Here is a 230,686-nt window from a genome sequence, read left to right on the forward strand (position 1 = left end):
GCCCCGCACCCTGTGGTGGCTGGCCCTGCCCGCCTTCGCCGGATTCGCCTGGTGCCTGCGGGGCCGCTCCTGGAAGGCGGCGCTCGGACTCGGATACGTGTTCGGCCTCGGCTTCCTGCTCCCGCTCCTCGTGTGGACGGGCGTGGAGGTCGGCCCCGGACCGTGGCTGGCGCTGGTCGTCATCGAAGCGGTGTTCGTCGCCCTGACCGCGGTGGGCGTCGCCGCCGTGTCGAAGCTGCCCGGCTCGCCTTTCTGGGCCGCCGCCCTGTGGGTGGCCGCGGAGGCGGCACGCGCGCGTGCGCCGTTCGGCGGCTTCCCCTGGGGCAAGATCGCCTTCGGCCAGGCGGACGGCGTGTTCCTGCCGCTCGCCGCGGTCGGCGGCACCCCCGTCCTCGGCTTCGCGGTCGTCCTGTGCGGCTTCGGCCTGTACGAGGTCGTGCGGCAGGCCGTGGAGGGACGGCGCACCGGCGCCGTGCGGCGCGGGCCCGCGGTCGCGGCGCTGCTCGCCCTGCTCCTGCCCCTGGCCGGCGCCCTCGCCGCGCGGCCGCTCGTCTCCGACAAGGCCGAGAACGGCACCGCGACGGTCGCCGTCATCCAGGGCAACGTGCCGCGCGCGGGCCTCGACTTCAACGCCCAGCGGCGCGCCGTGCTCGACCACCACGTGCGGGAGACCGAGCGCCTGGCAGCCGAGGTGCGGGCCGGGAAGGTCGCGCGGCCGGACTTCGTCCTGTGGCCGGAGAACTCCTCCGACATCGACCCGTTCGGCAACCCGGACGCCTACGCCGTGATCGACGGGGCCGCCAAGGCCATCGGCGCGCCGATCTCGGTCGGCGCCGTCGTCGAGCGGAACGGCAGGCTCTACAACGAGCAGATCCTCTGGGACCCGGAGAAGGGGCCCGGCGCCACCTACGACAAGCGCCAGGTCCAGCCGTTCGGCGAGTACCTCCCCATGCGCTCGCTCATCGGCGCCATCAACGGGGAGTGGACCTCCATGGTCCACCAGGACTTCAGCCGGGGCAGCGAGCCGGGCGTCTTCCGCATGGCGGGGACGAAGGTCGGACTCGCCACCTGCTACGAGGCGGCCTTCGACTGGGCCGTGCGCGACACCGTCACCCACGGCGCCCAGCTGATCTCCGTGCCGAGCAACAACGCCACCTTCGACCGCAGCGAGATGACGTACCAGCAGCTCGCCATGTCCCGGATCCGCGCCGTCGAGCACAGCCGCACCGTCACCGTGCCGGTGACCAGCGGCGTCAGCGCCGTGATCATGCCGGACGGCCGGATCACCCGGCACACCGGGATGTTCGTGGCCGACTCGCTCGTCCAGGAGGTGCCGCTGCGCAGCTCCGAGACGCCGGCCACCCGGTTCGGCATCGCCCCGGAGATGCTCCTGGTGCTGGTCGCGGCGGGCGGCCTCGGCTGGGCGGCGGCCGCGGCGGTGCGCGGCCGGCGCGCCGGTGACCTGTAGCCGTACGCCCGCCGTGCGCGGCCCACGCCGCTCGAAGGGCGGGAACCGGGCCGGTTAGGGTCGGTCCATGGCTACTCCCGACTTCATCCGAACACTCCGGGCCACCGCGGGCCGGCAGCTCCTCTGGCTCCCCGGAGTCACCGCACTCGTCTTCGACGACGCGGACAGAGTGCTGCTGGGCCGCCGTACCGACACCCGGAAGTGGGCGGTGGTCGGAGGCATCCCCGACCCGGGCGAGCAGCCCGCGGCCTGCGCCGTGCGGGAGGTCTTTGAGGAGACGGCGGTGCGCTGCGTCGTCGAGCGGGTCGTGCTGGTGCAGGCACTGGAGCCGGTCACCTACGACAACGGCGACACATGCCAGTACATGGACATCACCTTCCGCTGCCGGGCCGTCGGCGGCGAGGCGCGCGTCAACGACGACGAGTCGCTGGAGGTGGGCTGGTTCCCGCTCGACGCGCTCCCGGAGCTGAACGAGTTCGCGCTGTTCCGGATCAAGCAGGCGCTGTCCGACGAACCCACGTGGTTCGACCCCATGTCCTGAGTCGCAAGTGTGGGTGCCGACCACATCGGTCGAGGGAGTGCCGCTGCCTAGGGTCGGGGCATGACCGCGCCCGGCGCCCTCGCAGGCCCTTCCACCCCGTCCCTCGACCTGGGCGGCCGCACCGCCCTCGTCACCGGAGCCGCAGGAGGCATCGGCCGCGCGTGCGCGCTGCGGCTGGCCGCCGCCGGGGCGAAGGTCCGGGCGGTCGACCGGGACGCCCGGGGACTGGAGGAGCTCGCCGAACAGTCCGCGGGCCTGCCCGGCACGGTCGAACCGCACGTGCTCGACCTCACGGACCTGGACGCCGCCGAATCGGCCGCCGCGGGCACCGACGTCCTCGTCAACAACGCGGGACTCCAGCTCGTGCGCCCCATCGAGGAGTTCCCGCCCGACACCTTCCACACCGTCCTCACCGTGATGCTGGAGGCCCCGTTCCGGCTCATCCGCGGGGCGCTGCCCCACATGTACGGACAGGGCTGGGGCCGCATCGTCAACGTGTCCTCCGTCCACGGACTGCGCGCCTCCGCGTTCAAGTCGGCGTACGTGGCGGCCAAGCACGGACTGGAGGGACTGTCCAAGACGGCCGCGCTGGAAGGCGCCCCCCACGGGGTCACCTCGAACTGCGTGAACCCCGCCTATGTGCGCACCCCCCTGGTGGAGAGGCAGCTCGCCGACCAGGCGGCCGCCCACGGCATCCCCAGGGAGCGGGTGCTGACCGAGGTGTTGCTCCAGGACAGCGCCCTCAAGCGGCTCATCGAACCGCACGAGGTCGCCGAGGCCGTGGCGTACCTGTGCGGTCCCTCCGCGTCCTTCGTCACCGGGACCTCCCTGGTGCTCGACGGCGGCTGGACCGCGCACTGAGCACGGGTCGTCCACAGGGCTGGTCAGGATGTCGGTGCGACGGGTAATCCTGGTGGACATGTCTCGCGATCACATGCCGTCCGCCGAGCGCTCCGCACCGGGCGCCGAGGCGCCGTTCCTGGAGCTGCTGGCCCGGGGCGCGTCCGCCGACGCGTACGAGCAGCCGGTGCTGCTGGCCCGCGCCGAGGGGCTGCCGCCCGGCCGGGTCGCCGCCCTGGAGCACGCCAAGGTGCTCGCGCTGCGCGTGCGCTCCGAGATGGAGGGCCGCCGACGCCGCGAGGCCGAGCTGTCCGCGCTCTTCGAGACGGCCCACGACCTCGCGGGACTGCGCGACCTGGACGCCGTGCTCCAGGCCATCGTGCAGCGCGCCCGCTCCCTGCTCAGCACGGACATCGCCTACCTCAGCCTCAACGACCCGGCCAGGGGCGACACGTACATGCGGGTCACCGAGGGCTCGGTCGCGGCGCGCTTCCAGCAACTGCGCCTCGGCATGGGGGAGGGGCTCGGCGGACTCGTCGCCCAGACGGCCCGCCCCTACGTGACCGACGACTACTTCAGGGACGACCGCTTCCAGCACACCCGGACCATCGACGCCGGCGTGCGCGACGAGGGCCTCGTGGCGATCCTCGGCGTCCCCCTGATGCTCGGACCGCACGTCATCGGCGTCCTGTTCGCCGCCGACCGCCGGGCGCGGGTCTTCGAGCGCGAGGAGATCGCGCTGCTCGGCTCCTTCGCGGCCCTGGCGGCGGCCGCCATCGACACCGCGAATCTCCTCACGGAGACCCGGGAGGCACTGGCGGGTCTGGAGCGGGCCAACGAGATCATCCGGGACCGGAGCGGAGTGATCGAGCGCGCCTCCGACGTGCACGACCGGCTCGCGGAACTGGTGCTGCGGGGCGGCGGCGTCCACGACGTGTCTTCTGCGGTCTCCCAGGTCCTGGACGGCAGCGTGCGGTTCGCCGACGCGGCCGACGCACCGGACGGCGCCCTGGAAGCGTCGCGCGCCGAGGGCCACGCGGTCCGGCACGGCGAGGACTGGGTCGCCGCCGTCGCGGCCGGCGGCGAACTGCTCGGCGCGCTCGTACTCCGGGGCCAGCCGGGCCTGGACCCCGTCGACCAGCGCACCCTGGAGCGGGCCGCGATGGTCACCTCGCTGCTCCTGCTCGCCCGCCGCTCGGCCTCCGAGGCCGAACAGCGCGTGCGCGGCGAGTTGCTGGACGACCTCCTCGACGCCCGCGACCGGGACCCGCGGCTGCTGCGCGAGCGCGCCGCCCGCCTGGACGCCGACCTCGACGCCACCCATGTGGTGCTGGCCGGCCGCCTGGACGCCACGGCGGCCGACGCCGACCAGGAGGCCGAGGCCCGCCGCCGGCTGTGGTCCGCCGCGTCCCACCTCGCCGCGACGCGGCACGGGCTGGCCGCCGCGCGCGACGGGGGCACCGTGCTCCTGCTGCCCCTGGGACCCGGCGACACGGCCACCGGGCTGGCCCGCCGCACCGCCCGGGAGCTGGGCACGGCCGTCCACGAGGCGGTGACGGTCGGCGCCTCCGCGCCGCTGCACGGACTCGCCGCCCGCCCGGACGCGGTGGCCGAGGCCTATGCGGAGGGACAGCGCTGCCTGGACGCGCTGCGGCTGCTCGGCCGGGCGGGCGACGGCGCCGCGGCGGAGGACTTCGGCTTCCTCGGGCTGCTCCTCGCGGGAAGCCGTGACGTGCCGGGCTTCGTCGGGCGCACCATCGGCGAGGTCGTCACGTACGACGAGAAGCGCGGCACCGATCTGCTGCGCACCCTCGACGCGTACTTCGCCTGCGGGATGAGTCCGGCGCGGACGAAGGACGCGCTGCACGTCCACGTGAACACGGTGGCCCAGCGGCTGGAGCGGGTCGGCAGGCTGCTCGGCCCCGACTGGCAGAGTCCCGCCCGCGCGCTGGAGATCCAGCTCGCCCTGCGGCTGCACCGGTTGGCGTCCAGCGGCCACCACTGAGCGACGCGAGGCCCGACCCGGGAGCACGGGGGTGGAGCGGCGGCGGCCCCCGTGCGCGACACGCGCGTACGGGGGCCGGTCCGGGCCGTGGGCTCAGACGGTGTGGGCGTCCGTCGGGGTGGCGCGCTCCCCGGCGGCGTCCGCGGTGTGCGCGGTGCTCCCGGCGGGCTCGGAGCCCCGCCGGGACCCGGCCGTCACGTCGGCGAGGTCGCGGTGCCGGGTCTCCTTCGCCACGCCCACCGCGATCAGGGTGAGCACGGCCGCTCCGATCACGTACAGGGCGATCGGGGTGGAGCTGTCGTACTCGGCCAGCAGGGCGGTCGCGATGAGCGGGGCGGGAGCGCCGGCCGCCACCGAGGAGAACTGCGCGCCGATCGAGGCGCCCGAGTAGCGCATCCGGGTCGCGAACATCTCGGAGAAGAAGGCCGCCTGGGGCGCGTACATGGCCCCGTGCAGGACCAGGCCCACGGTCACCGCGAGGAGCAGGTTGCCGAAACTCCCCGTGTCGATGAGCGAGAAGAACGGGAACATCCACAGGCCCACACCGGCCGCGCCGAACAGGTAGACAGGCCGCCGTCCGACGCGGTCCGACAGGGCGCCCCAGAACGGGATCACGGCGAAGTGCACGGCGGACGCGACCAGCACGGCGTTGAGGGCGGTCTGCTTGGACAGGCCGACCGACGTGGTCGCGTAGACGAGGATGAAGGCGGTGATCACGTAGTAGCTGATGTTCTCCGCCATACGGGCGCCCATCGCGACCAGCACGTCGCGCCAGTGGTGGCGCAGCACGTCCACCAGCGGCAGCTTCTCGGCGGGAGCGTCGGCCGCCGCCCTGCGCGACTCCGCCTGGGCGAGCGCCTCCTTGAAGACCGGGGACTCGTCGACGGACAGGCGGATCCACAGACCGACGATCACCAGGACGCCGGACAGCAGGAACGGGATGCGCCAGCCCCACGAGGTGAAGGCGGCGTCCGAGAGCACGGCGGTGAGCAGCGACAGCACGCCCGTCGCGAGCAGTTGTCCGGCGGGGGCGCCGGTCTGCGGCCACGAGGCCCAGAATCCGCGCCGGCGCGCGTCACCGTGCTCGGACACGAGCAGGACGGCGCCGCCCCACTCGCCGCCCAGCGCGAACCCCTGCACCAGGCGAAGCACGGTCAGCAGGACCGGGGCCGCCGAGCCGATGGCCGCGTGGGTGGGCAGCAGGCCGATCGCGAAGGTCGCCCCGCCCATCAGGAGCAGACTCAGGACCAGCAGCTTCTTGCGTCCGAGCCGGTCGCCGTAGTGCCCGAAGACCAGGGCGCCCAGGGGCCGGGCAGCGAACCCGACGGCGTACGTCAGGAAGGACAGGAGGGTGCCGACGAGGGGGTCGGAGCCGGGGAAGAACAGCTCGTTGAAGACGAGCGCCGCGGCCGATCCGTAGAGGAAGAAGTCGTACCACTCGATGGTGGTGCCGACGAGGCTCGCGGCGACGATGCGGCGGAGGTTCGAGGGCGCCGGCGGCGACGGGGGAGCGGCTGCTGCGGAGGCCATGTGCACCACTTCCGGGTGTTCGGTGGGGACGGTTACGTGTCGGCACAACCTAGAAACCCGAGCGTCGAGCGCACATGTGGTGGGACACCATAGTTCGGCCGCAGAGTGTGCATGTTGCCCCCACACCCCGTCGCACACCCGGCCCCACACCTTCCGCACGGGCGCGGGCTCGCGGGAGGCGCTGACGGGTCCGCGCGGACCGGTGCGCGGGGAAGTCGTGTCCGGGCGGCGTCCGGAGCCCGCCGTCACCGGCCCCGCGGAACTCCCCGGGGTGCATGCGGATGCCGGGACCGCCGCGGCGTGCAGGCGCTCTCCTCCCCCCTTTCACCTCGGGTTCGCGGTAATTTGTCCGTGTTTTGTCTGATCCGCTCTCCTTCCTGGCGCCCCCTCAGGGCGGGAGAGCCCGTGCCGCTCACGGGGCGAAGGGTGGACGATGGCCAGGACCCTGAACGCCCCACCGGCCGGTGCCGAACGGCGGGACGGCCCCGCGGCCGCCCGTCCCGAGCGGCGCTGGTGGGGCCCCGACCGGCCGCTCGTGCTGGTGGCGGGAGCCTTCGCCGTCGTCCAACTGGCGCTCGTAGGACCGGGGATGGGTCTCGGCTGGGACGAGACCGTGTACGTCAGCCAGGTCAGCGGCCACAGCCCGGCGGCGTTCTTCAGCGCCCCGCGGTCCCGGGGCGTCTCCCTGCTGGTCGCGCCGATCGCCTCCTGGTCCTCGTCGACCCCCCTGCTGAGGACCTACTTGGCCCTGCTGTCCGGACTCGGCCTCCTGCTGGCCCTGCGGGCCTGGCGCGGCGTCCTCCCCGTGCGGGTGACGGCCGGCGCGGGCGCGCTGTTCGCCACCCTGTGGGTGACCGTCTTCTACGGCCCGCAGGCCATGCCCAACCTCTGGGTCGCCCTCGGCGCCCTTGCGGCCGTCGGATGCTTCCTGAGGGCCCGGGCCGACCACCGCGACCGCGCCGCGCTGTGGGGAGTGGGCGCGAGCGCGGCACTGATGGCGCTGATGCGGCCGGCCGACGCGGTCTGGATCACCCTTCCGCTGTTCGCCCTGCTGGTGCGCGCGCGGGAGCGCCGCCGCCCCGCCCTGCCGGCGGCCCTGGTCCTCGGACTCGGCGCCGGCGCGGCCCAGTGGATCGCCGAGGCGTACGCCACGCACGGCGGCCCCCGCGCGCGGCTCGCCGACGCCTCCGCGATCCAGGGCGGACTGGGCTGGAACATCGCCGTGAAGGACCAGTTGCGCACCCTCGCCGGACGCAGTCTGTGCCGCCCGTGCGACGGATCGGTCCCGGACGCGTGGGTGATCGCGTGGTGGTTCGTCCTGCCGCTGCTCGCCCTGCTCGGGACGGTGCTCGCGGTCAGGGCGGGGCGGGGGCCGGCCGCACTCCTGCCCCTCGCCTGCGCCACGACGGCGGGCATCCCGTACCTGTTCATGATCGGGTACGCCGCGCCGCGCTTCCTGCTGGCCTTCTACGCCCTGCTCGCCGTCCCCGCCGCCTACGCGCTCACCAGTCTGGTGGCCTCCTCGGTACGCGCACGCCGTCCGGTGGGCGCGGTCCTGGTGGCGCTCGGTCTCGCCGGCCACCTGACCGCGCAGTACGCCGTGCTCCACGGCGCCGTGGAGCGCACCACCGCCTCGCACCGGGACTGGGCCCGCACCGCGGCGACCCTGCACCGCCTCGGCGTACGGCCGCCCTGTGTGCTGACCGGCAGGCTGGCGCTCCCGATCGCCTACTACACCGGGTGCCGCGCCGTGCAGAGCCGCGGCCACAACGCCAACGGGACCCGGCAGGACATCGTGCGTGAGGCCCGGCGACAACCGGTCGCCGCCCTCACCGCGCCCGGGGTCCCGCCGCCCGCTTTCGCCCGCACCTGGGAGACCCACCGCGCGGGCGCCCTCCGCGCGCACATCGCCCCCTCCGCGCGCGAGGCCCGTGACGGGTGAGCGCCACCGGGTCCCCCGGGGCTATCGGGGCTACCGGGGACGGGACGCGCCCGGGACCGGTCGGTGGCGGACTTGTGCGGCCTCCTGTCCGGTCGGACCCGATCACGAGATATCTTGATGTCGAGCAATGTTGCAGACGTGGAGCGGAGCACCCGGTGACTGACTCGACCATCATCTATACGCACACTGACGAGGCCCCGGCCCTGGCGACGCATTCGTTCTTGCCGGTGGTCCAGGCCTACGCGTCGCAGGCCGGTGTCACTGTGGAAACCCGTGACATCTCGCTGGCGGGGCGGATCATCGCCCTCTTCCCCGAGTACCTGGAGGAGGGCCAGCGCATTCCGGACGCGCTCGCCGAGCTGGGTGAGCTGGCCAAGACGCCCGAGGCCAACATCATCAAGCTGCCGAACATCTCGGCCTCGATCCCCCAGCTCAAGGCCGCGGTCGCCGAGCTGCAGGCCCAGGGCTACGCCCTGCCGGCCTACCCGGACGACCCGAAGTCCGACGAGGAGCGCGACATCCGCGCCCGCTACGACAAGGTCAAGGGCAGCGCCGTGAACCCGGTGCTGCGCGAGGGCAACTCCGACCGCCGCGCCCCCGCGTCGGTCAAGAACTACGCCAAGGCCCACCCGCACCGCATGGGCGCCTGGAGCCCCGAGTCGAAGACCGACGTCGCGACCATGGGCGTGGACGACTTCCGCTCCACGGAGAAGTCGGCCGTCGTCACCGAGGCCGGCTCCCTGCGCATCGAGCTCGTGGGCGACGACGGCACCACCACCGTGCTGCGCGAGTCCGTACCCGTCCTCGCGGGCGAGGTCGTCGACGCGTCCGTCATGCGTGTGGCCGCCCTGCGCGAGTTCCTCACGGCCCAGATCGCCAGGGCCAAGGCCGACGGCGTGCTGTTCTCGGTGCACCTCAAGGCCACGATGATGAAGGTCTCCGACCCGATCGTCTTCGGCCACGTGGTGCGCGCCTTCTTCCCGAAGACGTTCGCGCAGTACGGCGAGACCCTCGCCGCGGCCGGCCTGACCCCGAACGACGGTCTGGGCGGCATCCACAAGGGCCTGGAGTCGCTGGCCGACGGTGCCGCGATCAGGGCGTCCTTCGACGCGGAGCTGGCCGAGGGCCCCGAGCTGGCCATGGTGGACTCCGACAAGGGCATCACCAACCTGCACGTCCCCTCGGACGTCATCGTCGACGCCTCCATGCCGGCGATGATCCGCACCTCCGGCCACATGTGGGGCCCCGACGGCCAGGAGGCCGACACCCTCGCGGTCCTGCCGGACAGCAGCTACTCCGGCGTGTACCAGGTCGTCATCGACGACTGCCGCGCCAACGGCGCCTTCGACCCGTCGACGATGGGCTCGGTCCCGAACGTCGGCCTCATGGCGCAGAAGGCCGAGGAGTACGGCAGCCACGACAAGACCTTCGAGATCCCGGTCACCGGCACCGTCCGCCTGGTGGACCAGGCCGGTGACGTCGTCCTGGAGCAGGCCGTCTCCGCCGGCGACATCTTCCGCGCCTGCCAGACCAAGGACGACCCGATCCGGGACTGGGTCAAGCTGGCCGTCACCCGCGCCCGCGCGACCGGCGACCCGGCCGTGTTCTGGCTGGACGAGAGCCGCGCCCACGACGCCGAGCTCATCAAGAAGGTCGAGCGGTACCTTCCGGAGCACGACACCGAGGGCCTGGACATCCGTGTCCTGTCCCCGGTCGAGGCGACCAGGCTCTCGGTGGAGCGCATCCGCCGCGGCGAGAACACGATCTCGGTCACCGGCAACGTGCTGCGCGACTACCTGACCGACCTGTTCCCGATCCTGGAGCTGGGCACCAGCGCCAAGATGCTCTCGATCGTCCCGCTGATGAACGGCGGCGGCCTCTTCGAGACGGGCGCCGGCGGCTCCGCGCCGAAGCACGTGCAGCAGCTCGTCAAGGAGAACTACCTGCGCTGGGACAGCCTGGGCGAGTTCCTCGCGCTGGCGTCCAGCTTCGAGCACCTCGCGCAGACCACGGACAACCCGCGCGCCCAGGTGCTCGCGGACACCCTGGACCGCGCGACCGCCACGTTCCTGGAGCACGACAAGTCGCCGAGCCGTCGTCTCGGTGGCATCGACAACCGCGGCAGCCACTTCTTCCTGTCCCTGTACTGGGCCCAGGAGCTGGCGAGCCAGACCGACGACGCGGCGCTCGCCAAGGTGTTCGCCCCGCTCGCGGAGACGCTCACCGCGCAGGAGCAGACCATCGTCGACGAGCTGATCGCGGTGCAGGGCTCCCCGGCCGAGATCGGCGGCTACTACCAGCCGGACGCGGCCAAGGCCTCGGCCGTGATGCGCCCGTCGGCGACCTTCAACCAGGCGATCGCGACGCTCGCCTGACGAGGACACCGCACCAGGAGCCGCCCCGGCCGACGCCTCCGTCGGCCGGGGCGGTTCGTTTCCCGGGCTCCGGGCCGGTCCGGGACCCGGTGCCGCGCCGTCACGGACGTCCCGTCCCGGTGTACACGTCCAGCTCCCCTTCGAGTTCGAGGGCCGGTACCGTCGCGTACTCGTCGACGTCGCCCGCCGAGGGCGTGTCGATCCACGTCACGCCGGGAACCGTGTGGAGCCCGCCGGTCACGTGGTGGTCCAGTTCCACGCCGGTGCCGAGGACCGTGGCCCGCCGTACGCGGTTGCGCAGGCCCCGAACCGCGACACTGCCGCGCGGGGCGTCGAAGCACATCAGGTACCGGGTGCGCCGGTCGGCGGAGAGCGTGCTCGGCCCGTAGTGGTGCCCGGCGGGCAGGCCCGCGCCCGTGCCGTACACCGCGGGGGAGTGGCGATCCACGCCCCGAGGCCCTCCATGCGCTCGATCTGCTCCGCGGGGATCGTGCCGTCCTCCCGCGGACCGGCGCCGAGCAGCAGATTGCCGCCCGCGCCGATGGGCTGTGGCCGTTGTCCCACAGGGCGACACCGTCGTGGTGGCGTGCGGTGAGCACCGCGTACCGGGCGCCCACGCGGGCGAACGGCTCGGCCCAGGAGTCGGGGTCGTGGCGCGACGCGGTGAAGCCGTCGAGCCGGCTCATGTACCGCTGGTGCGTCATCTCGCCGGTGTGGAAGGACCACAACTCGGCCGCTCCGCCCACGGCGTGGACGCCGTAGTGGATGAAGACGCCCAACTTGGCCTCGGGGAACCACGGTTGCATCGGCATGCGCCCACGCCGGCGAGCGCGCCGGACGCGCCCGGCCGGCCGGGGCGGCGCGGGTCGCCGACTTCCGGTCCACCCGGCCACTGGTTCGTTCCGCGGTGGATTTCCGCGCCCTGTCACATGTCTTTACGTGGCTGTCATGTACCTGTAGCTTCCGCGCTGCAAGGGCTTTCAGGAAGTTGCTGGATTTTCTTGCAGGGCAACTCCCCTCCCCGCGGCCCGCATTGGAGACCCGATGAGACGCACATTCCCCTGCCCACGCCCGTTGCGGCGCCCGCTCGTGGCGTTCGTCGCGGTGGCGGGGCTGCTCGGACCGCTGTCGCCCGATGTGGGCGCGCTCCCCGTGGAGAAGGCCGCGGCCGAGGCGAACTCGGCAACCGTCTTCTACTACACGAAGACCAAGAACTGGGCCTCCACCCATCTGCACTACGCCCCCGACGGCGGCGCGTGGACCACCGTGCCGGGCACGGCGATGGAGGCGGCCTGCACGGACTGGGTCAAGAAGACCGTCGATCTGGGATCGGCCTCCGGTCTGACCGCCACCTTCAACAACGGCAGCGGCACCTGGGACAACAACGGCGGTGCCGACTACGCCCTCGGCACGGGCAGCATCACCGTGAAGGACGGCGTGGTGGCCCACAGCGACCCCTGCGCCGGCACGGAACCCGTCGAGGGCAACAAGGCCACCGTCTACTACTCCACGGCGACCACCGGCTGGACCACGGCCAACATCCACTACGCCCCGGCCGGCGGCACCTGGACGGCGTCACCCGGCGTCGGCATGGAGAGCGCCTGCACGGGCTGGTGGAAGCGGACGCTGGACATCGGGACCGCCACCTCGCTGAAAGCTGCCTTCAACAACGGCAACGGCGTCTGGGACAACAACAACAGCGCCGACTACGCGCTCACCACCGGCACCACCACGGTGAAGGACCGCACGGTCACCAGGGACGCCGAGGACCCGTGCGCGGCCGAGGAGCCGGACACCCGGGCGCCGACCGCGCCCACCGGGGTCACCGCGAGCGCCGACCACACCTCGATCGTGCTGAGCTGGCACGCGTCGACCGACGACACCGGAGTGGCCAAGTACCAGGTCACCCGCACCGGCGGGACCAGGGGCACGGTCGTCACCGACATCGGCTCGACGGTCTTCTCCGACACGGGACTTGAGGAGAGGACCGCCTACACGTACACGGTGAGGGCGCTCGACGCCGCGGGCAACGCCTCGCCCGCCTCCGCCGGGGCCACCGCGACGACCGGTGACAAGGCCCCCGAGCCCGCCGCCGGCACACCCCTGGGCACCGACCCCCGCAAGGACCCCATCTACTTCGTCCTCACCGCCCGGTTCCACGACGGCGACAGCTCCAACAACCGGGGCGGCAGCCAGCACACCAAGTCGGGGAACGCGGCCAACGACGACCCCATGTTCCGGGGGGACTTCAAGGGCCTGGTCCAGAAGCTCGACTACATCAAGGCGCTGGGTTTCTCCGCGGTCTGGGTGACCCCGGTGGTGCTCAACCGCTCGGACTACGACTACCACGGCTACCACGGCTACGACTTCTACAAGGTCGACCCGCGCCTGGAGTCGGCGGGAGCCTCGTACCAGGACCTCATCAACGCGGCGCACGCCAAGGGCATGAAGATCTACCAGGACGTCGTCTACAACCACAGCTCGCGCTGGGGCGCCAAGGGACTGGCCACGCCCAAGGTCTACGGCGTCCGCGACTCCCAGTGGATCTGGTACTACGACGAGAAGAACGACGGCTTCGAGTACGACGGGCTGACCGTCGAGCCCAAGTCCGGGAAGTCGTACTACAACGGCGACCTGTGGTCGACCGCCGAGCCCTCCGGCAACACCTGCCTCAACTGGGGCAGGCCCACGGGCGGGAAGAGCGCCGAGGGCTACACGCTCTACAACTGCCAGTGGCCGAGCCCGACCTCGGGCATGTTCCCCAAGGCGTACTACCACCAGTGCTGGATCGGCAACTGGGAGGGTGAGGACGCGCGTTCCTGCTGGCTGCACGAGGACCTGGCCGACCTCAACACCGAGAACACCACGGTCCAGAACCATCTGATCGGCGCCTACAACAAGTACATCGACATGGGAGTGGACGGCTTCCGGGTCGACACGGCCGTGCACATCCCGCGGGTCACCTGGAACCGCCGCTTCCTGCCGGCGATCCAGGAGCGCGTCACACAGAGGTTCGGCGCCGAGGCGGCGAAGAACTTCTTCGTCTTCGGCGAGGTCGCGGCCTTCGTGAACGACAAGTGGAACCGCGGCTCGGTCAACCACTCCGCGCAGTTCTACACCTGGAAGGAGCGCAAGGAGTACAGCGCCGACGACGGGGCGGCGGCCCTCGAACAGTTCACCTACGAGAACGACCAGGGCACCGGGAACCAGCCGACCTCGTCCAACGCCTTTCTGAACGGCAACAGTTACCACACGCCGGACCACAGCCGGTTCTCCGGAATGCACATCATCGACATGCGGATGCACATGAACTTCGGTGACGCGCAGAACGCCTACGGCAACGGCAAGGACTCCGACGACAGCGTCAACGACGCCACGTACAACGTCGTCTACGTCGACAGCCACGACTACGGGCCCAACAAGAGCAGCGAGCGCTACTCCGGCGGCACCGACGCCTGGGCCGAGAACATGTCGCTGATGTGGACGTTCCGCGGCATCCCGACCCTGTACTACGGCTCGGAGATCGAGTTCCAGAAGGGCCGGAAGATCGACTGCGGGCCCACCTGCCCGCTGGCCACGACCGGGCGCGCGTACTACGGAGCCCATGTCGCCGGCAGCGTCACGGCCTCGGAGTTCGGCAAGGCGGACTCGGCGAGCGGCGAGGTCGCGAACACCCTGGCACAGCCGCTGGCCAGGCACCTCCAGCGGCTCAACCAGATCCGCAGGGCCGTCCCGGCGCTCCAGTCGGGGCAGTACTCGACCGAGGGCATCAGCGGGGGCATGGCGTTCAAGCGCCGCTACACCAGTGGCGCGACGGACAGCTTCGCCCTGGTCACGGTCACGGGAGGCGCCACGTACACGGGCATCCCGAACGGCACCTACAGGGACGCCGTCACCGGTGACGTGAGGACCGTCTCGAACGGCACGCTCGCGGTGGCGGCGCCCGGCAAGGGCAACCTGCGCGTGTACGTGCTGAACGGTCCCGGGAGGATCGGCGCCGACGGCCCGTACCTGAAGTAGCCCGCCCGGCAAGCCTCAACCGGCACGAACCCGGTCCCGGACCGCACACGCGGCCCGGGACCGGTGTGCGTCCCGAGCCCTTCCGGCGGCGTGCCGCGGGACGGCCGGTCGCCGGGTGTTCCGTGGGCACGGGACGGGCATGGCGCGGCCCTCGTCGGGTACGCGAGCAGTCGCGCCCGGTTCGCGAACCGTTCCGGGCGGCCGTTTTTCGCCACTACGCCGGGATGTGCCATGCAGATGCCCTCGAACGACAGCGCCACCGCCGAGGCCCAGCGCGCGCTGACCGCCCTGACCGAGAACACCGAGGACGCCGCGGCGCTGGACACCCTGGCCGGCTCCGACGTACTGGTCCCGGTGCCGGAGGACGCCCAGGACGAGGCGGTGGCCGATCCCGCCCTCGTCGCGCTGCCCGTCCTGGAGCAGCCCGGACGCGAGCCCCTGGTACCGGTGTTCACCTCGGAGTCGCGGATGGCCGAACTGCTGCCCACCGTCTCGCGCTACCGCCTGGTGCCGCTCGGTGTCCTCGCCGCCCAGTGGCCCACCGGAGACCTCTCCCTGACCATCGACGCCAGCTCCCCGCACGGGCTGACGCTGGACTCGCGGGGAGTACGCACCTTGTTGGCGCGGCCGCAGGGCTGATCCGAACCGCGCCGACGAGTCCGGGCCCGGCCGCGAGGTCCAGGAGGGGAGCGGCCGGGCCCGCGCGCGTGGAGCGCCCCCTACCCGCAGGCGCGGCCGGTTCTCAGCCGTCGGTGAGGGTGCGCGCGAGGACTCCGCGCTGGAGCGGGCGCACCTCGGCGTACAGGTCGCGGCCCTTTCCGGTCAGCGCCACCCACACCCCGCGGCGGTCCTCCAGGCAGGTGCTCCGCTCGACGAGGCCGTCCTTCTCCAGGCGCCCGATGAGGCGGGACAGGGCGCTCTGGCTCAGATGGACGCGGTCGGCGATGTTCTGCACACGGCACAGCTCGTCGGGGCCGGCGGCCGTGTCGGTCGCGAGGATGTCGAGCACCTCGAAGTCGCTGGCGCCCAGACCGTACGGGTGCAGCTCGCGATCGATCTCGCACATCGTGCGTGCGTGCACCGCGAGGATGCCCCGCCACTGCTCCTCCAGGCGGGGAGCGGTCTTCTCTGCTGCCATGTCCGCACGGTAACAGAGACGGGTGCATTTGTTGAGTGTGCAACTAGTGCAGTTGCATGCGGTTCGCCCACGGCGGACGCCGGGGCCCACCGGGCACGGACGTGTGGGCGCCCACCGGGCACGGACGCCGGCTCCCACCGGGCACGGACGGTGGGAGCCCAACCGGGGGCGGAGGTCCGAGCCCGGACCTCCGCCCCCGGGGGCGCCGTCACGGGCGGACGAGGGCGGACCAGGGCGGTCGCACGGGCCCGGGCGTGGGCCGGGGCCCTGTCGCCGGCGTCCGCTCAGGGCTCCTGGGTCAGGCCGATGTCGTTGCCGTTCGCGTCCCGCACGGAGGCGATCAGCTTGCCGCCGCCCACGTCCTGGACGTCCTGGACCACCTCGGCTCCGGCGTCGACCAGTTCCGCGAGGCTCGCCCGGACGTCGGTGACGCGCCAGTACGGGACGGGTCCCGTCAGCCCCTTGGCGTGGCCGTTCGGGTCGAGCCCCAGCTCCGGGTGGCCGGGCGCCCGGAAGCCGACGTAGTACACCTCGTCCACGTACGGCTCGACGCCCAGGAGCGCCCCGAAGAGCGACTTCGCCGCCGCGAGGTCCTTCACGGGATACGTGATCGTTTCGAGGCGTTCGGACATGGCGGGCTCCCTTGTGCGGTCGATTCCACCGGCGGGCTCCCGCCGGATTCGTGCCGGTCCTGTACCGGTGGAATCACGCTATGTCCGGGTGGCCCCGGTCCGCTTCTCGAATCCTGACCGGTCGACGGGGTGGACCCTCCTCCGTCCCGCAGGCGCCCGGCGGCTGCGCGGGACCGGTCCGCCGCGGCCCGTGGGTCAGCCCGTGAAGATCTCCACGACGGACCACACCGCGAGCCCGAGCATGCAGAGTCCGCCGACGCGCTGGACCGTCTTGAGCGGGACCCGCTTGGCGATGAACCGCCCGGCCAGCAGCGCGAGCGCCGAGACCGACATGAGCGCGGCGGCGGAGCCGACGGCCACCGACGCGACGCCGTTCGTGGCCGCCAGGTTGGCGGTCGTGATCTGGGTCAGATCGCCCCACTCGCTGATGAAGACCGCCATGAACGCGGTCGTGTATACGGGCCAGAAGCCGGTCACGGTCCGGCCGCCCTCGTCCTCCTCGTCGTCGTCACCGCCGCGCAGCAGCATGAAGGCGCCGAACGCGAACAGTGCCGCGGAGACCGTCTTGACGGTCCAGTCGGGCAGCATTCCGATGAGGCTGCCCGCGCCGACGGCGATCGCGACGTGCACGATGAACGCGGTGGAGGTGCCGAACCACACGTACAGCGGCCGCATACGGGTGCCCATGGCCAGCGACGCGAACATGGTCTTGTCGGGAAGCTCGGCGAGGAAGATCAGCCCGAAGGCGGTGAGGATCGCCAGGGGGTCGAGGTGCATTCCGGGTGGCTTTCTCTAGGAGCCGGGCCCCCGGATCTTCGCGAAGCGCCCTCGGTCGGGGCGACGGGAGAACCGATCGGCCCGGCATGACGGGTGCCCGCACGGGATGCGGGCACGGCGATGCCTGGCCGAAGGTCTCGTCCGCCCCGTGATCGCATGACCACGTGGACCCGGCCACCGGGAACCCGAGGGCTCCAGTGTGTCGACGACCGGTTCGCAGGACTACTCCCCTTCGCAGCCACTCAGTGTACAGGCCACGTGCATGGGCGTCGCATGCACGTACGAGACGGTGACCGACGACACCGCGACACCGCGACACTGCTGAGCGCTGAGCGCCGAGTGCCGAGACCGCCGACCCCGTACGGGCGGGCCCGCCGGAGCCGGGAGCCCGGCCCGCCGCCGGTCCGTGCGGACCTCTCCCTCAGGTCGACCCGCGCCTGACCAGTTCCGTGGGCAGGATCACCGCCGACTGGTCGTCCCCGCCGATCTGCGCGAGCAGGACGCGGACCATCTCGGAGCTGATGCGGTCCCAGGGCTGGCGGATCGTGGTGAGGGCGGGCGTCGACGCGACCGCCGCCGGGGAGTCGTCGAAGCCGCCCACCGCGACGTCCCGCGGGACTTCGCGACCGGCCCGGTGGAGCGCGGTGAGGACGCCCTGGGCCATCAGGTCCGAGGCGACGAACACCGCGTCCAGGTCGGGCACCCGGCTCAGCAGCAGCTCGGCGCCCGCCTCGCCACTGGCCCTGCTGTAGTCGCCGGGCACGACGAGCCGCTCGTCGTACGCGATGCCCGCCTCGGCCAGCACCTCCCGGTAGCCCGCGAGCCGCTCGACCCCGCCCGGCGTGTCCAGCGGGCCGGTCACCACGCCCACCCGCCGCCGTCCCAAAGACACCAGGTGGCGCACCATGTCCCGGGCGCCGTCGCGGTCGTCGGCGGCGACGTAGCTCACCTTCGACCCGACGCCGATGGGCTTGCCGCACATCACCAGCGGCACGCCGGCCTCGCGGAGCTGCTCGGCCACGGGGTCCCCGGAGTGGCTGGAGACCAGCAGCACCCCGTCGACATGGCCCGCCGTGATGTAGCGCGTGATGCGGCGCCGCTCGTCCTCGGTGCCGGCGAGCATCAGCAGCAGCGGGATGTCGTGCGCCGCCAGCGCCTGGGTGCAGCCGCGCAGCAGGACGTTGAAGTTCGGGTCCTCGAAGAACCGCTCCTGGGGTTCCGTCAGCAGGAAGCCGATCGAGTCCGAGCGGCCGGTGATCAGGGAGCGGGCGTGCCGGTTCACGACATAGCCCGTCCTGCGGATCGCGGCGTTCACGGCCTCCTGCGCGGCGGGGCTCACGTAGTGCCCGCCGTTCAGCACCCGTGACACGGTCCCCCGGGAGACTCCCGCCTCGCGTGCGACGTCGTGAATCGTCGGCGGTCGGCGCCGGCCCCCCGAATGGCTCATGGTCACGACTTTACGGCTCCCGACAGCAGATCCAGACTCCAGAACCGCTGGATGACCAGGAAGAGCGCGACCAGCGGGACCACCGCGAGCAGCGCACCCGTGATCACCAGCGTGTAGAGGGCGGGGGTGTTGGAGCCCTGTTCGAGCAGGGTGAACAGCCCCAGGGTGATCGGGAACTTCTCGTCGTCGCTGAGCATGATGTACGGCAGCAGGAAGTTGTTCCAGACGGCCACGAACTGGAACAGGAAGACGGTCACCAGTCCGGGCACCATCATCGGCAGCGCGATCCGGGTGAAGATCCGCAGCTCGCTCGCCCCGTCCATCCTCCCGGCCTCCACGACGTCGGAGGGCACCGCCGCGGCCGCGTAGATCCGCGCGAGGTAGACGCCGTACGGGGAGAGGACCAGCGGCAGCAGCACGGACACGTACGAGTCGGTGAGGTCGGCCTCGGCCATCAGCAGGTACTGCGGCACGGCCAGGATCACCGGCGGCATCAGCACGCCCGCCATGAGGATGTTGAAGACGGTCTCGCGGCCGCGGAAGCGGTAGATCGCCAGCGCGTAGCCGCTGATCGCGGAGACCGCGGCCGACAGGAGCGCGCCGAGCCCGGCGTAGAGGGCGGAGTTGCCCATCCACTTCCAGTACACGCCGTCACGGTAGGCGTGGAGGTCCTTGAGGTTCTCGGTGAGGCCCGTGCCCGGCAGGAACGTGAACGTCGAGAACAGCTCACTGCCCGACTTGGTCGCCGCGATCACCACCCAGGCCACCGGCAGCAGGCAGTAGGCGGCGCCGATCAGCAGGGCGAGGGTCGGTACGAGGGCGGTCCGGCGGCGCGGCGCCGGCCCCGGGACGGTGCCCCGCGCGGTGCCCGCTGCCGGGGCCGCCTTGCGGACGGCGAGGGAACTCATCGTGCTGCCTCCTGCTTGTTACGGGAGTTCGCGGCCCGCAGGAAGCCGAAGGACAGGAGCAGCGTGACGAACGCGATGACCACGGCGGTCGCCGCCGCCGAGTGGATGTCGCCCTTGCCGAAGGCGTCCTGGTACACCTTCATCAGCGGACTCCACGTGGTGGAGACGGAGTTGGTGAGGGGCTTGAGGGTGGTCGGCTCGCTGAACACCTGGAGCGTCGCGATGATCGAGAAGAAGAAGGTCAGCACCAGCGAGGGCGCCACCATCGGGATCTTGATCCTGACCGCGATCTGGAGCGGTGTGGCACCGTCCAGCCGCGCGGCCTCGTACACCTCGGCGGGAATCGCCCGCAGCGAGGTGTAGATGACGATCATGTTGAAGCCCGTGCCGCCCCAGACGGCGATGTTGGAGAGCGCGATGTACAGCGGCCCGCCGTCGAGCAGGTCCGGCTGCGGCAGGCCCAGCCGGTCGAGCACGAAGTGGAAGGGGCTGACGTCGGGCAGGTACAGGAAGCCCCACAGCATCGCCGCGACGACGCCCGGGACCGCGTACGGCAGGAAGATCGCGAGGCGGGTGAAAGGCGCGAGGCGGACGCGCTCGGTGTCCAGCATCAGCGCGAACACCAGGGCCAGCCCGAGCATCACCGGAATCACGAGGGCCCCGTAGCCGAGCACGCGCAGGGCGCCGTCCAGCAGTTCGGAGTCGGAGAGCGTGTCGGCGTAGTTCTCCAGGCCCGCCCAGACCTCGGAGCGCGCGCCCGCGCCCAGGCCGAGCCCCTTGACCTGGACCTTGTGCAGGCTGAGCCACACCGCGTAGCCGATGGGCAGCGCGAAGAAGAGGGCGAAGAGGACCGCCGCGGGGAGGAGGAAGGCGTACGGGGCCCCCTTGACCCCGTACGACCTCCGGCGTGCGCTCGTCACTCCGCGACCTCGAAGCCCTGCTTCTCGAGGTCGGCGACGGTGTCGTCCTGCATCGTCCGCAGGGCGGCGCCGAAGTCCGACTTGTTCTTGGCGGCCGAGGCGAACGCGTCCTTGAACGTGGTGTAGGCGACGTTCACGTTGGGGCCCCAGGCGGAGGGAGCGGTCGTCTTCGCGATGTCGGCGGCCCGGGTGTAGAAGTCGGGCTGGTTGGCGAAGTAGGCCGGGGGCTCGGTGAACGCGTCACTGGTCTGCGCGGTGGTGGCGGCCGGATAGATGCCGCCCTCCTTGGCGAGCGCCGTCAGCGCCTCGGGGTCCGTGTTCAGCCAGGAGGCGAACTTCGCCGCCGCCGCCTTGTGCCGGGAGTCCGTGGTGACCGCGGTGGAGGAACCGCCCCAGCTGCCCGTGACGTTCTCGCCGCCGGACCACTGCGGCAGCGGGGCCATGGCCCACTTGCCCTTGGTGTCGGGGGCTGCGGTGGTCAGGGTGCCGGGCGCCCACACGGCGCTGACCCAGGCGATCTGCTTGCCGGTGTTCAGCGCCTTGTTCCAGGCGGGGGTGTACATCGGCTGGTTGTCGATCGCGCCCTCCTTGACGAGACCGCCCCAGAAGTCGGCGACCCTGCGGGTCGGGGCGTCGTCGATGGCGACCTTCCACTTCTGGCCCTCGGTCGTCCACCACTTGGCGCCCGCCTGCTGCGCGAGACCGGCGAAGAGACCGGAGTCGTTGGCGGAGAACGTGGTGAGGTCCGTGCCCGGCGACTTCTTCTTCAGCGCGCGGGCCGTGTCGGCGAACTGCTCCCAGGTCGTCGGGACTTCGAGGCCGTACTTCTTGAACAGGTCGGCGCGGTAGTAGAACATCATCGGCCCGGAGTCCTGCGGGATCGCGTACACCGCGTCGGACCCCAGCGTCGTCTGCTGCCAGACCCCCTCGGCGAACTTGTCCTTCACGCCGTCGACCTCGCCCGCTATGTCGGCGAGCGCGTCGTTGCTGACCAGCGTCGGCAGGGCCTGGTACTCGGCCTGCACCAGGTCCGGGCCCTTCCTTGCCTTGTGCGCGGTGAGGATCTTGGTGACCAGTGTGTCGCCGGACGCCTGCTTCTTGACCGTGACCGTGACGCGGTCCTTCCTGCCCGGGCCCTCGTTCCACAGGTCGGCGACCTTGTCCATGCCCGGCGTCCAGGACCAGTACGTCAGCGAGACCGGACCGGACTCGGCCTTGCCCTCGCCCTCGGAGTCGTCCGAGGAGCCGCAGGCGGCGAGCGCGGTGGTGCCGAGCGCGACGGCGACCGAGGTGGCGCCCCACCGGCGGAGTCGGCGCAGCTTCGTGTTTGGCATGGAACTTTCTCCCCTGACCTGGGTCCCCGCCTGTCGCGGAGGCCTGCCATGCTTCTGTGAGCGTTCACAGTAGAGAAACATCCCGGACACTTGTCAATGGTTGTTGCTGTGCGGTTATGTTGGGCTCGCGCCGTCGGTGCAGTGTGTGCACGTTCCCAATCTCGTGCCAGAAATGATCGATCGACCAGGAGAAGATCCATGCCGGAGACCACCCCCAGGGGCCTCACCGGGCTCGCCTTCGGCGGGGACTACAACCCCGAGCAGTGGCCGGAGAACGTCTGGCCCGAGGACGTCCGGCTGATGCGCGAGGCCGGCGTCACGATGGTCAGCGTCGGGATCTTCTCCTGGGCCCTGCTGGAACCGACGCCCGGAACGTACGACTTCGGCTGGCTCGACCGGGTGCTCGACCTGCTGCACGAGAACGGCATCCGCGCCGACCTCGGCACCCCCACGGTGGCGCCGCCGGCCTGGTTCTACCGGGACCACCCCGACGCGCTGCCGGTCACCGCCGACGGCGTCCGCCACGCGTTCGGCTCACGGGGCGCCATCTGCCACAGCAGCACCGACTACCGGGCCGCCGCCGCGAACATCACGACCCGCCTCGCCACCCGGTACGCCGGCCATCCCGCTCTCGCGCTCTGGCACGTCCACAACGAGTACGGGGTCCCGGTCTCCGCCTGCTACTGCGAGAGCTGCGCCGGGTACTTCCGCCGCTGGCTGGCCCGGACGTACGGGACCGTCGAGGCGGTCAACGAGGCCTGGGGCACGAACTTCTGGGGCCAGCGATACACGGACTTCGACCAGATCAACCCGCCCCGCACGACCCCGACCGTGGGCAACCCCGCCCAGGCGCTGGACTACCGGAGGTTCGCCGACGCCACCATGCGCGAGAACTTCGTCGCCGAGCGGGACATCCTGCACCGCCTGACCCCGGGCGTCCCGGTCACCACGAACTTCATGACCGCCCTGAGCCAGTGCGACTCCGTCGACTACTGGGCATGGGGCCGCGAGGTCGACCTCGTCACCAACGACCACTACCTGATCACCGACGGCCGCCGTACGCACGTGAACCTGGCGATGGCCGCCGACCTCACCCGCTCCGTCGCGGGCGGCGCGCCCTGGCTGCTGCTCGAGCACTCCACGTCCGGCGTCAACTGGCAGCCACGCAACCCCGCGAAAGCGCCCGGCCAGATGGCCCGCAACTCCCTCGCCCATGTGGCCCGGGGGTCCGAGGGCGCGATGTTCTTCCAGTGGCGGCAGTCGCGGCGGGGCGCGGAGAAGTTCCACTCGGCGATGCTGCCGCACGCGGGCACGGACTCGCGGGTGTGGCGGGAGACCGTCGAACTCGGCTCGTCCGTCGCCTCGTTGAGCGCGGTGAAGGGCACCCGTACGCGGGCCGACGCCGCCGTGCTGTGGGACTGGCACTCCTGGTGGGCGCAGACCCTCGACTGGCGCCCCAGCCAGGACCACGACCCGAGGGAGCGCGCCGACGCGTTCTACGAGGCGCTCTACGACCGCCACCTCACGGTCGACTTCGCCCACCCGGAAGCCGACTTGTCGGCCTATCCCCTTGTCGTCGTACCCGCCCTCTATCTGATGACCGGGGCCGCGGGCCGCAACCTGACCTCCTACGTCGAGAACGGCGGCACCCTGGTCGTCTCGTACTTCTCGGGAATCGTCGACGAGCACGACGCGGTGCACGAGGGCCCGTGCCCCGGTGCCCTGCGGGACGTACTCGGCCTGACCGTCGAGGAGTTCTCGCCGCTCCTCGCGGGTGAACGGGTCCGCATCACCGGCCCCGACGGCTCCGAGCTGTCCGGTGACGTGTGGACCGAGTTCGTGGTCCCGCGCGGTGCCGAGACCGTGTGGACGTACGCGGACGGGCTCACCGCGGGCCACCCGGCCGTCACCCGGCACCGCCTGGGCGAGGGCTCGGCCTGGTACGTGTCCACCCGCCTGACCGGCCAGGGTCTGGACGCGCTGATCGGCTGGGCCACCGACGACGCGCGGATCGCCCCGCGGGCCGACCTGCCCCACGACGTCGAAGTGGTCCGCCGCAGCGGCGAGTCGGGCACCTTCCTGTTCGTGATCAACCACTCCGCCACCGACGCGAAGGTGCCGGTCGAGGCACACGGCACCGAACTGCTCACCGGTGAACGGGCGGCGGGACGGCTCGCGGTCCCCGCCGGCGCGGTACGGGTCGTGCGGCTCGACGGCTGATCCGTCCCGGCGGCGCCTGATTCGTCATGCCGCCGGCTGATCCGTCCCGGGGCGGGGGAGTCGCGCGTCGGGCGACCGGGCCGCGCGTCGGGCGACCGGGCCGGCCGTGGGGCGGGGGCGCCGAGCGGGGGCGCCCGGTTCGGGTCGCATGTCGCACGGCGGGGCGGTCGGGCCGAGGCCGTACGAAGGGACGAACGCTCAGCGACCGTGCGACATGACGAAGCTCCCAGGCCGTGCACACGACGGTCGCTCCGAAGCCGCGGCAGGGACGAACGCTCCGAGGCGGCGCGAAGGGACGAACGCTCCGAAGCCGTCGCAGACGACGGCTGCTCCGAGGCCGTGCGGGACGACGGCCGTACAACCCCCACAGACACCGGCCGGATTCCGGGGGGACATCCGGCCGGGGCCGGTGGTGCCGTGTCCGTGCCACAGGGCGCGGTACCGCCCCACACCAGTCCCCCCGCCTTCGTCGAAGGGACGACGATGTTCCACGCGAGACGCACCCTCAGGGGCCTGCTGACACCGCTCTTCGCGGGCCTGGCACTGACCACGCTCCCCGCCGCCCCCGCGCACGCCGCCGCCACGCTCACCAACGGCGGCTTCGAGGCGGACGGCACCGGCACGGCCACCCCGGCCGGCTGGTCGACCTACTCCGCGGGCGGCCAGAACGGGGCCTCCTTCACGGAACCGGGCGGCCACGGCGGGAGCCACCGCCTGACGCACTACTCGGCCTCCGCCTACAAGGTGGAGACCTACCAGTACCTCTCGGGACTCGCCAACGGCTCCTACAAGCTGACCGCCTGGGTGCGTTCGGGAGGCGGCCAGAACTCCGCCCACCTCGCGCTGAAGAACTGCGGCGGCGCGGAACAGCGCACGGACCTGCCGGTCTCCACGAGCGGCTGGATCCGGATCGTGGTGCCCGTGACCGTGACCGCGAACCAGTGCACGATCAGCGTCAACTCCGACGCCAGGGCCGGAAACTGGATCAACGTCGACGACCTGACCTTCGCGCCCGGCACTGCGGGCCTGCCCGTCAAGGGGTCCGACGTGTCGTCGCTCGCCAAGAGCGAGGCTCTCGGCGGTGTGTACAGGAACAGCTCGGGCACGTCCGGCGACGCGCTCGCCATCCTCAGGTCCGCGGGACAGAACTACGCCCGCCTCAAGGTGTGGGTGAACCCCGCGGACGGCTACAACAACAAGGCGCGCGTCCTCGCCACCGCCAAACGCGTCAAGGCGCAGGGCATGAAGCTACTGGTCGACTTCCACTACTCCGACACCTGGGCCGACCCGGGCGCCCAGGCCAAGCCGGCGGCCTGGTCCGGGCACTCGTACAGCCAGTTGCGGACCGACGTGTACAACCACACGTACGACGTCCTCAACGCGCTGAAGGCGCAGGGCACCACGGCCGACATGGTGCAGGTCGGCAACGAGATCAACGGCGGCATGCTCTGGTCCGAGGGCTCCACCGCGAACTGGTCACAGCTCGCGGGCCTGCTCAACTCGGGCTACAACGCCGCCAAGGCGGTCAGTTCCTCGACGAGCGTGGCGCTGCACCTCGCGAAGGGCGGCGACCTGGCGGGCACCCGCTGGTGGTTCGACAGCGCGGTGGCGAACGGTGTGAGGTTCGACGTCATCGGCCTGTCCTTCTACGGCTACTGGCACGGCTCGCTCGCCGACTTCCAGACGACCCTGGACGACGCGGCCGTGCGCTACGGCAAGCCCGTGTACCTCGCCGAGACGGCGTACCCCTTCCGTCTCGACAGCAAGGACTCGCACGAGAACATCATCGACCTGAGCAGTGAGCTGGTGGCCGGGTACCCGGCCACGACGGCCGGCCAGTCGGCCTGGCTGCGGGACGTGATGAACATCGTGGAGGCCGTCCCGAACGGCCGCGGTCTCGGCGTCTTCTACTGGGAGTCCACCTGGACAGCCGTCGCCGGCAACGGCTGGGACCCGGCCGACCCCTCGACGGGCAACGGCTGGGAGAACCAGGCGCTGTTCGGCTACGACTCCAGGGCTCTCCCCGCCATGGCGCTGTTCGGCCGCAGGTGACGGGCTGACCTTCGGCACGCGGGCCGTCCACGGAGCGGCTTCCGCGGGCGGCCCGGCCCGCCGTCACGGGGGATCACCGACGGGCGGGCGCCCGGTCCCGGTGCGCGGGAGCCCCCACGCTCCGGGCCCTCGCGTACGGGGACTTCGGGGCTCCGGGGGCCTCGCGTACGGGGACTTCGCGGGGCGGGGTCCCGCGCTCCGGGTCGCCGCGCACCGGGACTTCGGGGCTACGGGCTGCGGGCTGCGGTGCCTCCGTGCTCCCGGGGACGGGGGCACCGCAGCCCTGAGCGGTCGAGGGGCGGCGCGGTCAGTCCTCGTCGTCGGACCGGAACGTCTCGCGCAGCTTGAACTTCTGTAGTTTGCCGGTCGCCGTGCGCGGCAGCGACTCCACGAAGTCGACCCGCTTGGGTGTCTTGAAGCCCGCGAGCCGCGTCCGGCAGTGTGCGATCAACTCCTCGGCGGTGACCCCCGATCCGTCCGCGACCACCAGGGCCGTCACCAGCTCCCCCCACTTGGCGTCCGGAATCCCGATGACCGCGACCTCGCGCACCGCCGGGTGCGAGGTGATCACGTCCTCCACCTCGATCGAGGAGACGTTCTCGCCGCCCGAGATGATGACGTCCTTCTTGCGGTCGGAGATGACCAGGTACCCCTCGTCGTCCAGATAGCCGCCGTCCCCGGTGTGGAACCATCCGCCCGCCTGCGCCTTCGCCGTCTCCTGAGGCTGGTCCCAGTAGCCGTCCAGGTTGTGGTTCGACGCGGTGAGCACCTCGCCGTCCGCGTCCACGTCCACCCGTACGCCGAGCGCGGGCACCCCGGCCCGGCCGAGCCGCCGGGCGCGCTCGGTGGGCTCAAGACCGTCCCACTCGGCGCGGTCGCGGTTCACCGTGACCAGCGGCGAGGTCTCGGTGAGCCCGTAGATCTGGATGAACTCCCAGCCCAGTTCGCCCATCACCCGTTCGATCGTGCGGGTCGGCGGCGGGGCGCCCGCGCAGACGATGCGGACCCGGTCGCGGCCGGGGATCTCCCCGTCCCAGTCGGCCGCCGCGTCCAGGACGGCGTTCAGGACGGCGGGCGCCGCGCACATCAGCGTCACGCCGTGCCGCTCGACACGGCGCAGGATCTCGGCGCCGTCGACCTGGCGGAGCACGATGTGCCGGCCGCCGACACCGGTGACGCCGAAGGGCATGCCCCAGCCGTTGGCGTGGAACATCGGCAGCGTGTGCAGATAGACGTCACGGTCGCTGATCGTGGTGTGCAGACCGAACACGGCCGCGTTCAGCCAGAGATTGCGGTGGGTGAGCTGGACTCCCTTGGGGCGGGCGGTCGTTCCGGACGTGTAGTTGATGCTGGCCGTCGCCGACTCGTCCGGCGCGGACCACTCGCGCGGCGGGGTGCCGGGCAGGAACAGCTGCTCGTCGTCGCCGAGGACGAACCGGTGCTTCACGTCCAGCGTGTCCAGGACCCCGGCGCAGGACGGGTCCGCGTAGACCACCGAGGCACCCGAGTGCCGGACGATGTAGTCGATCTCCGGCGGAGTGAGCCGGAAATTCACCGGGACCAGCACGCGTCCCCAGCCGGAGACGCCGAAGAACGAGGTCAGCAGACGTGCCGAGTTCTGCGAGACCACGGCGACCCGTCCGCCCACCGGGACGTCGAGCCGGTCGAGCGCGGCGGCCTGGGCCCGGGCCAGCCCGGCCAGCTGCCCATAGGTGAGTTCACCGAGGCTCGGCCCCGGCTGCTGCGGCTCGTCGACGACGGCTACGCGGTCGGGATAGACGTGGGCCGCGCGGTCGAGGAAGTCACGGACGGTCAGCGGGTAGTACACGACAGCACCTCCGGTCGGTGGTTCCTACCTACTTACCCCGGCGACCCCGCCTGCCCCGGCCTCGCCACCCGTCCAGGCGTTGCGGATGTCGGGGCGCCCGAGTACTGTCCGACGCACCTATTCAACATATTGAATATGAGGTGGGAAGATGCACCCCTTCCGCAAGGCGGTCGAGGACGGCGATCACGCGGCCGTCGTGGACCTGCTCGCCGAGGACGTCGTGTTCACCAGTCCGGTGGTCTTCAAGCCCTACGCCGGGAAGCCGATCACCGCCGCGATCCTGGGCGCCGTGCTGCACGTGTTCGAGGACTTCACGTACGTGCGGGAGATCACGGACGCCGGCGGTCGCGACCTGGCGCTCGTCTTCGAGGCGCGGGTGGGGGACCGCGCCGTCCAGGGCTGCGACTTCCTGCACTTCGACGAGGACGGCCTCATCGACGACTTCACGGTGATGGTGCGTCCGCTGTCCGGCGCCCAGGCGCTCCAGGCGGCGATGGCGGCCCGGTTCGCGAGCATCGAGCAGGAGGCGTCGGGCGCGTCCTGATCACCGGGGGTTAGCCTGATCCCCCATCGCGACCAGGAGACGTACGCCCATGAGCGCCCCCCACGCAGAACCGGCGGACGGACCCGGCGGGCCCGACGGGCCCGTCCGGCCGCACCCGGTCCGGCAGGGGCAGGCGCCGGTCGTCGCCGTGGTGGCGTTGGGCGGCGCGCTCGGCGCGGCGGCCCGGTACGGGGCCGCGCTGCTGTGGCCCACGCCCCCGGGCGGTTTCCCCTGGACCACGTTCTGGGTCAACGTCGGCGGGTGCTTCGCCATCGGCGTCCTGATGGTCCTGGTCACCGAGGTGCGCACGGCCCACCGGCTGGTCCGGCCCTTCCTCGGCACCGGCGTGCTCGGCGGCTTCACCACCTTCTCGACCTACGCGCTCGACATCCGCGACCTCGCCGACGGGGGCCACCCCGGCACCGCCCTCGCCACGCTCGCCGCCACCCTGGTCGCCGCGCTCGTGGCGGTCGTGCTCGGCACGGCGGCGACACGCCGGCTCGCGGCTCCCGGCCGCGCCGCCGAGGAGGACCGGGGTGGCGGCGCGAGCCCCCCGGGCCCGTCCGGCGGCCCCCCTGGGCGGGGCGGCGCGGAAGGAGGGCCGCGGTGAACTGGGTGTGGGTACTCGTCGGCGGCGCGATCGGCGCGGCCCTGCGCCATCTCACCGACCGCGCGGTGCAGTCCCGGCACACGACGGACTTCCCCTGGGGCACCTTCACGGTGAACGTCTCCGGCTCGCTGATCCTCGGCACCCTCGCCGGAGCGACGGCCGCCGGCGCCGCCTCCCCGGAGCTGAGACTGCTGCTCGGCACCGGCCTGTGCGGCGCCCTCACCACGTACTCCACCTTCTCGTACGAGACGATGCGGCTGGTCGAGCGCGGCCACCTGCTGCACGCCGCGGCCAACGCGCTGGCCTGCGTGTTCGCCGGCGTGGGCGCCGTCTACGTGGGGGTGGCCGTGGCCGAGGCGCTCTGGAGGTAGCGGCGGCGGAGCATGGCGGTCCGCCCGGCCGGGACCCGTACCCGGGCCGGCGGGCACGTCGGCGGCGCCCGGCCGGGACCGGACTTTTGCGGCTGGGGCTGTTGGGATCCGGTGTGATCGGGTAAGTCCTCGTACACAACGGGTGCCGGCGGACGCCGAGTTGACGGTCGTACGTCACTGCCGGACCGGTGCAGCGGGTGCGGGGCACACGCGTGACGTTCGGGGGAGCGAATCACTGTGGGGCCGGAACAGGGACAAGTGCGGGTGCTGTCCGAGGACGGAGTCCTGTACGGAGCCGGGGTGCTGGTGGCGCCGCCCGGCACGGGTCTGCACGTCCTGACCTGCGCCCATGTCGTCGCCGCCGCCCTGGCGCGCTCCGGGACCGGCGCCTCCGGTGGGCGGGCCCCGCAGGGCCAACTCCTCGTCGACCTGCCGGGGCGCTCCTGGTCCGCCGCCGTGCGCACGGTTCCCGGCGTGTGGTCGCCGCCGCCTCCCCTGGACCTCCTCCTACCCGGCACGGCGCCGGCGGACTGCGCGGACCTCGCCGTGCTGGCCGCCCTTGAGGGCCGGCCCGCCCCGCCGTCCGGCGCGGGCGCGCTTCCGGTCGCCGAGTGCGGGCCGCCCGACGGACGGCGTGTCGCCGTGATCGGCTACCCGCGCGGCGCGCCCGCGGGGCTCATCGCCACCGCCCGCCTCACGGGACGCGGCGGCTCCTGCCCCGACTGGGTCCAGCTCGACGGGGTCCGCGCGACCGGAGCCGTCGTCGAACGCGGCTTCAGCGGAGCGGCCGTCTGGGACCCCGCGGCCCGCCGGGTCATCGGCCTGGTCACCGCGGCTTCCAAGGACCGTACGGCGAGGATCGCCTGGATGCTGCCCATGGAGGCCGCGGCACGCGTCTGGCCGCCGCTGTCCGGTGCCCTGCGGACGCCTGCCGCGCGGGCGGTCTGTTCGCCGCCGTCGCTCGAGGGGACCTACGCGCTGGCGGAGGCGCTGCTCGACGTGCCGCAGATCGCGCACGACAGCGGGCGGCTCCTCCGGGCCCAACTTCCGCCCGCCGTACGGCGCAACGTTCCCGACCATCCCTGGCCCCGGCAGCAGCTCCAGGCGCTCGTGCAGGCGTGCGCGGACCAGCCAGGCGGCTGCGCCGCGCTGCGGGTCGCGGTGGGCGCGATCGGCGGTGGCTCGGCACCGGCCGAGGAGGCGCTGAGGGTGCTGGCCGGCATCTGCTGCGGAGCCGACGCGGCAGCGGGAGGGGCCCGATGACGGACGCCAGGGCCCTCATGGGTGATGTGCGGGGCGGACCGGTCGGCCGCGAACTGCCGAGGTACCTCGTCGACGAGGTCGAGAACGCCGGCCGCCTCACCGACCTCGCCGCCGTCCAGGACATCGTCCGCCGACTGGGCCAGCGGGCCAGGGCGGCCGCCGACAGCACGGCACCGACCTCCAGGCGGGCGCTGCTCGTCCAGCTCATGGAGGAGCTGTGCGCCCGTCCGGCCGGACTCGCGCCGCTCGTACGCCATTTGGAGGTGCGCGAGGGCAACACCCCAGGCATCCAGCGGTTGAAGGCGGCGGTCGCGGCGTGGCAGGTCGACCTCTTCGCCGCCGAGGAGTGGGACGAGGTCTTCGAACTGCTCGACGGCGTACAGGTGCCCGATCTCCGGCGCTGGTACTCGGACTTCCTGCACGGCCGCAGCCGGCCTGCCGCGCCCGCCCACTGCACGGAGCCCTGGGTCGTCTTCCTGCACGCCGCGTCCCTGAACGCCCGTCCCGGCGAGTCGCTGCCCTGCTTCCAACTCCTGCGCCAGCTCGCCCTGGTGGCCGACGGCGACCAGCACTTCGGCCTGGTGGACTGGGCGGACACGCACGATCCGTACCGGCCCGAGGCGCGCGACGACGGTGCCGGGGCAGAGAAGTCGGCGGCGCCGCGGCGAACCGATGTGTGGAGCCCGCCCAGTTACCTCGTCATCCGGCTGCGCCCGCTGCTCGACGCGGACCACGACCGAGGGGCCCTGCTCTCGCACTGGTGGCGCGCGCACCCCGGTGACCAGCAGCGCGGCGCCGACCGGCGGATCGACCTGCGTCACGCGGAGGGCGCGGTACGGGAGTTGATCCACCGGGCCGAGAGCGAGTGGGCCTACCTCAGGACGGACCTGGCCCTTGAATTTGTGCTTCCCAGCCTGTTGCTTGATCTCCACGTGGAACGATGGCGCAAGACTTCTTTCCAAGGAGTGGGTGGGGTGCTGGGGGAGGATCACCACGTTGTCGTACGCAGCTCGGACCGTCACGACCGCCGGGACCTGCACGGCCGTTGGGGCAGCCGGTGGAGGGCGTTCACGGAGGGCCGGGCCGGCCGGGTCCACTGGTTCCCCGAGGACGGCCGGTCCCATCTGCTCTCCGAGCCACCGCCCGCGGTGGTCGTGCTCAGCGGTGCTCCCGGGGGCTCACGACGCGAAGGCGGGGCGCACGAAGGTTCGGACGAGCTGGGAGAGGCGCTGCGTGCCGGGGTGCCCGTCGTGCTGTGGGACCGCAGAGGGCACTCCGACCCGGCTTTCCGCACCGCGTTGCGCGCACTGCTGGACCTTCACGATCCCCGCGGACTACCTGGTGTCGTCAAAGCGTTGCGCATAGCGTCCAGTGACCGCGATTCTGAAACGGAAACTGTTGTCGGCCGCCATGTCGCTCTGCTGTGGGACGATCCGGACCGGTTGCCCGTCGCGCCCGCGGGCACTGCCTCCGTCGCCTCGACGGCCGTGGAGGAGGGTCTGTGACGCTTCCTGACGACGCCCCCGTACGGCAACCCCCGGAACTCCCGGCCGCCTCCGACGGCGCACGGCCCCGATGGTGGATCTACCGGGGCACCGGCGAACCCCTGCGCGACACCACCCTGGGCGAGCTCCTTCCGCCGCCCCCGCCCTGGCGGGCGTTCCACGGCGGACCACTGGTCGGCGCGCCCCCGCACGACGCGGCGGAGACCGACCGCAGGCTCGGCACGTACCGCCCCGCGGGCTACACCTCGGAGTTCGCCCGGAGCGAGGCGGACATGGTGAACGCGTCGCTCCTGCTGCGCCGGCCTCTCCTGGTGAGCGGACGTCCCGGAACGGGCAAGTCCAGTCTCGCCTACCGGATCAGCCGGGAGTTACGGCTCGGCCGTGTCCTGCGCTGGCACATCACCAGCCGGACGACGCTGCAGCGCGGCCTCTACGAGTACGACGCGATAGGCAGGGTGCAGGACACGGCGGCCCTGCGCGCGGCAGCCGGTGACTCCACCCCCGGCGACGACGCTCCCGCGGGCCCGCCGGGCGTCGGCGACTACATACAACTGGGGCCGCTCGGAACGGCCCTGCTCCCGCACGGCGAACCGCGCGTGCTTCTGATCGACGAGTTGGACAAGAGCGACCTCGATCTGGCCAACGACCTGCTCAGCGTCTTCGAGGAAGGGTCGTACACGATCCCGGAGTTGAGGCGAGCCAGGCGCAGGCACCCCCTCGTCCGAGTGATGACGGACGACCCCGACGGCGAGGCGGAGATCTCCGGGGGAGTCGTGAGCTGCCGGGCCTTCCCCGTCATTGTGATGACCTCCAACAGCGAGCGCGAGTTCCCGCCCGCCTTCCTGCGCAGGTGCCTGCTCCTGAACATGCCGGACCCCGGTGAGGACGACCTCGCGGGCATGCTGACCGCCCACTTCGGGGAGGACGTGGACGAGGAGTTCCTCGGTCCCCTGATCACCCGGTTCCTGGAGCGCAGCCGCGGGCAGGGCGGCCTCGCGATCGACCAGCTCCTCAACTCCGTGCACCTGGCGACGTCGCATCGGGGCCAGGGGGAGGACGGGGAGTTGCAGCGGCTGGTCGAGGCGGCCTGGCACCGGCTCGACGGAACCGTGCCCGGTGTGAGGCAGGGATGACCGGCGGCCCCGACGGGGAGCCCCGACCCGGGCTGTCCCGCCTCGAGTTGATGGACGCCGTGTACCTCGCGGCGTGCCGGCACGCCGCGGCGCCGTACCGCGACTGGCGGCCGCCGGCGCCCCGGAGGCCGGCTGGTCCGCCGGCGCGCGGCGGACCGGGCGCACCCGACAGGCCGGCCGCCGGCCGCGAGGCGTCCGGGCCGCCGGGGGACGCGCCCGCGCCGGGCCGGGACCGCGCCCACGAGGACGGGACACGACCGGCGGCAGGGGTTGCCGGGACGCCCGAGGCCCCCGGCCAGACAGCCGCGGGACCGGAGCGGACACCGGGGCCGGACGGCCCGGCCTCCGGCGCGGAGTGGGCCACCGGGGCCGACGGCCCCTGGGAGCCGTTCGAACCCGAACCCTTCAACGAAACGGACGCGGCGGGGGCGCGGCCGTCCCGGTCCGCACACCTGCCGGGTGGCGGACTCGCCCTCGGGCACGCGCTGCGGCCGATGCGGCTGCGCAGGCCGGCCGCGGACGCCCCGGTGCTCGACGAGGAGGCCACCGCCGAACGCGCCGCGGCCGAGGACCTGTGGCTGCCGGTCCACGGGCCTTCGGACGAACGCCGTCTCGGCCTGGTCCTGGTGGTCGACGCGAGCCCGTCGATGGAACTGTGGAGCGACACGGTCCGTGACGTACGGGGCCTGATGGAGAACACGGCGGCCTTCCGGAGCATCAGGACCGTGCGGCTCGACGTCGCCGCCGCCGGGACCGCGGTGCGCAGGCGCGGCGGACGCCCCGTGACTGGGGCCTACGGGCCCGACGACGTGGTCCTGGTGCTCACTGACGGGTTCGCCAAGGCCTGGCGCAACGGCGACGCGGCCGCGTTCCTCTGCGGTGTCGCCCGGAAGTCGCCGACCGCCGTGCTGAGCCTGATGCCCCAGGAGGTGTGGGAGTTCACCCTCCCCAGCGCGGTCCGGGCGCGACTGGCCGCCCCGCACCCGGCCCTGCCGAACGGGTCGCTCGGGTTGCTGCGAACGAGTGGTCCGGGGGAAGGGCTAGACACCCCCGACGGTACGGCCGCCCCGCGGTTGGCCGAAGCGGTGCCGGTGCCGCTCCTGGAGCTGGGTCCGGGGTCCCTGCACCGCTGGGCCCGGCTCGTGGCCGCGGCCGGCGGCACCCATGAACTCGCCGTGCTGCTCACCGGCCCGCGCGGCGACCTCGCGGCACGGAACGCCCCGGGAGCCGTTCCCGGGCCGCCTCCCGGCCGGGCCCGCGAGGCGGTACGGCGCTTCACGGCAAAGGCGTCGCCGGCCGCCTTCACCCTGGCCCGCAGGCTGGCGGCCGCCCCTCTGAACCTGCCGGTGATGCGGTTGATCCAGCGTTCGATGCCCGGGGCGGAGGCGTGGAATCTCGCGGAGATCCTGCTGTTCGGCCTGGTGCGGCGCACGGACAGCCGAATCGACGCCGAGGACGCCCAGCAGGTGTCGTTCGACTTCGGCGCGGGCGTGCGGGAGGAACTGCTGGGGCTCGGCACCCGCGGGGAGACCATGGACGTGCTCCGCCAGGTCTCGGCGCACCTCGGCCCCCGACTGGCCACGTCGATGGCGGGAGGCGATGCTCTTCTGCAGTGGCGCGTCGATGCGGTCGACCCCCCGGTCACCGATCGCACCAGGCCGTTCGTGCGCCCCCTGCACACCGCCCTCTGTGCCCTGTCCGGCCCCTATCTGACCCGTGCCACCCGGCTGAAAAGGCTGCTCCACGAGGCTGGAGAGCCGCCTTCACCAGTCAATGTGACACAGGGTTACTATTCTACTACGGTTGGCGACTCGCCACCGTCACCGCCGTCATCGCTCCCCGTGCCTCACCGGCAGGAGTCGCCCTCATTGCAGGAAGCCCCAGGAGGTTCCGTGTCCACCGCGTCGCAGTCCGTTCCATCCGTCGCGCGTACGGAACCGCCGCCGCGGTTGTGGGGCAGCGTCCCGCAGCGGAATCGTAATTTCACCGGTCGCGAGGACCTCCTCGAACAATTGAACAGGCGTTTGACCGACGGGGTGACGGCGGTTCTCCCGGAAGCCCTGCACGGGATGGGCGGCGTCGGTAAGTCGCAGATCGCCATCGAGCATGTATACAGGCGGAGCCGGGACTACCGCTTGATTTGGTGGATTCCATCCGAACAGACCAACCTGATCGTGCAGTCCCTGATTGAACTCGGGGAACAGATGGGCCTGCGGGCCGGTGCCGACCGAAGCGCCGTACCCGCGGTCCTGGAAGCCTTACGGGTCGGCGAACCCTACTCGAATTGGCTCCTGGTGTTCGACAACGCGGAGAACCCACAGGAAGTAAGGCAGTTCTTCCCCAACGACGGCCCGGGGCGAGTGCTGGTGACTTCTCGCAATTCCCAGTGGTCGAGCTTGGCCAATTCACTAGAGGTCGATGTGTTTGCACGTGAGGAGAGCGTCGCGCTCATCAAGCGACGCAGTCCGCAGATTCCCGAGGACGCCGCCAGCCGGCTGGCCGACTCGCTCGGCGACCTGCCGCTCGCCGTCGAGCAGGCCGCGGTGTGGCTCGCCGAGACGGGAATGCCGGTACACCAGTACCTCGATCTCTTCGAGACGAAGTACGCGGAACTGCTCCAGGTCGACCCGCCCGCGGACTACGACCTCCCGGTCGCCGCCGCCTGGAACGTCTCGCTGGACCGTCTGCGCGAGGACCATCCGGCGGCTCTGCAGTTGCTCCAGGTGTGCGCCTACTTCGCGCCCGAGCCGGTGGACTGGGACTTCTTCTCGGCGGTGCGGGGCGTCGACGCCCCGCCGGCCCTGCGAGCGGCGCTCGACGATCCGATCAAACTGGCACGCGCCGTGCGGGAGATCGGCAGGTACGCACTCGCGCGCATCGACCACCGCAAGTCGACCATCCAGGTCCACCGCCTCGTGCAGCGTGTACTCATCGAGCAGATGAACGGCATGGAGCGCGGCGAGATGCGGCACACCGCGCACCAGATCCTCGCGCACGCGGACCCGCGCAACCCGCAGCGCTCCTCGGAATGGCCCCGCTACTCGGCGCTGCTGCCCCATGTGCGGGCCTCCGGGATGGTGGAGTGCGAGGACCCCTGGGCCCGTGAACTCGTACTGAACGAGGCCAAGTTCCTGCTGGCCCGCAGCGACTACGGCGCCGCGCTGGACGCCGCGGAGGAGGCGGCCGGCGTCTGGCGCCGCAAACTCGGCCACGAGCACGAGCACGTCATCGCCGCGGACCAGGTGCGCGCCGAGGCGCTGCGCTGGCTCAACCGCTACACCGACGCCTACGAGCTCCAGTCCGAACTGGTCGAGCGCTGCCGCCAAGTGCTCGGCGAGCGAGACGAGGCGACGCAGCGCGCGCTGAGTGTCCTCGCGATCCTGCTGCGCCTGCGCGGCGACTTCTACCGGGCCCGCGAGCTGGACCAGCGGGCCTACGAGACGACGCTCAGGGAGCAGGGGGCGGACGACCCGGGCACCCTGCAGGCGGCCCACAACTACGCCGTGAGCCTTCGTCTGGCGGGCAACTTCGAAGAGGCCCACCGGATGGACGTCGACACGTACGAACGGCGGGTCGAGGTGATCGGCGACGATCATCTGCAGACCCTGAACACCCTGCACTCCGTCTACATCGACCTGCAGGAGCTGGGGCAGTTCCGTAGCGCGCTGGACGGCCAGGAGGAGCTGTGGAAGCGCACGCTGCGGATGCTCGGCGAGGAGCACTCCCTCACGATCTGGGTCGTGCGCGAACTCTCCGTGACGCGCCGCAAGGTCAGTGACCACACCGGCGCGCTGGAACTCTCCTCCAAGGTCCTCGACCTGCTGCGGCGCCAGCGCGGCGAGAAGTCCCTGGACACGGTGCGCGCCGCGCTGAACCACGCGACCGACCTGCGGCAGACGGGCGACCTGGGCGCTGCCGCGGACCTCGGCCGGCAGACGATGCTGCACTGCCGCGACCTGCTCGGCGAGGAGCACCCGCACGCCTACGCCACCGCCACGAACCTCGCGGTCACCCTGCGTCTGCTGGGGCAGATCGAGGAGTCCCACGCGCTCGACGAGGCGGCTGTGAACGGCCTCAGCCGCGTCCTCAGCGCGAACCACCCGCGCACGATCCTGGCCCGCACGAACCTCGCCAGCGACCTGTTCGCCATGGGGGAGCTGCAAGGGGCCCGGGACCTGGACCGGGAACTGCTGGTGCACAGCGTGGAGACCCGCGGCGGGGAGCACCCCGCGACGCTGGCCATCATGCTCAACCTCTCGTACGACCTGAAGGCGCTGGGGGAGACCGCCGAGGCCAAGGAGCTCTACGACAGGGCGCTCGCGTCATTCCGCCTGGTGCTGGGTCCCGACCACCAGGCCACGCTGGACGCCGCCAACGGAGTCCGGGCCAACTGCGACATCGATCTGCTCAGCGTCTGACGGCGCACCGTCCGGGGCCGTGGAGCGCGAGCCGAGCCAGGCCGCCAGCTCCTCGGGCCCGGCGGCGGGCGCGCCGAGCCGGGTGAGCGCGGCCTGCAGCGCCAGGACGAGTTCGGGGCGCTCGACCAGCATCGAGACCCCGTCCGCCTTCGCCGCGAGGCCGATTCCGACCAAGGAGGCGGGGGAGGCCGGCAGGCGGCGGTACTCGTCGAGCGCCGCCTCGGGTTCACCCGCCGTCAGCCGGGTGTCGGCGACCGTCGCGTCCCTGATCCCGAACGGGTGCGGGGCCCCGTCGGCGATCGCGGCGCACGCGCGGTCGAAGGCTGCGGGATCGGTGAAACGCAGCCGGGCCAGCCACAGTCGGGCCTGTTCCGCCCCGGACGTCCGGGGCGTGCCGGTGCGATGGGTCCGTAATTGTGCCGCGGGAAGCGTGAGCGGGGGCGGGTGGCCGGCCAGCAGGGCGGCCGCCAGCTCCGCCGCGGCCTCGGCGTCCACCTCTAGGTGCGCCGCCCTCCAGAGCGCTCCGAGGTCCTGGCAGCACAGGTCCGCCGCGCGCCCGGCGCGCCCGCTCGCGGGCTCCCGCGCGAGGCGGCGGGCCTCCCGCGTCAGGCCCTCGACGACCAGGCCGCCGGCTCGGGTCAGGCCCGTGGCCGTCCCGAGAGCGGCGAGGGCCGTACGCAACTGCCGGCGGTGGAGCGCGAACTCGAACTCCGCGCGCTCCCGGTCCCGGGCCTGCAGCGCGTGCCAGAACGAGGTGACCCCGGCGAAGGCGTGCGCCCCGAACAGCAGTCCCCGCAACGGGCGCGGGTCGGCACGCCAGGGCGCGAAGTACACGGGCTGAGGGCCCTCGCGGGAGGGGATGTGCAGGGGTGTCAGCTCGGCCAGCGCGCTGAGGAGCTGGTGCCGTGCCTCGTGGATCAGGGCGGCGGCCATGGCCTCGGCGTCCAGGGGCAGCGACATGGTGACCGCGCCGTAGGAGTCCGGGGCGGTGGCGCTGACCGCACGCAGCTCGCTCGGCCCGTCGACCGGTACGACCGTCCGTACTGTGCCGGTGACGAGGCGGTGCGCCGCCGGGTGGCCGGAGCGCAGGAGCGCGTCGGCCTCCCGGAGGAGCGAGCGCCAGCGCTCCAGGACGGGGGCCGTCAGCCGCGTCGGATCCTTCACCGCGCGGAAGTCGCGGTAGGGGCTGAGGTGGTCGAGTGCGAGGGGTGCGGGGCCGGTGGGGCTCTGCCGGTCGATCGTGGGGAGCGGGAACCAGCCGTCCGCCGGGCGTGCGAGGTCCCCGGGCAGACGGATCGACCCGCTGTCGCCGAACACCGCGGCGCCCCGGGGGCCGCACTCCAGGGTGACCACCGCCCAGGTCCCCCGGCTCACGGAGCCGCTCAGCCCCAGCGACGGCAGCCACAGCCGGCCCGCCCCGGCGGGGATGCGGAGCGTGGCACGGATGCCCGCCCGCAGGGCGGCCGCACCCGCGAGAGCGCCGAGCAGCGTGGCACCCGCCCAGAGCGGGGCGTCCCCGGGTGCGGCCGCGGCCCCGTGCTCCAGGCGCCGCAGGAGTTGGAAGGCCCAGGCGCCGACCGCCGGGTCGGCGAGGACGTCCTCCACGGTCGACGGGCGGGAGCGCTGGGCGTGCGCGAGCACGTCCCATGCCGTCGAGGGCCGCGTCGGCGCGTGCGTGCCCCGGGGTCCGCCCTCGTCCGGTTGCCGGGCCGTGCCGCGGATCGCCATCAGGGCCAGCAGCAGCCGGCTGCGTTGGGCCGAGCGCAGAAGAGCGAGATCGCCCTCGCTCACATCGCCGGTGGCGACCGCCGTGAACATCCGCGGCGGCAGCCTGAACGGCTCAGCGTCGGTCAACTGTCACGATCGCACCGGCCGGGACGGCGGGGGTCGTTCCGCACAGTGCGGCCATGCCGCTCTCGCACAGGGGCGCCGAGCCGCCGGCCAGCCGATGGTTCAGCGCGGCGAGGGCCGTCGGCAGGAGGCGCACCGAACCGAGTTCGTCCAGGGGGATGCCCGACAGGTCGATGAGGTCCGACTGGAGGGTTCCTGTGTTTTCCGCCGTGTCCGCCATGTCTTCCATGGTGGACGAAGGCGGCTCTCCCGGGAAGACCCGCATGACCGCCTTGACAGCACCTCCCCGTCCCCCGCAGGATCACACCCGTGAACCTGTCAGACAGCCAGACAGCTGTGCCCGTGCCGAGGCGGGTCAGTGCGATGGAAGCCGTGCTCGGGCACCTCCGTGCCGCCATCGAGGGCGGTGAGTACGCCGTGGGGGACAAGCTGCCCTCCGAGGCGGAGCTGTGCCGGCGCCTCGAAGTCAGCCGGCCCGTGCTGCGCGAGGCCCTGCGCGCCCTGCAGACCATGGGACTCACGGTGTCCCGGACCGGCAGGGGCACCTTCGTCGTGTCGAACGGCCCCGTCGAGGACCCCACCTTCGGCGACTACACGGCCAGCGACCTCATGGAGGTCCGGCGGCACGTGGAGATCCCCGTCGCGGGCTACGCCGCCGTGCGCCGCACCCCCGAGGACCTCGACCACCTGGCCCGCCTCCTGGACCGGATGGAGCGCGAGAGCGACACCATCGCCTGGGTGGCCATGGACACGCTCTTCCATCTCGCGGTCGCGCAGGCCGCTCAGAACCCGGTCTTCCGCCGGGTGATCGAGGAGATCCGCGACGCGCTGGCCCGGCAGTCCGCGTTCCTCAACGAACTCGGCGGCCGCCGCGAGCAGTCCGACCGGGAGCACCGCGCCATCGTCGAGGCACTCGTCGACGGCAGCGAACACGACGCCATCGAGGCCATGACACACCACCTCGACCGTGTCGGCACCACCCTCACCGCGATCGTGCGCTCCGAGCGCGCGGCTTCCGCGGACACCCCCATGAAAGGCGGACCCCAGGCGTGAGCGAGCAGTCCTTCGACGAGCGGACGGGGCCGGACCGCGGCCTCTCCGCCGGAGACGCGTGCGGCCGGCCCTCAGGGCACCGGCACGTCGTGCCCGCCCACCCCGACCACGTACGTCCGTGGCCCCGCGCGGCAGCCGCGACGGCCGGCCGGTACGGCGTACGCGGCCGGATCGCGCCCGTGTCCGGGAACGGGGCGGCGGCGTGAGCGCCCGGGCCACGGCCGGGTACGGCAGGCCGCTCGCGGCGGCCCCCTCCGTCCGGGAACCCCTGCACGCGCCCGTCGCCCGGCTCGTCCGCGGCGGCGTCGTTGAAGGCGTCCACTACGGATCGGTGGTCGTCCTGGCCGCCGACGGAACCGTGGAACTGCAGATCGGCGACATCGAGGCGGCCTTCTACCCGCGTTCGGCGCTCAAGCCGCTGCAGGCCGTCGCGCTGCTGAGGGCCGGCCTGCCGCTCAGGGGCGAACTGCTCGCGCTGACCGCCGCCAGCCACTCCGGCGAGGAGCGGCACCTCGCGGGCACCCGGCGCCTCCTGGAGCTGGCGGGCCTCACCGAGGACCACCTGGGCAACATCGCGGACCTGCCGTACGACCCCGTCGTCCGGGAGGACTGGATCCGTGCGGGCCGGCCGCCGTCCAGGCTCGCGCAGAACTGCTCCGGCAAGCACGCGGCGATGCTGTGGACGGCCCGTCTCAACGGGTGGTCGCTCGACGACTACCTCGACCCGGAGCATCCGCTCCAGCGGGCCGTCGCGGAGACCGTCGAGACCCTGACCGGGCAGAGGGTCGCCCGGGTCACCGTGGACGGCTGCGGCGCCCCGCTGTTCTCCGTGTCCCTGCACGGACTCGCCCGTGCCGCCGCCCGGATCGTGACGGCTCCGCCCGGCACCCCCGAGGCGCATGTGGCCGACGCGATGCGTGAGCACGCCGAGATGGTGTCCGGCTCCGGCCGTGACGTGGCCGCGCTGATGCGGGCCGTGCCGGGGCTGCTCGCCAAGGACGGCTTCGAGGGTGTCCAGATGGCGGCGCTGCCGGACGGCCGGGCGGTCGCCGTGAAGATAGCGGACGGGTCCGACCGGGCGCGTGTCCCCGTCGCCGCGGCGGCTCTCGCCCGTGTCGGTGTCGACCCGGCGGCGCTCGCCGAGTTCTCGGGGGCGCCGTTGCTCGGGGGCGGGGTGGTGGTGGGGGGTGTGCGTGCCGTACCGGCACTCGATCCGTTGACGGATCGAGTGGTGGGGGTTGCGGGATAGGGGGTTGGGGGGCTGTCTTGTCGGGTGCGGCGTGGCGGGGGTGGGGGTTCCGCGCAGTTCCCCGCGCCCCTGGGGGGTGGGTTGCCCGGGCGGATGCCCGGTGCCGGTCGTCGACGGCTGGTCGCGCAGTTCCCCGTGCCCCTGAAAGGGGGCTTGTCGCGCGCTGTTGTGGGGGTGGGGCGGGAGAATGGTGATCATGTCGTCGCCCCTTACGTTCCAGCCGGTCCTCGAACGCATCGCGGCCGAGATCGAGAGCACCCCCGGGCGAGGCCGCCCCGCCGACTACATCCCTGCCCTCGCGGCCTGCGACCCGCGCCGTTTCGGCATGGCCGTCGCCGAGTTGGACGGCACGGTGTACGGCGTCGGGGACTGGCGGCAGCCGTTCTCCACGCAGTCCATCACCAAGGTCTTCACCCTCGCCCTGGACCTGGCTCGCGAGGCCGACGAACTGTGGGAGCACGTGGGCCGGGAACCCTCAGGCAACCCGTTCAACTCGCTGGTGCAGCTGGAGTACGAGAACGGCATCCCGCGCAACCCGTTCATCAACGCGGGTGCCCTCGTGGTGACGGACCGCCTGCACACCCGTACGGGCGACGCGGCGGGCACCCTGCTCGACTTCCTGCGCGCGGAGAGCGGCAACGACGGGCTCGCCGCCGACGAGGGCGTGGCCGCGTCCGAGACGGCCAACGGCGACCGCAACGCCGCCCTCGGCCACTTCATGGCCTCCTACGGCAACATCGACAACCCGGTCCCGGTGCTGCTCGACCAGTACTTCCGGCAGTGCGCCATCGAGGCGTCCTGCGCCGACCTCGCCCTCGCCGCCGGCTTCCTGGCCAGGCACGGCGTCCGCGCGGACGGCAGCCGCCTGCTCACCCGCAGCCAGGCCAAGCAGGTCAACGCGGTCATGCTGACCTGCGGAACCTACGACGCGGCCGGCGACTTCGCGTACCGCGTGGGCCTGCCGGGCAAGAGCGGCGTGGGCGGCGGCATCATCGCCGTCGTGCCCGGCCGCTGCACCCTCTGCGTCTGGAGCCCGGGCCTCGACCAGCGGGGCAACTCGGTGGCGGGCGTCGCGGCCCTGGACCGCTTCACGACCCTGACGGGCCTGTCGGTGTTCTGAGCGGGCCCGCCCGCCGGACGTGTCCGGACAACAGGAGGCCCGGTCGGACGGCGGACACGCCGAGGCCGCCGCCCGGAGGGACGCGCGTCGCCTTCCGGCCACTCCCCGTTGACACGCTGACCCGGTGGTGGCCAAGGGATTCCCCGTCGATCTGCGCCGGTGCCGGCTGCTCGGGCTCGTGGGCTCGGCCGTTCTCGCGGTCGGTGGCGGGACGGCCGGGGCGCTGCCGGTCCGCGAACTGCCGTCCCTCGCGTCCGGGCGGGCCGCGCTCGGCCTGGCCGGCGTGTACTTCGGGATGGTGCTGCTCATCAGCGCCTGGGTGCTGCTCGGGCGGGTGGTGCGTGGCCCCGAGCCGCCGGGACCCCGCGCCCTGCTGGTCGTCCTGGCCGTCTGGGCCGCGCCCCTCACCCTCGCGCCGCCCCTGTTCAGCAGGGACGTCTACAGCTATCTGGCGCAGGGCGCGATGGTCGACGCGCACATCGACGTGTACACGCACGGGCCCGCGATGCTCGGCGGGCCGCTCGCCGACGAGGTGGCGCCGGTGTGGCGGCGGACCGCGACCCCGTACGGTCCCGTGTTCCTCGCCGTCGCGTCCGCGCTGTCCGGGCTGACGCGGGGCGACGTGCCCGCCGGGCTGTACGGGATGAGGGCCGTGGCCCTGCTCGGCGTGGCGCTGATGGCCGCCGCGCTGCCGAGGCTGGCTCGGCACAGCGGCGCCGACCCGTCCGCCGCGGTGTGGCTGGGCGCCCTCAACCCGCTCGTACTGCTGCACCTCGTGGCCGGTGCCCACAACGACGCCGTCATGCTCGGCCTGCTGGGAGCGGGCCTGGTGGCCGCCCTCGGCCGGTGGCCCGTGCTCGGTGCCGTGCTCGTCACGCTCGCAGCCCTCGTCAAGGTCCCGGCCCTGCTGGGCCTCGCGGCCGTCGTGGCGCTCCAGACGCGCGACCGCCGCGGCACGGTCGGGGCGGTCGTGACGACCGCGGCGGCCGCACTCGCCACGACCGTCGCCGCGACCGCGGCGGCCGGCACCGGGTACGGCTGGATCGGAGCGCTGAGAACTCCGGTCTCCCCGCACAACTGGTCGCCGACCAGTCTCCTCGGCCGTGCCACCGGAACCCTCCTGGAGGCCCTGGGCAGCGATCTCGCGCCCTCCGCGCCGACCGTGTGGCACGCGCTCGGCCTCGCCGCCACCGCCGTCGCCACAGCCGTCATCTGGCTGCGGCGCCCGCGGCCGAGCCCGGTCTACGCGCTGGGCCTCACCCTGGCGGCGGTCGCCGTACTCGGTCCCGCCGTACGTCCCTGGTACGCGCTGTGGGGGCTGTTCCTGATCGCGGCGGCCGCGCCCAGCGCCTCCGTGCGCCGCCGGGTCGCCGCGGCTGCGGCCGTCCTCGCGCTGGGCGCCCTGCCCAGCGGGAGCCCGCCGGAGGCGGGGCAACTGGCGCTCGCGGTGGCGGGCGGGGCTACGGCGCTCATCGTGCTCCGGCGGGCCCACCGCCGCGCGGTCGTGCCGGCCCCGGGACGGACGGCGTGAGGGCGCCGCGCACCGGCCGCGGCCGGCTGCTGTCCGTGCTCGTCCTCGCGACGGCCGTGGCCGTCTTCACCGCGACCGTGCCCCTGCTGCGGGGCTGGTTCGACCTGCGGGTGTACCACGGGGCCGTCGACGCCTGGGTCCACCACGGCGGACGTCTGTACGACTACCGGGTGCCGGGCACGGCGTACGGATTCACGTACCCGCCGTTCGCGGCGGTGGCCATGCTGCCGATGGCGCTGCTCGGCCTGCACGCGGCCGTCGCCGTGGGCCTGCTGGTCAACCTCGCGGCGACCGCCTCGGTCCTGCGCGCCCTGCTGCCCGACCGGGTCCGCGCCCACGGCTGGTACGGCGTCGCGGTGACGGTCTGCCTGCTGGCCCTCCTCGAACCCGTCCGGGACACGTTCAGCTTCGGCCAGGTCAACCTCGTGCTGCTGGCGCTCGTCCTCGGCGACGCCGTGCCGCTCGCCGCGGGCCGGGAACGCCGGTGGGCGGGGACCGGCATCGGGCTGGCCGCCGCGATCAAGCTCACTCCGGCGATCTTCGTCGTCCTGCTGCTGCTCGCCGGTCGCCGCAGGGCGGCCGCGACGGCGGCGGGTGTCGCCCTCGCGGCCACCGCGCTCGCCGCCCGGGCGGCCCCGGACGCCTCGCGCTTCTACTGGACCGAGGCCGTCTGGGACACGACCCGAGTCGGCCGCCTCTCCTACGTCTCCAACCAGTCGCTCCAGGGCGTCCTGGCGCGTCTCGCCGAACCCGGCGTGCCGAGCCGTGCGGCCTGGGCGCTGGCGGCGCTGGCCGTCCTCGCCCTGTGGGTGCGGCGGGTGCGCCGGGCCCTGGCCGGGGACGACCTCCTCGGCGCCTTCGCGCTCACCGGACTCGCCGCCTGCCTGGTCAGCCCGATCACCTGGGTGCACCACCTGGTCTGGCTGCTGCCGTCACTGGCGATCCTGGTCGAGAGCGGGTTGCGGCGCAGGCGGCTGCTGCGGCTCGCCGGTGTCCTGTACGTGCTGCTGTGCAGCAGTGTGGTGTGGCTGTGGACCGACGACGCCTCGGGCCCCGCCGGTCTCGTCGGCTCCAACGCGTACGTCTGGATCACCCTCGGCCTGCTGGCCGGACTGCCCGTCGGTCAGTCGCGGGCGATCCGGCCCACCCGCAGACGGATCACCAGGGCCACGGCGCCCGCGCCCAGCACGGCCGCGCCCGCGATCAGGCCCGCCCGTCCCGGCCGGCCGACGGAGGAGTCGGGACCCCCGGACGCCACGGAGGCCCCGGAGTACGCGGAGGCCCCGGGGCGGGCGGAGGCGGCCGCGCCGGTGGCCGTGGCCCCGGCCGACTCCGCGGCGGGTCCCGCGGCCTCGGACGCCGACGTGGCCGCGGAGGCAGCCGCGGACGCGGACCCGGTTCCGGCGGACTGCGCCGCCGGTCCGGCCTGGGCCACCGGACGCGGCGGCAGGAGCGATCCCACCGGATCGACCCGCCCGGCGGCCTCGAAGCCCCAGTCGAGGAGCGAGCGCGCCTCCTCGTAGACGGCGTAACCGCCGCCCGACCGCGGGTTCATGACCGTGACGACGAGCGTGCGCCCGTCCCGGCGCGCCGCGGCGACGAGGGTGTTGCCCGCGTGCGTCGTGTAGCCGTTCTTGACGCCGATGAGCCCCGGGTACGGCTCGACGCCGTTGGCCCCGGTCAGCAGGCGGTTCGTGTTCTGGATGTCGTACGAGGAGCCGTCGCCGGGGAACTTGGCGTGCACGGTGGCGCAGTACCGGGCGAAGTCCGCGTTGCGCAGGCCCGCCATGCCGAACACGGCGAGGTCGAACGCGGAGGACACCTGGCCCGGCGTGTCGTAGCCGTCGGGGGACACGACCCGGGTGTCGTGGGCGCCGAGCGACTCCGCCTTGGCCTGCATCTGGGCTGCCGTGCTGCGCCAGCCGCCGTTCATCTCGGCGAGGACGCGTACGGCGTCGTTCCCCGAGTTGAGGAACACGCCCCGCCACAGGTCGGAGGCGCGGTAGGTGCGTCCCGCGGCGACTCCGACGAGGCTGCTGCCGGGGCCGATCCCCGCCAGGTCCCGCTCGGTGACGGTGTGCCGGACCGCCGGGGGCATCACGGGAAGGAGGGTCACCGCGAAGAGGGTCTTGAGGGTGCTGGCGGGCGGCAGTTGCAGATGGGCGTTGTGGCCGGCCAGCACCTCGCCCGTGTCTGCGTCGGCCACCAGCCACGAGCGCGCGGACACGCTCGCCGGAGTCCTGGGAGCCCCGGCCCCTCGCCGTACGTGCGTGCCCGGCCGGTCGAGCACCGAGGGCCGCGCCGTCCCGGGTCCGGGTGGCGCGGCGGACGCGGTGCCGACGGCTGCGCGGTCGCGGTCGAGGGCCGTGCCGGTGACGCCGAAGGCCGCGGCCGGTCCCGCCGCCAGGGCCAGCACCCCGACGGCGCAGCCGGCCGAACAGGACAGGACCACGCGGGATGAGAATCCGATAGTCATACCGCAAACGTAGGAATGTGCGGGGCGCACTCCGGGCTGCCCGGGCCGAGCGGACGCGTCGAGCACCCGGATGCCGCAGTGGTGGGGGTGCCGCGCGGGTCCGGAACGCTCCGGTCGGCCGACGGCCGGGAGCGGGGCGGTGGGACGGACGTACCGCGTTGCGTACGACGCCGGGGCCGGGCGCGGAGCGGCAGCGGGGCCGGGAGCCGGAAGCGGGCCGAGGACCGAGGGCCGATTCGCGGCCGTGCGGCGCTGATGCGAAGCGGGTGCTGAGCGGACCTGGAAGAGGTTGGCGTCGGCGCGAGGGCTGCGGGGCCGAGGGACCGCGGACGGGGCCGTTCCGCAGTCGGTGCGGCGCCGGTGCGATGCGGGTGCGGGTCGGTGGCCTGAGGGGGCCCGGAACCAGTCGGCGTCGGCACGAGGGCTGCCTGCGGGCCGAGGGTCGATGCGTGGGCGGGGCCGGAGCGGGCCGGAAGGTCGGGGCCCGTGCCGAGGTGTGTCAGCGGATCGGTGGGCCGGTGGGTCGGTGGCCGGTGGCCGAGGCGTGGGCGGGGCCGGAGCGGGCCGGAAGGTCGGGGCCCGTGCCGAGGCGTGTCGGCGGACCGGCGGATCGGTGGGCCGGTGGCCGAGGCGTGGTGGGGTGCCTCAGTGGTCGTCGGACGGCCGGGCCCGCCCGGTGCCCGGCACCGTCGGCTGGACCTGGCGCAGGAACGTCGCGTTGTCCGGGGTCCTTCGCAGCCTCTCCAGCACGGTCTCCAGGCCGGCCTGGCCGTCACCCCGGGAGTGCAGTGCCCGGCGCAGACCGCGAAGTGCGGCCAATTCGGAGGCGGGGACGAGGAGTTCCTCACGCCGGGTGCCGGACGGGGTGATGTCGACGGCGGGGAAGATCCGGCGGTCCGCCAGCGCGCGGTCCAGGCGGAGCTCCATGTTGCCGGTGCTCTTGAGCTCCTCGAAGTAGTAGTCGTCGGCGCGCGAGCCGGTCTCCACGAGGGCCGTCGCGAGGATCGTGAGCGAGCCGCCCTCCTCGGCCGAACGCGCCGCGCCGAAGAACCGCTTGGGTCCCTGGAGCGCGGCGGCGTCCACGCCACCGCTGAGGGTGCGGCCGCCGGAGGCCGCCGCGTTGTTGTACGCGCGGCACAGGCGGGTCAGCGAGTCGAGGAGGATCACTACGTCGTGCCCCGACTCGACGAGCCGCTTGGCGCGCTCCAAGGCCAGTTCGGCGAGCGCGATGTGCTGCTTCGGGGCCTGGTCGAAGGTCGAGGCGAGCACCTCGCCGCGGACGGACCTGCGCATCTCCGTCACCTCCTCGGGTCGTTCGTCGAGGAGCACGACCATCAGATGGCATTCGGGGTGGTTGCCGGCGACGGCGGCGGCCAACTGCTGCAGCAGCACCGTCTTGCCGGTCTTCGGCGGGGCGACGATCAGGCCGCGCTGGCCCTTGCCGACCGGCGCGACCAGGTCGATGAGTCGGGTGGCCGCACCGCCCGCCGGGTGTTCGAGCCGCAGCCGCTCCCGCGGGTGCAACGGCGTCAGGTCGTGGAAGTGCGGGCGGTCGTGGCGCTGCTCGGCCGGGCGGCCGTTGACCCGGTCGACGCCGGTGAGCGCACGCTGCTTGCCGCGGACGCCCTCGACGAGGTCGCCCCTGCGCAGGCCGTACCGGCGGACGAGGGCCGAGGGGACCAGGAGGTCGGCGGGGCCGGGCAGCATGCCCGGGGAGCGCAGGTGGCCCTGGCCGTTCGGGATGAGGTCGAGTACGCCGGCGGCCGACTCCCGGACGACGGGAGCAGGCGGGCGTTCGAGTGTGGTGGTCATGGTGGGTGTCCTTTCGCGGACGGGTTCGCACAGGTCGTGGAAGAGGGAGTGGCCGGAACGGGGGCGGCGTGGTCACGCCCCGGCACGGCTGGGTGCAGCACCTCGGGTACGCCGGAGGACAGACGGGGAACGCCTGTGCCGGTGCGGGTGGAGATGCAGGTGGTGCGGAGATGAGCTGCCGCGCCGGTCGGATGCGACGGGCGGATCAGCGGGAAGAGGTGAATCGGCACCGGCGCCGGTAAGGGCGTACACGAGTGCTGTGAGCACAATAGCACGTCCGTACGGCGATGGCCGGAGTCCGTGGCGTTGACACGGCACACGCCCCGCGCCACGGTGGTCCGCATGGACGACGCGGGGATCGTCGAACAGGTGAGGGAACTGCGGCCGCTGATCCGGCGGAACGCCCTGCGCGCCGAGCGCGGCCGGGTCCCGGACGAGGTGGCCGACGCGCTGACCGGCACCGGCATCAACCGGATGAACGTCCCCCGGCGCTACGGCGGTCACCGGACCCCGTTGGGCGTCCAGGTCGACGCGTTCGCCGAGATCGCCGCCGGGTGCGCCTCCGCTGCGTGGACGGCACTCAGTCACGCCGCAGTCGCCTGCATCGCCGCGCTCTCCCCGGACGAGGCGCAGGACGACTTCTTCACCGGTCCGAAAGGGCCCGACGTCAGAATCGGCGGCACGCTGGTCCCGGGTGCCACGGCGGTGCCGTACGACGGTGGTTACGTCGTGAACGGGGCCTCGGGCTTCGCCACCGGCTGCCACCACGCGGACTGGCATCTGCTCACGGCCGCCGTGGCCGCGGCCGACGGCTCCCCGCCCGACGGACCGCCCGAGGTCGTGCGGGCGGCCGTGCCGATGGCCGAACCGGAGATCCTGGACGACTGGCACGCCCACCGGTCTCGCCCGCACGGGCAGCAACACCGTCCTGGCCCGGGACGTTCCCGTGCCCGCGCACCGCGTGCTCCCGGTCGGCCCGATGCTCGCCGGGCGGCTCCCCTCGAAGGCGAACGCGGACGACCCGTTCCACCGCATGCCGGTGCTGCTGCTCTTCTGCGCCTGGGCGGCCCCGGTGGCGCTCGGGGCGGCCCGTGCGGCGAGGCCGAGTTCGGCGAACGCAGCCGCCGCGGCATCACCTGCACCTCGTATGAGCGCCAGTACGAGGCCGCCGTCACGCACTTCCAGGTGGCCGAGGCGCAACTGCGGATCTCCGGCGCCGAACTCGTGGCCGCCCGGCCGACCCGCGAGATCGCGGACAAGGCCGGCTCCGGCGCCGCGTACACCCCGCTGGAGCGCGCCCGGATCCGCCCCGAGAGCGGCTGTCTGACCCGGCTGTGCAAGGAGGCCGTCGACCTGCTCGCGTCGGCCGCGGGCGCCTCCTCGCTCCAGCGCGACGTACCCGTCCAGCGCATCGCCCGCGACATCAACGCCCTTTGCCTGCAATCCTTCGTCGCCCCTTCGACCGACCTGGAGATCCACGGCCGCGTACTGTCGGGAGTCGACCCGCGCACCCCGTTCCTGTGACAGCCGGAACACGGCAGTCAGGAGATCCAGTTGGACCGTACGTCCGCCGCTCCGCACCGCATGGACCCCGCGGGCGGCTGCCCGCACGCCGTCAACGCGCGGCTCCTGGCGCACGGTCCCGTCGCCCCGGTCGTCCTGCCCGGCGAGGTCCAGGGCATGGCCGTACTGGGGCACGAGGCGCTGAAGGAGTTCCTGGCCCACCCCGAAGTGGCGAAGGACGCACGGCACTTCACCGCGCTCCGGGAGGGACGGATCGCCCCCGGATGGCCCCTCGCCACCTTCGCGACGGTCCGCGGGATGACCACCGCCGACGGCGCCGACCACCGGCGGCTGAGGGCACTGGTGAGCGGGGCGTTCACCGTCCGTCAGGTCGAACGACTGCGGCCTCGCGTGAGGGAGTTGACGGACAGTCTGCTCGACGACCTGGAGCGGGCCGCCGCGCGGGACGGCGGAGTCGCCGATCTGCGCGGGCATGTCGCGATGCCGCTGCCCATGGGCGTCATCGGCGAACTGCTCGGCGTGGACGCCGAGCACCGCGACCGGCTCCACCATCTGTCCAACCAGGTCGTGGCCACCGACATCGGACCCGAGCGCGCCCTCGCCGCGAACCGTGAACTGGTCGCCGTGCTCGGCGCGGTGGCGGCGGCCCGCGCCGAGCGGCCGGGCGACGACCTGACGAGCGCCCTGATCGCCGCCCGCGACGAGGGCGGCGACCGGCTCACCCAGGAGGAGCTGATCGGCACCCTGATGCTGATGGTCATCGCCGGGCACGAGACCACCCTGAACCTCATCACCAACGCCGTCCGCGCGCTCTGCGCCCACCGCGACCAACTGGACCTGGTCGTACGGGGTGCCGCCACCTGGTCGGACGTCGTGGAGGAGACCCTGCGCTGGGACGCGCCCGTCAGCTACTTCCCCTTCCGCTACCCGGTCCGGGACCTCACCGTCGGCGGGACCGTCATCCCCCGGGGAACACCCGTCCTCGCCGGCTACTCGGCGGCGGGACGCGACCCGGCGGCGCACGGCCCGGACGCCGACCGCTTCGACGTCACCCGGCCCGGCAGGCCCGGCGCGGTCCGGCACCTGTCGCTGGGCCACGGCGCCCACTACTGCCTCGGTGCCCCGCTGGCCCGCCTGGAGTCCACCATCGCCCTCGAACGGCTGTTCACGCGGTTCCCGGGCCTGGACCTCGCCGCACCCGAGGCGGACCTGGCACCGCACGCCGGGTTCGTCGGTAACAGCGTCCGCGCGCTTCCGGTGCGGGTGTCGCCCGGGGTGTGACCTCCACCCGCCGGAGCGACCATGAGGGATGTGTCGATCCGGCGCCGGCCCGTTCGTCGGTGGGGTGCAGGGACCTCATGAGCACCGGGAGGAAACATGAAGTACATGCTGCTGGTCTGCGGTGACGACACCGCGGACGCCACGGGCATGGCACCCGTCGAACCGTGGGTCGAGGAGCATGGCGCCGTACGCGGGGTGCGGCTGCACGGCCACCGGCTGCGGCTCCCCGCCGAAGCGGTCACCGTGCGCGTCCGCGACGGTGAAGTGCTGCGCACCGACGGGCCGTTCGCGGAGACCAAGGAGTACGTCGCCGGATTCGACGTCGTCGAGTGCGACAGCATCGACGAGGCCGTCCGGGTGGCGGCCGGGCACCCCGTGGCGACCATCGGCGCGCTGGAGGTGCGCGCCTTCTGGGACGCCGAGGACGCCGAGGACGAGATCCGGCGCATCGACGCCGAACTGACCGCCGCCGCCCGGGAGCGGGACGTCGACCGGATGGCGGCCTGCTACGCGCCCGACGCCGAGGTCTTCCACCCCATGGGCGGACTGGAGCGCAGCGGGGTCGACGCCTTCCGCAAGGCCCAGGAGTGGTGGTTCGCCACCGTGTCGGGCCCCGTGCACCGGGAGGCGCTCGACCTGCGGGTACGCGTCGACGAGAGCGTCGCCTTCAGCCACGCCCTGGTCCGGGTGCGCGCCACGCTCACCACGGGCGAGCCCCTGGACAGCACCGTCCGGGTCACCACGGGATACCGGGCGGCCGGGGACCGCTGGCGGATCGTCCACCAGCACCTGTCGGTCCCGTTCGACATCGAGGAGGCCCGGTCATGAAGTACGTCATGTTCATCTGCACCCCCGTCGGCGGCACCGAGCTCAGCCCGGAGGAGATCGCCGACGATCCCGCCTTCACCCCGTACATCGACCATGTGCGCGCGAGCGGCGTGGTGAAGGGCGGCGCACGGCTGCGGCCCGGCGCCGACGCCACGACCGTGCGGGTCCGGGACGGCGAAGTGCTCCTGAGCGACGGGCCGTTCGTCGAGTCCAAGGAGTACGTCGCCGGATTCGACATCATCGAGGTCGCCGACCTCGACGAGGCCGTCGCGCTCGCCTCGCGGCACCCCGCCGCGCTGGGCGGCGGCTCGGTGGAGGTGCGGCCGGTCTGGGAGTGAACGGCGCGGGCGGGACGGGCGGCGTCGAAGAGGCCGTCGCCGCCGCCTTCCGCGAGGAATGGGGCCAGGTCGTCGCCACCCTGATCGGGGTGACCGGCGACTGGGACCTCGCCGAGGAGTGCGCCCAGGACGCCTTCGCCCAGGCCCTCGACCGGTGGCGGCGCGACGGAGTGCCGCGCCGCCCGGGCGCCTGGCTGACCACGACCGCGCGCCGTCGCGCCCTGGACGTGCTGCGGCGGCGCGCGGTGGGCGCGGCGAAACTGCGGGAGGTGGCGGTGCTCGCACGGGACGAGAGGGCCCCCGACCCGTACGACCCCGACGACGGCGATGTGGTGGACGACCGGCTCAGGCTGATCTTCACCTGCTGCCACCCGGCACTGCCCATCGAGGCCAGGGTCGCGCTGACGCTGCGTACCCTGGCGGGGCTGAGCACGCCCGAGATCGCACGGGCCTTCCTCGTCCCCGAACCGACGATGGCGCAGCGCCTGGTCCGGGCCAAGCGCAAGATCCGCAACGCCGGCATCCCCTACCGGGTACCGCCCGCGCATCTGCTGCCCGAGCGGACGACCGGCGTACTGGGCGTGGTGTACCTGCTCTTCAACGAGGGGTACGCCGCCACGTCCGGGGCCGACCTGGTGCGCGCGAACCTCTGCGCGGAAGCCGTCCGCCTGGCGCGCGTGCTGGCCCGGCTGATGCCCGACGAACCCGAGGTGCTCGGGCTCCTCGCGCTCCTGCTGCTGCACCACGCCCGGCGGGACACCCGTGCGGACGCCGCCGGGGAACTGGTCACCCTGGAGGACCAGGACCGCACGGCGTGGGAGCGCTCCGAGGTGGACGAGGGCACGGCCCTGCTGGAGAACGCACTGCGCCGGGGCCGCCCCGGCCCGTACCAGATCCAGGCGGCCATCGCGGCCTGCCACATGACCGCCCCCACCGCGAAGGACACCGACTGGGCCGATGTCGCCGCCCTGTACGGCGAGTTGGCGCGCCTCGTGCCCTCCGCCGTCGTGCGCCTGAACCGCGCGGTGGCCGTGGGTATGGCGGAGGGCCCCGAAGCGGGCCTCGCCCTGGTGGCGGAGCTGGAGCGGTCGGGAGAGCTGGCGGAGTACCACCTGCTGCCCGCCACCCGCGCCGACCTCCTGCGGCGCCTCGACCGCACCGAGGAGGCGGCCGAGGCGTACGGGACGGCGCTGGACCTCGTCGAGAACGACGCCGAACGGCGCTTCCTGGAGAGGCGGCTGGCGGAGTGCCTGCGGGCCGGGGCCGCCCCGCCGGAGGGCGGCCGCCGCGGCACGGCCCGGCCGGACGGCCCGTAGGCCCCGTGGCCGGGGCCGTCGGCGCGGACCGTACCGCCGCCGGCCGCCGCGCCGGACACCTCCGGCGCGCGGCCGGGCCGCGCGCCGCCGGGGAGGGCGCCTTGGTTAAGCTGACGCGCGATGTTCACCCCGCAGGGCCCCACGTTCCGCGAACTCGCCGTCCAGGCGCTGTCGTCCGTCGAGCACGGCTACGACCTCCTCGCGCCGAAGTTCGACCACACCCCGTTCCGCACCCCCGACTCGGTCCTGCGCTCCGTCGCGCGGGCACTCGACAGGATCGGGCCGTTCGGCAGCGGACTCGACCTGTGCTGCGGCACCGGTGCGGGCATGGACGTGCTGCGGTCCGTCTGCAGGGAGCGGGTGACGGGCGTGGACATCAGCGCGGGCATGCTCGGCGTGGCACGGGACCGGGCGCGCCGCTCGGGGCCGCCCGTGGCGTGGGTGCGGGGCGACGCGCGGGCCCTGCCCTTCGGGCCGGCCTTCGACCTCGTCGTGAGCTTCGGGGCCTTCGGGCACTTCCTGCCCCGTGAGCTTCCCGGACTGTTCTCCCAGGTCCACTCCGTGCTCCGCCCCGGCGGCACGTTCGCGTTCCCGATCGGCGCCCCCGCCCGACCCGGCTCGCGGGACTACTGGACGCTCCTCGGCTTCGACGCGGCGATGCGGGTGCGCAACGCGGTGTGGAGGCCCCCGTTCGTCATGTACTACCGGGCTTTCCGCCTCGGTGACGTACGGCGTGAACTGGTCCGCGCAGGGTTCGCGGTCGCCCTCCACCCCCTGCCCGAGTTCGGACGCAGGCCCGACGGCAGCCCGCGCTGCCGGATGGTGGTGGCGACCCGCCCCGACTAGGAGCGGCGGGAGCGAGGACGGTCCACGCCGTGCGGAAGCGGGACCCGCGCAGGACAGCGGGACCTGCGGGAGCCCTGGACCAGGGGAGTGCCGGGACCTGCGGGCGTGCGGAGGCCGGGGGAGTGCCGGGCCGGGCCCCGGCCCTCCCGCGGTCGGACTCCGGCCCTTCACGGCACGGCGGCCGTCTCCCGTCCGCCACTCGGCCGGGCTCCCGAACAGGCCCTGTTCCGGGTCCTGTTCCGGGCCCGGTTCAGGACCCGGTCCAAGGCCCGGTCCACGACCCGGACCGGGAGCCCGGTTCAGGTCCGGTGCGTGCCGCGTCGAACGTGCACGGGCACCCGTACGCAGGCAGGACGCACCGGTGGCACACTGACCCGGTCACCGAAGGAGCCCAGCCCGTGCCCATGATCCGCAACCTGAGCCGAGCAGTCCGCCGTGCCTACCGGCGCACGGTGGACCTCAGCCACCCCGCCCGTTCCCCGCTGGGGAGCGCGGTGGAGAACTGCCTCGTCTACCGCGAGGGCGGACGGCAGCCCGGCGACTGGGCGCCGGACGAGGCGATCCGTCGGACCCGGGGGTCCGGGGACGGCTTCGTGTGGATCGGGCTGCACGAGCCCACCGAGGACGAGTTCGCGGGACTGGCCAAGCTGTTCGGCCTTCATCCGCTCGCCGTCGAGGACGCCGTCCACGCGCACCAGAGGCCCAAGGTGGAGCGGTACGACGACACGCTGTTCGCCGTCTTCAAGACCGTGCGGTACGTCGAGCACGAGCAGCTCACCGCGACCAGCGAGGTGGTGGACACCGGCGAGGTGATGGTGTTCGTCGGACTCGACTTCGTGATCACCATCCGGCACGGCAGCCACGGATCACTCGGGCCGCTCCGCGAAGCCCTGGAGCAGCTCCCCGAGCAGTTGGCGAAGGGGCCCTCCGCGGTCCTGCACGCCGTCGCGGACCATGTGGTCGACGACTACCTGGACGTCACGGACGCCGTGCAGAACGACATAGAGGCGGTCGAGTCGGCCGTCTTCGCCCAGCACACGGCACGCGGCGACGCGGGCCAGATCTACCAGCTCAAGCGGGAACTCCTGGAGCTGAAGCGTGCCGTGGTCCCGTTGCACCGGCCGCTGCAGATCCTCGCGCAGGAGCCGCCCGCCGCCGTGTCCGCGGAGATCCAGCCGTACTTCAGGGACGTCGCCGACCATCTGGCCCGGGCCACCGAGCAGATCAACGCCTTCGACGGACTGCTCGACTCGATCCTCCAGGCCCATCTGGCCCAGGTCACGGTCGCCCAGAACGAGGACATGCGAAAGATCACGGCCTGGGCCGCGATTGTCGCGGTGCCGACCATGGTCTGCGGTGTGTACGGCATGAACTTCGACCACATGCCCGAACTCCGCTGGACGTACGGCTACCCCGCGGCGCTCGGGGTCATCGCCGCCCTCTGTTTCGCCATCCACCGCGGCTTCCGGCGCAACGGCTGGCTCTGAGGCGTCACCTGGCGGCCGCCCCGTGACGCCGGCCGCACGCCGCACCCCGCCCGACCCGGGTTCCTCCGGCGTTTCCGCCCCTCCGGCGGCCACGGGGTGCGTACGGCACGGGAGTCGGCCACCCGGACACGGGGGATCGGCGCGGCCGGGTCCGTCGTGCGCCCGCACCTCGCGCGTGACACACGGTGGCGGTTGTCCGGGCCGAGGGGCGTCCGGACCGGCCGGTGGTGGCGGGGCGGCGGGTCAGGCGGCCGGGTCCGCGGGCAGCGTCGCGAGTCCGGCGCGCAGGAAGGACATCGCGGCGTCGATGTCGGCCTCCCGGGGGTGGTGGCAGACCTCGCCGACCACCGCCGCGGCGGCGGCCGCGGCCATCCGGATACCGAAGGCCTCGGGGCTGCTCCCGCGCTCCTCGGCCAGGATGCGCGCGCCGTCCTGGATGACCTCTGTCAGCCGGGCGCCGGCGACGGCCCGGAGTTGGGGATTGAGTTCGAGCATGCGGTCCTCGAGGTCGTCGAGGTCGCTGCGGCGGGCGATCTCCACCCGTAGCCAGTGCTCCAGCGAGTCCAGGATCGAGGGACCCGTGGCGCGGTCGCGCAGCGCGGCCCCGAGGCGTTCGGCGAACGCGTCGAAGCGGGAGAGCGCCAGGTCCAGCTTGGACGGGAAGTAGAGAGTGACCGTCCGCGGCGAGACCTCCGCCGACGCGGCGATGTCGGCGATCGTCGTCGCCTCGAACCCGCGCTCGGCGAACAGCTCGTACGCCGCGCGAGTGATCGCCTCCCGGCGCCGGGCCTTGCTGCGTTCCCGCAGACCGTCGCTCATCATGCCCCGACTTTACCAGCCATGGCTAATTTACATCCGACTGTAAAAATGCTTTAGGGTGCAGAGAATTCGCGGTGCCCGGCAGTGGGCCCGCGGCGCGAGGGGAAGGAACGGGCATGGCGTCACGCCTGTACACCTGGGGGCGGTGGGCGGCACGCCGCCGGGGCCGGGTCGTCGCCGTCTGGCTGCTGCTGTTCGCCGTGGTCGGCGGCCTTGGCATCACCCTGCACGGCAGGCAGAGCACCGAGTTCTCCGTGCCGGGCATCGAGTCGCAGAGGGCGCAGGACCTGCTGGAGTCGAAGTTCCCGGCCGCCGCGGGCGGGGTGGCCCGAGTCGTGCTCGCGGCTCCGAAGGGAGGCACCCTGGCCGACCCGGAGACGGAGGCCGCCGTCGCGGCGGGGCTGGAGAAGGCCGCCTCGGTGCCGGGGGTCGTGCACGTCTCCGACCCCGCCGCCACGGGCACCGTCTCCCGGGACGGCCGGATCGGCTACGCCGACGTCCACTTCCGGCAGGCCGCCGACGAGGTGCCGCAGTCGGCGAAGGACGCCCTCTCCGAAGCCATGGACGGCGCCCGTGACACGGGCCTGCAGGTCGAGTTCGGCGGGTCGGCCATGCAGCCGGTCACCGAGGTCGGCGGCCCCGCGGAGATCGTGGGCGTGGTGATCGCCTTCGCCGTGCTGGCACTCGCCCTGGGTTCCCTGGTGGCCGCCGGGCTGCCGCTGCTCACCGCGGTCCTGGGAGTGGCGATCGGTGTGCTGGGCGTCCAGTTCGTCTCCCGCTTCGTGGAGATGACCAGCACCGCCACCGTGCTCGCGCTGATGATCGGCCTGGCGGTGGGCATCGACTACGCGCTCTTCATCCTGTCCCGCCACCGGGAGCAGCTCGCCGATCCGGAGGCCGAGGTCGAGGACTCGATCGCCCGGGCCGTCGCGACCGCGGGAAGCGCGGTCGTCTTCGCCGGAGCGACAGTGATCATCGCGCTGGCCGCGCTCGCGGTCACCGGCATCCCGTTCCTGACCATCATGGGCCTGGCCGCGGCGGCGACCGTCCTGCTGGCCGTCCTCGTCGCCGTCACGCTCGTCCCCGCCGTCCTCGGGCTGCTCGGCGAACGGCTCCGCCCGCGCGCCCCCCGGGCGGAGCGCCCCGGGCGCCCGGCGGGCGCGGGCGGCCTCGCCTGGGCCGGGATCGTCACCCGCAGGCCCCTGATCGTCCTCCTGGTGGGCGTGGTGGGACTGCTCGCCCTCGCACTGCCGGCCCGCGACCTGCGCCTCGGCCTGCCCGGCAACGCGTCCCAGCCGGCCGCCAGCACGCAGCACAAGGGGTACGACCTGCTGAGTGAGGGATTCGGACCGGGCTTCAACGCGACCCTCGTCGCGGTGGTCGACACCGGCGGGATGCCCGCCGCGGACCGAGCGTCGAAGGTGGCGGGACTCCGTACCGCGCTGGCCGCGGACCCCGGGGTCGCGGTGGCGGCCGAGCCCGTGACGAACGAGGACGCCACCCTCGCCGTCATCACGGTCGTGCCCGCGACCGGCCCCGACGCGCAGGCCACCACCGACCTGGTCCACCGGTTGCGCGAGAACGCGCCGGACATCCGCGGGGCGGGCGGCACCCTCTACATCGCCGGCGCCACCGCCGCGGCGATCGACATCGCGGGCAAACTCTCCGACGCCCTGCCCCTGTTCGTCGCGATCATCGTGATCCTCGCCCTGATCCTGCTGACCGTGGCCTTCCGGTCGCTGCTGGTCCCGGTCAAGGCGGCGCTCGGCTTCCTGCTGTCGGTCGCGGCGTCCCTCGGCGCCACCGTGTGGGTCTTCCAGGACGGCCACCTGAACGGCGTGCTCGACATCCCCTCGGCCGGACCGGTCACCAGCTTCCTGCCGGTGCTGCTGATCGGCGTGCTGTTCGGACTGGCCATGGACTACGAGGTCTTCCTCGTCAGCCGCATGCGCGAGCACTACGAGCACACGGGCGACGCGGCCGGGGCCGTCACCCAGGGCCTGGCCCGCAGCGGCCGCGTGGTCGGCGCCGCCGCGCTGATCATGGTCGCGGTCTTCGGCGGCTTTGTCTTCAACCACGACCCGATCATCAAGTCCATCGGCTTCGCGCTCGCCTTCGGTGTCCTCGTCGACGCCTTCGTCGTGCGGATGACGCTGGTGCCCGCGGCCATGGCGCTGCTCGGACACCGGGCCTGGGGCCTGCCCCGCGCGCTCGACCGGATCACGCCCGACGTGGACATCGAGGGCGCGAAACTCCCGCCGCGAACCGCTCCCGCGCGGGACGGCGGACACTCCCGGGGCGACGCGGCCCCGGAGGCGGAGGCGGAGGCGGGGGCGGAGGCGGCTCCGGAGTCCGAGGAGGACCTGAGCGGCAAGGACGACCTGAGCGACAAGGAGGGCCTGAGCGGCAAGGAGGGCCTGAGCGGCAAGCAGGGCCACGAGGGCATGGAGGACCGCGAGGTCTCCCTGCGCTGAGGACTGCCGGGGGCCGGCCGCACCACGCGGCCGGCCGGCCCCCGGCGTACGCGTCCCTGGTCGGCGCGCCCCGTCCCGGCGGACGGCCCTGCGCGGACGCCGTGCCGGGACGAGGGTCGGAGGGCCGACCGGGGCCGGTGCGGGGGTCGGAGGGCCGACCGGGGCGCGACCGGCGGTCGCCGACGGGCCCGCCCGTCCGCGCTAGCCGGGCAACCCGTCCTCGGGCGAGGCGAATCCGGCCGCGGGCAGGGTGAACTCGTAGACCAGGGCGTCCTGTTGCGCGTCCACGACGAGATCGGTGATCTCCAGTGGGCGCGCGTACTGGTCGTGCACGCGCCGGGTGACCCGGACCGAGGCCGCGTCGACGGGCCGCGTGATCGAGTCCCGGTGGTGCAGCGTCAGACCGGCCCGGCGCATCCAGTCGTACGCGCGCCGCAGTTGGGCCGACGACGAACCGCCCGCGCGGTCCCGGTAGCGGGCGAGCTCCTCGACCTCGGAGAGCGCCACGGCCGAGAACGAGGTCACGGCCGAGCGCCGGCCGCCCCCGTCCGTCGTCGCGGACTCGTACCGGTGGACCAGGGTGGGCCGGCGCGGTGCGAGGCCCAGTGCCGACGCGTGGTCCGGCGGGGGAGCCTCCCAGGTCACCGTCGCCCGGTCGACCGCACTGGGCCGTGCCGTCCGCGCGCCGAGCGGGAAGGTCAGTGACGGGAGCCGCCCGACCGGCAGTCCGGGCAGCGTCGCGTGCGTGCCGCGCCGGTCGGTGGAGACCAGGCCGTCCCGGCGCAGGATGTCCAGCGCCTGCCGGACCGTCTCCCGGCTGGCACCGAAGTGCGCCGCCAACTGGCGCTCACCCGGCAGCCGTTCGCCGGGCGGAATGCTTCCGTCACGCAGTTCGCCGATCAACTCCGTGGCGATGCGCGAGTAGAGAGGCTGAGGGTCGTCGTGCGTCGTGCTGCGGGCCATGTCCGCGCTCCCCTTGTGACAAGACGTAGCCGTGCGGGCTGCGAGCCCGTGCCTCCGGCACCCTGGTCAGGAGGCGGAGGCACGGGCTCTGGTGCGACGACCATCTCTAGCATTGGTCTAAACCATGCCGGAAGGGAGTTCAGCGGGGCCGTGCGCATGTCGGCCGAATACAGCCCGTGGGGAGCGCTCTCAGAGGGCGCTGTAGACGGCGTCGACGAGGGCCGTCTTGCGGGGGTCGTCGGCGATGTGGGGGCCCATGCGGTTCATGACGTACCCCAGCGAGATGCCCGCCTCGGGATCGGCCAGGCCGCACGAGCCGCCGAAACCGTCGTGCCCGAACGCCCGCGGATTGGGGCCGTAGGAGTGGTTGGGGCCGCTGAGCCAGAGGCCGAGGCCGATCTCCGTCTCGTGCGGGAAACCCGCCCCGAGCACCAGGTCACGGCACGCGCCCTGGCCCTCGCGGACCCGTTCGGCGGCCTCGGGGGACAGTACGCGGTGCGTTCCGTACGTTCCCCGTCCGGCGAAGATCCCGTACAGGGCGGCGACCGCGCGCGCCGTGCCGTGCCCGTTGGCGGCCGGGATCTCGGCGGCCCGCCACTCCGCGGTGCCGGCCTCGGCCGCCCCGGCCGCCGGGTTGGCCAGCGCGGCCAGCGCGACCGGCGCCAACTGGCCGAAGATCGCCGCCTGTTCGCTGGACGCGGGGGCCGGCGGGCGGACCAGTTCGGCCGCGCGTCCGGACTCCTTCTCCGGCAGCCCGATGGTGAAGTCGATGCCGAGCGGGCCGGTCACCTCGCGTTCCAGGAACGCGCCGGGCAGCAGCCCCGAGACGCGCCGGACCACTTCGCCCACCAGGAAGCCGTACGTGATCGCGTGGTACCCCGACCGGGTCCCGGGCTCCCACCAGGGCTCCGTGGCCGCGAGCCGGCTCGTCGTCAGGTCCCAGTCGTAGAGCTGCTCCAGCGAGTGCGGCTCCCGCAGTCCGGCCAGCCCGGCCCGGTGCGACAGGAGGTCCCGCACCCGCACGGACGCCTTGCCGGCCGCCGCGAACTCCGGCCAGTGGTCGGCCACCGGCGCGTCCAGGTCGAGCAGTCCGCGGTCCGCCAGGATGTGGGCGCACAGCGCCGTCGGGCCCTTGGTGGTCGACCACACGTTGACGAGCGTGTCCCGCTGCCAGGCGCGCGTCCTGGCGGCGTCCGCCCAGCCGCCCCACAGGTCCACCACGGTCCGGCCGTGCAGGGTCACGGTCACGGCCGCGCCCAGCTCGTCGCGGTCGCGGAAGTTCGCCTCGAAAGCGGCGCGCACCGCTTCGAAGCGGGTCTCGCAGTGGCCTTGAACCTGGGGCATGGGTCCTCCGTCGTCCGCCGGGAGTGCCGGGCGGGGCGAGCCCGGCCCGGCCGAACATACCGACTGGTCGGACTGCGGGGAACCCGTGGTGCCTCACCCGTACGTCGTGAATCGGGGGGTGCCGCAGGTCGGCTGCTGTGCGGCGGGGTTGCGGAGGGCGCGCGTCCGGAGGCGGGGCGGAGCGGGGCTCGGCCGGCGGCGAGTCCCGGGGCCGGGCCCGGTGGCGGACGGTTCAGCTCAGGAACAGCGGCCCTGCCGGTTCCCGGTGCTCCGCCGCGCTGTGCCAGTAGTCCCGGGTCTCCACCGCGAGACCGTCGGCGTCGAACCGCGCGAAGACGCAGCCGGCCAGGGTCGAGGGACCCTCGCCGTCTTCGGCCAGGACCCGGAACTCGGCCACGGCGAGCCCGTTCGCGCCCACCAGCGGCGGCCCGAACCGCACGTCGGCCACCCGTTCCCCGGCGAACGACCAGCGCAGGTACGCGGCCAGTTCGTCCCGCCCGCGGTGCGGCGCGCGGAACGGCATCGACCGGTGGACGCAGTCCTGCGCGTACAGGCCGAGCAGCGCCTCGACGTCGTGCTCCGCCCAGGCCCGCTCCCACACCCGCACGAAGCGTTCCGCCGCCTCCGGGATCCCCACCACGGCTCCTTTCACGTACGTACGGCCGACCGGTCGGACCGGATCCGACCGGGTCAGGTCGGTCGGACCGGATCCGACCGGGTCAGGTCGGTCGGACCGGACCCGGACCGGCCGAGGCGGGTCGGAGGTCAGAAGTGGCCCGGCAGCCACGCCAGTTGGGCGGCCTCCTGGAAGGGCCCGCCGCCCTCGTGGTCGTTGAACTCGTACACCTCGATCGCCTTGTCCTCGTGCCCCCACGCGTTGAACGCGGCGAACACCGTCGACGGCGGGCACGTCTGGTCCTCCAAGGCCGTCGAGAAGAGCGCCGGCGCCCGGCCGCGCTCCGCGAAGTGCACCGCGTCGAAGTAGGAGAGCGTGCGCATCACCTGTTCGCGGCGGCCCCGGTGCGTCTTGAGGTAGTTGCCGATCTCGCGGTACGGATCGCGGTCCGTGAGCGTCGTCGCGCGCGGGTAGTCGCACAGGAACGGCACGTCGGCCGCGACCGCCACCAGGTCCGGCACCAGCCCGCCCACCGCGATCGACATGCCGCCGCCCTGGCTGGCACCCGCGACCGCGGTGCGCGAGGCGTCGACGAGCGGGTGCGAGCGCGCGGCCTCCACGGCCCGTACCCCGTCCGTGAACACCCGTCGGTAGTAGTAGTTCTCGGGGGCGTCGACACCGCGGGTCATGAATCCGGGGTAGGCGGGCGCGCTGCCCACCGGGTCGGCGGTGTCACCGCCGCCGCCCCACGCCCCGCCCTGCCCCCGGGTGTCCATCACGAAGTGCGCGTAGCCGGCCGAGGCCCAGAGCAGATGGGTGTGCGCGAGACCGCGCCCGCCGCCGTACCCGATGAACTCGACGACCACGGGCAGTGGTTCCTCCGCTCCGGCGGGCAGCGTCAGCCAGCCCTTCACCGGATGCCCGCCGAACCCGGCGAAGGTCACGTCGAGGACCCGCACGTTCCTCAAGTGCGTCTCGACCGGCTCGAATCGGGCGTCCAGCCCGTGCTCGCGAGCCTCCTTGAGCGTGGCGCCCCAGAACGCGTCGAAGTCCGCGGGCTCGACGGACGCGCTGCGGTAGTCCCGGAGTTGGTCGAGCGGGAGGTCGAACAGGGCCACGGCGAACCGCCTTCGCTGACGGGGAGGTGCGGATGATCACACCGTACGGGGGGCGGCCACGGCTCGCCAGGCCCTGTCCGAGCGGCGGCCGTGGACGTCCCGCTCCGCGCGACAGCCGTCCGCGGGGCAGCCGGTCAGGTCCGGTGCCGTCTCCAGTCGGGCCCGGTGCGCGCCCACTCCCGCTCCCATTCGGCCAGGCGCCGGCGCGTGGCGACCATGCGCACGACGGCATGCGTGGCCAGCACTCCGACCGCGAAGACACCCGTTGCGCAGATGGCCGCCGTCAGCGTGTGCTGCCACACCGCGGACTCGTCCACCGGGGCGGGCACGACACGCCCCCGGTCGTTCAGCCAGATGTCCGTGTGCTCGCCGACCTGCGTACCGGCGGGCACCCGGGCCGTGTCGGTGCGGGCCTTGCCGCCGGGTTCGGTCCAGCGGACCGTCACGCGGTAGGTCGGCTGCCGTTCGCCCTCGGCGGTGGGCGGCGCCACGGGGGCGTGCTGGGTCACCTCGGCCCGCACCCTGTGCCGCTCGGCATGCTGGGCCACCGCCGTGGCGCGGGCGCCGTCGTGCGCCCACCAGCCCGCCGCGAGGCCGGCCATCGGGGCGCCCACCCACAACAGGACGGCGGCCACCAGGACCGTCCACGCCTCCATCACGTCCGATCGGCGGCGCAGCGCGTTGTGCCGCCACCGCCAGCCGCGCACCAGAGCCCGCATCGTCACGGCCTCCTCCCGCTGTCGACCGCTCCTGTCCAGCGTCACCGCTTCCGGCCTTTCCTGCCTCCCGAGCCGCCCCGCGGCCCGTTCCCCGGCCCGTCGTCACCGTCGTGGGGCGGGCCCTCCGTACGTCCGGCACCTGTGCACGCACCCCGTGCGCCCGCGTGCCGTCCTGGTGCCCGGGGAGGCCGTACGGACTCACGGGGGGCCCTGATCCCGCCAGGCGCCGACCGCGTTTCCGTCGAGCCGGCACCCCGCCGCCGCGACGGCGGGACGGACGGGTTCCCGCCGAATCCGCCGGGTCGCGGACTGATCCGCGCCGAGTGCGGGAACCCGCGTCCCAGCCCACCGGAACGGGAGTCGTCACCATGGCCGAGGCCCGCAGGGAAGCGCTCTCCGTCCACCCGCCGACCGGCGGCCCTCCGGCCCGCGCGCCGGGGCGGTCGGCCGGGGCGGCCGGTCGGCCCCGCCCGCCGCGGGGTGCCCGTCCCGGCACGGGGACCCGGAGCGGGGCGGGACCCCGGCCGGCCGGGGACGCCGGTCCGCAGGGGCGTGCGGGGTGAGCGCGGGCGGCGCGGCCCTCACGGCCGGTGTCGACGGCTCCCTCGCCAGTGCCGACGCGGCGGCCTGGGCGGCCCGCGAGGCCGAGCGCCGCGGTCTCGCGCTGCGGTTGCTGAGTGCCGGTCCCCGCTCGGCCGCCGCACCGTCCGCGCAAGCCGCCGCCGCGGACGGCCTCCTGGACCGGACCACCGTGCAACTGGCCAAGACGCACCCGGGGTTGGACATCGACGTGATCCGGGCCGACGCCCCCGCCGTCCCGGCGCTGCTCGCCGCGGCCGCGGAGTCGCAGACCCTGGTGCTGGGCTCACGGGGACTCAGCGGGTTCACCGGCTTCCTCGTCGGCTCGGTCGCGTTCGCCGTCGCCGCGGGCGCCGGGCGGCCGGTGGTGCTGGTGCGCCCCGGCGACCTGCCCGAGGACGCGTGGACAGCTGTGCACGAGCACATCTCCCCGGCCCGGGCCCCGTACCATCCGGTGGTCCTCGGTCTGGACGTCGACCGTCCCGCCGACGAACTCATCGCCTACGCCTTCGAGGCGACCGCCGCCCGCGCCGCCCCCCTGCACGTCGTGCACGCCTGGTCCCCGGCCTCCCTGCGCGGCTACGTCACCGGCCTCCGGCCGCCCGCCGACGACCCGGGCATCCGGCACGCCAGGGAACGCGCCCTCGCGGCGGCGCTGCGACCCTGGCGGCTCGCGTACCCGGGGACCGAGGTGGCGGAGCGGGTCGTGCACGGGCACCCCGCGCACCATCTGCTCAAGGCGTCCGCCCGGGCCGGCCTGCTGGTCGTCGGCCGCCGCGTTCCCGCGGGCCCCGGCCTGGGCCGCGTCGCGCACTCCCTGGTCCACCACTCGATGTGCGCGGTCGCGGTGGTGCCCCACCACTGAGGTGCGCCGCGTCGGGAGCGCCGACCGTGGAGTGTCCCGTGTCCGCCACGCCGGGTGACCGTGACACGAGCCGGGGCGCCCTGCCACGGTGGTGCCCCATGGCGCACCACCCCGTCGGGGTCCGCCCCGGGTCGCCCGGGCCGCCGAACCGCCGGTCCGGCTGTTACCGCCCGGACCCGTCGGACACGTGCCGTGACGCGCGGGGCGTGGAAGCGGTTGCCGTGACGGGGACGAGGTGATGTCGTGACGCGGGCCGCGGCAGCGACTGCCGTGACGCGGGCCGCGGGAAGCGGTCGCCGTCGCGTCGTGACGCGGGCGGTGGGGCGGCCCCGGCCGTGCCGTCAGCCGAACCGTTCGATGCGGATGCGGTCCACGGGCTGGCCCGCGTCCACGAGAAGGCGCGAGGCGTGCTCGGCGAACCCGTTCGAGCCGCACACATAGGCCTCCCAGCCACCGTCCGGCGCGTCGGACAGCAGCCGTGCCACATGCGCGGCCGACACGCGCCCCACAGGCACGCCCTCCGGTGCGGTGCGGGTGAACACGGGCGTGGTCTCGGCGCCGTACTCCGACGCGTAGATCAGTTCCCCGGGTCCCCGCGCGGACACGAGCAGCCGCAGCGGAACCGACAGCCGACGCGCACGGTGGTGGCGGACCATCGACATCAGCGGCACGACGCCGGAGCCCGCGCCGAGGAGCAGGGCGGGCCGGTCGCCGGGCCAGGCGAAGAAGCCGCTGACCGGTCCGCGCACCTCCACCTCGTCGCCGGGCCGGGCGACCGAGTGGAACCAGCCGGACACCTCCCCGCCCTCGACGTGGTCGAGGGTGAGTTCGATGTGCCCGTCGTCGTCGGGCGCCGACGCGATCGAGTAGTGCCGTTGCGCGGTGTAGCCGTCCTCGGCCCGCAGCCGCAGCATCAGGTGCTGGCCCGGCAGATGGCCCGGCCAGTCCGGCACGGCGAACCGGAAGGTCGCGGCGTCCGCGGTCTCCCTGCGGACATCGGTGAGCACGGCGCGCTGCCAGGCGGCGGCCGTGCCGTCGCCCACGGCGATCCGGCCGGGCACGGCGAAGCGGGTCGGCGGCGTGAAGGACGCCGAGAGGGTACGGGCCGTCGGGGCCGTGAAGGTGTCAGTCACCGGAGTAGCGCTGCTCTTCCCAGGGGTTGCCGCGGTGGTGGTAGCCGTTCTGCTCCCAGAAGCCCGGCTCGTCGTGGTCGAGGATCCGCAGGCCCGCGATCCACTTGGCGCTCTTCCAGAAGTACAGGTGCGGCACCAGCAGCCGCGCCGGACCGCCGTGCTCGGCGGGCAGCGGTTCGTCCCCGTACTCCCAGGCGATCCAGGCGCGGCCGGCTGTCAGGTCCGCGAGCGGGAGGTTCGTGGTGTAGCCGGTGTGCGAGTAGGCGACGACGTGCGTGGCCCCGGGCGCCGGGCGGACGGCGTCGAGGAACGCGTCGAGCGAGACACCCCCGAAGCGCACGCCGAACTTCGACCAGCTCGTCACGCAGTGGATGTCGCCCTCGTACGCGGACGACGGCAGCGCGTGCGCCTCGTCCCACGTCCAGGTGCGCGGCTCGGCGACCAGCCCGTCGACGGTGAAGGTCCAGTCCGCGGGTGCCAGGTCCGGGGTGACCTCGGCGGACAGCACGGGCCAGTCGTCGCCCGCGTCGTACTGGCCGGGCGGCAGCCCGTCGTTGCGGACGCGCGGGCGTCCGGTGAAGCCTCGGGTGACGTTCATCGGGGTGGAGCCTCCAGGCCGCCCGGGGGCCGCCCTTGATCGTTGCGTACGCCCTCCACGGTACCGGGACCGGCGAGCGCTCCGGGCGCCGGATCATTGCGGGCCCGTGAACACCCGGCCGCCCCGGGAATAGCGCTCCCGCGATCTCCCTTGGCGCCAGTGTCCACCCGCGCGAAGGAGAGTGACGGAGCAATGCCCGAGGCGTACGTCTTCACCCGGTACGGAGGCCCCGAGACCGAGGCACTCGTCGACATCGCCAGACCCGTGCCGGGCCCCGGCGAACTCCTGGTCGCCGTGCGCGCGGCGGGTGTGAACCCGGTCGACTGGAAACAGCGCACCGGCCACCGGCGCCCGGGAGAGGGGCCGCGCGAGCTGCCCGCGGTGTTCGGCAACGAGGTCTCCGGAGTCGTCGAGGAGGTCGGTGAGGGCGTCACGGGCTTCGCACCCGGGGACGCGGTCTTCGGCAATCCGGTGGCAGGCGGCTACGCCCGGTACGCCCTGCTGCCCGTGGCGGTGACCGCGCACAAGCCCGCCGGGATCTCCTTCGCGGACGCGGCGGCCCTGCCGGTCGCCGCCGCGACCGCCTACGACGGCGTGCGCCAGCTCGGCCTGCCGGCTGGGGCGACGGTCCTGGTCACGGGCGCGGGCGGTGGCGTCGGCGTGGCGGCGGTCCAGATCGCCCGCGGCCAGGGGCTGCGTGTCGTCGGCGTCGCGAGTGCGGGCAAGAAGGACCTCGTCGAGGCGCTGGGGGCCGAGCACGTACTGTCGGGGCCGGACTTCGCGGCGGGTGTGCGGGCCCTGGCTCCGGACGGGGTCGACGCGGTCTACGACCTCGTGGGCGGTGACGTCCTGGAGGCCGCGGCGCCGCTCGTGGCGGACCGGACGAAGCTGATCAGCGCGGGCGGCAAGGACCTCGTCGTCGGGCTGGGCGGCTCGCCCGTCGTACGCGCCAGGACCGCAGCCGTGCTGGACGAGGTGGCCCGCCTCGTCGTCGACGGCGGGCTGGACCCGCTGGTCACCGCGACCTTCCCGCTCGAACGGGCCGCCGAGGCGCTGCGTACCGTCGAGGACGGCCATGCGCGGGGCAAGGTCGTGATCGAGGTCTCCGCATGAGTACCCCGACCCCGCGCCACCCGCTGGACCGGCCCGCGTTCGCCGCGCTGACCGGGCCGCACGCCCGTTTCGCCGAGCGCCGAGGCCGGGTGCTGCGCTACCCGGTGGACGTCTCGCCCTGGCTGGCCCTGCCCGACGACCCGGGGCCCGCCGACTGGGCCGACGTCGCCGCCCTGGCGGGCCCCGGCCAGGAGATCGCCCTGCCCGGCTTCCGCGGCGCGGTCCCCGACGGCTGGGAGGTGACCTTCAGCGTGGACGGCGTGCAACTCGTGCACTACGGCGACGACGGCGACGGGCCGGCCGCCGCGCCGGACCCGGAGGCCGTGCGGCTCGGCCCCGCCGACGTGCCGGAGATGCTCGACCTGGTCGAACGCACCCGGCCGGGCCCCTTCCTGCCCCGCACGATCGAACTCGGCACGTACCTGGGCATCCGGCGGGGCGGCGCCCTCGTCGCCATGGCGGGGGAGCGGCTGCGTCCGCCGGGCTTCACCGAGATCAGCGCCGTCTGCACCGACCCCGGCTTCCGCGGCGAGGGGCTGGCCACCCGGCTGATCCTGGCGGTGGCGTTCGGCATCCGGGAGCGGGGCGAGACCCCGTTCCTGCACACCGGCGCCGGCAACACGGGTGCCATCAGGCTCTACGAGTCGTTGGGCTTCCGCCTCCGGCTCAGGACGCGGTTCCTGTCGGCCAGGGTGCCCGAGCGGCTGGGCGACGGGCGCCCGGTGGGGGTGGGGTAGCGGCGACGGGGTCCGGGGTGCCGGCAAAGGGGCGGCGCGGGGGCCGCCGGCCGGCACGGGGCGGCCGGGGCGGGGGCCTCGGGGGGTCCTCTCCGCGGCGCACTCACCCTTCGGGCAGTCCGTGCGGACGGGCCGGCGTCCGCGCGAACGGGCTGGTCGGATCGGCAGTCCGCGCGGCCGGCCGGACGGGCTGGTCGTGCCGGACGGGCTGGTCGTGACGGACGGACGGGTCCTGACGGTCGTGTCGATCGGTGGCCGCGGGGCGGTGGAGGCAGGCTTCCGCATGCCGACTCCCGCACGCCGGCATCAGGGCGCCCACTGCCGACCGAGGGACGTCTCCGCCGCGTCGGAGCGGCCGGTCGGGTCGGGGGCAGGGGCCTGCTTCGGGTCGGCCGCGTTCACGGGGCGCCTCCCGGTCGGGGTCCATATGGTTGCATGCTGCAACTATGCGGGAGGGTGTGCGATCGGGCCCTCCGGGGGTGCCGTGCCGCCCGGCCCGGGGGCGCCGTGCGGGTCGGTACGGAAGGCGCCGCCCACCGCCGCCCCGCCGTGTAATGTTGCCGTCCGGCTGCGGACCGCCCCAGCCGTCGGACGGACCGAGGAGGTGAGCCCCATCACCGCTGTGTCAGCTCGGGTGCTCTCCCCTCAGGACCTCACCGGCGTCAGGTGACCCAGAGAGCGCCCTTCGGCTTCCCGAAAGGCTCTCGGCTCCCATGCCACCCTCCTTCGACCAGGTCGTCACCACCCTCCGCTCCGCCGGCTGCGTCTTCGCCGAGGACGAGGCGGCACTGATCCTCTCCACGGCCCGCACCCCTGCCGAACTCACCGCCATGGTGGACCGCCGGGCGGACGGCCTCCCCCTCGAACACGTCCTGGGATGGGCGGAGTTCAGCGGTCTGCGGATCGCTGTGGACCCGGGCGTGTTCGTGCCCCGCCGCCGCACCGAGTTCCTCGTCCGGCAGGCCCTCGCGCTCTCCCGCCCGACGCCCGTCGTCGTGGACCTGTGCTGCGGCTCGGGCGCGGTCGGCGTCGCCCTCGCCGCCGCACTGCCCGGGGCCGAACTGCACGCCGCCGACATCGATCCGGCCGCGGTGCGCTGTGCGGTCCGGAACGTCGGCGGGGTCGGCACGGTCCACGAGGGCGACCTCTTCGGACCGCTGCCGCCCGTGCTGCGCGGCCGCGTCGGCCTCCTGGCGGCCAACGTGCCGTACGTGCCGACCGACGAGGTCGGGCTGCTGCCCCCGGAGGCGCGCGTGCACGAGCCCCTGGTCGCTCTCGACGGGGGAGGGGACGGTCTCGACATCCTGCGCCGGGTCGGCGCGGAGGCCCCCGACTGGCTGGCACCCGGCGGCAGCCTCCTCGTCGAGACGAGCGAACGTCAGGCGGACCGGGCCGTCGAGGCCTTCACGAACGCCGGCCTGACCGCCCGGCTCGCGGTGTCGGAGGACCTGCACGCGCATGTCGTCATCGGCACGAGGAGGTAGGTCCGGGTCCCGCTTGAGGTCCGCGTTCCGGGCAGGTCCCAAGCTCCGGTCCCGGTCGGCGTCCGGGCCCATCCAGGCCCCGGTCCCGGCCCCGGTCCCGGCCCTGGTCCCGGCCCTGGTCCCGGTCCCGGCCCTGGTCCCGGCCCTGGTCCCGGCCCTGGTCCCGGTCCCGGTCCCGGCCCTGGTCCCGGTTCCGGCCCGGTCCGGGTTCCGGCCCGGTCCAGGCCGAGGCCCGGTCCCGGGACGTGTCCGCGTCCGGGTCCGGGTCGCGGGGCAGCTCCCTGGCTCCGACCCCCCGGTCCGGGTCCGAGGCCCCGTCCGGGCCCCGGTTCGGGGCCGGTCCCGGTGTCCGGCGGGTGCCGAGCCGGGCGCTCGGGTCCCCGTTCCTCGTCCGGGCCCCGTGCCGCACGGAGTCGCCCGAGCGGCACGTCCTCGTCTGCCTCCCGCACCCGCGTCCGTTCCGCCCGCCGCCCGCCGCCCGCCGCCCGCCGCCCGCCGGGCCCTCGCCCCGTCGACCGGCACCCGCCGGGGTCCGGGTGGAGAAGGGCGCCGAGCGCCGGGCCGTGCCCCGGTACGGAGCGCGACAGGCGCGCGCGGAGGGTCGCGGAGGGTCAGGGAGGCGCCGACGGGCTCCGGTCTCCTCGGGTCGGTCGGCAGGACCCCCGGGCCTGGCGGACGCATCGCGGGCCCGGGGGCCGAGCCGAAACGAGCGGAGAGCGAGGCCGCCCGCCGGCGCGGGAACGGCATGCCACCGGCGGCGTACGCGCCGTCGACGCCACGTACGCCGCCGCCCGCCGCACAGGGGGCCGGACCGGCCCGGGGCCCGTCGGGGTGACCGCTCGCGCTCACCCCGAAGCGCGGCGCGGCGAGGGACTCGTCACATCACCCCTTCTCCTTTTGCAACTAGTTGCATAAAGCTCGTCCGGTCGTCTACAACAAGAGGGACGACACCGCGTACGGAGGGGCCGATGAGCCGTTACCCGCACTTGCTGAACCCGCTCGACCTGGGCTTCACCACGCTGCCGAACCGCGTGCTCATGGGCTCCATGCACGTCGGCCTGGAAGAGGCCGAGCGAGGCTTCGAGCGCATGGCGGAGTTCTACGCCACCCGCGCGCGCGGCGGCGTCGGCCTCATCGTCACGGGCGGCATCGCCCCGAACGACGCGGGGCGACCGTACGAGGGCGGCGCCAAGCTCACCACCGAGGCCGAGGCCGAGCAGCACACGGAGATCACGGCCGCCGTGCACCGCGAGGGCGGACGGATCGCGATGCAGATCCTCCACTTCGGCCGGTACGCGTACCACCGCGACCTGGTCGCGCCCAGCGCGCTCCAGGCCCCGATCAGCCCCTTCGCGCCGCACGCCCTCACCGACGACGAGGTCGAGCAGACCATCGAGGACTACGCGAGGGCCGCGCGCCTGGCCCGCGCCGCCGGCTACGACGGCGTGGAGATCATGGGGTCCGAGGGCTACCTGATCAACGAGTTCATCGCGGCCCCGACCAACCACCGCGACGACCGCTGGGGCGGCTCGTACGAGAACCGGATGCGGTTCCCCGTCGAGATCGTGCGCCGCGTGCGCGAGGCGGTGGGCGACGACTTCATCATCATCTACCGGCTGTCGATGCTGGACCTGGTCCCGGGAGGGTCGTCCTTCGACGAGGTGATCACGCTCGCCAAGGCCGTCGAGGCCGCCGGCGCGACCATCATCAACACCGGCATCGGCTGGCACGAGGCGCGCATCCCCACCATCGCGACCTCGGTGCCGCGCGGCGCGTACGCCTGGGTGACCAAGAAGGTCATGGGCGCCGTCTCGATCCCGCTGGTCACGACGAACCGCATCAACACACCGGAGCTGGCGGAGCAGTTGCTCGCCGACGGTTACGCGGACATGGTGTCGCTGGCGCGCCCGATGCTCGCCGACCCCGACTTCGTCAACAAGGCGCGGGACGGCCGTCCCGAGGCCATCAACACCTGCATCGGCTGCAACCAGGCCTGCCTCGACCACACCTTCAGCGGCCAGATCACCTCCTGCCTCGTCAACCCGCGGGCCTGCCACGAGACGGAGCTGGTCCTGTCGCCGACCCGGCGGCGCAGGAGCGTCGCCGTCGTCGGCGCGGGTCCGGCGGGACTCGCGTGCGCGGTCGGCGCGGCCGAACGGGGCCACGACGTCACGCTGTTCGACGCCGCCCAGGACATCGGCGGCCAACTCGACGTGGCCCGCAGGGTCCCCGGCAAGCAGGAGTTCGACGAGACGATCCGCTACTTCCGCACCCAGCTCGAACAGCACGGCGTGGAAGTCCGGTTGAACACGCGGGTCGACGCCTCGGACCTGGCCGCGTTCGACGAAGTGGTCGTCGCCACCGGGGTCGGCCCCCGCACCCCCGACATCCCGGGTGTCGACCACCCCAGCGTCGTCGGCTACCTCGACGTGCTGCGCGACGGAGCCCCCGTGGGCGACCGCGTCGCCATCCTCGGCGCGGGCGGCATCGGCTTCGACGTCGCCGAGTTCCTGACGGACAGCGGCGACAAGGCGAGCGAGGACCCGGCCACGTACTTCCGGAACTGGGGCGTGGACATGGACTACCGCGGCCCCGGCGGCCTCGCGGCGCCCGAGCGCCCGGTACCGCCGCGCACCGTGCACCTCCTCCAGCGCAAGACCTCCAAGGTCGGCGCGGGCCTCGGGAAGACCACCGGCTGGATCCACCGGACCGAACTCAAGCACCGCGGCGTCACGATGGTCCCCGGCGTCCGGTACGACCGCATCGACGACGCCGGACTGCACATCACCGTCGACGGCGCGAGCACGGTCCTCCCGGTCGACACGATCGTGCTCTGCACGGGACAGGACCCGCGCCGGGACCTGTACGACGCGCTGGTCGCCGAGGGCCGCAGCGCCCATCTCATCGGCGGTGCCGACGTGGCGGCCGAACTCGACGCCAAGCGGGCCATCAAGCAGGGCACCGAACTGGCCGCCGCGCTCTGAGCGCACGGCCGCCGCTCCGGGGCGCGGCACGCACGACCGTGGTGCCCTTGGGGCGCGGCGCGTGCGTCCGGGCCCGCCGCCGGCCTTCGCCGACGCTCCTAGGATGACTCCATGTCACTCCCGCACGCGATCCTGACCGCACTGGTGGAGAAGCCGTCGTCGGGCCTCGAACTGACCCGCCGCTTCGACAGGTCGATCGGCTACTTCTGGTCGGCCACGCATCAGCAGATCTATCGCGAGCTGGGGAAACTGGAGGCCGAGGGGTACATCAGGGCCCTGGTGGCGGATCAGCCGACGCGCGGGCAGAAGAAGCGCTACGAGGTGCTGTCCGAGGGGCGGGCCGAGCTGGCCCGCTGGACGGCCGCGCCGCAGGACCCGAAGCCCATGCGCGACACGATGCTGCTGCGGCTGCGGGCCGCCGCGGTGGTGGGCACCGAGGGCATCGAGGCGGATCTCCGACGCCACCTCGACCTGCACACACGGCAGTTGGCGGAGTACGAGGCGATCCAGGAGCGGGACTTCCCACCGGGCAAGGACGCTCCCCAGGACCGGTTGCAGCACCTCGTGCTGCGGGCGGGCATCGACCTGGAGACCTTCTGGACGCGCTGGCTGACCCACGCCCTGGAGGAACTGGGGCGGCTTCCCGCCGGGGGCGGAGCCAACTGACCCGCGGCACAGGCGCGGAGCCGGTACCGGAAGCCGGGTGCCGGTCGTGGTGGCCGGCACCCGGACCGGACCCGGGTGCCGGACCGCCGACGCGGTCGAGGGCGGTGCGGCTCACCGCCGGTGCCGGGGCGGCTCAGAGCCGGTGCGGCTTGGAGCGCCGGCGCAGTACCCAGACGGCGGCACCGAGGCCCGAGACGACGAGCACTCCGCCCACCGCGTAGGTGACGGTCGTGTAGTCCCTCGTACCGCCGCCCACGCCGCCCATCACCCCGCGCGACGGCGACGACGACGGTGTCGGTGTCGGTGTCGGAGTGGGCGTCCGCGACGCCGTCGCGGAGATCGTGGGCGAGGAGACGGGGGAGACGGTGACCGCCTGGGTGCCCGCCGTCGTGCCGTCGGCGCACACCACCACGACGGTGTAGGTCCCCGTGGTGACGTTCGACCAGGCCGCGGACTGGCTGGTGCTGGTGCCGGACAGGGTCGCCTGGCGGCCCTGGGAGAAGTTCGCCTGACCGCTGGAGAGCAGCGAGGCACTGCCCATCGACCCGCTGGACCGGGTGACGCACGACGTGGTGGTCACCTGAACCGTCGACCCGCTGGTGGTCACGTCGATCGCCGTCGGGGCCGCGAGTGCCTCCCCGGTGGTCAGGGCCAGCGGCAGCGCGGCGGCCGCCACGGTCAGGCCGGAGCGGACGAGCATCCGAGTAGTACGCATATGACTGCCCTCCGGCGGCACGGTTGGCGGTACATCCCATGAGCCGCCGAGGGTTGGGAACGCCCGTGCTGCCTTCGGACCGAGCCAACGCGACGATCACCGGTTCCGCATGCGGGCCGGGACCGGGCAGGTGAAGAATTCCATCGTCCGGGCGATGTCGGGTGGCATCGCGGGCGACGCGCCGACCGCGGCGCGGGGCCGACCGCTGTCACCAGGTGCGACCCGCCGCCAGGAGCCGTTCCGCGACGAGCGAGACGTGCGGGTTGTCGGCGGCGCCGGGGCGCCGGGCGAGGTGGACCGTGTTGATCGGCGGGTCCTCCGGCACCAGCAGGGGCACCACGGCGCCCGAGGCCAGCTCGTCCAGGCACAGGTAGCGGGGGAGCACGGACATGCCCGCGCCCGCGACCACGGCCGCCAGGACGCCGCGCAGATCCGGCACGGTGATGGCGGCCCGACCGGTCAGCCGTACCCCGAACACGTGCCGCCAGTAGCGCCGGGCGATGGGCAGGTCCTCCGCGTACGTCACCATCGGAACCCCGTGCAGCGCGGCGGGCCCCTCGGCGGCGACCCGGTCGGGACCGATCCGCGCGGCCCACTCGGGCCCCGCCACGAGGACGAACTCCTCGTCGGCCAGCGGCACGGCGCGGAGTGTGCGGCCGCGCGGCCGTGACGTGGAGACGACCAGGTCGAAGTGCCCGCCCCGCAGCCCCTCCAGGAGCCCGTCCGTCAGCCCTGTCGTCATCCGCAGCCGCACCCCCTGGCCGGTCAGCGGGGCGAGAGCGGGCAGTACGCGGGTGCACAGCAGCTCCGCGGGTCCCGCCACGTGCACGGGGTCGGCCACCACGTCCGCCCCGAACCCGCCCCGGTCCGTGACGGCGGCGAGTGTGTCCAGCGGCGCCGAGACCCGCGCGGCCAGTTCCTCCGCCACCGGGGTGGAGACCACTCCGCGCGGGACGCGCTCGAACAGCTCCCGCCCGAGCCGGTCCTCCAGCGACCGGATCTGCGTGGTGACCGTGGGCTGCGACAGGCCGAGCATCCGTGCCGCCGCCGTGAAAGAGCCCGCCCGGTGCACCGCGAGAAAGGTCCGGAGCAGTGACAGATCGAGCGGCGCGGCGGACGGAGTGCCATCGGAATCCCTATGGGGCATGCGCCGAATCCTAGGTTCCGCCTATGTGCGCCGCCTCCACGGGGTGCCTAGCCGAGTGTTCCGGGACCGCGCCGGCCGACGGCTCGTCACACCTGGCGAGGCCCGTCCTCACGGCCCCGCCGCGCCCCTGGGACCCCACCGGTCCCACGGCCCCGCCGCCCCCGAGCGCCTCCCCGCCTGTCCCTTCACCGCCGCGCCGGGCGCCCCGCCCTCACCGCCCCGCCCCCCCCGTGGTCACGGTCCGCTCCGCGGAGAAGGCGCCCCAGGTCCCGTCCGGCAGCTTCGCCCGGATCCGCACCCGCTGGGTCACCCCGGCCTCGCGGCCCACGTAGAAGCTGTAGGTGGCCCTCCCGCGCGGCGGGTCGGCGCCCCAGACGAGGGCCGTGGCGGGCTGCCGGTCCAGCTGGATCTGGTACTCCGTGATGACGCCGTCCGCCTCCGGAGGGTCCCAGGCGAGATCGAGGTAGTACGCCCCGTCGGCGCGGTGGGCCGACGCCTCGAACCCGGTCGGTGCCATCCCGGCGCCCCCGCCCGGCCCGTCGGCGGAGCCCGCGGTGGTGACCCGGACGGCCCCGCTGGCGGGAGAGACGTTGTCCGCCGCGTCCCGAGCCCGGACGGTGAAGGAGTAGCGGGTGCCCGCCCGCAGCCCCGTGACGACGGTCGCGGTCTGCGCGCCGCCGACACTGTGGATCTTCGTGGTGCCCTGGTACACGTCGTACGAGGACACGCCCCGGTCGTCCGTCGAGGCGTTCCAGGACAACTGCGCGGCACGGCTGCCCACCGCCCTGCCGCTCGGCCGCCCGGGGCGGCTCGGCGCCCGGTCGTCCGCCGGGGCGGCGGCGGGCGTCGTCGCGCGGACGCGCGCGCTGGAGGGCCCGAGCCTCCCGTCGGCGGCCCGGGCCCGCACGGAGAAGGTGTAGGGGGTCGACGGGCTGAGCCTGGTCACGTCGACCATGTACTCGGAGCCCGGCACCTCCTTCACCTTGGTGGCGCCCCGGTACACCTCGTAGCGGTCGATCTCGGGAGCCCCGGCCGCCCGGTTCCACATGACGTGCACGCTGGTCGCGCTGCCGGCCGCCGCGGTGACGCCCGCCGGGGCCGCGGGCAGGGGGCCGCCACCACCGGTGTCCGGGCCGGTCCAGCCGCAGGACGCCGTCAGGAGCAGCGCGCCGCAGACGGCGACGGCTCGCAGGGGTACGCGTCGCACAGTGCTGCCCTCCCACGACGGGATTGGTCCGGACCAATATGGGGCCGCCGGTGGGTCCGCATCAAGAGGGCCGTCGTTCGCGACATCCGCCGAACGTTACGTATGCTGATCCTCTTCGCGGCCGAACTCCGCGCTCAACTTGGGGAGTTCGCGCCGACGGTGCGGACCGCTGTCGTCGCTGATCCCGCGCCGGCGAGGGCGGCCGGGCGGCCGGTGTCGGTCACGACCCCGCCGCCCGGCCCCCGACGGGACGTCACCGGGCGTGCACCGTACGGCCCCCCAAGGGTGGCCGTGCCCTGGAACCCCCACCAGATTGGGCCGAGTGTCCGTCAGTGCCCGCCCAGGAGAGGGTTCCCAATCGTGCGCCTCAAGTCGCTGATGGTGGCCGCGGCCGGTGTGGCCCTGCTGGCCCCCACCACGCCGTCCGCCGTGCCGTCCGCGGCGCCGCAGCCCGCCGCCGGACCGCCGGGGCAGGCCGTGCGCGCGCCGGGCGGGAACGTGCGGGCGGCGGATCTGCTGGCGGCCGTCCGCGACTGCGAGCCCGTCTCGCGCGGCCGGTTCCGCAGCGACGACGGGACCTCCGCGGTCATTCCGGTCTGCGGCACGCGCGGCGCCGTCTTCTGGACCGCCGACATGGACATCGACTGCGACGGCCGGCCGGGCCGCCGCTGCAACGAGGAGACCGACCCGCTCTTCTCCGACGCCACCGCCTACACGCAGTCGGACGGCCGCTACCTGGATTCCGAGCGGCTGCCCTACGTGGTCGTACCCGCCGCGAGCGACCTCTGGAACCACCGCGAGCACGGAATCGGCGGTGGCACGGTCGCCGCGGTGATCCACCGGAACCGCGTGCAGTACGCGGTCGTCGGCGACGTCGGCCCCGAGGACATCATCGGTGAGGCGTCGTACGCCACCGCCGAGTCGCTCGGCATCCGGCCCGACCCGCGGGGCGGCGGTACCGCCTCGGGCGTCACCTACATCCTGTTCAAGGACTCGGAGATCTCGCCGATCGAGGACCACGCCGCGGCCGTCGCCCGGGGTGAACGGCTCGCCCGGAAGTTCCTCGGACGCGGCTGACCGGTGCCGTGCCATCGGCCGGTGGCACGGCACCACCGCAACCACGTTCCTGCGGACCGCGGTTCAGACCTTCCGATAGGCGTACGCGTCCGACGCCGCGGCCATCACCGCCGCCAGGTCGGCACCGGCGGAGGCGGCGACGACCGCGGCCACCGCGCCCTCCACGAAGGGCGCGTCCACCAGCCGGGTCCCCGGCGGCAGTTCGTCCCCCTCGGCCAGCAGTGCCTTGACCGTGAGGACCGCGCTGCCCAGGTCGGTGAGCACGGCAACCCCGGCACCCCGGTCCACGGCCGCCGCCGCCGCGGAGATCAACTCCGCGCTGGTGCCCAGACCGCCGCCCGCCACACCGCCCGCGGGTGCCACCGGAGCGGTCGCGCCGCCGCCCGCCAGACCGGTCGCCAGCTCGGCCACCGACGCGGCCACCGCCGCGCTGTGCGACACGAGCACGACCCCCACCAACTCCGCGCCGCCCGCCGTGTCACTCACCGGCCGCCTCCGCGAGAGCCGCCATCAGGAGCGCCGACGAGGTGGCGCCCGGGTCCTGGTGCCCGATGCTGCGCTCGCCCAGATAGCTCGCCCTGCCCTTGCGGGCCTGGAGGGGCGTCGTCGCCCCCGCGCCCTCCTCCGCCGCCGCCCGCGCGGCGGCGAAGGACTCGCCGAGCGCGTCGACCGCGGGCACGAGCGCGTCGACCATCGTCTTGTCGCCGGGCGCGGCGCCCCCGAGCTGCATCACCGCGTCCACCCCGGTGCGCAGCGCCTCGGCGAGCTCCGGGACGCCGACCTCCGGAGCCTCCCCGAGCGCCTTGCCCGTACGCCGCAGCAGCGTGCCGTACAGCGGCCCCGACGCGCCGCCCACGGTGGAGATCAGCTGACGTCCCGCCAGCGTGAGGACGCCGCCGGGGGTGTCGGGCGCCTCCTTCTCCAGGATGGCCGTGACCGCGGTGAACCCGCGCTGGAGGTTGCTGCCGTGGTCCGCGTCGCCGATCGGCGAGTCGAGGGCGGTGAGCCGCTCCGCCTCACGCTCCACGGCCGCGGCGGTCGCCGTCATCCAACGGCGGAAGAAGTCGGCGTCGAGCACTGGGTCTCCTTGCGTGGTAGGTACGTCGATCACTTCCCCGCCCCGTCTCACATGCCCCAGCGAAGGCCCGCCGTGCTCACGGGCGCGTCCCACAGCCGCAGCAGCTCCTCGTCGACCCGGCACAGGGTCACCGAGGCTCCGGCCATGTCGAGCGAGGTGACGTAGTTGCCGACGAGCGTGCGGGCCACCGGGACCCCGCGCTCGCCCAGCACCCGCTGCACCTCGGCGTTGAACCCGTACAGCTCGAGGAGCGGGGTGGCGCCCATCCCGTTCACCAGGACCAGGACGGGGTCGCGGGGATCGAGGTCCTCCAGGATCGCGTCGACGGAGAAGTCGGCGATCTCCCGGGAGGTCATCATCGCCCGCCGCTCCCGGCCCGGCTCGCCGTGAATTCCGACGCCCAACTCCAGCTCACCGGGGGGAAGTTCGAAGGTCGGGCTGCCCTTCGCCGGGGTGGTGCACGGGGCGAGGGCGACCCCGAAGCTGCGGGAGCTCTCGTTGACCTGACGGGCCAGTGCCTCCACCCGCTCCAGCGGGCGGCCCTCCTCGGCCGCGGCTCCGGCGATCTTCTCGACGAACAGGGTCGCGCCGGTGCCGCGCCGGCCGGCGGTGTAGAGGCTGTCGGTGACGGCCACGTCGTCGTTGACGAGGACCTTGGCGACCCGGATGCCCTCGTCCTCGGCGAGCTCCTGCGCCATGTCGAAGTTGAGTACGTCGCCGGTGTAGTTCTTCACGATGAACAGCACGCCCGCGCCGCTGTCCACGGCGGCGGCGGCCCGCACCATTTGGTCCGGCACCGGGCTGGTGAACACCTCGCCGGGACAGGCCGCCGACAGCATCCCGGGGCCCACGAATCCGCCGTGCAGCGGCTCGTGCCCGGAGCCGCCGCCGGAGACGAGCCCCACCTTCCCCGCCACCGGGGCGTCCCGGCGCACGATCACCCGGTTCTCGACGTCCACGGTCAGCTCGGGATGGGCGGCGGCCATGCCCCGCAGGGCGTCCGCGATGACCGTCTCCGCCACGTTGATCAGCATCTTCATGGAAACCTCCTGATGCGACTGGCAGCCGGGCCGCCGGCCGGTGGAGCGGCGGTCCGAGGAGCCCACTCCCGGAAGTATCGGCGCTCGGACGGCGATGGTCACGTGCGGCGACACGGGCGGTCCCGGCGGCGGGTGCGGCGGCCGACGGGACGCGGCCTGTTCGGAACGTTGACTAGAAAGCGCTTACCGTCTACGTTCCCGTTCAGCAGCGTGACCGGCGCCCGGCATTTCGAACCGCGATGCCGAACAATGTGGGCGGCTGGGCTCGATGCTGTGCGGCCCGCAGGTGACCGGCCGACCGTACGGGCATCGCGGCCGCTCCACGGCAACCACGATGTCGAACGTTGTTCGCATATCTGAAGACTGCCTGACTTGGGCGACCGCCCGGCCGGACGGCCGCCGATCCCCCCGCGGCTCTCCCGCGACCCCACGGTTCTCCGCTCGCTCCCCTCGCGGGAACCCCCACCGGAAGAAGAAGGAATCGGGACATGGCTTCTCACGCTCGGCCGCTCGGCCGGCACCCCCGCAGGAATCCCTTACGGCACGGTCTGGTCGGCGCTCTCGGCGCACTCGGTCTCACTATTGGCATGGTCACGACAGGTGCCACCCTGTCCACCGCGCAGGCCGCGACCTGGCCGACGCCCACGAGCAGCGAGGGTGTCTCCTCCACCGTCTCCGTGTCCGGAACCAAGGACTACGGGATGAAGCGCCTCTACGGCACGGGCGACCTGGGCAGCGGCAGCCAGGACGAGGACCAGGGACCGATCCTGCAACTGGCCGCCGGGGCCGTGCTCAAGAACGTCATCCTCGGCGCGCCGGCCGCCGACGGCATCCACTGCCTGGGGAGCTGCACCCTCCAGAACGTCTGGTGGGAGGACGTCGGCGAGGACGCGGCCACGTTCCGCGGCTCCTCCTCGTCCAGCGTCTACACCGTCTCCGGCGGCGGGGCCAAGGAGGCCGGGGACAAGGTGTTCCAGTTCAACGGTGCCGGGACGCTCAACGTCTCGAACTTCGCCGTGAAGAACTTCGGCACCCTCGTCCGCTCGTGCGGGAACTGCTCCACGCAGTACAAGCGGACGATCAACCTGAACTCCGTCGAGGTGACCTGGAAGGGCAGCCGCCTCGTCGGCATCAACACCAACTACGGGGACAGCGCGACCCTGCGGGGCATCACGGTCGTCGGGGACAGCGGCAAGAAGATCGTCCCCTGCCAGAAGTACATCGGCAACGACGACGGCGACGAGCCGTCGAAGAACGGCACCGGGCCCGACAGCACCTACTGCAAGTACGCGACGTCGGACATCACCTACAAGTGAGCCGCTCCGAGTGAGCCGCGGCTCCCGGGGCCGGGCGGACCCGCCCTCGTGCGGGTCCGCCCGACCCGGGAGCGCCCGTCAGGCCCAGGCCGCGGCGACGACGAAGGAACTGTCCTGGCGGAACAGGTCCGTGCCGTCCGAGACGTCCACGCGGAGCTGGTAGTTGTAGTGGCGCAGATAGTGGCCGGGGTAGTTGTACGACTCCAGCCGCACCGAACCGCTGGCCGCGCCCGTCCGCGCGATGAAGGTGGCGTCCCTGGCGAACGTCGCCGAACCGTCGTTCGCGTCGAAGCGGGCCCGGTAGTCCCAGTGGCGCAGATAGCTCCCGGCGGCGTTCCGGAACGAGTAGCCGTTCCCGTCGGCGAGGCCCGCCACGACGGTGAACGTCGAGGCCTGCCGCTCGGCGGCCGTGCTGGAGGCCGTCACCACCGGCAGGTTGAGCAGGGCGGACTGCTCCTGCCAGTAGCGGGTGGTGAAGTTGCCCGACCGCAGTGAGCGGGTCGCCCCCGTCGGCAGGGTCACCCCGCCCGAGACCGTCTCCTTGACCACGGTGAAGTGGCGGGCGGTGCCGGAGATGCCCGGCAGCTTCCTCGGGGCACTCCAGGTGGCGAAGGTGTCGTAACTGTCGCTGTAGTAGTAGCTTCCGTCGCCGTAGCCGTCGAAGAGGATCCGCCACGCGCCGTTGTCGAGCTGCACCAGCGCGGCGCCCTCGCGCGTGCCACCCCAGCCGGCCCAGTTCCCGGTCCTGCTGATCGTGTACGGACCGGTGAGCGAGCCGGCCGTGGCGTACTCGATGTACTTCGACGTCTCGTTCTTCGTGAAGGCGTGATAGGTGGAGCCCGTCCGCACGATGAACGTGTCGATGTGGTTGGCGCCGATGCCCGACAGCTCCACCGGCGAACTCCACGCGGTGAGGGCACTGTTGGCGGCCCTGAGCAGATAAGGGGTGAAGGTCCACTCGTTGCTCGTGGTGGAGCAGGACACGATGACGCCGACGCTTCCGTCAACGTCGACGAACCACTCGGGCGCCCAGGCGCGCGACAGGTTCGCGACGGGGACGGTGTAGTCGTACAGGAACGTCCAGTTGGCGCGGTCCGTGCTCCGGGCGAAGCCGATGGTGCTGCTCGGGTCCTGCCAGGTGTGCGTGGTGTAGGTGATGTAGTAGTAGCCGTCGGTGTGCCTGAAGACGCTGGCGTCGCGGATCCGGTTGGCGGGAGGGGTGTACGCCGACGCCCTGAGCAGCCGGAAGTCCGTCGCGTCGTCCGACTGGTAGACGTTCACGGTGCCGTCGTTGCTGTTGAGGAACGGCACGATCGTGTATCGGGTGGCCGAGCCCCGGGGCGGTGCCGCCGCGGCGGCCGTGCCCAGCAGGCCGGGCAGCGCGCCCAGGGCCAGGGCCGAGACGGGCAGCGCCGCCATCGCGCGCAGCAGGCCGCGGCGGGAGGGCCCGGGGGCGGCGGAGGTTCCGGCCGGGTCCGGCGGGGTGAGGGGACTGTCTGCTCTGGTCACGTGCGGCTCTCCTTGTTCCGGTGGCGCGTGGGTCGGTGACGCATGGGTCGAAGAGGTCCGGGCCCGGTCGCGGTGGCCCGGACGGGGACGCGTGCCCGCGGCCGGCACGTGGGCCCGTCGGCGCCGGGGTCGTCCGCTCCGGGGCCGACGGCGTGCGGGGGTGGCGCCGCCGTGGTGGTGCCACCCGGATGCCGCCGGGGCTGTCGTGCGGGGAGGGCGCGCCCGTTCCGGCGGCCGTGCTCAGTGGCCGACCGAGAACGTGGCGTCGGCCCGGTCGGTCGCGGTGGAGACCGGGTCGACGCGCAGCGCGTATCCGGAGTGCCGCAGGTAGCGGTCGGGGTAGTTGTGGGAACGGAAGGACGTCCAGGACGAGTCGGCGAGGCCGGCTGTCCGGTGGAAGGTGGCGTCCTGGTCGAACGCGGCGGTGCCGTCGTCGGGCTCCAGGACCACCTGATGGTTCTTGTGCCGCAGATGGCGGGTCGGGTTGTTGACCGACTGGAAGGAGACCCCGGACGGGTCGGCGAGGCCGGGCACGAGCCTCCACTGCGCGTCGGTGTACGGATCGAAGGGGTACGGGTCGATGCGGGCCGCGTAGTTGGCGTGCCGGACGTACCGGTCCGGGAAGTTGTAGGACTTCAGCCGGTTCCAGGACGGCGCGCCGTAGCGTGCGATCAGGTTGGTGTACTCGGCCGTGGTGATCGGGTGGATCGTGCCGTGCTTGGAGTTCACCGGCTGCGTGTAGGTGCGCTGGTCGGCGGCGGTCCAGGTGCCGCTCGCGAGGTCGTTCGTGTGCCAGGCGTAGAAGACGCCGTTGGGCGTGTACGTGTCTCCCCAGAGGAACCAGCCGCTGTCGGTGGGGGACTTGACGACGATCGGGGCCTCGGTGCCGCCGTGCGCCACTCCCGTGCTGAAGGGCTGGAAGCTGCCGGGGTTCAGTGAGGTGGAGCGCGCGCCCACAAGTGTCTGCTGTGAACTGTTCTTGTAGTAGAGGTAGTTGACGCCGTTGACGTCCCTGGTGAGGTTGCCGTCGATGACGTCGTGGCCGGGGTCGAAGAACACCTGGGGCGACGAGACGGTCCGGAAGTCGGCGGTGTGGTTCACCATGATCACGTTGTGGCCGCCGGCGTTCACCGCCGAGTAGATGATCCCGTACTGGCCGCGGCCCGGGTCCCAGAAGGCCTCGGGTGCCCAGCTGTGGGTGGCCATCGAGTGCATCCTGAGCCGGCGGTAGTCGGTGAAGCTGCGCAGGTCGGTCGACTGCCAGACGTGGATGTACTCGTTCTGCTGCGTCCAGTCCGTGCCCTTGAGGTCGGTGGCGAGCACCACGAAGGTGCCGTCCTGCTTGCGCATGATGAACGGGTCGCGCAGGCCCCCGGTCCCCTGTGTGGGGGTGACCACGGGGTTGTTCTGGTTCAGGGGCGTCCAGTTGCGGGCGTCGGTGCTGACGGCCAGGTGCAGGCCGTAGTCGGTGCCGAGTCCGTTCGGCGACTCGGTGAAGTAGCCCATGACGAAGGCGGAGTCGGCCGCGCGGGCGGGCCGGCTGCCCGTCGTCGCGGTCGCCGCCACGGCGAGGACCAGGGCCATGGTCAGGACGAGGAGCGGGCGGACTCCCTGGCGGTCGGTGCGGCTCGGTCTGGCGCTCATTGACGTCTCCGGGGCGTGGGGGCCGAGCGGGCGGGGTCCCGAATGCGCACGACGTCCCCCGGCGCGGGGGAGTGCGTCGCCGCCTCGGCTGCTCGATATTTCGAACGCAGTTCGATAAACCGGTCAGACCGTAGGGCGTGGGCGTGAGCACGTCAAGAACTTGGGCATGCCCGGCCACTTCTCGATCAGGCGCGCCCCGTGGGAGCCGGGCCACCGTTCGGAGCACCGGACGCGGGCTTCTCCGGCGCCCTTCCGAGGGGAGGCCCCGGACGGAGGGCGGGGCCTTCGAGGGCGTACGCGCGCCGACTCCGGTGCGGGGTCGCCGGTGTGGGTCCTGCGGCGGTTCCGTACCGGCGCATCCGCTCCGGCGAGGGGCGGACCGAACGGCCGGGGGCGGGCCGAACGGGCGGGTGCGGGCCGACGGACCCGTGGCGCGAACGGCCCGGCGGGGCCCGCGCGACGGTGGCCCGAACCGCCCGGCGGCGCGCGCGTCATGGTGGCCCGAATCGCCCGGTGGGGCCCGAACGAGGGCGAAAGTGGGCCGACCGGCCCTGTCGGAGGTCCGTCGCGGGGCAGAAGGTGGAACGAACCACGGACCGGCACGAGACACCGACCCGGAAGGGAAACACCATGCGCGACGTCGCACCGCAGACGCCCGCCCCCATCACGGACGACGAACTGCAGGCGCTGGACGCCCACTGGCGTGCCGCGAACTACCTGGCCGTCGGTCAGATCTACCTGATGTCCAACCCCCTGCTGACCGAGCCGCTGCGGCGCGAGCACGTCAAGCCCCGGCTGCTGGGCCACTGGGGCACCTCCCCGGGCCTCAACCTCGTGCACACCCACCTCAACCGCGTGATCAGGAACCGCGGCCAGGACGCGCTGTGCGTCTGGGGGCCCGGCCACGGCGGGCCCGCCGTCCTCGCCAACTCCTGGCTGGAGGGCACCTACTCCGAGACGTACCCGGACGTCGGCAGGGACGCCGGGGGCATGGCCGCGCTCTTCAAGCAGTTCTCGTTCCCCGGCGGGGTGCCCAGCCACGTCGCGCCCGAGACGCCCGGCTCCATCCACGAGGGCGGCGAACTCGGCTACTCCCTCTCGCACGCCTACGGAGCCGCCCTGGACAACCCCGGCCTCCTCGTCGCCTGCGTGATCGGCGACGGCGAGGCGGAGACCGGTCCGCTCGCCGCGTCCTGGCACTCCAACAAGTTCCTCGACCCGGTCCACGACGGGGCCGTGCTGCCTATCCTGCACCTGAACGGCTACAAGATCGCCAACCCGACGGTGCTGGCCCGGCTGCCCGAGTCCGAACTCGACGAGCTCCTGCGGGGCTACGGGCACGTCCCGATCCATGTCTCCGGCGACGACCCGGCGACCGTGCACCGCGCCATGGCCGCCGCCATGGACGACGCGCTGGATCGGATCGCCTCGATCCAGCGCGCGGCACGCGAGGAGGGCGCCACGGAGCGCGCCCACTGGCCGGTGATCGTGCTGCGCACCCCCAAGGGCTGGACCGGCCCCGCCGAGGTCGACGGAACGCCGGTCGAGGGCACCTGGCGGGCGCACCAGGTGCCGCTGGCGGCCGTCCGGGACAACCCCGACCACCTGCGGCAACTGGAGGGCTGGCTGCGCTCCTACCGGCCGGAGGAGCTCTTCGACGAGCACGGCGCCCCCAGCGAGCAGGTCCTCGCCTGCGTTCCGGACGGCGACCGGCGACTCGGGGCGACCCCGCACGCCAACGGCGGGCTGCTGCTGCGCGGCCTGCCGCTGCCCGGACTCGACCGGTTCGCCGTCCCGGTGGACAAGCCCGGGGCTTCCCTGCACGAACCCACCAAGGTGCTCGGCGACCTGCTGGAGCACGTCATGCGGCACACCGGCGACCGCCGCGACTTCCGGATCGTCGGACCCGACGAGACCGCCTCCAACCGGCTCCAGGCGGTGTACGCCGCCAGCGGCAAGGCGTGGCAGGCCCAGACCCTGGACGTCGACGAGAACCTCGACCGGCACGGCAGGGTGATGGAGATCCTCTCCGAACACACCTGCCAGGGCTGGCTGGAGGGCTATCTGCTGACCGGCCGCCACGGCCTGTTCTCCTGCTACGAGGCCTTCGTCCACATCGTCGACTCGATGGTCAACCAGCACATCAAGTGGCTGCGCGTCACCCGCCGGCTGCCCTGGCGCGCCCCCATCGCCTCCCTCAACTACCTGCTGACCTCGCACGTGTGGCGCCAGGACCACAACGGCTTCTCGCACCAGGACCCGGGCTTCGTGGACCACGTCCTCAACAAGAGCCCCGAGGTCGTACGGGTCTATCTGCCGCCGGACGCCAACACCCTGCTCTCCGTCGCGGACCACGTGCTGCGCAGCCGCGACTACGTCAACGTCGTGGTGGCCGGGAAGCAGCCGTGCTTCGACTGGCTCACCATGGAGCAGGCGAAGGCCCACTGCGCCCGGGGCGCGGGCATCTGGGAGTGGGCGGGGACGGAGGACGGCACCCGCGAGCCCGACGTGGTGCTCGCCGCCGCCGGCGACGTACCCACCCAGGAGGTGCTGGCCGCCGCGCAACTGCTCCGCCAGCACCTGCCCGACCTCGTCGTCCGCGTCGTGAACGTCGTCGACCTGGCCCGGCTGCTGCCCAGGGAGGAGCACCCCCACGGCATGCCGGGATCGGACTACGACGCGCTGTTCACCCGCGACAGGCCGGTCGTCTTCGCCTACCACGGCTATCCGTGGCTCATCCACCGCCTGGCCTACCGCCGCAGCGGCCACGCCAACCTGCACGTACGCGGCTACAAGGAGATCGGCACCACCACCACGCCGTTCGACATGGTGGTCACCAACGACCTGGACCGCTACCGCCTGGTCATGGACGTCATCGACCGCGTCCCCGGACTCGCCGTGCGGGCCGCCCCCGTACGGCAGTTGATGGAGGACACCCGGCTGCGCCACCACGAGTGGATCCGCGAGCACGGCACCGACCTGCCGGAGGTCGCGGACTGGACCTGGACCGGCTGAGCGGGGCCCCCTCCCGACCCGCCCGCCCTGCCTGTCCTGCCCGCCGTGTCGCCCGCGGACATGTTCGGCCCATATGCGGCCAGTTAGTGACATGTCGGAGTGGTGGACTCCGGGATGCGCTGAGATTACGCGACCCGGCTCGTCGGGCGGGAAGGCGTTGGGGGCGGACATGGACGACACGATCGAAGCGGCACCGGCTCCGGCCACGGTCCACCACGGGGCGGAGGCGGGCCGCGCGGTCCCGCGGCGGACCGGGGAAGGAGCCGAGGAAAGGTTTCGGGGTCTCCTGGAGGCCGCTCCGGACGCGATGGTGATCGTGGACGACACCGGGACGATCAGGCTGGTGAACGCGCAGACGGAGGCGCTGTTCGGGTACCGGCGCGAGGAACTTCTCGGGCGTGCGGTGGAGCTGCTCGTGCCGGGCCGGTTCCGCGACCACCACACGGCACACCGGGAGGGCTACGCGGACAACCGCCAGGTGCGGCCGATGGGTGCGGAGTTGGAGCTGCACGGGCTGCGCAAGGACGGTACCGAGTTCCCGGTGGAGATCAGCCTCAGCCCGCTGGAGACGGCCGACGGGCTCCTGGTGTCCGCCGCCGTACGCGACGTCAGCGACCGCAAGGCCGCCGAGGAAAGGTTTCGGGGTCTCCTGGAGGCCGCTCCGGACGCGATGGTGATCGTGGACGACACCGGGACGATCAGGCTGGTGAACGCGCAGACGGAGGCGCTGTTCGGGTACCGGCGCGAGGAACTTCTCGGGCGTGCGGTGGAGCTGCTCGTGCCGGGCCGCTTCCGCGAGCACCACGCCGCCCATCGCGCGGGCTACGCGGACAACCGCCAGGTGCGGCCGATGGGTGCGGAGTTGGAGCTGCATGGGCTGCGCAAGGACGGTACCGAGTTCCCGGTGGAGATCAGCCTCAGCCCGCTGGAGACGGCCGACGGGCTCCTGGTGTCCGCCGCCGTACGCGACGTCAGCGACCGCAAGCGTGCCGAGGAACGCATCAACGAACTCGCCGCACTCGTCGAGTCCTCCCAGGACGCCATTCTCGCCAAGACCCTCGACGGCCACATCACCTACTGGAACGCCGCCGCCCAGCGTCTGTACGGCTACACGCGCGAGGAGGTCATGGGCCGCCACGTCTCGGTGCTCGCCCCGGCCGAGCGGCAGGACGAGATCGCCGTGCTCCTGTGCCGGCTGCGCGACGGCGAGAAGGTCGAGCACTTCGAGACGCTGCGGCTCACGCGCTCCGGCGACCTGCTCGACGTCGACATCACGCTCTGGCCCACCCGAGCCCCCGACGGCACGGTGATCGGGGCCTGCGCGATCGTCCGCGACATCAGCGACCGCAAGCGCGCCGAGGCGGAGCTGACCATGCTGTACAAGCAGCAGCGGCACATCGCGCTCACGCTCCAGCGGAGCCTCATGGGCACACCGCCCGCCATCCCCGGTCTCGCCACCGCCAGCCGCTATCGTCCCGCGACCCAGGGCGCCGGCGTCGGCGGCGACTGGTTCGACCTGATCCCGCTGGGCGCGGGCCGGGTCGGTGTCCTGATCGGCGACGTGATGGGCCGCGGACTGGAAGCGGCCGCCGTCATGGGCCAGTTGCGCTCCGCGGCGCACGCCCTCGCCAAGACCGGGATGCAGCCCCGCCATCTCATGCAGGCCCTCGAAGCGGTGGTCGCCGACCTCGACGTACCCGACCAACTCGTCACCTGCTGCTACCTGGTGATCGCCGCGGACGCGGGAGAGGTGACCATCTGCTCCGCCGGGCACCTGCCGACGCTCGTCGCCTGCCCGGGCAAGGACACCGAAGCGCTGCCCGCGCCCGTGAACGCGCCGCTCGGCGTCGGCGGCGTCCTGTACGAGCAGTCCCGCTCGGTCATCCCGCCCGGTGCCACGCTCGTCCTCTACACCGACGGACTCATCGAGACCCCCGGCAGCGACATCGAGGACCAACTGGGCCGGCTCACCGACACCCTGAGCGACCTGTTCACCGTCGGCCCCGACCTGGAGAAGGCCGCCGACCACGTCCTCGCCGCACTCCTCCCCGACGCGGAGGGCCACAACGACGACGTCACACTGCTGCTGGCCCGCCTCCCCGAGGCGCCGCTCGCCACGGTCGCCACCGAACTGCCCGCCGCCCCCGAGTCCGTACCCGAGGGCCGTGCCTTCCTCGGCAGGGCCCTCGCCTCCTGGGACTGCACGATCCCCGCCGACGACGCCCGGCTCCTGCTCTCCGAGATGCTGAGCAACGCCGTCCGGCACGCCCAGGGACCCATCGGCCTCCACCTGAGCCGCACCGCGACCGAGCTGACGGTCGAGGTCAGCGACCACAGCCCGCAGCTTCCCCAGCCGCGCATCGCGGAGGGCGACGAGGAGTCGGGGCGCGGCCTCTTCCTCGTCCGCGCACTCGCCGACAGCTGGGGCGTCCGTCCCACCGACGAGGGCAAGGCGACGTGGTTCACCCTCAGACTGTGAGACCGGCGGGCGGGCGTACCCCGGCCGCCCGGGGCCCTCACGCACCACCTGGCCGCCACGGCCCACGGCTCGCGGGACCGTGAGGCGTCTAGGGTGCCTCGTCCCGGGTCCGGCACCACACTCGGTACGCGGCGAGCGCCGTGGGGAGCGTCGGGAAGATCAGGTCGTCGCCGACCGACCCGGCCAGCCCGTAGGCCTCCAGCTCGTCGCGCAGGTCCTGCTTGACGCGGGCGAGGGCGAACACGACACCGCGCCCGGTGAGTTCGCGGCGCAGGGCGTCGACCGCGTCCAGCGCCGTGATGTCGACCTCCACGTTGGCCTCGGTGTTGAGGACGAACCAGCGCACCGGTCCCTCCTCGCCGTCGACCGCGGCCAGGGCCCGGCGCCGGAAGTCCTCGGCATTGGCGAAGAACAGCGGTGAGTCGTAGCGGTAGACCACCAGCCCGGGAATCGTGCGCGCCTCGGGGTAGTCCTCCACGTCGTGCATGCCGGGCACACCGGGCACGAGTCCCTGGACGGCGTCGTGCGGGCGTGCCACCCGGGTCAGCAGCTCCGCGACCGACAGGCCGACGGCCACCAGCACCCCGTACAGGATGTCCAGGGCCAGCACTCCGGCCAGGCACCCGAGGGCCAGCAGGAGTTCCCGCCTGCGGAACGTGGCGAGCCGCCGGAATCCCGTCAGGTCGATCATCCGGACCGCCGCGTACACGACGAGCGCGCCCAGCACGGCCGACGGCGTGCGGGCCAGCAGGGGGCTGAGGAACAGCAGCACGGCGAGCACCCCCGCGCACGCGACGAGCGAGTAGAGCTGCGTACGGGCCCCCGCCGAGGCGGCGAGCGCCGTGCGGCTGGCGCTGCTGCTGACCGGGAAGCCGTGCAGCGCTCCCGCGCCCAGGTTGGCCGCGCCGAGCGCCAGCAACTCCTGGTTGGCGTCCAGCGGCCGGCCCGCGTCGTCGCGGTCGGCGAACGCCCGCGCCGTGAGGATGAAGTCGGTGTAGCCGACGAGCAGCACACCGAGCGCGGGCAGCACCAGGCCCCGCAGGTCGCCGGGACCGGGCAGGTCGAACCCCGGCAGGCCCGCCGGGACCTCGCCGATCACCTTGATCCCGTACCGCTCGTCGAGGTCGAGGACCGCCACGGCGGCCGTGCCGAGCACCAGGGCCAGCAGCGGGCCCGGGACCGTGCGCAGGAACCGCGGCGCGAGGAACAGGAAGACCAGCGCGGCGGCGGCGACGACCACCGTCGCGAGGTGGGCCTCCGTCAGGTTCCACAGGAAGGACCACGCCTGCGGGAAGAACCCGGAGCCCGTCGTCTCCACGCCCGTGAGCTTCGGCACCTGGTCCACCATCATGATCAGCGCCACGCCCGCGAGATAGCCGACGAGCACCGGCCGGGACAGCAGATCGGCGACGAAGCCGAGCCGGACGGCCCAGGCCACCACGCACAGCAGCCCGACGGTGATCGCCAGCGCGGCGGCCAGCACGGCGTAGCGGCCCGGGTCGCCGCCGGCGAGCGGACCGATGGCGGTCGCCGTCATCAGCGCCGTCGTCGACTCGGGGCCCACCGACAGCAGCCGGGACGAGCCCAGCAGCGCGTACAGCACGAGGCCGGGCAGGATCGCCCAGAGTCCGACGACCGGGGGCAGCCCCGCCACACCCGCGTACGCCATGACCTGCGGGACGAGGTACGCGGCGACCGTGACGCCCGCGAGCAGGTCGCCGCGCAGCCAGGCACGGCGGTATCCCGTCAGGGGCTCGATCCCGGGCATCAGCCGGCGCAGGCCCGGGACCTTCCCGCCCGACCGCTGTGCCATGCCTGTCCTCCCGCCGTCCGACCTCAGCATCCACGAGCGGACGCCGGCCCGCGACGGGACGGCCTGCCCGGCGAGGGCACGCGGTCGCCGCGCGGCAGCCGGAAAGGTACCCCATCGAACCCGGGGAACAGGGCCGTTCGGCCGGGGGACGCGGTCGCCTCCGGGCGGCCCGGGCCCCGCTGCCGGGCCCAGGGGCAGCCGGAACGGCGGGCGGACCTGCCCGCGCGGTAGGGATCCCGGGGCGGCCGGCCCGCCGCCCCCCACGCCGCCGGGGCGCCGCGCTCCGCCGCGACACCGCTCCGCCGGTGGTCCACAGTTGAAGTCTGCCGTCGCACCCCGCCCGCTCCGCCCCACGTGATGCCGGAGGACACCTGCCCGACGCCGGAGCGGCCGGGCCGGACGCCGCCGCTCGGGCCGACGCGTCGGGCTCCGACGGCCGGTGTGCCGACAGCGGGGCCCCGGTCCCCGCCCGCTGTGCCGCCATACGACGGCGCGTGGCCGTCGATCCCCGAGCCGTCGATCCCCGAGCCGTCCGACCCCGTCCCGGGCGTTTCCGAGGAGGAGCAGATCATGAGAGCCGCAGTCGTACGAGCGTTCGGTGAGCCCCTGGTGATCGAGGAACGTCCCGATCCCGATCCCGGACCCGGCCAGGTCCGTATCCGCGTGGAGGCGTCCGGACTGTGCCACACCGACATCCACGCGGCCCACGGGGACTGGCCGGTCAAGCCGGACCCGCCGTTCGTGCCCGGTCACGAGGGCGTCGGGACAGTGGAGGCGGTCGGCGACGGTGTCACCCACCTGGAGCCCGGGCGGCGGGTGGCGGTGCCCTGGCTCGGCAGGGCGTGCGGTCGCTGCGAGCACTGCCTGTCCGGCTGGGAGACGCTGTGCGAGCAGCAGGTCAACACCGGCTACGGCTGCGACGGCGGCTACGCCGAGAAGATGCTCGCGTGGGCCGACTTCGCCCGACCGGTGCCCGACGGCATCGACCCGCGCGACGCCGCGCCCCTCACCTGCGCCGGTGTCACCACCTACAAGGCACTCAAGGTGGCCGGAGTGCGCCCGGCCCAGCTCGTCGCGATCTCCGGGGTCGGCGGCCTCGGCCACCTCGCCGTGCAGTACGCCAGGATCGCCGGGGCGACCGTTGCCGCCGTCGACGTCACGGACGCCAAGCTGGACCTCGCGCGCGAACTCGGCGCCGACATCCTCATCGACGCCCGCAAGGAGGACCCGGCAGAGGTGCTCCAGCGGCACGGGGGCGCGCACGCCGTGCTGGCCTGCGCGGTCAACGAGGGCGCGTTCGCCGCCGCCTACGGCGGGCTGCGGCGCGGCGGCAGGCTCGTCATGGTGGCGATGCCCGCGCACGGAACCGTCCAGGTGCCGATCTTCGACACCGTGCTCAAGGGCATCAGCGTCATCGGCTCGATCGTCGGCACCCGCCAGGACCTCGACGAGGTGTTCCGGCTGCACGCGGCGGGCCGCACGCGCGTGATCTCCGTCGCCCGCCCGCTGGCCTCGGTCAACGAGTCGTTCCAGGAGGTGCTGGACGGCAGGGTCGACGCCCGGATCGTCTTCGAGTTCCCGGGCGGACCGTGAGCACCGGCGCGCCGGGCCGGGACGGGTCCGGCCCCCGGGGTGGGATACGGGGGCCGGGCGGGCGCCTGGCGCCGCGGCGCGGTCAGAGGGTCGCGCTGTGGTCCGGGACGCGGGTCTGCAGGTCGCGCGGCGGGCGCTGGTAGCCGGTCGACGGTGGTCGGCGGGGCAGTTCGAGGACCGGCGGCGGCACCTCGTGGTACGGGATCGAGCCGAGCAGGTGGGCGATCATGTTGAGCCGGGCCCGGCGCTTGTCGTCACTCTCGACGATGTACCACGGGGACTCGGAGATGTCGGTGTGCACGAGCATCTCGTCCTTGGCCCGGGAGTACGCCTCCCAGCGCGTGATCGACTCCAGGTCCATCGGTGAGAGCTTCCAGCGCCGGGTGGGGTCCTCCAGCCTGCGGCGGAACCGCTCCTGCTGCACCTCGTCGCTCACCGAGAACCAGTACTTGTGCAGCAGGATGCCCTCCTCCACCAGCATCCGCTCGAAGATCGGGCACTGACGCAGGAACAACTGGTGCTCCTCCTTCGTGCAGAAGCCCATGACGTGCTCGACACCCGCGCGGTTGTACCAGCTCCGGTCGAACAGCACGATCTCCCCGGCTGCCGGCAGATGCTCGACGTACCGCTGGAAGTACCACTGCGTGCGCTCGCGTTCGGTCGGCCGGGGGAGCGCCACGATCCTGGCGACCCGGGGGTTCAGGTGCTCGGCGACGCGTTTGATGGTGCCGCCCTTGCCCGCCGCGTCCCGACCCTCGAAGACCACGACGAGCCGAGCGCCCTCGGCCCGCACCCACTCCTGCACCTTCACCAGCTCCGTCTGGAGACGCAGCAGTTCCCGTTCGTACGGGGCTCGCGGCAACGACGACTTCTTGCCGGCCATGCCGTCTCCTCTGCTCGATCCCTGCGGTTGCCCGCAGCCCTGCGCGTCCTCGGAGCCTTGTGTCCTTGCTTCCCCAGAACTGCACCGTACTGATCCGCGCGGCACCCCGCACCCGCTCCGGCACCGCGCGCGAGCCCGCTCCACCGGGGTGCGCCGACGGCCGCCCGACCACCGGTGGGGGTCCGTGCCGAGCGCGCGACGGGCGTGCGGCGGGCGCGCGCAACCGGACGGTCCGCGGAACCACGCGGCCCGGTACGGGGTTTGACGTGGCGGCGCCCGGTAACCCGGAGAGCGTGTCAGCCATGGAGCAGCAGGAACTCGTCCGATTCCTCGAGGACCGCTTCGCCTGCGCGCAGGCCTGCAGCGAGTGTGCCCGGATGTGCGCCCTTCGCGTGAGCCTCACCGACTTCGACGCCCCCGACGACCAGCGCGAAGTGCGCCGCAAGGGCATTCTCTGCGCGGAGGTCTGCGACGCGACCTGCCGTGTGCTCGCCGAGGAGACCGCGCGGGACGAGGACGGCATGCGGTCCCAGGTCGAGTGGTGCCGGACCGTGTGCCTGGAGACCGCGCAGGCCTTCGACCGCAGTCCCGGCGCCGAGAAGGGCGCGCAGGTCTGCCGCGACTGCGCCCGCGCCTGCACGGAGTTCCTCGCCCTGCTGCGCTGACGCCGGGACGGGCCGCCCCGGCGTCAGCGTTCGCGCACGCCCCGAGCCCGCTCAGGTGCCGCGTGCGTGTCCGTGTCCGTCTTCGTGCCCGCGTCCGCATCCGCGTCCGGGTGCGTACGGCACCGCTCAGGTCCCGAGCGCGCGCCCGACCCGGAGGTTCCAGCGCCCGGCCCGCCCGCTCAACTCCGTTGCCGTCAGCGGCGGTACGTCCAGGCGCCAGAACGCCGACTCCGGCGCCCCCAGCGCCCGTACCACCGCCGCCCGTACGATCTCCGGCTCGACGACGGCGATGATCCGCCCGGACGCGGCCGTGGCCGTGGCCGGGGAAGGGGCAGGGGACCCGTCGGTGGACGCAGACGCAGACGCAGAAGCAGACCCGGAGTCGGCCCCGGTGCCGGTCGCGGCGCCCTCCGCGTCCGGTGCCGACACCGCCTCGAGCCACGCCGCGACCCGCTCGCACAACGCCCGTACCGACTCGCCCCCGTGCGGCGCCGACGCGGGGTCCGCGAGCCACTGGCCCACCGCGTCCGGCTCCTCGGCGCCGACCTCCGCGAGCGTCGCGCCGCGCCAGCGGCCCACGTCCAGCCCGGAGAGGTCCTCGGCCACGACGGCGTCGAGGCCCAGCGCGGCAGCCGTCTCCCGGCAGCGCGCGCTCGGCGAGACCAGGACGCGCAGCGCGGCGGGCACCGAGCCCGCGGCCGCCTCGGCGAGCCGCAGACCGGCCGCCTCGACGGGCTGCCCGTCGTCGAAGCGCGCCTCCCGCAGCGCGGCACCCATCGCCGGTGAGATCAACATCACGCGTCTGGTCATCTCTCGGTCCACGCCTTCCGCATGTGCTCAACGCCCTTGTCCGTACCGGGAATTGGGGGGTGACCAGCGCACTGGCGCACGCCCCCGCAGGCCGTGCGCCCTTGGCCGCGACCCCGCTTCGCGGTACCTTCTCGTCGATGTTGACGACGGTTCGACGGAAGCCGGTGGGAATCCGGCACGGTCGCGCCACTGTAAGCCCCGCGCCAGCCGCCCCCGCCAGGGGCGGTGAAGGTCGAGCAAGTCAGACCCGTGGCCGTCGTCCTGTGCACCACCACGATGGGACGCGAGTTCCCCAGGAGGTCCTGCCATGGCGCAGTCCGTCGCTCAGCCGACCGCAACCACCCCCGCCGTACCCGCACAGCTGCCGATCGGTGCGATCGCCCCCTGGGCGGTCTTCTTCGGCATCCTGATGCTGGTGCTGCTCTACTTCGTCGGCGCCGAACAGGGCGCCACCTCCCTCGTGTCCGGGGAGGGCGTGCACGAATGGGTGCACGACGCCCGCCACCTGCTCGGCTTCCCCTGCCACTGACGGCGACAAGGAACTCCAGGAACCGAACAGGACATCCATGAACTCCGTCACCGTCAGAAACCTTCTGGTGCGCGGGATGCTCGCGGGTCTCGCCGCGGGTGTACTCGCCCTGGTCGTCGCGTACTTCCTCGCCGAACCGCGGGTGGACGAGGCGATCGCCTTCGAGGAGGCCCACGCCCACGAGCACGGCGGGGAGGAACTCGTGAGCAGGGCCGTGCAGTCCACCGCGGGCCTCGGCACCGGTGTACTCGTCTACGGCGTGGCGTTCGGCGGCATCGCCGCCCTCGCGTACTGCTTCGCACTCGGCAGGATCGGCCGCTTCGGGCCGCGCGCGAGCGCGCTGCTCCTGGCCGCGGGCGGTCTGGTCGCGGTCTACGTCGTGCCGTTCCTCAAGTACCCGGCGAATCCGCCGGCCGTCGGGGACCCCGACACCCTCGACCAGCGCACCGCGCTGTTCTTCCTGATGATCGTGCTCAGTGTGCTGCTGGCGGTCGCCGCGGTGATCCTCGGCAAGCGTCTGGCCGGGCGTCTGGGCACCTGGAACGCCACGGTGGCGGCGGGCGCTTCCTACCTGCTGGCCGTCGGCATCGCGTACGCGTTCCTGCCGTCGTTCGCCGAGGCGCCGGAAGGCTTCCCCGCCACCCTGCTGTGGCAGTACCGCGTGGCGACCCTGGCCATCCAGGCGACCCTGTGGACCGCCTTCGGCCTGATCTTCGGACTGCTCGCGGAGCGCGTACTGGCGCCCCGCCCGTCGGAGAGCGGGGGGACGACGCCCGACGCGAGGGCAACTCCCGTCGCGCACTGACCCGTTCGCTCGCGTGAGGCCCCCGGGACCACGGTCCCGGGGGCCTCACGCGTGAGTGGAGGTCCGGCGGGCCACGGCGGGCGGGCGCGCGTGCAGCCGTACGTGTCACCGGCATTCACAATTTCTGGAACACGTTCTACGGTGTGCGCCGTCAGGACGGAGCGGCCGGGCCCGCGGTCCGGCGGGAGCCAGGAGGCGCCGTGCATCTCGAATACACGCCGGAGCAGCAGCGGTTGCGCACCGAACTGCGCGCCTACTTCGCGGAGCTGGTCCCGGACGCGGTGTACGCCCGCTACGGCGACCCGGCGGCGCAGAAGCGCTTCTACCGGGACACCGTGCGCCGCCTGGGCGCGGACGGCTGGCTCGGCGTGGGCTGGCCGAAGGAGTACGGCGGACGCGGACTGACTCCGATGGAGCAGTTCATCTTCTTCGACGAGGCGGCCCAGGCCGGTGTGCCACTGCCGCTGATGGCGCTGAACACGGTCGGGCCGACGATCATGCAGTACGGCAGCGACGAGCAGAAGGCGTACTTCCTGCCGAAGGTCCTCTCCGGCGAGATCGACTTCGCGATCGGCTACAGCGAGCCCGACGCGGGCACGGACCTCGCCGCGCTCAGGACCCGTGCCGTCCGCGAGGGCGACGAGAGCACCGGGCACTACACCGTGAACGGCCAGAAGATCTGGACGACCAACGGCGACACCGCCGACTGGGTGTGGCTCGCCGTCCGGACCGACCCGGACGCCCCGCCCCACAAGGGCATCACGATGCTCCTCGTACCGACCTCGGACCCCGGCTACTCGTGCACGATCATCAACACCCTCGCCTCCCACGACACCACCGCCAGCTACTACGAGGACATCCGCGTCCCCGCCTCCCGTCGCGTGGGCGCGGAGAACAAGGGCTGGCGGCTGATCACGAACCAGCTCAACCACGAGAGGGTCACCCTCGCCGCGCACGGCACGATGGCCATCCGCGCGCTGCACGACGTCCAGCGCTGGGCCATGGAGACCAAGCTCGCCGACGGCCGCCGCGTCGTCGACCTCCCCTGGGTGCGCCGACTGCTCGCCCGCACCCACACCCGGCTCGACGCGATGAAGCTCCTCAACTGGCAGATGGTGAACGCCGTCCAGGACGGCACCCTGACCCCGCAGGACGCGTCGGCGGTCAAGGTGTACGGCTCCGAGGCACGCCGCGACGCGTACGCGTGGCTGATGGAGGCCGTCGCCGTGTCCGGAGTCCTCAAGGACGGCTCGGCGGGCGCCGTACTGCACGGAGAACTGGAACGCGGCTACCGCTCAGCCGTGATCTTCACCTTCGGCGGCGGCAACAACGAGATCCAGCGCGAGATCATCTCGTGGATCGGGCTGGGTATGCCGAGGGTGCGGCGATAGCCGCGTTGTGACGAGGCCTTTTGGCATGCCTCCTGCTGCCGGGAATGGTCTGTGGTGCCTGCGGCACGGCACTGGATTCCTCACTCGCCGGGACGACGACCCGGGACGGCGAGCGCTGGACGTACCTGTACGACTCCGTCGGGCGGCACGTGGCGAAGCGGCGACTTGACGACGGGGGAAGCCGTCGCCGACGAGATCCGCTTCTCCTGGGACGGTACGAGGCCCATCGAGCAGGTCACCCGCGCCGGCCGGGCCACGTCGTGGGACCACCGCCCGGGAGGTCACCAGCCGATGGCCCAGCTCGACCGGCCCGGCGCCGGCCGGGACGCGCGCTTCCACGCCATCGTCACCGACCTGTCGGGCGCTCCGTCCAAGCCGGTCTCCGCCGACGGTGAGGTGGCCCGGCAGCCCCGCACGACCGTGTGGGGGCACCGACGAGGGCCGGGCGCTCGGAGGAGCGTGACCCGGTGCCGACTGTCGAGCCCGGTCACAGGCCCGCGGTCGGCCCGCGACATGACCGGCCGTGGGATCTCGCCGCCCAGGCCAGCCCCGGGGGGTTCCGTGACCACGGCCCGGAGGGAAGGGCCGGAGGGGGCCTGAAGGTCCGGGCGGTGCCGTTCGAGCACTCCGGCTCGGGGGTTGCGCAGGGGAGGTGTCCGCAGGCCGGAGCGGTGTCGACGTCCATGCTGCCCGGCCTCGCGGCGCGCCCGACAGGAGGTCCGCACGCCGCCCTTGTGCCGTGCGTCCGGCGCCTGGGGCCGCCCCCGAAGCCGCTCGGCACCGTCCCGGTTCCCGCACTGCGCATGGCGCCGCCGAGCGATCCCGGTCACACTGCCCACGTGGAAGCCTCCGGCAAGGGCGACCCGGGCCTCTTCGGCCCCCGGTCCGTGACGTGGCAGATGCACGGCGATCCGATGATGTGGGTCGCCGGAGTCCGCGCGCTCTACCTCCAGGCCCTGTACCCGCGCGCGGTGCGCGGGGTCATGCAGAACTCCGACTTCCGGCGCGATGCCTGGGGCCGCCTGATGCGCACCGCCGACTTCGTCGGTACGACGACGTACGGGACGACCGCGGCCGCCGAGCGGGCCGGCGCCCGGGTCCGGAAGATCCACACCCTGCTCACGGCGACCGACCCCGCCACCGGCGAGCGCTACCGGATCGACGAACCCGGGCTGCTGCTGTGGGTGCACTGCGCCGAGATCGACTCCTACCTGCACGTCGTGCGCCGTTCAGGATTCGCGCTCACCGACGCGCAGGCCGACCGCTACATCGACGAACACCGCGTCAGCGCACGACTGGTGGGGCTCGACCGCGCCGAAGTTCCACGTGACAGGAAGGAGTTGGCTGCCTACTTCGAGCGGATGCGCCCGGAGCTGGCGGCGGGCCCGGAGGCGCGGGACGTCGACGACTTCCTGCGCAGTCCGCCGACCCCCGCCCTGCTCGTGCCGGCGCGCGCCCTGCTGTGGCGGCGCGTGGCGGACCTCGCGTACGCCTCACTGCCGCCGTACGCCCATGAGTTGTACGGAAGGCCCGTACGGCCGCCCGGCACCGTGACGCGGCACCTGCGTCTCACCGGCACCGTCCTGCGCCGCGTTCCCGCACGTCTGCGCTGGCAACTGCCCCCCAAGCACATTGTCCGGGCCGTGTCACGGCTCGGCCCCGGCTCGCGCCCGGCGCCGTACAAAGTCGGACCATAGCCCGCCATACTGGACGGGCCAGGGGAGGGTGCGGCCGGACGACGGGGGCGATCGCGGCAGATGGGGGACACCAGGCTGATCCAGGGCCGGTACCGGTTGCTCGACCTGATCGGTCGGGGAGGCATGGGCGAGGTGTGGCGGGCCCGGGACGAGTCGCTCGGCAGACAGGTCGCCGTCAAGTGCCTCAAGGCGCCGGGCCGGGACCACGACCAGTCCTTCACCCGCGTCCTGCGCGAGCGGTTCCGCCGCGAGGCCCGGGTGGCCGCCGCCCTCCAGCACCGCGGCGTGACCGTCGTCCACGACTTCGGCGAGGCCGACGGCGTGCTGTACCTGGTGATGGAACTGCTGGACGGCCGCAACCTCAGCCAGCTCCTGGAGGACAACGCACAGCACCCCCTGCCGATCGCCGACGTCTTGGAGGTCGCCGAGCAGGTGTCCGCCGCCCTGGCCTACACCCATCAACAGGGCATCGTGCACCGGGACCTGAAGCCCGCGAACATCATGCGGCTCGGCGACGGCACGCTGAAGATCTGCGACTTCGGCATAGCCCGGCTGGGCCACGACATCGGCATGTCGTCCCGACTCACCGGCACCGGCATCGCGATGGGCACCCCGCACTACATGTCGCCCGAGCAGATCGGCGGCACCCACGTCGACCGGCGCAGCGACCTGTACTCCTTCGGCTGCGTGCTGTACGAGATCGCCACCGGGGCACCGCCGTTCGACCTCGGCGACGCGTGGGCGGTCCTCGTCGGCCACCGGGACACGGCGCCCGAACCCCCGCGCAACCGCCGCGCGGACCTGCCCGGCTTCCTGGAAGAGGTCATCCTGGACCTGCTGGCGAAGGAGCCCGACCGGCGGCCGCAGGACGCCGACGCGGTGGGCCGCCGACTCGGAGCCGGCCGAGCCCCTTCGGGCTATGTGCCGACCGTGGTGTCCCCGCCCCTGCTCCGGCGGGAGCCCGCGGAGCTGCCGGCGCCGCGCGAGGCCCGCCTGCCGTCCTGGACGCGGGGGATGACCACCGGCCACAAGGCGGCGGGCACGGGCCTGCGCGGCACGCCGCCGGACGCCTCCGCCGGCCTCACGGGCGACTGGATCGCGCGCACCGGCGCCCACGGCACCCCGGAGCCCGTTCCCGCCGAACGGCCCAGGCCCTCGGAGGAGTTGCTCGCCACGCTCGCCGGGCGGCACAGCGCCGGCCTGAGCCTCGGGCGGCTCGGCCGCTGGGCGGAGGCGGGCGAGGTGCACCGCGCGGTGGCCGCCGAGCGGGAGCACGCGCTGGGGCCGGAGCACCCCGACACGCTCGCCAGCCGCTACGAGGTGGGTTTCACCCTCAGCCGCACGGGCCGCCCCGCCGACGCGCTGCGCGAGTACACGCACGTCGCCGGCGCCAGGGAGCGCGTGCTCGGCCCCGAGCATCCGGACACCCTCGCCGCACGGCAGGAGATGGCCTACGTGCAGGGCCGGTTGGGCCGCCACTTCGAGGCGCACCAGCTCTACACCGCCGTACTGGCCGCCCGGGAACGCGTCATGGGCGCCGACCACCCCGACACCCTGCGCTGCCGCCACAACCTCGCCTTCAACCTCAGCAGGCTCGGCCGCCTGGAGGACTCGTACCGCATGGCGGGCGAGGTCGCCGAGGCCCGGGCCCGGGTGCTCGGCGCGAACCACCCCGACACCCTCGTCACGCGTTGCGAAGTGGCTTATGCACTGGGGCAGTTGGGGCGGTGGCCGGAGGCGCTGCAGACATACCGGGAGGTCGCGGAGGCGCGGGCGAGGGCCCTGGGACCCGACCACCCCGACGCGCTGGCCGCGCGGTACGAGGTCGGCATCAGCCTCGGCCGGCTCGGCCGCAGCGCGCAGGCGCTGGAGCTGTACCGCGGGCTCGTCGACGACCGTACCCGCGTCCACGGCGCCGCCCACCCCGAGACGCTGCGCGCCCGGCACGGGGTCGGCGTCAACCTCGGCCGGCTCGGCCGCTGGGAGGAGGCCCTGCTGGAGTCCCGGGACGTGTGCGCGATCCGCGAGCGGACCATCGGCGCCGACCATCCGGACACCCTGGTGAGCCGCCGCGAGGTCGCCGTCGGCCTGGGCTGGCTCGGCCGCTGGGCCGACGCGCTCGTCGAGTACCGGCGGGTCGCCGCCGCCCGCGAGCGCGTGCTCGGGGCCGGCCACCCCGACACGCTGGCCAGCCGCAACGACGAGGCACACTGCCTGGAACAGCTCGGCCGCGGCGCGGAGGCGGTGGCGCTGTACCGGAAGGTGGCCGCCGTACGGCAGCAGCAGGCGTCCGGAGCGCACCGGCCGCACTGACCCTGACGCCGTCACCGAAGCCCGCCGTCACCGGCAGCACAGCACTGACATCCCTCGGCACCGAAGCCCGCCGGCACCGGCAGCCACGACGCCCGCCGACACCGACACACGGCCCCGCCGTCCCCAGCCTCGCCCCGCTGCCCCCGCCGCCCCGCCGTCCCGGCCCCGTCCCGTCGCTCGCCCAGCGTGCCCCCGCGGGTCACGCCGAGCGCTCCCCGCGCGTTGCCGTGGGTGCCCACCCACTCGGCGGCCCGCCGCCTGCGCGCACCCCTGGCCGACCTAGATCACCGCGTGCTACCAAGAAGCATGCCTGTACACGAGGGACACCGGGAACACGACGTCGTCATCGTAGGAGGAGGCCACAACGGCCTGGTCGCCGCCGCCTATCTGGCCCGTGCCGGACAGTCCGTGCTGGTCCTCGAACGGCTGGACGCCACGGGTGGCGCGGCCGTCTCCACCCGTCCGTTCGCCGGCGTCGACGCGCGGCTGTCGCGCTACTCGTACCTGGTCAGCCTGCTGCCCCGGAAGATCGTCCGGGACCTCGGCCTGAACTTCAGGGTGCGCGGCCGCGACGTCTCCTCGTACACACCCACCGAGCGCCACGGGCGGCCGACCGGACTGCTCGTCGGCGGCGGCGAGCGGCGGACCCGGGAGGCCTTCACCCGGCTGACCGGTTCGGACCGCGACTACACGGCATGGCGCGGCTTCTACGGAATGACCGGACGCGTCGCCAAGCAGATCTTCCCCACGCTCACCGAACCGCTGCCGAGCCGGGACGAACTGCGCCGCCGCGTCGACGACGAGGAGGCCTGGCGCGTCCTGTTCGAGGAGCCGCTCGGAACCGCCGTCGAGGACACCTTCGATGACGACCTCGTACGCGGCGTCGTGCTCACCGACGCGCTCATCGGCACCTTCGCCGACGCCCACGACCCGTCACTGCGGCAGAACCGCTGCTTCCTCTACCACGTCATCGGCGGGGGCACCGGCAACTGGGACGTCCCCGTCGGCGGCATGGGGGCGCTCACCGACGCGCTGGCCGCCGCGGCGCGCGGCGCGGGCGCGGTCGTCGCGACCGGCCACGAAGCGGTCCGCGTGCGCACCGACGGGCGGGCCGCCGAGGTCACCTACCGGACGGCGGACGGCGAGGGGACCGTGGCCGCCCGGCACGTCCTCGTCAACGCCTCCCCGCAGGAGCTGGCCCGGCTCACCGGCGACGAGCCGCCGGAGCCCGCGGAGGGCGCCCAGCTCAAGGTGAACATGCTGCTCAAGCGGCTGCCCCGGCTGCGCGACACGTCCGTCGACCCGCGCGAGGCGTTCGCCGGCACGTTCCACATCGCCGAAGGGTACGAGCAGCTCGCGACGGCCCACGCGCAGGCCGCGTCCGGGTCGCTGCCCGAGGCGCCGCCCTCCGAGATCTACTGCCACTCGCTCACCGATCCGACCATCCTCGGCCCGGACCTCGTCCAGCAGGGCTACCAGACGCTCACCCTCTTCGGCCTGCACACCCCCGCCCGGCTGTTCGCCCGCGACAACGACGCCGTACGCGAGGAACTGCTCAAGTCGACCCTCGCGCAGCTCGACGCGCACCTGGCCGAACCGCTCGCCGACTGCCTGGCGACGGACGCCGACGGCCGCCCGTGCATCGAGGCCAAGACCCCCCTCGACCTGGAGCGCGACCTGAGGCTGCCCGGCGGCAACATCTTCCACCGGGACCTGGCCTTCCCCTACGCCCAGGAGGGCACGGGGCGCTGGGGAGTGGAGACCGCGCACCCGAACGTCATGCTGTGCGGCGCGGGAGCGGTGCGCGGCGGCGGGGTGAGCGGGGTGCCCGGGCACAACGCGGCCATGGCCGTGCTCGAAGCGCTCGGGCGGAGCCGGTAGCCGACGGCGCGGGCACCGGCCCTGCGGGCCCGCTCAGTCCCCGGACGCCGTCCAGCCGACGGCCTGGATACGGGCCGCGTCCGCCGGCCTGGCCTCGTCGAAGACGGCCCGGCCGGCGGACTCGACGCGCAGGCCGTCCACGTACACGCCCCGGCCGACGTAGAGCCGGTCGGTGGCGCAGCGCCAGCGCAGGACCAGCGGTCCCGGCCCGGGCAGGGCGGCGGTGACGCGGCGCCAGACGCGGCCCGACCAGCCGGTGACGGATCCGGCCGGATGCTCGCTCGGGGCCTCGCCGTGCCGGGCGGTCGTGAACGGGACCGGCCGCCAGGTGGCGCCGCCGTCCGCCGAGCACTCCAGGAACACGGCGTCGGACTGCGGCTCGGTGTCCCACCACAGGTCGCAGCGCAGCCGTCCGTCGGCGCCGGGATCGAGTTCGGGCAGGGTGAGCGTCGCGGTGGTCGCGGCCGCCATGCCCGAGAACCAGGCCGTACGCCCCCGCTCGGGCCGGACCGGCACCGCGCGGGCCAGATGGGTCGCGGCGGCCACGCGCGGGGCGGAGCCCGATCGCCAACTGCGCACGGGGTGGACCGAGTTGCCCAGTACCACCAGGAAGGAGTCCGTCGTCGGGTCGAGGACCAGCGACGTGCCGGTGAAGCCGGTGTGGCCCGCGGTGCGCGGCGTGGCCATCGCGCCCATGAACCAGTGCTGGTACAGCTCGAAGCCGAGGCCGTGCTCGTCGCCGGGGAAATCGGTGTTGAAGTCGGTGAACATCAGCTCCACCGACTCCGGCCGAAGGACGCGCGACCTGCCGTACACACCGCCGTTGAGCAGCGTCCGGCCGAGGACCGCGAGGTCCCAGGCGTCGGAGAAGACCCCGGCGTGGCCCGCGACACCGCCCAGGCTGTGCGCGTTCTCGTCGTGCACCTCGCCCCACACGAGACCGCGGTCGAGGCCGGACCAGGGTTTGCGGGAGTCCTCGGTCGCGGCGATCCGCGGCTTCCAGGAGGCGGGCGGGTTGTACCGGGTACGGCGCATGCCCAGCGGCGCCGTGATCCCGTCCCGGAGCTGGACGTCCAGCGGGCGGCCGGTGACACGCTCCAGGACGACCTGGAGCGTGATCAGGTTGAGGTCCGAGTACAGGTACACGGTCCCCGGAGGGTTGAGCGGCGCCTGGTTCCAGACGAGTTGGAGCTTCTCCTCGTGGGTGGGCGCGTTGTAGAGGGGGATCCAGGAGCGGAAACCCGAGGTGTGCGTGAGCAGCTGACGGATCGTGATGTCCTGTTTGCCCGCGGCGCCGAACTCCGGCAGGTAGGAGGCGACCCTCCCCTCCAGTTCCAGGGTGCCGCGTTCGATCTGCTGCACGGCCAGGATCGAGGTGAACAGTTTCGACACCGAGGCCAGGTCGAAGACCGTGTCACGGGTCATCGGGATCTGCTCGTCCTCGGGCAGTTCGACGCCGGTGTCGGTCTTCTCGTCGTACGCGGAGTAGCGCACGGCCTTGCCGATCGGGTGGTGCAGGGCGACTGTGCCGCCCCGGCCGGCCAGCAGGACGGCCCCCGCGTACCAGGGGTGCGCGGGGGAGGGGCCGAGGAACGCCTCGGCGTCCGCCACGAGTCGGTCGAGCGGGCCGGGCAGCAGTCCGGCGCGCTCGGCCGACCCGTGCCGCAGGGTCGGGCGGGCGTGCCCGCGGTCGGCGGCGCCGTCGCCGGCCGGTCCCGCGCCCGGCGCGGCCGACGCCGCCGGGAGTGGCGCGAGGACCAGTGCGCCGCCCAACGCCATGAGTCCGCGGCCCAGTTGGCGGCGGCTCGGCCCGCCGCCCGCTCTGTCCGTCATGGAGGAGCCTCCCGCCCTACCGCCTGAAAGTATCTTCCGGTTCTGTCGTGCTCGGTGAAACTTTTGTGTCAGACGGGGGGCATGTCAACGGTGCCGTCCCGACCCAATAAAACTGACGGACCATCAGGAAAGCTCTTCCCTCGTCCGGAGGACTGCGGCATCCTGCGCCCATGCAGACGGAGCTGAGCAGGAAACTGGGAATCGAGCACGCTCTCTTCGGCTTCACGCCGTTCCCCGCCGTCGCCGCCGCGATCAGCCGCGCCGGCGGATTCGGCGTGCTCGGCGCGGTCCGCTACACCGCTCCCGACGACCTCAAACGCGACCTCGACTGGATCGAGGCCAACGTCGACGGCCGGCCGTACGGGCTCGACGTCGTGATGCCCGCGAGGAAGGTCGAGGGTGTCACGGAGGCGGACGTCGAGGCGATGATCCCCGAGGGGCACCGCCGGTTCGTGGAGGAGACCCTGGCCAAGTACGGGGTGCCCGGGCTGGAAGCGGGCGAGGCCTCCGGCTGGCGCATCACCGGCTGGATGGAGGAGGTGGCCCGCACCCAGCTCGACGTCGCCTTCGAGTACCCGATCCGACTCCTCGCCAACGCCCTGGGCTCACCGCCCGCCGACGTCGTCGAACGCGCCCACGACCGGGGCGTGCTCGTCGCCGCGCTCGCGGGCAGCGCACGGCACGCGCGCAAGCACGCGCAGGCGGGCATCGACGTCGTCGTCGCCCAGGGGTACGAGGCGGGCGGGCACACGGGCGAGATCGCCTCGATGGTGCTCACCCCCGAAGTCGTCGACGCCGTAGGCCCGTTGCCCGTACTCGCCGCGGGCGGCATCGGCAGCGGCCGGCAGATGGCCGCCGCGCTGGCCCTCGGTGCCCAGGGCGTCTGGCTCGGCTCACTCTGGCTCACCACCACCGAGGCCGACATGCACTCGCGGGCCCTGACCCGGAAACTGCTGGCCGCCGGATCGGGCGACACGGTCCGCTCGCGCGCGCTCACCGGCAAACCCGCGCGCCAGCTCCGTACCGAGTGGACCGACGCCTGGGACGGCCCGGACGGGCCCGGCACCCTGCCCATGCCGCTCCAGGGCCTGCTGGTCGCCGACGCGGTCTCACGCATCCAGAAGTACGAGGTGGACCCGCTGCTGGGGACACCCGTGGGGCAGATCGTGGGCCGGATGAACAGCGAGCGCAGCGTCCAGGAGGTCGTCGACGACCTCACCCGCGGGTTCGAGCGGGCCGTCGACCGGCTCAACCGCGTCGCCGGACGGCTCGAAACGGCCGGCGACGCCGCGCGCGACGACGACGGCCGAGGCGGCGCGGAGGCCGGGAGCGGCGAGGAACGGCTCGGCGACGGCGAAGGCCGCGGCGGCGACGAAGGCCGAAGTGGCGGACAGGCCGCCACCGGTGGAAGGAGCCAGGAGTGAACCAGCCCCCCAACGGCTTCTGGGCACAGGCCGACGCCGAGCCCGGGCGCACCGTGCTCGTCGCCGCCGACGGCGAGGAATGGACCGCCGGACGACTGCACGCGGAGACGAACAGACTGGTCCACGGGCTGCGCGCGGCCGGTCTGGAACGCGGTGACGCCTTCGCCGTGGTCCTGCCCAACGGAGTCGAGTTCCTCACCGCGTACCTCGCCGCCTCGCAGGCCGGCCTCTACCTCGTGCCCGTCAACCACCACCTCGTCGGACCCGAGATCGCCTGGATCGTCGCCGACTCCGGCGCCAAGGTGCTCGTCGCGCACGAGAGGTTCGCCGACGCGGCCCGCCACGCGGCCGACGAGGCGAAACTCCCCGAGCGCGCCCGGTACGCGGTCGGAGCCGTCCCCGGCTTCCGGCCGCACGCCGAACTGCTCGCAGGGCAGCCGGAGTCGGTACCGGCGGACCGCACACTCGGCTGGGTCATGAACTACACCTCGGGCACCACCGGCCGCCCCCGCGGCATCCGGCGCCCGCTGCCGGGCAAGCTCCCCGAGGAGACGTACCTCGGCGGCTTCCTCGGCATCTTCGGCATCAGGCCGTTCGACGACAACGTCCACCTGGTGTGCTCCCCGCTCTACCACACAGCGGTGCTCCAATTCGCGGGCGCATCCCTGCACATCGGCCACCGGCTCGTGCTGATGGACCGCTGGGACCCCGAGGAGATGCTCCGGCTGATCGACACCCACCGGTGCACCCACACCCACATGGTGCCGACCCAGTTCCACCGGCTCCTCGCCCTGCCGGAGGCGACTCGGGCGGCGTACGACGTGTCGTCCATGCGGCACGCCATCCACGGCGCCGCCCCCTGCCCGGACCACGTCAAGCGGGCCATGATCGGGTGGTGGGGCCACAGCGTCGAGGAGTACTACGCGGCGAGCGAGGGCGGCGGGGCGTTCGCGACCGCCGAGGACTGGCTGAAGAAGCCGGGCACGGTCGGAACCGCCTGGCCCATCAGCGAACTGGCCGTCTTCGACGACGACGGGAACCCGCTGCCGCCCGGTGAACTCGGCACGGTCTACATGAAGATGAACACCGGTGGATTCTCCTACCACAAGGACGAGACCAAGACGCGCAGGAACCGGATCGGCGACTTCTTCACTGTCGGCGACCTGGGCTACCTCGACGAGGACGGCTTCCTCTTCCTCCGCGACCGGAAGATCGACATGATCATCTCCGGCGGCGTCAACATCTACCCGGCCGAGATCGAGGCCGCGCTGCTCACCCATCCCGCCGTCGCCGACGCGGCGGCCTTCGGCATCCCGCACGACGACTGGGGCGAGGAGGTCAAGGCCGTCGTCGAACCCGCCCCCGGCTTCACCCCGGGCGAGGCGCTGGCCGCCGAGATCCTCGGCCACTGCGAACGCGCACTGGCCGGCTACAAGAGGCCCCGGAGCGTCGACTTCATCGCGGCCATGCCGCGCGACCCGAACGGGAAGCTGTACAAGCGCCGGCTGCGCGACCCGTACTGGGAGGGCCGTACCCGCGCCGTGTGAGACACCCGCGGGCCAGGCACCCGCACCCCCGGCCCGGCGTACCGCACCGGAGGAGCGGCGGCCGTGGACTTGACCTCGCTCGCGCGACGGAACGAGGATCATGTGCCATGACCCCCGGACACGGCAGCACGGTCGACGGTGTGCTGCGGCGCAGCGCCCGGCGAACCCCCGCACGGGTCGCGGTCACCTACCGCGACCGCTCCTGGACGTACGCCGAACTCGACGAGGCCGTCTCCCGGGCGGCACAGCTCCTGCGCTCCTCGGACCTGGCGCCAGGGGACCGCGTCGGCGCCTACGGCCACAACTCGGACGCGTACCTCATCGGCTTCCTGGCCTGCGCCCGGGCCGGACTCGTGCACGTACCGGTCAACCAGAACCTGACCGGTGAGGACCTCGCGTACCTCGTGCGCCAGTCCGGCAGCTCACTGGTCCTGGCCGATCCGGAGCTCGCCGGCCGGCTCCCCGACGGCGTACGCGTGCTGCCGTTGCGCGACGCGGACGACTCCCTGCTCGCACGGCTGGCGTCGACACCCCCGTACGACGGACCGGAGCCGCGCACCGAGGACCTCGTGCAACTCCTCTACACCTCGGGGACGACGGCCCTGCCCAAGGGCGCGATGATGACGCACCGCGCGCTGGTGCACGAGTACCTCAGCGCCATCACGGCCCTCGACCTGAGCGCCGGAGACCTGCCGGTGCACGCGCTGCCGCTCTACCACTCGGCGCAGATGCACGTGTTCCTGCTGCCCTACCTCGCGGTCGGCGCCTCGAACACCATCCTCGACTCACCCGACGCCGGGCAGCTCTTCGACCTGGTCGAGGCGGGCCGCGCCGACAGCCTCTTCGCACCGCCCACGGTGTGGATCGGCCTCGCGAACCGCCCCGACTTCGAGAGCCGCGACCTCGGCGGCCTGCGCAAGGCGTACTACGGGGCGTCGATCATGCCGGTGCCCGTCCTCGAGCGCCTGCGCGCCCGGCTCCCGAAGCTCGCCTTCTACAACTGCTTCGGCCAGAGCGAGATCGGGCCGCTGGCCATGGTCCTCGGGCCGCACGAGCACAAGGGGCGGCTGGACTCCTGCGGCCGGCCGGTGCTGTTCGTGGACGCGCGGGTGGTGGACGAGAACGGCGAGGACGTGCCGGACGGCACCTCCGGCGAGGTCGTCTACCGCTCGCCGCAGTTGTGCGAGGGGTACTGGGACAAGCCCGAGGAGACGGCCGCGGCCTTCCGGGACGGCTGGTTCCGTTCCGGCGACCTCGTGGTGAGGGACGCCCACGGCTACTTCACCGTCGTGGACCGGGTGAAGGACGTCATCAACTCCGGGGGCGTACTGGTGGCCTCCCGGCAGGTCGAGGACGCCCTGTACACGCATCCCGAGGTGGCGGAGGCGGCGGTCGTGGGGCTGCCCGACGAGCGCTGGATCGAGGCGGTGACCGCGGTGGTCGTCCGCCGCGGGGAGGTCACCGAGGCCGAACTCCTCGCCCACGCGCGGGAGAAACTCGCCCATTTCAAGGCGCCCAAGCGGGTGCTGTTCGTCGACGAACTGCCCCGCAACGCGAGCGGGAAGATCCTCAAGCGCGAGCTGCGGGACCGGCTCGGGGAGGAGTCCTCCGAAGGCGCGTCAGGGGCGTGACGCGGGGACGGGCCGGGACCCGTCGGGCGAGTCCTTGGTGGTTGAACTGAATCCGCCGGCGGGCCGTACCAGTAGGGGCGGCTCCTCGCAGGTGAGCGGGTCCGCCGAGTCGTCACCGGGATTCGCACGGAAGGACCTTCGGGTTGTCGCGCACCACGAACTCTCCCCAGTCGCCGGACACCGACCGGACAACACCCGAGGACCCCGCGACACCGGAGGGCCGGCCTCCCACGGGCACCGCCGTGCCGCCGCCGCGGAGGTCGTCGGCGGCACCTTCCGCGCCACCTTCCGCGTCGCGGACCGCGGCTCTGCCCGACGGTGCTGAGCCGGGTACGGCCGGCGGCCCGGGTGCGGGGGACGAGCCGGGCTCGGAGGATGGCCCGGGTGCGGGGGACGAGCCGGGCTCGGAGGATGGCCCGGGTGCGGGGGACGAGCCGGGTGCGATAACGGCCGCGCAGGACGGGCCCGTGGTGACGGACGGGGCCGACGAGGTGGAAGCGGCGGATCCGGCGGGTGAGCCCGTGCCGACCGCCGGGGCCGTCGGGGCCGAAGAGGCTGACGGGGACGAGGGGCCGCGCGGGGACGAGGGGGCTCGCGGGTGGCGGGCCCGGCATCCCCGCGCGGCCCGGACGCTGACGCGCACGGCAACCGGCCTCGCCGCCGCCTTCGTGTTCTTCGCACTGCTCATGCCGAACGAACCCGACCGCTTCGCGTTGGGCTACTTCACCCGCATACCCGTGGAGGCGATCATCGCCTCCGCCCTCCTGATCGTCCTGCCGCGGCGCCTGCGGACCGCGGCGGCCGTGCTCGGCGGCCTCGGGCTCGGCCTGCTGACCGTGCTGAACCTCCTGGACCTCGGCTTCAACGAATTCCTGGGCCGGGGCTTCAACCTCGTCCTCGACTGGATCCTCTTCGACGACGCCCGCGCGTACCTGGAGGACTCGATGGGCCGGGCGGGCGCGATCGGCGTCGTCGTCCTGGTCCTCGTGCTCATCGCGGCCGTGCTCACGCTCACGGTCCTGTCGGTCCTGCGGCTGACCCGTCTGCTGGTACGGAACACCGGGCGAGCGACCCGTGCCACCCTGGTCGCCGGCACCGTCTGGGTCGCCTGCTCGGCGCTGGGCGTGCAGTTCCTGGGCGTGCAGTTCGCCGCCCGCAACACCGCCGGCGCCGTCAACGACCGGGTGGAACGCGTGCAGTCGACCCTCAAGGACGAGGCCGCGTTCGCCAAGGAGGCCAGGGAGGACGACTTCGCCCGTACGCCCGGCAGCGAGCTGCTCACCGGGCTGCGGGGCAAGGACGTCATCATCGGCTTCATCGAGAGCTACGGGCGCAGCGCGATCGAGGACGAGCCCATGGCGTCCGGCGTCGACGCGACCCTCGGGGACAAGACCGAAGAGCTGCGCGCTGCCGGCTTCTCCGCCCGGAGCGGCTGGCTCACGTCGGCGACGTACGGCGGAAGCAGCTGGCTCGGTCACTCCACCTTCCTGTCGGGGCTGTGGATCAACAACCAGGCGCGCTACCGCACGGTGACCGCCGGTGAGCACCTCACGCTCACCGGAGCCTTCCAGCGCACTGGGGCCTGGCGGACCGTGGGGATCATGCCGGGCGTTCAGAAGAACTGGCCCGAGGGCAAGTTCTACGGCCTCGACACCGTCTACGACTCCCGTGAACTCGGTTATCAGGGGCCCAAGTTCAGCTGGTCCACGATGCCCGACCAGTACACGCTGACCGCCTTCGAGCGGTTGGAGCACGGCAGGAAGCAGAGCAAGCCGCTGATGTCGGAGATCATCCTCACGTCGAGCCACCAGCCCTGGGCCCCGATCCCGAGGACGATTCCGTGGGACCAGGTCGGCGACGGCTCGGTCTACGACGAGATCCAGAAGGCGGGCAGGAAGCCCGCCGACGTCTTCTACGACTCCGGCCGCGCCAAGGAGGAGTACGGCAAGTCCATCCAGTACTCGGTGACCAGCCTCATCGACTACGTCGTGAAGTACGGCGACAAGGACACCGTGCTCGTCTTCCTCGGCGACCACCAGCCCATGGCGAAGGTGAGCGGGAACCACGCGAGCAGGGACGTCCCGGTGTCGATCGTGGCCCACGACCCCTCCGTCCTGGACAGGATCGACGACTGGGGCTGGACCGACGGGCTGAAGCCCGCGGGGGACGCGCCCGTGTGGCGGATGGACAAGTTCCGCGACCGCTTCCTCACCGCGTACGGGTCGACGCCCAGGCCCTGACCCCAGGGCGGCGCCCACAGGTCGCGGGCGGAAGTCCAAGGCCTCTCCGCCAGTACGACCCCTCCGCGCCCGCCGCACCGCCCCGCAGCGTTCCCGGAGCGGCGCCGAACCGAACCGAAACGGACCGGTCCCCGGTCGCCGACCCCGCTCCTGCGGGGCTCGCGACCGGGGACCGGTCCGTGTTCCGGGGCCGCCGCCCAGTGGTACGGGCAACGGCGACCGGAAGGTCAGGGGGCCGAAGTGCCGGCCGCGGAACCGGGGTTCGGGCCGTAGGCCGTCATGAACCGGTCGCGGAACTTGTCCATGCGCCACCGGGGCGCGTCCTCGGCGGGCTTCAGCCCGTCGGTCCAGCCCCAGTCGGACACCTTGTCCAGCACCTTCTTGTCGTGGGCGACGATCGTCACCGGCACGTCCCGGCTGGCGTTGCTGCCCGTCACGGTCGGGTTGGGCTGGTGGTCGCCCAGGAAGACGAGCACGGTGTCCTCGTCGCCGTACCGCTCGACGTACTGGACGAGGCTGGTCAGCGAGTACTCGATGGCGTGCCGGTACTCGGTCCGTACGCTCTCCGGGTTCTTCCAGACCTCCTTCGGGTCCTTGCCCTCCTTCTTGATCTCGTGGAAGACCGAACCGTCGCCGAGGTCGTCCCAGTCGGTCATCCGCGCCACCGGGGCCCACGGGTTGTGGCTGGAGGCGAGGATGATCTCCGCCATGATCGGATCACGGTCCTTCTTGCCGTGCTCCAGGCGCTCGAAGGCCTCCAGGCTGAACTGGTCGGGCACCGGCGTCCAGCTGAAGTACGGGCCGTTGTAGCCGAGATGCTCCGAGTCGTAGATGTGGTCGAGGCCGAAGAACTTGCCCTCCGGCCAGGCCCGGCGGACGCCCGGCACGATACCCACCGTGCGCCACGCCTTGGTCCGCCCGAAGGCGCTGGTGAGCGTCATGCGGTCGCTCGCGGTGAGGGTCCGGTAGCGCTGCTGGTTCTTGACCCAGAGGCCGGACATGAACGTGGAGTGGGCGAGCCAGCTTCCGGCCCCGGCGATGGGCGACCTGAGCCAGCCGCTGCGCGAGCTGAAGCCCGCCTTCTCCAGCGAGGCGGACCCGTTGTCGAGCACGGTGCCGACCTCCTTCGCCATCGCCGGGTCCTCGATGGCGCTGCGGCCGTAGCTCTCGATGAACGTGAACAGCACGTCCTTGCCGCGCAGTCCGGTGAGGAGCTGGTCGGGAGGTGTGTCGGCGAAGGTGTCGGTGGCGGTCTGCCGGGCGAACACCCGGCCGTCCTTGATTCCCGCCTGGACCTGGTCGACGCGGTTCTGGACCAGCTTGGCGTTCATGCTGGAGGCGACCGGCACGTCCGCGAACTGCACGCCGAGCGTGACGCAGGTGATCCACGCGGTGCCGAGGATCAGGGTGGTGCGGGTCGCCACGTGCCGGTGGCTGACCAGGAGGCGGGTCAGCCGGGCGACCGCGAGCGTCATCAGGACCAGCAGCGCGACGACGAGGACGACGACCGCGACGACGGCGAGGATCGTGCCCGTCGGACCGACGGACTCCCGCAGGAACTCGACGGCGTACGAGAACAGGATCCAGTCGAGGATCAGGTCGAAGGGCCGGTCCAGGACCGAGTAGAAGCCCATGTCGATGAGTTTGAGCACGGTCAGCAGGCCGAGCACCACGCCGGTGACGGCCGCCGTGATCCGGCGCGGCCTCGGCGGCATCACGAGCAGCAGCCCCGTGATCAGGATTCCCTCCGCGGGGATGCGGAAGAACGCGCCCACGGTGAGCCGGTCGAGCTGGTTCGGCACCAGGAGGGCGAACAGGACGAGTACGCCGGCCAGGACCGAGGTCGTGACCGTGAGCGCCCGTGACGCCTGCGGGTGCGCACCGCGCCACGTCCGCCAGGCCGTGCGGACGCGCCCCCCGGAGCGCCGGGCGGCGGCGGTGCCGTCCTCGGGGGTGCCGGGTCCGGGAACGTCGTCCGGTGCCGCTTGGGCCGACGGCACCTTCCCGCCGGGTTCCGGCTTCGGCTCGTCCTGTGCTGAGGCCTCCGTGAGCGAGCCGGAGTCGGAGTCGGGGTCGGAGTCGAGGTCGGGGTCGGAGTCGGAGTCGGCGGAGGATGCCTGCGCGGGTTCCGGGGTTGCTGCCGGCCCGGCGGCCTCCTGCTCGGGACCGTCGGCGCTGCCCGGATCGGGATCCGTACCGGCCTCGGAGGAGGTGTCCGCCTCGGTGTCCGGTTCCGGTTCTGATTCCGGTCCTGTCGCCGGCTTTGCTCCCGGTTCTGTTTCCGTGCCGGTGTCCGCGTTCGTGCCGGGTTCCGGTCCTGACTCCGGGGCCGCGCCCGTGACTCTGTCCGGATCCGCCGCGGACACGGAATCCGTGTCCGGGTCCGTACGCCTCGGTGTGTCCGGCAGTTGACTGGAGCGCGTGGAGTGCGACACGCCTGAGGTCCTTCCGTGCGACGTGCAAAGCCCTGTGATGCCACGGCGAACCGACTGGGGAGGTCAGAGCCGCCACCAACCGTACGGCCTGTCTTCGCCGGCCGTTCAACACAGGGTGCGATCCGTGCACGGGACCCGCCCCGGAAACGTGCAAGATGCACGTGGGGCCGGAGCGGGCGGTGTCCTACCGGAACGCCTCCACCGCGACCGAGCGGGCCCACCGGTAGTCCGCCTTGCCGCTCGGCGAGCGCTGGATGGACTCGGCGATCACCAGTTGGCGCGGGATCTTGTAGCCCGCGAGCTGGGTGCGGCAGTGGGCCTGGAGGTCGTCGAGGGACGGCTGCTCCGCGCCCTCGCGCACCTGCACGACGGCGGCCACGTGGTTGCCCCACTGCGCGTCGGGCACTCCGGCGACGAGTGCGTCGTAGACGTCCGGATGGGACTTGAGGGCCTGCTCGACCTCCTCCGGGTACACCTTCTCGCCACCGGTGTTGATGCACTGCGAGCCGCGCCCCAGCACGGTGACCACGCCGTCCGCGTCGACGGTCGCCATGTCGCCCAGCAGGACCCACCGCTCGCCGTCCTTCTCGAAGAAGGTCTCCGCGGTCTTGCGCGGGTCGTTGTAGTAGCCGAGCGGGACGTGGCCGCGCTGTGCCACCCGCCCGACCTCGCCGGCCGGTACGGGCTCGTGGCTGACCGGGTCGACCACCTGCGTACGGGAGTTGACGCGGATGCGGAAGCCGCGGGCGGGACCGGAGTCGTCCGTCGCCGTGCCGTTGAAGCCGGACTCCGAGGAGCCGAAGTTGTTGAGCAGCATCACGTTCGGCACGAGCGCCTGGAACTGGGCGCGGACCGTCTCCGACATGATGGCGCCGGACGAGGACACGCTGAACAGGGCCGAGCAGTCGGTGTCCTTGAGGGGTCCGCTCAGCGCGTCGATCAGCGGGCGCAGCATCGCGTCGCCGACGAGCGAGACGCTGGTCACCCTCTCCTTCTCGATGGTCCGCAGCACCTCCTCGGGCACGAACTTGCTGTGGATCACGATGCGCTGCCCGAAGTTGAAGGCGATGAAGGCCGTCAGTGTCGAAGTGCCGTGCATCAGCGGCGGTGTGGGGAAGAAGGTGATGCCGTCGCCGCCGGCCGCGACCCGCTCGGCGACCTCCTCCGGGGTCTTCACCGGCTCGCCGGTCGGCGCCCCGCCGCCCAGCCCGGCGAAGAACAGGTCCTCCTGGCGCCACATCACGCCCTTGGGCATGCCGGTCGTGCCGCCGGTGTAGATGATGAACTGGTCGTCGCCCGAACGTGCCGGGAAGCCGCGCCCGGGTGCCGCCCCGGCCTCCGCGCGGGTGAAGTCGACCGCCGCCAGCGGGGGCGCGTCCGCCGCCGGGGTGCCCACCCGCACGAGGTGCCGGAGCCGGGGGGCCCGGGGCAGCGCGGCCGCGACACGCGGGGTGAACTCCGCGTCGAAGACCAGGGCCGCGAGGTCCGCGTCGCGGTAGAGGTAGGCCAGTTCCTCCTCCACGTAGCGGTAGTTGACGTTGACCGGCACGACACGTGCCTTGAGGCAGCCGAGCACGGTCTGCAGGTACTCGACGCCGTTGTAGAGGTGGAGTCCGAGATGCTCCCCGGGACGCAGCCCGCTGTCGAGCAGATGGTGTGCGACGCGGTTCGCGGCCTCGTCCAGCTCCGCGTACGTCAGCCGGCGCTCCGCGCCCGTGCCCGGATGGTCGACATGGACCAGCGCCTCCCGGTCGGGGACCACGTCGACGACCGACTCGAACAGGTCGGCAAGGTTGTACTCCACCGCTCCTCCTGACCCCGGCGCCCCTCGGTGAAGAAGACGTGCGTCACCGCTTCGCCGGTCATCAGAGCAAAGCCCGCCACAACTGTGAAGGGTCCGCGCACAAGAAATCTGACTGTCTGTCAGAAAACCCTTGTACTGCTTCCGCGCCTCCTGCAACCTGTTCTCGTTCCTGAGACGGGAGGACGGCTATGGGTGGGACGGAACACCTCACCGTGCGGCGTGAAGGCGCCACTCTGGTGCTCACGCTCAACAGGCCCGAGGCCAAGAACGCGCTCTCGCTGCCGATGCTGGTCGGTCTGTACGACGGCTGGCTGGAGGCCGACGAGGACGACACCGTCCGCTCGATCGTGCTGACCGGAGCGGGTGGCACCTTCTGCGCGGGCATGGACCTCAAGGCCCTCGCGGGCGCGGGCATGGACGGCGAGCAGTACCGGGAGCGGCTGAAGGCCGACCCCGATCTGCACTGGAAGGCCATGCTCCGCCACCACCGGCCGCGCAAGCCCGTGATCGCCGCGGTCGAGGGGTACTGCGTGGCGGGCGGTACGGAGATCCTCCAGGGCACCGACATCCGGGTGGCGGGCGAGTCCGCCACCTTCGGACTCTTCGAGGTCAGGCGCGGCCTCTTCCCGATCGGCGGTTCGACCGTCCGCCTCCAGCGCCAGATCCCGCGCACCCACGCGCTGGAGATGCTTCTCACCGGGCGCGCCTACCCGGCACGGGAGGCCGCCGGGATCGGGCTGATCGGCCATGTCGTCCCCGACGGGACGGCGCTGGAGAAGGCGCTCGCGATCGCCGGACAGATCAACGCCTGCGGACCCCTGGCCGTCGAGGCCGTCAAGGCGTCCGTGTACGAGACCGCCGAGATGGCCGAGACCGAAGGGCTCGCTGCCGAACTCAAGCGCGGCTGGCCCGTCTTCGACACGGCCGACGCCAAGGAGGGCTCCCGCGCCTTCGCCGAGAAGCGGTCGCCGGTGTACCGCCGCGAGTGACGCGCCCCGGCCAGGAGGGTCCCCGGCAGGGAGACCGCCCGCGGCCGGCCACGCAGTCCTCCGCGCTCCGCACGGGGCGCGGCCCCCCTCCCGTGAGGAGACCCCGTGCCCGAAGTCCTCAAAGCCCCGCTGGTCGTCGAGTTCCCCTTCACCCGCTCGCTCGGCCCCGTCCAGAGCGCGTTCCTCACCGGCCTGCGCGAACGCGTCGTGCTCGGGGTGCGCACGGGCGACGGCAGGACACTCGTACCGCCCGTCGAGTACGACCCCGTCACCTCCGAGGACCTCCACGACCTCGTGGAGGTCGCCCCCACCGGAACGGTCACCACCTGGGCCTGGAACCACGAACCCCGTCGGGGCCAGCCCCTGGACACCCCCTTCGCCTGGGTGCTCGTCCGACTGGACGGCGCCGACACCGCACTCCTGCACGTCCTCGACGCCCCCGGCCCCGACGCCGTACGCACCGGAATGCGGGTCCGTGTCCGCTGGGCGGCACAACGCTCCGGCGCCGTGACCGACATCGCCTGCTTCGAACCGTACGACGGCCCTCCGGCCGAACCCGGCACCCACGACGGGCGGTTCGAGGACCTCGTGACCGGCATCGTCGCGCCCGCCCGCCTCGACTACACCTACTCGCCGGGCCGCGCGCAGAGCGGCTACCTCCACGCCCTCGCGGAGCGGCGCGCCGTCGGCGAGCGCTGCCCGTCCTGCCGCAAGGTGTACGTCCCGCCCAGGGGCGCCTGCCCCACCTGCGGCGTCGCCACCACGGAACAGGTCGAGGTCGGCCCCCGCGGCACGGTCACCACGTACTGCATCGTCAACATCAAGGCGAAGAACCTCGACATCGAAGTGCCCTACGTCTACGCCCACATCGCCCTCGACGGCGCCGACCTCGCCCTGCACGGACGGATCGGCGGCATCCCCTACGACCAGGTGCGCATGGGGCTGCGCGTCGAACCGGTGTGGTCCCCGGGCGGCGGCCACCCCGACCACTACCGGCCCACCGGCGAACCCGACGCGGACTACGAGACGTACAAGGAGCTGTTGTAGATGCCCGCACCGACGCCGCTGAGGGACATCGCCGTCGTCGCCTTCGCGCAGACCGACCACCGGCGCACCACCGACGAGTTCTCCGAGGTGGAGATGCTCATGCCGGTCCTGCACGAGGTGCTGGACCGCACCGGGCTGAGGACCGGCGACATCGGGTTCACCTGCTCGGGCTCCAGCGACTATCTCGCGGGCCGCGCCTTCTCCTTCACGATGGCGCTCGACGGCGTGGGCGCGTGGCCGCCGATCTCCGAGTCGCACGTCGAGATGGACGGCGCGTGGGCGCTGTACGAGGCCTGGACGAAGCTCCTCACCGGCGAGGCCGACACCGCGCTCGTCTACGCGTACGGCAAGTCCTCGCCCGGTTCGGTGCGCGACGTGCTGACCCGGCAGCTCGACCCGTACTACGTGGCGCCCCTGTGGCCCGACTCCGTGGCACTCGCCGCCCTGCAGGCGCAGGCCCTCATCGACGCGGGTGACACCGACGAACCGGCGCTCGCCGCCGTCGCCGGCCGCAGCCGGGCCTCGGCGGCCGACAACTCCCACGCCCAACTGCGGGGTTCGGTGCCGAGCGGCGACTACCTCGTACGGCCGCTGCGCACCGGCGACTGCCCGCCCATCGGCGACGGGGCCGCCGCCGTGATCCTCGCGGCCGGGGAGAGGGCCCGCGAACTGTGCGAACGGCCCGCCTGGATCCGCGGCATCGACCATCGCATCGAGGCGCACGGCCTCGGAGTGCGGGACCTCACCGACTCGCCGTCCGCACGACTCGCCGCGGAACGCGCCGGTGCCTTCGAACGGCCCGTTGACACGGCGGAGTTGCACGCCCCCTTCACCTCCCAGGAGGTCGTACTGCGCAAGGCCCTGCGCATCGGCGACGAGGTCTCCGTGAACCCCTCCGGGGGCGCGCTCGCCGCCAACCCCGTCATGGCCACCGGACTCGTCCGGATCGGCGAGGCGGCCGCCCGGATCCACCGCGGCGAATCCCGGCGCGCCCTCGCGCACGCCACCTCGGGCCCGTGCCTGCAACAGAACCTGGTCGCCGTACTGGAGGGAGACCCGCGATGAGCAAGGAGCCCGTGGCCGTCGTCGGGATAGGCCAGACCAAGCACGTCGCCGCCCGCCGGGACGTGTCCATCGCCGGACTCGTCCGCGAGGCGGCCCGAAGCGCCCTGGCCGACGCCGAGTTGACCTGGGCGGACATCGACGCCGTCGTCATCGGCAAGGCGCCCGACTTCTTCGAGGGCGTCATGATGCCCGAGCTGTACCTCGCCGACGCACTCGGCGCGGTGGGCAAACCCATGCTCCGCGTCCACACCGCGGGATCCGTCGGCGGCTCCACCGCCCTCGTCGCCTCCAACCTGATCGCGGGCCGCGTCCACGGCACCGTGCTCACCCTCGCCTTCGAGAAGCAGTCCGAGTCCAACGCCATGTGGGGGCTGTCGCTGCCGGTCCCCTTCCAACAGCCGCTGCTCGCAGGCGCGGGAGGCTTCTTCGCGCCGCACGTACGCGCGTACATGCGGCGCACCGGAGCCCCCGACACGGTCGGCTCGCTCGTCGCGTACAAGGACCGCCGCAACGCGCTCAAGAACCCGTACGCGCATCTGCACGAGCACGACATCACGCTGGAGAAGGTCCAGGCCTCACCCATGCTCTGGGACCCGATCCGCTACTCCGAGACCTGCCCCTCCTCGGACGGCGCGTGCGCGATGGTCCTCACCGACCGTGCGGGCGCGGCCCGTTCACCGCGTCCGCCGGCCTGGATGCACGGCGGCGCGATGCGCACGGAGCCGACCATGTTCGCGGGCAAGGACTTCGTCTCCCCGCAGGCGGGCAAGGACTGCGCGGCCGACGTGTACCGGCAGGCGGGCATCGCCGACCCGCGCCGGGAGATCGACGCGGTCGAGATGTACGTGCCGTTCTCCTGGTACGAGCCCATGTGGCTGGAGAACCTCGGCTTCGCCGACGAGGGCGAGGGCTGGAAACTCACCGAGTCCGGCGTCACGGAACTCGACGGCGACCTGCCGGTGAACATGTCGGGCGGTGTGCTCTCGACCAACCCGATCGGGGCCTCCGGAATGATCCGGTTCGCCGAAGCCGCCCTCCAAGTAAGGGGCCAGGCGGGGGAGCACCAGGTCGACGGAGCCCGCCGGGCACTGGGCCACGCCTATGGCGGCGGATCCCAGTTCTTCTCGATGTGGCTGGTCGGTGCCGCGCCACCGAGCTCCTGAAGCTGTCCCCCTTACGTGGCCTGTGCGCGGCACCGACCGATCGCTAGGCTGGCCGCGGACGACGAACCGGGAGGAGCACGGACGTGGCCGAGAGCACCATCCAGCAGCACCCGCTCGCGGGCTGGGACAAGCCGGAGCTTGACCTCAGCAAGGCCGACTGGCACTCCAGCAGCCGAGGGCTGGGGGATGTCCAGATCGCCTTTGTCGAGGGTTTCATCGCGATGCGCAACAGCGTCCGCCCGGAGAGCCCCTCCTTGATCTTCACGCCCGCCGAATGGGGCGCGTTCGTTTCAGGGGCGCGGGAGGGGGAGTTCGACCTCACGTGACCGTCGGCATCCCGTGCGGCCGCCGCCGCGGGGCGGTCGCAAGGCGGTTCGGCGGTCGTACGTGGACGTCATGCCTGGTGCGGCGCTGTGGACTCACGGTGAACCGGCCCTGATCTGCCGGGCGTTCGGCGTTCCCAGGCGGGAGCGAGCGGGAGCGGGTGTCGCTCGTGCGAGTTGCGAGTTGCGAGTTGCGGTGCGGGTGTGGGTGCGGGTGCGGGGCGGCGTTCGCGGGTCACCCCTCGACCGTCATCCGGACACCGGCCCGAGCGGGCGCGTGATCACGGCCAGAGCAACTGCCGCTTCCAGCCCTCCCCGGAGCGCAGATAGGCGAGCCGGGTGTGCCGCCGAGCCTTGTCGCCCTGCCAGAACTCGACCGACTCCGGCCGCACCGAGTGCAGGGTCCGGCCGGGCGCCACCAGATCCGGCCGGGCCTCCACGCGGGCCAGCGACTCCCGTACGGCGGTGTCGCGCTCGCCGAGGTCCGACAGGGGCTGCGACTGCCGGCCGAGGAGCGCCTCGGCGCGGGCCCCGGCACCCCGTGCCAGGAAGTCCGCCGCGCTCTCGGCGGGGTCGGCCGGTACCACCTCGCCGCGCACCCGGACCTGCCGGGCGAGCCGGGACCAGTAGAAGGTGAGGGCCGCGTAGGGCCGCTCGGCGAGGTCGCGGCCCTTCACGCTGCCGCCGTCCGACGCGAACTGCCAGCCCTCGGGGCCGAGCCCCTTGAGGATCAAGGTCCGCGCGGTCGGGTTCCCGTCGGCGCCCGCCGTCGAGAGCGTCATCGCGTGCGGCTCGCGCACACCGGCACGCACGGCCGCCAGCAGCCATTCGGTGAACAGCTCGGTCGGCGTCTCCGGGGCCCCGGACGGATCGAAACCGGGCAGCTCCCCCTCGAACACGTCCAGCTCGCGCAGAAGTTGCCGCAGATCCTCCACCGTGACTCCTGACTGGCGCGCGCCCATGGCGGCCCGGTTCGCGCCAGGTCGTGCAGCGTCGCCCTCGCCATGAGCTAATGGATGAGATTGACCGTATCATTAGCCCATGAGTACCTCGATCGGCGAGGACGCGCAGCTCGCCCTGGACCTCGCCCTCACCATCCGCCACGACGGCAGCGGCGGGGTCGCCGACGATCTCGCCACCGTCGCCGGGCTGGACGCCTGGACGCGCGAACACCTCGGAGTCGCCTTCGGCGGGGTCGGCGGGCCCAGTGCTGCGGGTCCGGTGGTCCCTGGAGGGGCGCTCGATGTCGCAACCGGTGCCGGTGCCGGTGCCGGTGGAGGCGCGCGGGCGGGCGCCGGCGGTGATGGCGGTGCGCACGGCGCTTCGGACGCCGAGCTGGCGGCCGTGCGCGAGGTCCGTGCCGCCCTGCGCGCGCTGTTCGCCCGGGCCGTCCTGCCCGGCGCCCCGAGCCCGGCGGACGCCGCCCGGCTGATGCCCGCGCGGGACGCCGTCGAACGGCTCAACGCCTACGCGGCCCTCGCCCCCACCGTTCCCGTACTGACATGGGCGGACGACGCCGACCCCGTCGTACGGCAGGTCCCCGTGGGCGAGGGCTCCCGGCCGGCCGCCACCCTGGCCCGCGCGGCCGTCGCCTTCCTGGCGAGCCCCGAACTGCGGCTGCTGCGCGCCTGCCACGCGCCGCGCTGCGTCCGCTACTTCCTCAAGGACCACCCCCGGCAGGAGTGGTGCAAGCCCTCGTGCGGAAACCGGGCCCGGGTCGCCCGCCACCACGAGCGCCACCGGAGGCCGACACAGACTCAGATCCACGGCGTCGCAGCGGAGGGTGAATCCGGTGACCAGCACGAACAGCACGAGGAGGGCCGACAGCGTGAACAGGGCTGACAGCGCGCGGGAGGCGAACGGGGTGAGCGGTGCGGGTGAGGTGGACGGAGTGAGGAGTGCGGGTGAGGTGGACGGAGTGAGGAGTGTGCGTGAGGCGGACGGGGTGAGTCGTGTGGACGCGGCGGGTCCGGAGCGGGACCTCGACCGGCTGCTGAGCGGAATGGAACCCGCCCTGCACCCCGGCCGCTTCGTCTTCACGACCGTCCCCGGCTCCACGGCACCGCCGGGGCTCTCGCCCGTCGTCACCGTGGTCGAGGACGAGGGCCTCACCCTCGTGCTCGAACAGTCCGAGGCCGACGCCGCACATCTGCCCTACGACTACACCGCAGGGTGGATCACCCTGCGCATCCATTCGGCGCTGGACGCCGTCGGACTCACGGCGGCCGTCGCCCGGACCCTGGCGGACGCGGGGTTGAGCTGCAACGTCGTCGCGGGCTTCCACCACGACCACCTCTTCGTCCCGCACGAGCGCGCCCGTGAGGCCGTGGCCCTGTTGGAACGACTCGCCGAACGCTCCGGTCAGTAATCGCCGGACAGCCCCGTGGGCCCCGCTCCAGGCGTACGCTGAGCTGCCAGTAAGTCACGGTGCGCACCGACTCCCCGCGCCGGTCGCAGGGCCGTGACAGGGGGTGCGGTATGGGGCAGCACGGTATGCGGAACAGAGGCACACTCTTCGAACGCGAGAGTGAACTCGCCGCTGTCGACGAGGCGTTGAACGAGGTCACCGGCGTGCGCTCGGCCGCCGTCGGAAACCTCATGGACGTCTCCGGACCCGTGCCCTCAGCAGCGCCCGGACCCGCACCCGTACCGGCGTCCCCGTCACCGTCCGCATCAGGTCCCGGACTCCCCGCAGGCACAGGCGCAGGCGCAGCCGAGTCGAGGAACCGACTCCGGGGCGGGCTCCTCGCCTTCGCCGGACGCGCGGGCATCGGCAAGACGAGCCTGCTCGCCGAAGTGCGCCGCCGCGCCGCGGCCAAGGGCTGCACCGTGCTCTCCGCGCGTGGCGGCGACCAGGAGCAGGGCGTGGCCTTCCACGTCGCACGCCAACTCCTCCAACCCCAGCTCGCGGGCGTCCCGGAAGCCGAACTCCGCGCCTCGCTGGGCAGTTGGTACGACATCGTCGGCCCCGCACTCGGCCTGTGCGCCGCCGCCGAGGGCGCGCCCCCCGACCAACAGGGCCTGCGCGACGGACTCGACTGGGTGCTCACCCATCTCGCGGTCAGGCGCGCCCCGATGGTCCTGGTGCTCGACGACGCGCACTGGGCCGACCCGGAGTCGCTCCAGTGGCTCGCCGCGTTCGCGCCCCGCGCCGAGGAACTCCCACTGCTGCTCGTTGTCGCCTACCGGCCCGACGAACTCCCAGAGCACGCCGACGCGTTCAGGGCACTGCCCGGCCGAGCGGGTGGGCGTCCGCTGGACCTCGAACCGCTCAGCGCAACGGCCGTGGCGGGCCTCGTACGCGAGGCCGTGGGAGCGCAGGCCGACGACGCGTTCTGCCGAGAGTGCTGGGCCGTCACCGCGGGAAACCCCTTCGAAGCCGTCGAACTCACCGCCAAGGTCCGCGACCGCGGCCTGACCCCGACCGAGGCCGGAGCGCACCTGTTGCGCGACCTCGCCGCCGCCGTCAAGGGCAGTGGACTCGTCGCCCGACTCGAACGCCTCGGCCCCTCCACCGTCCGCTTCGCCTGGGCCTGCGCGGTACTCGGCACCGAGATCCCGCCCAACCTCGCCGCCGCGGTGGCCGGCCTCGGTGCCGAGGAGGCCGCCGACGCGGCGGACGTCCTGCGCGGCGCCCGTATCCTCACCGGCGCCGTGACCGCCTCGGGCACCCTGGAATTCGTCCACCCGCTGATCGCCACCGCCGTCTACCGAGCGATCCCGGGCAGTGTCCGCGTCGCCCTGCACGGCCAGGCCGCCTGGTGCGTCATCGACAGCGGACTCGGACCGTCCGCCGCCGCCCGGCACCTCATGGAGACCCACCCCGACGGCGACCTCTGGGTCGTCCAGCAGTTGCGGGCCGCCGCCCGCGAGACCCTCCGTGCCGGAGCCCCGGACACCTCGTGCCGCTACCTCGCCCGGGCTCTGCGCGAACCCCCGCCCCCCCGGTGAACGCGCCGCGCTCCTGTACGAACTCGGCAGCGCCTCCCTGCTCACCGAACCCGCGACCACCGTCAACCACCTCAGGGCCGCCCTCGACGAACCGATCGCCGACCCCGAACTCCGGCACAACATCGTCTACCGGCTCTCCCAGGTCCTCGCCCACAGCGACCGCCTGCGCGAGGCGTCCGAGACCCTCGCCCAGGAGATCAAGGTCACCGGCGACGCCCGCGTGCGGTTGCGCATGCAGTCGGAACAGTTCATGTGGGACGCCTTCAGGGCCGACGAGCCCGACTCGCCGTCCCGCTCCCGCCGGCTGACCCGCCTGGCCGACCGACTGACCGGCCGGGACCTGACCGAGCGCTATGTGATCGGCCTTCGGGCCTGGGACGCGACCCTGCGCGGGGAACCCGCCCACATCGGCGTCGGCCATGCCGAGCGCGCCCTCGCCGGCGGCATCGGCTGGGCCGAGGCGGACCGCGGCTTCGAGGTGCCCGTCCTGGTGGCCCTCACCTTCATGTACGCCGACCGGCCGGGACGCACCGAGGAACTGTTCGCCGCCGGGATCGCCGACTTCGAACGGCAGGGCTGGTACGGCGGACACCTGTCCTTCGGCTACTCCCTCCTCGCGTACGTGCGCTACCGGCGAGGACGGCTCGCCGAGGCGGAGGACTTCGGCCGGGCGGGACTCAGGCTCGCCGAGCGCGTCGGGCCGGACACCCCCGCGCACTGGTACGCCGTCGGCATCCTCATCGAGATCCTGCTCGCCCGCGGTCGGCTGGCCGAAGCCGCGCAGACCGCAGAGGACTACAACTTCGCGGCGCCCTTCCCCGCCGCGGTGGTGTTCCCCGACGCCCAGGCCGTGTACGGCGAACTGTTGTTGGCCAGAGGGCTGACCAAGGAGGCGGTCGCCGAGCTGTCCTCGGCCGGCTGGCGCCTCGATCCGCGCGGCATGCGCAACCCCTCCTGGTGCCCGTGGCAGCTGCACCTCGCCAGGGCGCAGCTCCACGAGGCCCCCGAGCTGGCCGAGGCGACGGCCCTGGAGGCAGTGAGCCGGGCCCGGCAGTTCGGTGCGCCCTCGGCGATCGGCCAGGCGCTGCGCGCGGCGGCCGACGTCACGTGCCCCGGTCCGGCCCGCGTCGAACTCCTCGAGGAATCGGTCAGCCACCTGGAACGTTCCCCCGCCGCCTACGAACTGGCCTGCGCCCTCGTCTCCCTCGGTACCGAACTCCGCAAGGCGGGCCGCCCCAGGGAATCGGCCGAACGTCTCTACCGCGGGCTGGAGGCAGCCGTGCAGTGCGGAGCGGACGGCCTGGTGGAGACCGCCCGCGACCAGCTGGCCGCCGCCGGGCTGCGACCGCGGCGGCTGCACAGCGCCGAGACGGAGACGCTCACCGCGCGTGAGCGCGCGGCCGCCACGCTTGCGGCGCGGGGTGACACCGCCGCCGCGATCGCCGACGAGCTGGCCACGGACGAGGCGACGGTCGTCCGGCTGCTGTCCGCGGTCTACCGCAAGGTCGGCACGGACCCGGCCGGGCTCGCGGCCGCACTGGGCGAGGCGGCGTCCGCCGACGTCTAGCGGGCGTGCTTCGTGCGCGCAGACGGGTGGCCGACGTGGGGTGGGTGGCCGACGGGGAGTGGCCGCCGGGCGTTGGCCAACGTACGTGGGCCAACGCGTGTGGGCCATCCGACGTGGGCCGACGCGGGGTGACCACCGGGTGTGGGCCAACCGACGTGGGCCGACGCGGGGTGGCCACCGGGTGTCGGCCAACCGGTGTGGGCCAACGCGGGGTGACCACCGGGTGTGGGCCAACCGGTGTGGGCCGACGCGGGGTGACCACCGGGTGCGGGCCAACGAGTGGTGGCCACTCCGTGTGGGCCAACGAGTGGTGGCCCACCGTGAAGGTCAACGGATGGGGGCGCCGGCTGAGGGTCGTCTCGCAGTGGCCCGCGGCCCGTGGAGAGGCGCCAACGCGTGTGGGCCACGGTGGTGGGCCAGCCGGTCGGGCTTGCGATTGCAGTTGAAGGTGATCACGCGCAGCCCCGGGCGGTCCTGCCGGCCGTGCGTATGATCATCGACCACCGCAGGCACGTCGGTACCTGGGTCAACGTGCGTGGGCAATCAGGTGTGGGCCGGGGGCCGTGGTGCCCCATGCGTATGCCATCGCCTGTGGGCCCTCACGCGTATGCCACCGCCTGTAGGCAACCAGGCGTGGGCCAGCCACCGTGAGCCACCACTCGTTGGCCACCACCTGTAGGCCATCGTCCGTTGACCGCCAAGCGTCGGGCGCCACGTGCAGCCCACGGTCCCCGGACCCCATCCGCGGACCACCCGCCCCTGAAGCAACGCGGGAGGGCCGACATCCGGGGTCAGGGGCCGTCGGCCCCTCGTCGACGCACCCCTCCGGGCACGTACCATGGCGGCATGTCCTTCCTCCGCCGCCGCAGCGCCACCCCCGCCGGGCCCGAGTTCGATGTTTTGGCCATGGATCCGGGTGACTGGCCGGGCAATCTGGGCGCCGGCCTGCTGCCCGCCCCCGATGGCAGCTGCCAGGGTGTGTTCCTGCGCTACGACCTGTTCGGCGGTCGCGGCCCCGCCATGATCATCGGCAACCTTCCGGAGGGCTCGCCGGCCCGGGACGTGGCCGAGGGCGAGATCCCGTTCGAGGTGGGCCAGCTTCTGCTCGCCCTGGAGAACGACGAGGAGGTCACTGTCGTCGGCGCCGAGGACACGCCGGTGATGCAGGGCGACAACCTCCTCATCGTGCGTCGCCTCAAGCTCTCCGAGACGCGCATCTCGTGCGTGCAGTTCGACCGCAGCGACAACGTCCTGGTGACCATCGCCGCCTGGGACCGCCCGATCACCGACGACCTGTACGCCCTCCTCAAGCCCCTCCCCGCGGAGCTCTTCCAGCAGGGCTGAGCAACACGGCAGCGACGGCCCGGACCCGCGCTCCCTGAGCGCCCGTCCGGGCCATGCCGTCGTCCGGTCCCGCAGATTCCGGTTGGGCCATGGCCCCACCGGCCCTGCGGCATCGCGCCAGGCCGCGCCCCCACTGGCTCCGCCTCCCCGTCCGGTCCCGCCTCCCCGTCCGGTCCCGCGCCCCCACCGGCCCGCGCCCCCACCGGCCGCGCGTTCCCGTCAGGGCCCGCGTCGCCGGGCGGGGTCATGAAGCCGTCAGCCTCCGCCTTTCCGCCCAGCCATGACGGCATCCGCCGCCGTCGCTGCCGCCCCTGCTGCCGTGGCCGCCGCCCCCGCTGCCGTGCCTCCGGACGATTCGGCGCCCAGGAAGTGGAACCCGGGGCGCGGGTGCATCAGGAAGTCGTGGTGGGAGATGTTCCACGCGTAGGCCCCCGCAAGCGAGAACGCGACGCGGTCGCCGGCCCGCAGGCCGGGCGCCGGGACGTTTCGGGAGAGCAGGTCCTTCGGGGTGCACAACTGGCCCGTGAGGGTGACGAGTTGGCCCTCCGCCCGCGGTCGCGGCCAAGGGTGCGGCCAGGCTTCCACCGGCACCACGGAGCACGGCTGGTCGTGCCCCTTGGTGGCCGGGGTGCGCAGATGGTGGGTGCCGCCGCGTACGACGGCGAAGTCCTCGCCCTGGCTCTGCTTCACGTCGAGCACCTCGCTGACGTACCACCCGCAGTAGGCCGTGAGCGAGCGCCCGGGTTCGACGCGCAGCGTCAGCCCCGGATGCCGGGCCGTGAGCCGGGCCAGCCCATCGCCGTACGAGGTCCAGTCGAACCGTTCGGCGGGGGCCGCGTAGTCGACGGTCATGCCGCCACCCACGTTCACCTCGTCGAGCCGTACCCGGTGCCGTTCGGCCAGCCGCACGGCCCAGCCCACGATCGACTCCGCGACGGCGAGTTGCTCCGGGGCGCGCAGTCCGCTGGCCAGATGGGCGTGGACACCGCGCAGTTCGAGGTTCGGATGGGTGCCGTCGGTGAGGAGCCGTACGACTCCGTCCGCCTGGGACGCGTCGAAGCCGAACGGACTGGGGCGGCCTCCCATCGCGAGGGAACTCGCGGCCAGCGAACCGGCGGCGACAGGGAGGTTGAAGCGGGGCAGGACGGCGACCCGTACGCCGGGGGCGAGCCGGCGGGCCAACTCGGCCAGCATGGCGAGTTCGTGCTCGCTCTCCACGTGGAAGCGTTCCACGCCCCGTTCCAGCGCGCCGGCGATCTCGGCGGGTGTCTTGCCGGGGCCGCCGAACGCCAGGGGGCGGCCCGGCACCGCCGCTGCCACATGGGCGAGTTCGCCCCCTGACGCGACCTCGTAGCCGTCGACGTACGGTCCGAGCGCCGCGAGGATCTCCGGTTCGGGGTTCGCCTTCGCGGCGTAGTACAGCTCGGTCCGTTCCGGCAGCGACGCCCTGACGGCCGCGGCGTGCGTGCGCAGGGCCAGCAAGTCGTAGATGTAGACGGGGAGTTCGTGCGCGGGCAGCGAGAGCAGGCGGGTCCGTACGGCTGGGGTGGGTCCGGTCATCGGGTGCTCCCGGTCGAGTGGCGCAGAACGTCCGCACCGAGGGGCGAGGGAAGGCGGACGTATCCCGCCTCGCGGTCCGCCTTGCGTCCCCAGCGGGTGAGGAGGTTCGCCTTCGCGGGCAGCGGCACTCCGGCCAGCAGTGCCGCCAGGGGCGGCGGGCAGCCGTACCGGTCGGCGTAGGCCTGGAGCGTGAGCCGGACCTCCGCCCACAGCGCGGCCTCCGTGTGGGGGTGCAGGTCGGCGAAGGCGGCCAGGAGTTCGGCGACGTGGTTCACCAGCAGGCAGTAGACGACCCGGTCCCAGCCGCGCTGGGCGTCGTACGTCATGGGTCCGGCGACGTCGGGGGGCAGCGCGGCCAGCGTGTCCGCGTGGTGTTCGGGTACGAGCTTGGTGCCCTCCAGGTCGCGGAACAGCACCTGTGCGGGCATGCCGTCGCCGTCGACGCAGATCAGCACGTTCTGGAGGTGCGGTTCGAGTACGACGCCGTGGTCGAAGCAGGCGGCCAGGACGGGGGGTACCAGCAGCCTGAGGTAGGCCGACCACCAGTCCAGCGCGGCCCGCGGGCCGGCACCGGCGAGCAGGCGGGAGATCTGCGCGGGGCTGGTCGGGTACTCGTCCGCGACGGCCGCCGCGAGCAGGGGCGTGGTGCCGGGCAGCAGCCGTCGGGACAGCCCTTCGCGGACGATGACCCCGAAGCCTTCCAGGAGTTCGCGGTCCGGTGTGCCGCCGGGGCCGGGCAGGGCGAGGCTGCGGTAGGCGGGCTCGCGGAGCACCGCGCTGCCGGGGAAGCGGTCGGCCAGGTCCGCCAGTACGGGGTCGAGGACCCGGGTGAGGGCCACGGCGCCCGCCAGCTCGTAACTCGCGTTCTTGCGGAGGCAGTTCGTGATGCGGACGTTCAGGCTGAACTTCAGGAACGTCTCGCCGTCGTACAGCGTGCGGACGGAGGCGGTGGCGGCGAACGGGCGGCCGCCCGGGCCCAGGTCGAGGACGTCGTGGCGGTCGAGTGCCGCTCGGAGCGCGGGGTGTTCGCGCAGCATCTCGTACTGCCAGGGGTGGGCGGGCAGCAGCCGGTAGCCGGGGGGCACGGTCCCTCCCTCGCGCGGGCCGAGCCGGTCGAGCGGGTCCAGGGCGCCGGGTTCGGCCCCCTCCTCGGCGACCAGGTGCTCCCGTACCGCGAGTCGTCGCAGTGGGAAGGAGGCTCCGGCCTCCGGCGCGTAGGCCAGCCAGGAGGCGGCGTCACCGGTGCGCGCCTTGGGCGTGGGGTGGAAGCGGTGCCCGAACAGCAGGGACTGCTCGGACTCGATGTAGGCGGCGACGGGCGCGACGGTCGCCCCGCGCCCGGCACTGTCCTCTGCGTGCGAGGTGCCACTCTCCGCGCGCCCTCCGGCGCCCGCCGCGCCAGGCCCGTACCCCGTGTCGCGGCGGTGGTCCACGGGCGCGGCATGGGAGTTGGGCGCCGCGTGCCGGCGTTCGTCCGTCGCGACCGGCTTGGTGGTGTGCTCGCGAGCGCCGGGAACGGAGGGGTGGCTGTTGTGCGTCGGTGCGGCCGCTAGGGGGGAGAGGGCCTGGGGAGCCGCCGTGGGAGAAGCGGCGGAGTCGTCGGCGCGGCGTACGCGAAGGACCGCTTCGAGGGTGCGGTGGCTGGAGGTGACCTGCTCCAGGAACTCGTCGTTGCGTACGCCGGACCGCAGCGACAGCTCGTCCTGGGTGTACGCGGCCAGCCGCCGCCAGTCCACCTGGCGCCAACCGCCCCCGGGTGTCTGCTCGTCGACCGGGCCTGTGAAGCGGTGGGCGCCGAGCAGCGAGGTGCGCCGCAGGGCCACCCGCAGCAGCACACCGCGGCGGGGGAGCCGTAGCAGCAGACGGCCTTCGGTGAAGGCGGTCTGCCGCTCGGGTCCCGACACCTCGCGCAGCAGGCAGTTGAGCAGGGTGTGTGCCACGGCCTCGCCGGGGGAGGGGAGTCGGGGCGGCCCGGCGGGCGTGACGACGGGTGTGCCACCGAGCGACTCGGTCAGCGAGGGCATGTGCGGCTCCAGCGGGTACGAGGAGGACGAGGTGAGGGCGAGTGCGCGGCGGAGCGGGGTATGACCCGCCCGGTGGCGTGGAGCCGGCGGTGTCCGCGGGCGGACGGGTCGCCGGGGCCGGACCGTGACCGGTGCCGTCCGCCGCCGCGCGGGGCCGGAACGCCCCCGCCGCGGTCGGGGAGCGGGACCTCCGCGCGTGTCATACCGAACGTCCTTGCCGCAGTAGATAGTTGGGGCCGCTGGTGTAGTGCTTGTTGATGTCGGTCGCGCCCGAGCGCTCCTTGCTGAGGAGGGTTCCGGCGGTGACCATCGCCTTGACCGGGAGCCGTGGTGCCTCCAGTACCCGGGTCCGCAGGACGTCTCCGGGGCCGCCCGGTTCCGTCCCGAGGCGTTCTACGGCTTCGGCCAGCCGGTCGCGGACGAGCCGCAGCAGCTCCGGCAGGGGAGCGCGGCCGTGCCGGGCGAGCCCGAACGCGAGGGCTCCCGCGCACAGATGGAGCGTGATGGTGGTGAACAGGTCGGCGACCGGGCCGTCGCTGGTGCCGAACGTCCGGGGGTCGTCGAAGCCCAGGGACTCCGGGGCGTCGTCCCCGAGCCGCTCGCGCAGCCGGACCGTGTTGACGCGGGGGCCGTCGTTGTCCTTCAGCAGCAGCCGCACCCGCGGACGGCCGTCGGCGTACCGGTCCAGGACCAGGGAGATGTTCTGCTGGTGGGACTCCAGCGCCACCCCGTAGCCGAAGAGCGTGGTCTGCCAGTCGAAGAGCGGGGTGAGGCAGGCGTCCAGCAGGGCCGCCGTGTCGCCGTCGTGGAACAGGTCCGCGAGGTGGTCGAACACGAGCCGTCCGTCGGGGGCTTCGGCGAGCAGCGCGGCCATCGGCACGACCAGGCAGTCGTCCAGTCCCGCGGGGAGGCGCCTGAACAGCACGGCGAGCAGTTCGTGCCCGGCGTGGGCGTGCACGGTCTCGTCCGCGTGCAGGACCGTGTCCCGCAGGCGGGGTTCGAGCGCGACGATCCGCTCGATCAGCCGTTGGCCCGCGGCGCCGTCCACGAGTGTCCCGGGCTTGATGGTCCGGCGGTTGCGAAGCCCCAGGGTCGCTGTGGGCAGCGGCACTTTGACGTGCAGGGTCGGGTCGCAGGTCAGTGCCACGGTCCTCATGGAGAGGGTCGGCACCGCCTCGGCGCCGGACGTGCCGACGGGCACGGCCACCCGGTCCGTCAGGCCCTTCTCGCCCAGGGCGTCCTCCAGGTCCGCTCCGACCGTCAACGGGTGCACCGGCATGACCACATGGGTGCGGTCGAGTCCGTCCAGGCCGAGCCGTGCGGGAGTGGGCCAGGCGTGCGGGAACTCCCCGGTGACCGCATCACGCGGCACGGCGAGCCAGCGGAGGGCGAATCGCGAATGGAACTCCGGCGCATACGAGCGCAGTTGCGTGTCGCCGAGGCCGGAACGTCCGCGTGCGGTCGGGTAGACGGGGTGGTCGAGGCGGGCGGCGAGGGTGTCGAATGCCAGGGCTCCGGCCGCTCCTTGCCAGGCAGCGAGGTCGTGACCGTGACGGTCCGTCAGCTCGCCCATGACCTGGCCGCGCGTCGCGGCGTGGAGGCGCATGGTGCCCAGTGTCTGCCGGCACTCCACGGCGAACGCGTCGAAGCCCTCCCGGTCCGCAGGTTCGGCGAGCGCGCGCAGTTCGGTGAGGATCGCGTCGCACGTGCCGTGGATGACGGACGTGCCGTTGTCGGACTCGGCGCGGATCAGGGGAAGTCGGGCCGCGCACTCGCACTGGAAACCGTCGGCGGTGACCGGCACGAGCAGGCTCCGTCCGTTGCCGGCGGTCCGGCGCAGCCAGGCCCCGTCCTGCCCTTCGGTCGGCGTGCCTGCGGACCGCAGTCCCACCACGTCCTCGCGCAGCAGGGCGCCGAGCACACGGATCACGAGGTCCGCCTCGGTGCGGTCCGCGGGGAATGTGTCGTCCGTCGCGGTCGGTGCGGTCACGGCCGGATCTCCCACCGCTGCCCCGCCAGGAACGCGGCCGAGGCCCGGTCCACGGCTGCCCGGTCGCTTCCGACGGCTCGCAGGACGCCGAGGTAGTCGCGGTTGGTGCGGTACACCTCGTGCCGTTCGCCGACCCGGCGCAGGGGCCGGTACGTCAAGTGCACCCCGTCCACGGTCAGTTCTGCGGGCTCCGGGGCCTCGACGAGTTGTCCGGGAATCGTCGCGCAGGGGTAGTCGAGCCGGGCCGCGTCCTCGCGCCTGGCGCCGAGGTCGTGGGGGAGGGGTTCTCCCGCGTGCGTCCGCAGAATGTGCTCGAACAGCGGGATGCGCAGCAGTCGGGCCAGCAGCAGATCGCACTGGTCGCCGATGGCGCGGTAGTTCACCTCGATGATGCGCGCCCGTCCCGCGTGGACCACGAACTCGGTGTGGCAGGCGCCGAACCCGACGCCGAGCGCGTCCAGTTGGGCGAGGACCTGGGTGAGGACCGGTTCCGGATGGGCCGGTACGAAGGTCATCCGCTCCTCGATGAAGTGCGGGGGCGGCGACAGCCTGGTGTGGAAGCCGCCGAGCACGTGCCGGACGCGGCCGTCGCCGAGCGTCTCGACCGTGAACAGTTCGCCGGGCAGGAACTCCTCGACGACGAGGGTGGTTCCGGGGCGCCGGCCCAGGATCTCGCCGCACCGCGCCGCCAACTCCCGCGGCTGCGAGACCAGTACGACGTCCTCGCTCGCCACACCGTCCCGTGGCTTGACGACACACGGGAAGGGCGCGTCGAGCCCGGCCGCGTCCTCGGGGGTGGTGACCTCGGCCGACCACACGGTGTCCACGCCCGCGGCGGCGAGGTGGCGCCGCATCTCGGCCTTGTCCTTGGTGCGCAGGGCTGCCCGCCAGTCCTTTCCCGGCAGGCCGAAGTACGCGGCGGCCAGGGCCGTCTGGGTCTGCAGGTGGTCGCTGTTGGAGAAGACCGCGTCGGGGTGGTGGTGGGTCGAGATCCGGGTGACGACGGCGCGTACGTCGCGAACGTCGCACTCCAGCACGTCGATCTCCGGATACGCCCGCCGGTGGGCGTCCGGCTGGTCCGTCAGGACCGTGACGTCCAGGCCAAGTCGGGACGCGGCGGGCAGGAATCCCTCGGTGACCGAGTCGGTCGGATTCAGGGCGAGCAGATACAGGCGCATGCGTGGGTCAACGTCCGGTCATGAGTGGTGAATTACGGAGCGGGCGCGGCACGGGCCCGCTCCCGGTGGTGGATCGGGTCCGCGGGAGCGGTATGCCGGCTGTGTCCGTGAGCCACCGTGTCGCTGCCCGGACGCCGATGCCGGACACCCCGGCACCGCCCCGGGCCTCGAAGATCTCATCGTAGGGCGCGGTGACGATACGTAAGATCAGATTAGCCATGCTTTACATTTCAACGAGCTGTGGGTGGGCCGTGACATGCGCCTCCCTTGATCGTTCACTCCGAGGTGCGGTCACGCGCTGCTGTCGGCGATCTCTATACTAAGGTAAGCCTTACCTCTTCCGATCGCGCCTCCCCTCATGCACAGGAGTACCGATGACCGTGGCCCTGGAGTCCCCGTCGACCGGTGCAGCCACGTCCGTGTCCGGTCTCCTCGACAGCACGTACCGGCGCCTGGCGGAGGTCTGCGAGGCCTTGACGGTGCGGGTGGCGGGCCCCGGACCGACCGCCCTCCAGGGATCGTTCACCGGTGCTGAACTGGTGAAGGACCAGGAAGTCATGGCGGCCTTCGTCGACGCCGAGGCGGTCCGCATCCGGGACCGCTACGACCACACTCCGCGCCACGACGTCGCCGCGTCCCGCGCACTCCACGACTACGCGTGGTCGGTCGGCCTGCTGATGAGCGGCGTCTGGTACCTCACCGGACGGGTTCCGAGGATTCACCCGGAGGACGTACGGTTCGAGCCGGTGTCCGCCACGTTCGAGATCAGCCCCGGATCCGACCTCGCCTGCCTGCCGGGCGACCCGGAGGCCGCCTTGCCCGGGATGCTGACCGTCCCCCACGAGGACGCCCTGCGTGCCGAGTTGAGGATCGCGGTCGCCGACCACATGGAGCCGCTGCTCACGGCCGTCGCCCCGCACGTCCGACGCGGACCGCGCGCCCTGTGGGGCATGGTCACCGACGACCTGGTCTCGGGCATCTGGTACCTGGGCCGGATGCTCGGCCAGGAGGCAGGCGCGGTGCGGGCGGCCGCTGCCCTTCTGCCGTCACCCGTCCCGCCCTTCCCCGGCGGCGCGGACTTCCGTCACCTCACCGGTGGCGACGGGCGGCGGCACCCGACCCGTACCCGTCTGGGCTGCTGCCTCTACTACACGATCCGCCCCGCCGAGGCCTGCGCCACCTGCCCCCGCACCTGCGACGCCGAGCGGCTGAGGCGGCTGGAGAGCTGACGGCCGCCCCCGCCGGGGCGCGACGACCGAAGCGCCACGGCCGGCGCGCGCGGACCCCGGTCCTCCCGCGTACCGTGGTGTCCCGGGCGGGCAGGTCCAGGGACAGGAGCGGCGTGATGGCGGGCGAACCGAGCTTCTTCGAGATCGGCGTCGCGGACCCCGAGCGGGGCCGCGCGTTCTACGGAGCCCTCTTCGGCTGGACGTTCGAACCGGGCACGACCGAAGGCGGCGGCTTCGCCCTCAACACCGGGGGAGTGCCCGGCGGCATCCACGGGGGCGACCCCGGAGCCACCCCCTACCTCTTCTTCCGGGTGGACGACCTCGACGCGGCGGCCGCCCAGGTCAGGGACCTGGGCGGCACGGTCGACGAGCCGGCCGACGAGAGCGGCGACAGCGACGAGTCGGCCGCGCGCTTCGGGCGGTTCAGGCTCTGCCGCGACGACCAGGGCTCCCCGTTCGGCCTGCACGAACCGCCCCGGAGCGGCTGACGGCCCAACGGGCCGAGACCAGGGCTCCCCGTTCGGTCCGCACGAACCGCCCCGGAGCGGCTGACGGTCCTACCTGGCCGACCGGAGCAGGCGCACGTCGGCGGCCCGTACGAAGGCCACCCGGTGCCCGAACTGGATCTCGTAGTACATGTCCTCGCCGCGCACCACCCGGTGCGGAGCCGTGTCGAACGTCGGCGAGTAGAAGTACTCGCCCGGCACCTTGCCACCGACGGCGTAACGCTGTCCCGCGGGCAGCTTGTACGGCAGCGGAGACACCGACTGCACGGGCACCCCCTCCGGGTAGGCCTCCTTCTCCGGGTACGCGCGCCCGTAGACCGGGATCTCGGTGAGACCGTCCTTGGGCGTCACGACCGGACCGGAGGCGTTCACGGCCGTCGGCTGCGCGGACGGGTTCCGGAACCAGGCCTTCTGCCCCAGGTACCAGATGGCCGTCCAGTCGCCCTCGCGCCCGGCGACCGCGTACCGCTGCCCCGTCGAGACCCGCGAGCCCACGTCGTTGACGTCCGTGGTCGAGTCCCCGCCGCCCGGCCGCAGCCCGATGTCCTTGACCAGCGGAGCGTCCTCGCGCGGCTCCGTGCGCAGGCGCACCGCGCTGGAGCCGTGCGCCGCGCAGGGCACGCCCCGGGTCACGCAGCCCGTGAACTCCGGCTGGTGCTCGCGGAACTCGGGCAGTACGGTCACCAGCCCGTCGTGCTTCCCGGGCTGGGCGCGCAACGGCTTGCCGAGCAGGGCGAAGTAGTGGCGCCAGTCCCAGTACGGGCCCGGATCGGTGTGCATCGAGGGGACGTTCGCCGCCGTCGGCCCCGGAACGGTGTCGTGGCCCAGGATGTGCTGCCGGTCCAGCGGGATGTCGTACTTCCTCGCGAGGTACTTCACCAGTCGCGCCGACGAGCGGTACATGGCCTCCGTGTACCAGGTGTCCGGCGCCGTCAGGAATCCCTCGTGCTCCAGGCCGATCGACTTGGCGTTGACGTACCAGTTGCCCGCGTGCCAGGCCACGTCCTTTGCCTTGACGTGCTGGGCGATGTGCCCGTCGGTGGAGCGCAGGCTGTACTGCCACGACACATAGGTCGGGTCCTGCACCATGGCGAGGACACCGTTCCACGCACCCTCGGTGTCGTGGATCACGATGTACTCGATGCTCTGCGCGGCGGGGCGGTCGCCGAGGTCGTGGTTGCCGTAGTCGCCGTCGCCGAACTCCTCGTACGGGGCCGGGATCCACTCGCAGGACACGCTCTTCGGGCATTCGGTGCCCTCGGCGTCGGCCGCCCGCAGCCCACCCCTGTCCACCTGCGCGGTCCTGGGCCTGAGTTCGGGCCGCGCCGTGAGCGAGACGCGCTGCCCCGCGTCCGTCGTGCGCCGTTCGCCCTGCCGGATCACGTCGAAGACGTCGTCGGCGTACCGGGCGGCCGTCGTCGTGTCGTCGGCGCCCGAGTAGCGGGCCACCGCCCCGTACCAGTCCGCCGGGTCCTCGCTCAAGGGCTCGCCCGACTGCTTCTGCGCCGCGGCCAGCAGCGCCGCTCCGCCCGCCACATTGGCCGCCGGGTCGCTGCGCAACCGCTCCGCCGGGATGCCGGTGAGTTCGGCCGCCCGGGTCAAGGTCTGCAGGCGGGCCGGGAGTTCGGCGACGGCGGGGAGCCGGGGTACCGGCAGCCGGGGCGCGCGGGATTCGTCGCCGCGCGCGTCCTCCGTACCGTCACCGTGGTGGGAGGCGTCCGTCCCGGCGAGCGCGGTGCGCGCATCGGTGAGATGCATCGGACCGTAGCCGCCCGTGACGCTCGGCGCCCCCGCGTGCGCGTCCCAGCGGGACTGCAGGTACGACACGGCGAGCAGCACGCTCTGCGGCACCTCGTACCTGGCGGCGGCACTGGCGAAAGCATTCTGCAGAAGCGCGGACGGCAACTGCGTGCCGCCGCCTGACGGCGCGGCGCCGAGCAGAGGCAGCAGCAGCGCGGCCGAGGCGAGAGCCCCGGCCGTTCTTCGGGTACGTCCGCGGGGGGACGCACCGGAGTCGGTGGCGGATCCTCGCAAGGCAGGCCTCCTGAGCGGTCGAGCATGACGGTGTCACCGGCGGGTGCACGTATGTGCTACCGACTCTCCGACGATCCGTCAATCATGCCCAGAAGTGAACGATGTCCCATGTCAGCGGCGTGATCCGAGGAGATTCCGCGGTGACGGCCGCCCGGCCTGCGGGGCGTCAGTGGTGTGGACCGGTGATCGTCAAGGCGGCGTGTTCCGCAACCCGCGGAAATTCATGTCGCCGGTCCGCGTGGCCGGCCCGCCGTGTGCCGTCGGCGGCCGTGCCCGTCGGGCCGGACACGACGAAGGTCCGCGGTGCACCCATGGCGGGCACACCGCGGACCGTCGTCCCCGTCAGCGAGTGCCGACCGCCGCGCGAACGGCCTTGCGGGCCATCTGGCAGTCGTCGTGCAGCCGCCGCAGCAGCAGCCGCTGCTCCTCGCCGGACGGCGCAGCACCGGGATGGGCCGGGCCCGGTGCCGCCGGGGTCGCCTCGTGCATGGAACGCTGCACGGCCGTCTCGTACGTACGGATCTCCCTGGTGAGGACGAGCATCAGATTCACCAGGAACGCGTCGCGAGCCGCCGGGCCCCCGGCCTGCGCGAGCTGACTGATCTGCCGACGGGCGACCGGTGCGTCCCCGAGCACCGCCCACAGCGTCGCCAGGTCGTACCCCGGCAGATACCAGCCCGCGTGCTCCCAATCCACCAGCACTGGACCGGCCGGTGAGAGAAGGATGTTCGACAGGAGGGCGTCGCCGTGGCAGAACTGACCCATGCCCTGGCGGCCCGACGAGTGCGCGATTCCGTGCACCAGCTTCTGCAGGTCGCCCATGTCCCGGTCGGTGAGCAGCCCCAGGTCGTGGTACCGGGAGATGCGCGCCGCGTAGTCGAGCGGGGCGTCGAAGGTACCGGCCGGCGGGCGCCAGGAGTTGAGCCGGCAGATGGCCGCGAGCGCCGCTCTGACGTCCGCACGAGGCGGGGACTCCACCGGATGCCGCTGGAGGGCCGCCACCCGTCCCGGCATGCGCTCGATCACCAGGGTGCAGTTGTCCGGATCCGCTGCGATCAGTCGCGGCACCCGCACCGGAGGGCGGTGCCGCACGAACGAGCGGTATGCAGCTATTTCATGGCGGATCCGCTCCGCCCACACCGGGGAGTGGTCCAATAAGCACTTCGCCACGGCGGTGCTGCGTCCCGTCGTGCCGACAAGCAGCACGGAGCGCCCGCTGCGGCGCAGCACCTGCACCGGAGCGAACTCCGGACAGATCCGGTGCACCGACGCGATCGCCGTGCGCAGCTGCGCGCCCTGAGGGCCGGACAAGTCGAGTCTCCCGCTGAGCGGTTGCGTGCCGAGTCCCGGGATGCGCCGCGACCGGCCGGCACCGAGGACGGGGGCCGCTGCGGGTCGGGAGGGATCGAGATAGGGGCCGCTGCCGACCGGGCGGGTGTGCAGCGACCGGGGCGGAGCGGACACGGAGGACGATGCTGCGTACATGGGCGAAACAGATCCCTTCGTGTGCCTGCAAGTTGCCGCGCTACCCGCCCCGGTCGCCCTGGCCCATCCTGGGGAATGTCCCTCGGTGACCGGGTCGGGGTGGCGCTTTCCTACCTGACACCGGACGCCCCGTGGCACACCATCTGGCGTGCCCTGGCGAACCCTGGCGAATAGTCGCTCAGCAACTGACAGGCGGTTACTGTCAACTCAGCCGAGAACCTGGGGGCTTGACGTGAACGGACAACCCAACGCCCGACTTTCGGACCTGTTCGGCCTGGCCGGCTGGTCCAAGGGTGAACTCGCGAGGCTGGTCAACCGGCAGGCGGCGGCCATGGGCCACCCCCAGCTGGCGACCGACACCTCGAGAGTGCGGCGGTGGATCGACATGGGAGAGATCCCGCGCGATCCGGTGCCGAGGGTGCTGGCGGCACTGTTCACCGAGCGTCTCGGCCGTGTCGTGACCATCGAGGACCTCGGTCTGGTCCGGCACGGGCGCACGGGGAAACGGCAGGGCGGCGGGAATGCGGAACATCCCGACGGAGTGCCGTGGGCGCCCGAGCGGACGGCTGCGGTCCTCACCGAATTCACGGGAATGGACCTCATGCTCAACCGACGCGGCTTGGTGGGCGCGGGTGCCGCGCTTGCCGCAGGATCCGCAATCAGCGGCGCCATGCACGACTGGCTGCACACCGATCCGGCCCTCGCGGCCGACGCTCCCGAACTCGACCATCCCCTGCACGCCGACCCCGCTGGGTTCGACCGCTACGAGGCCGCCCCCATCGGGTCGCAGGAGATCGAGGAACTGGAGCGCTCGGTCGAGGTGTTCCGGGCCTGGGACGCGGCCCGTGGTGGCGGACTGCAACGCAAGGCTGTCGTGGGACAGCTCAACGAAGTGGGAGGCATGCTCTCCTACCGACATCCCGACCATCTCCAGCGGCGCCTGTGGGGCGTCGCGGCCAACCTCGCCGTCCTCGCGGGCTGGATGTCGCACGACGTCGGCCTGGAGCCCACGGCCCAGAAGTACTTCATCATCGCCGCGCACGCGGCCCGCGAGGGCGGCGACCGGCCACGGGCGGGGGAGGCGCTCTCCCGCGCCGCCCGGCAGATGGTCCACCTGGGCCGGCCCGACGACGCGCTGGACCTCATGAAGCTGGCCAAGTCGGGCTCGGGCGAGGAGGTCCTGCCGCGGACCAGGGCCATGCTCTACACCATCGAGGCCTGGGCGCAGGCGTCGATGGGCAAGGGCCAGGCCATGCGCCGCACGCTGGGCGAGGCGGAGGAACTCTTCGTCTCCGACAAGGGCGACGTGCCCCCGCCGAGCTGGATGCAGCTCTTCGACGAGGCGGACATGCACGGGATGCAGGCCCTCGCCTACCGCACGCTCGCGGAGCACGATCCCGCGGCGGCGGCCGTGGCGCAGCGGCACGCCAAGGAGGCGCTGCAACTGCGGGAGAAGGGGCGCGACCGGTCGAAGATCTTCGACCACATCTCCCTGGCCTCGGCGTGCTTCATCGCCGACGATCCCGAACAGGCCGACCGCTACGCCCGGCTGGCGCTGACGTCGATGGGGTCGAACTCCTCCCATCGCACCTGGGACAGGCTGCGCGAGATGTACCGGCTGACCGGGCAGTACTCCAGCTATCCGAAGATCCACGACCTGCGTGAGGAGATCAAACTGTCCTTGCCGAAGGGCTCGTTGAAGCCGAGGGGCGGCAGCAGCCGCACGGTGTAGGCGGTCCGGCTCACCGGCACACCCGAGCACCGGCACACGAACGGCGTCGGGCCCGTGGTTCGACGCAGGACGTCACCCCGTCGCGGGGTCAGTGGGCGACCTTGGCGACGAGTACGCAGGCGTCGTCCTCGCGCTCCGTCTCGCCGAACTCCTCCACGACCGCCCGTACGCAGTCCTGCGCGCCCCGTGCCTCCTCGAAGCGGGGGGCCAGCGCCAGGAGGCGTTCGGCGGCCGCGGCGCCGGTGTGGCGGGGGACGAGTCCGTCCGTGCGCAGAAGCAGGAGGTCGCCGGGTTCCAGCCGTTCCTCGGCCTGCCCGTACGCGGCTCCCGAGGTGGCGCCGAGGAGGACGCCGTCCGGCGGCGTCAGCACGCGTCCCGTCCCGTTGCGGAACAGCAGCGGGGCGGGGTGTCCGGCCTGCGCCCACGTCAGTGTGCGGGTCTCCGGCCGGTAGCGGCAGCACACCGCGCTGCCCAGGGCGGGCTGGACCGAGGCGTCGAGTATCTGGTTGAGCCATTCCATCAGCCGGCCCGGCGCCGTGCCCGCCATGGCCATGCCCCGCAGGGCGCCGATCAGCATCGCCATCCCCGAGGTGACGGTGACTCCGTGGCCCGTGAGGTCTCCGACACTCAACAGGGTTTCCCCGCTGGAGAGTTCGAGGGCGTCGTACCAGTCCCCGCCGATCAGCGAACTCGTCGCGGACGGCAGGTACCGGGCGGCGAGGTCCAGGGTCTCGGGGCCCTGGCGCGGGAGCCTCAGGGACCCCCGCCAGGGCGGCAGCACGGCTTCCTGCAGTTCCACCGCGATGCGGTGCTCGGTCTGCGCGCGGTGCCGGTGCCGCTGGAACGAGTCGCGGCTCTCGTCGACGGCCAGCTCGCTGCGGCGCAGTTCGCTGACATCGCGCACCACCGCCCACATGGCCTCGGTGCTGCCGTCCGCGGCGAGTACGGGCTCGCCCATCATGTGCACGGTCCGCACTCCGCCGTCGGGCCGGACGAGGCGGAACTCGCCGTCTATCGGCTTGGCGTCGATCAGGCAGTCCGTCACCATGGACGTTAGCCGCGGGCGGTCCTCGTCGAGGACGGCGGACGGCAGTTCGTCGAGGGTGAGCGGGGGCGCGGTGGGGTCGCGGCCGAGAATCCGGTAGAGCTCGCCCGACCAACTCGCCTCGTCCGTCAGCAGGTTCCACTCCGCGCTGCCGACCCGGCTGAGCAGTGAGCCGCGCCGGGACGTGCCAGGCACGGCCCGGGTTCCCGAAACCGCGTGTCCGGGCTCGACGGGAGCGGGCGGCGGGCCGTCCCGTAGCTGCGCCAAGTGCTGGTCGAGATCGTTGAGTTGGTGCATGGCCAGGTCGCACAGTGCGCGCTGCCAGCGCCCCTCGGGGTCCGCCCCGTCGGCCGGTGCGTCGCGCCGGACGGCGTCCACTTCGCCCCGCAGTCGGCGGGTCTGCGAGATCAGCGCGTCGACCGAGCCGCTCGCGGGCGGCTCGGCGGCCGGGCGGTCCGCCGAGAGATGGGACGGCATGACGTACTCCGATACAGGCACGGTACGACAAAGGCTGGGGAGGGACCGGTTACGACTGTGGCACAGCCCGCGACGCGCTGTAAGGGATTTGGCGACGAATGATGCGGTGGTGCCTCTGGCATGTGCCGCAGTCCCCCCGGAGAGGGAGGGCGGGACGAATCGAGTACGCGACCCGTGCCCTCAAGTCGTAGTCATCATAGGTCAGTTGACGCATCAGGAGGCTCAGTCCGACGCTCATTCAGTCATACGTTCGTCGCCCGTATGTGCGGCTCGTTCGGTGCGTCCCGTGGGCGGGGGTGCGGCAGGTGCGCACGCCGCGTCCACGGGTGGGGACGGGTCAGTCCACCCCGGCCAGGCGCAGGACCGCGTCCAGTCCCCGGTGGCCCCCCGGCGAGGCGCCGGCCGGCAGGACGTACGCCCGCAGCCCGGCCCCGGCCGCCCCGCCGTCCTTCGCCGGATGGTCCCCCACCATCAGCGACTCGGCGGGGGCCACGCCCAGTTCGCGGCAGGCGTGCGCGAACAGTGCGGGGTCCGGCTTCTCGGTGGCGTGCTCGAAGGAGTGCACCCAGGCCGAGAAGTGGTGGTCGAGGCCGTGGTGCGCGAACGTCGGCCGCAGGTCCCAGCCGACGTCGCTGACCACGCCGAGCGCCAGGCCCGCCCCGGTGAGGCGGGCGAGCGTCGGGCCGGCGTCCGCGTAGGGCATCCAGTGCGCGGGCTCCCTCAACTGGGCGTAGAGCGCCCCGGCGTGCGGTGCCAGTGCCGGGACCGAGGCGTACCACGTGGTGAACGCGTGGCGGTGGGCCGCCGGCGACACGTCCCGGCCGCGCTGGGCCGCCACGACGTCGGGGGCGCCGAGCCCCGACTCCAGGCGGTCGAGCAGTCCGTCCATCTCGGACGCGCCGACCGGGCGGCGCAGGACGGCCCGGATGCGTTGCGCGTACGTGCCGATCTGGAAGAGCGTGCCGCCGAAGTCGAAGAGCACGGCGCGTACCGGGACCGGGCCGTGAGCGGCGGTGGTGGCGCGGAGCGGCCCCTCGGGACCGCAGACCGGAAGCGGGACGTTCGTCATCCGGACTTCCTGACGCCTGCGGAGGCGGGTGCGCCAGGGGCCCCGGGGGAGTCGGTGCGGATGGAGTCGGGTGGCGGCCGGGTTGGTGCCGGGCGCCGCGCCGACGGCATCGCCGGGCAGACGGAGTGGCGCACGGCGTCCCGGTTCGGTGGCACGCGGGACCGGCGGTCGAATCGCGCGCGTGTGTGGACCATCGGGGTGACCGGACGCCGAAGCGGCCCGGCGGTGGTGTGTCGGCCGCGCCTCGGTATTCGGTTCATTCCTAGGCTTGTCGGAAAGGACTGAAATCTCCCCCGAGGGAGCGGTACGCCCCTGGCCGCGGCGCGCCTCCCTCTTGAGAAACAGGTGCGGTCGTGCGGTTCTCGAAATGGTTGGAGCGCTTCCGCGCGGACGACGGGGATCCGGGGGAGCGGTCGACACCGGACCGCTCCGCGGACGCCCCGGAGGAACCCGCGTCACCCTCCGGGGAACCCGCGTCACCCTCCGGGGAACCCGCACCACCCTCCGGGGAACCCGCGCCACCGCCCGCGGAGCCCCCACGTGCACCGGTTGAGCGGCCGGAGCCCGCCGCCACGGTTCCCTGGGGTGTGCGTGTCGCCGCGGAGGCCGGATGGCGCCTGCTCGTCATCGCGGGCACCGTATGGGTGCTGGTGCAGGCGATCAGTGCCGTGCGGCTGCTCGTGCTCTCCCTCGCGGCCGCGATCCTGGTCACCGCGCTCCTTCAGCCCACGGTGGCCCGTCTGCACCGGCACGGGGTACCGCAAGGGGTCGCCACCGTACTGACGGCACTGTGCGGTTTCGTGCTCCTCGGGCTGGTCGGATGGTTCGTCATCTGGCAGGTCACGGACAATCTGGAGGACCTGACCGACAGCCTCCAGGGCGGTGTCGACGAGCTGAAGCGCCGGCTGCTCGACAGCCCGTTCCACATCACGGAGGAGATGCTCGACAACATCACGGAGAAGTTGAGCGACGGCATCGGCTCCAGCAGCGACAAGCTCACCACGGCCGGCATCCACGGTGTCGCCGTCATCGTGGAGTTCCTCACCGGAGTCCTGCTGACCGTGTTCTCGACGCTGTTCCTGCTCTACGACGGTCCACGGATCTGGAAGTGGAGCCTCAAGTTCGCCCCGGCCCCCGCCCGCCCGGCACTCGAGGGCGCGGGTCCTCTCGCGTGGCGCACCCTCTCCGCGTACGTGCACGGCACGGTCATCATCGCCTTCATCGACGCCCTGTGCATCGGTCTGGGCATCTACTTCCTGGACGTCCCGCTGGCGCTGCCGCTCGCCGTCGTCATCTTCGCCGCCGCGTTCGTCCCCCTCGTCGGAGCCGTGGTCTCCGGAGCGCTGGCAGTCGTCGTGGCCTTCGTCGCCGAGGGCCTGGTCACCGCGCTGCTGGTCCTGCTGATCGTGCTCGGCGTGCAGCAGCTCGAGGGGCACATCCTCCAACCGTTCATCCTCGGCCGTGCCGTACGGGTGCACCCGCTCGCGGTCATTCTCTCGGTGGCCGCGGGAGGCCTGCTCGCCGGTATCGGAGGTGCCGTCGTCGCGGTCCCCCTGGTCGCCGTGGCCAACACGGTCGTGAGCTACCTGCTCAACCGGGACGGCGAGCAGCGGCCGCAGGAGCAGTCATAGGTCCCGGGGGCGGCGCGACCCCGTCCGGAGCCGGGCGGGACCCCCCTTCCGCGCCGGCGCACCGGGGCTCGGAGGCGATACCGCTGGGCGGATGGCATTCCGGTGACCCGCGGGCGAGGCGCGTGGCCGTGACGACGGGCGCACTCCTACTCTGCAATTAGTTTTGCTCTTTTCATCCTGGCGTATCTGCGTAGGTGTTTCACCCCTGTCGTATTTGCGTAGGGGCGAAGGAGGAAGTCGTGCTCGGGACGTTCGCTCAGGTTTTCAAGACCGCCGACTTGCGCAAGAAGCTCTTCTTCACGCTCGGCATCATCGTGCTGTTCCGCGTGGGCTCACACATTCCCATCCCGGGAGTGAGCTACAGGAATGTCCAGACGTGCGTGGACGCCGTGTCGAAAGAGGGCGGGCTGCTCGGACTGGTGAATCTGTTCAGCGGCGGCGCCCTGCTCCAGATCACGGTCTTCGCGCTGGGAATCCTGCCGTACATCACCGCGAGCATCATTCTCCAGCTCCTGACGGTGGTCATCCCGAGGCTGGAGGCGCTGAAGAAGGAGGGCGCCGCCGGGCAGGGGAAGATCACGCAGTACACCCGCTACCTGACGGTCGCCCTCGCGGTCCTGCAGGGCACCGGTCTCGTGGCGACCGCCCGCAGCGGCGCGCTGTTCCCCAGTTGCCCCACGGCCCGGAACATCGTTCCCGACCAGTCCATCCTCACGACGGTGGTGATGGTGACGACGATCACCGCCGGGACCGCGTGTGTGATGTGGTTCGGAGAGATGATCACCGAGCGCGGGATCGGCAACGGAATGTCGATGCTCATCTTCATCTCCATCGCCTCCACGCTCCCGGGCGCGCTGTGGACCGTGAAGCAGGAAGGCACCATCGCCGGAGGATGGGTGAACTTCGGGCTGGTCCTTCTCATCGGATTCGCCATGGTGGGGCTGGTCGTCTTCGTGGAGCAGGCGCAGCGGCGGATTCCGGTGCAGTATTCGAAGCGGATGATCGGGCGCAAGTCGTACGGCGGAACCTCGACCTACATCCCGCTGAAGATCAACCAGGCCGGCGTGGTCCCGGTCATCTTCGCGTCGTCGCTCCTCTACATTCCCGCGCTGATCGCGCAGTTCTCCGACTCGAATTCCGGATGGTCGGCGTGGATCAACGGGAACTTCGTCAAGGGCGACCATCCCTTCTACGTGGCCGCGTACTTCCTTCTGATCGTGTTCTTCGCGTTCTTCTACGTGGCGATCACGTTCAACCCGGAGGAAGTCGCCGGGAACATCAAGCAGGCCGGGGGTTTCATCCCGGGCATCCGCGCCGGCCGGGCCACGGCCCAGTACCTGGGTTACGTCCTCAACCGGCTCACCTGGCCCGGATCGCTCTACCTCGGGCTGATCGCCCTGGTGCCGACCGTCGCGTTCGCCAGCTTCGGAGGTGCCAACCAGCTCACCGGCACGAGCGTGCTGATCATCGTGAGCGTGGGGCTGGAGACGGTCAAGCAGATCAACAGCCAGGTCGAGCAGCAGCACTACGAGGGCTTCCTGCGGTAGCGCCGGCGAAGGTCTCGCGGCACGGCCCCGTCGAGACGCGGCGGCCGGGTGTCCCCGGCACCGGCCGAGCGCGGGTTGCCGGCGTCGCCGGGGGGCGGGCGCGGGAGCCCGCGCGGTGGCGGGCTCCCGCGCCACGGCCCGGGGCTACTTGGTGAAGACGGCCCGCGCGAAGTCGTCGGGTGCGGTGCCGGCCTCCGCGACGAGCCTGCCGTCGGCGGCCCAGATTCCCGAGCGGCCGGACGTGCGGTCGAAGCCGCCACCGGTCGGGCCCGCGAAGGCGGCCGTGGCGGCCCACACGCCGTGGTCGGCGGCGACCCGGCGAGCGCGCTCGCCGTGCACCTCGGCCTCGTGGTCGGCGTGGACGACCCCGGCCACGTACCCGTCGATGCCCAGGGCCGCCGTCCTCGCCGCGTGCTCGGGGATGCCCGTGTCGCGGCAGACGGCGAGTCCCAGCCGCCACCCGTCGACCTCGATCACGGTCGGCTCCCCGGGCGTGAAGTGCGCGGCCTCGCTGCCGTGGAGGTGGACCTTCCCGTAGACCGCGTGGGCGCCGTCCCCCCGTACGGCCAGGACGCCGATGTGAGGACCGGGCACGGGCGCGCCGACCAGGGCGAGCGTCCCGGTCTCGGCGCACGCGGCGACGATCGGAGCCAGCCGTTCGTCGTTAGGGGCGATCGGCTCGGCGTCGAGCTCGTATCCGGTCAGCGACATCTCGGGGAAGACCACCACCCGCGCGCCCGCCGCCCGAACCGCTTCGGCGTGTGCCACGGCGTTGCCCGCCACGTCGTGAGCCGTGCACCTCGGCTGCGCCACAGCGATGCTCAACGAATGTCCCACCCCGGGCTCCTTTCATCGAATTGCCTGGTCAGCGTACCTGGCGACCGCGACGCGGGCCGTGGAGCCCCGGGGTGTGCACGCCCGCCGCCCGGCGGCGGGCGGGGAGCTGCCACGGCCCGCGGCACACGGTGGTCGAACCGCGGCGTCCCGGCCGGCCGGCGCGAGCGCGGACCCGACCGGGAACCGACCGGCCCGGCGCCCGGAGGCGTGCCGGTGTGCCGCCGCGCGTCACGGCGTCCCGGCCCGGCGAGCGCCTCGCGGACGGTTCGGGAGACGGGTGCTAACCCAGCGCGCGGTCCAGGTTGAAGGCGGTACTGATCAGGGCGAGGTGGGTGAACGCCTGCGGGAAGTTGCCCTGTTGCTCGCCGGTGAGCCCGATCTCCTCGGCGTACAGGCCGAGATGATTGGCGTAGGTGAGCATCTTCTCGAACGCCAGCTGGGCCTCGTCGAGCCGTCCCGCCCGCGCCAGGGCCTCGACGTACCAGAACGAGCAGATGGAGAACGTGCCCTCGTCGCCGCGCAGTCCGTCCGGGCTGGCGTTGGGGTCGTAGCGGTAGACGAGCGAGTCGGACACGAGCTCCTCGGTGATCACGTCCAGCGTGGACAGCCACTTCGGGTCGGTGGGCGCGATGAACTTCGTCAGGGGCATCATCAGGACGGCCGCGTCGAGCACGTCCTCGCCCTCCTGCTGGACGAAGGCGCGGCGCCGCTCCGACCAGCCGCGCTCCATGATCCGCCGGTAGATGTCGTCGCGGGAACGCTGCCAGCGGAGCAGGTCGGCGGGCAGGCCGCGCCGGTTGGCGAGGCGGATCGCCCGCTCGATCGCGACCCAGCACATCAGGCGCGAGTAGATGAAGTTCTTCCGGCCGCCGCGGGTCTCCCACACTCCCTCGTCGGGCTGGTCCCAGTGGGCGCACACCCAGTCCACGAGCGCGCAGACGCTGTCCCACAGATCACTGGAGATGGGCTGCGCCCACTTGTCGTAGAGGTAGATGGAGTCGATGAGGGCCCCGTAGCTGTCCAGTTGGAGCTGGCCCGCGGCACCGTTGCCGATCCGGACGGGAGCGGACTTCTGGTGGCCCTCCAGGTGGGAGAGTTCGCTCTCGGGCAGGTGGGTGCGGCCGTCGATCCCGTACATGATCTGCAGCGGCCCGGAGGCGTCGTCGGTGCCCTTGCAGGCGCGCGTGGTGAGGAACTTGATGAAAGCCTCCGCCTCGGTCGTGAAGCCGAGCCTGAGCATCGCGTAGACGCAGAACGCGGCGTCCCTGATCCACGCGTAGCGGTAGTCCCAGTTGCGCTCCCCGCCGAGCTGCTCGGGAAGACTCGTGGTCGGCGCGGCGATGATGGCGCCGGTCGGGGCGTACGTGAGGAGCTTGAGCGTGAGGGCCGACCGGTGCACCATCTCCCGCCAGCGCCCGCGGTACTGCGACTGGCTCAGCCAGCGCCGCCAGTAGGCGACCGTGTCGGCGAACTCGACCGCCGCCTCCTTGTGTGCGCAGCCCCGCTGTTCGACCCCGTCGCCGATCTTGTCGAGCGCGAACACCGCCGACTCGCCCTCGCCCAGCTTGAAGTCCGCGCGCACATCGGTGCCGTCGCTCTCCAGCGGGACCGTCGACGTCAGGGCGAGGCGCAGGTTCGCGGAGTCGAAGACGGCGCTCTCGGGGTTCGTGCGCACGGTGTGCGGGGCGGTGCCGTACTCGAAGCGCGGGGCGACGTGAAGCTGGAAGGGCACGGTTCCCCGCACGCACAGGACACGCCGGATGAGCCGGTGGCGCTTGGTCTCGGCGACGCCGTCCGTCATCGGCATGTAGTCCTGGACCTCGCCGGCGCCGTCCGCCGTGAAGAAGCGGGTGATCAGGACGTTGGTGTCGGGGAAGTAGAACTGCTTCGACTGGGCGGACACGGTGGGGGACAGGGCGAAGAACCCGCCGCGATCGGCGTCCAGGAGCGATCCGAACACACTGGGGGAGTCGAACGACGGGCAGCAGTACCAGTCGATGGTGCCTTCCGTCCCCACCAGGGCAACGGTGTGCAGATCGCCGATGAGACCGTGATCGGCGATCGGCAGGTAGCGGGATCGACCCGGAGTATCAGGAGGCCTCACGTTCTCGGCCATCGCCTGCCTCCCTACCGGCGCGCGTGCCGATGGCCGGCCGGCGCCGACCGTACAGCTCACGGGCTCGTTCCAGCGTAGAAGGAAGCGGGTCGGCGCGCCTGTCGAGCGCCCGCTCCCGCGGGTTCGGGTGCGGCGGGCCCGCGTCACCGCGCACCGCCGGGCCGACCGCGACTGCGTTGTCAGTGGCGGCCCCTACCGTCGGTGCCATGGACTTCGTGACATCCCCTTGGGAGCCACCGGAACGCGTGGAGCACGTCCTGGGCCTCGCGGGCGCGGGCGACCTCGCCACGCTGTCGCGCGCACTGCTCTTCCCCGAGGGCTGGTGCGACGAGGGTTTTGGCGTGATGACCGTGCTGCGCGGCCTGCCGGAGGCCGACCGCAGGGTGCTGGCCCGTTCGTTCGCCGGGCACATGACCACGACCCGCGGCGGCCCCGACGCCCGGAGGCACGCGCTGGTGCTGCTGGCCGCGGTCGCGGACGGCTTCGCCGACCCCTCCTGGTGCGAGGCGTGGGACGCCCTGCTCAGGGAGAAGGCGCGCCGGTACTGGTACTCCCAGGTGGACGACGAGATGTGGACGTGCGCTTGGGCGCTGCTCGACGCGGGCAGGCCGCTGTCCGACGAGGTGATCGGTCTGCTCCGACGGTCCGCGAAGGAGTCGTGGCGGCCGGAGTGCATGGAGCCCGTGCTCGGCCGGCTTCACGGCCCCGTGCTCAACGCCGGCGAACCCTGGGCCGATTGTGTTCTCGCCGATCTCGCCGATCTCGCCGATCTCGCCGTCCTCGACGTGCCGCCCGCACCGGGCGGGCCCTGGCACGCCGTCGTCGAGCACGCTCTGCGGGCGCCGGTGGGCCGTCCCACCCGCGCCTGGGACCGCCGCGCACTGGTCCTCGCCGACCCGCTCGGCCGCGAGCGGGTCCGTGACACGGCTACACCCTGGCTGGAGGTCGCCGCGGAGGGCGGAGGCGGCACCGACGGCGCGTACGACCCGTACAACCTTCCCGCGCTCGCCGGACTCGCCTGGCTGCTCTCCCTGCTTCCGCCGGATCCCGCGACCATCCGCGCACTGGGCGCCCTGGTCGAGCGCCCACCCTCCAGAACGTCGCTGACCGGCACCGCCGTACGCGCTCTGGGCCGCCTCCCGCACCGCCTCGGCCACCCCGAGCTGGAGCGCCTCTCCGCCCGTGTCGCCCACAAGGTGACGCACCGGCAGATACGCGAGGCCCTTGAGGTGCGCGGGGCCCCGGAGGGCTGACAGGCGTTCGCGCCCGCGCGGGTGCCGGGGGATGGTGTCGGGCGCGGACACGGCCGGTCGCGCCTCACTTCTCGCTGAAGGCGCCCGCCTCCCCGGGGTCCGTCTCCGGTGCTTGGCGGTCGAACCTCAGCATCGCGAGGAAGAGGAGCGCGCCCCCGACCGGCGGCCCGGCCACGATCACGACGGAGACGCGCGCCACTCGTGATCACTGATCGCGAGATGGCGGAAGGCCAGCCGGCCGCACCCCCGGCCGGCCTTCGGCCCGGCCGGCCGCGAGGCCCACTGGCAGCGCGAGGCCCACTGTCAGGAGGAGCCGCTGAGCGGGACGCGCGCCGCGAAGGCGACCACCAGCGCCGCCAGGGTCTGCCGCTCTGCCCCGCCGCCGCCACGATCCAGAGCCGGATCCCGACCTGCCGCGCGGTCACCAGTACCTCGTCGTACGTCGCGAAGACGCCGACCGCCACGGAGCTGAACGCCAACGAGATCGCGAACACCTGGAAGGAGCCGAGCGTGCGCTGCAACTCCTGGTCGCGTACGACACGTGCGCGGACTGTACGCATTCGGGCCCACTCCGGGTCTCGCGATCGTCGGCGGCTCCGAACCGTCGCGGTCGGTGCCCGGCATCCCGGGGGCGGCCCGTTCCCTATGTCCGAAACGGCCGATCGGGTGGAGTGCGGACCGGAGGCGCGCCGTCTCGTGGAGCGGACAACTCCGTATACGAAGAACCGCCGGCGCTACGGTGTGGAGGCGATCTCTGCAGGTGGAGCGATCCACGTCACATGTTCGCAGAATCACGTAACGCGGCCGAAACTCAGGAGTAACACTGTGGGGATGGTTTTCCGCCTTCGGGCGGGGGCTCCACTGGTCTGCGCGACGGCAACGGCGCCGAACGCATCTCCGCCGGTCGTACCGTAAGCGCCGGGGTCCGGGCGTGCGCCCGTGCGGGGGTGCGACCGGCCCCCGTGCCGACGCCGCCGTGAACCACGCGGCCGGACCGACCCCGGTCGGCCGTGCCGGCAACCCCCGTCTGAAGGGACCCCAGGTGACCCGACCTGACACGAAGAGCCGTATCGCGTCCTTGCTCGCCGACATCGAGCGGCGCAACCCGGCGCAGCCCGAGTTCCACCAGGCCGCGCACGAGGTGCTCGAAAGCCTCGCTCCGGTCCTCGCGCAGCACCCGGAGTACGCGGACGCGGCCCTCGTCGAACGCCTGGTCGAGCCCGAGCGGCAGATCATCTTCCGCGTCCCGTGGCAGGACGACCACGGCAAGGTCCACGTCAACCGCGGTTTCCGCGTGGAGTTCAACAGCGCGCTCGGTCCGTACAAGGGCGGTCTGCGGTTCCATCCGTCGGTGAACCTGGGCATCGTGAAGTTCCTCGGCTTCGAGCAGATCTTCAAGAACGCCCTGACCGGCCTCGGGATCGGCGGCGGCAAGGGCGGCAGCGACTTCGACCCGCGCGGCAGGTCGGACGCCGAGGTCATGCGGTTCTGCCAGTCGTTCATGACGGAGCTGTACCGGCACATCGGCGAGCACACGGACGTGCCGGCGGGTGACATCGGCGTGGGCGGCCGGGAGATCGGCTACCTGTTCGGCCAGTACCGGCGCATCACCAACCGCTGGGAGGCCGGTGTCCTCACCGGCAAGGGCAGGCACTGGGGCGGCTCGCTGATCCGGCCGGAGGCGACCGGCTACGGCAACGTCCTGTTCGCCGCCGCCATGCTGCGCGAGCGCGGTGAGGACCTGGAGGGCCAGACCGCCGTCGTGTCCGGTTCCGGCAATGTCGCGATCTACACCGTCGAGAAGCTCGCGGCGCTCGGCGCCAACGCCGTGACCTGCTCCGACTCGGGCGGTTACGTCGTCGACGAGAAGGGCATCGACGTCGAGCTGCTCAAGCAGGTCAAGGAGGTCGAGCGCGGCCGGGTCTCCGACTACGCGGCCCGGCGCGGCGCGTCGGCGCGGTTCGTCGCGAACGGCAACGTCTGGGACGTGCCGGGCGATGTCGCGCTGCCCTCGGCGACCCAGAACGAACTGGACGCGGCCTCGGCGGCGACCCTGATCGGCAACGGGGTCAAGGCGGTCTCCGAGGGTGCCAACATGCCCACCACCCCGGACGCGGTCCACCTCTTCCAAGAGGCGGGCGTCGCCTTCGGCCCCGGCAAGGCGGCCAACGCGGGCGGTGTCGCGGTCAGCGCGCTGGAGATGAGCCAGAACCACGCCCGCACCTCGTGGTCGCGGGAGCGGGTCGAGGAGGAGCTGACCCACATCATGAACGGCATCCACGCCGACTGCCACGAGACCGCCGAGCGCTACGGCGTCGCGGGCGACTACGTCAGCGGTGCGAACATCGCGGGCTTCGAGCGCGTCGTCGGCGCGATGCTGGAGCAGGGCGTGATCTGACCGCGACCGCGATCCGCGAGGGCTCGTACGGCTTCGGCCGTACGGGCCCTTCGTCGTGCCCGGCCCAGGACGGTCCCGCGAGTCGGAGGCGGTCCGAAGGCCGTGTCGCACCAGGGGCCCCGCCGGTCGCACGGAAGGCGGACGCAGGCGGGAATGCTCAGCAGAACCTCTGAAGACGCCGGTCCTGCGGTTGCGCGCAGCCACGCGGGGCGACATTCAGGGGCAGGGGACGCATCCGGAGGGGGAGCGGGCATGGGGACTGACTTGCGCGGGACCGGGGCGGGGGAAGGCGCCGGAGCACTCGACACGTACGACGTCGCCTTCCTGGCGGGCGGGGTGCAGCGCGTGGTGGACAGCGCGATCATCGCGCTCTCGGAGCGTGGACTCCTGGTGGTGCGTGCCTCGCGGGTGCGTGCCGTGGACGGCGGGCGGGCCGGCCATCCGGTCGAACGCGCCCTGGTCGAGGCGTGCGCCGGCGCCGGCGGAAGGAGCGTCGCGGCCGCCCGGCAGCTGATGCGGCACTCGCCCGAGGTCGATGAGATCGGTCGTCGACTCGCCGCCCGGGGCCTGGTGAGGCGCCCGCGGCTCAGGCCGACCCGCGAGGGCAGGCGGCAGTTGGAGGCGGTCGTGCGGGCCGGGAGCGTGCCCGCGTACCTGCTCGACGGACCCGCAGTGCTCGGGCCGGGCCCGGTCCGACGGGGCGTCATGGACGCGGCTCCCCTTCCCAGCGGTCTCGGCCGGCTTCTGGTCCGTATGGGCAAGGCCCTGGACGACGACTCGGGTTGGGGATCGGACTCGGGCGACTCGGGAAGCGGTTGCGGCGGTGGGGGCGGCGGGGACTGAGGCCGCGCCGGTTCCCCACCCCTCGCGGGCCGTCGGCTGGGCGCGGCTCTTCGCCTGCCGCCTGCCGGCCGTGGACTTCGGGTTCCGGGGTCATGGCCCCGGGGGTGTCCCGTCGGCGCTCGGGGTGCGCGGCACCCGGAAGCGCAGATGTGTCACGTGCGGCGAGGCGAGGACTCTGGTCCGTTCCAGTTCGAGACGCTCCGGTCCCAGATGTTCGAACAGCCGGCGTCCGTCGCCCAGGAGCACCGGCGCGATCTGGAGGTTGATCTCGTCGACGAGTCCCGCGCCGATGGCCTGCTGCGCGGTGTCGGCGCCCATCAGCGCCACGTCCTTGCCGTCGGCCGCGGATTTCGCCTGCCGGAGGGCGCTCCGCAGACCGTCGGTGACGAAGGTGAAGGTCCCGCTCCTCATCGTGCGCGGGCCCAGGGCGTGGTGCGTGAGCACGAGGCACGGCACCGGGAACGGGGTGTCCCGCCAGACCCCGACACCCACGTCGAACGTCCGTCTGCCCAGCACCACGGCACCTGTCGAGTCCGAGACCTCGCGTGTCACGGCGCTGTCGACACCGTCCGCCGGTGTGTTCAGGATCCAGTCGTGCAGGCGCAGTCCGCCCCGGCCCATGGGGTGCTCGACGCTGATGTCCGGACCTGCCATGAAGCCGTCGAGCGACAGGGTGACGTGCAGAACCACCTTGCTCATGGGACGAGTACCTCTCCGCGGGGTCGTGGTGGGCGTTCAAGGGGGCAGACCGTTCGGCGGCGCCGGACTCATCGGCCTTCCGGGCGGGAATCCGCTCCGGTTCCGCTCCGGTTCCGCGCCGGTTCCGGCCGGGGCGGCCGCGCGGGACGGCGGCCGGTCAGCGCGTCGGGGAGGGGGCCGCGGAGGGTGCCGCCGCGGTGTCGCGGGCCAGGACGGCCTGCACGATGCGCAGGGCCTCGTCGGGGCCGATGCCGACACCGGCGACGATGGCGGCGTACTCGGCGGCGGCGCGGTGTGCCACTGCGCGCCCGTTCTCGCCGGCCGCGGACACGAAGGAACCTGCCGCCCGGCGGGTTTCGATCAGTCCCGCCTCCTCCAGCTCCCGGTAGGCCCGGCCGACGGTGTTGGCGGCCAGGCCCAGGTCCGCGGCGAGGCGGCGGATGGTCGGCAGCCGGGTCCCCACGGCGAGCGTACGGTCCTGGATCTGCCGGGCGAGCTGGGCGCGGATCTGCTCGAACGGCGGGACGGCGGAGGCCGGGTCGATGACGATCACAGGTCTGCCGGCCGCCCGTGCCGGGTCGTGCCGCGCCGTGCGAGCGCGGCGCCCCGCGCGGTCCGCAGGGTGATCAGTACGAGCGTGACGGCGCCGCCTGCGATGAGGGCGAACCACGCGACGTTCCACCAGACGACTGCGGTGCCGGCCATCGAGGCGGAGGGGATGTACCAGGGCATGCACCACACCATGGTGGGCGCGGTGACCTCCCGGGCGTCCTCGATCCGCAGGAGGGCGTCGGCGGTCAGCGCGGGCTCGTCGTCGGCCACGGCCGGGCTCGTGAGGACATGGCGGAGCTGGACGGCCGTGACGGCGGCCGCTGCGCACAGCCCGACGAGCAGGACGCCCGCCGCGTACCGGACGCCGGGTGCCGACGCGGCCAGGGCGCCGGCGGTCAGCGCGATCGCGCACGCGAACGTGGTGGCCGCGAGTGCGGCGCGGGCAGGTCCGAGCACGGCGCGCCAGCCGAGGTGGACGGGGTGGGCCGCCCGGCGCCGCAAGCCGGCGGCGGCCTGCCGGTCGACGTGGCGCACCCGCCGGTCCAGCAGTGCTTGGGCGGACACGAACGCCGCCACCAGCAGCGCGAGAAGCAGCAGCGGCCGGTACGGGTAGGGGCCGTTCGCCCCGGAGGCGTCTTCGAGGGGTCCGCCGACGGTGTAGACGAGGGCGAGCGCGACGATGAACACGGCCAGCAGGATCTGACTCGCCAGGCGCGTGTTCTGCCGGACGGCCAGCCGCTTCGCCAGCAGGGCGGTCGGCGGGACGTCGGGCAGGCCGTGCCCGGTCAGCCACAGCCGGGCCCGTTCGAGATCGGCCGGACGCTCCGGCTGCTCGTCCTTCGAGGTGAGGGTCGACATCATTGCCCCTTGTCGCAAGCCTTGTCTCAACAGGGTGCGTCAAGGCTTGCGACAAGTCAATGGGCGGCGGGCGGCAGGCTCCGTCCACCGTCGGACGGCCGGTTGCCGGACCTCGGGAATCGCCCCGGGCGACCGCGGTGCGGTTGAATGCCCGCGTGGTGAACTGGGCCGGGATGTACGACTGTTACGGGGACGTCGACCGCGTCCCGGACCTTCTGGCGCGGGTCGAGCGCGAGGACGACGCGGAGGTGTGGCGGGAGCTGGGCCACCGGCTCGTCCTGGAGGGCGACATGGTGTTCGCCGCCAGTTTCGTCGCGCTGCCCGCCCTGGTCCGCCTCGCGTCGCGGAGCGCATGGGCCCGGAGGCTGGCCGGGGAGATCGTGCGGTGCGCGGCGGGGGCCCACGGCTGCGACGACCTGCTGGCGGGCTGTGCCGGTGCCGTCGCCCGGTTCCGCGAGCTGCTGGACGCGCATCTGCGGTCGCGGCCCGACGCCTACCTCCCGGCCTTCTGCGATCTGCTCGCCGCCGACGGGCAGTACCACTGGAGCGCCGTGCTCGGGGACTTCTCGGACGACTTCTACGGGGTCGCCTGCCCGCAGTGCGCCGTGGCGGTGACGATCGCCATCGGCGACCACGGGCGCTACTCGGCGATCCGGGACTGGCACCTGGGTGACGTGGACCGCCGCGACCTGCGTCCGGCGGCTCCCGAGGATCTGTCCGGCACCGGTCGGTGGATGTACGGGACCGCCGTCCGCGACGGGCAGAGCGTGCTGGCCGACGGGATCGCCCACCTCTTCGGCCGGGCGGAATGCCCGCCCTGCGGCGCCGTCTTCGGTGTAGCGGACGAGTACGCGGCCGCCCACCGCTCGTCGACCGACCCCTGGGCGGCGTGACCGGACCGGGCGCCACCGCCCCCCCCCGGAAGCCCGCTGCCTTGCGCCGCCCGGAAGCCCGCCGCCCGGCACCACCCGGAAGGCCGCCCGGAATCGCGCCGTGAGCGGCAGGGCGCGGTCCGCCGGCGCGTCAGTACCGCTGTGCCTTGGCCACCTTGGCGGTCAGCGGCGGGTCGGCCGGCTTGCGGCTGATGGCGAGGGGCTGGGCGCGTTCGCCGGGCGCGAGGTCCTCGGCTCCGACGAAGCGGGTCTCCATCACCTTGCCGGAGTCGTCGAGGAAGTCGACCTGCACGGCGTACGAGGCCGCCTCGTCGGTGCTGTTGGTGATGTTCACGACGACGGCCAGCAGCCCGCTCGTCTGGGACCGGGGCTTGCCGGTCAGGGAGACGTCGGAGGTCGCGTTGCCCTTGCCGTCGACGTCCGCCAGTTGGCTCTGGGCCGCCTTGTTCGCGCGCTCCACCTCGGCCGACACGGACGCCTCGAAGGAGGACGCCGCGGCCGAGGCCGAGGACGCCGCCGCGGAGACGGCCGCGCGTCCCGATTCGCGCAGCGACTCCAGCGCGGACGGCGCGGTACCGCTGAACGAGGCCGTTTCGGGGGGCGTCGGGCGTTCGCCGGTCGACGAACCGGAGTCGCTGTCGCTGCTGCACGACGTCAGGACCGCCGCGCCGAGAGCGGCGACGCACACGGCCGCGGTGACGGCAGCCGTACGGGTCCTGCCCGGCCGGCGGGGGTCGCGGGGCTGCGTTGTGTTCATCGGGTCCTGACCTCGCTCGTCATGCGGTGGGTGACGGGTGACGCCCTCTTTCGCCGGGCGAAATGAACGCTATGCCGAAAATGCGCACGTGGCACTCCGGCGCGGCCCGCCCGGGGGCGCCCCGCCCGCCCCGGTGTCGGTCCGAGGCACGCGACCCGGCCCGCGCGCTCGTCAGGTCCACGGCGGGCACCCGGAACGCCCTCCCCGAGCGGAGCGACTGTTCCCCGGATGCCGCGCACGCGCTCGTCCCCGCCGTGCGACGGCTCGTTCCCGCCGTGCGACGGCTCGTTCCCGCCGTGCGACGGCTCGTCCCCGCCGCGCAGCCGTGAGGCCAGCCGCGGTCACCCGCCTCCCACGCCCGCACCGCCGTGGCGCCCGTCGCGAGCGCGCGTCGCCCATGCCCGCACACCCTGGCACCGCCGTGCGCACCTGTCGTGACGGCCCGCCAGATCCGGCCCGCCAGGTCCGGCGCGCCCGCGAAGCGCATCCCGCGCGAGGACGCGCGGCGCGGGTTCAGTAGCGCAGCACCCCGGCGATGCCCTGCGCCGATTCCAGCGTGCCGTCCGGTACGAAGCGGACGTCCGCGCCCGTGTCCAGGCACCGTTCGACGATCTCGTCCACGATGTCCTCGCGCGCGTCGAGGTGGCCGCCGGCGGCGGGCACGAGGTGGTCGCCGCCGTCGTCGCGCACGGTCACGCGGTAGTTCTCCTCCACGGCGAGCAGCCGGACGCGGCCGTCGTTGGCGTTCTGCCACACCTCGTCCACGCCCGCCGCGAAGTCCTTGCGGCCCCGGGCCGCGTCGAGTTCGCGCGTCACGCCGTCGACGGCCCGCAGGTCCGCGGACTCGACCAGCGGACGAACCGCCTGCCATACGGTGTCGGCGCCCGCGTGCGCGAGTCCGCCGTACGGGACGTGGACGGCGTCCTTGGTGACGGTGCCGAGCTCCGCCAGGCAGGCCAGCGCGTTCTGCACCCCCGTGACGTACACCGGCCGCGGGTCGGCGGCCAGTACCTGGGCGAGGGCGGTGTCGCCCTCCCGCAGGAAGTGGCGCGTCTGCTCGTCGCGGAAGGTGCTGGGCAGGTCGCCGATCCGCTCCTGCCGTTCGGCGTCCGGGTCCACCAGGCTCCGCTCCAGCGGGAAGCCCGCCTTCGAGGACTCGCTCACGTGCCCGGGGACACCGGCGCCGCTCCACAGCGAGATCCGGTCCGCGGAGACCGCGAGCACCCAGAAGGGGCGCTCCGCCGCCTGCGCCGCCACCAGGTTGCGGGTGAGGAACGTGTCCGACAGGACGACCCGTTCCGGTACGGTCCGGGCGAGCGACCACACCTGGTGCTCGCCGGGGGCGGCGAAGATCGCGAGGCCGTCCTCCGCGTGCGCCAGGTCCACCTCCGCGAGCGCGAGCTCCAGTTGGGCGACGACGTCCGCCTTCCGCTCCCGGGTGACGGCGGGATCGGCCTCGATCTGCCTGCGCGCCTCCGACACCACGTTGCGCAGCCGGACCGGGTCCTGTGCGTTGTCGGGCTCGCGGCGGTGGGTCGGGGTCAGGACCGACACGGCCGGGTAGGGCCGGGGCCGACGGAGTTCAGTGAGGGTGTGCGGGCTCAGTGCATGCTCCATACCAGCACGATAGGACCGAAACGGGGCGCGGGCATTCGGGGGAACCCGTCCCGGCAAAAGGGGCATTTCGCTGTTACCGTCGCGGACAGTCGCGTCGTACACCTCCCTGCCGTGCCCAAGGACGTACATGACCCAGGCCGACACCGCAGCAGGCTCCCCGGCTCCCGCCGCCAAGCTGACCCTGCCCACTCTGACCACGATGGTCGTCGGCTCGATGGTCGGGGCCGGGGTCTTCTCGCTTCCCCAGCGCTTCGGCCAGGAGACGGGTGTCGCCGGAGCGCTCATCGCGTGGACGGTCGCGGGCACGGGCATGCTGATGCTCGCCTTCGTGTTCCAGCGGCTCGCCCTGCGCAGACCCGACCTCGACGCAGGTGTCTACGCGTACGCCAAGGCGGGCTTCGGCGAGTACCTCGGCTTCTTCTCCGCGTTCGGCTACTGGGCCAGCGCCTGCGTCGGCAACGTGACGTACTGGGTGCTCATCATGTCCACCATCGGGGCCGTCGCCCCGGCGCTCGGCGACGGCGACACCGTGCTCGCGGTGGTGCTCTCGTCGGTGGGCCTGTGGGCGTTCTTCCTGCTCATCAGCCGGGGCGTGAAGGAGGCCGCGGCCATCAACCGGATCGTCACGGTCGCCAAGGTCGTGCCCATCCTCGTCTTCGTCCTGATCGCCCTGTTCTGCCTCAAGCCCCAGGTGTTCGCCGACAACTTCGCCGGCGCCGACTACGCCGGTTCGCTGTTCGAGCAGGTCAAGGGCACCATGCTGGCCACGGTCTTCGTGTTCCTCGGTGTCGAGGGCGCGAGCGTCTACTCCCGGCACGCCAAGCGCCGCGAGGACGTCGGCCGGGCGACCGTCCTCGGCTTCCTGAGCGTCTTCGCCGTCTTCGCCTCGGTCACCATCGTGTCGTACGGCATCCTGCCGATGGGCGAGATCGCCGAGCTGAGGCAGCCGTCGATGGCCGGGGTGCTGGAGGCCGCCGTCGGCAACTGGGGCCAGGTGTTCGTCAGCGTCGGACTGATCGTCTCCGTCCTCGGCGCGTACCTCGCCTGGACCCTGATGGCGGCCGAGGTCCTCTTCGTCGCGGCCAAGGACGACGACATGCCGCGCTTCCTGCGGCGCGCCACCAAGGCCGACGTGCCCGTACCGGCCCTGGTCATGACCACCGTGCTGACCCAGATCGTGCTGGTCGTCACCCTGTTCTCGGACGACGCGTTCAACTTCGCGCTCGACCTGACCAGCGCCCTCACCCTCATCCCGTTCCTGCTCGCCGCCGCCTTCGCGGTGAAGGTCGCGCGCTCCGGCGGCGCCGGCCGCGCCGACCTGCCGATCGCGCTCGTGGCGACGCTCTACACCGCGTTCCTCCTCTACGCGGCGGGCCCGAGGTTCCTCCTCGTCTCGTTCATCATCTACGCGCCCGCCAGCGTCCTGTTCGTGATGGCGCGTCGCGAGCAGGGCAGACGGCTGTTCTCACCCGCCGAACTCGTCATCCTCGCCGTCTCGGTCGTCGGGGCCGTGCTCGGCGTGGTCGCGCTCGCCGTCGGCTGGATCAGCCTGTGAGCGCCCGCACCGGACCCGCTCGGGGCCGTACCGCCGATTCCCGTACCGCCGATTCCTGGAAGGGCAGACCGTGACCAGCCAAGACACCACGCCCGGGCCCGCGTACGGCGTCCACTCCGAGGTCGGCAGACTGCGCAAGGTGCTGGTCTGCGCCCCCGGGCTCGCCCACCGCAGGCTCACGCCCACCAACTCGGACGACCTGCTCTTCGACGACGTCATGTGGGTGGAGAACGCCCAGCGCGACCACGCCGACTTCGTCGGCGAGCTGCGTGGGCGCGGCGTCGACGTCGTCGAACTGCACGACCTGCTCACCGAGACCGTGGCCCGGCCCGAGGCGAGGGACTGGCTCCTCGACCGCAAGATCACGGCGAACGAGGTCGGCCTCGGGCTGATGGACGACACCCGGGCGTTCCTGGAGTCCCTGGCACCCCGCGGGCTGGCCGAGCACCTGATCGGCGGCCTGGCCACCACGGACCTGCCCGACGAGTTCCGCGAAGGGTACGTGGCGCTGGCCCGCGAATCGACCGGCGCGCGCGAGTACCTGATGCCGCCGCTGCCGAACACCCTCTACACGCGGGACACCACCTGCTGGCTCTACGGAGGGCTCACGCTCAATCCGCTCTACTGGCCCGCCCGGCACGACGAGACGCTCCTGATGAAGGCGATCTACACCTTCCACCCGGACTACGCGGGTTCCACCGTGTGGTGGGGGGACCCCGAGAAGGACTGGGGGCAGGCCACGTTCGAGGGCGGCGACATCATGCCCGTGGGAAACGGGGTCGTTCTCATGGGCATGAGCGAGCGCACCTCCCGGCAGGCGATCACCCAGGTCGCCGCCGCGCTCTTCGAGAACGGGGCGGCCGAGCACGTCATCGTCGCGGGGATGCCCAGACTGCGGTCGGCGATGCACCTGGACACCGTCTTCACCTTCGCGGACCGGGACCTGGTGACCCTGTATCCGACGATCATGGACCGGGTCCACACCTTCTCCCTGCGGCCGGCGGACAGGGCTCCCGGCCTCGAACTCACCGACGAGGGGTCCCGCCCGTTCGTGGACGTGGTGGCGCAGGCCCTCGGGCTCGGCGCGCTGCGGGTCGTGGAGACGGGCGGGGACGTCTACGCCTCCGAACGGCAGCAGTGGGACAGCGGCAACAACGCCGTCGCGCTGGAGCCCGGCGTGGTCTTCACCTACGACCGCAACACCCAGACCAACGCGCTGCTGCGGAAGGCGGGTGTGGAGGTCATCACGATCGTCGGCGCCGAACTCGGGCGCGGACGCGGCGGGGGCCACTGCATGACGTGCCCGATCGTGCGGGACCCGGTCGACTTCTGACGGCTCCCGGGCGTGCGGCCCACGGCGGGTCCCGCGGGCCCCGGACCCGGGGGTCCGCCGCCCGCGGGACCCCCGGGTCCGGGGTGCCCGCCCGCGCGTCCGTCCCGTCGGGCCGGTCACTCCTCCGTACCGCAGGAACTCCCGTCGTGCGGCAGGGTTCCGTAGAGCAGGAAGTCGTCGACCTTCCGGTGCACGCACTTCGAGGACGCGTACCCGGTGTGGCCCTCGCCCTTGTTGTCGAGAACCACCGCCGAGGAGCCGAGCCGCTCGGCGGTCTCCGTCGTCCAGCGGTACGGGGTCGCGGGGTCGCCGCGCGTACCGACGAGCAGCATCTTCGAGGTGTCGACGTCGCGCACCTCGTCCCGGATGTACGTGGTGCCCTTGGGCCGGCCGTAGCACATCAGCACCTGGGTGAGCCGGTACTCGCCGAACACCGGCGACGCCTTGCGGTAGGCCTTGCGCAGACCCGCGAGGTTCTCGGTGATCTGCTTCGCGCTGGGCCGGTCCGGGTCGTCCGCGCAGTTCACCGCGATCAGCGCGGCCGGCAGGTTGTCGGACGGGACGTCGCCCTCGTCGACCAGGTCGCCCTCGTCGTCCCCGGCGCGCGGGCCCACGCCGGGCAGAGAGAAGCCGCCGGAGGAGAACCGCATGACGCCCGCGGTGTCGCCGTCCTGGACCAGCGAGGAGAGCGCCTGCGACAGCGTCGGCCACAACTCCTTGCTGTAGAGGGCCTGACCCATGGCGCCGACCAGGTCCTGGCCGGAGAAGCGCTCGCCGAAGTCGGTGGGCACCGGGTCCTCGTCGAGCGCCCTCACCAGCCGGACCACGTCCTCGCGCGCCGTGCGCGCGTCCTGGCCGAAGGCGCAGTTGATGTCGTCGGTGCACCAGGTGAGGAAGCTGTCCAGGGCCGTCTGCTGGCCCCGCGCACCGGCGATGCCCTGCTCGCTGAGCGGTTCGGTGAGGGTGTCCACACCGTCGAGGACGAACCGGCCCGTCCGATCGGGGAACTGGGAGGCGTACACCGCGCCCAGCCGCGTCCCGTAGGAGAAGCCGAGGTAGTTGAGCTTCTTGTCGCCCAGCGCGTCTCGCATCACGTCCAGGTCGCGCGAGGCGTTCACCGTGCCTATGTGGGGCAGCACGGGTCCGGAGGCCGCCGCGCACTCGGCGGCGGCCTCACGCAGCAGCTCCAGTTCGTCCGCCGGGTCGTCGTCCTTGCCGTCGGCGTCGGGGTCCATCGCCTCCATGACCTCGTACGTGCCTTCGCCGCAGCTCACCGGTGAACTCCGGCCCACGCCCCGCGGATCGAAGGTCACCACGTCGTAGCCGTCGGTCAGGCCCATGAACTCCTTGCTGCCGGAAGCGAGTTCACCGACCCCCGGCCCGCCGGGACCGCCGAAGTTGAGGAGCACCGAGCCCCTCGAGTCGCCCGTCGCCCGGATTCTGGCCATGGCCAGGTCGAGCGTCCCGCCGTCCGGCTTCGCGTAGTCGATCGGGACGGTCACCCTGCCGCACTGCATTCCCGCGGGCAGGTTCTCGCCGTCGCAGGCGGACCAGCGGATCCTCTGGTCGTAGAAGCGGGACAGGTCGGGGCCGTCGGCGGCGTACGCCATCGACGGGAGCCCGGCTCCCATCAGGGCCAGTGTCACGGCGCCGGTGAAAGCCCGGCGATGATGCGTGGACAGCATGACGGCCTCCCGGAGCGCCCCGGCCCGAGGCCGGGGATTCCCCCCGGATCACGATAAGGGGGCACCCCGGAGCACGCCTCCCGGCGAGCGGCCCGGCGCCGGATGCCCTATTCTCCGCGCCCCGGCGGAAGTCGGGCCGCTCGGCGGCCGAGCGTGCCCGGGGCTGCTCGGTGAGGGTGCGGGCCGCCGGTCCGGCCGCGGGGCGACGCCTCGGGAGACCCGGCCCACGCCCTCGGGATCGGAGAACCCTCGGGTGCCGTGCCGTGCCGTGCCGTGCCGTGCCGTGCCGTGCCGATGGTGCTGTGCCGGCGGTGTCGGCCCACGGCGTCAGGACGGCCGGCCCACGGTCCGGCACACGCGCGCGAGCCCCTCCCGAGGGGCGCGCGACGGGCCCGCTCCGACGCACCCCCTCGCCTCCGTTCCCCCGCGCGGATCGTCGGGAAGGATGCCGGGGTGCGGCCGACCACCGCACGCAGTCCCTCCCGGCGGATGGAGCGCACCGATGACCGCAGCGGGCCCCGACGGCCTCGTCGTCACCCGGGCATCACTCGACGAGTGGCCCGTGATCAGGGGATGGGCGGCCGACGAGGGGTGGGATCCGGGGGACTCGGACGGCGGCTGCTTCTTCGCCCAGGACCCCGAGGGCTTCTTCCTCGGAAGGGTCGACGGCGAGCCCGTCTCGGCGATCTCCGTCGTCAACCACGGTGCCGAGTACGCCTTCCTGGGGTGCTACCTGGTTCGCCCCGACGTGCGTGGCCGCGGCTACGGGATCACCACGTGGACGACGGCACTCGCCCACGCGGGCGGCCGGACCGTCGGGCTCGACGGAGTGGTCGCGCAGCAGCCGAACTACCGCCGCTCCGGGTTCGGGCTCGCCCACAAGACCTTCCGCCACCGGGGGACACCCTCCGGCGCGGGCGCCCCCGGCACCGGAGTGCGGCCCGCCGTCGCGGCCGACCTCGCGGCGATCACCTCGTACGACGGCCGCTGCCACCCCGCCGACCGGCCGACGTTCGTCCGGCGGTGGCTCGGCGCGCCCGGGCACCGGGCCTTCGTCCGCGACCGGGGCGGGCGGATCACCGGCTACGGCGTGGTCCGGCCCGCGCTCGGCCGGCTGCGGATCGGCCCGCTGTTCGCCGACACGCCGGAGGACGCCGAGGCGCTGTTCGCCGCGCTGGCCTCCACGGCCGACGGCCGGGAGGTGGCGATCGACGTGCCGGAGACCAACACGGCGGGTGCCGCGCTCGCCGAGGCGCACGGACTCCTCCCGTCGTTCGAGACGGCCAGGATGTACACGGGTCCGGTCCGGCCGTACGCGACGGAGCGCGTCTACGGAGTGACCACGCTCGAACTCGGCTGAGGCCCGCCGCGCAACGCGCTCCCGCCACCGCCGTCGCCTTCGGGGACCGCCACCGCCGCAACCTCCGGTCACCGCCACAACCTCCGGTCACCGCCGCAACCTCCGGTCAGCGCCACCGCCCTCGGCGACACGCCTCGGGATCGCCGGTTCAGGCTTCGGCGCGGTGGAAGCGCCGGTGCAGTGAGCGCACCTCGTCGGACAGGCCGGGCACCGGGCCCTCCACGACCACGTCGGGTGCCACCTCGTTGATCGGCAGCGCCCGCACCGGCCCCACGGGTACGCCCAACTCGGCGAGCCAGGTGCCCAGTTGGTCGGAGGAGGCCACGTACACGATTCGGCCGAGGCCGACCCAGCCATGCGCTGCCGCGCACATCGGGCAGTGCTCGCCCGAGGTGTAGACGGTCGCCGAGGCCCGCTCCCCGGGAGCCAGGTGCGCCGCCGCCCAGCGGGCCAGTTCGAACTCGGGGTGACGCGTGCGGTCGCCCGAGGCCACCCGGTTGTGGTCCTCGGCCAGCACGGTTCCGTCCCCGCCCACCAGCACGGAACCGAACGGCTCGTCCCCGGCCTCCAGCGCCTCCGCCGCCAGCTCCACACAGCGGCGCAGATGCTTCAACTCGGCCTCGTTCACCATGGTGTCGCCCGTCCTTCCGTCGTGGAGGTCCTGCGCCGGGACCCCGCCCGTGCCGGGACCGGGTGCCGTCCTGTCCGCCCGGCAGTGTTCCCGTCCGGCCCGGCGACCGCACGCCACCCTCATGATTTGACTCCGAACGACTCAGTGGCGCCTTCGTGGCCGCGCCGCTCAGCGACGAGGAGTGCCGTACCACCGCGGACGCGCTGCGCCGGATCGTCGTCCCGGTCGAGTCCCTCGGCGGAGGGAGCGCCGCCTCCGACTCCTCGACGGCGCCGAGCCCGCCCCGCGCCGCAGCGGCCGCCGTCCCAAGGCCTGATTCCGGGCCGGGTGCCTGCGCGCCCCGAAACTCCGTTGCCCGTGCGCGCCGCGGATGCTGGAGTGGCCGCATGGATCACTCAGCGGTACTGGCTCTGTTCGACCGGGACATGCGCGAGGGGGCGTCGCCCTACAGTCCCGACGCCGTGGTGGAACGGGTCGGCGGGGTGGTGCGGCACGTCGATTCCGAGCAGGGCTGGAACGGGGTCCTCTGGTCGGACCTCACGGACGAGGACGCGGACGAGGCCATCGCCGCCCAGGTCCGCCATTTCACCGCTCTCGGCCGCGAGTTCGAATGGAAGCTGTACGGGCACGACCGGCCGCACGACCTCGGGCGCAGGCTCCGCGCGGCCGGGTTCACGCCCGAGCCCGAGGAGACACTGATGATCGCCGAGGTCGGCGGAGCGGAACTCGACGCGGAACCGCCGCCCGGCGTCGAACTGCGGCTCGTCACCGACCGCGCCGGCGTCGACCTCGTCGTCGACGTCCACGAACAGGCCTTCGGCACCGACGGCTCCCGGCTCAGGCACCAGCTCCTGGCCCAGCTCTCCGGCGATCCCGACACCGTCGTGGCCGTGGTGGCCGTCGCCGGTGACGTGCCGGTCAGTTCGGCCCGTATGGAGTTCACGCCCGGGACGCGGTTCGCCGGCCTCTGGGGCGGCGGCACCGTCGAGGCCTGGCGCGGGCGCGGAATCTACCGTGCCCTGGTGGCGTACCGGGCCAGGGTCGCGGCCGACCGGGGCTACCGGTACCTGCAGGTCGACGCCTCGGACCAGAGCAGGCCGATCCTCCAGCGCCTCGGTTTCGCGCCGCTCACGACGACCACGCCGTACGTGTACGGGGCGTCCTAGGCCGCCCGGGCGGAACGGGCCCGGAGCGCGGGGGCCGTCCGCCCGGAGCCCGTGGGCTCCGGAGTCCGCCCGCCCCGGAGCCCGTACGCACGGAGTGCTCCTGCCCTCGGGCCAGTGTCGCGGCCCCGGCCCGAGGCGCCTCCGGCCCGGTCACAGGTCGAGCTGGTACTCGACCGCCTTGTGGGTGGGCAGGTACCCGAGCGTGTCGTTCACGGCCCGCATGTGCGTGTTGCTGTCGGCCGTGTCGGTGAGCAGCCCGCCGAGTGCGGGGTGGCGTTCGCGGGCCCGCCGGACGGACCGTGCCTTCATCCACAGGCCGAGACCGTGACCGCGGTGCTCCGGCAGCACCCCGGTGCCGTAGTGCTGGGCGTCGCCCCGGCCGTCACCCGGGACGACCAGCTCGGAGAAGCCGACGATCGTCCCGTCCGCGGTCGACACCGCGACGGTGTGCAGCAGCTCCCCCCGCTCGGCGACGGCCGCCGCGGCGGCGACCACCCGGTCCACGTCCCAGACGACCGTGCCGTAGTCGGTGCCGTCCATCGGCATGTCGTCCATCGCCCGCCGCGACGCGGCGAATCCCGCGGCCAGCCGGTCCGGCACCGTGCCGTCCCACTCGACGAGGCGGTAGTCGCCGTGCGGCCTCGCGACGATCCCGTCGATCCGTTCGAGATCCGCCTCGTCGAGGGAGAGCCGCGCGTACGTCAGCGCCAGCACCCGGCGGAAGCCCCGGGCGGCGAGGAAGAGGTCGGCGGGGGAGCCGTCCTCGGCCTGGGCGAGCACGGACCGGCGTCCCTGTGCCCGCGCCGCGGCCGCCGCCGCCTCCAGCAGTCGGGTGCCGACGCCCTGCCTGCGCTCGGAGAGGTGCACGGCGAGTTCGAGTTCCGCGAGGTGCTCCTGCCCCGTCCTGGTGAACAGCCGCAGGAACGCCGACCCGAGGGGCACCCCCTCGTCGTCGGACGCGAGCCAGGCCAGCCGGCGGCTCGACGCGCCGGGCTCGGGGTCGGTCAGGGCGGTGATGCGCTGGGGCAAGGGGGCTCCGTCACGGTCCGGGTTCGAGGTGAATCGCGCAGAAGCTAACCGCCCGTGCCGACCGGCGCAACGGGATTTCGCCGGTCCGGGCACGGGCTCCACGACACAGGGGTGCGTGGAGCCCGCGTTCCACGACGGCGCCGAACCCCAGGGGTCGGCGCCGGCCCGGCCTCGACCCGTCAAGGGCCGCGACGCCGAGGGCCGCGAGCCCGATCCGGATCAGCCACTCGACCCGGTCCACGCCGTCGGTGTCCGCCACGTCGAAGGCGTTGGCGGGCGCCGATCCGATGAGAGCGGCCACGATGCCGACCGCCCGCACCGGCCCCACGGGCGGTGCCGATCGCCCTCCGGCAGGCGGCCCGGGGCCGGACGCGACCGCGCGCCGTCCGGCTGGTTAGCCGGTCAGCCGGCCGCGCCGCCCGTCAGGGCCCAGGTCCGCAGCGCTGTCTCCCGGCCCCGGGAGGCGCGCAGCACGGGCTCGTCGTCGGTGAAGGTGAACCCGGTGGCCCGGGCGACGGCCGCGCTGGCGGCGTTGGCCTCCTCGATGCACAGGACCACGCGCCGGGCCCCCGTGTACCGCACGGCGTACGCGGCCAGCAGCCGGACCGCGCGGGACGCCAGACCGAGCCCCCGGTGGGCTGCGCCGACCCCGTAGGCGATCTCGACATCGCGCTCGTCGGCGCCGCTGCGGAACAGCAGCACCTCGCCCCGGGGCACCACCCCGTCCGTGGTGATGGCCAGTTGGACCTTGCGGCCCTGCGCCCGGGCGTCCAGCGCCTCGGCCAGGTAGACCTGGGCCGCCGTCGTGTCGAACGGTGAGGCCACGGGCGTCCAGCGGGCGATCTCCGGGTCGTCGTACAGCTCGATCAGGGCGGGGATGTCGTCCTCGGACCATTCGCGCAGGTGAACTCCTTCTCCTTCGAGCCGCAGGTGCGGAGGCGGGGCGAGTGTCAGAGAGCTGTCCATGGGGTGATCGTGCCCTGCGCGGGGCGGGAGGCCAAGAGCGCGCAGGGGCCGCTCACCGCACGACGGTGCGCCCCAGCCGTGCGAGCTCCGGGTCCGGGGCGGACGCGCGGCGCACGGCCTCGCGGACCTCTGTCACGGGATCGTCCTGGTGGTAGGCCCTCTCGGACGGTTCGATACCGTCCAGGAACTCCTGGTAGCGCACCGCGTACACGAGGGGCGCGAGGGGCTCGGCGACGGCCAGGGCGCGGCCCGGATCGCTCTCAGGGACGTGCGCCAGCCAGGCGGCCGTCCACGCCCGTGCCGCGTCCGCGCGTACGTTCTCGGGGAGGAACGCGTGCAGGCGCAGCCCGTCCAGCACCGGGTTGCCCCAGTGTGCGTCGGCGAAGTCGACCACCACCGGAGGGCCGCCGTCGCTGCGCCAGTTGCCGGGGTGGAAGTCGCCGTGCACGATCGTGTCCGGCAGTCCGCAGGCGTCCAGCGACTCCCAGCGGTCCACCAACTCCCGTGCCGTGTCGAGTTCGTGGGCGGTGAGTTGCGCGCCGACGGGCCCGGCGAGCAGGGCGCGGACCCTTCCCGTGATGTCCGGCGTGCGGCGGTCCGGAAGGCCGGCAGGCGGTGCGCCCGGGTGCCCTCCGGATGGGGCCGCGAGCGCCGCCTGGGCGGCCACGAACCTGCGTACCCCCGAGGCGGCGGTTCCGGCCGACGCCTGCCAGCAGTCCTCGCCGGGAATGTGCTCCATCAGCAGCCGCCGCTCGGCGGAGCCGAGCACCCGCGGCACCAGCCCCGGGTCGATCCGGGCGAAGGCGGCGATCACGGCCGGCTCGTCCGCCGCGAAGTGCGGGGTGGCCTTGAGCCAGACCGGCCCCTCGCCGGTGGGCAGTTGCAGGAGCCCGGCCAGGTTCCAGGTGCGGCGCTGCCTCGCCGGGCCGGTCACCGGGCGGCCCGCGCCGGCCAGGGTGTCGGTCGCCCAGCCGATCAGCGCGCGCAGGCCCTCGACCCGCGCCCAGGGTGCCCGCAGCGGCTCGTCCCCGGCGGGCAGGCCGGGTTCCGCGGGCAGTTGGAGGAGCATCGGCGGCCGTTCCAGCGCTTCGACGTGGTAGGTCACATGCCCGTCGCGCGCGCCCTCGCCGTCCTCCACGGACAGCAGGCGCACCACCCACACCGGGACTGCGAGTGCCTGCTGGAGCCGCTGTGCGACGGGCTCCACCTCGGACCACCACGGCACGTCGACGGCGAAGGGCCCCACCGCCCCGAGGAAGTCGTCACCCGATGTCACCCACGCGCTGAAAGTTCGGCTCACCGCGACAGTGTGGGCGCGACGCACCGCCTCCGGCCAGCGAATATCGGGCCGCGCCCCGGCCGAGGGGGCCGGTCCCCGCCGGGGAGGGAGGGGGCGAGTGCGCCCGGGGCGGGGGAGGCGGGCGCGGGCCGCGTGGAGGGGCCGCGATTGACATGCAGGCAATTGCCTGCCTAACTTTGGGTGTGCGATCGGACGACGAAGCAGGGACGGACCGTGTCTTCAAGGCGCTGGCCGACGGGACACGCCGCCGGCTGCTCGACCGGCTCCACGAGCGGAACGGGCAGACGCTGGGCGAGCTGTGCGCGCAGGTCGACATGGCCCGGCAGTCCGTGACCCAGCACCTGGCCGTCCTGGAGGCCGCCAATCTGGTCGGCACCGTGCGGCGGGGCCGGGAGAAGCTGCACTACCTCAACCCCGTACCGCTCCACGAGATGCAGGAGCGGTGGGTCGACAAGTTCGAGCGCCCGCGCCTGCGCGCGCTGAGCGCACTCAAGCGACGAGCCGAGGAAGACATGAGCGACAGGCCGACATTCGTGTACGTCACCTACATCGCGAGTACGCCCGAGAAGGTCTGGGACGCGTTGACGGACGCGGATCTGACCGCCCGGTACTGGGGGCACAGCAACGTGTCGCAGGACTGGCGCCCGGGGTCCCGGTGGGAGCACCGCCGCACGGACGGTTCGGGCGTCGCCGACGTGGTCGGCACCGTCGTGGAGAGCGAGCGCCCCACCCGGCTGGTGACGACCTGGGCTGAGCCCGGCGAGGAGGCGCGGGAGGGCAGGCGCTCCCGGGTCACCTTCGACATCCTTCCGCACGGCGGCATCGTCCGGCTGACGGTGACCCACGAGGACCTCGCCGACGAGGCGGCCGCCGCCGAGGTGGGCACGGGCTGGCCGGCCGTGCTGGCCAACCTGAAGTCCCTTCTGGAGACCGGCAGTCCGCTTCCGCAGGAGCCCTGGCTGGTGCCCGGCGACTGACCCGGCCCGGGCGGACGCAGGGGGAGGCGAAGGGGCCCTGCGGGTCCCTTCGCCATGGAGCCGGCCCCGCGCCCCGAGGGTGCGGCACCGCTGCGCGGGCCCGGATCACCCGACCGCCGGCCGGGCCGTCCGGGGCGACGGTTCGGCCGTCAGGTCTTCGACGTGCTCTTGGCGGATGCGGTCGCGCACAGGAACCCCAGCACCACGGCCAGGGCGCCGATGATGATGCTGTTGAGCACGACGCCCGCGTCGGGGCTGCTGCCGACGATCCACGGCGAAATGATCATCCACGTTCCCATGGCGCACATGGCCCAGCTCAGGCCGTACATCCGGGCCGGTGTGGTGGTGAACCCCAGGGCCAGCACGCCGATCGCGATTCCCATGATGAGGTTGTGCGTCACGAGCGCGGGCTGACTCGTCGTGTAGTGGAGGATCCACGGCGACGCGGCGCAGTACAGACCGAGCAGGAACACCGGTCCGTCCACGAGCGCCACGTCGCGCCCGTCGAGCATGCGGGCGTACCGATCCCGCATCTCCGGCACATCGGGGTGGCTGGCGATGTCGCCGCTGGTGTGAGAGACGTTGGCCATGACTCGACTCCTTTGTCTCCGCGGCCCTGACCGCTCTGGTGCGGTTGCGGTAAATGCCGCGTAAGTACATTCTGCCCTTATTTCTTTCTTATGTGTAGTGGTGGGAGTGATGTCGGGTGGACAGCGGACGGTCCCCGGGCGACCATGCGCGCGGTGCGGCCCGGCAGGGGGCGTACGCAGGCGGGGCGGAGGCGGAGGCGGGTGCGGGCGTGCGGGAGCCGGGCGGGGGCGCGGACCGGGTGACGGAGCGGCTGCCCGCGGAGTTCTGGGCGACGCCGTACGTCGGGCGGCGGTATCCCGGGTCCCGGTCGGTCGCCGAGCGGCCGGGGCTCGCCGAGGGCGCCAACTGCCAGCTCTTCGCCTACGCGGTGCTCGCGCACTTCGGGCTCCATGTCCCGGCCTGGCGGTCGAGCGACCTGTGGGCCGACACGGAGCGCAGCGTGCGGGTGCGGACGCCGGAACCGCTGGACCTCGCGCTGTTCAACCGTGCGGACGACGCCTGGGGTGCCCATGTCGGCGTCGTGGCGGGGGAGGGCCTGGTCCTGCACCTGTGCGCGGAGGTCGGGCGCCCCGCCGTGTGGCCGCCCGGCGCGTTCGCCGCGCGGGAGCGGTACCGGACCCTGCTCGGCCACAAGCGGCTGCGCGCCTCCTGAGCGGCCCGCCCGCGCCGCGTCCCACCTGCTCGACGAGGGCCCGCGAGAGCGGACGAGGCTTACGGGGGCCCACGATGTCGTGCGGACGTACGGAGGCGCCCGTGCCGCCGGTCCGGGCGGTACGGGCGCCTGCGTGGCGGGTCAGCTCTTGGGCATCAGGACGGTGTCGACGATGTGGACGGTGGCGTTGGCGGTCTTGACGTTGCCGCAGACCACCTTGGCGGAGTCGTTGACGGTGTACGTCTCGCCGGAGCCGGCGGTGGTGAGTTCGGACTTCTCCAGGGTGGTGAAGGTGCCGTTCTCCAGGTCCTCGGGCGTCAGCTTCTCCCCGACCACGTGGTAGGTGAGGATCTTGGTCAGGGCGGCCTTGTCGGCGAGGACCTTGTCCAGGTCGGCCTTGGGGATCTTGGCGAAGGCGTCGTTGGTGGGGGCGAACACCGTGATGTTCTCGGCGTTGTTGAGGGTGTCGACCAGGCCGGCCTTCTTCACGGCGGCCACCAGGGTCGACAGCTCCGGGTTGTTGGAGGCGGCGGTGGCGACCGGGTCGTCGGCCATGCCGTCGAACGATCCGGCGCCGTCCTCGGGCACCGCGGCGCAGGCCGGGCCGAACGGCTCGTCCGTGTCCGTCATGCCCTTGCTCTGCGAGGCCGATGTTCCCGCGGCCGGTGTGGCCTCGGCGGCCTTGCTGTCCTTGTCGCCGTCCGAACAGGCCGCCAGCGAGAGCGGCAGCAGTGCCGCGGCGGCGAGTGCGAGGGCGGTGCGACGGACACGCGGCGTGCTCTGGGTGCGGGGGGTGCTCATGGGAATCTCCTCGGTCGGCTTCTCTGTCATGGGCTCGTGATGTGAAGGCGAAGGCGCCCGTGGCGGGAACCGGCGGACCGCCGGGTCCCGGGCGCGGCGGGAACGGTCAGGGCGCGAGGGCCGGCGCCGTGTCCGAGCGGACCGGCCGGTGCAGGTCCGGGAGGTGAGTGGCGGCCCCGGCCTTCCCCGAGGTGTCCGGGCGCCGACCCAGGGCGCCCGCCCCGGCCGGAACCGCCACGCGAGGGTTCGCGGCGCGTGCGGTGCCGCGAGGGGTCGCGGGTGCCCGCGGTCCCCGTCACGGTCGACGGGCACCCGCGCGAGAGCGCGAGCGGAACCGGCACGGCCCCCGTACGCCGGTGCCGCGGAGTCGCCGGCCCGACCGCCGAGGCGAACGCGGTGGTCGGGGAGGCTCCGTGACACGGCACCGGCCGCTTCCGGGCGCCGGAGCCCCGTACCACCCCCGCGGGGCCGCTCCACGGCTCGACCCGGCCGGGGCGCGACGAGGGAGTCCGCAACCCCGGGCATTCCGCATCTTCCGGGTGCTCCGGGTGTTCTGGGCTCTTGGGGGTTTTCCGGTCGTCGCTCACATGGGGAATCCGTGGCCCCGCCGCCGCCGGATTGGTCTCTCACCCGATCGGAGTAAGACCCGGTCGCGGCCAATCCGTGATCGTCGCGGCTCCGGAGTACTTGCGAGAGCTCCAGGTCGGGACAGGGCTCCGGGTCGACACATGTGGGAGGAAGCGCGATGGCGCGAGCGGTGCAGGACGCCTCGGCGGACCGGGAAGGGCGTTCACCGGGGGAGGACCGCGGGCCGGCACGGCGTACGGCCGTCGTGGGCGGCGGAGTCGCGGGTCTGACCGCCGCGTACGTGCTGGCCCGCGGCGGGCACCGGGTCTCCCTGTACGAGGCCGACGAGCGGCTCGGCGGCCACGCCCACACCCACGAACTGACCTCGTCCGACGGCCGGGTGCACCGCGTGGACTCGGGCTTCATCGTGCACAACCGCCGCACGTATCCGAACCTGCTGCGCCTGTTCGCCGAACTGGGCGTCGACACGCAGGAGTCGGAGATGAGCATGTCGGTGCGCTGCGAGGGCTGCGGACTCGAGTACGCGGGAGCGCGCGGCCCCGCCGGACTGTTCGCCCGCCCGCGGAGCGCGGTGCGCGGACCGTACCTGCGGATGCTCACCGAGGTGCCGGCCTTCCACCGCGCGGCCCGCCGGCTGCTCGCGGAGGGCGCCGACGACACCGTGACCCTGGGCGACTTCCTCGCCCGGCACGACTTCTCGCCCTACTTCACCGCGCACTTCATGACACCGCTCGTCTCGGCGGTGTGGTCCTGCGACGCGGAGACGGCCCAGCGGTACCCGGCCGCCTACCTGTTCAGGTTCCTCGACCACCACGGCATGCTGACGGTCGGCGACTCGCCGCAGTGGCGCACGGTCTCCGGCGGCTCCCGCTCGTACGTGGACCGCGTGGCCAAGCAGCTCGAAGCGGTCCACACCTCGGCGCCGGTCCACGCCGTGCGCCGGCAGGGCGGCGGGGTCGGGATCACCACGGCCGACGGGACCACCGGGACGTACGACTCCGCGGTGATCGCCGTCCACCCCGACCAGGCACTGCGGATGCTGGCCGAGCCGTCGGAGGGGGAGCGGGAGGTGCTGGGCGCGTTCCGCTACTCCCGCAACGCGACCCTCCTGCACACCGACACGAGCGTGCTGCCCCGCGCCCGCGGGGCGCGCGCGGCCTGGAACTACCTCATGCCGTCGTGCACGGCGGCCTCGGACCGCGTGCGGGTCAGCTACGACATGAACCGGCTCCAGCGCCTGGACGCGCCGGAGTCGTTCGTCGTGACACTCGGCGGCGAGGACCGCGTCGACCCGGACCGCGTCCTCGCCCGCATGGTCTACGAACACCCGGTCTACACGCCCGAGTCGGTCGCCGCCCAGCGTCGGCTTCCCGAACTGAACGGTCCCGTCGTCGCGTTCGCGGGGGCCTACCACGGCTGGGGCTTCCACGAGGACGGCTGCCGCTCCGGGGTGGCGGCCGCCGCCGCGCTGGGGGTGACCTGGTGACCGGTGCGACCCCCGACGCGGGCGGCGCGGAACCCACCGGACCCGCCGCCCTCGCCGAACCTGCCGAACCGGAGGCCGGCGGGGAGGCGGCGTGCGGTGCCCCGCGAGCCGGCGGCGGACCGGTCCGCACTCCCGCGCTCTATCCCTGCGTCGTCGCGCACGTCCGCACCCGGCCCACCCGGTACGCGCTGCGCCACCGCACGTACATGTGGTTGATCGACCCGGAACGCCCACCCGAACTTCCGCGGGCAATACGCCCGTTGGCCCGCTTCGACCCCCGCGACCACTTCGACGGCGACCAGCCGTCCATCCGCGCGGGACTCGACCGCTTCCTCGCCGCCCGGGGTGTCGACCTCGCGGGCGGGCCGGTCGTGATGCTCACCCACGCCCGGGTCCTCGGCCACGTCTTCAACCCGCTCACCCTCTACTGGTGCCACACGCCCGACGGCGAACAGGTCTGCGTCGTCGCCGAGGTGCACAACACCTACGGGGAGCGGCACGCCTACCTGCTCCGGCCCGACGCGCGCGGAGTCGCCCGCACCGGGAAGGAGTTCTACGTCTCGCCGTTCTTCCCGGTCGACGGGGCGTACCGCATGAGGCTGCCGGCCCCCGACGGCCGGCTCGACCTCGCGGTGCGGCTGGAACGGGCGGACGGGCGGCCCTTCACCGCGACCGTCCGCGGCATCCGCCGCGACGCGAACCCGCGAAGCCTGCTGCGCGAGGCCCTGCGCCACCCCTGGTCCACCCTCGCCGTCTCGGCAGCCATCCGGCTGCACGGCATCCGTCTGTACCTGCGGGGACTGCCCGTCCAGCCCCGCCCCGGCAACCGACCCCAGGAGAACGAGAGATGAGAACAGCCGAGCCCCGCTCCGCCGCCGCGCAGCGGGTCCCGCACCAGGTGGACGAGGAACGCTGGCCGGACGTCGCGGCGCGGCCGGGCGCCTCCCGCCTCCGGACCGCCGCCACCAGTGTCGTGGTGCGCAGGGCACTGGAGCGCCTGCCGCTGCGGGTCCGGTTCCCCGACGGGACCCACGCCGGCACCGGCGGCCCGCTGATCGAGATCCACGACACCGGGGCGTTCCACGAACGGGTCGGCGCCCACGGGCTCGTCGGCTTCGGCGAGTCCTACATGGCGGGCGACTGGGACGCCCCCGACCTGGTCGGAGCCCTCACGGTCCTCGCGGGGAACCTCGCGGACCTGGTGCCCGCGCCCCTCCAGCGGCTGCGCGGACTGTGGGCCCTGCGGCAACCGGAGTCCCAGCGCAACACACCCAGCGGCGCCCGCGGCAACATCAGCCGCCACTACGACCTGTCCAACGAGCTGTTCGCCGTCTTCCTCGACGAGACGCTCACCTACTCGGCGGCCCACTTCCGCGGATTCCCCGCCGACCAGGAGCTGCTGGCGGCCGCCCAGCACCGCAAGATCGACCGCCTGCTGGACCTCGCGGAAGTGGGCGAGGGCACGCGCCTGCTGGAAATCGGCACCGGCTGGGGCGAGTTGGCGATACGGGCCGCCGCCCGCGGCGCCCACGTCAACTCACTCACCCTCTCCCGCGAACAGCGCGACCTCGCCCTCGAACGCGTCCGCGGGGCGGGGCTGGCCGACCGGGTCTCCATCGAACTGCGCGACTACCGCGAGGCCGTGGGCACGTACGACGCGATCGTGAGCGTCGAGATGGTCGAGGCCGTGGGCGAGGAGTTCTGGCCGGTCTACTTCGCCACGCTCGACGCGCGCCTCGCGCCGGGCGGACGCGTGGCCCTGCAGGCCATCACCATGCCGCACGACCGCATGCTGGCCAGCCGCGGCACGTACACCTGGATCCAGAAGTACATCTTCCCGGGCGGCCGGCTGCCCTCCGTGGAGGCCGTGGACCGGCTCACCAGCGAGCACACCGCCCTGAGCACGACCCGCCGGGACGCCCTCGGCGCCCACTACGCCGAGACCCTGCGGCTGTGGCGCGAACGCTTCACCGAACGCGCGGACGACGTCGAGGCACTCGGCTTCGACGAGACCTTCCGCCGGATGTGGACCTTCTACCTCGCCTACTCCGAGGCCGGGTTCCGGTCCGGTTACCTGGACGTCCAGCAGTACCTGTTCACGAAGGGGGAGCCGACGCGATGAGTGGCGACGGAACGTGGCGACCGGGTGCCGTCCGCCGGTCCACCGAGCCTGCCGGCGCCGAGGCTGGGGGGGACCGGTGACCGGATTCCCGTGGGGCGCGTTCGCCCAGAACCTCGGCCTCGCGGCGGTGGCGGCCCTCGCGGTCATGCTGCTCACCTTCGCGGTCGCCGTCCGCAAGGGGGTCCACCGCGTCGTGGACGTCGCCTGGGGGATCGGGTTCACCGCCGTGGCCCTGGTGACCTTCGCGGCGTCCGCGGGGGAGGGCGACGACGGTCGGCGCGTCCTGGTCACGGTGCTCACCTCGGTGTGGGGCCTGCGGCTCGCCGCGCACATCGCGTGGCGGGGGCGCGGCCACGGCGAGGACCCGCGGTACGAGGCGCTCCTGGCCAAGGCTCCCGGCAGCCGCGACGCCTACGCGCTGCGCATGGTCTACCTCCTCCAGGGCGGCCTGGTGTGGCTGGTGTCGCTGCCGGTGCAGGCCGCGCAGTACGTCGCGGCGCCGCTGTCGGGCCTCGCGTGGGCCGGAACCGCGCTGTGGGCGGTCGGCCTGTTCTTCGAGGGCGTCGGCGACGCGCAACTGGCCCGGTTCAAGGCCGATCCCGCCAACCGGGGCCGTGTCATGGACCGCGGTCTGTGGAGCTGGACCCGGCACCCCAACTACTTCGGGGACTTCTGCGTCTGGTGGGGACTGTTCCTGATCGCGTGCGAGTCCGGCGCGTCGGCCGCCGTCGGCGCGGTGTCGCCGCTGGTGATGAGCTACCTGCTGGTCAACGGCAGTGGGAAGCCCATGCTGGAACGGCACATGTCCGGCCGCCCGGGCTTCGCCGAGTACGCCGCGCGGACCAGCGGATTCCTGCCCCGGCCTCCGAGGCGGGGACAAGGGGCCACGGGGCCGCCGCGTCGGTGACGGGAGCGGGCTGCCTCCCTCGCCGTCCGCCGTCCGCCGTCCGCCGCTCGCCCCTCGCCGCAAGGGCGGGGAGTGGGCCGCGGGCCCCGGGCAGGCACGGCACCCACCCGGCGGTGGCGGGCTCACCGGCGCCGGGTGGGTGCCGGGAGGCCCGCCGGTTCCGGAGGGGCGAGCGGCCCCCCGAGGACACGTACTGACCGCGCGGCCCTCGGAGTACGGGACCGGTCGGCGCCGCAGCCGGGAAGCCGATGGGCCGGGAAGCCGATGGGCCGAGAAGCCGACGGCGGCGAGAAGCCGGGAAGCCGACCGCGCCGCGGCCGGGGCAGCGGGGGCCGACGAGCCGGTGGCTCCCGGGGCGGGAAGCCGGGCCGGGCCGGTACAGACGTGGCGCCCGCCGGGAGGGGGCCGGCGGGCGACACTCGGAGGACCGTCCCGCCCGAGCCGCCGGACGGGGGAGGGACGGTCAGGCCGGGAACTCCACGACGGCCACGGGGTCGGAGGTCGGCTCGGCGGAGCCGCCGGCGGGTTCGACGGTCACGCCCATGCCGGTGGCGCCGTCGACGGGCCCGTCCATGAGCACCGCCTCGGTCGTGCGGCCGGGGTCCATCAGCCCGGCGGACCGCATCGTTCCCCGGTCGTCGAACCAGAGCTGGTAGACCTTGCCACCGGGCGGCCGCTGCATCCCGGAGGCGATGAACACGGCCTCGTCACGACTCTCCGACACGACGACCGTGCCGATGGCCCCGTCCGCCAGCTTCGCGGTGCGGCTCCTCGCGTCGGGCGCGGCCAGCACCGAGGCCAGCTCGTCCGTGCGCTGCTCCGCCCGGCGCGCCTGCTCCTGGGCGTCCTGGGCGCGGTCGTGCTGCCACACCGCGGTGCCGCCGAGTCCCGCGGCCGCGGCGAGACAGGCCGCCAGCGCCCACCGGGACAGGCGGCGCGTGCGGGCACCGGACCGAGGGGTGCGGGTGGCCGGGTCCGTGCGCGGGGCCTCCTGCCGGACCGAGCCGATCCGGTTCATCACCTCGACCTTGAGTGCCGGACGGGGTGCCTCGTGGACGGCGAGCCCCAGGCGTGCGGCGGTGGCCGACAGCTCAGCGGCCTCCTGGGCGCAGGCCGCACAGTCGGCGGCGTGCCGTTCGAACGCCTCGCGCTCCTCGTCGGAGAGTGCGTGCAGGGCGTACGCGCCGGTCAGCGTGTGCAGGTCGACGGTGGTCACGCGGTCACCCCCAGGCAGTCGCGCAGGCGGATGAGCCCGTCCCGCAACCGGGTCTTGACCGTGCCCAGCGGCAGCGCCAGCAGCTCCGCGACCTCGCGGTAGGTGAGCCCCCGGTAGTAGGCGAGCGTCACGGACTGGCGCTGCAGTTCCGTCAGGGTGCGCATGCAGCGCCGCACCTGCTCGCGCTCCAGGCGTGCCTCGACCTGCTCGATGACCTCGTCGTACTCGGGTGTGCGCTCCAGGAGCGCCGCCCGGTGCTCGCGGGCGGTGGACGCCTCGACCGAGCGGACCCGGTCCACGGCCCGCTGGTGGGCCAGGGTCAGGACCCAGTTGATCACCGTCCCCCGGTCGCTCCGGTAGCGGGCCGCGGTCCGCCAGACCTCGACCAGCACCTCCTGGGCGACCTCCTCCGACTGCGCCTGGTCACGGAGCACCCGGCGCACGATGCCCAGGACCGGGCCCGACACGGCGTCGTACAGCGAGGCGAACGCCTGCTGGTCACCGCGCGCGACACTGCCCATCAGGTCCTGCAGATCCGGCTCTGCGGACGGGTTTCTGCCGATGTCCACGGCTTCTTTCACGGGGGCGGTCCTCCAGGAAGAACGAGCGGTACGGAAGTGATCCGGAGCCGGTGCGGCAACGGATTGGCCCGTGGGGGAAGTAGTGCCGGAACGGCGTCGCCGCCGGGTCGGCGCGGGCGCCCCCCACCGCGCGAGGGCGGTGGGTCGGGCCCGACAGGGAGCGGGATCCGGGCCCCTGCCGGCAGGGGCCCGGAACGCCGTGCCGCTTGCGTCTGTGGTTCCGTCCGGGCACGGCGGACGGATGCACCGTCGGCCGAATGCCTCCGGCGGACGGATGCACCGCGGGCCGAATGCCTCCGGCCGACGGATGCCATCGGCCGCCGGACGTCCCGGCCGACAGGTCCCTCCGGCCGCCGGATGAGCCCGGCCCGACGGACGGGCAGGCCGACGTGTCCGCAGTGCCGACGCGTGCTCGGACCGCCGCGTACGTCCGCGTCCCCGTGCACCGGCGCCCCGTGCACCGGCCTCCCGTACACAGGCCTCCCGTACACCGGCGCCGCGTACGACGCGTACGTTCCTCGCGGGATTCGGCGGGATTCGGCGGGATTCGGCGGGCATCGGCCCCGCAGGTCCAGGGGAGGCCGCCTGCGGGGCCAGGTGGTCCGGGTCCGGGAGGAGTCCGGAGGGCTGCCACCCGCAGGAGTCAGCCGACGCCCACCCGCGGGCCCGCCTCCGTCCACAGGCAGCGGCGCAGCTGGTGCAGGCCGCGCCGGGCATGGCTCTTCACGGTGCCCAGCGGCCAGCCGGTGCGCTGCGCGATCTGGGTCTGGGTCAGGTCCTCGTAGAAGGCGAGGCGCAGCACCCGTTGCTGCGGAGGTGGCAGTTTGGCCAGCTCGTGCCGGACCAGTACCCGGTCGAGGACCGCCTCGGGCTGCTCCTCGCCGCCGCCCCGGGCCGTGAGGGACGAGCCCGCCGCCGTGATCAGGTCCGTCCGGCGGGTGCGCGCGCTGAGCGCGTCGGCGATCTTGCGGCGGCCGATGCCGACGAGCCAGCCGGCGAGCGCCCCGCGCTCGGGCCGGTACCCCTCCCGGCCCCGCCAGGCGGCCAGGAACACCTGCTGGGTGACGTCCTCCGCCTCCCGGGTGTCGCCCAGGGAGCGGCTCGCGAGCGTGTGCACGAGGGCGCCCCAGCGGTCGTACGCGGCGGCGAGGCAGGCCTCGTCGCCCGCCACGAAGCCGCGGGCCAGGTCCGCGTCGGCGAGCGTCGTCTCCACCGGCGCCCACAGCGGGGTGCGCGCCTCGTCCTGCTCGGTGGTCGGACGGGTGGTCATGGCCACGGCTCCTCGGGTGGGGCGCGATCCGGCCCGGTGCGCACGGGCGGTCCCGGGACCGTCGCCCGCCGGCCACTTTCCTGCGGCGCGCTCCGGCGTCCCCTATCGTGTGAACCACTCCACAACTCCGGCAACTCGCATCGTTTCTGCGTCGTATAGTCGGCCCGTGGACGAACTCGAAGCGCCGGAGCCGGGCGGACACGGGTCCTTACGGGCGGAGCCGGGTGCCGAGGAGCCCCCGGAGACCGCGGTCACCACGGGCGCGCTGGCGCGCCGCCTCGGGGTGTCGCCCACGACGCTGCGCTCCTGGGACCGGAGATACGGAGTGGGGCCCGCCGTCCGCGGTGACGGCCGCCACCGCCGCTGGACACCGCGCGACGTGGCGATGCTCGAGGAGATGTGCCGGCTCACCTCCGCCGGGGTGCCGCCCGCCGAGGCGGCCGCCGCGGCCAAGCAGGGCGCGGGCCCGCGGCCGTCCGCCGACGACCGGTCCGCTCCCGCCCGAAGGGGTCCCGGCGGGGTGCTGCGGCCGGGGAACGTCCGCCAGGAGTGCAGGGGGCTCTCGCGGGCCGCGGTCCGACTGGACGCCCCCGCCGTGGAGAGCAGGCTCGCCACCCTCGTCGCACGCCACGGCCTGGTCGCGACCTGGGAGGAGGTGCTCGTACCGACCCTGCACGCCGTCGGCCGCAAGTGGGAGACCTCGGGCGACCAGTACGTGGAGGTCGAGCACCTGCTGTCCTGGCACATCTCCACCGCGCTGCGCCGGGTCACCCCGATCGCCGAGGTCGCGACCGGCGCCGGATCGGCGGCTCCGGTCCTCCTGGCGTGCGTGCCCGGTGAGCAGCACAGCCTCCCACTGGAGGCGCTCAACGCGGGTCTCGCCGAACGCGGCCTGCCCACCCGGATGTTCGGGGCCGCCGTGCCCGCCGAGGCGCTGACCGAGGCCGTGCGGCGGCTGGGCCCGGTCGCCGTCGTGCTGTGGGCGCAGGCGCGTTCCACGGCGAGCCTCGCGCTGGCCCGCCATGTCGCGGCCACGCGCTGGGGGGTGAAGGGCGCCCGCAGGCATCCGGTCGTGGTGCTCGGCGGGCCCGGCTGGGCCGGGCATCCCGTCCAGGGGATGCTGCGGCCCTCGGGACTGAGCGAGGCGCTGGACTCGCTCGTCGGCGCCTACGAACCGGGCGAGGCGCGGCCGGAGGGCTGACCCGGGGTCGAAGGCCTGATCCGGGGCGGGTGTGGGGCCCGGTGTCGGCACGGGTCCGGGATCGGCACGGGTCCGGCGCCGGCGTCCGCGGCCGGCGACGGGCTGCGATCCTGCGCCCGCGGCCGACGGGCCCCGCGCGTTCCGGGCGCCCGCGGACCGGTGGGCCGTGCTGGTGGCCGGCGCCGGAACGATGCCGCGTCCCTCAGTCGCGACCGCGCGCGTGCTTGAAACGGGCCAGTCCCTCGGAGAGGTCGACGACGGGCTCCGGGTAGTCGAAGGCCGCCCGGTCGAGGCCCTGGAGCTTCCACGGTTCGTGCACGGCGCCGCCGTCGAGACCGGCGAGTTCGGGCACCCACCGCCGCACGTACGCGCCGTCAGGGTCGTACCGCTTCGCCTGCGCGACGGGGTTCAGGACCCGATTGGGCCGGGTGTCCGTGCCCGTTCCGGCCATCCACTGCCAGTTGAGCTGGTTGTTGGCGATGTCGCCGTCCACCAGCAGGTCCAGGAAGTGGCGGGCGCCGACCCGCCAGTCCACGTACAGCGTCTTGGTCAGGAAGCTCGCGGTGAGCAGGCGTCCGCGGTTGTGCATCCAGCCCTCGTGCAGGAGCTGCCGCATCGCCGCGTCGACCACTGGATATCCGGTGCGTCCCGCCTTCCAGGCCTCGATCTCCTCCTCGGCCCCGGGCCCCGACCGCCAGTGGTCGTGCCGGGTGCGGTAGTCGGCGCTCGACGCGGCGGGCCGCGCGGCCAGGACCTGGTGGTGGAAGTCGCGCCAGGCGAGCTGCCGTACGAACGCCTCCGCGCCGGAGCCCCCGGCCCGACGTGACCGGTGCACGAGCTCCACCGGGGACAGGGTGCCGAAGTGCAGATGGGGGGAGAGCCGTGAGGTCGCGTCGCCCGGCAGGTCGTCGTGCCGGTCGCCGTACGCGTCGATCCCGCCGCGGAGCCAGGCGGTGAACCGCCGCCTGGCCTCGGTCTCACCGCCGTCGGCCAGCCCGGCGGACACCCCGGAGACGTCCGCGCGGGAGGGCGGCGCCTCGGAGCCGACGCCCTCCGGCACCCGCACCGCCCGGGGTGCGCCGAGACCGTCCCGCAGGTGCTGCTCCGACCAGCGGCGGAAGTACGGGGTGAAGACCGCGAAGTGGTCGGAGGAGGCCGGGGTGACGGCGCCCGGGGCGACCGCGGTGATCACCGTGTCGTGCAGGTGGAGGCGTGTTCCCGAGGACTCCAGGGCGGTGCGCAGCCGCTCCTCCCGGCGCCGAGCGAAGCCGCTGACCCCGGCGGACATGTGCACGTCGAGGGCGTCGGTCTCGGCGACGACCTTGCCGACCTCTCCGACCGTCTCCCCCGACCGCACGACCAGTCGGCCGCCGCGCTCCCGCAGTCCCGCGTCGAGATCGGTCAGGCAGTCGGCGAGGAACGCCAGGCGGTTGGGCGCGGCGAAGCCGGCGCCGTCGACGGCCGGGTCCCGCACGAAGAGCGGCACGACCTCGTCCGAGCGGTCCAGCGCCGCCCGCAGCGCCGGTTGGTCGTGCAGGCGCAGGTCCGAGGTGAACAGGACGACGGAGACGTTCATGGAGGGGCTCCGGGGGAGGGACGGCGGGCGGGGCGACCTAGTGGTTCCGGCCGGCGGGGGCGAACGGATGCGGGGGTCACCGGGCCGGCGTGTGCTCCCGCGGCCCGGCGGGCACCGGCTGCGCGGCGGCCTTGGCGATGTTGCGGGCCATGCCGCCGAAGACGAGTGCGTGGAACGGCGAGACGCTCCACCAGTACGCGTGCCCGAGGAGCCCGCGCGGATGGAACAGGGCCCGCTGCCGGTACCGGGTCCGGCCCCGGTCGTCGGTCTCGGCGTACATCTCCAGCCAGGCCAGGCCCGGCAGCCGCATCTCGGCGCGCAGCCGCAGCAGGTGTCCCGGCTCGATCTCCTCGACGCGCCAGAAGTCGAGCGAGTCGCCCACCCGCAGCCGGGCCGCGTCGCGGCGCCCGCGCCGCAGGCCGACGCCTCCCACCAGGCGGTCGAGCCAGCCGCGGACCGCCCAGGCGAGCGGGAACGAGTACCAGCCGTTGTCGCCGCCGATGCCCTCGACCACGCGCCACAGCGCCTTCTGCGAGGCGTCGACCGCGAGTTCGCGGTGGTCGGTGTAGAGGCTGCCGCCCGCCCAGTCGGGGTCGGTGGGCAGGGGGTCGCTCGGCGCGCCGGACACGGAGGCCGAGGACCAGCGGGTCACGACCTGGGCGTCCTGCACGCGCTGCAGAGCCAGTTCGACGGCCTCGTCCAGGCCGATCGGCCGCCCGGGCGGGTCGGGGACGTACCGTGCGATGTCGTGCTCGTGGCACACGACCTCGTGGCGCAGCGACTCGGTGAGCGGCCGCGCGATCGAGCGCGGGACCGGTGTGACGAGCCCGACCCAGTGGCTGGAGAGCCGCGGGGTCAGGACGGGCACGGACACGATCAGCCGCGGCGGCAGACCGGCGATCGAGGCGTACCGGCGCATCATCTCGCGGTACGTCAGCACGTCCGGCCCGCCGATGTCGAAGGCCCGCGAGACGTCGTCGGGCATCCGGGCGCTCCCGACGAGGTAGCGCAGGACGTCCCGGACGCCGATCGGCTGGATGCGGGTGTGCACCCAGCTCGGTGTGACCATCACCGGCAGCCGTTCGGTCAGATAGCGCAGCATCTCGAAGGACGCCGAACCCGATCCGATGATCACCGCGGCGCGCAGGACGGTGGTGGGCACGCCCGACTCCAGGAGGATCCGGCCCACCTCCGCGCGGGAGCGCAGATGGGGGGACAGCTCGCGCGCCGGGACTCCCGCGGGGGTCAGTCCGCCCAGGTAGACGATGCGCCGCACCCCGGCGGCACGGGCCTGCTCGCCGAAGATGCGGGCCGCCTCGCGGTCGGTCCGCTCGAAGTCCCCGCCGGTGCCCATGGCGTGCACCAGGTAGTACGCGACGTCCATGCCGCGCATGGCCTCGCGCACCGAGTCGGCGTCCGTGACGTCCCCGCGGACGACCTCGGCGCGGTCGGCCCACGGGTGGTCGCGCAGCCGGTCGGGGGAGCGGGCCAGGCACCGCACGCGGTGGCCCTCGGACAAAAGTTCCGGTACCAGTCGGCCGCCGATGTATCCGGTTGCCCCGGTCACCAGGCACCTCAGGCCGGTTCCGGCGTCGTCGCTCATACGTCCTCCGTCGCTCGATTCCGCCGTGTCGCCTCTTCGGCCTCCATTGATCCCTTCCCCGTCGGCGGCGTTCCCGGATGCGTGTCCTCCGCACGGACGCGGCGGCGCACCCGGGCGGCGGGCGGGGCGGCCCCGCGCAGGGGGCTTCTATAGGCTGATCGCGTGGCCAGACGAGACGAGCCCGACGGTCGCGAGCGCGACCGGGCGGGCGATCAGGAGCGGGACCGGCAGCCGGGCGGCCGGCCGGCCGGCTCCGGTCCGCCGCCGTCGGACCTCCAGGCGTTCGCGGTGCAGCTGCGCAGGATGAACGGTGAGATCAACCGGCTGGTCCACGGCTTCGCCGGTGAGCACGGTCTGCACGCCACGGACGTCCAGGCGCTCGCCGCGATCCTCGACGCGGACGAGCCGCTCACGCCCGGCCGGCTGCGCGAGCACCTGGGGCTGACCTCGGGTGCGGTGACGGCCTGTCTGGACCGGCTGGAGCGCGCGGGCCACGTCCGCCGGGTGCGGGAGAGCGCCGACCGGCGCGTCGTCCACCTGTACTACGTCCCGGACGCCAAGTCGGCGGCGCGGTCGCACTTCCGGCCGCTCGCGGAGGCGACGGCCAGGGTGCGGTCACACTTCGCCGACGAGGACCTGGCCGTGGTCCTGCGCTTCCTCACGGCGATGAACGAGGAACTCTCCACCGTGCGTTCCCCCGGCCGCTGATCCGTCGCCGCCGGTGCATCCGGCGGGGGCACGGCCACGGAAGTGGGGGCGTCGAGTACGATCTGGCCTCGATATATCTCAATCATTGAGATTCTTTTTCGTCGAGTTACCTTGTCACCTTCGAAGCACTGGGAGAACGATGTCCACCACCCCGCGGCGGGCCCGCTGGCTGATCCCCGTCGTCCTGCTCGTGGCCTGGCTCGGCATCGGCGGCATGCTGGGCCCTTACGCCGGGAAGCTCGGCGAGGTCGCCACCAACGACCAGGCCGCCTTCCTGCCGCGCAGCGCGGAGTCCACCAAGGTCGTCGCGGAGCAGCGCGCGTTCCAGCAGGACGAGACCCTGCCCGCGGTCGTCGTCTGGACCGGCCCCGGCAGCGGCGGCGACTCCTTCGCGGAGAGCCACCGGGCCGAGGCCACCCGGGCCCTCGCCTCCCTCGCGGACACCCCCGGCGTCGTCGGCGGGGTCTCACCGGCCTTGCCCTCGGAGGACGGCAAGGCGCTCCAGGGAGTGCTGCAACTGCGGCCCGACCTCGGCGAGGAACTGCCCGTCGCGCTCGAACGGATCCAGGCCGCGGCCGACGGGGTCGCGGGCTCCACCGCGCAGCTGGCGGGTCCCGCCGCCAGCCAGGCCGACCTCGCGGACGCCTTCGCCGGCATCGACGGACTGCTGCTCGGCGTGGCCCTCGTGACCGTGCTCGTGATCCTGCTGCTCGTCTACCGCAGCCTGCTGCTGCCCCTCGTGATCATCCTCGGTGCCGTCTTCTCCCTCGGACTGGCCTGCGCCGTCGTCTACGTCCTCGCCGACCACGACGTCGTACGGGTCGACGGCCAGGTCCAGGGCATCCTCTCCATCCTGGTGATCGGCGCGGCCACGGACTACGCGCTGCTCCTCACCGCGCGCTACCGCGAGGAACTCGCCGTGCGCGCCGACCGGTTCGAGGCCGTGCGGGCCGCGCTGCGCCAGTCGTGGGGCGCGATCGTCGCGAGCGCCGGCACCGTGGCGCTGGGACTGCTCGCCCTGCTGCTCAGCGATCTGACCAACAACAGGGCGCTCGGACCCGTGGGCGCCATCGGCATCGTGTGCGCGGTCCTCAGCTCCCTGACCTTCCTGCCGGCCGTCCTCCTGCTGCTCGGCCGCGCCGCCTACTGGCCCGCCAAGCCCCGCCGCACCGGTGGCGGCAGCGAGGGGGTCTGGCACCGGGTCGCGGCACTCGTGGACCGCGCGCCGCGCAAGGTGTGGGCCCTGTCCCTGGCCGTCCTGCTCGGCTGCGCCGCCTTCTCCCCGGCGCTCACGGCCAAGGGCGTGCCCCTCGACGAGATCTTCGTCAACGACGCTCCCTCCGTCGCCGCCCAGCAGACGCTCGGACGGCACTTCCCCGGCGGTTCCGGCAACCCCGCCGTGATCATCGCGAACGCGGACCGGGCGGCTGAGGTCACCGCCGCGGCCCGGGACACCGACGGAGTCGCCTCGGCGGCGCCGGTCACCGCGTCCGGCCGCCCCGGCGGCGGGGAACCGCGGGTCGTCGACGGCCGGGTGCGCATCGACGTCACCCTGCGGGCCGCCGCGGACACCGACGCGGCCAAGAACACCGTGGCCGGGCTGCGCGAGGCCGTGCACGCGGTACCCCGCGCCGACGCCCTCGTCGGCGGCTACACCGCCCAGCAGTACGACACGCGCCGCACCGCCGAGCACGACCGCACGCTGATCGTCCCCGTGGTCCTCGCCATCATCCTCGTCATCCTGATCGGGCTGCTCCGCTCACTGCTGATGCCGCTGCTCCTGGTGGCCACGGTCGCCCTCAACTTCCTCGCCACGCTCGGGATCTCGGCACTCGTCTTCGAGCACGTCCTCGGCTTCAGCGGCACCGACGCCTCCGTGCCCCTCTACGGCTTCGTGTTCCTGGTGGCCCTGGGCGTCGACTACAACATCTTCCTGATGTCCCGGGTCAGGGAGGAGTCGCTGCGCCACGGAGTACGCCAGGGCGTGCTGCGCGGACTGGTCGCCACGGGCGGGGTCATCACCTCCGCGGGCGTGGTGCTGGCGGCGACCTTCGCCGCCCTCGGAGTCATCCCGCTCGCCTTCCTGCTGCAGATCGCCTTCATCGTCGCCTTCGGCGTGCTCCTCGACACGCTGGTGGTCCGCTCCCTGCTCGTACCGGCGCTCGCCGTGGACCTCGGGGCCCGGGCGTGGTGGCCCGGCCGGTTGAGCCGCGGATCCGGGGACGGGCCGTCGCAGGACCGGGTCCCGCAGGACGCCGTCGGCGTGTGAGCGACGACGGGCGCGCGGCACCGCCACCGCGCGCCCGGGGCTCCGGCGGACCGACTCCGACGCGCATGGACATGACGTGCCGAAGTGCGGGCAGACGAACTCCACGACAGGTGGCGGCGGCCGCGAAGGCCGAAGGTGGAGGTGTCTGCCGGTATGGGCACGAAGGTGTTGGAGCGTTTTCCCGCGGGAGCGCCGCGCGGATCGTGGACTGCTGAGGAGTACGCGGCCAGGTGCCGCACCGAGGGCCGGCCGGCGACAGTGGTGATGGATCTGCCGTCGGACGACTTCCTGGTCGTGGTTCCGGTGGACGAGGACTGACCCCCCGCCCGACCGTCCGCCCCCGCACGAGGTCGCGGGGGCGGACGTGTGCGCGGCCTCCGGAGGGTGGCCGGCTCCCGACCCAGCGGGTCGCGGACGCCCGCCTCCGTCCGCCCGTGCCACGCGGGCGCGCCGCCCGGACCGGTGACTCCGGCCCGCTCGGCGGCCCCCCCCGCCGGGGACGGCGGGCGGGGCGGCTGGATCGGGCGGGCACCCTTCGTGCCGCGCCGCGTGGCGGAGGGCACCGCCGGGTCGGGCGGGCGCCCGGTCCGGTCCTGCCGATCGGACGGCTGCACTGCACCTGGCCGGTTGCCGGTTGCCGGTTGCCGGGTGTCGGCCGGGCGGCGGTGAATCGCCCGCCCCGGTTCCGTGCCGGCGCACCCACCAGGCCGTCGACCGGCGGAACCGTACGGCAGCAACAGGCGGCGGCACCGTACGGCGGCGCACCCTCCGGGCCGCGCCCTGTGGACGGGGGCGCCGCCACACGTCAGGTGCCCCGGACGAGTCTCCCGCCCAGTTCCCGCGCCGTGCGGACGAAGACCGCGTGCAGGTCGCCCGCCGCCCGCGGCACCGCGTCCGCCCTGCGGCGCCGCAGCATCAGCAGTACCTCGGCCGCGTCGCCGACGAGCGGCCGGTACGTGATCGCCCCGCACCGCTCCAGCGGGTCGCCGAGCACACTGAAGTCCGGCAGGACCGTCGCGCCCAGCCCCTCGGCGACCATCAGCTTGCCCATCTCGGCACCGTCGGTCGAGTACGAGAAGGCCGGTTCGCGGCCCCGCAGCAGCCGGTGGAGGTAGCGGTGCATCACATAGCCGGAGCGCATCACGATGAGCGGTTCCGGCCCGTGGAGCAGATCGGACACCGACACCGAGGCGCCGGCCGCGAGAACGCTGCCCGGGCGCACGCACACCACCGGCCGGCCCCGCAGCAGCTCGGTGCTCTCGAAGTCGGCCGGCATGTCGTCGCCGTCGAGGTGGTTCACCAGCCCCAGGTCGAGCGCCCCCTCCGACAGCGCGTCGTGGATCTCGGACTGCCGCGCGCCGACCACCTCCACCTGGGTCGCCGGATGGGCCGCGCGGAACGCCCGTACCGCCGGGAACAGGAGGGGAACCGTCGCCGCGTTCACCGTGCCGACGCGCACCATGCGGCTGACGCGGTGCTGCTCGCCCGCGGCACTCCGCAGCCGGTCCACCGCTTCCAGCACGCCGACGATGTGCGGCAGCAGTTCACGTCCCGCCGCGCTCATTCTGGCGCCCGAGCGTTTGCGTTCCAGCAGATCGACCCCGAGTTCACGCTCCAGATTCCGCACGGTCTCGCTCAACGCGGGTTGGGACAGGCGCAGTTCCTCGGCGGCCCGGCGCAGTGAGCCGAGCCGGGTGACCGCCGTGAGGTATTCCAGCTGCTCTGTACGCACCCCGGAAGAATGCCGGGGCCGCCCGGCCGGGTTCAAGGGTTTCCCTGTCACGCCCTCGTGAAATCCGCCGGTCCGGGATACGAGACCGATCGGGTATTCCTTGACGGTCCGCGCCGGTCACTGTCACGATCGACCGCATGACGATGCGACTGGACCTCACGCGGCGACGCCATGTCGACCTCGCGCGTGTCTCCAGTGCCGCCTGTCGCACCGCGGCCTGACCGCGGCCCGCACCCCTTCCCGCTCAGCAATCGGTGAACTGCCCCCGGGCCGTTCACGGGTGTGTGCCGCCCGAATTCATGAATGCCCTCCCGCTCTGAATTCAGTGCCCGCAGATTCCGCGACAGGAGTTCCCCGTGGCTGCCGAAAAACCCTCCGAGGACCCCGTCGGAGCGGCCCGCCCGAACACCGCCCCCGAGACCACCTCCTCCGGGAGCACCCACCCCGTCCGGCGCGAGGTCCGCACCCGCACCCCGTACGACCCGGCCGCACCCGGGCTGCGCGAGGCGGGGCGCCGGGTCCTGCCGGGCGAACCGCCCGCACCCGCCCGGCACTTCTGACCTCCCGCTCCGGGCGCCTCCCACGCGGCAGCGCGCCCTCGTCCCGAAAGAGGACCCATGGCCACCGTCCTGTCCGTCTCCGGCAGCCCCTCAGCCTCCTCCCGAACCAACCGACTGCTGCGCCACCTGGACGCCCGGCTGGCCGCGCAGGGCCACGAGGTGCTCCCCCTCGACGTCCGTACGATCCCCGCCGAGGCCCTCCTCGGCGCCGACTTCAGGCACCCCGCGATCGTCGAGGCCACCGCGCTCCTCGCCCGCGCCGACGGCGTCGTGATCGGCACCCCCGTCTACAAGGCCGCCTACTCCGGCGTCCTCAAGGCGCTCCTGGACCTGCTCCCGCAGTACGCCCTGACCGGCAAGACCGTGCTGCCGCTGGCCACCGGCGGCACCACGGCCCATGTGCTCGCCATCGACTACGCCCTGCGCCCGGTGCTCAGCTCGATGGGCGCCCGGCACATCGTCCAGGGCTGGTTCACCCTCGACCAGGACATCACCGTCGGCGAGAACGGGTCCCTCGCCGTGGCACCCGGGGCCGCCGAGGCGCTCAACCAGGTCCTCGACCAGTTCTCCGAGGCCCTCGGCCGCACGCCGGTCCTGGCCGCGGCGGGCTGACCCGTGACCGCCACCGTCATCACGGACGACGCCGAGGCCCTGGCGGTCGCCGCGGAACTGGCCGACGACTTCCGGCCGGGAGCCGCCCGCCGCGACGCGGAACGCGTCCTGCCGCGCGCGGAGTTGGACCGCCTCTCCGCCTCAGGGCTGCTCGGCGTCACCGTGCCCGCCGAGCACGGTGGCGCCGACGTCCGGCAGGAGACCCTCGCCGAGGTCTTCCGGCTGCTCGCCTCCGCCGACGCCAGCCTCGCCCAGATCCCGCAGAGCCACTTCGTCTACGTGAATGTGATCCGCCGTCAGGGCGACCCGCGCCAGCGGAAGTTCTTCTTCGCGGAGGTGCTGGCCGGACGCCGCCTCGGCAACGCCCAGTCGGAGGCGGGCACCCGGCACGTGCAGGACATCAGGACCCGTCTGGAGGCGGCCCCGGACGGGTCGTACGTCCTCACCGGCGTCAAGCAGTACTCCACGGGAGCGCTGTTCGCCGACTGGATCCCGGTCCTGGCCCGCGCCGACGACGACAACCTCCATGTCGCCTACGTCCCCCGGGACGCCGACGGGGTCACGGTCGTCGACGACTGGGACGGCATGGGCCAGCGCACGACCGCCAGCGGCACGGTCCGGCTCGACGCCGTCACCGTCCCCGCCGACCGCGTCCTGCCGCACCACCTCACCTTCCGCGAACCCCAGCTCCACGGCGCCGTCGCCCAGTTGCTGCACGCCGCCATCGACGCGGGGATCGCCGCGGGCGCCCTCCGCGAGGCCGCGGAGTTCGTCCGCACGAAGAGCCGTCCGTGGTTCGAGAGCGGCGCCGCGACGGCCGCGGAGGACCCCCTGGTCATCCAGCGCTTCGGCGAACTCGCAGTCCAGGTACGGGCCACCGAGGCGCTGCTCGGCGCCGCGGCCCGCGCGGTCGACGCGGCGCGCGACGACCTGACGGAGACCTCGGCCGCCGAGGCGTCGATCGCCGTGGCCGCCGCCAAGGCGCACGCGGCGGGCACCGCCGTCGAGGTGTCCGGCGCGCTCTTCGAGGTGGCCGGAACCCGCTCCGCCCTCGACTCCCTCAACCTGCACCGGCACTGGCGCGACGCGCGCACCCACACCCTGCACGACCCGGCCCGCTGGAAGATCCAGCACATCGGCCGGTACGTGCTCAACGGCACCCTGCCCCCGCGCCACGGACTGCTCTGAGCCCGCAGCCCCGACGAGCCGCCCCGCGCCCCGCGATCGGAGAACACCCCGTGTCCCTCACCTTCCACTGGTTCCTGCCCACCAACGGCGACAGCCGTGACGTCGTCGGAGGCGGCCACGGCACCCCGGCCACCGTCTCCGGCCGGGACCGGCCGCCGACGATCGCCTACCTGAGCCAGATCGCCCGCGCCGCCGAGAACCTCGGATTCGTCGGCGCGCTCACCCCCACCGGGGCCTGGTGCGAGGACGCCTGGCTGACCACGGCGATGGTCAGCCGGGAGACCGAGCGGCTGAAGTTCCTGGTCGCCTTCCGGCCGGGCTTCGTCTCGCCCACCCTCGCCGCCCAGATGGCCTCGACCTTCCAGCGGCACTCCGGCGGGCGGCTCCTCCTCAACGTCGTCACCGGCGGCGAGAGCCAGGAGCAGCGGGCGTACGGCGACTTCCTCGACAAGGACAGCCGCTACCGCCGTACGGGCGAGTTCCTCGGGATCGTCCGGGAGCTGTGGGACGGCCGGACCGTCGACCTCGACGGGGAGCACCTCCGGGTCGAGGACGCCCGGCTCGCCCGCCTGCCCGACCCGGTCCCCGAGATCTACTTCGGCGGCTCCTCGGCGGCTGCGGGCGAGGTCGCCGCCCGGCACGCCGACGTGTACCTGACCTGGGGCGAGCCGCCCGAGCAGGTCGCCGACAAGATCGCGTGGGTCCGCGGGCTCGCGGAGAAGGAGGGACGCAGCGTCCGGTTCGGCATCCGGCTGCACGTCATCACCCGCGACACGGCCGAGCAGGCCTGGGCGGAGGCGGACCGGCTGCTGGCGGGCTTCGACCCGGAGACCGTACGGTCCGTGCAGGCGGGGCTCGCCCGCAGCGAGTCCGAGGGCCAGCGGCGGATGCTCGACCTGCACGGCGGGGGACGGGACGGCCTGGAGATCCACCCCAACCTCTGGGCCGGCATCGGCCTGGTCCGCGGCGGGGCCGGCACCGCCCTGGTCGGCAGCCACGACGAGGTCGCCGACCGTGTCGCCGAGTACAGCCGCCTCGGCATCGACGAGTTCGTGCTCTCCGGTTACCCGCACCTGGAGGAGGCCTACTGGTTCGGCGAGGGCGTGCTGCCCCGGCTCGCCGCCCGGGGGCTGTGGCGGCACCCGTCCGCGGCCGGTCCCGTCCCCTCGGCCCAGGTGCCCTTCGCGAGCTGACAACCCGGTCCGGCTGCGCGCACGCCCCGGAAAACCGCTGTACCCCGCCCCTTCCCGGATGATGGTCTGGTGCGAGCCGCCCGGCTCGCACCACCGGGCAGGCCCGCACAGGGACCCGGCGCGCCCGGGCCCGCACAGGGAAGGGGGACGGCTGTGACCACCAGGAACGTCCTGCTGTCCGGCATCGTCGGATCCACCGCCTACGGCCTGGCCCACGAGGACTCCGACGTGGACCGGCTCGGCATGTTCGCCGCCCCCACCGAGGACCTCCACGGCCTGCACCGCCCGAAGGAGTCCCACGTCACGACCCATCCCGACAGCACGCTCCACGAGGCGGCCAAATGGTGCCGGCTCGCCCTGGGCGGCAACCCGACCGTCACCGAACTGGTGTGGCTGCCGGACGAGTTGTACGAGGTCCGCACCCCGCTCGGCGACGAGCTGATCGGCATCCGCACGACCCTGCTCTCCGCGAAGCGGGTGCGCGACGCCTATCTCGGCTATGCCACCCAGCAGTTCAAGCGGCTCTACGACCGCGGCGACGGCTCGTTCTCCGCGGACACCCGCAGGCGGACCGCCAAGCACGCCCGCCACCTGTGGCGGCTGTGCCACCAGGGCTTCGAGCTGTACTCGACGGGCGCGCTGAGCATCCGAGTCGAGAACCCGGCGGCGTACCACGCCTTCGGGGAGGAGGTCGCCGCGGACGCCATGGCCGCGCTGCCCCTGCTCAAGCGGTACGAGTCCGCGTTCGACGAGACCCGCAGCGTCCTGCCCGAACTGCCGGACGAGGCACCCGCCGAGGCATGGCTGCGACGGGTGCGGGCCCACTACTACACACCGGACGCCTCGGTGTGACGGCCCGCGCCCACCCGCGAGCGCCCGTCACACGCTGAGGGCCTCCCGGACGGACCGCTCGGCGTCGGCGCCACCGCCGCCGGACGAGGTGACCCGGCCGGCCTCCAGGACGTAGTACCGCTGGGCCGCCCGCATCGCGAAGCCGACGTGCTGTTCCACCAGGAGCACGGAGAGCCCGCCGCGGGCGGCCAGCGCGAGGATGGTCTCCTCGATCTCCGCGACGACCGAGGGCTGGATGCCCTCGGTCGGCTCGTCGAGGAGCAGTATCCGAGGCTCCGTCACCAGGGCCCGCGCGATGGCGAGTTGCTGCCGCTGTCCGCCCGACAGGAGTCCCGCCCGCCGGTTCGACAGGGCCCTGAGGGCGGGGAACAGGTCCAGCGCCCCGGCGATCGCGGCCCTGCCGCGGCTGCGCCCGTCCGCGACCAGTTGCAGGTTCTCGGCCGTCGTGAGGTGGGGGAAGGCCTGCTGGCCCTGCGGTACGTACGCCATGCCCCGGGCCACCCGTTCGTGGGGCCTGCGGCGCGTGATGTCCTCACCGTCGAGCCGCACCGCGCCGGCCGACGGGGTGAGCAGTCCGACGGCCGCCCGCAGCAGCGTGCTCTTGCCCGCCCCGTTGTGCCCGAGGACAGCGGCCACCCCGTCGTCCGGCACCTCGACGGACACTCCGTGCAGTACGAGGCTGCGGTGGTAGCCGACCCCGACGCCGTCGATCTCCAGCTTCATGACTGCCTCACACCTCCTGTACGGCGCTGCCCGCGTGGGCGCCGCCGGCGTGCTCCGGGTGCGGCCCGGCCGCCGTCGGCCCCGCGTCCTGGACGGCCGCGTGCCCGAGGTAGACCTCCTGGACCCTGGGATCGGACTGCACCTCGGCGACGGTCCCCTCGCTCAGCACCCGCCCGGCGTGCAGCACGCTGACACTGCGCGCGAACGAGCGCATGAAGTCCATGTCGTGCTCGATGACGACCACGGTCCGCTCGGCGCTGATCCGCCGCAGAAGCTCGCCCGTGGCCTGCCGTTCGTCGTGGCTCATGCCCGCCACGGGTTCGTCGAGCAGCAGCAGCCGTACGTCCTGCACGAGCAGCATTCCGATCTCCAGCCACTGCTTCTGCCCGTGGGCCAGGGTGCCGGCCGGGCTGCCGGACCGTTCGGTGAGCCCGATCGTCTCCAGGGCCCGCGCGACGGGCTCCGGCACACTCCTGCGGCGGCGCAGCATGGTCAGCGGGCCGCGTGCCGCGCCCGCCGCGATGTCCAGGTTCTGCAGGACGGTGAGTTCCTCGAAGACGGTGGCGGTCTGGAACGTCCGGCCGATGCCGGACCGGGCGATCCTGTGCACGCTGCGGCCCAGCAGTTCCGTGCCCTCGAAGCGCACTGAGCCACTGGCCCTCACCAGTCCCGTCACGGCGTCGACCAGTGTCGTCTTCCCCGCGCCGTTCGGTCCGATGAGGAAGCGCAGATCGCCGGGCCGTACGTCGAGGTCGACCCCGTCGACGGCGGTGAAGCCGTCGAAGGACACCCGCAGTCCGCGTACTCGCAGTCCCGAGAGCTCGGTCATGCCGCTTCTCCAAGAGGTAGGGCCGGAGCCGGTTCGCCCGTGGGCCGTGCGGTCCTGCGGCGCTTCACCACCCCGGCGAGGGACGCCAGGCCGCCCGGGAGGAAGGCCAGCGCCACGATGAACAGCAGGCCCTGGAAGTAGGTCCAGGCCCCGGGGAACTCCTCCGACAGGGCGGTCCTCGCCCAGGCGACCCCGATCGCGCCGAGCACCGCGCCGGCCAGGCTGGCGCGGCCGCCGACGGCGGCGCCGATGACGAACTCGATCGACGGGACGATGCCGATCATCGCGGGGGAGATGATCCCGACCGCGGGGACGAACAGGGCGCCCGCGAGGCCCGCCATGCCCGCCGCGACGACGTAGGCGACCAGCTTCACGTTCGCGGGGTCGTAGCCGAGGAAGCGCACCCGCTCCTCCGAGTCCCGTACCGCGACCAGGAGTTCGCCGTAGCGGCTGTGGATCAGCTGCCGGGCGAGGGCGACGAGCAGGAGCAGTGCCGCCGCGATGACGAAGTACACCATCCGCTGGTTGACCGGGTCGTCGAGGTCGTAGCCGAAGAAGCCCCGGATGTCGGTGAGCCCGTTGGTGCCACCGGTGGTGGCCTGCTGGCCGATCAGCCAGATCGCGAGGGCCGCGGCCAGTGCCTGGCTCAGGATGGCGAAGTACGCGCCCCGCACGCGGCGGCGGAAGACGAACGAGCCGAGCACGGCGGCGACCGCCATGGGCAGCAGGACGGTGGCGGCTATCGTGAACAGCGGATTCGCGAACGGGCGCCACCACCAGGGCAGTTCGGTTGCCGTGCCGTAGAGCTGCATGAAGTCGGGAAGGTTGCCGGGCCCGGCGTCCGCGATCTTCAGGTGCATCGCCATGGCGTAGCCGCCGAGTCCGAAGAACACCCCCTGCCCGAGGGTGAGCAGTCCGCCGCGTCCCCAGGCCAGGCAGATGCCGACGGCGACCATCGCGGTGCACAGGTACTTGGCGAGCAGCCCGAGCCGGAAGTCGGACAGGGCGAGCGGGGCGAGGGCGAAGAGCGCCAGCGCGGCGGCGGCGAAGCCCGCGGCGGCACGCGCCGAACGGCCCGCGGGCACGGCCCTCTTGAGAGGGTTCCCCTTGCCGGGGGCGGATGTGGGTTCGGTCATACGAGGCTCCGGGTGCGCAGTGTGTACAGCCCCTGGGGCCGCCACTGGAGGAACGCGACGATGGCCACGAGGACGAGCACCTTCGCGACGCTGACGGTGGTGGAGTACTCGAGGACGGACTGCATGATGCCCAGCACGAAGGCGACGATCACGGTCCCCCTGAGCCGGCCGATGCCGCCGACCACGATCACCAGGAACGCGTCGATGATGATGTTGGTGCCCATCGTCGGCCCGATCGGGCCGACCAGGGTCAGTGCGACGCCCGCGACGCCGGCGAGTCCGGAGCCGATGAAGAACGCGGTCCGGTCGACCCGCTCGGTGGAGATGCCGGACACCTCGGCGAGGTCCCGGTTCTGCACGACGCCGCGGATCCGTCGGCCCAGCGGGGTCAGCCGCAGGGTCAGCGACAGCGCGACGACCGCGGCGACCGCGAGGGTCAGGATGAAGAGCCGGCTGTTGGCGAAGGTCAGCGGATCGGCTCCGCCGACGACGGTGATGTGGCCGGTGAGCAGCTCCGGCGCGCGGGTCTGCACGTTGGGGGCGCCGAAGACGTCCCGGGCGAGCTGCTGGAGCATCAGGGAGACGCCCCAGGTGACGAGGAGGGTGTCGAGCGGGCGCAGGTACAGCCGGCGGATCAGCAGCCACTCGAGGAGGGCGCCGAGGGCACCCGCGACCAGGAAGGCGACCGGCAGCGCGACGAGCAGCGACAGGCCGGCGTCGGAGACGGACTTCTGCAGCACGTACGTGGTGTAGGCGCCGGCCATGATGAACTCGCCGTGGGCCATGTTGATGACGTTCATCTGGCCGAAGGTGAGCGAGAGGCCGAGCGCGATGAGCAGCAGGACGGCACCGATGCTGACACCGGTGAAGGTCTGACCGAGGATCACGGTCATGCGGCGGCTCCGGGGAGGCGGACGCGGGGGCCTGACGCGAGGCCCCCGCGCGGACGGTCAGGAGAGGCCGGAGGCCCAGGGGTAGCCCTTCAGGTACGGGTCCGGCTTGATGGCCTCGCCGGAGTCCCACACCTGCTCGATCAGGCCGTCCGTGCCGATCCGGCCGATCCGGGCCGTCTTGTGGATGTGCTGGCTCGCGCCGTCGACGGTGACCCTGCCCTCGGGGGCCTCGAAGGTGATGCCGTCGGAGGCCGCCCTGACCTTCTCCGGGTCGAAGGACCCGGCCTTCTCGACCATCGCCTTCCACAGGTACACCGAGGTGTACGCGGCCTCCATCGGGTCACTGGTCGGCTTGTCCTGGCCGTACTTGTCCTTGTACGCCTTCACGAACCTCTCGTTCGCGTCGCCCTCGGTCGTCTGGTAGTAGTTCCAGGCGGTCAACTGGCCCGCGAGGTACTGCGATCCGATGGACTTGACCTCCTCCTCGGCGATGGACACCGAGACCACCGGCATGCTCTTCGCGGTCAGCCCGGCGGACTTGTACTCCTTGAAGAAGGCCACGTTCGAGTCGCCGTTCAGGGTGTTGAAGACCGCGTCGGCCCTCGACGCCTTCACCTTGTTGGAGATGGTGCTGAACTCCGTGGAGCCGAGCGGCGCGTAGTCCTCGCCGAGCACCTTCATGCCGTTGGCCTTCGCGTAGGCCTTGATGATCTTGTTGGCGGTGCGCGGGAAGACGTAGTCGCTCCCCACGAGGTAGATGCGCTTCCTGCCCTGGCTCTTGAGGTAGTCGAGCGCGGGGACGATCTGCTGGTTGGTGGTGGCGCCGGTGTAGAAGATGTACGGCGACTCCTCCAGGCCCTCGTACTGCACGGGGTAGAACAGCAGGGACTTGTTCTTCTCGAAGACGGGCTTCACGGCCTTGCGGCTGGCGGAGGTCCAGCAGCCGAAGGTGGCCGCGACCCGGTCCTCCTTGATGAGCTTGCTCGCCTTCTCGGCGAACGTGGGCCAGTCGGAGGCGCCGTCCTCGCTGATGGGCCTGATCTGCTTGTCGAGCACCCCGCCCGAGGCGTTGATCTCGTCGATCGCCAGCTTCAACGAGTCGCGGACGGTCACCTCGCTGATCGCCATGGTGCCGGACAGCGAGTTGAGCAGGCCGACCCTGACGGTGCCGCCGCTCGTGTCGGCCTTCGCGGCCTTGTCGGACGAGCCGCCCGCCTCGTCGGTCTTGGCGCCGCACGCGGAGAGCGCGACGACCGCGGCGAGCGCGGCGGCACCCGCCACGACCTTGCGCCGGGAATACCGGAAGGCGCCGGAACTCCTCGAACCGCCGGAACCCCTGAAATCGCTGGAACCGCTGGAACCGCTGGAACCGCTGGACAAAAGTACCCCCTCGGGCTGGGAGGACGACCTCCTCCTGAAGTGCGGTCCACAGCCTCAAGTCGCCCTGTTTCCAAGGTGTTTCGCGGTACTTTCCCGGCGGTATCTTCCGACTCTCAATGGGCAACAAAAAATGCCAGGGGCGGAATTCGGCAGATGAATTCACAGTTCGCCCGAGGCATTCTAATTACTTCCTGCGGGAAGTATCTTCGCCGAGGCGCCGGAGTGTCAAGGGCGCGTGGGGCGCGGATCGAGTTGCGCCACGACGTCGAACTCCACACCGTCCGCCCGGGCCAGGTAGATCCGTTGACGTACGTGGCCGCCGCGCAGGTGGAGCAGCCCGCGCGGCCCCTCGTAGGAGACGGTGTCGGCCTTCGCGCCGATCGCCGACACGTCCAGGGTCCTCGCCCGGTCGATCAGCGCGGCGAGCAACAGCACTCCCTCGTAGCAGGATTCGCCGAGGCTCCCGAGGGCCGGGGCCTCCACCCCGTACCGCCCGGCGTACTGGCCGTGGAAGTCAAGGGTGTCCTGGTTGGCCAGCGAGGCGAAGAAGCCGGCCGTGCTGTAGAGGCCCGACGTGGCCGTGGGACCCGAGGCCATCAGCATGTTCTCGTCCATCAACGTGCTGAGCCGCAGGCAGCGTTCCGCCAGCCCCGAAGCGGCGAACGCCCGGTTGAAGCGCACCGCGTCGCTGCCCACCAGCAGCATCAGCACCGCGTCCGCGTCGGAGTGCTCGATCCGGCGCAGCACGCCGTCGAAGTCGTGGGTGCCGAGCGGGAGGTACGCCTCGGCGCGCACGGTTCCGCCCGACTCGCGGGCGTAGCGGTGGGCCGCCCGCGCGGTCCGGCGGGGCCACACGTAGTCGTTGCCCACCACGAACCAGCGGCGCACGCCGTGCTCGCGGGCCAGCAGGTGCACGGCGGGCCGCAGTTGGTCGTCGGGCGTCTCGCTCGTCAGGAACACCCCCGCCGTGTCCTCACCGCCCTCGTAGAGCGCCGTATACACGTACGGCACCCGGTGGGCGATCCGCGGGGCCAGCGCCCTGCGCACCGAGGAGATGTGCCAGCCGGTGACCCCCTGGACGGCGCCCAGGTCCACCAGGGCCTCGACGTCGCGGGCGACGCGGTGCGGTTCGGCGCCGCCGTCGACCGGCAGCAGTCGCAGTTCCCTGCCGAGCACCCCGCCCTCGCGGTTGACCTCCTCGGCGGCGAGCCGCGCGCACAGTTCGCAGGTGGGTCCGAAGATCCCGGCGGCGCCCTGCATCGGGAAGACGAGCGCCACACGGACGACCGAGTCGTCGGTCGTGCACCAGTCGAGCGGAGGCGGGTCGAGCCGGACCATGCGGTCATGATTCCGGGAACCCCCGGTGAACTCCAATCCGTCTCGGGGTCCGGTCCGCTCCGCGTCGGCGCGGGGGGAATCCGTGCGGGATGCGGGACTTGTACGATGTGCTGACCCCGGGAGCGAGGAGCAGGATGCCGACCCCACCTCCGCGTCGGTCCGAGGACCTCGTGCACCTCCTGACGCGCGCCGAGAGGCTGGCCGCCCGCCGGCTCCAGGCCGCGACGGAGGAGCACGGCTGCTCACTGGACGCCTGGCGAGTGCTCGGCCTGCTCTCCGACGGGCGGGGGCATCCCATGACCGCGGTCGCCGAAGCCGCCTTCCTGCCGCCCGCGACCCTCACCAAGCTGGTGGACCAGCTCGTCGACCAGAACCTGGTCCACCGGCGGGTCGACCCCCTCGACCGGCGGCGCATCCTCGCGCACCTCACCCCGCGCGGCGAGACCTACTGGCGGCGCGTGGACCGGGAGGTCCGCGCCGGCTGGCCGGAGTTGAGCGAGGGCGACGACGCGCTCCTGCGGGGGCTGCTGCGGCGGTTGGTGGACACCCTCGAAGGCGCTGCCGCGGAGTCCTCCGCCTGAGCGCGTCCTGTTCCAGCGTCACCGGAAGGCGGTTCCGGAGTAAGCGCCGGGCCGAACCACCGCCGTGCAAAAGGCGGTTGATTGGTCTACACCCTTGACTGGTACAGACCAAAGCGGTTGAGTGTGCTTCCACACCCCCCACCACGGCCGGCCCGTACGCCGTGGCCGGCCCGGCCGGCGCGTGCGTACCAGCCCCAGCCCCGCTCTGCCCCCGTACGGGTGCGGCCGTGCTCCGTGAAGGAGTTGGTCCCCCATGTCGAGGCGCCGTATCTCAGCGTTCGTGGCCGCGGTCGTCGTCGGAACCGCCGCGCCGGTGCTCCTGCCGGCGTCGGACGCGTCCGCCGCCGCCTGTTCGAGCTATCCGAGCTGGCAGGCGGGCCGGTCGTACGTCACCGGCAACATCGTCCGGTACACCGACGGCAAGGCCTACATCGCCGAGCACGACAACCCGGGCTACGACCCGATCATCAGCACCTGGTTCTGGGAGCCGTACGCCTGCGACGGAGGGTCCACCAACCCCTCCGGATTCGTCGTGAGCGAGGCGCAGTTCAACCAGATGTTCCCGAACAGGAACTCCTTCTACACCTACAGCGGGCTGAAGGCCGCGATGAGCGCCTACCCCGCCTTCGCGAACACCGGCAGCGACACGGTGAAGAAGCAGGAGGCCGCGGCCTTCCTCGCCAACGTCAACCACGAGACCGGCGGCCTGGTCCACGTCGTCGAGCAGAACACCGCCAACTACCCCCACTACTGCGACTGGGGCCAGCCCTACGGCTGCCCCGCCGGCCAGTCCGCCTACTACGGCCGCGGCCCGATCCAGCTCAGCTGGAACTTCAACTACAAGGCCGCCGGGGACGCGCTCGGCATCGACCTCCTCAACAACCCCTGGCTGGTGCAGAACGACTCCGCCGTGGCCTGGAAGACGGGCCTCTGGTACTGGAACACGCAGAACGGCCCCGGGTCGATGACCGGCCACAACGCCATGGTCAACGGCGCGGGCTTCGGCCACACGATCCGCAGCATCAACGGTTCGCTGGAGTGCGACGGCAGGAACCCCGCGCAGGTCCAGAGCCGCGTCGACAGCTATCAGCGGTTCGTGCAGATCCTCGGCACGACGCCGGGCGGCAACCTGTACTGCTGACACACGGCGCCCGCACCGCGCACGGCCGCGGGGCGGCGGCCCGATGTCGCCGCCCCGTACGGCCGGTCAGTAACTTGACCAGTACATACCAAGCCGATTGAGTGTCCCGCGCAGACCCCCCGTACCCGGCCGCGCCCCGGCGCCGCCGCGCTGCAGAAGGGACCCGACACCATGCGGATCCACCGCCCCCTGCTCATCTTCGCCGCCACCGCGGCGGCACTGGCCACCGTGCCGGCCGCACCCGCGCGGTCGGCCGACGTGCCGACCGCGGGCACGTTCTACGTCCAGAGCGCCGTCACCGGCCTCAACGCCGCGGACAGCGGGGGAGCGGTCGTCCAGCACAACCCCAGGGGCAACGAGGACCGCCAGCAGTGGAGGCTGCGCCCGGGCGGCGGCGCGTACGTCCTGGAGAGCACCGACACCGCGGGCAGTTGCCTCGGCCGCTCCGGCGGCCGGGCCGGAACCGTGAACTGCGCTGCGGCCGAGGCCCCGTGGGAGATGTCCTCCGCCGGTGCCGACCGGTACCGGCTGAAGGTCCCGGGCTCCGACCGGTACCTGAGTCTGGGCGCGAAGCCGTCCGGCGCCACCCACCCGGCCGAACTCGTCCTCGCCGGCGCGGGCGAGGACGCGAACTGGTACCTCACGCCGGTGACGTCACCGACCGCCCCGATGCCGGCGCCGGACCTGCGCACGCTGGACCAGGTCACCTTCCTCACCTCCCACAACGCCTACGCGAACGGTGTGGACGGCGGATTCGCGCCGCCCTTCGTCAACCTCGTGCCGAACCAGACCCGCGGCATCAACCAGCAACTCACCGACGGCGTTCGCGGTTTCATGATGGACATCCACCAGACGCCGGACGGCGCGATCCTCTGCCACAACAGCTGCACCCTGGTCAGCCGGCCGGTCGCGCTCTGGGTGGACATCCAGCGCATGGTCGACTTCCTCAAGCGGAACCCGGACGAGTTCGTCACCGTGTTCCTGGAGGACTACGTGGACCCGGGGGTCCTGCGCGCCGAACTGGCCCGGGTGAACGGCCTGTCGGACGTCCTGTACCGCCCCGACCGGACGGGCGTACGAGCCGACGGCTGGCCGCGGATGTCCGAGCTGATCGCCGCGAACGACCGGCTGCTCCTGTTCACCGACCACAGCCGATCGGCCGACCAGTCCGCGGGCCTGACCCGCGACAGCTTCGGCGTGATGTACCAGCGCGAGTGGACCGTGGAGAACTACTGGTCCATGGGTTCCGGCCTCGGCAGCTCGGACTGGTCCTGCTACAGCCGCTGGTACGACGCCAACACCGTCATCCCCCTGAGCGCCACCGCACCGCCCTTCCGGCCCCTGTTCGTCATGAACCACTTCCGGGACATGGCGATCGCCTCGACGGCCGGCACCGACAACACCAAACTCGCCGACAGGGCCCAGCGCTTCTGCCAGCCCGCCGCCCGCAAGAAGCCCAACTTCCTCGCGGTGGACCGGTACGACCTCGGATCACCCGCCTCGGCCGTGGCGGCCCTCAACACGTACACCTACTGACGGCACGCCGCCCGGGCGCGACCCCGCCCGGGCGGTGCCCGCCCCCGGTTCAGCCCAGTCGCGCGTGGAGGAAGTCCACTGTGGCGCGCCAGGCCAGGGCGGACGACTCGGGGTCGTGGGCCTCCGGACGGCCGTCGTTGAAGAAGGCGTGGCCGGCCGGGTACACACGGAAGTCCGGGGTGATGCCGGACTGCTCGCGGATCGTGTCGGCCAGGGCCGCCAGTGAGTCGACGGGGATGCTGGTGTCGCGCTCGCCGTAGTGGCCGAGGATCTGCGCCCCGAGCCCGGAGAAGTCGGGTGCCTCGCCCTGGAGGACGCCGTAGAAGGGGACGGCGGCGCCGACGCGCGGGTCGGTGGCCGCCTGGTGCAGCACGAAGCCGCCGCCCATGCAGAACCCGACCGAGCCGACCTTCGCCGACGTGACCTCGAGCAGCGCCAGCAGGTGGTCGACGGCGCCGCTCAGCAGCTCGACACCGCGCGGCACCGGCAGGTCCCGCATCATGCGCAGGGCCTCAGCGCCGTCGTGGGCCACGTTGCCGCCGTACAGGTCCGGTGCCAGCGCCACGAAGCCCTCCTTCGCCAGGCGGTCGGTGACGTCGGCGATGTGGTCGGTCAGGCCCCACCACTCCTGGATCACGATCACGCCGGGGCCCCGTCCCGAGGGCGGCAGGGCCAGGTAGCCGTGCGCTGTCGTCCCGGCGCTCGGGAAGGTCACGTTCTGGTGGGCGGGGGCGCCGGTGGAGCCCGGTGTCTCGGACATGGTGTGTCACTCCTGTCGCTCGAACTCGTACCCAGCATGCCGGAGCCCGGTGCGCCCGAGCCGCGGCGGCCCCCGCGGGGCGCGGTCGCGCGGCCGGGGCGCCGGGACACGGGGGCGGGCGACGCGACGGGCAGGGCCCCGCGCCCGCAAGCCCGCAAGCCCGCAAGCCCGGGGCTCGGGGCCCGGGGGCCGGCGACCCGCCGGCCCACCGCGCGGGTCGCCGCCGCCGAGCACTCCCGGCGATGGCGTATCCTCGCGTGTTACGTATAACCCCGACCGGCCGGAGGCCTCGATGAATCGCATCGCCCTGGTCGCCCTCGTCGTCGACGACTACGACGAGGCGATCCGCTTCTACACCGAGGCGCTCGGATTCCGGCTCGCCGAGGACACCCCGCGCCCCGACGGCTCGCGCTGGGTCGTCGTGGAGCCCGGTGCCGGAACGCACGGCACGGCGCTCCTGCTGGCCCGGGCCAAGGACGAGGCGCAGCGCGCCCGGGTCGGCGACCAGACCGGCGGACGCGTGGGCTTCTTCCTGCACACCGACGACTTCGTACGCGACCACGCGCGGATGAGTGCCGCGGGTGTGACCTTCCTGGAGGAACCGCGGCACGAGGCGTACGGCTCGGTCGTCGTCTTCCAGGACCTGTACGGCAACCGCTGGGACCTGCTCCAGCCCGCCCCCGCCGAAGAGGCGGCTCCCTAGCCGGAGCCCCGGCCGGAGGCGCAGCCGGGGCCCGGGTCGCGAGGCCCACGGGTGGTCAGGCCCGGCCCCGGAGCCCGTCCGAGCCCACCGGTGGCCGCCGCGTCCCCGGATCGCCGCGCAATCCGCCCCGCCCGAAACCACGCACCCCGGCGGCAGCGCCCCAGGCGTTCGCCGCACCCGATCCACCGCACCCGATCCACCGCACCCGTTCCACCGCACCCGTTCCACCCACACAGAACCTGCCGAGGAATCACCGCATGACCGCGTCCCGCATCGACACAGACACCATCCGCCGGCTGCCCAAGGCCGTCCTGCACGACCACCTCGACGGCGGGCTGCGCCCCGCGACACTCGTCGAACTCGCCGACGCGGTCGGCCACACCCTGCCCACCGCCGACCCGGACGCCCTCGCCGCCTGGTACTACGAGGCGGCCAACTCCGGCGACCTGGTCCGCTACATAGCGACCTTCGAGCACACGCTCGCCGTGATGCAGACCCGTGAGGGCCTGCTGCGCACCGCCGAGGAGTACGTGCTCGACCTGGCCGAGGACGGCGTCGTCTACGCCGAGGTCCGCTACGCGCCGGAACTGATGCTCGACGGCGGGCTGACCCTGCCCGAGGTCGTCGAGGCCGTCCAGGAGGGACTGGCCGCCGGCATGGCCAAGGCCGCCGCCGCGGGCACGCCGGTGCGCGTCGGCACGCTGCTGTGCGGGATGCGGATGTTCGACCGGACCCGGGAGACGGCCGACCTGGCCGTGGCCTTCCGGGACGCCGGAGTCCTCGGTTTCGACATCGCCGGCGCCGAGGACGGCTTCCCGCCCGCCGACCACCTCGCCGCGTTCGAGCACCTGCGCTCCGAGAGCGTCCCCTTCACCATCCACGCGGGCGAGGCGCACGGGCTGCCCAGCATCCACCAGGCCCTCCAGGTCTGCGGCGCCCAGCGCATCGGGCACGGCGTCCGTATCACCGAGGACATCGTCGACGGCAAGCTCGGCCGCCTCGCGGGCTGGGTGCGCGACCGCCGCATCGCCCTGGAGATGTGCCCCACCTCGAACCTCCAGACGGGCGCGGCCACCTCGATCGCGGACCACCCGATCACCCTCCTGCGCGACCTGGGCTTCCGCGTCACCCTCAACACCGACAACCGCCTGGTGTCCGGCACGACGATGACCCGCGAGATGTCGCTGCTCGTGGAGGAGGCGGACTGGACCCTCGCCGACCTGCGCACGGTGACGGTCAACGCCGTCAAGAGCGCCTTCATCCCGTTCGACGAGCGCAACGCCCTCATCCGCGACGTGATCCTGCCCGGCTACGAGGTCTGAGCGGGCCCCCGCCCGGCCCGGGCGGGGTCAGGGGCGCGACAGCCCGTTCTGCGCCCCGTCGAGCAGGGACATGAGGGCGCGGGCCGCCGGACTCGTGGCCTCCGGCGGCGGGAGCATGGCGACGGTCTCGTACGGCGTGTCGGTGTCGGCCTTGAGGGGCAGGACCGGCAGCACCGGCCGCTTGTGGGCGAAGTGGCGCGGTACGACCGCGATGCCGAGGCCCTCCTCGACGAGGTCCAGGAGGCTGTGCACGTCGTTGACCTCCAGCGCGACCGTGCGGTGCACCCCGGCAGCGGCGAAGGCCGCGTCCGTGGTGCGCCGCGGGCCCCAGTCGGGGTGGAAGTCGACGAAGGCCTCGCCGCCCAGCTCGTCCGGGGTGACCGGGCCGCCGGTTGCCAGCCGGTGCGAGGGATGGCAGAGCACCGCCATCGGCTCACTGGTCAGCGGCAGGCACCGCAACTGCTCGGTGTCGGCGCGCGTCGTCACGGCGAAGGCCAGGTCGAGGCGGCCCGCGGCGACGTCCTCGGCGAGGGCGCCCGAGCCGGCCTGCCGCAGCTGGATCTCGACGTCCGGGTGCCGCCCGCGGAACGCGGCGAGGAGCCGTGCCACGGGCACCCCGGCGATGCACTGCTCGGTGCCCACCGAGAGCGTGCCGCGCAGCACGCCCTGGACGGCGGCCACCGCGTCCTGGGCCGCGCGCACCTGCGCGAGGATCCGCTCCGCCTCGGTGAGCAGGGCCCGGCCCGCCTCGGTCAGCGTGACCCGGCGGGTGGTCCGTACGAAGAGCGGGGCGCGCAGCTCGCGCTCCAGGGAGCGGATGGACGAGGACAGGCCCGACTGCGAGACCATCAGCCGCTCGGCCGCCCGGGTGAAGTGCTGGTCCTCGGCGACCGCGACGAAGTGCTGCAGATGACGCAATTCCATGATTGAGAAGCCTATCCGCTGAATCCCATCCGATTCTCCTGTTGGACCGCTGCCTACCGGACAGGCGAGAGTGGATGCCGGTCCTCATCCGTACCGATGCCTCCGGGAGAACGAGTTGTACACAGCACACACCGACCGTTACGCGGACATGCCCTACCGGCGCGCCGGGCACAGCGGCCTGCGGTTGCCCGCGCTCTCGCTCGGCCTGTGGCACAACTTCGGCCCCGACCGCCCGGTGGACACCCAGCGCGCGATCCTGCGCCGCGCGTTCGACCTGGGGGTCACCCACTTCGACCTGGCCAACAACTACGGCCCGCCGCCCGGCGCCGCGGAGTCGGCCCTCGGTGACGCGCTCGCGGCGGACTTCGCGCCGTACCGCGACGAACTGGTCGTCTCCACGAAGGCCGGATACCTGATGTGGCCGGGGCCGTACGGCGAGTGGGGCTCCCGCAAGTCCTTGCTGTCCTCGCTCGACCAGAGCCTGGGCCGCATGGGCCTCGACTACGTCGACATCTTCTACTCCCACCGTCCCGACCCGGAGACCCCTCTGGAGGAGACGATGGGAGCGCTGCACTCGGCGGTCCAGCAGGGCAAGGCCCTGTACGTCGGCGTCTCCAATTACTCGCCCGAGCAGACCCGCGAGGCCGCCCGCATCCTGGAGGGGCTCGGCACCCCGCTGCTGATCCACCAGCCGCGCTACTCGATGCTCGACCGGCGTCCCGAGGAAGGCCTCCTCGACGCGCTCGACGAACTGCGGGTCGGCTCCATCGCCTACTCGCCGCTGGAGCAGGGCCTGCTCACGGGCCGCTACCTGGACGGGATCCCCGAGGGTTCGCGGGCCGCGGGCGACAGCCCCTTCCTGAGCGCCGACAAGGTCACGGACGACCTGGTCGGGCATCTGCGCTCGCTCGACGACCTGGCCAAGTCCCGCGGGCAGTCGCTGGCCCAGATGGCGCTGGCGTGGGTGCTGCGCGGCGGCCGGGTCACCTCGGCGCTCATCGGGGCCAGCAGTCCGCGGCAGCTCGAGGACAGCGTGGCGGCCGTCCGCAACCTGGAGTTCTCGCCGGAGGAACTGACGCGGATCGACGAGATCGTCCGTCTGGCGACGGCGTAGGTCCGGCCGCTCCCGCGTGCCCTCGCCGGTGTCCCGTACGTACGGGACACCGGCGAGGGCACGTCCGTGCGCGGGGGCCCGGCGGGGCAGGGGGTGGGGCTCACTCCATGACGCGCTCCACCAGGCGGACGGTCACGGTGTCCCCGGCCTCCTTGCCGACGGCCCTGCGGACCTCGGCCTTCACGGGCAGTTTGTGGGTCCCGTCGCCGAGCGCCATGAACGAACTCCGGAAGGGGTGGCCGTCCACGGTTCCGCGCACCTTGACGAGACCGCGGGTGCCGAAGAAGGCCACGGACTCGGGCCAGACGAGATAGGTCCAGCCGCCGGGCTCGGGGCTTTTCCTGAGAACCGCGGTGAATTCCTTGTCCAGTGCGACGTCCTTGCCCATTTCCGCCTCCGCCTTCCCGGTGGTCCCCCCTCCACGAGACCACCGCTCGGCGCGGAATTCATCGCGGGCGGCGTCACGCCCCGGCGGGCACCCGGTCCAGGAACCCGTGCACGCTCCGTATCCGCCCGTCGCCGTCCAGAGTGATCACGTCGAAGCCGGCGACCGGGGCCGAGCCGTCGGCCGGGGCGACCAGTTCCCAGGCGAAGCGGGCGATGTCGTGGTGCCCGTCGACCGCTCCGGCCGGGCGGAAGGTGAAGCCGGGAAACCGCTCGTGGGCTGCGGCGATCAGGGCCGTGACGGCGTCGTGCCCGCGGACGTCGGCGAGCGGGTCGGTGTACCGGGCGTCCGCCGTCCAGCCGTCGGCCACGGCCTCGGCGAGCGCCTGTGGCGTGGTCGCGTTCCAGGCCTCGAAGTATCGGGCCACGGCGGTCTCGTAGCGGTCCTTGTGCGCGGACATGGGCGATCGGCCTCCAACTGGGGTCGTACGTGCTGGTCAGGGACCGGCCCCCGGGGTGCCGGGGTGCCGGTACCGCAACTCTGCCCGGCGTCCCGCGGCTCGTCGATTACCCCCGGGGTCATGCGCGGCAGGGGGGCCAAAATCCGGGCAGGACACGGCATTCCGGCCGCCTGGGCGCCGTGAATATGCCAAGAGACTGGCCGGAAAGACATGGTGACACTGTGTCAGGAGTGCCGATACTTGAAAACCGGGACCATTCGGCATCGGCGGCGCCGTCCGAAGGTCCCCCGGTCACCGCACAGCGAACCACCCAGTGGAATCCGCACGGCGAACCATTACTGGAAGAACGCACGGCGAAGCGCCAATGGGGAACCGTACGGCGAACCATCAGTGAGACGCACAGCGAACCACCCAGTGGAAATCCGCGGCGAACCGCGCCGGACCGCCGGTGAGCCGCCCCACGGAACAGCGCCATGTGCGTACGACGAGCGAGCCGCGGGACAGAAAGGCCCGACCGGCGGCAGGCGGATGCGATGGGGGAATGATCGTGCACGACGAATTCCTGTGCCATGTCACGGCGTACGGAGTGTGCGGAGGCATGTGGGTCGGAGTGCCGCTCGGCACCTACCGGGCCCCCACCCTGGCCCTCGCCCTGTGGTGGCTGCGCGACCGGGCCTCCTGGATCGCCGAACGCCTCGACCCCGATCCCGACGCGCCGCACTTCCCGCCGCACTCGATGGCGCCGGTCGCGGACACCGCGCCGGACGTGCCCGGGATGCTGCGCGCCTGGTGCGGCGACCCCACCCAACAGGAGCTGGCGGCCGACCAGTTGGCCGACGGGCAGCTCGTCCGCATCGCCACGGGGGACGAGACCACCGAGTACGAGCTGCTCGCCGAGTCGGTCGACGCCCTGCGCATGCAGCGCACCGCCCGGTTCCAGTCCGTGCCGGCCGCCTGAGCCGGGCCGGGAGCCGCTCGGGCACCCCTTCCGCCGATCAGGCGCATATCCGTACGAATAGCTAGAATTCTGGCATGGCACAGCGGTCAGCGGCGCCCGAACTCGTCCTGGAGACAGAGACGGGATCCACAGTGATGACCCCCGATCACGCCTACCATGTGGGGCGCGATCCGCTCAGCGAGATCTTCATCGACGACGCCCGGGTCTCCTGGCACCACGCGGTCCTGCGTCCCAATTCGGACCACTGGACGATCGAGGACGAGAACAGCACCAACGGCACCTTCGCCGACGGCCTGCGCGTCCACGAACGGGACGTCGGAGCCGGCAGCGTCATCCGCTTCGGCAGCCTCGCCGACGGACCGCGGGCCGTGCTCGTCGACCGGACCCCGCCGCCGGCCGAGCGGCCCTCCTCCGTGTCGATGCCGGCGGCCACCGGAACGTTTCGGCAGCCCACGACGGTGCGCCCGCTCCCCGCGCGCACCGTCCGGATCGGCCGCGGCGCGGACAGCGACCTGGTCATCGACGACCTGATCGTCTCCAGGCGGCACGCCGAACTGCGCGCCCTGCCGGACGGCACGTACGAGATCGCCGACCTGGGCAGCCACAACGGCACCTACCTCAACGGACAGCCCGTCGAGGTCGCCCGCATCTCCGAGGGCGACATCGTCGGCATCGGCCACTCGGCGTTCTGCCTCGTCGGCGACCAACTGCAGGAGTACGTCGACACCGGCGAGGTGTCCCTGGACGTCCAGGACCTGTCGGTCGCCGTCGACAAGGGCCGCAAGACCCTTCTCGACCAGGTGTCCTTCCCCGTCGGGGAGAAGTGCCTGCTCGCCGTGGTGGGGCCCAGCGGCGCCGGCAAGTCCACCCTGCTCAACGCGCTCACCGGGCAGCGCCCCGCCGACCGCGGCAAGGTCCTGTACGACGGCCGCGACCTGTACCGCGACTACGCGGAACTGCGCCAGCGCATCGGTCTCGTACCGCAGGACGACATCCTGCACGCCCAGCTCACCGTGCGCCGGGCGCTCACCTACGCGGCCGAGCTGCGCTTCCCGCAGGACACCGCGAAGGCCGAGCGGCTGGCACGGGTCGACGAGGTGATCGGCGAACTGGGACTCGAACAACGAGCCGGGCAGCCCATCCACAGCCTCTCCGGCGGCCAGCGCAAGCGCGTCAGCGTGGCCCTGGAACTGCTCACCAAGCCCTCGCTGCTCTTCCTCGACGAACCGACCTCGGGACTCGACCCCGGCATGGACCGCTCCGTGATGCACATGCTGCGCGGCCTCGCCGACGACGGCAGGACCGTCATCGTGGTCACCCACAGCGTGCTCAGCCTCGACGTCTGCGACCGGCTGCTGGTCCTCGCGCCCGGCGGCAGGGTCGCCTACTACGGGCCGCCCGACGAGACGCTCTCCTTCTTCGGCTACGAGCAGTGGCCCGAGGCATTCGAGGCCTTCGAACGGGACCACGACCGCGACTGGGCCGGCGAGTACCGCGGGTCGCCGCCGCACCGCCGGTACATCGTGAACTCCACCGCGCAGCCGAGGACTCCGCAGGACGACGCCGCCCCCGAGTCCGTCGTCCGGCCACCCAAGGCGCAGAGCTGGGGAGCCCAGCTCGGCACCCTCGTGCGCCGGTACGCGGCGGCACTCTCCGCCGACCGGACGTTCCTCGCCATCATGATCGCCCTGCCTTTCGTCATGGGCGTGATGGCCCGGGCGCTGGCGGGCAGCAGCCTGACGCGGGAGACGGCGATGAACGCGCTGCTCATCCTCTGCGTCGGCGCGGTCCTGACCGGCGCGGCCAACGCGGTGCGGGAACTGGTCAAGGAACGCGTGATCTACCAGCGGGAACGGGCCGTCGGCCTGTCCAGATCGGCCTACCTGATGTCCAAGGTCGTCGTCCTGGGCGCGGTCACCGTCGTCCAGGCGGTCGTCCTGACCCAGGTGGCCCTGCTGGGCGTCGACCTCAACGCGCCCGGCGGCGAGGGGGTGCTCATGCCGCCCCTCGTCGAGATCACCCTCGCGGTCGCGCTGCTCGCCTTCACCGCGATGATGCTCGGGCTCCTCGTCTCCGCGCTGGTGCGCAAGGAGGAGGTCACGATGCCGCTGCTCGTGCTCCTCGCCATCGTGCAGGTCGTCTTCTGCGGCGCGCTGCTGAAACTCGACGGGGTCCCCGGCGTCGAGCAGCTCTCGTGGCTGGTGCCCTCGCGGTGGGGGCTCGGCGCGATGGCCGGCACCATCGGCCTGTCCCGGATCGTCCCCGGGGAGCTGACCGGCGACCCGCTGTTCCGGCACTCGTCGGGCCTGTGGCTGCTGAACATGGGCATGCTCGTCGTGCTGTCGCTGGTGTTCGGCTACGCGGTCGCCCGGCTGCTGAGGCGGCACGAGCCCGAAGTCATGCGGAAGTAGGCGGCGGACGCGATGACGACGACTCCCGACTTCCGTCCCACGCATGTCGTGCCCGGGGACGGCCTGGCGGCCTGGGAGGCGCCCGACACCACCCGGCCCACGGTGCCCCTGGACGCGCTGCTGCCGGTACGGCTCGTCGAGCGGCGCGGCGACTGGGGCCACGTCGTGTGCGCGAACGGCTGGTCGGCCTGGGTCGACGGCCGGCTGCTGGTGTCCGTGCCGCAGGAGCCGCCCGCCGCGGGGCAGCCGCTCGCCCGCACCGCGGACCCGCGCCCGCTGCTCGCGCGCGCCGAGGAGGTGCTGGGGCGCTACCGGCGGACCGTCGAGGAACTGGCGTCCGGGCAGATCGACGGGGAGGCCTTCCACGGGCGCACGCAGGGCATGCGGGTCGGCCTGGTCGTCGACGGCGAGGCCTTGTGGCTGTACGAGGCCGAGCACGAGCGGTGGGTCTACTGCGACGGCACCCGTCTGAGCACGTACGCGACGCCCGGAGCGGGCGCGAGACCCGCCCCGCCCGTCTCCACCGACCCTGCCCCGGCCCGTCCCGCCGACTCGGCCCCGGCCCGTCCCGCCGACTCGGCCCCGGCCCGTCCCGCCGACTCGGCCCCGGCCCGTCCCGCCGACTCGGCCCCGGCCCGTCCCGCCGACTCGGCCCCGGCCCGTCCCGCCGACCCTGCCCCGGCCCGTCCCGCCGACCCGGCTCCGGCCCCTTCCACCGACCCGGCTCCGGCCCGTCCCGCCGACCAGGCTCCGGCCCCTTCCGCCGACCCGGCCCGGGCCCGTTCGGACCCCGCTCCGGACCGTCCCGACCCGGCCCAGGCCCGTTCCGAGGCCGCTCCGGCCGATCCCGAGCCCGCCCCGGTCCGTCCTGCCGACCCGGGGCCGGTGCGTTCCGCCGAGCCGGGGCCGGTTGGTGCCGCCGGTCCGGTCGAGCCCGCCACGGCCCGGCCGGTCGCGGCGGCTCCGGAGCCGACACAGGTCGTGACGCCCGCGGATGACGGTCCGGGCCACGTCGCCCCGCGGCCGGACGCGTCCCCGGACCGCGCCGCCGCACCGCGTATCGGCGGGGTCCCGCGCCCCGAGCCGGACCCGTCGGACCCGTCGCCCGGGCGTACCCCCGACGAGGTCCGCGGTGTTCCGGACCCGGAGCCGACGCAGGTGGTGAGTCCGGCAGGCTTCGAGCACGTCGGGGGCGTACGGCCGGCCGCGCCGGGTCCGCAGGCCGCCGGCCGGAGGGCGGCGTCGGCGCGTGACGACGAGCGGGATGACAGCAGCGGCAGTGGAGGCGACGGAGGCGGCACGGGTGGCACAAACGACAACGGCGACGGGGACGCCGGTGAGGTCGACAGGGGCCACGCCCCCACGCGGATCGTGACGGGCGAGGGTGACGGCTGATGCCGTCCGAGACGAACCTGCACTCCGGGCGGCCGTCCGACCTGGTCGGACGGCAGATCGCGGGCTACCGGATCGAGCGCGAGATCGGCCGCGGCGGGATGGCCGTCGTCTACCGGGCCAAGGACCTCCGCCTCGACCGGACCGTCGCCCTGAAGCTGCTCGCGCCGGAACTGGCCCGCAACGACACCTTCCGGAAGCGGTTCACGCACGAGTCACGGGTCGCCGCTGCGATCGACCACCCGCACATCGTCCCCGTCTTCGAGGCCGGTGAGACCGAGGGCGTCCTCTACATCGCCATGCGGTACGTCGCCGGCAGCGACCTGCGCCATCTGCTGGACCGCGAGGGTCCGTTGCCCGCCGGGGTGGCCACCCGTATCGCGGTCCAGGTCGCGTCCGCGCTGGACGCCGCGCACGACCACGGACTCGTCCACCGGGACGTGAAGCCGGGCAACATCCTGGTCGCGGCGGGCACGGACAGCGACCATCCCGAGCACGTCTACCTGACGGACTTCGGCCTGACCAAGAAGTCCCTGTCCCTGACCGGGTTCACGACCGTCGGCCAGTTCGTCGGCACCCTCGACTACGTCTCGCCCGAGCAGATCTCCGGCCGCCCGGTCGACGGCCGCTGCGACGTGTACGGCTTCGCCTGCGTCGTGCACGAGATCCTGGCCGGCCGCCCGCCCTTCCAGCGGGACGACGACACGGCGCTGCTGTGGGCCCACCAGTACGACGAGCCGCCCGCGCTGACGGAGCGCCGCCCGGACCTCCCCGCGGCGGTCGACGCGGTGATGGCGACGGCCCTCGCCAAGAGCCCCGACGACCGCTACGACTCCTGCCTCGCGTTCGTGGCCGCGCTCCGGGCCGCCGCGACCGGCACCGCGCAGCCGGGGCGCGCGCCGACCCAGGTGGACCTGCGGGTCGTCGGTGCGCTGGGGAGTCCGGGACCTCCGCCCGAACCGCCGGAGTGGGCCCTGCCGGTGTTTCCCGGTTCACCGGGACCGCGCCGGTACCCGCCGGGCGCGTAGGGGACGGCCGCCCTCGTACGACGAACGGCGGGGGAGCGGTGGGCCGTTCGGGTGGCGTACGGGAAGCATGGCCACGCATCCGTGAGCCCTTCGGCCGATCAGCCCCTCGGCCAGTGGGTCCTTCAGCCCTTCGGGGGCTCAGGGGTGCCGGGTGCGTCAGGGACCTCGACCTCGCCGTGCCGTTGTCTGCGCGACGCGAGCAGACCGCCGACGAGGCCGGTCACCAGCCCCCACAGCACGGCGAGCCCCAGGATGCTCCACAGGTGCGGGCGCAGGAACAGCTCGCCGGAGAGCCCGCCGCCGACGTCTCCGATGCCGAACAGCGACAGCCCGTAGTGCGCGTCGAGCCTGCCGAGGAGGCACACCACGAGGACGGTGAGCGCCAGCGCGACCGCCATGTGCACCGCGTGCCGCCACGCGGGTGTCCTCGCCGGTGATCGGGACGCCATCAGGAACGCGACGGCGAGCAGCAGCACGGCGTCGAACACCACGAGCCACCACACCCTGCCGTCCTGCTCCGTCAGCGTGCGCAGGTTGAGCGTCGACACGTCCGGGGTGCGCAGCACGGCGTCCAGCACCTGCGGCATCGGCAGTCCGAAGGGCCCGTCCACGCGGCCGTCCCAGGTGCCGCCCAGCCCGATCGTGAAGGCGAGCCAGACGACGTTGGGCAGACCGAGCAGGATCACTGCGAAGGTCTCCGCCGCGTGGCCGCGCGTCGCCGCCACCACCAGGGCGATCACCACGCCCACGGCGACGCAGGCCAGCAGCAGTACGACCATGGCGTACGCGGCGGGCCGTACCGACTCCTGGAAGCGCAGCAGCCGGGCCGGCAGCGGCGCGCCGGGCGAGACGAGCAGCGCGACGACGAGGACACCCGCCAGCCAGAGCAGGCCGAAGGCGAGCGTCTCGGCCACGTCGGCCTCGAAGCCGACCCGGGGCGAGCCGGCGCCGAGGAGTTCACCGATCTCGGAGATGGTCCCCTCGCCCAGGGAGATCGCGAAGGTCTGACTGGCCAGCAGGGCCGTACCGGTGAGCCCTGCGAGCCAGAGCACGGCGATGCGGCCGGCCCAGCCGGCCAGTTCAGGGGCGCCCGCGACCGCCCGGTGGCGCAGCGGACGCAGGAAGCCGGCCGCGATGACCAGGACACCCGTCAGCGTCACCGACAGGGGCGTGACGCTCAGCCCGGCGTTGGTCTCGGCGAGCACGCCGGCGTTCCCGCCGAACTCGACCGAACCGCCGACCGCGGTGACGACCGTGGCCGCGACGACGCGCGGGAACGCGTTGTCCGGCAGGTCCGCCGCTCCGGCGGCCCACAGGCCGAGGGCGGCGACGACCGCCATGGCGATCAGCCCGGCGACCACGGTCACCAGGGCCTGCACCCAGCCGTGGCGGGCGACTGCCTGGTCAGGCGCTTTCTGGAGGCTCACGCCGTTCACGCTAGGCAGGCCCGCGCCGGCGCGCCCGTCGGGTGGGCCGACCGGCGTCGGCTTGCGAGTGGTGCGGGATCGGAGCACACAATGGGCTCGTCGTGGAACAAAGCGGCGCCAACCTTCATAAGTGCCGCGGAATCCCTACGCAGGGAAGAAGAGCCCGTGAGCGTCGAACCGCCGTCCTCCGACCGTCCGACCGGACCGCCGTCCGGCCCCCTGTCGGGGCCGACCCGGCCCCATCCCACGCCGCCCCCGGGCGGCGGCACCCCGTCGTCGCCCCCGGCCGGCGGTTCCGGCGGAGGCCCGTCCGGTCCCATGGGCGGAGGCCCGGGCGGCCCCGGTGGACCGGACGGTCCCGACGGGCCGGCCCGGGGCTCCGGCGGAGGACCCGAACGGCCCTGGTGGAAGTCGATCCCGCGGATCGCCCTCATCGCCACGGCCGTGGTGGCCGCGGTGGTCCTGATCGTCGTCCTCACCCGCCCCGACGACGGCGGTTCGGAGGCGGGCGGCGAGGTCTTCCTCCAGGCCGCGAGCAAGACGGGCCCCGACCCGTTCACCGAGTCGACGGCCGAGAAGAGCTCCACCGAGCCCGTGACACCCTCGCCCGTGGACACCCCGGACTCGGGCAACGTGACGCGCGGCGTCGAGGGGTCGGCACCCGGTCTCTACGGCGGTACGCGCAACGTGGCCAGCTGCGACGTGGAGAAGCAGATCTCCGCCCTCCAGGACGCCCCCGCCAAGAACCAGGCGTTCGCCTCGGTCCTGGAACTCCAGCCCGGCGACGTCCCCGCGTACCTGCGCTCGCTCACCCCCGTGCAGCTGCGGATGGACACCCGGGTCACCAACCACGGATACCGCGACGGCAAGGCCACCAGCTACCAGGCCGTCCTCCAGACCGGCACCGCCGTCCTGGTCGACGACCGGGGTGTGCCCCGGGTGCGCTGCGCGTGCGGCAACCCGCTGCTGCCGCCCGTGGCGCTCAAGAGCACGCCCAAGAGGACGGGCGACTCCTGGGCGTCGTACGACCCGGCCAACGTCGTCGTGGTCACGCCCGCGCCCCAGGTCGTCGACGTCTTCGTCATGTACGACCCGGAGAGCGACGAATGGTTCGGCCGGGAGAAGGGCGACACCGGCGACAAGGACAAGAAGACCGACCCGCCGCCGGACCGGCCCTCCCCGTCCGTGAGTTCCACGTCCCCGTCGGACTCGACGTCGCCGTGCGTGAAGGAAGGCGAGAAGCCGCGCGACGGAGCGAAGCCCTGCCCCTCGAAGCCGTCGAAGCCGTCGAAGCCCTCGGACTCCTCGACGTCCCCGCCGACTTCCGCCCCCTCGGAGAAGTCCGAGCCGCCGTCGCCCGAGCCCCCGGCCTCCGACTCGTCGGCACCGGCACCCGACGGCGGATCGTCGGGTGTGACGACACAGACCGCCTCGGGCGATTCGGTCCCGGAGTCGGCCGCCACGTCCCCGGGACTCTGACCCCGCACGCCCCGGCCCCTCCTCGGACCCGGCGTCCGGGGAGGGGCGCGTCCGGCGGTCGGGGGCCGTAGGCTCGCGCGCCGCAAGCCGTGGCACCGCCGCCGGCCCGCGAGTACCCGGATCACCCCGGCACCCGTGCTCCCGCCGGGGGCGGACGCCGGCAGCCCGAGCCGTCGCCCCCGCCGGGGTCGGCCGCACCCGGGCGCCCCACCGGTCGCCGAACCCGGCTTCGCCGCATGGCGGCCGCACGGCACCAGGCCGTGTGTTCGTGGACGCGTACGCCACCGCGCGCACCGTCGACCCGGAGGCCGTGCACCGCAGGCTGGGGCTGCGGCGGGCTGACGGTTCCCCGTGGTGAGCCCCCGGGCGGCGCCCCGTCGCGCGGCGGGGGCAACGGCCCCCCGTTGCCCGGCGGTCCGGGCCGCCCGGTGGCCGGTCAGCGGGTCCCGTCGTTGCGGACCAGGAGCAGTTCGTGCAGGTACCGCTTCGTGACCGAGCCCCCGTGACGGGTGTCGATCAGCTCCCGGATGTCGTCCAGCAGGCCGCGGCGGGCGGCCGGTTCGAGCGCGCGGTGTCCCGAGTACGTCAGCAGGACGTCGATGTAGTCCCGGGCCGTGTAAGTGATCTCCCTCGGGAACCGCAGCGACTCGACCGGTCCGAGTTCCGCCAGTTCCGCCAGTTCCGCGGTGTCCGTGGCCGTCCTGTCCTCGCCGACCAGCCGGAGCCCGGGCGGGGTGGCCGGGTCCCAGCGCTCGTAGCACTCCTGGACCTCGCGGAAGAAGTCGCCGCTCCCGCCCGCCACATGGTGGGTCGTGACGAGCGCGAGCGTGCCGCCGGGCCGGAGCGCCCGCGCCGCCCTGTCGAGCCCTGTCCCGGGCGTGAGCCAGTGGAACGCCGTCGCGGCCGCCATCACGTCGAAGGGCTCGTCCGGCAGGGGCCACCGCTCGAAGTCGGCCACCTCGACATGCGCGCGGGGGAACGCCCGCAGTCTGCGCCGCGCGACGGCCGCGAGTGACGGACCGAGTTCCACGGCGGTGATCCGGCAGCCCCACTCGGCCAGGGGCACGGTCAACTGTCCCGTTCCCGGGCCCACTTCGAGGACCCGGCTGTCCGGACCCAGACCGGTCCGCTCCGCGAGCGCCCGTACCAGGGCGGGCGGATAGGCGGGCCGCGCCCGGTCGTAGCGCTCGGCGTCCTCGTCGAACGTGCCGCGCAAGGACGTCACGCGGCACCGGCCCATGGCCGTGTCCGGGATGTCATGGCCGACCATGCTAGTTCCGTCGCGCGCGGTCCCGCGAGGGGGCGCGGGGGACGGAGCCGTCGGGAGGGACCGGCGGGATGGGTGGCAGGCGGTCACTCGTAGGGCGGCCGCCGGAGCCGCTGCCCGGGACACCGATGAGTTTCGGGGCGAGGATCGGTCCAAAGGGACGACAGCACGTTCCGCCCGGCCTCCCGGCCGGGACTCCGGCCCAGGAGGTTCCCATGGCAGCCGACGGTTTCACCACGTGTCTCTGGTTCGACAACCAGGCCGAGGACGCCGCCGCGTTCTACGTCTCGGTCTTCAAGAACTCCCGCCTCGGCCGCGTCGAACGCTACAACGAGGCGGGATACGGCGAGCCCGGTGCCGTGATGACGGTCGAGTTCGAGGCCAACGGCCAGAAGTTCGTCGGGCTGAACGGCGGCCCCCAGTTCACGTTCAGCGAGGCCGTGTCGTTCCAGATCCACTGCGAGGACCAGGCCGAGGTGGACCACTACTGGGCCGTGCTCAGCGAGGGCGGAGGCGAGACGGGCCCCTGCGGCTGGCTCAAGGACCGGTTCGGCGTGTCCTGGCAGGTCGTCCCGAGCAGGCTGTACGAGCTGATCGGCGACCCGGACCCGGAGAAGGCGGCCCGGGCCACCAAGGCGATGCTCGAGATGTCCAAGCTGGACATCGCGGAACTGGAGAAGGCGTACGCGGGCGAGTGAGCCCGCCGCCGCGCGGGCGACCCGGACCGCCGGGTGGCGACGGGCGGGCATCCGGTCCACCGGGCGGGCGCGCCCGGCGGGCGCAGCCGTCCCGTCCTGCGGAGACGGGCATGCGGGGGTGGACGTACGGGGTCGGTGCCCCCCGCTGGACCGTGCCGCACGCCCGCACGCCCGCACGCCCGCACGCCCGCACGCCCGCACGCCCGCACGCCCGCCCGCGCGCCCACCCCGCCCCGTCACTCCGTGCGCAGAGCCGTGGCCGTGCGGACCTTCGCGGCCCAGCCGGCCGGGAGCAGCGCGCCGAGCAGGGCGACGAGCAGCCCGGCCAGGCCCAGCAGCGCGAGCTGCCAGGTGTCGTACACGTCGAGGACCGACGGGGGCAGCCCGGTGCCCGCGGCCGATCCCATCACGGGCAGTACGTAACCGTGCAGCGCGAACCCGGCGGGGACGCCGGCCAGTCCGCCGAGTACGCCGATCCCGGTCACCGAGGCGAGCACGAGGACCACGGTCTGCCGCGGCGACATGCCGAGCGCCTTGCACACCCCCAGGTCGTGGACGCGTTCGCGGGTGTCGAGGACGACGGAGTTCAGCACGCCGAGGCCCGCCACGGACACCAGCATCAGGGTCAGCAGCACCGCCATCGCCTCCAGGACGAGGATCATGCTCTCCCCCCTTCCGGCGAAGTCGGCGATGGCGTCCCCGCCCAACGGACGCACCACCTCGGCGAGTTCCGCCGCGTACGCGGCCGGTGAGACGCCCGGTTCGACCTCGATGAGGAAGACCCCGGGTTCCGCGGTCGCGAAACTGCCGAGATCCGCGTGGACCCGCATCCCGTCGTCCGACGTGTCGAAGGCCTCGCCGACGATCCGCAGCCGCTGCGACTCCTTCTCGAAAGTCACCCGCACGGTGTCGCCGACCCGGTTGCCGGTCGCCTCCAGGAACTGCGTGGACACCACGACCTGGCCCCGCCCGGTGATCCAGTGCCCGGAGATCATCTCGAAGCTCCCGGGGCCGGAATCGCCCTGGTACAGCCTGATCCGCACGGAGCCGGCGACCCCGGCCACGGAGCCGTCGCCCTGTGCCACGCCGTAGTACGAGGCGGTGCCGGGCTGCGCGGCGACGGCGGCGCGGACCCGCTCCGGGTCGGCGGGCGCCGGCTGCTCCTGGCCGCCGGACGCCGGTCCGCGGTGCTTCTCCGTCCGTACGGGCCCGGCGTTCCCGCCGCCGCCCGGCCCGCCGCTGATCGCGGTCACGTCGGCGCGGTCCTCGGGGTCCTGCGCGGCGGCGACCGCGTTGAGGGACTGCGTCAGCCCCACCGCGAACGTCGCGGCGACCGTCCCGAAGGCCACCGCGAGCACCATCGCGATCGCCCGGACGGGGTGCGCGAACGGACTCGCGAGGCCGTACGTGACGGGCCTCGGCAGCGGAAGCCGCCCCGCCGCCCGGTGCGCCCACTGGCCGCGGTCCGTCCGCGGAGCCCTGCCGACCGCGATGGCGTCGACCGTACGCAGCCTCCCGGCCCGCAGCGCCGGCACCAGGGCCGCGACGCCGACGACGAGCAGCGCGCCGGCCGGCACCACGACGTCCACCCACCACGCCACCGAGAGCGACGCGGTGCCGTACACGGACTCGGTGTCCTCCAGCAGGGGCACCGCGAGCACGTTGCCGAGCACGACTCCCAGGCCGATGCCGACCCCGGCCGGGATCAACGCCTGTGCCACATAGGCCCGTACGACCTCGCGCGGTGTGAAGCCGATGGCCTTGAGGATGCCGATCCGCCGCAGTCCGGTGCCGACGGCGCCGCTGATGACACTGCCGACGATGATCACCGACATCACGATGCCGAGCACACCGAACGCGAACAGGAAGGGGATGGTCGCCGCCGCGCCCTGGTCGGCGGCCCGCTTGGTGTCCAGCCACGACTGGGTGCCGAGCAGTGCCCCGGAGGGCACGGCCGCGGCGAGCCTCTTGCGGTCACCGGTGATCTCGGCCTTCGTCCCCGCTGAGTCGAAGCGGTAGAGCATCTGGCTGCCGAGCCGGCCGTCCTCGGCCACCAGCGACCTGACCTGCGCGGGGGTCGCCCAGAGGTCGGCGCTGTCGCCCGCCGACATGGCGAAGCCGACGATGGTCAGCGTCCGGCCCCCGGGGGCGTCCGAACTCTCCATGGTCGAGCCCAGTTCGAGGAACGGGCCGGCGAACGACGAGGACAGCACGATCTCGCCCGCCTTCCGTGCCCAGCGGCCCGACTTGAGGTCGAGCGCGTCCACGTCGCTCTTCGGGCCGGGGCGTCCCACCAGCGTCAGCGCGGGCATGTGCCCGCCCTCCGGGCCCACCGGACTGATCGTGGTGGTCGGGAACGGCCCCGCGCTCGCCGTGACCCCGGACAGGCCGCCGGTCGCTCCGAGCCGGTCGTCGCTCACCCTCTCGGGGTCGAACTCCGCGGTGAGGTGCGCGCCGTGCTGCTGCGCGAAGGCGCGGTCGAAGGGGGCGTTCGTGGCGACCATCAGGGAGCCGGCGACCACGGCAGAGGCCACCGCCATCATCGTGGCCACGGCGATCACGAGTGTCTGCACACGGCGTCTGCCGACCCCGGAGCGGACGACCCGGCCGAGGGCCCCGTTGCCGAAGCCGGTCATCGGACGGGCTCCGCCCGCGTGTCGGCGGCCACGTGCCCGTCGACCAGGTGGATCGTGCGCTGCGCGCACGCCCGTGCCAGTTCCAGGTCGTGCGTGACCAGGACGACGGTCTGCCCGCCGCGGTGCAGGTCCACGAGCAGTTCCCGCACCTCCTGCCCCGACGCGGTGTCCAGGGCGCCGGTGGGTTCGTCGGCGAGCAGCAGGGCGGGCTTGTTGATCAACGCCCTTGCCACCGCGACCCGTTGACGTTCACCGCCGGACAGCCGTCCGGGGTACGCGCGGGCGTGCCGCTGGATTCCCAGCACCTCCATCAGCTCGTCGGCGCGGGCGGCGGCCGTGCGCCGGGCGGTTCCGGTGAGCTGGGCGGGGAGCCGGATGTTGTCGGCGACCGTGAGGTCGTCGAGGAGGTTGAAGAACTGGAAGACCATGCCGATCCGTTCGCGGCGGAACCGGGCCAGCGCGTGCTCGCTCAGCCGGTCGACGCGCTGCCCCGCCACGGTCACCGTCCCCTCGGTCGGCCGGTCGAGGCCGGCCACGAGGTTGAGCAGTGTGGACTTGCCGCTGCCGGACGGACCGGTCACGGCGAGGGCCTCGCCCTGGGCGACGGCGATGTCCACGGGTCCGAGAGCGGCGGCGTCGGCGCCGCCGTAGCGCTTGGCCACGCCCTTCAGTTCGATCACCTGAGTCATGGGTGTGTCCGTCCTTCGCGGTCGAGGAGCCGATGCCGTGTGCAGGCCCGGTGAACGTACGGGCGGGCGCCGCCGGGGCGCGTCGCCCGGGGCACCGACATCCCGCCCTCCCCGCGGAGGACCCGTCCCCGGCGTCATCCCCGAGGAGTACGCCCCGCGGGCAGGTCGTCGACCGTCCGGGCGGACGCGGAGCACCGCAGCGGGACCGCACACTGTGCGGATGGAGACGGCGGAGCCGCAGGGGCGGCGACGGCGGCGGCACGACGTGCCGCCGCCGAGAGCGGCGGGTGGACCGGTGGACGAGGTGCCGGGGCCCGGTACCTGGCGTGAGCGGGCGGGCGACGTGCTGCGCCCCGGGACGTGGCGTGGGCACGTCCGTGACGCGTTCGAGCCGGAGGAGAGGCCCGCCCCGCTCTCCCGCCGGGCGGTGCGCCTCGACGTGGTGCTGGCCGTCGTGCTGACCGTCGTCGCGCTGGTCGTCGCCGCGCGCTACCCGGGCGACGGGCCGGTGCGGATGAGCGCCAGGAGCGTGTCCGGGCCCGGGCAGTGGCAGGCCGAGGCTCCCCCGTGGCCGCCGGGCCTGCCCGTACCGCCGGAGGTCCGGTTCGAACCGGAGGCCACCCCCTCCGCGCCCGTGGTCCTGGTCGTGCTGTCGGCCCTGCCGCTCGTGGTCCGGCGCAGGTATCCGCTGACCGCGTTCGGGGCGGTCCTGGCCGCGGCGCTCGCCATCGGCGACAGCGTGTCCTGGATCAACGTGCTGACCTGCAGCATCGGCGCGTACAGCGCGGTCACCCACAGCCGGCACCGCATGCGGGCGCTGGCCGGGCTGGTGGTCGCCGCCGTGCTGGCGGGGGCGGCGTTCCGGGAGTCGGACCCCGTGCTGCCCGGCTGGTCGAGCCCCGCTGTCGTGCTCCTGGTCGTGGGGGTGCTGGCCAGCCTCGCCCGGTTGGGACGGCAGCGGCTCGCGGCCAGCAGGGACCGCTTCACGGAGCTGCAGCGGGCCCAGGAGAAGGCCATGCGCCGCGCCGTCGCGGAGGAGCGTGCCCGGATAGCCGCCGAACTGCACGACGTCGTCACCCACAATGTGAGCGTGATGGTCATTCAGGCGGGTGCGGCCCGCAAGGTCATGGACGCCGCCCCGGAGCGCTCCAAGGAGGCGCTGCTCGCGGTCGAGGCCGGCGGCCGTGCCGCCATGGCCGAGCTGCGCCATGTGATGGGGCTGCTCGCGGGGCCGGTGGCGGGCAGGTCCGACAGTCCCGCGGACGGGCTGGAGCCGCAGCCCGGCCTCGGACAGCTCGACGCCCTCGCCGAAGGGGTCCGCGCCGCCGGGACACCGGTGGGCCTGACGGTGTCGCTGCCGTCCGTGCCGCTCCCGCCGGGGGTGGAGCTCACCGCGTACCGCGTCGTCCAGGAGGCGCTCACCAACACGATCAAGCACGCGGCGGGCGCCGAGGCCTCGGTCGTCGTGGCACACGCCGACGCCCGGCTGGAGATCGAGGTCACCGACACGGGAGCCGTCCGCGACTCCCCGCAGGTGGACGGCAACGGCCGGGGCCTCATCGGGCTGCGCGAGCGTCTCGCGGTGTACGGCGGCGAGCTCACCGCGGGGCCGACGCCCACCGGCGGATACCGGGTCACCGCCCGGATTCCCTGGGAGGCGGTGTGAACGCGCCGCCCCTGCGGGCCGTCATCGCGGACGACCAGGCCCTGGTGCGTACGGGCTTCGGGATGATCCTGGCCGCCGACGGCATCGAGGTGACGGCGGAGGCGGCCGACGGGGCCGAGGCGGTCGACGCGGTCCGCCGCACCCGGCCCGACGTCGTCCTCATGGACATCCGGATGCCGCGGATGGACGGCATCGAGGCCACCCGGCGCATTCTCGGCGGGGGAGCCGACGGCGGCTCCGACGGCACGCGGGTCATCATCCTCACCACGTACGACCTCGACCACTACGTGTACGCCGCGCTCACCGCCGGGGCCAGTGGCTTCCTGCTCAAGGACGTCACCCCGGAGCACCTGGTGGCGGCCGTGCGCCTGATCCGGTCGGGCGACGCGCTCCTCGCGCCGACGATCACCCGTCGGCTGATCGAACGCTTCGCCCACCGCCAGGAGTCCCCGCAGACCACCCTCCGCCGCGATCTGTCCGGTCTGACGCCCCGCGAGCTGGAGGTGCTCGGCCTCCTGGCGACCGGCCTCAGCAACGCGGAACTCGCGGAACGGCTGTTCCTCAGCCCGACCACGGTCAAGACCCATGTCGGACGCATCCTGTCGAAACTGGACCTGCGGGACAGGGTGCAGGCCGTCGTGCTCGCCTACGAGAGCGGTCTGGTCTCCCCCGGAGGCCCGGCCGCCACCGACTGACGCGACCGGCGCGCCCGCCCGCCCGTGCGTGAGTGCGTCAGGAGTCCGTGGCGCCCGCCGCGCGCCGCACGGCGGCGAGCACGCGGTCCGTGTCGGCCTCGGACGTGCGCCAGTTGCTGAACGCGGCCCGCAGCGCGTGCGTCCCCTCGAACACCGTCGGCGTCACGAACGCCTCGCCGGACCCGGCGACGGCCCGGCCCAGCGCGTGCACCCGCTCCCGGCCGGCGTCCCCTTCGAGGGTGAAGCACACGACGTTCAGCCGGACCGGTGCCAGCAGCCGCAGACCCGGGACGTCCGCGATCCCGTCGCCGAGCCGCCGGGCGAGCGCGATGTTCCGCTCGACGATCTCCCGGTGCCCCGCGCGGCCGTACGCGGCGAGCGAGAACCACGCCGGGAGTGCGCGCAGCCGGCGGGAGTTCTCCGGTGTGAGGTGCACGAAGTCCGGCTCGCCGGTCGGCGCGCCGAGGTACGGGGACGCGTTGTGGAAGACCCGCACCTGGAGATCGCGGCGGCGGGTGAACTGCACGGCCGCGTCGTAGGGGACGTTGAGCCACTTGTGCAGGTCGACGCAGACCGAGTCGGCCGCGTCGAGGCCGTCGACGAGATGCGCGTACGAGGGGGACAGCGCGGCGAAACCGCCGAAGGCGGCGTCCACGTGCAGCCAGAAGTCGTGGCGCTCCTTGAGTGCGGCGATGGCCCGCAGGTCGTCGAAGTCGACCGTGTTGACGGTGCCCGCGTTGGCCACGACGACGGCCGGACGGCCGTCGAGCGCCTCCAGTTCGGCGTCCAGCCGCGCGACGTCGACGGCTTCGCGGCCACCGGGCAGCAGCGGGACCGTACGCAGCCGGCCGCGTCCGATGCCGAGGACCGAGAGCGCCTTCGGGACGCTGGAGTGGGGGCTGCCGGACAGGATGTCGACAGGGCCGAGCGCGCCCGCCCCCTCCTCCGAGACGGAGACACCCAGGCGTTCGCCGAGCCACTCGCGCGCGATCGCGAGCCCGACGGTGTTGGAGACGGTCGCGCCCGTGACGAACGCGCCGCTGTGGTCGTCGCCCAGGCCGAACAGCTCGCGCAGCCAGGAGAGCGTCTCGCGCTCCAGGGCGGTCGCCGTGGAGTCACCGCCGCCAGCGGAGTTCTGGTCGTACGCCCCGGTCAGCCAGTCCCCGGTGAGCGCGGCCGGGGTCGCGCCGCCCGTCACGAAGCCGAGATAGCGGGGTCCGGCGGAGGCGGAGAAGCCCGGTGCCCAGCGCTCGGCGAACCGGGCGAGGGCGCCCTCGGCGCCGACACCGTCCGCGGGGAGGGGCTCCGCGTCGGGCGGTCCGCCCAGGTGCGCCACGGGCCGGGCGTCGAGCCCCGCCAC

General features: G+C 73.2%; 182 protein-coding genes, 6 pseudogenes and 1 riboswitch (2 of these 189 only partly in view). Of the genes and pseudogenes, 106 read left to right on the forward strand and 82 right to left on the reverse strand.

Annotated elements, in window-relative coordinates; genetic code table 11:
* The 4 genes from lnt to IE265_RS13575 form a co-directional block, all read left to right on the forward strand.
* A protein-coding gene (gene lnt, locus IE265_RS13560; protein WP_190035766.1) for an apolipoprotein N-acyltransferase crosses the window boundary here: on the forward strand, window positions 1-1,468 show its 3' portion. The gene continues 146 nt to the left of window position 1, outside the view; only the last 1,468 of its 1,614 coding nucleotides appear in the window; its start codon lies beyond the left edge, outside the window; the stop codon is at window positions 1,466-1,468.
* Between the two features lie 67 nt (window positions 1,469-1,535).
* Window positions 1,536-2,009, forward strand: coding sequence for an NUDIX hydrolase (locus IE265_RS13565; protein WP_190035767.1), 474 nt, complete (start codon window positions 1,536-1,538; stop codon window positions 2,007-2,009).
* A gap of 60 nt (window positions 2,010-2,069) precedes the next feature.
* Window positions 2,070-2,870 (forward strand): 3-hydroxybutyrate dehydrogenase, encoded by an 801-nt coding sequence (locus IE265_RS13570; RefSeq protein ID WP_190035768.1) that lies wholly within the window; start codon window positions 2,070-2,072, stop codon window positions 2,868-2,870.
* 58 nt (window positions 2,871-2,928) lie between these two features.
* Window positions 2,929-4,854 carry a helix-turn-helix domain-containing protein gene (locus tag IE265_RS13575; RefSeq protein ID WP_190035769.1) on the forward strand — a complete coding sequence of 642 codons (1,926 nt, stop codon included), beginning with the start codon at window positions 2,929-2,931 and terminating at the stop codon, window positions 4,852-4,854.
* Between the two features lie 93 nt (window positions 4,855-4,947).
* Here the strand turns inward: IE265_RS13575 and IE265_RS13580 are convergent, their stop codons facing one another.
* On the reverse strand, window positions 4,948-6,384 hold the full coding sequence (locus tag IE265_RS13580) for an MFS transporter (RefSeq protein ID WP_190035770.1): 1,437 nt from the start codon (window positions 6,382-6,384) through the stop codon (window positions 4,948-4,950).
* 433 nt (window positions 6,385-6,817) lie between these two features.
* Between IE265_RS13580 and IE265_RS13585 the strand changes: the two genes are divergently transcribed.
* Together IE265_RS13585 and IE265_RS13590 are read left to right on the forward strand one after the other, a co-directional pair.
* A complete protein-coding gene (locus IE265_RS13585) occupies window positions 6,818-8,326 on the forward strand; it encodes a hypothetical protein (RefSeq protein WP_229916170.1) in 1,509 nt (502 codons plus the stop codon).
* 155 nt (window positions 8,327-8,481) lie between these two features.
* Window positions 8,482-10,701 (forward strand): NADP-dependent isocitrate dehydrogenase, encoded by a 2,220-nt coding sequence (locus IE265_RS13590; RefSeq protein ID WP_190035771.1) that lies wholly within the window; start codon window positions 8,482-8,484, stop codon window positions 10,699-10,701.
* Window positions 10,702-10,801: 100 nt separating this feature from the next.
* Here the strand turns inward: IE265_RS13590 and IE265_RS13595 are convergent.
* Window positions 10,802-11,513, reverse strand: a pseudogene (locus tag IE265_RS13595) (alpha-L-fucosidase).
* A 232-nt stretch (window positions 11,514-11,745) separates the two neighbouring features.
* Here IE265_RS13595 and IE265_RS13600 point away from each other — a divergent pair.
* Both IE265_RS13600 and IE265_RS13605 read left to right on the forward strand, forming a co-directional pair.
* Entirely contained in the window at window positions 11,746-14,721 is a 2,976-nt protein-coding gene (locus tag IE265_RS13600; protein ID WP_190035772.1) for a carbohydrate binding domain-containing protein, read from the forward strand.
* 231 nt (window positions 14,722-14,952) lie between these two features.
* Window positions 14,953-15,360 (forward strand): SseB family protein, encoded by a 408-nt coding sequence (locus tag IE265_RS13605; RefSeq protein WP_190035773.1) that lies wholly within the window; start codon window positions 14,953-14,955, stop codon window positions 15,358-15,360.
* Window positions 15,361-15,463: 103 nt separating this feature from the next.
* Here IE265_RS13605 and IE265_RS13610 read toward each other — a convergent pair whose 3' ends face one another.
* The 7 genes from IE265_RS13610 to IE265_RS13640 form a co-directional block, all read right to left on the reverse strand.
* Entirely contained in the window at window positions 15,464-15,859 is a 396-nt protein-coding gene (locus IE265_RS13610; RefSeq protein WP_190035774.1) for a MarR family winged helix-turn-helix transcriptional regulator, read from the reverse strand.
* Window positions 15,860-16,143: 284 nt separating this feature from the next.
* Window positions 16,144-16,491 (reverse strand): VOC family protein, encoded by a 348-nt coding sequence (locus IE265_RS13615; RefSeq protein ID WP_190035775.1) that lies wholly within the window; start codon window positions 16,489-16,491, stop codon window positions 16,144-16,146.
* Window positions 16,492-16,686: 195 nt separating this feature from the next.
* Window positions 16,687-17,268: a TMEM165/GDT1 family protein gene (locus tag IE265_RS13620; protein WP_190035776.1), complete on the reverse strand. Its 582-nt coding sequence runs from the start codon at window positions 17,266-17,268 to the stop codon at window positions 16,687-16,689.
* Between the two features lie 421 nt (window positions 17,269-17,689).
* Complete coding sequence (locus IE265_RS13625) at window positions 17,690-18,721, reverse strand: LacI family DNA-binding transcriptional regulator (RefSeq protein ID WP_190035777.1); 1,032 nt, start codon at window positions 18,719-18,721, stop codon at window positions 17,690-17,692.
* Complete coding sequence (locus tag IE265_RS13630; RefSeq protein ID WP_190035778.1) at window positions 18,718-19,623, reverse strand: carbohydrate ABC transporter permease; 906 nt, start codon at window positions 19,621-19,623, stop codon at window positions 18,718-18,720. The genes IE265_RS13625 and IE265_RS13630 overlap by 4 nt, the downstream gene beginning before the upstream one ends.
* Window positions 19,620-20,543, reverse strand: coding sequence for a carbohydrate ABC transporter permease (locus IE265_RS13635; RefSeq protein WP_190035779.1), 924 nt, complete (start codon window positions 20,541-20,543; stop codon window positions 19,620-19,622). The genes IE265_RS13630 and IE265_RS13635 overlap by 4 nt, the downstream gene beginning before the upstream one ends.
* A complete protein-coding gene (locus tag IE265_RS13640; RefSeq protein ID WP_190035780.1) occupies window positions 20,540-21,877 on the reverse strand; it encodes an ABC transporter substrate-binding protein in 1,338 nt (445 codons plus the stop codon). Before IE265_RS13640 ends, IE265_RS13635 begins: the two co-directional genes overlap by 4 nt.
* Window positions 21,878-22,075: 198 nt before the next feature.
* On the opposite strand from IE265_RS13640, the gene IE265_RS13645 reads away from it, so the two are divergent.
* Both IE265_RS13645 and IE265_RS13650 read left to right on the forward strand, forming a co-directional pair.
* Window positions 22,076-24,097, forward strand: coding sequence for a beta-galactosidase (locus IE265_RS13645; RefSeq protein ID WP_190035781.1), 2,022 nt, complete (start codon window positions 22,076-22,078; stop codon window positions 24,095-24,097).
* Between the two features lie 483 nt (window positions 24,098-24,580).
* Window positions 24,581-26,149, forward strand: a complete 1,569-nt coding sequence (locus IE265_RS13650; RefSeq protein WP_190035782.1) for a glycoside hydrolase family 53 protein — start codon at window positions 24,581-24,583, stop codon at window positions 26,147-26,149.
* A gap of 307 nt (window positions 26,150-26,456) precedes the next feature.
* Here the strand turns inward: IE265_RS13650 and IE265_RS13655 are convergent, their stop codons facing one another.
* Entirely contained in the window at window positions 26,457-27,977 is a 1,521-nt protein-coding gene (locus IE265_RS13655; protein ID WP_190035783.1) for an AMP-binding protein, read from the reverse strand.
* A gap of 148 nt (window positions 27,978-28,125) precedes the next feature.
* Between IE265_RS13655 and IE265_RS13660 the strand changes: the two genes are divergently transcribed.
* The 7 genes from IE265_RS13660 to fxsT all read left to right on the forward strand — a co-directional run bounded on the left by IE265_RS13660 (window position 28,126) and on the right by fxsT (window position 37,821).
* Window positions 28,126-28,521 (forward strand): nuclear transport factor 2 family protein, encoded by a 396-nt coding sequence (locus IE265_RS13660; RefSeq protein WP_190035784.1) that lies wholly within the window; start codon window positions 28,126-28,128, stop codon window positions 28,519-28,521.
* A gap of 49 nt (window positions 28,522-28,570) precedes the next feature.
* The gene (locus tag IE265_RS13665) at window positions 28,571-29,131 is read left to right on the forward strand and encodes a FluC/FEX family fluoride channel (RefSeq protein WP_190035785.1); all 561 of its coding nucleotides are present in this window, start codon (window positions 28,571-28,573) and stop codon (window positions 29,129-29,131) included.
* Window positions 29,128-29,502: a fluoride efflux transporter CrcB gene (gene crcB / locus IE265_RS13670; protein ID WP_190035786.1), complete on the forward strand. Its 375-nt coding sequence runs from the start codon at window positions 29,128-29,130 to the stop codon at window positions 29,500-29,502. The genes IE265_RS13665 and crcB overlap by 4 nt, the downstream gene beginning before the upstream one ends.
* Before the next feature lie 264 nt (window positions 29,503-29,766).
* Window positions 29,767-30,765, forward strand: coding sequence for an effector-associated domain 2-containing protein (locus IE265_RS13675; RefSeq protein ID WP_190035787.1), 999 nt, complete (start codon window positions 29,767-29,769; stop codon window positions 30,763-30,765).
* The gene (locus IE265_RS13680; RefSeq protein ID WP_229916171.1) at window positions 30,762-32,270 is read left to right on the forward strand and encodes a VMAP-C domain-containing protein; all 1,509 of its coding nucleotides are present in this window, start codon (window positions 30,762-30,764) and stop codon (window positions 32,268-32,270) included. Before IE265_RS13675 ends, IE265_RS13680 begins: the two co-directional genes overlap by 4 nt.
* The gene (locus IE265_RS13685) at window positions 32,267-33,403 is read left to right on the forward strand and encodes an AAA family ATPase (RefSeq protein WP_190035788.1); all 1,137 of its coding nucleotides are present in this window, start codon (window positions 32,267-32,269) and stop codon (window positions 33,401-33,403) included. Before IE265_RS13680 ends, IE265_RS13685 begins: the two co-directional genes overlap by 4 nt.
* Before the next feature lie 50 nt (window positions 33,404-33,453).
* Complete coding sequence (gene fxsT, locus IE265_RS13690) at window positions 33,454-37,821, forward strand: FxSxx-COOH system tetratricopeptide repeat protein (RefSeq protein ID WP_268255794.1); 4,368 nt, start codon at window positions 33,454-33,456, stop codon at window positions 37,819-37,821.
* Here fxsT and IE265_RS13695 read toward each other — a convergent pair.
* On the reverse strand, window positions 37,726-39,675 hold the full coding sequence (locus tag IE265_RS13695; RefSeq protein ID WP_190035790.1) for an aKG-HExxH-type peptide beta-hydroxylase: 1,950 nt from the start codon (window positions 39,673-39,675) through the stop codon (window positions 37,726-37,728). The two genes, fxsT and IE265_RS13695, sit on opposite strands and share 96 nt — an antisense overlap.
* The gene (locus IE265_RS13700; protein ID WP_190035791.1) at window positions 39,662-39,892 is read right to left on the reverse strand and encodes a hypothetical protein; all 231 of its coding nucleotides are present in this window, start codon (window positions 39,890-39,892) and stop codon (window positions 39,662-39,664) included. The genes IE265_RS13695 and IE265_RS13700 overlap by 14 nt, the downstream gene beginning before the upstream one ends.
* A gap of 89 nt (window positions 39,893-39,981) precedes the next feature.
* On the opposite strand from IE265_RS13700, the gene IE265_RS13705 reads away from it, so the two are divergent.
* From IE265_RS13705 to IE265_RS13730, 6 genes are all read left to right on the forward strand, one after another.
* Entirely contained in the window at window positions 39,982-40,725 is a 744-nt protein-coding gene (locus IE265_RS13705; protein WP_190035792.1) for a FadR/GntR family transcriptional regulator, read from the forward strand.
* Window positions 40,722-40,931: a hypothetical protein gene (locus tag IE265_RS13710; RefSeq protein ID WP_190035793.1), complete on the forward strand. Its 210-nt coding sequence runs from the start codon at window positions 40,722-40,724 to the stop codon at window positions 40,929-40,931. Before IE265_RS13705 ends, IE265_RS13710 begins: the two co-directional genes overlap by 4 nt.
* Window positions 40,928-41,974: an asparaginase gene (locus tag IE265_RS13715; protein WP_190035794.1), complete on the forward strand. Its 1,047-nt coding sequence runs from the start codon at window positions 40,928-40,930 to the stop codon at window positions 41,972-41,974. The genes IE265_RS13710 and IE265_RS13715 overlap by 4 nt, the downstream gene beginning before the upstream one ends.
* Before the next feature lie 187 nt (window positions 41,975-42,161).
* Window positions 42,162-43,094 carry a glutaminase gene (locus tag IE265_RS13720; RefSeq protein ID WP_190035795.1) on the forward strand — a complete coding sequence of 311 codons (933 nt, stop codon included), beginning with the start codon at window positions 42,162-42,164 and terminating at the stop codon, window positions 43,092-43,094.
* Window positions 43,095-43,218: 124 nt separating this feature from the next.
* On the forward strand, window positions 43,219-44,625 hold the full coding sequence (gene mptB, locus IE265_RS13725; RefSeq protein WP_190035796.1) for a polyprenol phosphomannose-dependent alpha 1,6 mannosyltransferase MptB: 1,407 nt from the start codon (window positions 43,219-43,221) through the stop codon (window positions 44,623-44,625).
* A complete protein-coding gene (locus IE265_RS13730; protein WP_359313191.1) occupies window positions 44,622-46,148 on the forward strand; it encodes a glycosyltransferase 87 family protein in 1,527 nt (508 codons plus the stop codon). The genes mptB and IE265_RS13730 overlap by 4 nt, the downstream gene beginning before the upstream one ends.
* Window positions 46,149-46,231: 83 nt before the next feature.
* Here the strand turns inward: IE265_RS13730 and IE265_RS39275 are convergent.
* Together IE265_RS39275 and rho are read right to left on the reverse strand one after the other, a co-directional pair.
* Window positions 46,232-47,101, reverse strand: a pseudogene (locus IE265_RS39275) (D-alanyl-D-alanine carboxypeptidase family protein); the annotation flags it as partial.
* 645 nt (window positions 47,102-47,746) lie between these two features.
* Window positions 47,747-48,913, reverse strand: coding sequence for a transcription termination factor Rho (gene rho / locus IE265_RS13740; RefSeq protein ID WP_190035798.1), 1,167 nt, complete (start codon window positions 48,911-48,913; stop codon window positions 47,747-47,749).
* Between the two features lie 342 nt (window positions 48,914-49,255).
* On the opposite strand from rho, the gene IE265_RS13745 reads away from it, so the two are divergent.
* The 7 genes from IE265_RS13745 to IE265_RS13775 all read left to right on the forward strand — a co-directional run bounded on the left by IE265_RS13745 (window position 49,256) and on the right by IE265_RS13775 (window position 56,533).
* The gene (locus tag IE265_RS13745) at window positions 49,256-50,437 is read left to right on the forward strand and encodes an acyl-CoA dehydrogenase family protein (RefSeq protein ID WP_308434786.1); all 1,182 of its coding nucleotides are present in this window, start codon (window positions 49,256-49,258) and stop codon (window positions 50,435-50,437) included.
* 60 nt (window positions 50,438-50,497) lie between these two features.
* Window positions 50,498-51,718, forward strand: coding sequence for a cytochrome P450 family protein (locus IE265_RS13750; RefSeq protein WP_190035968.1), 1,221 nt, complete (start codon window positions 50,498-50,500; stop codon window positions 51,716-51,718).
* A gap of 96 nt (window positions 51,719-51,814) precedes the next feature.
* A complete protein-coding gene (locus IE265_RS13755) occupies window positions 51,815-52,546 on the forward strand; it encodes an SgcJ/EcaC family oxidoreductase (RefSeq protein WP_190035799.1) in 732 nt (243 codons plus the stop codon).
* Window positions 52,543-52,884 carry a YciI family protein gene (locus IE265_RS13760; RefSeq protein WP_190035800.1) on the forward strand — a complete coding sequence of 114 codons (342 nt, stop codon included), beginning with the start codon at window positions 52,543-52,545 and terminating at the stop codon, window positions 52,882-52,884. The genes IE265_RS13755 and IE265_RS13760 overlap by 4 nt, the downstream gene beginning before the upstream one ends.
* Window positions 52,881-54,200 carry an RNA polymerase sigma factor gene (locus tag IE265_RS13765; protein ID WP_190035801.1) on the forward strand — a complete coding sequence of 440 codons (1,320 nt, stop codon included), beginning with the start codon at window positions 52,881-52,883 and terminating at the stop codon, window positions 54,198-54,200. The genes IE265_RS13760 and IE265_RS13765 overlap by 4 nt, the downstream gene beginning before the upstream one ends.
* Before the next feature lie 120 nt (window positions 54,201-54,320).
* Complete coding sequence (locus IE265_RS13770; protein WP_190035802.1) at window positions 54,321-55,046, forward strand: class I SAM-dependent methyltransferase; 726 nt, start codon at window positions 54,321-54,323, stop codon at window positions 55,044-55,046.
* Between the two features lie 404 nt (window positions 55,047-55,450).
* Complete coding sequence (locus IE265_RS13775) at window positions 55,451-56,533, forward strand: magnesium and cobalt transport protein CorA (protein WP_190035803.1); 1,083 nt, start codon at window positions 55,451-55,453, stop codon at window positions 56,531-56,533.
* Window positions 56,534-56,776: 243 nt separating this feature from the next.
* Here the strand turns inward: IE265_RS13775 and IE265_RS13780 are convergent, their stop codons facing one another.
* Window positions 56,777-57,355, reverse strand: coding sequence for a TetR/AcrR family transcriptional regulator (locus IE265_RS13780; RefSeq protein WP_190035804.1), 579 nt, complete (start codon window positions 57,353-57,355; stop codon window positions 56,777-56,779).
* A 113-nt stretch (window positions 57,356-57,468) separates the two neighbouring features.
* Here IE265_RS13780 and IE265_RS13785 point away from each other — a divergent pair, with 113 nt between their 5' ends.
* Window positions 57,469-59,826 carry an MMPL family transporter gene (locus IE265_RS13785; RefSeq protein WP_190035805.1) on the forward strand — a complete coding sequence of 786 codons (2,358 nt, stop codon included), beginning with the start codon at window positions 57,469-57,471 and terminating at the stop codon, window positions 59,824-59,826.
* A 201-nt stretch (window positions 59,827-60,027) separates the two neighbouring features.
* Here the strand turns inward: IE265_RS13785 and IE265_RS13790 are convergent, their stop codons facing one another.
* The 5 genes from IE265_RS13790 to IE265_RS13810 all read right to left on the reverse strand — a co-directional run bounded on the left by IE265_RS13790 (window position 60,028) and on the right by IE265_RS13810 (window position 64,586).
* Complete coding sequence (locus IE265_RS13790) at window positions 60,028-60,789, reverse strand: GntR family transcriptional regulator (RefSeq protein ID WP_190035806.1); 762 nt, start codon at window positions 60,787-60,789, stop codon at window positions 60,028-60,030.
* Window positions 60,790-60,978: 189 nt separating this feature from the next.
* Window positions 60,979-62,133: a serine hydrolase domain-containing protein gene (locus tag IE265_RS13795; protein ID WP_190035807.1), complete on the reverse strand. Its 1,155-nt coding sequence runs from the start codon at window positions 62,131-62,133 to the stop codon at window positions 60,979-60,981.
* 232 nt (window positions 62,134-62,365) lie between these two features.
* A complete protein-coding gene (locus tag IE265_RS13800; protein WP_190035808.1) occupies window positions 62,366-62,770 on the reverse strand; it encodes a nuclear transport factor 2 family protein in 405 nt (134 codons plus the stop codon).
* 128 nt (window positions 62,771-62,898) lie between these two features.
* Window positions 62,899-63,867 carry an acetylxylan esterase gene (locus IE265_RS13805; protein WP_190035809.1) on the reverse strand — a complete coding sequence of 323 codons (969 nt, stop codon included), beginning with the start codon at window positions 63,865-63,867 and terminating at the stop codon, window positions 62,899-62,901.
* 134 nt (window positions 63,868-64,001) lie between these two features.
* A complete protein-coding gene (locus IE265_RS13810) occupies window positions 64,002-64,586 on the reverse strand; it encodes an Rv1733c family protein (RefSeq protein ID WP_190035969.1) in 585 nt (194 codons plus the stop codon).
* A 559-nt stretch (window positions 64,587-65,145) separates the two neighbouring features.
* On the opposite strand from IE265_RS13810, the gene IE265_RS13815 reads away from it, so the two are divergent.
* A complete protein-coding gene (locus tag IE265_RS13815; RefSeq protein ID WP_190035810.1) occupies window positions 65,146-66,030 on the forward strand; it encodes a universal stress protein in 885 nt (294 codons plus the stop codon).
* A gap of 341 nt (window positions 66,031-66,371) precedes the next feature.
* Here IE265_RS13815 and IE265_RS13820 read toward each other — a convergent pair whose 3' ends face one another.
* Window positions 66,372-67,163, reverse strand: coding sequence for a ferredoxin reductase (locus tag IE265_RS13820; RefSeq protein ID WP_229916173.1), 792 nt, complete (start codon window positions 67,161-67,163; stop codon window positions 66,372-66,374).
* On the reverse strand, window positions 67,156-67,761 hold the full coding sequence (locus tag IE265_RS13825) for a sulfite oxidase-like oxidoreductase (RefSeq protein WP_190035811.1): 606 nt from the start codon (window positions 67,759-67,761) through the stop codon (window positions 67,156-67,158). Before IE265_RS13825 ends, IE265_RS13820 begins: the two co-directional genes overlap by 8 nt.
* A gap of 192 nt (window positions 67,762-67,953) precedes the next feature.
* On the opposite strand from IE265_RS13825, the gene IE265_RS13830 reads away from it, so the two are divergent.
* The 5 genes from IE265_RS13830 to IE265_RS13850 all read left to right on the forward strand — a co-directional run bounded on the left by IE265_RS13830 (window position 67,954) and on the right by IE265_RS13850 (window position 74,745).
* On the forward strand, window positions 67,954-68,874 hold the full coding sequence (locus IE265_RS13830) for a quinone oxidoreductase family protein (RefSeq protein ID WP_190035812.1): 921 nt from the start codon (window positions 67,954-67,956) through the stop codon (window positions 68,872-68,874).
* Window positions 68,871-69,611: a GNAT family N-acetyltransferase gene (locus IE265_RS13835; RefSeq protein ID WP_190035813.1), complete on the forward strand. Its 741-nt coding sequence runs from the start codon at window positions 68,871-68,873 to the stop codon at window positions 69,609-69,611. Before IE265_RS13830 ends, IE265_RS13835 begins: the two co-directional genes overlap by 4 nt.
* Window positions 69,612-70,324: 713 nt before the next feature.
* Entirely contained in the window at window positions 70,325-71,095 is a 771-nt protein-coding gene (locus IE265_RS13840; protein ID WP_190035814.1) for a putative protein N(5)-glutamine methyltransferase, read from the forward strand.
* A 968-nt stretch (window positions 71,096-72,063) separates the two neighbouring features.
* Complete coding sequence (locus IE265_RS13845) at window positions 72,064-74,079, forward strand: NADPH-dependent 2,4-dienoyl-CoA reductase (protein WP_190035815.1); 2,016 nt, start codon at window positions 72,064-72,066, stop codon at window positions 74,077-74,079.
* 111 nt (window positions 74,080-74,190) lie between these two features.
* Entirely contained in the window at window positions 74,191-74,745 is a 555-nt protein-coding gene (locus IE265_RS13850; RefSeq protein WP_190035816.1) for a PadR family transcriptional regulator, read from the forward strand.
* A 133-nt stretch (window positions 74,746-74,878) separates the two neighbouring features.
* Here IE265_RS13850 and IE265_RS13855 read toward each other — a convergent pair whose 3' ends face one another.
* The 3 genes from IE265_RS13855 to IE265_RS13865 all read right to left on the reverse strand — a co-directional run bounded on the left by IE265_RS13855 (window position 74,879) and on the right by IE265_RS13865 (window position 77,814).
* Complete coding sequence (locus IE265_RS13855; protein WP_190035817.1) at window positions 74,879-75,460, reverse strand: hypothetical protein; 582 nt, start codon at window positions 75,458-75,460, stop codon at window positions 74,879-74,881.
* A 208-nt stretch (window positions 75,461-75,668) separates the two neighbouring features.
* Window positions 75,669-76,607 carry a LysR family transcriptional regulator gene (locus IE265_RS13860; protein WP_190035818.1) on the reverse strand — a complete coding sequence of 313 codons (939 nt, stop codon included), beginning with the start codon at window positions 76,605-76,607 and terminating at the stop codon, window positions 75,669-75,671.
* Between the two features lie 211 nt (window positions 76,608-76,818).
* Window positions 76,819-77,814, reverse strand: coding sequence for a fibronectin type III domain-containing protein (locus IE265_RS13865; protein ID WP_190035819.1), 996 nt, complete (start codon window positions 77,812-77,814; stop codon window positions 76,819-76,821).
* A gap of 360 nt (window positions 77,815-78,174) precedes the next feature.
* On the opposite strand from IE265_RS13865, the gene IE265_RS13870 reads away from it, so the two are divergent.
* The gene (locus tag IE265_RS13870; RefSeq protein WP_190035820.1) at window positions 78,175-78,891 is read left to right on the forward strand and encodes a glycoside hydrolase family 75 protein; all 717 of its coding nucleotides are present in this window, start codon (window positions 78,175-78,177) and stop codon (window positions 78,889-78,891) included.
* 63 nt (window positions 78,892-78,954) lie between these two features.
* Here IE265_RS13870 and IE265_RS13875 read toward each other — a convergent pair whose 3' ends face one another.
* From IE265_RS13875 to dhaK, 3 genes are read right to left on the reverse strand one after another with little or no spacing between them, the layout of a single operon-like run.
* Entirely contained in the window at window positions 78,955-79,377 is a 423-nt protein-coding gene (locus IE265_RS13875; protein ID WP_190035821.1) for a PTS sugar transporter subunit IIA domain-containing protein, read from the reverse strand.
* Window positions 79,370-79,969, reverse strand: coding sequence for a dihydroxyacetone kinase subunit DhaL (gene dhaL / locus IE265_RS13880; RefSeq protein ID WP_190035822.1), 600 nt, complete (start codon window positions 79,967-79,969; stop codon window positions 79,370-79,372). Before dhaL ends, IE265_RS13875 begins: the two co-directional genes overlap by 8 nt.
* A 47-nt stretch (window positions 79,970-80,016) precedes the next feature.
* Entirely contained in the window at window positions 80,017-81,009 is a 993-nt protein-coding gene (dhaK, locus tag IE265_RS13885) for a dihydroxyacetone kinase subunit DhaK (protein WP_190035823.1), read from the reverse strand.
* A 488-nt stretch (window positions 81,010-81,497) separates the two neighbouring features.
* Between dhaK and IE265_RS13890 the strand changes: the two genes are divergently transcribed.
* A complete protein-coding gene (locus IE265_RS13890; RefSeq protein ID WP_373302947.1) occupies window positions 81,498-82,325 on the forward strand; it encodes a pectate lyase in 828 nt (275 codons plus the stop codon).
* Between the two features lie 78 nt (window positions 82,326-82,403).
* Here the strand turns inward: IE265_RS13890 and IE265_RS13895 are convergent, their stop codons facing one another.
* Together IE265_RS13895 and IE265_RS13900 are read right to left on the reverse strand one after the other, a co-directional pair.
* Window positions 82,404-83,744, reverse strand: a complete 1,341-nt coding sequence (locus IE265_RS13895; RefSeq protein ID WP_190035971.1) for an AbfB domain-containing protein — start codon at window positions 83,742-83,744, stop codon at window positions 82,404-82,406.
* Window positions 83,745-84,074: 330 nt separating this feature from the next.
* Entirely contained in the window at window positions 84,075-85,418 is a 1,344-nt protein-coding gene (locus tag IE265_RS13900; RefSeq protein WP_229916189.1) for a glycoside hydrolase family 43 protein, read from the reverse strand.
* A 690-nt stretch (window positions 85,419-86,108) separates the two neighbouring features.
* On the opposite strand from IE265_RS13900, the gene IE265_RS13905 reads away from it, so the two are divergent.
* On the forward strand, window positions 86,109-88,493 hold the full coding sequence (locus IE265_RS13905; RefSeq protein ID WP_190035826.1) for a phosphoketolase family protein: 2,385 nt from the start codon (window positions 86,109-86,111) through the stop codon (window positions 88,491-88,493).
* A gap of 169 nt (window positions 88,494-88,662) precedes the next feature.
* Window positions 88,663-90,972: a SpoIIE family protein phosphatase gene (locus tag IE265_RS13910; protein WP_190035827.1), complete on the forward strand. Its 2,310-nt coding sequence runs from the start codon at window positions 88,663-88,665 to the stop codon at window positions 90,970-90,972.
* Between the two features lie 88 nt (window positions 90,973-91,060).
* Here IE265_RS13910 and IE265_RS13915 read toward each other — a convergent pair whose 3' ends face one another.
* Window positions 91,061-92,785, reverse strand: coding sequence for a SulP family inorganic anion transporter (locus IE265_RS13915; RefSeq protein ID WP_190035828.1), 1,725 nt, complete (start codon window positions 92,783-92,785; stop codon window positions 91,061-91,063).
* A 570-nt stretch (window positions 92,786-93,355) separates the two neighbouring features.
* On the opposite strand from IE265_RS13915, the gene IE265_RS13920 reads away from it, so the two are divergent.
* Window positions 93,356-94,378: a zinc-dependent alcohol dehydrogenase gene (locus IE265_RS13920; protein WP_190035829.1), complete on the forward strand. Its 1,023-nt coding sequence runs from the start codon at window positions 93,356-93,358 to the stop codon at window positions 94,376-94,378.
* Between the two features lie 82 nt (window positions 94,379-94,460).
* Here IE265_RS13920 and ppk2 read toward each other — a convergent pair whose 3' ends face one another.
* Complete coding sequence (ppk2, locus tag IE265_RS13925; protein ID WP_190035830.1) at window positions 94,461-95,261, reverse strand: polyphosphate kinase 2; 801 nt, start codon at window positions 95,259-95,261, stop codon at window positions 94,461-94,463.
* Window positions 95,262-95,563: 302 nt separating this feature from the next.
* Here ppk2 and IE265_RS13930 point away from each other — a divergent pair, with 302 nt between their 5' ends.
* Window positions 95,564-95,926: a four-helix bundle copper-binding protein gene (locus IE265_RS13930; RefSeq protein ID WP_190035831.1), complete on the forward strand. Its 363-nt coding sequence runs from the start codon at window positions 95,564-95,566 to the stop codon at window positions 95,924-95,926.
* Window positions 95,927-96,052: 126 nt separating this feature from the next.
* Here IE265_RS13930 and IE265_RS13935 read toward each other — a convergent pair whose 3' ends face one another.
* Window positions 96,053-96,736, reverse strand: a complete 684-nt coding sequence (locus tag IE265_RS13935) for a histidine phosphatase family protein (protein WP_190035832.1) — start codon at window positions 96,734-96,736, stop codon at window positions 96,053-96,055.
* A 130-nt stretch (window positions 96,737-96,866) separates the two neighbouring features.
* Window positions 96,867-97,008, forward strand: a riboswitch (cobalamin riboswitch).
* 35 nt (window positions 97,009-97,043) lie between these two features.
* On the opposite strand from IE265_RS13935, the gene IE265_RS13940 reads away from it, so the two are divergent.
* The 6 genes from IE265_RS13940 (at window position 97,044) to IE265_RS13970 (ending at window position 105,352) form a co-directional block, all read left to right on the forward strand.
* The gene (locus tag IE265_RS13940) at window positions 97,044-97,265 is read left to right on the forward strand and encodes a CbtB domain-containing protein (RefSeq protein ID WP_190035833.1); all 222 of its coding nucleotides are present in this window, start codon (window positions 97,044-97,046) and stop codon (window positions 97,263-97,265) included.
* A gap of 37 nt (window positions 97,266-97,302) precedes the next feature.
* The gene (locus IE265_RS13945) at window positions 97,303-98,070 is read left to right on the forward strand and encodes a CbtA family protein (protein ID WP_190035834.1); all 768 of its coding nucleotides are present in this window, start codon (window positions 97,303-97,305) and stop codon (window positions 98,068-98,070) included.
* A gap of 200 nt (window positions 98,071-98,270) precedes the next feature.
* Window positions 98,271-99,461, forward strand: a complete 1,191-nt coding sequence (locus tag IE265_RS13950) for an acyl-CoA dehydrogenase family protein (protein ID WP_190035835.1) — start codon at window positions 98,271-98,273, stop codon at window positions 99,459-99,461.
* 803 nt (window positions 99,462-100,264) lie between these two features.
* Window positions 100,265-101,158: an oxygenase MpaB family protein gene (locus IE265_RS13960; protein ID WP_190035837.1), complete on the forward strand. Its 894-nt coding sequence runs from the start codon at window positions 100,265-100,267 to the stop codon at window positions 101,156-101,158.
* Window positions 101,159-101,218: 60 nt separating this feature from the next.
* Entirely contained in the window at window positions 101,219-103,471 is a 2,253-nt protein-coding gene (locus IE265_RS13965; protein WP_190035838.1) for a serine/threonine-protein kinase, read from the forward strand.
* Window positions 103,472-103,777: 306 nt separating this feature from the next.
* Window positions 103,778-105,352 carry a phytoene desaturase family protein gene (locus tag IE265_RS13970; protein WP_190035839.1) on the forward strand — a complete coding sequence of 525 codons (1,575 nt, stop codon included), beginning with the start codon at window positions 103,778-103,780 and terminating at the stop codon, window positions 105,350-105,352.
* 33 nt (window positions 105,353-105,385) lie between these two features.
* Here IE265_RS13970 and IE265_RS13975 read toward each other — a convergent pair whose 3' ends face one another.
* The gene (locus IE265_RS13975) at window positions 105,386-107,185 is read right to left on the reverse strand and encodes a serine hydrolase domain-containing protein (RefSeq protein WP_190035840.1); all 1,800 of its coding nucleotides are present in this window, start codon (window positions 107,183-107,185) and stop codon (window positions 105,386-105,388) included.
* A gap of 170 nt (window positions 107,186-107,355) precedes the next feature.
* Here IE265_RS13975 and IE265_RS13980 point away from each other — a divergent pair.
* The 4 genes and pseudogenes from IE265_RS13980 to IE265_RS13995 all read left to right on the forward strand — a co-directional run.
* A pseudogene (locus IE265_RS13980) lies at window positions 107,356-108,453 on the forward strand (NAD(P)H-dependent flavin oxidoreductase); the annotation flags it as partial.
* A 152-nt stretch (window positions 108,454-108,605) separates the two neighbouring features.
* Window positions 108,606-110,156 (forward strand): acyl-CoA synthetase, encoded by a 1,551-nt coding sequence (locus tag IE265_RS13985; RefSeq protein ID WP_190035841.1) that lies wholly within the window; start codon window positions 108,606-108,608, stop codon window positions 110,154-110,156.
* Between the two features lie 107 nt (window positions 110,157-110,263).
* Window positions 110,264-111,787 carry an acyl-CoA synthetase gene (locus IE265_RS13990; protein ID WP_190035842.1) on the forward strand — a complete coding sequence of 508 codons (1,524 nt, stop codon included), beginning with the start codon at window positions 110,264-110,266 and terminating at the stop codon, window positions 111,785-111,787.
* 467 nt (window positions 111,788-112,254) lie between these two features.
* Window positions 112,255-114,027, forward strand: coding sequence for an alkaline phosphatase family protein (locus IE265_RS13995; protein WP_308434787.1), 1,773 nt, complete (start codon window positions 112,255-112,257; stop codon window positions 114,025-114,027).
* A gap of 227 nt (window positions 114,028-114,254) precedes the next feature.
* Here the strand turns inward: IE265_RS13995 and IE265_RS14000 are convergent, their stop codons facing one another.
* Window positions 114,255-116,462, reverse strand: a complete 2,208-nt coding sequence (locus tag IE265_RS14000; RefSeq protein ID WP_229916175.1) for a sulfatase — start codon at window positions 116,460-116,462, stop codon at window positions 114,255-114,257.
* A gap of 184 nt (window positions 116,463-116,646) precedes the next feature.
* On the reverse strand, window positions 116,647-118,266 hold the full coding sequence (locus tag IE265_RS14005) for an acyl-CoA synthetase (protein WP_190035843.1): 1,620 nt from the start codon (window positions 118,264-118,266) through the stop codon (window positions 116,647-116,649).
* A gap of 188 nt (window positions 118,267-118,454) precedes the next feature.
* On the opposite strand from IE265_RS14005, the gene IE265_RS14010 reads away from it, so the two are divergent.
* From IE265_RS14010 to IE265_RS14030, 5 genes are all read left to right on the forward strand, one after another.
* Window positions 118,455-119,255, forward strand: coding sequence for a crotonase/enoyl-CoA hydratase family protein (locus IE265_RS14010; RefSeq protein ID WP_190035844.1), 801 nt, complete (start codon window positions 118,455-118,457; stop codon window positions 119,253-119,255).
* Between the two features lie 105 nt (window positions 119,256-119,360).
* Window positions 119,361-120,302 carry a Zn-ribbon domain-containing OB-fold protein gene (locus IE265_RS14015; RefSeq protein WP_190035845.1) on the forward strand — a complete coding sequence of 314 codons (942 nt, stop codon included), beginning with the start codon at window positions 119,361-119,363 and terminating at the stop codon, window positions 120,300-120,302.
* Complete coding sequence (locus IE265_RS14020) at window positions 120,303-121,367, forward strand: thiolase family protein (RefSeq protein ID WP_190035846.1); 1,065 nt, start codon at window positions 120,303-120,305, stop codon at window positions 121,365-121,367.
* Window positions 121,364-122,530, forward strand: coding sequence for a thiolase family protein (locus IE265_RS14025; RefSeq protein WP_190035847.1), 1,167 nt, complete (start codon window positions 121,364-121,366; stop codon window positions 122,528-122,530). Before IE265_RS14020 ends, IE265_RS14025 begins: the two co-directional genes overlap by 4 nt.
* Before the next feature lie 83 nt (window positions 122,531-122,613).
* On the forward strand, window positions 122,614-122,856 hold the full coding sequence (locus IE265_RS14030) for a DUF397 domain-containing protein (RefSeq protein WP_190035848.1): 243 nt from the start codon (window positions 122,614-122,616) through the stop codon (window positions 122,854-122,856).
* A gap of 278 nt (window positions 122,857-123,134) precedes the next feature.
* On the opposite strand, the gene IE265_RS14035 is transcribed toward IE265_RS14030, so the two are convergent.
* Entirely contained in the window at window positions 123,135-123,788 is a 654-nt protein-coding gene (locus IE265_RS14035) for a pyridoxine/pyridoxamine 5'-phosphate oxidase (protein ID WP_373302948.1), read from the reverse strand.
* A 106-nt stretch (window positions 123,789-123,894) separates the two neighbouring features.
* Here IE265_RS14035 and IE265_RS14040 point away from each other — a divergent pair, with 106 nt between their 5' ends.
* The 4 genes and pseudogenes from IE265_RS14040 to IE265_RS14055 all read left to right on the forward strand — a co-directional run bounded on the left by IE265_RS14040 (window position 123,895) and on the right by IE265_RS14055 (window position 129,715).
* Window positions 123,895-124,695: an ABATE domain-containing protein gene (locus IE265_RS14040; RefSeq protein WP_190035850.1), complete on the forward strand. Its 801-nt coding sequence runs from the start codon at window positions 123,895-123,897 to the stop codon at window positions 124,693-124,695.
* A 76-nt stretch (window positions 124,696-124,771) separates the two neighbouring features.
* Window positions 124,772-125,221: an ACT domain-containing protein gene (locus tag IE265_RS14045; protein WP_268255792.1), complete on the forward strand. Its 450-nt coding sequence runs from the start codon at window positions 124,772-124,774 to the stop codon at window positions 125,219-125,221.
* Between the two features lie 110 nt (window positions 125,222-125,331).
* Window positions 125,332-128,371, forward strand: a pseudogene (locus IE265_RS14050) (ATP-binding protein).
* Between the two features lie 846 nt (window positions 128,372-129,217).
* Window positions 129,218-129,715 carry a glycosyltransferase family protein gene (locus IE265_RS14055; protein ID WP_190035851.1) on the forward strand — a complete coding sequence of 166 codons (498 nt, stop codon included), beginning with the start codon at window positions 129,218-129,220 and terminating at the stop codon, window positions 129,713-129,715.
* A gap of 255 nt (window positions 129,716-129,970) precedes the next feature.
* On the opposite strand, the gene IE265_RS14060 is transcribed toward IE265_RS14055, so the two are convergent.
* The 4 genes from IE265_RS14060 to IE265_RS14080 all read right to left on the reverse strand — a co-directional run bounded on the left by IE265_RS14060 (window position 129,971) and on the right by IE265_RS14080 (window position 136,467).
* Window positions 129,971-131,275: a type III PLP-dependent enzyme gene (locus IE265_RS14060; protein ID WP_190035852.1), complete on the reverse strand. Its 1,305-nt coding sequence runs from the start codon at window positions 131,273-131,275 to the stop codon at window positions 129,971-129,973.
* Window positions 131,272-133,299, reverse strand: coding sequence for an IucA/IucC family protein (locus IE265_RS38340; protein ID WP_229916176.1), 2,028 nt, complete (start codon window positions 133,297-133,299; stop codon window positions 131,272-131,274). The genes IE265_RS14060 and IE265_RS38340 overlap by 4 nt, the downstream gene beginning before the upstream one ends.
* A gap of 199 nt (window positions 133,300-133,498) precedes the next feature.
* Window positions 133,499-135,289, reverse strand: coding sequence for an IucA/IucC family protein (locus IE265_RS14075; protein ID WP_190035853.1), 1,791 nt, complete (start codon window positions 135,287-135,289; stop codon window positions 133,499-133,501).
* A complete protein-coding gene (locus IE265_RS14080; RefSeq protein ID WP_190035854.1) occupies window positions 135,286-136,467 on the reverse strand; it encodes an ATP-grasp domain-containing protein in 1,182 nt (393 codons plus the stop codon). Before IE265_RS14080 ends, IE265_RS14075 begins: the two co-directional genes overlap by 4 nt.
* 374 nt (window positions 136,468-136,841) lie before the next feature.
* On the opposite strand from IE265_RS14080, the gene IE265_RS14085 reads away from it, so the two are divergent.
* A complete protein-coding gene (locus IE265_RS14085) occupies window positions 136,842-137,696 on the forward strand; it encodes a (2Fe-2S)-binding protein (RefSeq protein WP_190035855.1) in 855 nt (284 codons plus the stop codon).
* Window positions 137,697-137,812: 116 nt separating this feature from the next.
* Window positions 137,813-138,184 (forward strand): VOC family protein, encoded by a 372-nt coding sequence (locus IE265_RS14090; protein WP_190035856.1) that lies wholly within the window; start codon window positions 137,813-137,815, stop codon window positions 138,182-138,184.
* 69 nt (window positions 138,185-138,253) lie between these two features.
* Here the strand turns inward: IE265_RS14090 and IE265_RS14095 are convergent, their stop codons facing one another.
* The gene (locus IE265_RS14095) at window positions 138,254-140,236 is read right to left on the reverse strand and encodes an N-acetylmuramoyl-L-alanine amidase (protein ID WP_190035857.1); all 1,983 of its coding nucleotides are present in this window, start codon (window positions 140,234-140,236) and stop codon (window positions 138,254-138,256) included.
* A 342-nt stretch (window positions 140,237-140,578) separates the two neighbouring features.
* Window positions 140,579-141,721, reverse strand: a complete 1,143-nt coding sequence (locus tag IE265_RS14100; RefSeq protein ID WP_190035858.1) for an aminoglycoside phosphotransferase family protein — start codon at window positions 141,719-141,721, stop codon at window positions 140,579-140,581.
* A gap of 232 nt (window positions 141,722-141,953) precedes the next feature.
* On the opposite strand from IE265_RS14100, the gene IE265_RS14105 reads away from it, so the two are divergent.
* Window positions 141,954-143,453, forward strand: a complete 1,500-nt coding sequence (locus tag IE265_RS14105) for a DNA-binding protein NsdB (protein ID WP_190035859.1) — start codon at window positions 141,954-141,956, stop codon at window positions 143,451-143,453.
* An 88-nt stretch (window positions 143,454-143,541) separates the two neighbouring features.
* Here IE265_RS14105 and IE265_RS14110 read toward each other — a convergent pair whose 3' ends face one another.
* Entirely contained in the window at window positions 143,542-144,975 is a 1,434-nt protein-coding gene (locus tag IE265_RS14110; RefSeq protein WP_190035860.1) for a PP2C family protein-serine/threonine phosphatase, read from the reverse strand.
* A gap of 337 nt (window positions 144,976-145,312) precedes the next feature.
* A complete protein-coding gene (locus IE265_RS14115) occupies window positions 145,313-146,044 on the reverse strand; it encodes an HAD family hydrolase (protein WP_190035861.1) in 732 nt (243 codons plus the stop codon).
* A 587-nt stretch (window positions 146,045-146,631) separates the two neighbouring features.
* Between IE265_RS14115 and IE265_RS14120 the strand changes: the two genes are divergently transcribed.
* The gene (locus tag IE265_RS14120) at window positions 146,632-147,675 is read left to right on the forward strand and encodes an AI-2E family transporter (RefSeq protein WP_359313082.1); all 1,044 of its coding nucleotides are present in this window, start codon (window positions 146,632-146,634) and stop codon (window positions 147,673-147,675) included.
* 239 nt (window positions 147,676-147,914) lie between these two features.
* Window positions 147,915-149,222, forward strand: coding sequence for a preprotein translocase subunit SecY (gene secY / locus IE265_RS14125; protein ID WP_190035862.1), 1,308 nt, complete (start codon window positions 147,915-147,917; stop codon window positions 149,220-149,222).
* A 144-nt stretch (window positions 149,223-149,366) separates the two neighbouring features.
* Here the strand turns inward: secY and IE265_RS14130 are convergent, their stop codons facing one another.
* The gene (locus IE265_RS14130) at window positions 149,367-150,059 is read right to left on the reverse strand and encodes a carbon-nitrogen hydrolase family protein (protein ID WP_190035863.1); all 693 of its coding nucleotides are present in this window, start codon (window positions 150,057-150,059) and stop codon (window positions 149,367-149,369) included.
* A gap of 280 nt (window positions 150,060-150,339) precedes the next feature.
* A complete protein-coding gene (locus IE265_RS14135) occupies window positions 150,340-152,175 on the reverse strand; it encodes a glycoside hydrolase family 15 protein (RefSeq protein ID WP_190035864.1) in 1,836 nt (611 codons plus the stop codon).
* A 206-nt stretch (window positions 152,176-152,381) separates the two neighbouring features.
* Between IE265_RS14135 and IE265_RS14140 the strand changes: the two genes are divergently transcribed.
* The gene (locus IE265_RS14140) at window positions 152,382-153,428 is read left to right on the forward strand and encodes a hypothetical protein (protein WP_190035865.1); all 1,047 of its coding nucleotides are present in this window, start codon (window positions 152,382-152,384) and stop codon (window positions 153,426-153,428) included.
* A gap of 64 nt (window positions 153,429-153,492) precedes the next feature.
* Here the strand turns inward: IE265_RS14140 and IE265_RS38975 are convergent, their stop codons facing one another.
* Entirely contained in the window at window positions 153,493-153,627 is a 135-nt protein-coding gene (locus IE265_RS38975; protein WP_268255793.1) for a hypothetical protein, read from the reverse strand.
* Window positions 153,628-154,470: 843 nt separating this feature from the next.
* Between IE265_RS38975 and gdhA the strand changes: the two genes are divergently transcribed.
* Both gdhA and IE265_RS14150 read left to right on the forward strand, forming a co-directional pair.
* The gene (gdhA, locus tag IE265_RS14145) at window positions 154,471-155,826 is read left to right on the forward strand and encodes an NADP-specific glutamate dehydrogenase (protein ID WP_190035866.1); all 1,356 of its coding nucleotides are present in this window, start codon (window positions 154,471-154,473) and stop codon (window positions 155,824-155,826) included.
* 252 nt (window positions 155,827-156,078) lie between these two features.
* Complete coding sequence (locus IE265_RS14150) at window positions 156,079-156,669, forward strand: TIGR04222 domain-containing membrane protein (RefSeq protein WP_190035867.1); 591 nt, start codon at window positions 156,079-156,081, stop codon at window positions 156,667-156,669.
* Between the two features lie 90 nt (window positions 156,670-156,759).
* On the opposite strand, the gene IE265_RS14155 is transcribed toward IE265_RS14150, so the two are convergent.
* The 3 genes from IE265_RS14155 to IE265_RS14165 all read right to left on the reverse strand — a co-directional run bounded on the left by IE265_RS14155 (window position 156,760) and on the right by IE265_RS14165 (window position 158,778).
* On the reverse strand, window positions 156,760-157,368 hold the full coding sequence (locus tag IE265_RS14155; protein ID WP_190035868.1) for a dihydrofolate reductase family protein: 609 nt from the start codon (window positions 157,366-157,368) through the stop codon (window positions 156,760-156,762).
* A 157-nt stretch (window positions 157,369-157,525) separates the two neighbouring features.
* Complete coding sequence (locus IE265_RS14160) at window positions 157,526-157,921, reverse strand: GntR family transcriptional regulator (protein ID WP_190035869.1); 396 nt, start codon at window positions 157,919-157,921, stop codon at window positions 157,526-157,528.
* The gene (locus IE265_RS14165; RefSeq protein WP_190035870.1) at window positions 157,918-158,778 is read right to left on the reverse strand and encodes a hypothetical protein; all 861 of its coding nucleotides are present in this window, start codon (window positions 158,776-158,778) and stop codon (window positions 157,918-157,920) included. Before IE265_RS14165 ends, IE265_RS14160 begins: the two co-directional genes overlap by 4 nt.
* Window positions 158,779-158,933: 155 nt before the next feature.
* Between IE265_RS14165 and IE265_RS14170 the strand changes: the two genes are divergently transcribed.
* A complete protein-coding gene (locus IE265_RS14170; RefSeq protein ID WP_190035871.1) occupies window positions 158,934-159,671 on the forward strand; it encodes a hypothetical protein in 738 nt (245 codons plus the stop codon).
* Window positions 159,672-159,801: 130 nt separating this feature from the next.
* On the opposite strand, the gene IE265_RS14175 is transcribed toward IE265_RS14170, so the two are convergent.
* Together IE265_RS14175 and IE265_RS14180 are read right to left on the reverse strand one after the other, a co-directional pair.
* Window positions 159,802-160,428 carry a hypothetical protein gene (locus IE265_RS14175; protein WP_190035872.1) on the reverse strand — a complete coding sequence of 209 codons (627 nt, stop codon included), beginning with the start codon at window positions 160,426-160,428 and terminating at the stop codon, window positions 159,802-159,804.
* Window positions 160,429-160,941: 513 nt separating this feature from the next.
* Window positions 160,942-162,045, reverse strand: a complete 1,104-nt coding sequence (locus tag IE265_RS14180; protein ID WP_190035873.1) for a baeRF3 domain-containing protein — start codon at window positions 162,043-162,045, stop codon at window positions 160,942-160,944.
* A gap of 127 nt (window positions 162,046-162,172) precedes the next feature.
* Between IE265_RS14180 and IE265_RS14185 the strand changes: the two genes are divergently transcribed.
* Together IE265_RS14185 and IE265_RS14190 are read left to right on the forward strand one after the other, a co-directional pair.
* Window positions 162,173-163,600: a basic amino acid/polyamine antiporter gene (locus IE265_RS14185; protein ID WP_190035874.1), complete on the forward strand. Its 1,428-nt coding sequence runs from the start codon at window positions 162,173-162,175 to the stop codon at window positions 163,598-163,600.
* A gap of 70 nt (window positions 163,601-163,670) precedes the next feature.
* On the forward strand, window positions 163,671-164,933 hold the full coding sequence (locus IE265_RS14190; protein ID WP_190035875.1) for an arginine deiminase: 1,263 nt from the start codon (window positions 163,671-163,673) through the stop codon (window positions 164,931-164,933).
* Between the two features lie 116 nt (window positions 164,934-165,049).
* Here the strand turns inward: IE265_RS14190 and IE265_RS14195 are convergent, their stop codons facing one another.
* A complete protein-coding gene (locus IE265_RS14195) occupies window positions 165,050-166,618 on the reverse strand; it encodes an alpha/beta hydrolase (protein ID WP_190035876.1) in 1,569 nt (522 codons plus the stop codon).
* A gap of 502 nt (window positions 166,619-167,120) precedes the next feature.
* Between IE265_RS14195 and IE265_RS14200 the strand changes: the two genes are divergently transcribed.
* Window positions 167,121-167,978 (forward strand): GNAT family N-acetyltransferase, encoded by an 858-nt coding sequence (locus IE265_RS14200; RefSeq protein ID WP_190035877.1) that lies wholly within the window; start codon window positions 167,121-167,123, stop codon window positions 167,976-167,978.
* A gap of 148 nt (window positions 167,979-168,126) precedes the next feature.
* On the opposite strand, the gene IE265_RS14205 is transcribed toward IE265_RS14200, so the two are convergent.
* Complete coding sequence (locus tag IE265_RS14205) at window positions 168,127-168,609, reverse strand: nucleoside deaminase (protein ID WP_190035878.1); 483 nt, start codon at window positions 168,607-168,609, stop codon at window positions 168,127-168,129.
* A 149-nt stretch (window positions 168,610-168,758) separates the two neighbouring features.
* On the opposite strand from IE265_RS14205, the pseudogene IE265_RS38345 reads away from it, so the two are divergent.
* Together IE265_RS38345 and IE265_RS14210 are read left to right on the forward strand one after the other, a co-directional pair.
* Window positions 168,759-168,925: pseudogene (locus IE265_RS38345) on the forward strand (MarR family winged helix-turn-helix transcriptional regulator); the annotation flags it as partial.
* A 70-nt stretch (window positions 168,926-168,995) separates the two neighbouring features.
* Window positions 168,996-169,775, forward strand: a complete 780-nt coding sequence (locus tag IE265_RS14210; protein ID WP_190035879.1) for a GNAT family N-acetyltransferase — start codon at window positions 168,996-168,998, stop codon at window positions 169,773-169,775.
* 150 nt (window positions 169,776-169,925) lie between these two features.
* Here the strand turns inward: IE265_RS14210 and IE265_RS14215 are convergent, their stop codons facing one another.
* The 4 genes and pseudogenes from IE265_RS14215 to IE265_RS14230 all read right to left on the reverse strand — a co-directional run bounded on the left by IE265_RS14215 (window position 169,926) and on the right by IE265_RS14230 (window position 173,070).
* Entirely contained in the window at window positions 169,926-170,804 is an 879-nt protein-coding gene (locus tag IE265_RS14215) for a GNAT family N-acetyltransferase (RefSeq protein ID WP_190035880.1), read from the reverse strand.
* Window positions 170,805-170,964: 160 nt separating this feature from the next.
* Window positions 170,965-171,114 (reverse strand): annotated as a pseudogene (locus tag IE265_RS14220) (GlsB/YeaQ/YmgE family stress response membrane protein); the annotation flags it as partial.
* Between the two features lie 92 nt (window positions 171,115-171,206).
* A complete protein-coding gene (locus IE265_RS14225) occupies window positions 171,207-171,770 on the reverse strand; it encodes a GNAT family N-acetyltransferase (protein ID WP_190035881.1) in 564 nt (187 codons plus the stop codon).
* A 52-nt stretch (window positions 171,771-171,822) separates the two neighbouring features.
* Window positions 171,823-173,070 (reverse strand): aminoglycoside phosphotransferase family protein, encoded by a 1,248-nt coding sequence (locus IE265_RS14230; protein WP_229916178.1) that lies wholly within the window; start codon window positions 173,068-173,070, stop codon window positions 171,823-171,825.
* 182 nt (window positions 173,071-173,252) lie between these two features.
* On the opposite strand from IE265_RS14230, the gene IE265_RS14235 reads away from it, so the two are divergent.
* Window positions 173,253-174,047, forward strand: a complete 795-nt coding sequence (locus tag IE265_RS14235; protein WP_229916179.1) for an ArsR/SmtB family transcription factor — start codon at window positions 173,253-173,255, stop codon at window positions 174,045-174,047.
* A gap of 149 nt (window positions 174,048-174,196) precedes the next feature.
* Here IE265_RS14235 and IE265_RS14240 read toward each other — a convergent pair whose 3' ends face one another.
* Window positions 174,197-174,637 carry an SPW repeat protein gene (locus IE265_RS14240; RefSeq protein ID WP_190035883.1) on the reverse strand — a complete coding sequence of 147 codons (441 nt, stop codon included), beginning with the start codon at window positions 174,635-174,637 and terminating at the stop codon, window positions 174,197-174,199.
* A gap of 116 nt (window positions 174,638-174,753) precedes the next feature.
* Here IE265_RS14240 and IE265_RS14245 point away from each other — a divergent pair, with 116 nt between their 5' ends.
* Entirely contained in the window at window positions 174,754-175,290 is a 537-nt protein-coding gene (locus IE265_RS14245; protein ID WP_229916180.1) for a hydrolase, read from the forward strand.
* 141 nt (window positions 175,291-175,431) lie between these two features.
* Here IE265_RS14245 and IE265_RS14250 read toward each other — a convergent pair whose 3' ends face one another.
* Window positions 175,432-176,091 carry a fasciclin domain-containing protein gene (locus tag IE265_RS14250; protein ID WP_190035884.1) on the reverse strand — a complete coding sequence of 220 codons (660 nt, stop codon included), beginning with the start codon at window positions 176,089-176,091 and terminating at the stop codon, window positions 175,432-175,434.
* A gap of 745 nt (window positions 176,092-176,836) precedes the next feature.
* Between IE265_RS14250 and IE265_RS14255 the strand changes: the two genes are divergently transcribed.
* The 4 genes from IE265_RS14255 to IE265_RS14270 all read left to right on the forward strand — a co-directional run bounded on the left by IE265_RS14255 (window position 176,837) and on the right by IE265_RS14270 (window position 181,194).
* A complete protein-coding gene (locus IE265_RS14255) occupies window positions 176,837-178,165 on the forward strand; it encodes an NAD(P)/FAD-dependent oxidoreductase (RefSeq protein WP_190035885.1) in 1,329 nt (442 codons plus the stop codon).
* A 188-nt stretch (window positions 178,166-178,353) separates the two neighbouring features.
* Window positions 178,354-179,016, forward strand: a complete 663-nt coding sequence (locus IE265_RS14260; RefSeq protein WP_229916194.1) for a DUF1365 domain-containing protein — start codon at window positions 178,354-178,356, stop codon at window positions 179,014-179,016.
* The gene (locus IE265_RS14265) at window positions 179,013-180,287 is read left to right on the forward strand and encodes an SAM-dependent methyltransferase (protein WP_190035887.1); all 1,275 of its coding nucleotides are present in this window, start codon (window positions 179,013-179,015) and stop codon (window positions 180,285-180,287) included. The genes IE265_RS14260 and IE265_RS14265 overlap by 4 nt, the downstream gene beginning before the upstream one ends.
* Before the next feature lie 76 nt (window positions 180,288-180,363).
* Entirely contained in the window at window positions 180,364-181,194 is an 831-nt protein-coding gene (locus tag IE265_RS14270; RefSeq protein ID WP_190035888.1) for a DUF1295 domain-containing protein, read from the forward strand.
* Window positions 181,195-181,657: 463 nt separating this feature from the next.
* Here the strand turns inward: IE265_RS14270 and IE265_RS14275 are convergent, their stop codons facing one another.
* The 3 genes from IE265_RS14275 to IE265_RS14285 form a co-directional block, all read right to left on the reverse strand.
* Complete coding sequence (locus tag IE265_RS14275; protein ID WP_190035889.1) at window positions 181,658-182,410, reverse strand: anti-sigma factor; 753 nt, start codon at window positions 182,408-182,410, stop codon at window positions 181,658-181,660.
* Window positions 182,407-182,991: a sigma-70 family RNA polymerase sigma factor gene (locus IE265_RS14280; protein ID WP_190035890.1), complete on the reverse strand. Its 585-nt coding sequence runs from the start codon at window positions 182,989-182,991 to the stop codon at window positions 182,407-182,409. The genes IE265_RS14275 and IE265_RS14280 overlap by 4 nt, the downstream gene beginning before the upstream one ends.
* Before the next feature lie 643 nt (window positions 182,992-183,634).
* Window positions 183,635-184,261 carry a sigma-70 family RNA polymerase sigma factor gene (locus IE265_RS14285; protein ID WP_190035891.1) on the reverse strand — a complete coding sequence of 209 codons (627 nt, stop codon included), beginning with the start codon at window positions 184,259-184,261 and terminating at the stop codon, window positions 183,635-183,637.
* 166 nt (window positions 184,262-184,427) lie between these two features.
* On the opposite strand from IE265_RS14285, the gene IE265_RS14290 reads away from it, so the two are divergent.
* Window positions 184,428-185,462, forward strand: coding sequence for a MerR family transcriptional regulator (locus IE265_RS14290; protein ID WP_373302951.1), 1,035 nt, complete (start codon window positions 184,428-184,430; stop codon window positions 185,460-185,462).
* 202 nt (window positions 185,463-185,664) lie between these two features.
* Here the strand turns inward: IE265_RS14290 and IE265_RS14295 are convergent, their stop codons facing one another.
* Window positions 185,665-187,038 carry a cryptochrome/photolyase family protein gene (locus IE265_RS14295; protein ID WP_190035893.1) on the reverse strand — a complete coding sequence of 458 codons (1,374 nt, stop codon included), beginning with the start codon at window positions 187,036-187,038 and terminating at the stop codon, window positions 185,665-185,667.
* Window positions 187,039-187,114: 76 nt separating this feature from the next.
* Window positions 187,115-188,641, reverse strand: coding sequence for an SDR family oxidoreductase (locus tag IE265_RS14300; RefSeq protein ID WP_190035894.1), 1,527 nt, complete (start codon window positions 188,639-188,641; stop codon window positions 187,115-187,117).
* A gap of 162 nt (window positions 188,642-188,803) precedes the next feature.
* Between IE265_RS14300 and IE265_RS14305 the strand changes: the two genes are divergently transcribed.
* The 3 genes from IE265_RS14305 (at window position 188,804) to IE265_RS14315 (ending at window position 191,936) form a co-directional block, all read left to right on the forward strand.
* Window positions 188,804-189,349: a MarR family winged helix-turn-helix transcriptional regulator gene (locus IE265_RS14305; RefSeq protein WP_229916181.1), complete on the forward strand. Its 546-nt coding sequence runs from the start codon at window positions 188,804-188,806 to the stop codon at window positions 189,347-189,349.
* Between the two features lie 139 nt (window positions 189,350-189,488).
* Window positions 189,489-191,618 (forward strand): MMPL family transporter, encoded by a 2,130-nt coding sequence (locus IE265_RS14310; RefSeq protein ID WP_190035895.1) that lies wholly within the window; start codon window positions 189,489-189,491, stop codon window positions 191,616-191,618.
* Between the two features lie 153 nt (window positions 191,619-191,771).
* Window positions 191,772-191,936 carry a DUF8839 family protein gene (locus tag IE265_RS14315; RefSeq protein WP_190035896.1) on the forward strand — a complete coding sequence of 55 codons (165 nt, stop codon included), beginning with the start codon at window positions 191,772-191,774 and terminating at the stop codon, window positions 191,934-191,936.
* 487 nt (window positions 191,937-192,423) lie between these two features.
* Here the strand turns inward: IE265_RS14315 and IE265_RS14320 are convergent, their stop codons facing one another.
* A complete protein-coding gene (locus IE265_RS14320; protein WP_190035897.1) occupies window positions 192,424-193,350 on the reverse strand; it encodes a LysR family transcriptional regulator in 927 nt (308 codons plus the stop codon).
* 143 nt (window positions 193,351-193,493) lie between these two features.
* Between IE265_RS14320 and IE265_RS39285 the strand changes: the two genes are divergently transcribed.
* The 6 genes from IE265_RS39285 (at window position 193,494) to IE265_RS14345 (ending at window position 197,755) form a co-directional block, all read left to right on the forward strand.
* Window positions 193,494-193,571: a putative leader peptide gene (locus IE265_RS39285; protein ID WP_369123903.1), complete on the forward strand. Its 78-nt coding sequence runs from the start codon at window positions 193,494-193,496 to the stop codon at window positions 193,569-193,571.
* A 135-nt stretch (window positions 193,572-193,706) separates the two neighbouring features.
* Entirely contained in the window at window positions 193,707-193,910 is a 204-nt protein-coding gene (locus IE265_RS14325; RefSeq protein WP_190035898.1) for a hypothetical protein, read from the forward strand.
* Window positions 193,911-193,967: 57 nt separating this feature from the next.
* Window positions 193,968-194,522 carry an NADPH-dependent FMN reductase gene (gene ssuE, locus IE265_RS14330; protein WP_190035899.1) on the forward strand — a complete coding sequence of 185 codons (555 nt, stop codon included), beginning with the start codon at window positions 193,968-193,970 and terminating at the stop codon, window positions 194,520-194,522.
* 3 nt (window positions 194,523-194,525) lie between these two features.
* The gene (locus IE265_RS14335) at window positions 194,526-195,710 is read left to right on the forward strand and encodes an SfnB family sulfur acquisition oxidoreductase (RefSeq protein ID WP_190035900.1); all 1,185 of its coding nucleotides are present in this window, start codon (window positions 194,526-194,528) and stop codon (window positions 195,708-195,710) included.
* Window positions 195,711-195,760: 50 nt separating this feature from the next.
* On the forward strand, window positions 195,761-196,903 hold the full coding sequence (locus IE265_RS14340) for an LLM class flavin-dependent oxidoreductase (protein ID WP_190035901.1): 1,143 nt from the start codon (window positions 195,761-195,763) through the stop codon (window positions 196,901-196,903).
* A gap of 153 nt (window positions 196,904-197,056) precedes the next feature.
* On the forward strand, window positions 197,057-197,755 hold the full coding sequence (locus IE265_RS14345) for a nucleotidyltransferase domain-containing protein (RefSeq protein ID WP_190035902.1): 699 nt from the start codon (window positions 197,057-197,059) through the stop codon (window positions 197,753-197,755).
* 27 nt (window positions 197,756-197,782) lie between these two features.
* Here IE265_RS14345 and urtE read toward each other — a convergent pair whose 3' ends face one another.
* The 6 genes from urtE to IE265_RS14375 all read right to left on the reverse strand — a co-directional run bounded on the left by urtE (window position 197,783) and on the right by IE265_RS14375 (window position 204,054).
* The gene (gene urtE / locus IE265_RS14350) at window positions 197,783-198,478 is read right to left on the reverse strand and encodes an urea ABC transporter ATP-binding subunit UrtE (protein ID WP_190035903.1); all 696 of its coding nucleotides are present in this window, start codon (window positions 198,476-198,478) and stop codon (window positions 197,783-197,785) included.
* Window positions 198,479-198,485: 7 nt separating this feature from the next.
* On the reverse strand, window positions 198,486-199,307 hold the full coding sequence (gene urtD / locus IE265_RS14355; RefSeq protein WP_229916182.1) for an urea ABC transporter ATP-binding protein UrtD: 822 nt from the start codon (window positions 199,305-199,307) through the stop codon (window positions 198,486-198,488).
* Window positions 199,304-200,443: an urea ABC transporter permease subunit UrtC gene (urtC, locus tag IE265_RS14360; RefSeq protein WP_190035904.1), complete on the reverse strand. Its 1,140-nt coding sequence runs from the start codon at window positions 200,441-200,443 to the stop codon at window positions 199,304-199,306. The genes urtD and urtC overlap by 4 nt, the downstream gene beginning before the upstream one ends.
* Window positions 200,440-201,336: an urea ABC transporter permease subunit UrtB gene (urtB, locus tag IE265_RS14365; RefSeq protein WP_190035905.1), complete on the reverse strand. Its 897-nt coding sequence runs from the start codon at window positions 201,334-201,336 to the stop codon at window positions 200,440-200,442. The genes urtC and urtB overlap by 4 nt, the downstream gene beginning before the upstream one ends.
* Before the next feature lie 57 nt (window positions 201,337-201,393).
* Window positions 201,394-202,617 carry an urea ABC transporter substrate-binding protein gene (urtA, locus tag IE265_RS14370; RefSeq protein WP_190035978.1) on the reverse strand — a complete coding sequence of 408 codons (1,224 nt, stop codon included), beginning with the start codon at window positions 202,615-202,617 and terminating at the stop codon, window positions 201,394-201,396.
* Between the two features lie 324 nt (window positions 202,618-202,941).
* On the reverse strand, window positions 202,942-204,054 hold the full coding sequence (locus IE265_RS14375; protein ID WP_190035906.1) for a substrate-binding domain-containing protein: 1,113 nt from the start codon (window positions 204,052-204,054) through the stop codon (window positions 202,942-202,944).
* Window positions 204,055-204,188: 134 nt separating this feature from the next.
* Between IE265_RS14375 and IE265_RS14380 the strand changes: the two genes are divergently transcribed.
* The 3 genes from IE265_RS14380 to IE265_RS14390 all read left to right on the forward strand — a co-directional run bounded on the left by IE265_RS14380 (window position 204,189) and on the right by IE265_RS14390 (window position 207,312).
* The gene (locus IE265_RS14380; RefSeq protein WP_190035907.1) at window positions 204,189-204,635 is read left to right on the forward strand and encodes a MarR family winged helix-turn-helix transcriptional regulator; all 447 of its coding nucleotides are present in this window, start codon (window positions 204,189-204,191) and stop codon (window positions 204,633-204,635) included.
* Between the two features lie 253 nt (window positions 204,636-204,888).
* Window positions 204,889-205,776, forward strand: coding sequence for a glycoside hydrolase family 19 protein (locus tag IE265_RS14385; protein ID WP_190035908.1), 888 nt, complete (start codon window positions 204,889-204,891; stop codon window positions 205,774-205,776).
* A 171-nt stretch (window positions 205,777-205,947) separates the two neighbouring features.
* Window positions 205,948-207,312: a phosphoinositide-specific phospholipase C-related protein gene (locus IE265_RS14390; RefSeq protein WP_190035909.1), complete on the forward strand. Its 1,365-nt coding sequence runs from the start codon at window positions 205,948-205,950 to the stop codon at window positions 207,310-207,312.
* 49 nt (window positions 207,313-207,361) lie between these two features.
* Here the strand turns inward: IE265_RS14390 and IE265_RS14395 are convergent, their stop codons facing one another.
* Window positions 207,362-208,072: a dienelactone hydrolase family protein gene (locus tag IE265_RS14395; RefSeq protein ID WP_190035910.1), complete on the reverse strand. Its 711-nt coding sequence runs from the start codon at window positions 208,070-208,072 to the stop codon at window positions 207,362-207,364.
* Between the two features lie 292 nt (window positions 208,073-208,364).
* On the opposite strand from IE265_RS14395, the gene IE265_RS14400 reads away from it, so the two are divergent.
* On the forward strand, window positions 208,365-208,775 hold the full coding sequence (locus IE265_RS14400) for a VOC family protein (protein WP_190035911.1): 411 nt from the start codon (window positions 208,365-208,367) through the stop codon (window positions 208,773-208,775).
* Window positions 208,776-209,032: 257 nt separating this feature from the next.
* A complete protein-coding gene (locus IE265_RS14405) occupies window positions 209,033-210,097 on the forward strand; it encodes an adenosine deaminase (RefSeq protein WP_190035912.1) in 1,065 nt (354 codons plus the stop codon).
* 27 nt (window positions 210,098-210,124) lie between these two features.
* On the opposite strand, the gene IE265_RS14410 is transcribed toward IE265_RS14405, so the two are convergent.
* A complete protein-coding gene (locus IE265_RS14410; RefSeq protein ID WP_190035913.1) occupies window positions 210,125-211,021 on the reverse strand; it encodes a LysR family transcriptional regulator in 897 nt (298 codons plus the stop codon).
* 115 nt (window positions 211,022-211,136) lie between these two features.
* On the opposite strand from IE265_RS14410, the gene mgrA reads away from it, so the two are divergent.
* Entirely contained in the window at window positions 211,137-212,135 is a 999-nt protein-coding gene (gene mgrA / locus IE265_RS14415; RefSeq protein ID WP_190035914.1) for an L-glyceraldehyde 3-phosphate reductase, read from the forward strand.
* Between the two features lie 100 nt (window positions 212,136-212,235).
* On the opposite strand, the gene IE265_RS14420 is transcribed toward mgrA, so the two are convergent.
* Window positions 212,236-212,523: a DUF1905 domain-containing protein gene (locus IE265_RS14420; RefSeq protein ID WP_190035915.1), complete on the reverse strand. Its 288-nt coding sequence runs from the start codon at window positions 212,521-212,523 to the stop codon at window positions 212,236-212,238.
* A gap of 73 nt (window positions 212,524-212,596) precedes the next feature.
* On the reverse strand, window positions 212,597-212,980 hold the full coding sequence (locus IE265_RS14425) for a nuclear transport factor 2 family protein (RefSeq protein ID WP_190035916.1): 384 nt from the start codon (window positions 212,978-212,980) through the stop codon (window positions 212,597-212,599).
* A gap of 547 nt (window positions 212,981-213,527) precedes the next feature.
* On the opposite strand from IE265_RS14425, the gene IE265_RS14430 reads away from it, so the two are divergent.
* The 4 genes from IE265_RS14430 to IE265_RS14445 all read left to right on the forward strand — a co-directional run bounded on the left by IE265_RS14430 (window position 213,528) and on the right by IE265_RS14445 (window position 218,769).
* Window positions 213,528-213,938: a hypothetical protein gene (locus IE265_RS14430; RefSeq protein ID WP_190035979.1), complete on the forward strand. Its 411-nt coding sequence runs from the start codon at window positions 213,528-213,530 to the stop codon at window positions 213,936-213,938.
* A 74-nt stretch (window positions 213,939-214,012) separates the two neighbouring features.
* The gene (locus IE265_RS14435; protein WP_190035917.1) at window positions 214,013-216,349 is read left to right on the forward strand and encodes an ABC transporter ATP-binding protein/permease; all 2,337 of its coding nucleotides are present in this window, start codon (window positions 214,013-214,015) and stop codon (window positions 216,347-216,349) included.
* A gap of 12 nt (window positions 216,350-216,361) precedes the next feature.
* A complete protein-coding gene (locus IE265_RS39290; protein ID WP_373302952.1) occupies window positions 216,362-217,744 on the forward strand; it encodes a hypothetical protein in 1,383 nt (460 codons plus the stop codon).
* A complete protein-coding gene (locus IE265_RS14445; RefSeq protein WP_190035918.1) occupies window positions 217,744-218,769 on the forward strand; it encodes a serine/threonine-protein kinase in 1,026 nt (341 codons plus the stop codon). Before IE265_RS39290 ends, IE265_RS14445 begins: the two co-directional genes overlap by 1 nt.
* A 122-nt stretch (window positions 218,770-218,891) precedes the next feature.
* Here the strand turns inward: IE265_RS14445 and IE265_RS14450 are convergent, their stop codons facing one another.
* Window positions 218,892-220,196 (reverse strand): streptophobe family protein, encoded by a 1,305-nt coding sequence (locus IE265_RS14450; protein ID WP_190035919.1) that lies wholly within the window; start codon window positions 220,194-220,196, stop codon window positions 218,892-218,894.
* Between the two features lie 165 nt (window positions 220,197-220,361).
* Between IE265_RS14450 and IE265_RS14455 the strand changes: the two genes are divergently transcribed.
* Window positions 220,362-221,675, forward strand: a complete 1,314-nt coding sequence (locus tag IE265_RS14455) for a DUF6777 domain-containing protein (RefSeq protein ID WP_190035920.1) — start codon at window positions 220,362-220,364, stop codon at window positions 221,673-221,675.
* A gap of 436 nt (window positions 221,676-222,111) precedes the next feature.
* Here IE265_RS14455 and IE265_RS14460 read toward each other — a convergent pair whose 3' ends face one another.
* Window positions 222,112-222,945: a class I SAM-dependent methyltransferase gene (locus IE265_RS14460; RefSeq protein WP_229916183.1), complete on the reverse strand. Its 834-nt coding sequence runs from the start codon at window positions 222,943-222,945 to the stop codon at window positions 222,112-222,114.
* Between the two features lie 212 nt (window positions 222,946-223,157).
* Between IE265_RS14460 and IE265_RS14465 the strand changes: the two genes are divergently transcribed.
* The gene (locus IE265_RS14465; protein ID WP_190035921.1) at window positions 223,158-223,640 is read left to right on the forward strand and encodes a VOC family protein; all 483 of its coding nucleotides are present in this window, start codon (window positions 223,158-223,160) and stop codon (window positions 223,638-223,640) included.
* Between the two features lie 236 nt (window positions 223,641-223,876).
* On the opposite strand, the gene IE265_RS14470 is transcribed toward IE265_RS14465, so the two are convergent.
* Entirely contained in the window at window positions 223,877-226,276 is a 2,400-nt protein-coding gene (locus IE265_RS14470) for an FtsX-like permease family protein (protein WP_190035922.1), read from the reverse strand.
* Complete coding sequence (locus tag IE265_RS14475; protein ID WP_190035923.1) at window positions 226,273-226,965, reverse strand: ABC transporter ATP-binding protein; 693 nt, start codon at window positions 226,963-226,965, stop codon at window positions 226,273-226,275. The genes IE265_RS14470 and IE265_RS14475 overlap by 4 nt, the downstream gene beginning before the upstream one ends.
* Before the next feature lie 220 nt (window positions 226,966-227,185).
* Here IE265_RS14475 and IE265_RS14480 point away from each other — a divergent pair, with 220 nt between their 5' ends.
* Both IE265_RS14480 and IE265_RS14485 read left to right on the forward strand, forming a co-directional pair.
* A complete protein-coding gene (locus IE265_RS14480) occupies window positions 227,186-228,631 on the forward strand; it encodes a sensor histidine kinase (RefSeq protein ID WP_190035924.1) in 1,446 nt (481 codons plus the stop codon).
* On the forward strand, window positions 228,616-229,326 hold the full coding sequence (locus tag IE265_RS14485) for a response regulator (protein WP_190035982.1): 711 nt from the start codon (window positions 228,616-228,618) through the stop codon (window positions 229,324-229,326). The genes IE265_RS14480 and IE265_RS14485 overlap by 16 nt, the downstream gene beginning before the upstream one ends.
* Window positions 229,327-229,363: 37 nt before the next feature.
* Here IE265_RS14485 and IE265_RS14490 read toward each other — a convergent pair whose 3' ends face one another.
* On the reverse strand, window positions 229,364-230,686 hold the 3' portion of the coding sequence (locus IE265_RS14490) for a pyridoxal phosphate-dependent decarboxylase family protein (protein ID WP_190035925.1). It continues 78 nt past the right edge of the window; the window shows 1,323 of its 1,401 coding nt (coding positions 79-1,401); its start codon lies off the right edge, out of view; the stop codon is at window positions 229,364-229,366.

This window comes from Streptomyces fructofermentans, from assembly GCF_014651055.1.
Classification (GTDB): Bacteria; Actinomycetota; Actinomycetes; order Streptomycetales; family Streptomycetaceae; genus Streptomyces; species Streptomyces fructofermentans.

Excerpts from the sequence above, each read along its gene's own strand:
- IE265_RS13580 (WP_190035770.1), bottom strand. The coding sequence starts at position 6,384 with ATGGCCTCCGCAGCAGCCGCTCCCCCGTCGCCGCCGGCGCCCTCGAAC.
- urtC (WP_190035904.1), bottom strand. The coding sequence starts at position 200,443 with ATGACCGAACCCACATCCGCCCCCGGCAAGGGGAACCCTCTCAAGAGG.
- IE265_RS13970 (WP_190035839.1), top strand. The coding sequence starts at position 103,778 with ATGCCTGTACACGAGGGACACCGGGAACACGACGTCGTCATCGTAGGA.
- IE265_RS14055 (WP_190035851.1), top strand. The coding sequence starts at position 129,218 with ATGTCCTTCCTCCGCCGCCGCAGCGCCACCCCCGCCGGGCCCGAGTTC.
- IE265_RS14200 (WP_190035877.1), top strand. The coding sequence starts at position 167,121 with ATGACCGCAGCGGGCCCCGACGGCCTCGTCGTCACCCGGGCATCACTC.
- IE265_RS13660 (WP_190035784.1), top strand. The coding sequence starts at position 28,126 with ATGCACCCCTTCCGCAAGGCGGTCGAGGACGGCGATCACGCGGCCGTC.
- IE265_RS13930 (WP_190035831.1), top strand. The coding sequence starts at position 95,564 with ATGGAGCAGCAGGAACTCGTCCGATTCCTCGAGGACCGCTTCGCCTGC.
- dhaK (WP_190035823.1), bottom strand. The coding sequence starts at position 81,009 with ATGAAGATGCTGATCAACGTGGCGGAGACGGTCATCGCGGACGCCCTG.
- IE265_RS13830 (WP_190035812.1), top strand. The coding sequence starts at position 67,954 with ATGCCCGAGGCGTACGTCTTCACCCGGTACGGAGGCCCCGAGACCGAG.
- IE265_RS14295 (WP_190035893.1), bottom strand. The coding sequence starts at position 187,038 with ATGAACGTCTCCGTCGTCCTGTTCACCTCGGACCTGCGCCTGCACGAC.
- IE265_RS14010 (WP_190035844.1), top strand. The coding sequence starts at position 118,455 with ATGGGTGGGACGGAACACCTCACCGTGCGGCGTGAAGGCGCCACTCTG.
- IE265_RS14250 (WP_190035884.1), bottom strand. The coding sequence starts at position 176,091 with ATGAGCACCCCCCGCACCCAGAGCACGCCGCGTGTCCGTCGCACCGCC.
- IE265_RS13940 (WP_190035833.1), top strand. The coding sequence starts at position 97,044 with ATGGCGCAGTCCGTCGCTCAGCCGACCGCAACCACCCCCGCCGTACCC.
- IE265_RS14470 (WP_190035922.1), bottom strand. The coding sequence starts at position 226,276 with ATGACCGGCTTCGGCAACGGGGCCCTCGGCCGGGTCGTCCGCTCCGGG.
- IE265_RS14025 (WP_190035847.1), top strand. The coding sequence starts at position 121,364 with ATGAGCAAGGAGCCCGTGGCCGTCGTCGGGATAGGCCAGACCAAGCAC.
- IE265_RS14395 (WP_190035910.1), bottom strand. The coding sequence starts at position 208,072 with ATGTCCGAGACACCGGGCTCCACCGGCGCCCCCGCCCACCAGAACGTG.
- IE265_RS13975 (WP_190035840.1), bottom strand. The coding sequence starts at position 107,185 with ATGACGGACAGAGCGGGCGGCGGGCCGAGCCGCCGCCAACTGGGCCGC.
- urtB (WP_190035905.1), bottom strand. The coding sequence starts at position 201,336 with ATGACCGTGATCCTCGGTCAGACCTTCACCGGTGTCAGCATCGGTGCC.
- IE265_RS14195 (WP_190035876.1), bottom strand. The coding sequence starts at position 166,618 with ATGCTGTCCACGCATCATCGCCGGGCTTTCACCGGCGCCGTGACACTG.
- IE265_RS14040 (WP_190035850.1), top strand. The coding sequence starts at position 123,895 with ATGAGTACCTCGATCGGCGAGGACGCGCAGCTCGCCCTGGACCTCGCC.
- IE265_RS14265 (WP_190035887.1), top strand. The coding sequence starts at position 179,013 with ATGAGAACAGCCGAGCCCCGCTCCGCCGCCGCGCAGCGGGTCCCGCAC.
- IE265_RS13965 (WP_190035838.1), top strand. The coding sequence starts at position 101,219 with ATGGGGGACACCAGGCTGATCCAGGGCCGGTACCGGTTGCTCGACCTG.
- IE265_RS14210 (WP_190035879.1), top strand. The coding sequence starts at position 168,996 with ATGGATCACTCAGCGGTACTGGCTCTGTTCGACCGGGACATGCGCGAG.
- IE265_RS39290 (WP_373302952.1), top strand. The coding sequence starts at position 216,362 with ATGACGACGACTCCCGACTTCCGTCCCACGCATGTCGTGCCCGGGGAC.
- IE265_RS14225 (WP_190035881.1), bottom strand. The coding sequence starts at position 171,770 with ATGGACAGCTCTCTGACACTCGCCCCGCCTCCGCACCTGCGGCTCGAA.
- IE265_RS14100 (WP_190035858.1), bottom strand. The coding sequence starts at position 141,721 with ATGTACGCAGCATCGTCCTCCGTGTCCGCTCCGCCCCGGTCGCTGCAC.
- IE265_RS14175 (WP_190035872.1), bottom strand. The coding sequence starts at position 160,428 with ATGAACACAACGCAGCCCCGCGACCCCCGCCGGCCGGGCAGGACCCGT.
- IE265_RS14240 (WP_190035883.1), bottom strand. The coding sequence starts at position 174,637 with ATGGCCAACGTCTCTCACACCAGCGGCGACATCGCCAGCCACCCCGAT.
- IE265_RS13610 (WP_190035774.1), bottom strand. The coding sequence starts at position 15,859 with ATGGCAGCAGAGAAGACCGCTCCCCGCCTGGAGGAGCAGTGGCGGGGC.
- IE265_RS13845 (WP_190035815.1), top strand. The coding sequence starts at position 72,064 with ATGAGCCGTTACCCGCACTTGCTGAACCCGCTCGACCTGGGCTTCACC.
- IE265_RS14060 (WP_190035852.1), bottom strand. The coding sequence starts at position 131,275 with ATGACCGGACCCACCCCAGCCGTACGGACCCGCCTGCTCTCGCTGCCC.
- IE265_RS14420 (WP_190035915.1), bottom strand. The coding sequence starts at position 212,523 with ATGGGCAAGGACGTCGCACTGGACAAGGAATTCACCGCGGTTCTCAGG.
- IE265_RS13920 (WP_190035829.1), top strand. The coding sequence starts at position 93,356 with ATGAGAGCCGCAGTCGTACGAGCGTTCGGTGAGCCCCTGGTGATCGAG.
- ssuE (WP_190035899.1), top strand. The coding sequence starts at position 193,968 with ATGGCCACCGTCCTGTCCGTCTCCGGCAGCCCCTCAGCCTCCTCCCGA.
- IE265_RS14185 (WP_190035874.1), top strand. The coding sequence starts at position 162,173 with ATGACCCAGGCCGACACCGCAGCAGGCTCCCCGGCTCCCGCCGCCAAG.
- IE265_RS13790 (WP_190035806.1), bottom strand. The coding sequence starts at position 60,789 with ATGGCCCGCAGCACGACGCACGACGACCCTCAGCCTCTCTACTCGCGC.
- IE265_RS14460 (WP_229916183.1), bottom strand. The coding sequence starts at position 222,945 with ATGGTCGGCCATGACATCCCGGACACGGCCATGGGCCGGTGCCGCGTG.
- IE265_RS14310 (WP_190035895.1), top strand. The coding sequence starts at position 189,489 with ATGTCCACCACCCCGCGGCGGGCCCGCTGGCTGATCCCCGTCGTCCTG.
- IE265_RS14205 (WP_190035878.1), bottom strand. The coding sequence starts at position 168,609 with ATGGTGAACGAGGCCGAGTTGAAGCATCTGCGCCGCTGTGTGGAGCTG.
- IE265_RS13700 (WP_190035791.1), bottom strand. The coding sequence starts at position 39,892 with ATGGCGGACACGGCGGAAAACACAGGAACCCTCCAGTCGGACCTCATC.
- rho (WP_190035798.1), bottom strand. The coding sequence starts at position 48,913 with ATGACCACCACACTCGAACGCCCGCCTGCTCCCGTCGTCCGGGAGTCG.
- IE265_RS14445 (WP_190035918.1), top strand. The coding sequence starts at position 217,744 with ATGCCGTCCGAGACGAACCTGCACTCCGGGCGGCCGTCCGACCTGGTC.
- IE265_RS14140 (WP_190035865.1), top strand. The coding sequence starts at position 152,382 with ATGGACTTCGTGACATCCCCTTGGGAGCCACCGGAACGCGTGGAGCAC.
- IE265_RS13825 (WP_190035811.1), bottom strand. The coding sequence starts at position 67,761 with ATGAACGTCACCCGAGGCTTCACCGGACGCCCGCGCGTCCGCAACGAC.
- IE265_RS13910 (WP_190035827.1), top strand. The coding sequence starts at position 88,663 with ATGGACGACACGATCGAAGCGGCACCGGCTCCGGCCACGGTCCACCAC.
- IE265_RS14135 (WP_190035864.1), bottom strand. The coding sequence starts at position 152,175 with ATGGCCGAGAACGTGAGGCCTCCTGATACTCCGGGTCGATCCCGCTAC.
- IE265_RS14390 (WP_190035909.1), top strand. The coding sequence starts at position 205,948 with ATGCGGATCCACCGCCCCCTGCTCATCTTCGCCGCCACCGCGGCGGCA.
- IE265_RS14165 (WP_190035870.1), bottom strand. The coding sequence starts at position 158,778 with ATGTCGACCCTCACCTCGAAGGACGAGCAGCCGGAGCGTCCGGCCGAT.
- IE265_RS13795 (WP_190035807.1), bottom strand. The coding sequence starts at position 62,133 with ATGCCCCAGGTTCAAGGCCACTGCGAGACCCGCTTCGAAGCGGTGCGC.
- IE265_RS13775 (WP_190035803.1), top strand. The coding sequence starts at position 55,451 with ATGATCCGCAACCTGAGCCGAGCAGTCCGCCGTGCCTACCGGCGCACG.
- IE265_RS13905 (WP_190035826.1), top strand. The coding sequence starts at position 86,109 with ATGCGCGACGTCGCACCGCAGACGCCCGCCCCCATCACGGACGACGAA.
- IE265_RS13960 (WP_190035837.1), top strand. The coding sequence starts at position 100,265 with ATGGCGCCGCCGAGCGATCCCGGTCACACTGCCCACGTGGAAGCCTCC.
- IE265_RS14400 (WP_190035911.1), top strand. The coding sequence starts at position 208,365 with ATGAATCGCATCGCCCTGGTCGCCCTCGTCGTCGACGACTACGACGAG.
- IE265_RS14115 (WP_190035861.1), bottom strand. The coding sequence starts at position 146,044 with ATGACGAACGTCCCGCTTCCGGTCTGCGGTCCCGAGGGGCCGCTCCGC.
- IE265_RS13755 (WP_190035799.1), top strand. The coding sequence starts at position 51,815 with ATGAAGTACATGCTGCTGGTCTGCGGTGACGACACCGCGGACGCCACG.
- IE265_RS13750 (WP_190035968.1), top strand. The coding sequence starts at position 50,498 with ATGGACCCCGCGGGCGGCTGCCCGCACGCCGTCAACGCGCGGCTCCTG.
- IE265_RS14080 (WP_190035854.1), bottom strand. The coding sequence starts at position 136,467 with ATGCGCCTGTATCTGCTCGCCCTGAATCCGACCGACTCGGTCACCGAG.
- IE265_RS13900 (WP_229916189.1), bottom strand. The coding sequence starts at position 85,418 with ATGGCCCTGGTCCTCGCCGTGGCGGCGACCGCGACGACGGGCAGCCGG.
- ppk2 (WP_190035830.1), bottom strand. The coding sequence starts at position 95,261 with ATGGCCGGCAAGAAGTCGTCGTTGCCGCGAGCCCCGTACGAACGGGAA.
- IE265_RS14150 (WP_190035867.1), top strand. The coding sequence starts at position 156,079 with ATGGGGACTGACTTGCGCGGGACCGGGGCGGGGGAAGGCGCCGGAGCA.
- IE265_RS14090 (WP_190035856.1), top strand. The coding sequence starts at position 137,813 with ATGGCGGGCGAACCGAGCTTCTTCGAGATCGGCGTCGCGGACCCCGAG.
- urtE (WP_190035903.1), bottom strand. The coding sequence starts at position 198,478 with ATGAAGCTGGAGATCGACGGCGTCGGGGTCGGCTACCACCGCAGCCTC.
- IE265_RS13575 (WP_190035769.1), top strand. The coding sequence starts at position 2,929 with ATGTCTCGCGATCACATGCCGTCCGCCGAGCGCTCCGCACCGGGCGCC.
- IE265_RS13935 (WP_190035832.1), bottom strand. The coding sequence starts at position 96,736 with ATGACCAGACGCGTGATGTTGATCTCACCGGCGATGGGTGCCGCGCTG.
- IE265_RS13745 (WP_308434786.1), top strand. The coding sequence starts at position 49,256 with ATGGACGACGCGGGGATCGTCGAACAGGTGAGGGAACTGCGGCCGCTG.
- IE265_RS13915 (WP_190035828.1), bottom strand. The coding sequence starts at position 92,785 with ATGGCACAGCGGTCGGGCGGGAAGGTCCCGGGCCTGCGCCGGCTGATG.
- IE265_RS13585 (WP_229916170.1), top strand. The coding sequence starts at position 6,818 with ATGGCCAGGACCCTGAACGCCCCACCGGCCGGTGCCGAACGGCGGGAC.
- IE265_RS13600 (WP_190035772.1), top strand. The coding sequence starts at position 11,746 with ATGAGACGCACATTCCCCTGCCCACGCCCGTTGCGGCGCCCGCTCGTG.
- IE265_RS14110 (WP_190035860.1), bottom strand. The coding sequence starts at position 144,975 with ATGCCGTCCCATCTCTCGGCGGACCGCCCGGCCGCCGAGCCGCCCGCG.
- IE265_RS14020 (WP_190035846.1), top strand. The coding sequence starts at position 120,303 with ATGCCCGCACCGACGCCGCTGAGGGACATCGCCGTCGTCGCCTTCGCG.
- IE265_RS39285 (WP_369123903.1), top strand. The coding sequence starts at position 193,494 with ATGCGACTGGACCTCACGCGGCGACGCCATGTCGACCTCGCGCGTGTC.
- IE265_RS13615 (WP_190035775.1), bottom strand. The coding sequence starts at position 16,491 with ATGTCCGAACGCCTCGAAACGATCACGTATCCCGTGAAGGACCTCGCG.
- IE265_RS13570 (WP_190035768.1), top strand. The coding sequence starts at position 2,070 with ATGACCGCGCCCGGCGCCCTCGCAGGCCCTTCCACCCCGTCCCTCGAC.
- IE265_RS14410 (WP_190035913.1), bottom strand. The coding sequence starts at position 211,021 with ATGGAATTGCGTCATCTGCAGCACTTCGTCGCGGTCGCCGAGGACCAG.
- IE265_RS13760 (WP_190035800.1), top strand. The coding sequence starts at position 52,543 with ATGAAGTACGTCATGTTCATCTGCACCCCCGTCGGCGGCACCGAGCTC.
- IE265_RS14155 (WP_190035868.1), bottom strand. The coding sequence starts at position 157,368 with ATGAGCAAGGTGGTTCTGCACGTCACCCTGTCGCTCGACGGCTTCATG.
- IE265_RS14385 (WP_190035908.1), top strand. The coding sequence starts at position 204,889 with ATGTCGAGGCGCCGTATCTCAGCGTTCGTGGCCGCGGTCGTCGTCGGA.
- IE265_RS13720 (WP_190035795.1), top strand. The coding sequence starts at position 42,162 with ATGGTGATCATGTCGTCGCCCCTTACGTTCCAGCCGGTCCTCGAACGC.
- IE265_RS13835 (WP_190035813.1), top strand. The coding sequence starts at position 68,871 with ATGAGTACCCCGACCCCGCGCCACCCGCTGGACCGGCCCGCGTTCGCC.
- IE265_RS13565 (WP_190035767.1), top strand. The coding sequence starts at position 1,536 with ATGGCTACTCCCGACTTCATCCGAACACTCCGGGCCACCGCGGGCCGG.
- IE265_RS13850 (WP_190035816.1), top strand. The coding sequence starts at position 74,191 with ATGTCACTCCCGCACGCGATCCTGACCGCACTGGTGGAGAAGCCGTCG.
- IE265_RS14315 (WP_190035896.1), top strand. The coding sequence starts at position 191,772 with ATGGGCACGAAGGTGTTGGAGCGTTTTCCCGCGGGAGCGCCGCGCGGA.
- IE265_RS13785 (WP_190035805.1), top strand. The coding sequence starts at position 57,469 with ATGGCGTCACGCCTGTACACCTGGGGGCGGTGGGCGGCACGCCGCCGG.
- IE265_RS14465 (WP_190035921.1), top strand. The coding sequence starts at position 223,158 with ATGGCAGCCGACGGTTTCACCACGTGTCTCTGGTTCGACAACCAGGCC.
- IE265_RS13605 (WP_190035773.1), top strand. The coding sequence starts at position 14,953 with ATGCAGATGCCCTCGAACGACAGCGCCACCGCCGAGGCCCAGCGCGCG.
- IE265_RS13780 (WP_190035804.1), bottom strand. The coding sequence starts at position 57,355 with ATGATGAGCGACGGTCTGCGGGAACGCAGCAAGGCCCGGCGCCGGGAG.
- IE265_RS13650 (WP_190035782.1), top strand. The coding sequence starts at position 24,581 with ATGTTCCACGCGAGACGCACCCTCAGGGGCCTGCTGACACCGCTCTTC.
- fxsT (WP_268255794.1), top strand. The coding sequence starts at position 33,454 with ATGGACGCCGTGTACCTCGCGGCGTGCCGGCACGCCGCGGCGCCGTAC.
- IE265_RS13860 (WP_190035818.1), bottom strand. The coding sequence starts at position 76,607 with ATGCCCCATAGGGATTCCGATGGCACTCCGTCCGCCGCGCCGCTCGAT.
- IE265_RS13810 (WP_190035969.1), bottom strand. The coding sequence starts at position 64,586 with ATGCGGGCTCTGGTGCGCGGCTGGCGGTGGCGGCACAACGCGCTGCGC.
- IE265_RS13945 (WP_190035834.1), top strand. The coding sequence starts at position 97,303 with ATGAACTCCGTCACCGTCAGAAACCTTCTGGTGCGCGGGATGCTCGCG.
- IE265_RS14375 (WP_190035906.1), bottom strand. The coding sequence starts at position 204,054 with ATGGTCCGGCTCGACCCGCCTCCGCTCGACTGGTGCACGACCGACGAC.
- IE265_RS13855 (WP_190035817.1), bottom strand. The coding sequence starts at position 75,460 with ATGCGTACTACTCGGATGCTCGTCCGCTCCGGCCTGACCGTGGCGGCC.
- IE265_RS14180 (WP_190035873.1), bottom strand. The coding sequence starts at position 162,045 with ATGGAGCATGCACTGAGCCCGCACACCCTCACTGAACTCCGTCGGCCC.
- IE265_RS14285 (WP_190035891.1), bottom strand. The coding sequence starts at position 184,261 with ATGACCACCCGTCCGACCACCGAGCAGGACGAGGCGCGCACCCCGCTG.
- IE265_RS38340 (WP_229916176.1), bottom strand. The coding sequence starts at position 133,299 with ATGCCCTCGCTGACCGAGTCGCTCGGTGGCACACCCGTCGTCACGCCC.
- IE265_RS13770 (WP_190035802.1), top strand. The coding sequence starts at position 54,321 with ATGTTCACCCCGCAGGGCCCCACGTTCCGCGAACTCGCCGTCCAGGCG.
- IE265_RS13890 (WP_373302947.1), top strand. The coding sequence starts at position 81,498 with ATGGCTTCTCACGCTCGGCCGCTCGGCCGGCACCCCCGCAGGAATCCC.
- IE265_RS14405 (WP_190035912.1), top strand. The coding sequence starts at position 209,033 with ATGACCGCGTCCCGCATCGACACAGACACCATCCGCCGGCTGCCCAAG.
- urtD (WP_229916182.1), bottom strand. The coding sequence starts at position 199,307 with ATGACCGAGCTCTCGGGACTGCGAGTACGCGGACTGCGGGTGTCCTTC.
- IE265_RS14300 (WP_190035894.1), bottom strand. The coding sequence starts at position 188,641 with ATGAGCGACGACGCCGGAACCGGCCTGAGGTGCCTGGTGACCGGGGCA.
- IE265_RS14085 (WP_190035855.1), top strand. The coding sequence starts at position 136,842 with ATGACCGTGGCCCTGGAGTCCCCGTCGACCGGTGCAGCCACGTCCGTG.
- IE265_RS13640 (WP_190035780.1), bottom strand. The coding sequence starts at position 21,877 with ATGCCAAACACGAAGCTGCGCCGACTCCGCCGGTGGGGCGCCACCTCG.
- IE265_RS13680 (WP_229916171.1), top strand. The coding sequence starts at position 30,762 with ATGACGGACGCCAGGGCCCTCATGGGTGATGTGCGGGGCGGACCGGTC.
- IE265_RS14255 (WP_190035885.1), top strand. The coding sequence starts at position 176,837 with ATGGCGCGAGCGGTGCAGGACGCCTCGGCGGACCGGGAAGGGCGTTCA.
- IE265_RS13645 (WP_190035781.1), top strand. The coding sequence starts at position 22,076 with ATGCCGGAGACCACCCCCAGGGGCCTCACCGGGCTCGCCTTCGGCGGG.
- IE265_RS14435 (WP_190035917.1), top strand. The coding sequence starts at position 214,013 with ATGGCACAGCGGTCAGCGGCGCCCGAACTCGTCCTGGAGACAGAGACG.
- IE265_RS13665 (WP_190035785.1), top strand. The coding sequence starts at position 28,571 with ATGAGCGCCCCCCACGCAGAACCGGCGGACGGACCCGGCGGGCCCGAC.
- IE265_RS14475 (WP_190035923.1), bottom strand. The coding sequence starts at position 226,965 with ATGACTCAGGTGATCGAACTGAAGGGCGTGGCCAAGCGCTACGGCGGC.
- IE265_RS13895 (WP_190035971.1), bottom strand. The coding sequence starts at position 83,744 with ATGGCGGCGCTGCCCGTCTCGGCCCTGGCCCTGGGCGCGCTGCCCGGC.
- IE265_RS13630 (WP_190035778.1), bottom strand. The coding sequence starts at position 19,623 with ATGAGTTCCCTCGCCGTCCGCAAGGCGGCCCCGGCAGCGGGCACCGCG.
- IE265_RS13990 (WP_190035842.1), top strand. The coding sequence starts at position 110,264 with ATGACCCCCGGACACGGCAGCACGGTCGACGGTGTGCTGCGGCGCAGC.
- IE265_RS14425 (WP_190035916.1), bottom strand. The coding sequence starts at position 212,980 with ATGTCCGCGCACAAGGACCGCTACGAGACCGCCGTGGCCCGATACTTC.
- IE265_RS14380 (WP_190035907.1), top strand. The coding sequence starts at position 204,189 with ATGCCGACCCCACCTCCGCGTCGGTCCGAGGACCTCGTGCACCTCCTG.
- IE265_RS13840 (WP_190035814.1), top strand. The coding sequence starts at position 70,325 with ATGCCACCCTCCTTCGACCAGGTCGTCACCACCCTCCGCTCCGCCGGC.
- IE265_RS14480 (WP_190035924.1), top strand. The coding sequence starts at position 227,186 with ATGGAGACGGCGGAGCCGCAGGGGCGGCGACGGCGGCGGCACGACGTG.
- IE265_RS13620 (WP_190035776.1), bottom strand. The coding sequence starts at position 17,268 with ATGCACCTCGACCCCCTGGCGATCCTCACCGCCTTCGGGCTGATCTTC.